We start from the raw sequence: 230207 nt of genomic DNA, 5'->3' as shown, positions 1-230207 counted from the left end.
CGCGCCTTCGTCGGGCTGTCGGTGGCGTTCGGCATCGCCGCGGTGCTGATCGTCTCGGTGATCCAGCGTTCCAAGGACATCGGCATTTTGCGCGCGATGGGCACCAAGCGCGAGCAGATCCTGCGCGTGTTCCTGATCCAGGGCGGCATTCTCGGCTTCCTCGGCGCGCTGATCGGCTCCGCACTCGGCGCCTTCGCGCTGATCGTCTGGCACCGCTACGCCCGCCAGGTCGACGGCAGCGAATTGTTTCCGCTGATTCTGGAAACCCAGCTGTTCGTGATGTCGTCGGCGCTGGCGACCGCAACCGGGGTGGTGGCGGCGATCGCGCCGGCGCTGCGGGCGGCCAACCTCGATCCGGTGGTGGCAATCCGTGGCTGAAGTCCTCAGGCTGGAGCAGATCAAGAAGTCCTACAATGTCGGCACCGCGGTCGAGACCGAGGTGCTGCACGGCATCGACCTGTTGATGCAGTCCGGCGATTTCCTGGCGTTGATGGGGCCGTCCGGCTCCGGCAAGAGCACGCTGTTGAATATCATCGGGCTGTTGGACCGGCCGACTTCGGGACTGCTGGCGATCGACGGCGTCGACACCGCCACGCTCGGCGACGCGGCACTGACCCAGCTGCGCGGCCAGACCATCGGCTTCATCTTCCAGTATCACTATCTGATCTCGGCATTCACCGCCTGCGAGAACGTGATGATGCCGATGCTGGTCGACCGAGGCCATCCCGACGCCGAGATGCGGGCGCGCGCCGAGCAATTGCTGGATCGGGTGGGCTTGAGCCGCTGGCGCGACAACAACGCCGCCAACATGTCCGGCGGCCAGCAGCAGCGCGTCGCGATTGCGCGGGCGCTGGCGATGGACCCCGACCTGGTGCTGGCCGACGAGCCGACCGGCAATCTGGATTCGAAGTCCGCCGACGCGGTGTTCGAACTGATGCGGCAGATCAACCGCGAGCGCGGCACCACGTTTCTGATCGTCACCCACAACGACGAACTCGCCAAGCGCTGCGACCGCATCGTGACGGTGGTCGACGGCAGGGTGGCGTGAGGTTCTTGAAGTACACGCTTCGTCAAGCGTGCCCCGGACGCGGCGCAGCGCGCCGTCCTTGCGGCGTGGTGCGCCGCAGAGCCGGGGCCGTTACGGAACGCGGCATTCGTAATGGTCCCGGCTCGCGGGGCGGCGCTGGCGCGCCACCCCGCGTCCGGGACACGGTACTTCACAGGTTAATAGTATCCTGCTCGAACTCGCCGATCACACGATCTGCGGGCTGACCCGGTCGGTGACCTTGAGATATTTGCGGGCGAAGGCGACCACCTGGCCGTCGCTGGGGTGATCGACGGTTTCGATGCCGGCGATGACGCCCTTCAGCTTCGGATGGTGCTGCTCGATGTACTTGACGAAATCGGTCTTGGTGTGTGCCGGGCCGACCACCAGCACCGCGCCGGCGTCGGCGATCGCTTCCGCCGCGGCGTGGAAATAGTTCTGCTGATCTTTGCTCGACTGCTGGTGCACGTGCTTGGTCGGGTGGTCCGGATGGATCACCAGCTTCTCGACGTCGGTCGGGTTGAAGTGGAAGACGCGGGCTTCGCGGTGATCGATCCAGATCACGGCATGGAAATGGTGGGCGGTCATGGATTGTCCTTTCTGACGCAGCCAAGAGGAGGCCGAGCACGGAGGCGTATGAGGCTGCGGAGCAGAGCGGCCCATCAAGGCGCTCGCGCCGATTGATTGTTCGAGACATGAAGAGGCCCCGGAAACCAAGCCGATTTCCGGGGCCAGACCCTTAGCCAATCAACTGTCGATTGTCACGCGCGCCGCTGCACGGCGAGGTGGTTAAATACTACCAGTTGTGCGGGCGCGTCGGCCTTCGATCGGGTAGGCCGGATCGTTGTAGCCCGGCGTCGAAGGATGGCCGCTGACCACCAGGCTGTCGATCAGGGCTTCGTCCTCGGCGGTGAAGCGATAGTCCAACGCCTTGAGGTAATCGTCCCATTGCGGCTCGGTCCGGGGTCCTGCGATCACCGAACTGACGAAGCCGCTGTTCAGCACCCAGGCCACCGCGAACTGGCCGGCGGTGGTGCCGCGGGCTTCGGCGTGGCGGCGGATTGTCTGCGCCAGTTCGAGGGATTCCCGGCGCCATTCGGTCTGCATCATGCGGATGTCGTTGCGGCCGGCGCGGCTGTCCTTGTCCGGCGTGGCATCGGGCAGATACTTGCCGGTGAGCACGCCGCGGGCCAGCGGGCTGTAGGGCACCACACCGAGACCGTAGAAGTCGCAGGCCGGCATCTGCTCGACCTCGGGCATCCGGTTCATCGCGTTGTAATAGGGCTGGCTGACCACCGGGCGGTCGATGCCGAGCCGGTCGCAGATGTTGCAGATTTCCGCGATCCGCCAGGCGCGATAATTCGATACGCCGAAGTAACGGATCTTGCCGTCGCGGATCAGATCGCCGATCGCCCGCACCGTCTCGTGCAGCGGCGTGGCGTGATCTTCCTTGTGCAGGTAGTAGATGTCGAGATGGTCGGTGCCGAGCCGCTTCAGGCTGTCTTCGGCGGCCTGCATCACCCAGCGGCGCGACAGCCCGGCGCGGTTGGGGCCTTCGCCCATCGGGTTGGCGAGTTTGGACGCCAGCACCCAATGCTGCCGATGCTTGGCGATAGCGCGGCCGACGATGGCCTCCGCGGCGCCGCTGGAATAGGCGTCGGCGGTGTCGATGAAATTGATACCGGCGCCGCGCGCCTTGTCGATGATCCGCACCGCGGTCGCCTCGTCGGTGGCGCCACCGAACATCATGGTGCCGAGACACAACGGGGAAATTTTTAGGCCGCTCCGGCCGAGTTGGCGATAGTCCATGTGTATGTTCCGATCACAGGCAAGGCGATGCCTCCCGAATAGCGCTTGCTACGCAGGCCGTCAAAGCAATGCGCCAATGCGCAACGCTCAGGGCTGCAGCCGATCCCAAGAAGCTGGTCGGGTGGTTATCCGGCGTTGGCTTTCAGGTCGGCGGCTTCGATGCCGGCGATCGCGCAGGCTTCGTCATTGTCGGACGTATCGCCGCTGATTCCGACCGCACCGAGCAACGCGCCGTTTTCGTCCTGGATCAGTACGCCGCCTGGTACCGGTACCAGCGCGCCGCGCGCCAGCGTGTTCACCGCGTCGATGAAATAGGCCTGCTCCTGGGCGCGCTGGAAGATCGCTCGCGAGCCCATGCCGAGCGACAGCGCGCCATAGGCCTTGCCGTGCGCGACTTCGCCGCGCAGCAGGCTGGTGCCGTCCTGCGCGGCCGAGGCTTTGATGCAGCCGCGCGGATCGAGCACGAACACCGCGAGCGGCTTCAATTTCTTCTCCGCCGCCTTGGCGAGTGCCGCGTCGAGGATGGTGCGCGCGATGTCCAGCGTGAGCTCGGTCATGGGGGTGTTTCCTTTGCGGAGGGGGCGGGTTTTGTAGCGGACTGCGGTTCAAACTCGTGGGCCGTCGCTGTGTTGCATCCGGGTTTCGGCTTTGCAAGACGTCGGATCAGCTGCAGCGGCCGCGCCCGCGCGGCAAGCCGGATCGGCCGCCTTCGCGCCGGTTGAAATGGCCGGAGCCAATGCGACCGGGTTATGCGGTCTTGCGCAGCGGCGGCATTCCGTCGAACGCTGCGTTCACCGGATGGTCGACCGTGGGATCATAGACCGCGTGGCGATTCTTGCCGCCGTGCTTGGCGGCGTAAAGCGCATGGTCGGCGGCCGCGATCAGCCGTTCGGCGTCGGCACCGACCAGCTTGGTCCACTGCGCGACGCCGATCGACACCGACAGCGTGATCGCGGTGCCCTGGCCGGTTCCCCGGCAGGCTTCCAGGATCCGGCGGGCGATCATCGCGCCCTCGCGCAGCGTGGTCGCCGGCAGCAGCACCGAAAACTCGTCGCCACCGAGCCGCGCCAACAGATCCCCGGGGCGAAGGCAACTCTGCGCGGTGCGGGTGAAGTCGCGCAGGCAGGCGTCGCCGGTGCCGTGGCCGTAGCCGTCATTGATCGCCTTGAAGCCGTCGAGGTCGATCGCCAGCAGCGCGAATGGCCCGCCGGTGCGCCGCGACAGCGCGCATTCCTCTTCCAGGCGCTGCAGCAATTGGCGGCGGTTGGCGGCGCCGGTCAGGTCGTCCAGCATCGCGAGCTTCGCCACCTCGGCGCGCAACCGATCGATCGTCATCAGCAGGAAGCCGAAGCACCACATCATCGACAAGAACACCAGCAGCAGCACCATGACGGCCTGGAAGGCATTGAAGTGCAGGACCGTGAGTTCGCCGCCGATGCCGGTCAGCGCCGCGATCGAGCGCACGATCAACACCACGATCATCGCGCCGGCAATCGCGGCGGTCATGCGGGAACCGGGGTAGCATTGCTTGTCCTGCCGCCACATCACGTGGCGCAGCGACAGCGCCAGCGGCACCGACTCGCCGATCGAATACACCACCATGCGCATCGGCATGCTGACATGGATGAAGCTGAAATAGCTGAACGCGGCGACGCTCAGTCCGACGATGCTCCAGGTGATCCGCCATCGTGCCGGATGGTCGAAGAAGCGGTCCATGCCCATGCTGCCGAGGCAGCAGGCCATGATCATCATGGTGCTGCCGAACACCTGCGGCAGCGCCGAATCGAACACGCCGCGCAACAGCGCGACGGCCGCGGCCGATGCGGCGACGAACGCCGCCGCGGTCCAGTACGGCGCCGCGATGAAGTTCGGATAGTTGCGCGTCACATAGGTCCAGACCAGACCCAGCGCCAGAAAGTTGACGACGACAACCACCCACAGGGTCGGGACGCTCAGCATCGTCGGGCTCCGGCCAGCGCCACGAACGGATCGGCTCTGTTGCTGTGTATTCTCATTCTCACCCCCGGAACTCGCGGCAAGGTGCAGGTCAAGGCTTTAAGGGACTCTCACCAAGCCCGGTACAATTACCGGGGTGGTTTTGAAAACATGAATCCGGCGAGTTGGAATCGCTGCGCAACTCGAAGTCGTGGTCGCGGGCGTTAAGGCTTTGTTGACCACGCTGGCGCGCAGTGGCCGCGCCGGCGTAAAGGCGGCCCCCGAAGCCAGCGGCCGCCGGCCTGCGCCCGGCCGGTCGGGCGCCCTTGCCGGACCGGTTCGGGTCGGCGGCCGCGCGCAGCAGGCGGTGTCGGTCTGCTCGGAGCGGGCTTCAAATGCGCCGCGCACTCCGATAGGGTCCGCGCCGCAACGCCGCCCGGTGTCCGCGGCGGCCAAGATCCCGGAATTCGATGAAGATCACCCAAGCCTTCAGTTTTGAAGCTGCCCACCGTTTGCCCCACGTGCCGGCGCAGCACCGCTGCCACCGCATGCACGGCCATTCCTATCGGGTCGAGCTGCAATTGCGCGGACCGGTCGATCCAACCAGCGGCTTCGTGGTGGATTTCTTCGAGATCGAGGCAGCGTTCGGCCCGGTGCTGGCCAGCCTCGATCATTATTGCCTGAACGAAGTCGACGGCCTGGAGAATCCGACCGCGGAAAACATCGCGCTGTGGATCTGGCAACGGGTCAAGCCGGCGCTGCCGCAGCTGTCGCAGGTCAAGGTGTTCGAAACCGCCGATTGCTGGGCGGAGTATGATGGCGACGCGGCGACGGCCTGATCGCGCCGCATACGAAAACGGGCAACGCGTCGCTTGTGGGCGTCATGGCCGCGACCAGCCCGGCCATGACGGGTCAAGCTTATCTGCCCGATAAGCTCCGCTGCTTTGCGGACAGGATCAGTTGATGTCAGCCCTGCGCCGGGCTCATCTTCAGCCGCTGTTCCTCGGTTTCTTTCTCCCAGCGCAGAATGGTGCTGTGAAGGTTTTGGAACCTGGCTTCGACGGCGCCGTCGAACATCGGGTCTTTGCGGTCGTCGACGCGGGCGTCGATCTTCGCCCAATCCGCCGCGGTCAGCGTCTCCAGCGCAGCCGGAAACAGCAGATGCTCTTCCTTGGCCATGTGGCGGCGCTGATGATCGATGAAATCCTCCGCGGCGATGTGGACGGTCTGCCGCGGAATCTCCTGGTCGGCGAGAATATCGTCGATCATCTGCGAAAACCGGCGCAGCCGCTCGGCCTCGAGCCGGTGCTCGGATTGAACGTCGCCCACCGCCGCGGCCACCGCCGGATTGCGCTGCTTCAGAATATCGAACACCACATCCTCTTTGGGATGGTGGCAGCGGTCAGGGAACTCCTGGAAATACTGAATGATCGCCTGAAAGATCTCGTAATCCGGCCGCTCGCGGCGATCGAACACCTTCAGTTCCTGCTCCAGCACATTGAGCAGCCTGGTGATGTTGCGATGCTCTTCCTGCAGAATTTCGATCATTTTGGACATCGACCGACCTCGACTCGCAGCTGTCTGATGAAAGAGAATGCGATAATGGCAGATTTAACCGGACCATGCACATCATTGGCCGGGTTGCATGCAAGATAGTGCCAAACCGGTCTTGATCCTTGCGTTAAATCAAAACGGATTTGCAGTGCAGCAGAGCGCTCAGCAGGACGCTACTTACAGCCGCGTGGCGCGCAGCCGCAATGCATTTCCGATCACGCTGACCGACGACAGCGACATCGCCGCGGCGGCGATGATCGGCGACAGCAACAGTCCGAATGTCGGATAGAGAATCCCCGCCGCGATCGGAATCCCGGCGCCATTGTAAACGAAGGCAAAGAACAAGTTCTGTCTGATATTGCGCATCGTCGCCTGCGACAGCTTGCGCGCGCGCACGATGCCGCCAAGATCGCCCTTGACCAAGGTGATGCCGGCGCTCTCCATCGCCACGTCGGTGCCGGTGCCCATCGCGATGCCGACGTCGGCCGCGGCGAGGGCAGGGGCGTCGTTGACGCCATCGCCGGCCATCGCGACGATTCGACCGGCACGGCGCAGCTTCTCCACCACCGCGCTCTTCTGCGCCGGCAGCACTTCGGCTTCGACCTCGGCGATTCCCAGCCTGCGCGCCACGGCCTCAGCGGTGGTGCGGTTGTCGCCGGTCAGCATGATCACCTTGATGCCTTCCGCGGCCATCGCCTTCAACGCGTCCGGCGTCGAGGCCTTGACCGGATCGGCGATCGCGAACAGCCCGGCGAGTCGGCCGTCGATCGCGATGTTGATCACGGTCGCGCCGTCGCCGCGCAATTGCTCGGCGCGGTCGTCCAGCGCGCGGCTGTCGACGCCGGCAGAACTCAGCAGCACGGCGTTCCCCAGCAGCACGGTCTTGCCGTCGACCTTGCCGGTGGCACCCTTGCCGCTCGGCGCATCGAACTCCTCGACCTTGGAGAGTTCGATTTGCCGCTCCTTGGCGGCGCGCAAAACGGCGTCGGCCAAGGGGTGCTCGCTGGCGCGCTCGACGCTGGCGGCGAGCCGCAGGATCGTGGTCTCGTCGAAGCCGTCGGCGGCGACGATCGCCACCACGCTCGGCTTGCCTTCGGTGAGGGTGCCGGTCTTGTCGACCACCAGAGTGTCGACCTTTTCCATCCGCTCCAACGCTTCGGCGTTGCGGATCAGCACGCCGGCTTGGGCGCCGCGGCCGACGCCGACCATGATCGACATCGGCGTGGCGAGGCCGAGCGCGCAGGGGCAGGCGATGATCAGCACGCTGACGGCGGCAACCAACGCGTAGGTCAGCCGCGGTTCGGGGCCGAACGCCGACCAGGCGAAGAACGCGGTGATCGCCACCGCGATCACGGCGGGCACGAACCAGCCGGCGACCTGATCGGCGACGCGTTGGATCGGTGCGCGCGAGCGCTGCGCCTGCGCCACCATCTGCACGATCCGCGACAGCACGGTGTCGCGGCCGACCTGTTCGGCGCGCATCACGAAACCGCCGGACTGGCTGAGCGTGCCGGCGATCACCTGGTCGCCGATCTCGCGCGTCGCCGGCAGCGATTCGCCGGTGACCAGCGATTCGTCGAGCGTGGCGCGGCCTTCCAAAATCACGCCGTCGACCGGGACCTTTTCGCCGGGCCGCACCCGGACCTTGTCGCCGACGACGAGGGCGTCGATCTCGACCTCGTGGTCGGCTCCCGCATCATCGATCCGCCGCGCGGTGCGCGGCGCGAGGCCGAGCAGCGCCCTGATGGCGCCGGAGGTGGCGTCGCGGGCGCGCAGCTCCAGCACCTGACCGAGCAGCACCAGCACGGTGATCACCGCGGCGGCTTCGAAATAAACCGGCACTGCGCCGCCATGGCTGCGAAACGCGGAGGGAAACGCCTGCGGCAGAAGCGTGCCGACGAGGCTGTAGAGATAGGCTACGCCGGTGCCCATCGCGACCAGCGTGAACATGTTGAGGTTGCGGGTGATCAAGGATTGCACGCCGCGCACGAAGAACGGCCAGCCGGCCCACAGCACCACCGGGCTCGCCAGCGCGAATTGAATCCAGTTCGACAGCGTCGGATCGACCCAATTGTGTTCGCCGGCGAGATGGCCGCCCATTTCCAGCACCACCACCGGCAGCGAAAGCAGGAGGCCAATCCAGAACCGCCGCGTCATGTCGATCAGTTCTGCGTTCGGCGCGGCGTCCAGCGTCACCAGTTCGGGTTCCAGCGCCATGCCGCAGATCGGGCAGCTGCCGGGGCCGACCTGGCGGATCTGCGGGTCCATCGGGCAGGTGTAGATGGTGCCTTCGGGCGCCGCGGGCTGCGGCTTGGCTTTGCTCTTGTCGAGATAGCTCTCCGGATCGGCGGCGAACTTGCTGCGACAGCCGTTGCAGCAGAAGTGATAGGTGGTGCCGTGATAGTCGAATTGCGGCTTGCCGGCACTGGTGTCGACGTTCATGCCGCACACCGGATCGATCGCCAGCGCCGCGGCCGGCGCATGCTGCGCGTGATCGTGATGCGCGTGGCCGTGGCCGACATGGTCGTCCGTGCCGCCGCAACAGGACGACATCGCGGCGGTTTTGGCGTCGCGTTGCTTGGCGAGATAGCTCTCGGGATCGGTGGCGAATTTGCTGCGGCAGCCTTTGCAGCAGAAGTGATAGGTCGTTCCTTGATAGTCGAATTGCGGCTTGCCGGCGCTGGTGTCGACGCTCATGCCGCACACCGGATCGATCGCTTTGGCCGCGGTGGCGCGGGGGTGTTGGGTCAAGTCGGTGAGTTGAACCAAGTCCGGTCGCGACGCCGCGTTGGGCCGATCTGCTTTGGCCATGCCGCCGCAACAGCTGCGGGTCTGCTCATTCGCCCCGTCGTTGGTCTTGGTCATCGCCGTCTCGTCCTTGCCACAGATACCCTAAGGGGGTATATAGACGGGATGCGCAAAGACATCAAGGCATCATGCCAGAAACGCCTCAGCCGGATCGAGGGTCAGGTCCGCGGGCTGGCGAAGATGGTCGACGACGATCGCTATTGCATTGACATCGTCACCCAGATCTCGGCGGTGCGCGCGGCGCTACGCCGGCTCGAGGAAGAGATTTTGAAGGACCACGTTTCGCATTGCGTCGAACATGCCATCGCCAGCGGCGATAAAGCGGATCAGCGGCAGAAGATCCTTGAACTGATGGCGGTGATCGGCCGCGCCGACCGTTGATCGTTTAGCCGCGCTTGGTCTTCTTCGGCGGTGGGCCGAACAGCGTCTTCTTGATGCTGGAGACCCCGGCGGCCAAGTGCGACCAGCCGCAGGATAGCGCGTCCTCGCGGCAGACGCTCGCCACGGCGCGGGGCGGCCGCGCGGCTCTGGGCGGCCGCGTCGCGGCAGGGCGCGCCGCGTCAGACGACGCTCGGGCGGAGGCCGGCGCGGGCGGCGCTACCGGGCCGGCTTGCGCTCTGGTGGGGTGGGGCTGCGGCGATGGCGGCGGCGCGCTGACCGGCTTGTCCTCGTTCAATTCGCGCTGCTTCTGTGCGAACGCGGCGGCGATGATGCTGCGCCGTTGTTCGTCGAGAAAGGCGGTGTAGTGCTGGTCGAATTCGCGCTGCTCTTCGGCCGTCGGGTTGGGACCGGCGATGTCGAAATGCTTGTTTTGCATGAAGTCGTAATAGGTGTAGCCGCCGCCGGGCTTGCGGCGCCCGGCGAATTTCGCTTCGCATTGCATGACAAGGTCGGCGCGCGCTTGTTTGCTGGACGCGGTTTTTTCGGCGTGCTCGGCGCAGTCCTCGAAATCAGCCGGCGTGCGCGACCACCATTGCGCAGGCGCAGGTGCGGGCAGCGCGACGGCGCCAAGCCCGACGGCGAGCAGCAGAACGAATGTGTTGGTCTCGGTCACCGGCGCACTCCGAACGATGTCGGGAGTCTGCCCGATATTGGCCGATTGTCACCCCGGATTGCCGGATTCCCCGGATTTTGCTGTCGGCTCAGCGCGGCGACTCAGGCCGCGGGCTGCACCCGCACTTCGTCGGCGTGATCCAGCGTGGAGAGCTTGGCGGTCGACTTGCCGCGGCAAGACCATGAAATCAGCGCTTCATCGTCGACGATCGACAAGATGATTCCGGTGACGCTGCCATGAACGCAGGTGACCTGATCGCCGACCGAGAAGGTGTCCTGCGACAGCGCGGCTTCCAATGCGGCGCGGATGCAGACGTCGTCGGTGCCGCCGCTGGCGCGATACGCTGCCATCGCCTTGGCAAGCATTTGATCCGTGACTTTGATCTTGGTCGTCATGTTCAACCTCGATGGTCTGGCCACGTCGACAAGCCGTCACCGAAAATACCCCGGCTGGCTTAACGACCCCCTGATGCAAAAAGCGGCTGCGCGATCCAGAGGCAATTCGACTTTCGGCGGCTGAATGTTACCGCCAACAACATATCGCGCCGAAAGTCGCGAGGCGGCTTGAGGTGAATCAAAAAAGCCGCCGAAATTCGGCGGCTTCTTCGATATTCCGGCGTTGCCCTGGTAGTTGTCCGAGGGCCGCGTAGTGGTGGTCGAGTTCAGACCGCGATCGAATGGCGGACGGAGGAGTTGCGCAAATAAGTGTCAAACACCGCGGCGACGACGCGGGCGAGCGGCTCGCCGGCGGGAGTGAGCGTCAGCGTGCCATTGGCGCAGGTCAACACACCGTCCTTCTGTAGCTCTGCGATTGCCTCGCGTTCGCCGTCGTACCAGTCCTCGGCGGCGCCGAAGATCCGCCCCACAGCGTTGAGGTCGACCTTGCCGTCGCACATGATGCGCTCGATGACGTGGGCGCGCAGGTCGTCTTGGCCCTTGAAGGCGTGGCCGCGGGCGATCGGCAACTTGCCGGCTTCGACCGCGCGCATATAGGCGCCGGTCTCGCTGATGTTCTGCACATAGCCCGACGGCGTGCGGCCGATCGAGGTGGCGCCGATGCCGATCAGGGTGGGCGAGGCGTCGGGGGTGTAGCCCTGGAAGTTGCGGTGCAGCTCGCCGGTCGCTGCGGCCACCGCCAGCGTATCGCCGGGCAGCGCGAAATGGTCGATGCCGATCCGCACGTAACCGCCCTTGACCAAGGCGTCGGCGGCGGCGCGGGCCTGCTCGGCGCGCTGCGCCGGTTCCGGCAGCGATTCGTCCGGAATCATCCGTTGGTTCTTGGCGACCCACGGCACATGGGCGTAGCCGAACAGCGCGACGCGGTCCGGCCGCATCTCGACGCATTGTTCGACGGTGCGGCGCAGATCCTCCGCAGTCTGATAGGGTAGCCCGTAGATCAGGTCGAAATTGAGTTTTTTGACGCCGACCGCACGGAAACGGTCCATCGCGTGCTTGACCATCTCGGGCGGCTGGATCCGGTTGATCGCGGCCTGCACCTTGGGGTCGAACTCCTGCACGCCGAAGCTCGCGCGGGTGAAGCCGATCGCGCCGATCTTGTCGACCATGTCGTCGGTCAAGGTGCGCGGATCGCTTTCGATTGCGATCTCAGCGCCCTCGATCAGGCGGAAGCGATCGGCGATCAGCGCCATCACCGCGCCGAGATCGTCCGGCTCGAGCACCGTCGGGGTGCCGCCGCCAAAATGCACGTGACCGACCGGCATCCGGCCCGGCATGGCGTTGGCCAGAAGGTCGATCTCGTCGAGCAGGTGCTGCAGATAGGTGGCAACCGGCTCATAGCGCGAGGCGAGCTTCATGTTGCAGCCGCAGTACCAGCACATCTGCTTGCAGAACGGCACGTGCAGATACAGCGAAATCGGCTCGTCGAGGTCGAGCTGCGCCAGCCAGCCGCGATAGATCGATTCGGGAAACTCCGCGGCAAAATGCGGTGCGGTGGGATAGCTGGTGTAGCGCGGCACCGAACTCTTGGCGTATTTTTCCAAAGCAGATGTCATCTGGTGTGTCTTTCAAATCGCCCGCGGTCAGCGAGCTTTCGACGAAATGACATGTCCGGCGCTGGGGCCGCTGTCGGGCGAAACAGAGTCGGCGGAGTCGGCGCAACAGCCGCAGCAAGTCGACGTGGCCGCATCGGTCGCGGCGGCCTTCGCGCAAGATCGCTCCGGGACGGCCTTCCAGTCGACCACGAAGCGGCAACAGGCGTCGCCATGGGCCCCGCACGCGGTCTCGACGGCGCGTGACCTGGGCGACACCAGAACCTGAAACAGCCGCTGAAACACCGCCGCGTGCCAGACGCAGACCAGGGTCTCGGCGTGTTCGCCGGCACAGATCGGGTTGCCGACGATTTCGAATACCACATTGCGGCCGACCTGGCCGGAAAACCGTCCGGAGCCCGCGAAGGTCCAGGAATGCGCCGTGATCGCCTTCACCAGCATCCGGGCCGCGAGCGGCGCCGGCAGCAGCTTCAGGATCGTTTGCGCGAACTTCGGGATCCGGTTGGCGAGGATATAGTCGCCGGTCCGCCGTCCCGCATCCGTCAAAACCGCAACCGCCTGGTCGGGCGGCAGCAGCCGGCGCACCGCCTGATGGATCGCCGCCACCGGACGTTCGTCGATCATTTCGCCGGGCGGTCGCGCCAGCCAATCGCCAACGCCCGCCGCGGCGAAGATCTGCTTCGCGGCGTCGTCGAGTCCAGCCGCGGTCAGCGCCTGGATCAGTTGGATCACCGCGTTCGGACCGATCTTCGCCGCATGGTCCCCATGCGGCGAAGCCGGCACGACGGCGGGCTTAATGGCGGCTGACTGCGCCGGCGCCATCGGCTTTGTCCAATACCTTGGCCTGCAGGGCCGCGCATTCGGCGTCTTCCGCCATCTGCTCGGTGCCGCCGCCGCAGGCGGAGACGATGGTGGGCGTGGTCGCCTTGCGCGAACGGTCGGCGTTGGCTTCCCAATCCGCGGTCTGCCCGAACGCCTTGGAGCGCGTGTTGTCGAAGTGGAAGTCCACCTTCTTCTTCGACTGCGGGCCCCAATAGCCGACCCGGCCGAGATCGTAGAACTTGCGTTCGAAGCCGGCCTTCAGGAATGCCTTCAGGCAGCCCAGCAGATAGCGGCGACGCCGCCCGGTGCCCGACCACGGATAGGAGAAGAACGCCTTGTACATGTAGAACCGGCGATAGTTGTTCATCACCCGGTCGAGCAATTCGCCGCGCTCCATCGCCGCCGGCTTCAGGATCGGGGTGACGAAGTTGTACTTGTCGAAGTCGAACACCTCGACCTTGTCGCTGAGTTCCTTGAACAGCGGCGTGAACGGCCACGGCGTGTACATCGACCAGTTGGCGAGGTCGGGCTTCCAGTCCATCGCCATGCGGTAGGTTTCTTCCAGCGTCTCCGGGGTCTCGCTATCGAGGCCGACGATGAACTGGGCTTCGCAGACGATGCCGGCTTCGCGCAGCAGACGGATCGCCTTCTTGTTGTCGGAGATCTTGGTCTCTTTGTTGAACAGGTCGAGCTTGAGCTGCGCCGCGGCCTCGGTGCCGAGCGAGACGTGCATCAAGCCCGCCTCGTTGTAGAACTTCAGCAGCTTCTCGTCGCGCAGAATGTCGGTGACGCGGGTGTTGATGCCCCACTGCACCTTCTTGTTCAGGCCGCGGGCGATCAGCTCTTCGCAGAACTGGATGAACTTCTTGCGGTTGATGGTGGGCTCTTCGTCGGCGAGGATGAAGAAACCGACTTGGTACTTGTTGACCAACTCCTCGATTTCGTCGACCACCTTCTTCGGGTCGCGGACCCGATAGTCGCGCCAGAACTTCCACTGCGAACAGAACGAACAGGTGAACGGGCAACCGCGCGCCATGTTCGGGATCGCGACCCGGGTGTTCATCGGGATGTATTTGTACATGTCCCACTTCAGGATGCCCCAGTCCGGGCTGATGCCGTCGAGGTCCTTGATGGTGGGCGCGGCCGCGGTGGCGACCACCTGGGTGCCGTCGGCGGCCTGATCGGGGAAGGCGATGCCCTTGATGTCGTTGCGGTTGGCCGGCCATTGGCCGCTCTCGATCGCGCGCGCCAGCTCGACGAGGATTTCTTCGCCTTCGCCGCGCACCACCACGTCGATCCAGGGCGCTTCGCCCAGCACCTGCTGGAACATGAAGGTGGCGTGCACGCCGCCCAACACGGTGACGCAATCCGGATGCACCTGTTTGGCGATCTGCAGCGTACGCTCGGCCTTGTAGATCGATGGCGTGATCGAGGTGCAGCCGATCATGTCCGGCTTCTCCTCGGCGAGAATCGCCGCGAGGTCTTCGTCGGAGATGTTCTCGGTCATCGCATCGATGAAGCGAAGGTCGGTGAAGCCATTCGACTTCAGTGCGCCGGCGAGATAGGCCGCCCATGCCGGCGGCCAGTTTCCTGCGATCTCGGCGCCGCCAGAATGGTAATTCGGATGAATGAGAATAATGCGCACTGACTCTCTCCCGTCATTGTCAAGAAAGCATGACATATTGGCTGTCAGTTAAGTTTGACTCAGATCAAACGACTGGTGCACGAGTATTCAATTTGCCCTGCGCGATCGATGCTTTGCGATGGTCACGGCGTCGCCCGCTTGCACGGCAGCGTCGCTGCACCTCATCACCGATGATGACAATTCGCCATTGGTCGCGATCCGATCCGCGAGCGGCGGCGGATCAGGATTCGGAGTGGAATTTGTCGTTGTGTCGAAGCGCATCGAGCGCTTGAACGTTCAGGCAATAGCGCTGATAGGCCGGCACCAGCGTGCCGGCGGCGATGTCCTGGTCGCATTCGCGCTTGTGGTCACAATGCGCGCAGGCGCGGCGCAGGTCGTTCAAAAGCATCGGTTCTTTTTCGGCCAGCGCGCGAATGCTGATCCGCAGCGCTTCGAGCAGGCAAGGCAATTCCTTGGCGTTGCTGCCCTTGGTCGCCAGCGCGCGAAGCTCATGGGGGGACAGGCCGAGATCCTTAACCATATTGGCCATGGCGCGGCCGAATGCTTCCAGCTCTTTCGGACTCGCGGCGATCTCTTCCCACTCGCGGACTACGTCGGCAACGTCGCTGGGAACGGGGGTTGCCCTCGGTCGCTTGTTGCTTGACGAAGTCATGGACGCCTCCAGCCTCAACTTTTCTTGATGCTGTCATATCTCTAACCTTTGCCGCTTGCGCCAGATCAAGAATTCTATTGCGTTGCACTGCTGACGCCGGCCGATCGACGCGCGCGGACGTTTCGGACGTCGACGTCGTCGACCCGCGGGTCGCGTCATGGCGAGCGGCCGGGGGCATGCCGCCGGTTGCGATCCGGTCGCCGCGAATTGCAAAACTTAGCCCGGCGTGCGGGCGCCATGGTAAGGAGCCGGATCGGTCGGTCGCGGGCGAATGGCGAGGGCGGGATCGAGGCGTGCTGATCGTCGGTGTCGGCGATTGGCCGCCTTGCGCTTTGACAAGAATCAACGCCAGCTTTCAGCGGCCCATCACTCTGTTCCCCGGGGGAGGACGCACTGTGCTGATCGCGCTGTTCGCTGACATTCACGCCAATCGGCAGGCCTTCGAGGTCTGCCTTGCCAAAGCGCGCGAGGCCGGCGCCGAGCAGGTCGCGCTGCTGGGCGATTTTGTCGGCTATGGCGCCGACCCCGACTGGGTGGTCAGCACCGCGATCGATCTGGTCGGCGAGGGCGCCGTGGCGGTGATGGGCAATCACGATTGCGCGGTTGGTAGTCCGAAGGTGCAGCTCAACGCCCACGCCCAGGCGGCGATGGAATGGACCCGCGGCGAACTCGGGTTGCCGCAGCGGCAGTTTCTCGCCGCATTGCCGATGAAGCAGGAGCAGCACAGCCGGCTTTACGTGCATTCCGACGCCAGCCGGCCAGAAAATTGGATCTACGTCACCGATTCCAGCGGCGCCTCGCGCAGCATGCAATCGACCTTCGCCCACGTCACCTTCTGCGGCCACGTGCACAAGCCGGCGCTGTATTCGTTGTCGGTGACCGGCAAGATGACCTCGTTCGTGCCGACCAGCGGCGCGCCGATCCAGCTGTTACCCGGCCGGCAATGGCTGGTGGTGCTGGGCTCGGTCGGGCAGCCGCGCGACGGCAACCCGGCCGCCGCCTACGCGCTGTTCGACACCGAGAGCCGCGAGATCACCTATTGCCGCGCGCCCTATGACGTCGAGCAGGCCGCGGCCCGGATCCGCAACAACGGGCTGCCGACCTGGCTCGCCGAACGGCTGTTGGTGGGGAAATAGCCATGAGCAGCGTCTCGCTCGAGCCGGGCTCCTCGATCGACGGATTTCTGATCGAGGAGCGCATCCATCAAGGCGGCATGGCGACGTTGCTCAACGTCAGCCGCCCCGGTTCCACCATGCCGATGGTGATGAAGCTGCCGAAGATCGGCGAGGGCGAGGACCCCGCGGCGATCGTCAGCTTCGAGATGGAGCAGATGATCATGCCGCGGCTGTCCGGGGTTCACGTCCCGGCCTTCGTCGCCGCCGGCGACTTCTCGGTTCAGCCCTATATCGTGATGGAGCGGATCGCCGGCCGGGCGCTGATCTCGCGGCTGCCCGAGTTGCCGCTGCCCTATGCCGACGCCGTAGCGATCGCCGCGCGGATCGCCACCGCGCTTGCCGATCTGCATCGCCAGCACGTCATCCATCACGACATCAAGCCGAGCAACATCATGTTCCGCCCCTCCGGCGAGGCGGTCGTGCTGGACTACGGCCTGGCCTGCAGCGATCTGTTGCCCGACCTGATGCAGGAGGAGTTCCGGTTGCCGTTCGGCACCGCGCCCTACATGGCGCCAGAACGGCTGCTCGGGGTGCGCGACGATCCCCGCAGCGACCTGTTTGCGCTCGGCGTGCTGCTGTATTTCTTCACCACCGGGGTGCGGCCGTTCGGCGAGACCGAGACCATGTACGGCATGCGCCGGCGGCTCTGGCGCGACCCGGCGCCGCCGCGCAAGCTGAAGCCGGACTATCCGTTGTGGCTGCAGGAGATCGTGTTGCGCTGCCTCGAAATCGAGCCGGCGTGGCGGCACCCGACCGCGGCGCAGCTGGTGTTCGATCTCACCCATCCGGCCGAGGTCAAGCTCACCACGCGCTCCGAGAAGCTGAAACGCGATCCCTGGAGCACGGCGCTGCGCCGCCGCTTCAATCCCGACCTCAAACAGCCGCGGCCCAAAGCGTCGCTGGCCGACGAATTGGCTGCTGCGCCGATCATCGCCGTGGCGATCGATCTTGCCGAAGGCTCCACCGCGCTGAACGACGAACTGCGTAGCACCGCCGAACGCATCTTGGCGACCTTGCCGTCGGCGCGACTGGCGTGCCTCAACGTGCTGAAGCTCGGCCGCATCACCATCGACAAGACGCTCGATGAGCACGGTCACAACAAGCACGTCGATCGCCTGGTGGCGTTGCGGAATTGGGCGGAACCGCTGAAGCTCGCCGACAACCGCTTGACCGCGCACGTGCTCGAAGCCATCGATCCGGCCGCCGCGATCCTCGACTTCGTGCAGGCCAGCCACGTCAACCATATTCTGATCGGCGCCCGGCGCAATTCGGCGCTGCGCAAGCTGCTCGGCAGCGTCTCCGCCAAGGTCGCGGCGGAAGCGCCCTGTACGGTTACCGTAGTGCGAACGTTCGGCGAGAAGACGCCGCGCGTTGCCGTGGAAAACGAGGAGGTGTCGTGAGGTTTGAGCTCGGCAGGCTTTGAGCTCGGCGAGGGGCGCGGCGAGCAGCGCGCGTCAGCAAATCATCAAACGGTCATCGACCGATGCTACTCCCGGTGTCGACCACGCGGCATTCTGCACGGCACGACGCTCGTCCCAGGTGTCGACGCTGCCTTCCAACACCACCGTGTTGCCGTCCTGCACGGTCACCCGAATGGCCTTCGCCCCGATCTCCGCATGACGCTTCAGCGCCGATTCGATCTTGTCCCTGATGCTCGAAGTATCGACATTCGGATTGTTGATCGCGATCAGATTGGTGACACCCTGCACGCCGGCCAATTTGCGCACGTCATCTTCGGCCGCGGTGCGCTCGTAATGCCAGTCGACGTTGCCGGTGAGCGTAATCCATCCATCCTTGACCGAAACCTCGATGGCATTGGCCGGAACCAGAACGTCCCAATCGAGAATGTCGGAGGCGCGTTGCGCAATCTGGTCGTCTGCGGTGCGATCGAACGGATAGCGAACTTCGATGGTCTCGGACAGCGAGCGCACACCTTTGACGCGGCGCGTGGCCGCGATCGCCGCGAGTTTTTCCGCATAGCTGTTGACGTGGCCGTTGAGGGTGACCACGTTGTTCGCGACAACAATTCCAATATGTCCGCTGTTGAAGCTGGGGTCGAAATCAAACTCGTCAAGAATATTCTGACGCAGCTCGGAATCGGTCATGATTGGCCTCTGGAGTGGGCAGGTCTCAACCGGTGTCATCTTCTGCGCTCGCCGAACAAACACATTGATCCGAATCAAGAAGGCCTGAAGTCGAGAGTTGATCCAGATCAACGGTCGCCCCCACTTGTACAACGGCAGAATAGTTAAAAGATGCGCCGTGAGATCGCATTTGTTCTGTTGTGACGGATCATCCTGAGAAGATCAGCCATCTTAAGAATACTCGTTGCACGTTGGCTCAGCATGGTTAGGCTCGCCGAGGTCGTCCTCGGTCCCCCATCGCCCACCGCATGGCTCGACGCCGCGAGCTAGACATCAACCTACCGGAATGCCGCAAGATTGACCACCGCCCACCATCGGCCCCATTGCCGGCTCTTTGCAGACCTCTGTTGCACGTTTCGCGCAACATCGCCGCGCCGGCTCCCCGGAACCGTATGCCGAAGCTGTCAGCACAGTTGGAGTCCAAAATGCCTGACCCGTTAACGTCGGATCTCCTGGAAAAGATGCACGCCTACTGGCGCGCCGCGAACTACCTGTCGGTTGGCCAGATCTATCTTCAGGACAATCCGTTGCTGGAGGTGCCGCTGAGGCTCGACCACATCAAGCCACGGCTGCTCGGCCATTGGGGCACCACGCCGGGACTGAACCTGCTCTATGTCCACCTCAACCGGCTGATCAAGCAGCACGATCTCAACATGATATACATCATCGGTCCCGGGCACGGCGGCCCCGGTCTGGTGGCGCAGAGCTATCTGGAGGGCTCTTATACCGAACGCTATCCGGCGATCGAGCGTAGCCGCAACGGTATGCAGCGGCTGTTCCGGCAATTCTCCTGGCCGCACGGCATTCCCAGCCACGTCTCGCCGGAAACCCCCGGTTCGATCCACGAAGGCGGCGAACTCGGCTATTCGCTGGCGCATGCCTATGGCGCGGCGTTCGACAATCCCGACCTGATCGTCGCCTGCATCGTCGGCGACGGCGAGGCGGAAACCGGCGCGCTCGCCAGCAGCTGGCATTCCAACAAATTCCTCAACCCGGCGCGCGACGGCGCGGTGCTGCCGATCCTGCATCTCAACGGCTTCAAGATCGCCAATCCGACCGTGCTGGCGCGCATCGGCCGGGTGGAACTCACCGAGCTGCTGCGCGGCTACGGCTACGAGCCGGATTTCGTCGAGGGCGACGATCCCGCCATCGTGCACCAGCTGTTGGCCGGCACGCTGGACCGCATCCTGGCGCAGATCCGCCACATCCAGGATGAGGCCCGCAATCACGGCGTCACCGCGAGGCCGCGCTGGCCGATGATCGTGCTGCGCACCCCGAAGGGCTGGACCGGGCCGAAATTCGTCGACAACCTGCCGGTCGAGGGCACCTGGCGCGCGCACCAGGTGCCGATCGCGGATTTCAAGGCGCCCGAGCATCTCAAGCTGCTCGAGGACTGGATGCGCAGCTACCGGCCGCAGGACTTGTTCGATGACAATGGCAAGCTGCGCGACGAGCTGGTCGCGCTGGCGCCGACCGGCCACCGCCGGATGAGCGCCAATCCGCACGCCAACGGCGGCGAGTTGCTGCAGCCGCTGTCGCTGCCGGATTTCCACGATTACGCCGTGACGCTGCCGGCGCCCGGCGCGGTGCGGGCGGAATCCACAAGGGTGCTCGGCAAGTATCTGCGCGACGTGATGAAGGCCAATCTGGAGTCGCAGAATTTCCGGCTGTTCGGCCCCGACGAGACCGCGTCGAACCGGCTCGAGGCGGTGTTCGAAGTGTCCGGCAAAGAATGGATGGCCGAGGTCGAGCACGTCGACATCAACCTCAGCGTCGACGGCCGGGTGATGGAAGTGTTGAGCGAGCATCTGTGCCAGGGCTGGCTCGAGGGTTACCTGCTGACGGGCCGCCACGGCCTGTTCTCCTGCTACGAAGCCTTCATCCACATCATCGATTCGATGTTCAATCAGCACGCCAAATGGCTGAAGGTGTGCGCCACGATCCCGTGGCGCAAGCCGATCGGCTCGCTGAACTACCTTTTGACGTCCCATGTCTGGCGCCAGGACCATAACGGCTTCTCGCATCAGGATCCCGGCTTCATCGACCACGTCGCCAACAAGAAGGCCGACATCGCCCGGATCTATCTGCCGCCGGATGCCAACTGCCTGTTGTCGGTGACCGACCATTGCCTGCGCAGCCGCAACTACGTCAACGTCATCGTCGCCGGCAAGCAGCCGGAATGGCAGTGGTTGGACATCGACGCCGCGGTGCGCCACTGCACCGCCGGCGCCGGGATCTGGCGTTTCGCCAGCAACGACGCCGGCGATCCCGACGTGGTGATGGCCTGCGCCGGCGACGTGCCGACCGTCGAGGCGTTGGCGGCGGTGAAACTGCTGCGGGAGTACGTGCCGGACATTCGCGTCCGCGTGGTCAATGTGGTCGACCTGATGGTGTTGCAGCCGCGCAGCGAGCATCCGCACGGCCTCGACGACCGCGGCTTCGACGAATTGTTCACCACCGACAAGCCGGTGATCTTCGCGTTCCACGGCTATCCGTCGATGATCCACAAATTGACCTACCGGCGGCACAACCACCACAACATCCACGTCCGCGGCTACAAGGAGGAGGGCACCACCACCACGCCGTTCGACATGGTGGTGCTGAACGACCTCGACCGCTATCGGCTGACGTTGGACGCGATCCTGCGGATCCCGCGGTTGAGCGGCCAGCGCGAGGCGGCGACCGCGCGCTACTGGGACAGCATCCAGCGCCACAAGCTGTATATCGGCGAGCATGGCGACGATCTGCCGGAGATCGTCGATTGGCGTTGGACGGCGTAAGCCGATGCGCAGCGGGAGCGTGACGCGATGACCGACGCCATCCTGGTGGTCAATGCCGGCTCGTCGAGCCTGAAATTCTCGCTGTATCCGAGCGGCAAGCGGCCGACCAAGCAGGATCTGCTATGCAACGGCGAGGTTGCGAACATCGGCGACGGGGCGAGGTTGCGCGGCACCGCCGCCGACGGCGCGGCATTGACCGATCACACGGTCGACGCCGTCAGCCATCAGGATGCGCTGACCCATATCCTGAGCTGGCTGGATCGTCACTTCACCGATCTCGCGGTGGCCGCGGTCGGGCATCGCATCGTGCACGGCGGCGCTCACTATGCGGCGCCGGTGCTGATCGACGACGCGGTGATCGCGACGATGCGATCGCTGGTGCCGTTGGCGCCGCTGCACGAGCCGAACCACATCGCCGCGATCGAAGCGTTGGCCAAATTGCATCCGACGCTGCCGCAGGTGGCCTGTTTCGACACCGCCTTCCACCACGCCCAGCCGTCGGTGGCGACCGCCTTGGCGGTGCCGCGCGCGCTCGCCGAGGAAGGCGTGCGTCGCTACGGCTTTCACGGCCTCTCCTACGAATACATCGCCAGCACCTTGCCGGAGGTGCTGGGCGAGGCCGCCGACGGCCGGGTGGTGGTCGCCCATCTCGGCGCCGGCGTCAGCATGTGCGGATTGCATCGTCGCCGCAGCGTCGCGACCACGATGGGTTTCACCCCGCTGGACGGGTTGCCGATGGCGACGCGTTGCGGCAACCTCGATCCCGCCGTGGTGCTGTATCTGCAGGAAGTAAAGGGCATGACGCCGGCGGCGGTGCGCGACCTGCTGTATCGGCACTGTGGGCTGCTCGGCGTGTCGGGCATCAGCGGCGACATGCGCACCCTTTTGGCGAGCGACGATCCCCATGCCGCGGCCGCCGTCGATCTGTTCGTCTATCGGATCGGCCGCGAGCTGGGGTCGCTGGCGGCGGCGCTCGGCGGGCTCGATGCCATCGTGTTCACCGCGGGGATCGGCGAGCACTCGCCGGAGATCCGGCGCCGGGTGCTGCAACAAGCGGCCTGGCTCGGCGTCGAAATCGACGAGGCGGCGCCGTTCGGCCCGCGGCTCACCACGCCCGCAAGTCGGGTGTCGGCCTGGATCATCCCGACCGACGAGGATCTGATGGTGGCGCGGCACAGCTATGCGCTGATCGCCGGGGCGGCGGAGATGTGAGCGGCCGGTCCGTTGCGAATGCGACAATTGTCGGGCGAGGCGTAAGCAGCCGTAAACCAGTCGCGCAGTGCCGCCGTCGCGCGGTATGCAAACGGGCCCGGATTAACCAGCGATTTTGCCGCGCCCGATAAGCTCATCGTTACGATTGAAGATCACCGAGAGGAGTGTGCCATGAGCACACGGCGACGCGTCGTGACCGCGGACGATTCAGCACCGGCGGACACCATTCTTGGCTTGCTCAGCCTTCTCGTGGTCGATGACGACCGTGCGCAGCGCATGCTGATCGCCGCGGCGGCCGAAAAGGCCGGCTATGAAGTGACCCAGGCGGACAGTTGTGCCGAAGGCATCGAACTGCTGCGCAGCCGCCGCTACGCCTGCGTGACGCTCGACCTGATGCTCGATGACGGCGATGGGAATGAGGTGCTGCAAGCGATGGCGGACGTCGATTACCATGGCCCCGTGATCGTGATCAGCGGCATGAACGCCGAGCGGCGGAGCGCTTCGCGACTGTTCGCGCGCTCGCTCGGAATGGAATTGCTGCACAGTTTCCCGAAGCCGATCGATCTGGCGGCGCTGCGCATCTCACTGGCCAATCTGCGGAGTACCCTGGCCGGGCTGCCGATCGTGCATTCCTGGGGCGAAGTGCGCGGGCCTCGTTTCGAGCGCGACGCCTGACTTGGATGTGTCGCAAGGCGATCGCGTCGGCGGCGACAGACCTGGTAGCGCTACGAAGGCTACGAACGCTAATGGTTCCCAGTGCCGGTTTCGCATGACGAAACGTTAATCGAATCGATGCAACGATCGGTTGTCGCTCGGTGCATTGCGCTGACCCAGGACGTTCGCCCGCTGTCAGTCGGTCCTCGGATGACGTCATGCGCGTCCGCATCGTTGGCTCTTAACGTTTCCCTCTCCTCAGAGTAGCTAGCTTACGGAAGAAATCGGCATGTTCAGCTTGCGCCTTACTTACAAGATCAACGCGATCGCCGCGCTCGGCATCGCCGGGCTGTTGCTGTTGGGGGCCCTTTACCTTTTCGGTGACGCCAAGCAGGACGTGTTTCGTAAGGCGGACGACAGCGCCAGGTCGCTGGACGTGCTGCAGAACAAGGTGCTGGTCACGATTCTGCGGATGCGGCGCGCCGAAAAGGATTTCCTGCTTCGTAAGGACGAAAAATACCTGCAGGAACACCTGCAAATGAGCAAAGAGGTGTCCGTCGATCTGGATGACATGCGGCGGCAGGCGACCGCGCTCGGCCGGAGCGATCTGGTGCAGAAGCTCGATACGATTCAGACCGGGACCACGGACTACAGCGCACACTTCGCGGCGCTGACGGTCGCGCGCATCAAGCTCGGCCTCAAGGAGGACAAGGGTCTCGAAGGCAGCCTGCGGGGGTCGGTGCACGCCATTGAAACCGCGCTCAAGGCTTTCGATAAGCCGGCGCTGGCGGTGACCATGCTGATGATGCGCAGACATGAAAAGGATTTCATGCTGCGCGGCGAAGCGAAATCCGGCGACGACATGAAGAAGCGCGCGGCGGAGTTCTCCGCCCAGCTGGCTCAATCCGACATTCCGGCCGACGCCCAGGCCGACCTGACCCGCAAACTCGAAGCCTATCAGCGCGATTTCTTCGCCTGGATCGAGGCGGCTCAACTCGTCGCCAAAGAGCAGAGTGCGATTTCCGCCCGCTTCGCTGCCATCGAGCCGGTGATTTTGGCGGTCGAACAATCCGTCAAGCAGAGCAGCGAAAGCGCGCAGGCTGCCGAATTGAAAGCCCGCGACGAGACCAAGGGGCTGATGCAGGCCGGCATCGCCGCAATCGTCGTGGCGGTCGGCCTGATGGGCTTCTTGATCGGCCGCTCGGTGTCGCGGCCGTTGTCGGCGATGACGCGGGCGATGCTCGAATTGGCCAACGGCAATTTCGCGATCGTGCTCCCCGGGCTCGGCCGCAAGGACGAGATCGGCGAGATCGCCCAGGCGGTCGAGACCTTCAAGGTCAAAGCCGAGCAGAAGGCCCGCGACGAGGCCGAGGCCAAGGCCCGGCAGGACCGTTTGGTGGCCGAGTTGCGCAAGAAAGACATGTACAAGCTCGCCGACGACTTCGAAGCCGCGGTCGGCGAAATCGTCCACACCGTGTCCTCGGCCTCGACCGAACTCGAGGCTTCGGCGACCACGTTGACGGCGACGGCGGTGCGCTCCCGAGAGCTGGCGACGCTGGTCGCCGCGGCCTCGGAAGAAGCCTCGACCAATGTTCAATCCGTGGCCTCGGCCACCGAGGAGATGTCGTCCTCGGTCAACGAGATCAGCCGCCAGGTGCAGAATTCGTCGCGGATCGCATCCGAGGCGGTGGATCAGGCCCGCAGCACCAACGACCGGGTCGGCGAACTATCCCAGGCCGCGGCGCGGATCGGCGACGTCGTCGAACTGATCAACACCATCGCCGGACAGACCAACCTGTTGGCGCTGAATGCCACCATCGAGGCCGCCCGTGCGGGGGACGCCGGCCGCGGTTTCGCCGTGGTGGCGTCCGAGGTGAAGGCGTTGGCCGAGCAGACCGCCAAAGCCACCGGCGAGATCAGCCAGCAGATCAACGGAATTCAGAATGCGACCCACGGTTCGGTCGCGGCGATCCGGGAGATCGGCGTCACCATCGGGCAGATGTCGGAAATATCCGCGACCATCGCTTCGGCGGTGGAAGAACAGGGCGCGGCGACGCAAGAAATTTCCCGCAACGTGCAGCAAGCCGCGGAGGGGACGATGCAGGTGTCGTCCAACATCAGCGACGTGCAACGTGGCGCCAGCGAGACCGGCGCGGCTTCGGCTCAGGTGCTGTCGGCGGCGCAATCGTTGTCGCGCGACAGCAGCCGGCTCAAGGACGAGGTCAGCAAATTCCTCAACACGGTGCGGGCCGCTTGATCGGGACGTCTGCGTTCGACGGTTGCGCATCGACCTGACGTGCAGGCCTCGACGTTCGCGGTGTTGCGTCCGCCGGACGCGCAGTTGCGCTCGGATGCGAATGCGCGCATTGCGTGTCGCAGAAGCAGAGCCGCCGCCGATCGCGGGTCATCGTCGAAAACTCTCGTATTTGTACCAACGGTTAAATTAACGGCCGAGTAGACTCGTCAAAGGTACTGCTGATGGGACGCTGCGCGAGTACACGAAATGTAAGGTTTGATCGGTAAAGATGACGCCCGGTGGATGAAGCAGGCCAGCGATCGGCTTCGCAGGCACGCTCATCGGGACGGCCAAGGACGAACAAGCGTCAAGGGTTCGCGCGACGACAAGGCAGCAGGGCGCAGTCGGCGATCTGCCTCAGCAAGGCGCGGCTCGTAGGGCATTGAAAGGCGTATCGTGATGGACGACTTGTTGCGCGAGTTTTTGACGGAGACGAATGAGAGCCTGGACACGGTTGACAACCAACTGGTCAGGTTCGAGCAGGACCCCAACAACGCCAAGATTTTGGACAACATTTTCCGGCTGGTCCACACCATCAAGGGGACCTGCGGGTTTTTGGGTCTGCCGCGGTTGGAAGCTTTGGCGCACGCCGCCGAGACCCTGATGGGCAAATTCCGCGACGGCATGCCGGTGACCGGCGAGGCGGTGACGCTGATCCTTCTGACCATCGACCGGATTAAAGAGATTCTAGGCGGGCTGGAGGCCACCGAGGCCGAGCCCGAGGGCGTCGACCAGGATTTGATCGGCGAGTTGGAAGTGTTGTCGCAAGCGCCGATGGCGCCGACGCTCGCGGCGGTGCCCGAGATGGCGGCGCCGGAGGTGGTGCCTGAGGTCGTCGCCGCCCCCGAAGCGGCGGTCGCCGAGGGCACGCTGGTGCCGCAGATTCTGGAGCGCGCGCTACGCCCCGGCGAAGTCTCGCTCGACGAATTGGAGCGGGCGTTTCGCGAGACCGAAGTCGCGGTGGAAATTGCGCAGCCGGTCGAAGCCAAAGCTGCCGAAGCCGACCATGCCGAGCATAAGCCCGCCGACGCCGCGCCGGTGGCCGCCGAGGCCAAATCCGACGCCAAATCCGACGCCAAGTCGGACGCCAAGCCAGGCAAGCCTGTGACCAAGAAGAAGACCGCCGTGGAATTGGATATGCCGCTGCACGATTCCGACAAGATCGCCAACCAGTCGATCCGGGTCAATGTCGACACCCTCGAGCACCTGATGACCATGGTGTCCGAGCTGGTCTTGACCCGCAATCAGCTCCTGGAGATCAGCCGCCGCCACGAGGACACCGAGTTCAAGGTGCCGTTGCAGCGGCTCTCCACCGTCACCGCCGAACTGCAGGACGGCGTGATGAAGACAAGGATGCAGCCGATCGGCAACGCCTGGCAGAAGCTGCCGCGCATCGTGCGTGATCTGGCCTCCGAACTCGGCAAGCAGATCGAACTGGAGATGCACGGCGCCGACACCGAGCTCGACCGCCAGGTGCTCGACCTGATCAAGGATCCGTTGACGCATATGGTGCGCAACTCCGCCGATCACGGCCTCGAGACCCCGGCCGATCGCGCCGCCGCCGGCAAGCCCGAGCAGGGCACGATTCGCTTGTCCGCCTATCACGAGGGCGGCCACATCGTGCTGTCGATCGCCGACAATGGTCGCGGCCTCGACACCGCGCGGATCAAGGCCAAGGTGATCGCCAACGGGCTGGCCTCCGAAGCCGACGTCGAGAAGATGTCGGAGAGCCAGATCCACAAATACATCTTCGCGCCGGGGTTCTCCACCGCGGCTGCGGTCACCAGCGTGTCCGGCCGCGGCGTCGGCATGGACGTGGTGCGCACCAATATCGATCAGATCGGCGGCACCATCGACATCAAGTCGGTGGCCGGCGAAGGCTCCAGCGTCACTATCAAGATCCCGCTGACCTTGGCGATCGTCTCGGCGCTGATTGTTGAGTCCGCCGGCAACCGCTTCGCCATCCCGCAATTGGCGGTGGTCGAGCTGGTGCGGGCGCACGCCAATTCCGAGCACAAGATCGAGCGCATCAAGGACACGCCCGTCCTGCGCTTGCGCAACAAGCTGCTGCCGTTGATGCATCTGCGCCACCTGTTGCGGATCGACGACGGCAAGGTCACCGAGCCGGAGAACGGCTTCATCGTGGTGACCCAGGTCGGCAACCAGACCTTCGGCATCGTCGTCGACGGCGTGTTCCACACCGAAGAAATCGTCGTCAAGCCGATGTCGACCAAGCTGCGGCACATCGGCATGTTCTCCGGCAACACCATCCTGGGCGACGGCGCGGTGATCATGATCGTCGATCCCAACGGCATCGCGCAGGCGCTCGGCACCTCGGTCGCAGCCCAGCACGACATCGCCGAAGACAACGCCGCGATCCGCGCCTCCTCGGCCGATCAGTTGACCTCGCTGCTGGTGTTCCGCGCCGGTTCGGCGCAGCCCAAGGCGGTGCCGCTGTCGCTGGTGACGCGGCTCGAAGAAATCGCCGCCGACAAGATCGAGTTCTCCAACGGCCGCCACATGGTGCAGTACCGCGATCAGCTGATGCCGCTGGTGACGATGGACGGCGTCAGCGTCAAGACCTCCGGGGCGCAGCCGATCCTGGTGTTCGCCGACGAGGACCGCGCGATGGGCCTCGTGGTCGACGAGATCGTCGACATCGTCGAAGAGCATCTGCAGATCGAAGTCGGCTCCAGCCACGAGGGCATTCTCGGCTCCGCGGTGATCAAGGGCGCCGCCACCGAAGTGATCGACGTCGGCCACTTCCTGCCGATGGCGTTCGCCGACTGGTTCAAGCGCAAGGAAATGCGGCCCTCCACCACCGCGCAGTCGATCCTGCTGGTCGATGACTCGGCGTTCTTCCGCAACATGCTGGGCCCGGTGCTGAAGGCCGCGGGCTACAAGGTGCGGCTCGCCACCAACGCCCAGGAAGGCTTGGGCGTGCTGCGCTCCGGCCGGGAGTTCGACGCCATCCTCACCGACATCGAGATGCCGGACATGAACGGCTTCGAATTCGCCGAGACCATCCGCGCCGACGCCAAATTGGCGCAGACCCCGATCATCGCGCTGAGCTCAATGATCTCGCCGGCGGCGATCGAGCGTGGCCGCCAGGCCGGCTTCCACGACTACGTCGCCAAGTTCGACCGGCCGGGCCTGATCGCCGCGCTGAAGGAACAGACCACCAACATGAACCAGGCGGCGTGAGGACCACGATGACCACCAACATCTCCAGCGTCGAAACCTTAAAGCCGGTCGCCTCCGACGGCGCCATCACCGAATACGTCACCGCGATGATCGGCGGGCAATTGTTCGGCCTGCCGATCAGCCGGGTGCAGGACGTGTTCATGCCGGAACGGCTGACCAAGGTGCCGCTCGCCCCCGACGATGTCGCCGGGGTGCTGAACCTGCGCGGCCGCATCGTCACCGCGATCGACATGCGCGCGAGGCTCGGGCTGCCCCGGATCGACGACGGCAAGCCGCCGATGGCGATGGGCGTCGACCTGCGCGGCGAATCCTACGGCCTTCTGATCGATAGCATCGGCGAAGTCTTGAAGCTCGCCGACGACAGCCGCGAGGTCAACCCCGTCAACCTCGATCCCCGCATGGCCAAAATGGCCTGCGGCGTCCACCGCCTCAACGGCCAACTCATGGTCGTCCTCGACGTCGACCGCGTCCTCGAAATCGGCAGTTCCGCGCAGGCCGCTTAGTAAAGTCAATCAGTGAACGTTTCGATGTTATCAGCAGCCAGGATAATTTGCGATCTAATGAATTTCCGCAATCACGTCTCATCGCGTCGGTGACGGTCGGGATGTTCCCTCAGGAAAGAGATCATGACACCACTCGACTATGAGTATCTCCAGAAGCTCCTGAAGGAACGCTCCGGCTTGATGTTGTCGGCGGACAAGCGCTACCTGCTTGAGAGCCGGTTGCTGCCGCTGGCGCGAAAGATCGGCGTCGCCGGCATCAGCGAACTTGTGCAGAAGATGAAGAGCGGTCCGGATTCGCTGATCCATGACGTGGTCGAGGCGATGACCACCAACGAAACCTTCTTCTTCCGCGACAAGACGCCGTTCGATCACTTCAAGGACAGCGTGATCCCGGATCTGATCAAGGCCCGCGCCGGTCGCAAGAGCCTGCGGATCTGGTGCGCGGCCGCCTCGACCGGCCAGGAGCCTTACTCGCTGGCGATGATCCTCAAGGACATGTCGGCGGAACTCGCCGGCTGGCGGATCGAAATCATCGCCACCGACCTGTCGCCGGAGGTGCTGGAGAAGTCGCGTTCGGGGCTCTACACCCAGTTCGAGGTGCAGCGCGGCCTGCCGATCCAAATGCTCGTCAAGCACTTCAAGCAGGTCGGCGCGATGTGGCAGCTCAACGCGGATACCCGCGCGATGGTGCAATATCGGCAGTTCAACCTGCTGCAGGATTTTGCCGGGCTCGGAAAATTCGACGTGATCTTTTGCCGCAACGTGCTGATCTATTTCGACCAACCGACCAAGTCCGATATCTTCAACCGGCTGATGAAGGCCAACGAGCCCGACGGATATCTCTTCCTCGGCGCGGCGGAGACCGTCGTCGGCCTTACCGACAGCTACCGGGTCTGCCCGAAACGGCGTGGCGTGTATCTGCCTAATCCGCCCGCGGCACGGTCGCCGTCGGCTACGCTGGGACAGTTCGCGGGCGGACTGAAGACCGGCACTGCGACGAGCCGCTAGGAGACCGCGATGGCGATCGAGAACATTGGGCCGGAGCGGGTGACCTTCGGGCGCGGCTACAGCGTCTGGATCATGGGGATCGATGGGACCTGGCGACGCAACTGCGTGCTGAAGGCGGTGTCGGCGAACGACGCCGAACTGACGCTGGACGGTTCGATCGAGGGATTGAACCTCAAGGAGTTCTTCCTGCTGCTGTCGTCGACCGGTCTGGCCTATCGGCGGTGCGAACTGATCCGCGTCAACGGCTCGGAAATCGACGTCCGCTTCCTGAAGGCCAAGAGCAAGAACGGCAAACCCAAGCGGGACGAGCAAGCCGCAGTCTGAGCGGACGGTCCGATGAGGCCATCCGTGCAGTCGGCAGGTCGTGTGGAATCCGAAGAGTCGAGCTAAGCCTTCTTTCATATCGGGCGGCCGACAATGGCTGCCGCCAATGAGGGCAAGCGCCGGCAGCGAACGATGCTGCCGGGCAACGGACCGATACGATGACCGCCGCAGAAATCGAGAGTGTCACGCCCCTGGTCCTGATCGTCGACGACGATCGCATGCAGGGTCGGCTGATCGGCGAGGTCTGTTCTCGGATCGGCTATCGTTCGATGTTTGCCGCGTCGTACGAGACCGCGGCCGAGCTGATTGCGACGACCTCGTTCAGCTACGTCACCATCGATCTCGCGCTCGGTGAACGCGACGGCATCGAGTTGCTGCGATTGATCGCGCAGTTGCAGGTGAGGCCGTTCGTCATCGTGATCAGCGGCTGCGAGCAACGCATTCTCAACGCCGCGGTGCGACTGGCGCATTCGAGCGGCGTCTGCGATGCGGTGGCGTTGCCGAAGCCGATCGAACTGGCCGCGTTGCGCAAGGTGCTGCTCACGGCCAGGTGCGATTGCGGCGCGCAGCAGCGTCCGGTGCGCGATCAGGCCGTGGTCACGGCCGCCGATCTGGACGCTGCCGTCGGCAATGGCGAGATCTACGCGGCATTTCAGCCCAAGCTCGAGCTTTCGACCGGCAAGGTCGTGGGTTGCGAGGCGCTTGCGCGCTGGGACAGCCCGACGCTCGGTCCGATCGGTCCCGACCTGTTCATCCCGTTGGCCGAAGGTAGCGGCGCGATCAAAGCCGTCACGCTGCAGATCCTGCGCAGCGCGCTGCAATTGGCCCGGGAAATCGGTCGCGACGACGCCGAATTCGTCGTCGCGGTGAACCTGTCGGCGACGCTGTTGTCCGACCCGGCGATCACCGAAGACATCGGCGGGCTGCTGCAACAGCTGGACGTCCCGGCGCGGTCGCTGATGATCGAGATCACCGAGACCACCGCAATGGGAGATGTCTCGCTGGCGATGGATACGCTGCTGCGGCTGCGGATCAAGGGAATCGGGATTTCAATGGACGATTTCGGCACCGGCTACTCGTCGATGTCGGTGCTGGCGCAGATGCCGTTCTGCGAACTGAAGATCGATCGCTCCTTTGTCGGAGGGTGCCTGACCGATCCCGACCTTTGGAAGGTGGTGGCCTCGTCGGTCACGATCGCGCGATCCTACAACATGAAGACCGTCGCCGAGGGCATCGAAGACGTCGCTACCTGGCAGGCGCTGGCGGGGCTCGGCTGCGACGCCGGGCAGGGCTTTGTGTTTTCTCGCGCTCTGCCTCACGATGCGTTTCTGGCCTGGTGCGACGATTGGCATCGCCGGCTGCGAAGCGACGGATTGGCGCCATGGATGACGCGCCGGCAGGCGTGAGCGCGGCGGCTCGGAGCGCCCACCGTTCAGATCGAGACCGTCACACAGCCGTCGTCCGGGCGCTGCGCCGCGCGTGCCGCGCCGAAGGCGGTTTCGAGGCGACCGATCATCGCGATGTAATCGGCCTCGGTGATCACGGGCGCGGTCTTTTCCAACTCCCGGGCCAGCCCGGCGAGGTCATGCAGTCCGAACGTGGCAGCAGCACTCTTCAGCGAATGCGCCTCGCGTTCGATCTCGCGGCGATGCGACGCGACCGACAGCTGCCGCAACAACGCCAGCCGTTCGTCGGTATCCTTGACGAAGACGGCGATGATCTCCAGCGTCGCCTCGCAGCCGATTTCCTCGACCATGGTCTCATAGGTGTCGCGGGCCACATGCAGCGTCGTGGCGGCCGGTACGCCTGGCTTTGGCTGTCGCGAGGGCGCAAGGTCGATGCCGTCGGTTGCGGCGGCGATGGCGCGTTCGCCGGCCGTATCGGGCCGTGGCAGCACCCGCAGGATCGCTTCGATCAGCGCCTTCTTGCGCACCGGCTTGGAAACGAAGTCGTTCATGCCGGCTTCGCGACAGGCGATCGCGTCTTCCGCGAAGGCGTTGGCGGTGAACGCGATGATCGGAGCGCCTTGCATTGAGCCATCGCAAGCCCGGATCGCCCGGGTGGCCTCGAGTCCGTCCATCTCCGGCATCCGGACGTCCATCAGGATCACGTCGTAGCTGAAGCGGGTGGCGGCGGTCACCGCTTCGTTGCCGTCGGAGGCGGTGTTGGTCTGGGTCGGGAAGTCCTGCAGCATCTTCGCCGCGACCAGTCGGTTGGTCGGGTTGTCGTCGACGATCAGAATCCGCAGCGGCCGGCCGAGCGCGGCGATCCGCTGGCGGAAATCGCTGTAGACCACCGGGTCGTCGGTGTCGGGCACCGGCAACTGACTGGCGAGCGGAAGCGTGAGGCTGAACCTGAAGGTGGTGCCTTTGCCGTAGGCCGAACTCACCTGGATCTCGCCGCCCATCTGCTCGACCAGGCGCTTGCAGATCGCCAGCCCAAGACCCGAGCCGCCGAACCGCCGGCTGATCGAGCTGTCGGCCTGGGCAAAATCGGTGAACAGCGAGCCGATGTCTTGTTCGGCGATGCCGATCCCGGTGTCGGCGATGATCCACTCCAGCGCGGCGAAGCTCTCGTCCGCCCAACGGCACTTCGTCGTCACCACGACCTCGCCGGACGGCGTGAATTTCACCGCGTTCGACATCAGGTTCAGCAGCACCTGGCGAATCCGGCCGGCATCGCCTTGCAGCGCGATCGGAAGCGACGGATCGATCTGGTTTCGGACCCGCAGCCCGCGCGCGGTGGCGCGGGGCAGCACGATGCTGAGCGCGCTTTCAACGAGCGCCTCGGGCGAAAAAGCGATGGATTCCAGCGACAGCCGTCCGGCCTCCAGCTTGGAAAAATCCAGAATATCGTTGAGAATGTCGAGCAGTGCGTCGCCGGCGTCGTGGATGCCGACCACCGAGCGGCGCTGCTCGGCGTCGAGCCGGCTGTCGAGCAGGTTGGTGGCGAGCCCGAGCACCGCATTCATCGGCGTGCGAATTTCGTGACTCATCATCGCCACAAAGGTGGACTTCGCGGCGTTCGCCGACTGGGCGTCGCTGATCAATTGGTCCTGTCTGATCCACCAGCGGGCGATCACCACGGTGACGATCAAGAGCACGATGGCGGTGAGCGACGACATCGCCACGATCAAGGCCGCGATACTGCGCCAGCTCTGCAGGGCGCTGACTTCGGTTTGGCTCACCGCGATCAGCACCGGATAGTTCGGCAGCATGCGCGCCGCGTGCAGCCGCATCTGCTGATCCGTGTCGCCGGCTTCGCGCAGGCTGCCGCCGGCCGCCAACGCCCGCTGCCCGGCGCCTGAGGAAATCTTGCCGATCCGATCGGATGCCGGATAGCGCGCCAGCAATAGGCCGTCGTCGCGCACCAGCGACACCGCGGTGCCGACACCGGGCGATGTGGCTCCGAAGAAATTCTCGAAATACTGCAGCGACATCGCGCCGAGCAGCAACCCCATGAAGGCGCCGTTGGGGTCGTTCAGCCGGCGCGCAATGTAGATGTTCCAGGTGCCGGTGCCGCGGTTTTGGACCGGCGCGCTGATGAAGGTTTCCAGATTGGCGTCGGCCTGCAGCGCGCGGAAATAATCGCGATCGGAGATATCGACGTCGGGAATCGGCCAGTAGCGCGAGAAATTGATCAGCTTGCCGCGTTCATTGATCATGGTCACGGCGTCCACCTGCGGCAGCCCGGTGATCTTTTCCCGCAGCATCAGGTGGGTTTCCTGATCGGACATCGTTTGCTGATAGGAGGCGCTGTCGGTCACGCCGCGACGACCGAGATAGTCGCCGACGCTCGACAGCACCAGATCCAGCGATTTGAACGAGCGGTCCGCCTCTTCCGCGAGCGTGAGACTGTAGCGGGCGAGGTTGATTTCCGCGGTGCGCAGCGTGCTTTCCCGCAGATTATTCATCACGAACAGGTTGGTGCCGACGATGGCGGCGATCAAGCTGAAGCTGGTCAGGAACAGCACGCCGAGCAATCGTTTGGAACTCGGCTTCATGGCCGGGTCAACGCGGTGGCACATTGGCGGATTTGAGCGGCATCCATCGGTCGATCTCGCTCCTCACCAGCGCCGCCAAAGCCTGCGGTGAGCGCCCGTCGTTGTCGGGGATGTCGCCGCCAAGATCGAGCAGTTGTTTGCGGATCGCCGGATTGTCGAGCGCCTTGCCGAGTGCGGCGTTCAACCGGGCGACGATCTGTGGCGACGTCGCTTTCGGCGCGAACAGCGCGTTCCAAGCCGACACCTGGAACTGCGGCAACCCGGCTTCCGCCGCGGTGGGAACGTCGGGCAGGATCGGGCTGCGGTGCTCGCCGCCTATCGCATAGGCGGTGACGATGCCGGCCTGAAGCCGCGGCACCGCGCTGACGATCTGGTCGCACATATAGTCGACGCGGCCGGCGACCAGCGCGTTCATCGCCGGACCGGTCCCCTGGAACGGCGTCAGCAATGGATGGATGTCGGTGACCGCATTGAACAGCAGGCAGCTCGCAAATGACACCGATCCGAGCCCGGCATGCGCCATGTTGAGCGGCGCCGCGCCGCTGCGGGCTCCGGCGATGAATTCGGCGAGGCTGGCGGCCGGCAGATCCTTGCGGGCCAGGATCAGGACGGCCATGCCCGCAGCCATGCCGATCGGCTCGAAGTCGCTGATCGGGTTGTAGGCGAGGTTGGGATAAAGCGCGACCGCCGCGCCGTGGGTTCCCATATGACCGATGATGATGGTGTAGCCGTCGGGTAGCGCCCGCGTCGCCCGGAGCGCGGCGGTGGTGCCGCCAGAACCGACCACATTCTCGATGATGATCTGCTGCCCGAGGGTGCTCGACATATGCGTCGTGACGATCCGCGCCACCGTATCGGTGGGACCTCCGGCAGCGAACGGAACGATGGCCGTGATGCTGCGCGCCGGATAGTCGGATTGGGCGACTGCCGCCGTCGAGAATGCGATCAGGCCCATCGCCCCCCTTGTGCATAAGGCAATAAAGCGACGGCGAGACGTTGTACCCTGGGGGGAATTAGCTAATCTCATGCCGGTTCGCTAACTCTTAGATGCCGGCGCCGCGTCGTGGCCGGCCTGCAGGCTGCAGTCTTCAAGGACCGCCGACAACACGCCTGCAGTGATCCTTATGCACGAAATCTGGCAGACGGAGCCCGGCGATCGTGATGCTCTGCGCAAGAGCTTTAGGCGGTTGCCTGCTATTTTTGAGTTAATAGTACGCCTGGTACAGCTACGAGGGTTGATTGGAATTAAGACTCGGCTAAAGGTGAATGTGGAGTAATATTATGACCAACACATCTGGACGTGAGATATTTGTCGTCGACGACGATCCTGCCGTGCGAGAGACGTTGTCAATTGTGTTGTCGGCAGCGGGTTACCAATCGATCTGTTTTGCGGATGGCGAGGCGTTGCTAGCGGTTGCGCGCTCGCGTTGCCCGGCCTGTATTCTGCTCGACGTTCACATCCCCGGGCGCTCCGGCCTCGATATTCTGGAAGAGCTGCACGCCGAGGACTACCCGGCGCCGATCTTCATGATTTCAGGCAAGGGCGATATCGCGATGGCGGTGAACGCCATCAAGAACGGCGCGCTGGATTTCATCGAGAAGCCGTTTCGCGGCCCGGAAATCGTCACCCGGGTCGAGGAGGCGATCGAAGCCTTCACCCGCCGCCGCGCCGCGGGTCTGGTGCCGAAGGTGCCGTCGCTGAATTTCCCCGGACGCGAGCCGCTGACGATGCGCGAGCGCGAGGTGCTGGAGCTGTTCTCCTCGGGCAACACCAACAAGGAGGCCGGGCGCCAGCTTGGCATCAGCCCGCGTACCATCGAGTATCACCGCGCCAATATCATGAAGAAGCTCGGCGCCAAGAACGCTACCGATCTGGTGCGGATCGTGATGGCCGCGGTGCCCAGAGCATAGCGAGATCAACGATCCGTAGATCGTTGATCAAATCAAGCGGCCGCGCGGTGACCGCGGCCTTTGATGGTGGCCGCGGGTCGCGACGCCGAGAGTCCCTCGATCAGAACGTTCCGGGAAACGCGCCGCCGTCGAGCAGGATGTTCTGCCCGGTGATGAAACCGGCTTTCGAACCGCACAAAAACGCGCAGGCGAGCCCGAACTCTTCCGGATCGCCAAACCGCCCGGCCGGGTTCTCGCTCATCCGCTTGCTCATGATCTCCTCGACCGGAATGCCGCTGGCCTTGGACTGACCGGCCGAGACCGTGCGCAGCCGGTCGGTGTCGAACGGCCCCGGCAACAGCGCGTTGATGGTGACGTTATGGCGCACGGTTTTGCGCGACAGCCCGGCGACGAAGCCGGTGAGGCCGCTTCGTGCGCCGTTGGACAGTCCGAGCACGTCGATCGGCGCCTTCACGGCGGCCGAGGTGATGTTGACGATGCGGCCGTACTTGCGTTCGATCATGCCGTCCACCGTGGCCTTGATCAGTTCGATCGGGGTCAGCATGTTGGCGTCGAGCGCCTTGATCCAATCGTCGCGGGTCCAGGTGCGGAAATCGCCGGGCGGCGGGCCGCCGGCATTGTTGACCAGGATGTCGGGCGAGGGGCAGGCCTTCAGCGCGGCAGCGCGGCCTTCCGGCGTGGTGATGTCGCCGACGACTTCGGTGATCTCGACCCCGGGATAGGCCTGGCGCAACGCCGCGGCGGCCTGCGCCAGCGCTTCGGCACCGCGTGCCGTCATGGTGACGTGCACGCCTTCCGCGGCCAACGCGGTGGCGCAGGCGCGCCCCAATCCCTTGCTGGATGCGCACACCAGCGCACGGCGGCCTTTGATTCCAAGATCCACGTTGAATTGCTCCCGATTGATGTCGCCGATGGCGAATGCCGCGCAGACTAGCGGCCCGTCCTTGGCCTGCCTAGATGGGAGCGCCGCAAGGCTGTTGCCCGCTCGCTAAAGCCGATGGCTCTGCTTCAATTGCGCGATATAGGCGGCGACGTCCGGCGGCAGCGATTTGAAGCCCTGCTGCCCCGCCGCCGACAACAGCGGCCGCAACTGCGAGCCGGCCAGGAAGGTCGGTTGCGCGTTGGCCGGGATCAACTCGTCGAAGATCAGCACCATGGTGATCGCGATGAGGCCGACCCGCGCCGCACCGAGGGCCGCGCCGCCGAGGCGGTCGGTCAGCCCGATATGCGCGCCGGCCATTTCGTCGATGGCGGTCCGCAGCAGCGCGCCGAGCCCGATGCCGCTGACGAGGAAGGCTGCGACGAACGCCATCGACGTCTGCGCGGTGGGAAGATCGGATGCGCCGCCGAGCCGCGGCGCGATCAGCGCGGTGATCCACAGCGCGATCGGCATCGCCACAACATAACCGAGGATGGTGACGGCGCTGCGCAACAACCCGGCGCGGAAGCCGAACGTCATCGCGATCACCAGGCCGAAACACACGACGACGTCGAAGCTGTTCATGGCGGCTCCGGGCAGCGGGCTGCGGGCCGCGCCTGCGGTACGGACTATTTTCGTCAAATTGTCTGCGGTTTGCTCCGGCTGCGCGCCGCGCTATCAGGGACGCAAGCAACAACCGAGGAAACCGCATGTCCGTCCTATTCGACGTCAGTAAAGAAACCATCCTCATCACCGGCGCCTCGCAGGGGCTCGGCCGGCAATTCGCCCGGGTGCTCGCGGCGCGCGGCGCCGCCGTGGTGCTGGCGGCGCGGCAGCTCGACAAGCTGCACAGCCTGCAGGCCGAAATCCTCGCCGCCGGCGGCCGCGCCGCTGCGGTGAAGCTGGACGTCACCGACACCGGCGCGATCGGCGGCGCGATCGACGCGGCGGAAGCGCAGCTCGGTCCGCTCAGCGTGCTGATCAACAATGCCGGCATCGCGGTGGAGAAGCCGGCGCTCGAACAGAGCGAGGCGGATTGGGACGCTGTGATCAACGCCAATCTCAAGGGCGCGTACTTCACCGCCACCGAAGTGGCGCGGCGGATGACGGCGCGCGGGCAGGGCGGCAATATCGTCAACGTCGCCTCGGTGCTCGGCTTGGGGGTGATGAAGTATCTGGCGCCTTACACCATCTCCAAGGCCGGTCTGGTGCAGGCCACCAAGGCGCTGGCGCTGGAATGGGCCGGCAGCGGCATCCGCGTCAACGCGCTGGCGCCGGGCTACATCGACACCGATATCAACCATGACTTCTGGGCCACGCCGGGCGGCGAGAAGCTGGCGAAGCGCATCCCGCAGCGCCGCGTCGGCCACGAATCCGACCTCGACGGCGCGCTGCTGTTGTTGGCGTCGGGCGCCTCGCGCTACATGACGGGGAGCGTCATCACCGTTGATGGCGGGTTTTTGCTGACGTAGGCCGCGCAATGCCGCGCAACTGCGTATTGATTCCTGTAGCCAAGGGCCTTTGATTGCAGGCGTTCAATTCAAACGAGGCCGTCATTCCGGGGCGTGAGGCCGCAGGCCGAACGAACCCGGAATCCAGTATTCCAGGGCGGTGCGTACTGGATTCCGGGTTCACTCGCGGCTCACGCCGCTCGTGCCCCGGAATGACGGGTTATATTGTGTTGTTGCGCGCGGCACTTCGGCGCGCAGCTGTTCAAGCAGACTAACTCCGGCCGCTTAGTTCACCCGCAACTCCCCGCGGATCATGTCCGCCGCCTTTTCGCCGATCATGATGGTCGGGGCGTTGGTATTGCCGCCGATCAGCGTCGGCATCACCGAGGCGTCGACGACGCGCAGCCCCTGCAGGCCGTGGACCTTGAGTTGCGGATCGACCACCGCCATCGCGTCGTCGACCCCCATCTTGCAGGTGCCGACCGGGTGGTACACGGTATCGACGCGCGCGCGCAGAATGTTGCGAATGTCGTCGTCGCTGCGCACCTGCGCGGTGAACATGTCCCTCTGCTGCAGCGCCTTCAGCGCCGGCGTCTCCATCAGCCGGCGGGTGGTCTTGTAGCCCGCCACCATGGCGTCGAGGTCGCTATCCTCGCCGAGAAAGTTCGGATCGATCGAGGGCGGCGCCAGCGGATCGGCGCTGTTTAGGCCGACGCTGCCGCGGCTGTCCGGCCGCAGCAGGCAGACGTGGCAGGAAAAGCCGGTGCCCCAGCGCCGCTTGCGGCCGTGGTCGTCGACGATCGCCATGCCGAAATGCAGTTGGATATCTGGCGCGTCGAGCTCGGGGCGGGTCTTCAGGAAGCCGCCGCATTCGGCGAAATTGGTGGTCATCGCGCCGCGGCCTTCGCGTCGATACTTGCCGATCGAGGCCAGTTGCCGCGCGATGCCGCGGAACGAGGTGCCGGTGAAATACGGACTGTCCGACATGTAGGCGAAGATGAAGTCCGGATGGTCCTGCAAATTCCGGCCGACGCCGGGCAAATGATGCACCGACGCAATGCCGTGCTGCGCCAGCGCCTCCGCGTCGCCGACACCGGACAGCATCAACAAATGTGGCGTCTGGAACGCGCCCGACGACAGGATCACCTCGCGCCGCGCGCGCAGCTGCAGCGTTTGGTTGCCCTGGCGATATTCGACGCCGACCGCGCGGGTGCCGTCGAACAGGATGCGGCTGGCATGGGCCTGCGTCTCCACCCGCAGATTGGCGCGCTGGCCGATATGCGGCTGCAGATAGGCGCGCGCCGCACTCCAGCGTTCGCCATTGTGCTGGGTCAGCTGATAGAGGCCGAGGCCTTCCTGCTCCTCGGCGTTGAAGTCGTCGCGGATCCGGAACTGGGCCTCGCGCGCCGCTTGCAGATAGATCTCGTGGACCGGATTGTCGGTGCGCAGCTTGTTGACATGCAGCGGACCGCTTTGGCCGTGATACGCGCCATTGAAATCGGAGTTGTTTTCCGAGCGCTTGAAATACGGCAGCACGTCGTCATAGGACCAGCCGGCGTTGCCGAGCGCGGCCCAATGGTCGTAGTCCGATTTGTGGCCGCGGATATAGACCATAGCGTTGATCGCCGAGGAGCCGCCGAGCCCCTTGCCGCGCGGCTGATAGCCGATCCGGCCGCCCAGGCCGCGCTGCGGCACGGTGTGGAAATGCCAGTTGTTGAGCTTGCTCGGCACCATGAAGGCTAGCGTGTAGGGCGTCTTCACCACCCAATTGTCGCAGGCGCCGCCGGCCTCGAGCAGCGCCACCGAAGTGGCAGGATCTTCCGACAGCCGGCCGGCCACCGCGCAGCCGCCGGAGCCGCCGCCGACCACGATGAAATCATAGCTCTCGCTCATGTTTCCTCCCCTGAGTGTTTTGTTATTTGTTCGCCGATCGGCACGTTGGCCGCCGTCGTCGTCGTGATGGTCAGCAGCGCTAGGACAGCCAGCGCAGCAGTTTGGCGAGCCGCGCGACCGTGCCGCCATAGGGCGGATAGAGATCGGCGAAGCGGTTGTAGGGCGAGCGATAGAACACCGGCTTCAGCTTGCTGAAGGTGTTGAAGCCCCATTCGCCGTGATAGGCGCCGCTTCCCGAGGCGCCGACGCCGCCCATCGGCTGGTTGACTTGCGCGAAATGCACCAGGCAGTCGTTGACGGTGACGCCGCCGGAGACGGTGCGCGCCAAAACCTCGTCGCGCGCGGCGTCGTCGGTGCCGAACCAGTACAGCGCCAGCGGCCGGTCGCGGGCGTTGATGAAAGCGATCGGCTCGCTGGCGTCGTCGTAGCCGAGGATCGGCAGCAGCGGCCCGAAGATCTCCTCCTGCATGATCTTCATCTCGGAGCTGACGCCGGTCAGCACCGTCGGCGGGAATTTGCGCAGCGCTTTCCACGCGGCGTCGTCGGGCGAGGCGCTCTGCACGACGCTGGCGCCGAGCGCCCGCGCATCGGCGAGCAGGCCCTCGAGCCGGGCATAATGCCGCTCGGCGATGATCGAACTGTAGTCCTGGTTGCCGGGGTCGGCGCCGAACATGCGGCGCATCGCGTCGCGCAGCTTGTCGGCGAAGGCCTGCAGCGAGACGTTCGGCACCAGCACGTAATCCGGTGCGATGCAGGTCTGGCCGGCGTTGAGCAATTTGGCATAGGCGATCCGCGCCGCCGCCTGGTCGAGGTCGGCGGAGGCGTCGATGATCACCGGCGACTTGCCGCCGAGCTCCAGCGTCACCGGGGTGAGATTGCGGCCGGCGGCGGCGGCGACGATGCGGCCGACCCTGGTCGAGCCGGTGAACATCAGATGGTCGAACGGCAGCGCGGCGAAGGCTTCGGCGATGTCGTCCTCGATGCCGGTCACCACCATCTCGTCGGGCGCGAACTTGGCCGCCACGGTTTCCTGCAGCAGGGCGGCAAACCGCGGCGTCAATTCGCTGGGTTTGATCATCGCCGCATTGCCGGCGGCCAGCGCCGCCACCGCGGGGGCCAAGGTCAGCTGCAACGGGTAATTCCACGGCGCGATGATGCCGACCACCCCGAGCGGCTGCGGGATCAGCCGGTTGCGGCCGGGTAGGAACTGCAACTGGGTGGCGATGCGCCGCGGCGCCATCCAGGCTTTCAGATGCCTCGCGGTGTGCTTGATCTCGCCCAGCACCGACAACGTCTCGGCGATCTGGGTTTCCACCGGGCAGCGATGGCCGAAATCCGCTGAGATCGCCGCGCTGAACCCCGCCTCATGGTCGCGAATCAGCGCCCGCAGGCGCGCCAGCCGGTCGAGGCGGGTCTCCAGAGGCGGCGGCGGGGTTTGCCGCGCCGTCGCCCACATCCGATGAAAGTCGTCGTCGAGCGCTCTGCGCCCGGCACTGTGCAGCGCCTGATCCATGATGTGTCCTCGCCTGCGGGCCCCGTTCGGTCGAATTGCCGGGGCTTTTGCGGCATTTTGCGCAGAGATTGCCCGGCCCGCAATGGCTCGGCCGGTAGGTGGTTCCCGGCCGTCATAATATCTTGAAAATATTGCAGACGGGCCTTCCCAAACCCGGCGAGCATTGGTACACACCCCTCGCACCACGGGCTTCGCCCTGGTTGCCCTCTCAGGAAGCTTCCGGATTGGATCGATCGACGCCTTCGGGCGTTGCGCGGTGTCGTTTGGAGACAATTGTCAGGGCGTGCAAAGGTTTATCGCGGGGTGGAGCAGCCCGGTAGCTCGTCAGGCTCATAACCTGAAGGTCATAGGTTCAAATCCTATCCCCGCAACCAAGTTTGTTAAAAGTCACACGCCGTCCCGGTCTCACCGCCGGGGCGGCGTTGTGTTTTCTGAGCCGCCCGATCGAGCGGCCGCAAAGGCGACGCCGTCAGCCGCCTCGTTGGCACTGGTCACGCGCGATTCGGTGCGCGCTTTTGAGTTCTTGGTTCCTGGGGATTCCTGAGGAATGCCTGCGCGGCTTTTCAGTTGCCCAACACCGACGCCCTACAGACATGGCAAATGTCCTTTCGGCCGACCGCGAAACGCCTTCACCTTTGGCGTCGATCTCCGTCGCGGCCGCTTGGAGACGCCGCTCATGGCCGTCGCCTTGACCGGATCGTCCGCTGAGCGGTCGACCTAGACCAGCGCGCAAGCCGAGGCGTAAGGGCATGACCCTATCGACGGCCGTGTCCTGGCGGCGGCTGTCGCCGAGACCGCGCCGATCCTGCGCGAATTCGGCGCGCGCTGCAGGTCTTGCAGGAAAGCGACTGCGTCTGTCGAACCGATCAAAGATCTGCGGCGTCGAGCCAGCCCATGCTCAGCGCGAAGCGTATCAGTTCGACGCGGCTGGAGAATCCAAGTTTTTCCATTGCTCGGGCCTTGTAGGTCTCGACGCTCTTGGGGCCGACCTGAAGCCGTATTGCAATCACCTTGTTGCTATGACCCACTGATGCCAGTCGCAGCACCTCGAGTTCGCGCGTGCTGAGCTCCGAAATCGCGCTGGTCTCGTTGCCCGCAGGCGCCATCGGTGCGGGGCGCCCGAGCGCCTGGCCGGCAATCGCAGGGTCGAGATAGATGCCGCCATTGGCCACCGCATGGATGCCGCGGATCAGTTCGTCCGACGCCGAACGCTTCAGGATGTAACCGGCGACGCCGAGTTTAAGCAGTCGCCGCAGATAGACGCCATCCTCGTGCACCGACAGAACTAACACCCGCGCATCCGGCCGCGCCGCGAGAAATTTCTGCGCCACATCGATGCCGTTCATGCCGGGCATCGACAGGTCGAAAACCGCAACGTCCGGCTTCAACTCGAGCGCCGAGCGCAAAGCCTCCGGACCATCGGTGGCTTCGCCGACCATTTCCAGACCATCGTCCGCCGCGATGAGGGTCTTCATGCCGCTCAGGACGACGGGGTGATCGTCGGCAAGAAAGATCCGGAGGCGCGAGGGACTAGCTTTCTGATCCATGTTTCACACCGAAGTTCAACTGTGCGCCTGTCACATCATCGCGAGCTGAAGCGAACCGCGAGGACGACACGCTCCGTGATCCCGAGCCGACGTTCGTTCCTGACGAACCCTATGCTGATGCACCTGGAGAAACTGCGATTTAGATCAATTCTCCCTGTCAGGAATTCCTGACTTCCGAGCCGCTTGATCCAGAATGACACGGACGGATTGAAGTGTCATGTTAAATTGACAAGAGAGCGTGTCAGTTTAGTTTGACACTCACTCAAGAGGGACGCGTGCTGACAAGCATCACGCCCGAAACGAGTGAAGAGAGCTTCGCACAAGTAAGCATCCCGCCGACGGCGGAGCGTGTTCTTCGAGCGAGGCGATCTGACCTGAAAATGCTGCGGTCGAACGCGTGCGCGTTTGACTAACAGCGCAATACCTACGTGCGGGTTCAGCACGGAGTCGTAAGTCTCTTAGGAGGTTATGTTATGGTTGACGATCCGAACAAGGTCTGGCCGACAGGTCTGACGATCGCGGAATCGGAAGAACTCCACAAGCATGTGATCGACGGCACGCGCATCTTCGGCGCCGTGGCGATCATCGCGCATTTCCTGGCGTATGTTTATTCGCCGTGGCTGAAGTAAGGGGTACGGACAATGAATCAAGGTAAGATTTGGACTGTCGTCAAGCCGTCGGTTGGCCTCCCGCTGCTGCTCGGTAGCGTCGCCACCATCGTGATCCTCGTTCACTTCGCGATCCTGACCCACACCACCTGGTTCCCGAAGTTCATGAACGGCAAGACCGCCGCCATCGAGAGCCCGGTCAACGTCGGTTAATACGGCTCTTTGAGCTGTGTGGCTGGACCGGGATCCAAGGGTCCCGGTCCGCTCGCTTTGTAGCGGACCCACTGGCGGGCAATCGCAGGCGCGACCGCCGGCCGATGGTTCGGCTGCAAGGGGTCGATTCCACGCTTCAATCGGAGGCCGGTGCTCGATCTCACGGCCTCTCATCGGTTGGATTGCTCGACGATGAACTCTGTCAGCCAACGAGTCATGAAGGTTTGGGCGACGCTTGGTCCGCGCTTCCTGCCATTTGCCGATGCGGCGACGCCGGATCTGCCGCTGTCCCGGCTGTTGCGGCTTTCGCTGTTTCAAGTCTCGGTCGGAATGTCCCTGGTGCTGCTGGTCGGCACGTTGAACCGGGTGATGATCGTCGAGCTCCACGTTCCGGCATCGATCGTCGGCGTGATGATTTCCTTGCCGCTGATCTTCGCGCCGTTTCGGGCGTTGATCGGCTTTCGTTCCGACATCCACAGCTCCGTGCTCGGTTGGAAACGGGTGCCCTTTCTCTATAAAGGCACCATGGTTCAGTTCGGTGGACTGGCCATTCTGCCGTTTGCATTGTTAGTGCTGTCCGGTGGCGAAGAGGCCCGCAACGCCCCGGCCTGGATCGGCCAAGCCGGCTCGGCGCTGGCCTTTCTGTTGATCGGCGCCGGTTTGCACACCACGCAGACCGTCGGCTTGGCGCTGGCGACCGATCTCGCCAGTCCGGAATCGCGGCCCAAGGTCGTCGGGCTGATGTATGTCATGCTGTTGTTCGGCATGATCGCCAGCGCGCTGATCTTCGGCGCGCTGTTGGCGGATTTCAGCACCGGGCGCCTCATTCAGGTGATCCAGGGCGCGGCGGTGGTCACCATCGTGCTCAACGCCGTCGCGGTGTGGAAGCAGGAGGCGCGTAGCCGCCCCGGCGGCAAACCGGCCGCCGCGGCGCAGCGTCAGCCGTCGTTCCGCGAAACCTGGCAGGTGTTCATCCAGGGCGACAACGCCATTCGACGGCTGATCGCGGTCGGCCTCGGCACCATGGCGTTCAGCATGGAAGACGTCCTGCTCGAGCCGTATGGCGGCCAGATCCTGCATCTCAGCGTCGGCGACACCACCAAGCTGACCGCGGCGCTGGCGATCGGCGGCTTGTTCGGGTTTGGGCTCGCCTCACGGATTCTCAGCCGCGGCGCCGATCCGTTCCGGATGGCCGGCTTCGGCGCGCTGATCGGCATCCCGGCCTTCGCCGCGGTGATCGCCGCCGATCCCCTGGACTCGGCTTTGCTGTTCGGGCTCGGCACCGCGTTGATCGGATTCGGCGCCGGGCTGTTCGGTCACGGCACCCTGACCGCGACGATGAATTGCGCGCCGAAGCATCAGGCCGGCCTGGCGCTCGGCGCCTGGGGCGCGGTGCAGGCGTCGGCTGCGGGCGTCGCCATTGCCCTCGGCGGCATTCTGCGCGACTTGGTCGCCGCGATCGCGCCGAACCACGTTCTCGGGGCGGCCTCGGGGTACGACTTCGTCTATGGCCTCGAGATCGTCCTGTTGTTCGCAACCCTCGTGACGATGGTGCCGCTCATTCGTCGTGTCGGAGTCCAAGCTGGAGCGGAGCAGAGTCCCGACCTAAGGCCGTTCAGCCGCCTGGAGACCAAAACGGAGTAGCCATGACCCAGAATATCACTCGCACCTATGAGACGGTCCGGCAGATTGCTGGCCTGGAGGCCGAACTGAAGGCGGCCAACTTCACCAGCGTCAAGCTGTTTCCGAGTGCCACGGTGCAGAACCGCGGCAGCAATGACGATCTCATCAACGCCATCGCCAACACCGGAATCGTGAAGTATCAGGCCGCGACATTCGCTGACGTCGTCAAACGTGGCGGCGCCGTGGTGGTGGTCGAAGCCCATTTCGGCACCGGCGCTAGGGCCTCGGACATTCTCGGCAAGTACAACCCGATCAAGTCCAGCACGACGCCGAGCTCGGACCCTTTGATCTGGGACGACGCCGCGCCGTTCTCCTCGTTGCTGCACATTCCCGTGCTGCTGGATTCCTCCGGACCCTATCAGCCGTATTCGGGGACGCCGTTGTTGGTCGAGCAGAAGGACGGATACAAGTCGATGTCGGGCACGCCGCTGCTGGTCGAACAGAAGGGCGAATACAGGTCGATGTCCGGAACGCCTCTGCTGCTCAAGAGTGCTGGTCCCTACACCTCGTTCTCCGGCACGCCATTGCTGCTCGAGCAGAAGGGCGAATACAAGTCGATGTCCGGGACGCCGCTGCTGCTGAACAACCCGACGCCGCTGTCGTCTTGGCTTGGCATCCCAACCTTATCAAAATAACCAAGGGTAAATCTGATGTCGAACTATCGATCCTTCTCGGGAATGCCGCTGCTGATCAACACCGCCGGACCCTACAGGTCATTTTCCGGGACCCCGCTGTTGACCAAGCCGACAGCGGAATACAGCTCCTATTCCGGGTCGCTGATCCTGCTGCCGACCCGCGGGCCGCATTACTCGTTCTCCGGCACGCCGCTTCTGATCAACACCAAGGGCCCGTACCGGTCGTTGTCGGGAACGCCGCTGCTGCTCGAACAGAAGGGGGCGTATCAGTCGTTCTCCGGCACGCCGCTGTTGATCAACACCAAGGGTCCGTACAAGTCGATGTCGGGAACGCCGCTTCTGCTGCAGGAGAAGAACGGCTACCGCTCGTTCTCCGGCGTGCCGCTGCTGATCAAGAATCCGACGACGCTGTCGTCCTTGCTCGGAATTCCGACGCTGCTGAACTGACGCCCCACCAGGACCACGAAAGACCAAAGCCACCAAGCCACGCTCTCGACCTCCCAGACGGTTACACGCCGCAGTTAGTCGCCGAATTCCGGCGCTGGCTGCGGCGTTTCTGGTTGTGGGGTGCGCCTTGGCCGGCGAGAAGCTGCGCGATGGCGACGCCTCCGAGTGAGGTGGGGGCCATCGCAAATTCAACAGCGGAAAAATAAAACCACCGAAAACCCCCAACCCAGGGGATTTTCGATGGTCTTGAGCAGTTTGGCTTTACGGCCTGTTACTTCTTCGCCGGAGCGACCACCGGCGCGGTCGCGGGAGCGGAGACCGCGACCTTGCCGCTGAAGAATGCCGGGTACCAAGTGGTGTTGGAAAGCACGGCGCTGTGGACCAGCAGAACGGTCACGGCGACGCTGCCCAGCAGCAGCGGCAGGCCGACGCTCGGATTCACAACGGTCCAGATACGACCTTGATTCATGTTACGTCCCCCTTACTTCAGCCACGGCGAATAGGTATACGCCAGGAAATGCGCAACGATCGCGATCGCGCCGAACACGCGCGTACCATCGATCACGTGCTTGTGGAGTTCTTCGGATTCGGCGATCGTCAGACCTGTCGGCCAGACCTTATTGGGATCGTCAACCATCAGATAACCTCTTGAGAGTGGTGCAACTCCGTGCTGAACCCGCACGTAGGTATTATGCTGTCACGGTGAACTCGTTCACCTCGTCGCAACTGTCGTGTCTGCTGCGAGACCGCGACCGGTCCTGCCATGAAGCGCAGGGATCGTTAGTTGTGAGAGAATACCGTTCCAGTTCTCCGGTCTGATTCAGAGATCGCCTGTGCGGCAACTTACAATCAGAAAGCAATGGGAGACTAATCCGACGTAGTTCGGCGTCAACTTCATTTGACACTTGGGTAAGCCCGTCTCATTCCGGACGTCGGCAAGCTTCGTCAGGATTTCCCGAATCTTGACGGCGGAACGGTTACCAGTGCCGCTGATCGGATCGCCAAAGGCAATTAATTGCGCAGCCGATGGCCTCGCGGGCGTCAGGGGCGTCGACATTGCGAGCGGTTCTCGCCCTGCGGTACCGTTGCGAGGTCATAACGTCACGCGCGCGAACAGCGTGGTGCCTTTGCCCGGACTCGATTCGAAATCCAGCGTGCCATTGACCAAGGCCAGTCGCTCTCTCATGCCGATCAGTCCGAGCCCCGAGAACGCGGTATCCGACGTCGGTCCCGCCGGACGATCGGCGATGCCGCCGCCGTCATCTTCGATGATGCAACTGACGACATTGTCCCAGGCCTTCAGGATGATGCCGACCCTGCTGGCATGGGCGTGGCGGACCACATTGTTGATTCCCTCCTGCACCACACGATACAGCGCGCTCTCCACATTGTGCGGCAAGCGGCGGTCGCCCAGCGACAGGAACAGGTCGAAGCTGAGGTCGCAATGTTGCGACCATTCGACGGTGAGTTGCCGAATCGCGGTCTCAAGTCCGAGATCGTCGAGCATCGCCGGCCGGATCTCCCAGGCGAGGCGGTGCAGATCCATGCTCATGCGCCGCGCGATGTCTTTCAATCCGTCGACCTTCTCGGCGGCCTCGCAGCCCGGGACCGTGCAGCGCGCCAGCGATCCCAATCCGAGCAGCAACAGCGTCACCGACTGGCCGATATTGTCGTGCAGCTCTCGGGTGATGCGTCGCCGTTCGGCTTCTTGCTCGGCCACCGTCCGACGCAGTACATTCGAGACTTCGGCCTCGGCGACCATGCGGCGCTCGGTCTCGGACTTCAACTCGCGAATCACCGCGCCGGTCTCGGCGAGGCTGCGGTTGAGGTCGACCAGGTTCTGCGCGTTGCGGGTCGAATAGCGGATCGCGCGGTCGAGCAGCACGGCGTCGTATTCGCCCTTCACCAGATAGTCGTTCGCGCCGATCTTGGTGGCGGCGGCATCGATGATGGCATCGCCGTAGGCGGTGAGCATGATGATCGGTTTCATCACGCCGAATTCGCGCGCGCGGCGGATCAGATCGAGACCGCTCTCGGGACCGAGCCGGAAGTCCACCAAAAAGACGTCGTGTTCGTCGCGTCGGAAGGCGGCGAGTCCCTCGTCGAAGCTGGCGGCCCAATCCAGCCGATAACGCCGGGTGGAGATCTTCTGCAGCATGCGGTCGAGCGACCGGTATTCAATCTCGGCATCGTCGACCAGCAGCGCCCTGATCGTATCGCTGCTCATGAGGGTGAGGTCTCCACCACCGGCAGCGAAGCCGCCACCATCCAGAATTGCCACAGCGAATTGATCTTGGTGACGTAGTCGGGAATGTTGGCGGGCTTGACCAGGTAGGCGTTGATGCCGATCGAATAGGCCTCGGTGATGTGCTTGATGCTCTCGGAGGTGGACAGCGCGATCACCGGCAGGTGCCGGATGGTGTCGTCCTCGCGCAGCATGCGGATCACCTTGCGGCCGTCCAGCCGCGGCATGTTGAGATCGAGCAGAATCAGCGCGGGGGTGGGGGCGGACAACGCCTCGGCGAACCGCCCGCGGCGGTGCAGATAATCGAGCATCTGCTCGCCGTCGTTGACGAAGCGCAGGTCGGCGCGGATCCCGGCGCGCGAGAACACCTCTTTCAGAATCATCTGGTCGTAGTTGTGATCTTCCGCGACCAGTACGGTCGGCACTGCATTGTCGCGTGTCATTGCTACTGTTCCAACTCGTCGAGGTTGCGCAGCGGCAGCGTGAAGGTGAAGGTGGAGCCGACGCCGGGCTCGCTGCGGGCGGTGATCTTTCCGCCATGGCGTTGCGCGAGCTTGCGACAGATCGCCAGGCCGATGCCGGTGCCTTCATATTCGTCGGCGCCGTGCAGGCGCTGGAACGGCTCGAAGATCTGCTCGGCATATTTAGGATCGAAGCCGATGCCGTTGTCGCCGACCGCGATCGCGACGTGGCGTTGGCGTTCGCCGCCGGCCGAGCCGAAGCCGCTGGCCGGGCCGGGCTGTTCGGTGGCGCGCAGGGTGATCCGCGGCGGGCGGGACGCGTCGCTGTATTTCAGCGCATTGGAGATCAGGTTCTGCAGCAATTGTCTGATCTGGCTGCGGTCGCACATCACCACCGGTAGCGAGTCGGAGGACAAGATGGCGCCGCTGTCATGCAACACCGGCTTGAGGTCAGCCAGCACTTCGGCGAGCACGTCGTCCAACGCCACCGGAACGAGCGGGCGCGCGTCGCGGCCGACGCGGGAATATTCCGCGAGGTCGTTGATCAACGCCCGCAGCCGCCGCGACGAGGCCTCGATGCCGTCGACCATGGTGCTCAACCGCGCCTTGGCGTCGACCGAAAGCGCGTCCTTGAGCAGGCCGGCGAAGGCCTCGATATGGCGCAACGGCTCCTTGAGATCGTGCGCCGCGACGTAAGCGAACGACTCCAACTCGTCGTTGCTGCGCGACAGCTCGCGGTTGGCGTGTTCGAGCGCGTCGGCCCGGCCGAGGATGACGTCGACCACGAGATCGCGGATTTCGACCGCGGCGGCGATTTCGTAGGTCTGCCAGGGCTTGGAGCGCCCGCGTACCTCTTCGCGCCAGGCATCGAACGAAGCCCGGGTCTGCAGCCGGCCGCCATGCGGGCCGATCCGCACCGGCTTGTGAGGATCTCCGCCCCAGGTCACGGTCTGCGCCTGCTCCGGCCGGAACCAGAGCATCAAAGTCGAGGACACCCGTCCGAGCGGCACGGCGAGAACGCCGCTGGCGAGGTGCGGATAGTGCGTGGCGTTGGGGTTTTTGGCGGAGAGATGCTCGGTCTCATAGACGTCGCGCGATTCGCGGCGCGCCAGCCAGGCCGCAAGCTCAAGGACCTGGTCGTTCGACGGCGACGATCCGAATGTGGTGATGCCGTCGAACCCGCACAGCGCGAAGCCGGAGGCGCGCATCAGGTCGAGCATGTCCTGTCCGCTGCGGATCAGCCATTTCTTGAGGTCCTGTTCGTCGCCGAGTTCGTGCAGCATTCGGTTCTGCATGGCGCGCACCCGGACGCTGTGGCCAACGACCTCGGCCTCTTCGGACACGCTGATCTGCCAGGTCAGCACCTGGGCGATCAGTTCGCAGGCTTGGCGGACTTCGTAGGACACGAAGCGCGGCAGCGTGTTGTGGCAGGAGATCATCCCCCACAACCGGCCGTCGCGCACGATCGACACCGACATCGCGCCGTAGACCGCCATGTTGACCATGTATTCGACGTGGATCGGCGATACGCTGCGCAGCACGGCGAAGCTGAGGTCGATCGGCCCGCCGGTGACCGGATTGAAATCCGGGATCAGCGGTGCCGGGCGGTAACCGATATCCGGGATGATGCGGATCAGATTGCTGGTGTAGAGCGCGCGCGACTGCGCGGGGATGTCGGACGCCGGAAAGTGGAAGTCGAGAAACGACGGAATGCTGTCGGAGCGATCCTCGGCAACGACCTGGCCGTTCCAGTCCTTGTCGAAACGGTAGATCTTGACGCGGTCGAAGCCGGTCAGGCGACGCACCTCGCGGGCCGCGATATTGCACACCGTCAGCAGATCGCTGGCGGTTTGCAGGCGGCGGATCGCGGCGCGAACGCTGCGGAAGAATTCCGCAGGCGGCTCGGCGCCGGCGGGCCGTGGCTCCAGTTCCAGAATCGTCAAGCCGTCGTGACGGTGCATGATGCCGTTGCAGACCCGCACCCCCTTGCTGGTCAGCAGTTCGATCCGGATCGGATTGAAGGCGGCGAGGTCCGGGCTGGCGAGAACCGCGGTCAAACGTTCGAAACTCGGCGCGGTCATCAACGCCGCGATCGATTGCGACAGCACCGCCTCGGGGGATTGGCCGGTGAAAGCCTCGACGTTGACGCTGACCGAGACCGGGCGCAGCTCGGGCTCGACGAACGCCAACAGCATGCCGTGCGGTTGAATCTTGCCGGGAATGTGGATCGGTTCGCGGTCGCATTCGGTCAGCTCGAGGGCCGAGCGATCGCCATAGGCATCGAGCAGATTGTCGGGCGTCGGCGGGTCGTGCGGAGCGCTCATGAGGTGGCCTGAACGGGAGAGGGAGCGTCGGACTGCGGCGGCGTTTCCAGCGTAAACCAGAACGTCGATCCGACATTGGGAATGGTGTCGACGCCGACCTGGCCGCCGTGCCGCTGCACGATCTTGCGGCAGATCGCCAGACCGATTCCGCTGCCTTCGTACTCGTCGGGACCGTGCAGGCGCTGGAACGGTTCGAAGATCTGGTCGGCGTATTTGGGATCGAAGCCGATGCCGTTGTCGCTGACGCAAATCCGCGCCACTGCCGCCTTGCTGCCGTCGCCGCGATAGCTTTCCTCGAGCCGGTCCTCGGCGAAGATGTGGATCCGACACGGCCGCCTGGGGTGCCGGTACTTGATCGCGTTGGACACCAGGTTCTGCAGCACCTGGCGCAACTGGTTGCGGTCGCAGTTCACTTGGGGCAGCGGCGCGACGTCGACGATCGCCGCGGCCTCGCTGATCCGCTGATGCAGATCGGCGATGACCTCCAGCGCGATATCCTGCAGCGAGGCCGGCGCCAGAGGCTTGGCGCGCTGGCCGAGCTGGGAGAATTCGGCGAGGTCGTTGATGAGATTGCGCAGCCGTCGCGACGAGCTCTCGATTCCGTTGACCAGGACGCCGAGCCGTTCGTCGCCGCTGGGGCGGATCGACTCGCCGAGCATGCCGGCGAAGGCTTCGATATGCCGCAGCGGCTCCTTGATGTCGTGAGACGCGACGTGCGCGAAGGATTCCAATTCTTCGTTGCTGCGCGCGAGCTGCGAGTTGACCCGCTCGAGCTTTTCGGTGTTGCGCAGGATCACGTCGATGACGAGGTCGCGGATTTCCACCGCCGCGGCGATTTCGTGCGGCTGCCAGGGGATCGCGCGGCCGCGGGTCTCTTCGGTCCAGGCGGCGAAGGATTTTCGCGGGCTGAGCCGCAGTTCGCCCGACTCGGTGCTGACCGGCTTGTCGGGATTGCCCGCCCAATACACCGTCTGCGCCACTTCGGGACGAAACCACAGCATCACCCGCCGCGGCGGCGTGCGCGACAGCGGCACGGCGAGCACCCCGCTGGCGACGTCGGCGTAGGCCGCAGCCTCCGGCAGGATGGTCGACAGCCGATCGGTCTGAAACAAGCCGCCGTCGTCGCTCCAGCGCACCAGATTGACCAGGCTCTCGATCGCCGGTTCGGGCGGGGTCGCCCCCAAGGTGGTGATGCCTTCGCGGGTGTGCAGGCAAAGTCCCGAGGCGCCCAACAATTCGAGCAGCGCTTCGCTGTTGCGCACCAGCCCGGCGCGATGATCGTGCAATTGTTCGATGTCGCTGATCAGACTGCGCTGGATCGCCTTGCCCTTCAGGGTTTGCCGGGTGACGGTTTCCTCCTCCATCACGCCGATCTGCCAGGCTAGCACCTGGGCGACCATTTCGCAGGCCTACCGCGCGTCGTAGCTGGCGTAGCGCGGCGTGCGATTGTGACAGGCGATCAGGCCCCACAGCCGGTCGCCGCGCATGATCGAGATCGACATGGTGCCGCGCATCCCGATATTGCGCATGTATTCCAGGTGAATCGGCGACACGCTGCGCAACACCGCAAAGCTCAGGTCGATCGGCTTGCCGGTGCGCGGATTGAGGTCGGGAAGCAGCGGGATCGGGCGATAGTCGACGTCCGGGATCATGCGCAGCGGATTGAGCGTGTAGAGCTTGCGCGCCTGAACCGGAATATCCGAAGGCGGAAAGTGCAGCCCGAGAAACGACTCGGTGCCCTCGGCGCGATCCTCGGCGATCACCTGTCCGCTGTAATCCGCGGCGAAACGGTAGATCTTGACGCGGTCGAAGCCGGTGATTTGCCGCACTTCGCGCGCCGCGGCGACGCAGGCGCTCTCCAAGCTGTGCGCCGCCTGCAATCGCTTGATCGCGCCGCTGGTCCGCCCAAAGAAGGCGTGGGAATCGATGACGTCGCGCTCCGGAGTCTCGAGCTCGAGGAATACCAGGTCGTCGTGACGATGGACCGAACCATTTAACTCGGCCCGAGTCCCCTCGGCAAAACGCAGCGCGACCGGCGATCCGGCGATCATTCCCGGCTCAGACAGCACATTCCGCAGACGCACCAGATGTTCGGCGTCGAACATCTCGGTCAACGCGCCGCCGAGGAGGGCGTCTGGTTGCAACGGCGCGAAATTGGGAAGATTGGCGCTGATACTGACCGTGCGCAGATCGTCTTCCGTAAAAGCGATCAGCAGGCCGTGCGGCTGGATGGCGCCGGGAATATGGATCGGCTCACGGTCGCAATTCGTAAGGTCGACCGTATTCTCGGTCGGCGCGTGATTCATCGCAATCTCACGGTTGAAGGGAGCCGGCTCGTTTGATCGCGAACCAGTCGATCGAAGCCGATTTGAAATCGCTCAGACGTTCTCATGACGCAGCGCGGATGGCAACAGCTCTGCAACACGAGAGCGGCGCGAGTCGGGCGAGGATGCTTGCCAAAGGCTGCCATCCAACCTGGCGCCTAGCAGCAAGAAACGCTGCCCCCGGACTGGCCGGCCCAGCTGACGTCGAGAGCGCTCAAGAAGTCGATCCCCCGAGCGCGCGTGACGAACGGCCCGGGGGATCAGGGGTCACCGTTCCCTGGCGGAGGTGTTCACGGTGATGGTAATGACAAGATGGCCGCGGGTCAGTTACCAGACGTTGCAGCAGCGCCAGCAACACACGGCGCTGGCCCTCGTCCGTGGTTTGGTCCAAAGCCCGTCGATAGAGCTTAAGGTTTTCATTACGGATGAAATCTTGCACTTGACAGCTCCATCCTGAAACGAAACTGCGCAGGATTCTCGGAATTGTCCGGCGGCGAACGACCGCCGTCTGATCATGATAGACCAGTTGTGAACGATTGCAGCTCCGGAACGTCCCTGTCCGACGCCCGGTGAAATACTAATTTTGTCAGTGTAAGCCTTACAGATTTCCAAGGGATCGGCCGCACAGTCGACCGCCGCAACGGTCGCCTTTGCACCTTTCGGCTCAAGCGGGGAGCGGCGGTTCTCAACAGACGCCACCACGACGAAGCCGCGGCCGGCCTCGCCGGCCCGCGCCGCCTTGAGGTGGCGTTCAGCGCGGCCCCTGGCGAGACGGTGATCGATCGGTCGATGCGCACGCCGCTTCGTCGCGAGGAACGCGCGGCGTTGCTGTTTGTTCACCTGTCATCATCATCAGCTTCTCGGGTTCTTCATGGTGGCTCGGCGACGTCACGTCAGCAGGTTCGGTGAGCCGATCGATGGCGCCGGGCTGTGCGGTGTCGGGCCGCGGAACCGGCCGGCCTGGGCGGTGGCGCGGGATCGTCGTGTGTCGCCGCAGCGGACCATCGATGATCACGCGAAACAAACCAGGAGCGGCCAGTGAATTCACACCAGATCAGGCGGCTCGCAGCGGACTACGGCATCGCCGCCGAGTTCGTCGATGCGCGCGGCAACACAGTGATCGTCGACGACGACGTGCTGCGCAAATTGCTGGCCAGCATGGGCGTGCTGCGTCCCGATCGCGGGCGGGGCGTGGTCACGCCGCGTTCCGCGATGTTTCCGCCCGCGATCGTGGTCCGCGCCGAGAAGGGCCGAATCGCCATCGATCTCGGCGACCAGGTTCCGCAAGGCCCGGTCGCCTGGCAAGTGACGTTCGAGAGCGGCAAGCGCCGTCGCGGCGAGACCGAACCGACCCGTGCGCTCGACGTTTCCGCGCGCCAGCTGATCCTGTCCGACATCCCCTACGGCTATCACGAGTTGCTGCTGCAAGCGCACAACGCGCGGACCACGCTGATCGTGACGCCGGGGCGCTGCTGGTTGCCTGAGAACGTCGCGCGCGGCGGTCGCTCGTTCGGCATTTCGCTGCAACTCTATCTGCTGCGCTCGGCGCGCAATTGGGGGATCGGCGACTTCGGCGACTTGGCGCAATTTGCCAAGCTGTCGGCGAAGCACGGCTGCGACGTGCTCGGCCTCAATCCGCTGCATCAGATGTTTCCGGACAAGCCGGAGCACGCCAGTCCCTATTCACCGGCGAGCCGCCATTTTCTCAACGTATTGTACATCGACGTGGTCGCGATCCCGGAATTCCGGCATTCGGAACGGGCCCGCCAATTGCTGGAGCAGCCGGCGTTCAGCGACCGCCTCACGCGCTGCCGCGCCACCTCGCAAATCGACTACAGCCTGGCCAACGCGCTCAAGCTGCAAGCGTTGTGGCTGGCCTATGAGGATTTCCGCTCCGCGGCCAGTCAGGCGCGGAACAGCGCGTTCCAAAGCTTCGTCGAACAGGCCGGCGAAGCCCTGCGCAACAGCTCGTTGTTTCAGGCGCTGCGCGATCATTTCACCTCGACGATCTGCTCGACGAGCACGATCCGGTGAACGTGCCGGCGACATCCACCGAGCACCCGAACTGGCGTCGGCGCTACGCGCAATCGCTCGAGAGCCTCACGGACGATCATCCGGCGTGGCGGCTGCTCGAGATTTTGGCGGCCGAACGGCGGGGCAACGAAACCAAAAGCGGAAAACGAGCCTCGTGACCGCTCCGACCGGCCCAGCGGCGGGCCGATCGACAAATCCCGCCGATGCGGCGAAGATATTTTTCCGGCGTGCGCTGTCGACAAGCGGGCCAGATGCGGCGACGATGGCGGCGCATTCAGGTTGCCAGAGGGTATTCCATGACGATTCATCAACGCAGCATCTCGCCCCCGATCGATCCGGTGAAACTCGACCGATTGGCCGAGCTCGCCATCAAGGTCGGGCTGCGGCTGCAGGCCGGGCAGGACCTGCTGGTGACGGCCCCGACCGCGGCGCTGCCGTTGGTGCGGTTGGTCGCCGATCACGCCTATCGGGCGGGGGCGGGCTTGGTGATCCCGATGCTGTCGGACGAGGCCATCACGCTGTCGCGGTATCGGTTCGCGCCGGATGCGAGCTTCGACCGCGCGGCCGGCTGGCTCTATGAGGGAATGGCGAAAGCCTTCGGCGCCAACACCGCGCGGCTCGCCATCGTCGGCGAGGATCCGATGCTGCTGTCGGAGCAGGATCCGGCGCGGGTGTCGCGGGCCAGCAAAGCCAATTCGATCGCCTACAAGCCGGCGCTGGAGAAAATCGTCGGCTTCGACGTCAACTGGAATATCCTGGCCTATCCGAGCGCGGCCTGGGCCAAGCTGGTGTTTGCCGAGGACGCCGAGGACGTCGCCATCGGCAAGCTCGCCGCGGCGATCTTCGCGGCCTCCCGCGTCGACAATGACGACCCGGTCGCGGCGTGGACCGCGCACAATGCCGAATTGCGGGCGCGCACCGCCTGGCTCAACGGCCAGCGCTTTGCCGGCTTGCACTATTTGGGGCCGGGCACCGACCTGACGATCGGCCTCGCCGACGGCCACGAATGGCAAGGCGGCGAATCCACCGCGAAGAACGGCGTCACCTGCAATGCCAACATCCCGACCGAAGAAGTCTTCACCACGCCGCATGCGCACCGGGTGGAGGGGCGGGTCGTCAGTTCCAAGCCGCTGTCCTATCAGGGCTCGCTGATCGAAGACATCGCCGTTGAATTCAAGGACGGCCGGATCGTCGCGGCCAAGGCCAGCCGCGGCGAGGAGGTGCTCAACAAGGTGCTCGACACCGACGGGGGCGCAAGGCGGCTCGGCGAAGTGGCCTTGGTGCCGCACTCCTCGCCGATCTCGCACAGCGGCTTGTTGTTCTTCAACACGCTGTTCGACGAGAATGCCGCCAGCCACATCGCGCTCGGCCAATGCTATTCGAAGTGCTTTCTGCAGGGCGACCGTCTGACCCCGGAGCAGATCGCGCAGCAGGGCGGCAACACCAGCCTGATCCATATCGACTGGATGATCGGGTCCGCCCACACCGACGTCGACGGCATTCGCAGCGATGGCAGCCGCGTTGCGGTGTTTCGCCAGGGCGAGTGGGCCTGACGTCCTTTACCGGCGCGCCGCCGCGGCGCCCCGTGACCGGCTCGCATCTGCTCCAGAGCGAGACGACGTTTGCGCTGTGGCCAGCGGACGCCAAACGCGGCCGCTCTGGGGCACCGGTTCTGAGTTCGAACGTCGCGCTTGTGTGGTTTTCGGCAAATTCTGCAACTACAGATAGAATTGAATGGTGGATACAAGGCTGGCGCGGGGCGCCGCTCCTCCTCAGGTACGCCTCTACTGCTAAAGAGTGCTGGCACCTGCACCCCGTTCTCTGGCACGCCATTGCTGCTCGAACAGAAGGGCGCGTCCAAGCCGCCGTCGGCGACGCCGCTGCTCCTGAACGACTCGACGCCACTGTCGTCTCGGCTTGGCATCCCAACTTATCGAAATAACCGGGGTAAATCTGATGTCGAACTATCGATCCTTTTCGGGAATGCCGTTGCTGATCAACACCACCGGCCCCTACAAGTCCTTTTCCGGGACCCCGCTGTTGACCAAGCCGACAGCGGAATACAACTCCTATTCCGGGTCGCTGATCCTGCTGCCGACCCGCGGGCCGCATTACTCGTTCTCCGGCACGCCGCTTCTGATCAACACCAAGGGCCCGTACCGGTCGTTGTCGGGAACGCCGCTGCTGCTGCAGCAGAAGGGCGCCTATCAGTCGTTCTCCGGAATGCCGCTGTTGATCAACACCAAGGGCCCGTACAAGTCGATGTCGGGCGCGCCGCTGTTGCTGCAGGAGAAGAAGGGCTACCGCTCGTTCTCCGGCGTGCCGCTGCTGATCAAGAATCCGCGGACGTTGTCGTCCCTGCTGGGAATTCCGACGCTGCTGAACTGACGCCCCCAGAATCAAAGAGGCCGGCAAAGCCGGTAAGCCGCTTTCTCGACCTTCCAAGACCATCACACGCCGCAGGCGGTCACCGAATCTCGGTGCCGGCTGCGGCGTTTCGGTTTTCGGTGAGCTTTGGCTAGAGCATTTTCGGTTAGGATTGATGCGGTTCAAGAGTCCCGGGCCGTCATTCCGGGGCACGAGCAGCGTCAGCTGCCCCAGCGCGGCGTTTTCCCGAGTGGCGCGGTCGCAAAAAATCGGCGACAAATGCCGCCGAGGGACGGCGGCAGGGCCTTGCCGCCAAGATCCGCCAAGATCCGCCAAGATCCGGCAAGCGACCGGCCAAGGAGCGCGATGGGACCGATCAACCTCTTATGGCTGCAGGCCGCCGGCTGCGGCGGCTGCACCATGGCGATCCTCGAGCAGGGCCGCGCCGGCTGGTTCGCCGAGCTCGCCTCGTTCGACATCAACCTGCTGTGGCATCCGTCGGTCAGCGAGGCCACTGCCGACGACGTGATCGATCTGCTCGCCGCCGTGTCGGCCGCGCGCACGCCGTTGTCGGTGCTGGTGGTCGAGGGCGCGGTGCTGCGCGGACCGAACGGCAGCGGCCGCTTCAACATGCTGGGCGGCACCGGCCGCTCGATGGCGTCCTGGATTTCCGAATTGGCGCCGCGCGCCGACTACGTGGTCGCAGTGGGAAGCTGTTCGGCCTACGGCGGCGTGCCGGCGGCCGGGCACAATCCGACCGATGCCTCCGGCTTGCAGTTTCTCGGCACCGAACCGGGCGGCGTGCTCGGCGCGGCGTTCCGTTCCAAGGCGGGCCTGCCGGTGATCAACATCGCCGGCTGCGCGCCGCATCCCGGCTGGATCGCCGAGACGCTGGCCGCGCTGGCTTTGGGCGAATTCTCCGCCGCGGCGCTGGATAGTTTCGCACGGCCAAAATTCTTCGCCGAGCATCTGGCGCATCACGGCTGCGCCCGCAACGAGTTCTACGAATTCAAGGCCAGCGCCGAGGCGATGTCGCAGCGCGGCTGTCTGATGGAGCATCTCGGCTGCAAGGCGACGCAGGCGGTCGGCGATTGCAACCAGCGCTCCTGGAACGGCGGCGGCTCCTGCACCCAGGCCGGCTATCCCTGCATCGCCTGCACCTCGCCGGGCTTCGAAGCCGCGCACAACTACATGACCACCGCGAAGGTCGCGGGCATTCCCGTCGGCTTGCCGCTCGATATGCCAAAAGCCTGGTTCGTGGCGCTGGCGGCACTGTCGAAATCGGCGACGCCGAAGCGGGTGCGCGCCAACGCCACCGCCGATCACGTCGTGGTGCCGCCGACGCCGTCCGGACATCGGCGCAAGTGATGCGGCGGATCACGGTCGGCCCGTTCAACCGCGTCGAGGGCGATCTCGAAGTGCGGCTCGATATCGACGACGGCGTGGTGGTGTCGGCCGAAGTCACCGCGCCGCTCTATCGCGGCTTCGAGCAGATTCTCGAAGGCCGGCCTTCGCTCGATGCGTTGACGCTGGCGCCGCGGATCTGCGGCATCTGCTCGGTGTCGCAGTCGATGGCGGCGGTGGCGGCGCTGCGTGCGGTTGACGGCTTGCACCCGGCGCCGAACGGCCTACACGCCGCCAATATCGCCCACGCCGCGGAGAACGCCGCCGATCACCTGACGCATTTCTACGTGTTCTTCATGCCGGATTTTGCCCGCGACAGCTACGCGGCGTGGCCCTGGCACCCCGCGGTCGCCGAACGCTTCACCGCCACGCGAGGCACCGCCGCGCGAGAGGTGCTGCCGGCGCGGGCGAGGCTGTTGGAGATCATGGGACTGATCGCCGGCAAATGGCCGCACAGTCTGGCGTTTCAACCCGGCGGCACGACCCGCGCGATCGGGCTCGGAGAACGGGTGCGGCTGTTGTCGATCATCGCCGACTTCCGCGGCTTTCTGGAATCCATCGTGTTCGGCGACGATCTCGAGGCGGTGCTGGCGCTGCGCAGCGCCGCGGCGCTGGAGAGTTGGCGCGATGGCCGCATTGGTGACTTCGCAAGATTTCTCGCCATCGCCGACGACCTCGCACTCGACAAGCTCGGCCGTGGCGCGACGTCGTTGATGAGCTTCGGCGCCTATCAAGGCCTGGAGGCGCCGTTGTTCGCCGCTGGCCTCTATGATCCCGCGACGTCGACGCCGCGCGTGCTCGACATCGACGCCATCACCGAGGATGTCTCGCACGCCTGGATGCGCGACACCGCGGCCGAGCCGGCTCTGGCGCAGACGCTGCCCGACGCCGATCGCCCGGGCGGCTATAGCTGGTGCAAGGCGCCTAGGCTCGACAGCCGGCCGATCGAGGTCGGCGCGCTGGCGCGGCAGGCGGTCGACGGCGATGCCCTGATCCGCGATCTGGTGCGGCGCCATGGCCCTAACGTGAGAACCCGCGTCATCGCCCGGCTGCTGGAAACCGCGCGGTTGGCGTTGGCGATGGATCGCTGGGCGCGGCAGATCGCGCTCGACGCGCCGTTTCTCGATGCCGCCGCGCGGGTGGGCGAGGGCGCCGGCATTGGTCTTGTGGAGGCCGCACGAGGCAGCCTCGGCCATTGGATCGAACTCTCGGGCGACCGCATCCGCCGCTATCAGATCATCGCGCCGACCACCTGGAATTTTTCGCCGCGCGATGCCGACGGCGTCGCCGGGCCGCTGGAGCAGGCGCTGGTCGGCACCCCGGTCGGCGCCGAGGGCGCGGCCTCGGTCGCGGTGCAGCACGTGGTGCGGTCGTTCGATCCCTGCATGGTGTGCACCGCACATTAGGATGCGGACCCATTGGCGCGTGAGCCAGCTTCTTCAACCGTTCTTTTACATGGGCGGTTCACAATATTGGGCATTTGCGGGGCGATGAGGCCCGGCGAGCAATATGGGGCGCGGGTCGTGAAACGCTTATTGGCCTGGGTGATCGTGCTCGCCGGCGGGTATCTGATTTTCTTCAGCGGATCGGCGACAAAGAAAATCGGCAGCAAGAAAGTCACGATCGAAATAGCAACTCCGCAGGGCACGGTACGTGGTTCATCCGTCTTTGAGCTGACCCACTCCAACGCACCCTGGTGGTATCCGTCCGCCGTCAGAGGTGCCTTTGGAATAAAGGGCGAGGCTCCTTATGCGGACCTCGGGGATGGACGTTATGTCTTCATGCTTCTGCATGACCAATTTTGGCAGAAACGCATGGTGGCTTATCTGATCTCAGAGCGAGATCGGGACGCTTCGTCTTACGACAACACACCAATATTCGTCACCTTCGACAACATCGAGGATGTGAATTCCATTCGGGCCGTGGATCGAAACGCCCTGCATCTCGCCTTCGGCGCGGGCTATCGTCTGGCTGGCTTGACGGTGACGGAGACCAAGGAGCCCGCGACCCAGGGAACGCTCGCCAAGAAATTTCCTGCGCTCCATATGGCCATGATGCCGTCGCCCGCAGATCAAACGCCGCCGCCGTCCAAGCAGAAGCTGCCGTTCAAAGGAACAAGCGAGGAATGGTACGCCAGCCTGTCGCCCGAGGAAAAACGCCTGGCGCGATGGCACCCTTCGGCGAGCACCGCGGAAAAAAAGTCCGCCGGGCTGGAGCCGTTTCGGAAGGACCTGCGACGGATCGACTGGGGCGCCTTCGATGCCATTCCGAGGCGATAGCACCGCCGGAATCGACGCCTTGACGCCACGTCGGCCGAGAGCGCCATCATGCTGCAACGCGCAATGCGATCCGCCAGCGAGGCGGGGCCAATCTGGAAGCTCTCCCTGGTGAGGATCAATGGCTGGGTCAAGCCATTGTCGGGATGCGGTCACGCGGTTATCAGCAGCGTAACGCACTTGTCACCACCGTGACATCGGGCCGTCGTCGGCCGATTTAGGATGTTTCTAAAAACCTTCACCGTTTTCAACGACTTGCGCGCGCGTGCGGCATCCCGACGCGGTTGGCCTGGATCTTGCCATTCTAGCGGCAAACGCGCTGCGCACGGACGTATCGCGGATCAAGGAACGCCGAGGAGTCGCCATGGGCGCAGGGACAGAAACATTCTATGAGGTGATCCGCCGCCAAGGCATCACCCGGCGCAGCTTCGTCAAATTCTGCAGCCTGACCGCGACCAGCCTCGGGCTCGGCCCGATCGGCGCCACCGAGATCGCGCAGGCGCTGGAGACCAAGCCGCGGGTGCCGGTGATCTGGATGCACGGGCTGGAATGCACCTGCTGCTCGGAAAGCTTCATCCGCTCGGCGCATCCTTTGGTCAAAGACGCCGTGCTGTCGATGATCTCGCTGGATTACGACGACACCATCATGGCGGCGGCCGGCCATCAGGCCGAAGCGATCCTGCAGGAGACCCGCGAGAAATACAAAGGCCAGTACATCCTCGCGGTGGAAGGCAATCCGCCGCTCAACGAAGACGGCATGTTCTGCATCGACGGCGGCCGCCCGTTCGTCGAGAAGCTGAAGGAGATGGCCGAAGATTCCATGGCGGTGATCGCCTGGGGCGCCTGCGCCTCCTGGGGCTGCGTGCAGGCGGCGAAGCCCAATCCGACCCAGGCCACCCCGATCGACAAGGTGATCCGCAACAAGCCGATCATCAAGGTGCCGGGCTGTCCGCCGATCGCCGAGGTGATGACCGGCGTCGTCACCTACATCACCACTTTCGGCCGGCTGCCCGAGCTCGACCGCCAGGGCCGGCCGAAAATGTTCTACTCGCAGCGCATCCACGACAAATGCTATCGCCGGCCGCATTTCGACGCCGGCCAGTTCGTCGAAGAGTGGGACGACGACGCCGCGCGAAAAGGCTACTGCCTGTACAAGATGGGCTGCAAGGGCCCGACCACCTACAGCGCCTGTTCGACGGTGCGCTGGAACGGCGGCGTCTCGTTCCCGATCCAATCCGGCCACGGCTGCATCGGCTGCACCGAAGATAATTTCTGGGACAACGGCTCGTTCTACGACCGGCTGACCACCATCAAGCAGTTCGGCGTCGAGGCCAACGCCGACAAGATCGGCGCCACCGTAGCCGGCGTGGTCGGCACCGCGATCGCCGCGCACGCCGCGGTCACCACGGTGCGCAGCATGGCGAAACGTCGCAAGGAGAACGGCGGCAACGGCAACGGCAATAAACCCAACGACACATCGGCCGGCTGAGCGGGGAAGCGCAGAACATGACCAACATCACCACGCCGAATGGCTTCAAACTCGACAATGCCGGCCGCCGCGTCGTCGTCGATCCGGTGACCCGGATCGAGGGACATTTGCGCGTCGAGGTCAATGTCGACGCCAACAACGTGATCCGCAACGCGGTGTCGACCGGCACGATGTGGCGCGGCATCGAAGTGATTTTGCGCGGCCGCGATCCGCGCGACGCCTGGGCCTTCACCGAACGGATCTGCGGCGTCTGCACCGGCACCCACGCCTTGACCTCGGTGCGCGCGGTGGAAAACGCGCTCGACATCAAGATCCCGGAAAACGCCAACACCATCCGCAACATCATGCAGCTGACGCTGCAGGTGCACGACCACATCGTGCATTTCTATCATCTGCACGCGCTGGACTGGGTCGACATCGTCTCGGCACTGTCCGCCGATCCGAAGGCGACCTCGACGCTGGCGCAGAGCATTTCGAACTGGCCGCTGTCGAGTCCGGGCTACTTCAAGGATCTGCAGACCCGGCTGAAGAAGTTCGTCGAGTCGGGGCAGCTCGGGCCGTTCAAGAACGGCTATTGGGGCCATCCGGCCTACAAGTTGCCGCCGGAAGCCAATCTGATGGCGGTGGCGCATTATCTGGAGGCGCTCGACTTCCAGAAGGACATGGTGAAGATCCACACCGTCTATGGCGGCAAGAACCCGCATCCGAACTGGCTGGTCGGCGGCGTGCCCTGCGCGATCAATGTCGACGGCGTGGGCGCGGTCGGTGCCGTCAACATGGAGCGGCTCAACCTGGTGTCGTCGATCATCGACCAGATGGTGACCTTCACCGAGCAGGTCTATCTGCCGGACTTGCAGGCGATCGCCTCGTTCTACAAGGATTGGACCTTCGGCGGCGGGCTGTCGTCGACATCGGTGATGAGCTACGGCGACATTCCGGAATACGCCAACGACTATTCGGCGGCGTCGCTGAAAATGCCGCGCGGCGTGATCCTCAACGGCAATCTCAACGAGGTGCTACCGGTCGATCTCGCCGACCCCTCGCAGGTGCAGGAGTTCGTCACCCACTCTTGGTACAAATATCCCGACGAGACCAAGGGCCTGCATCCGTGGGACGGTGTCACCGTTCCGCATTATGAGCTGGGGCCGAAGTCGAAGGGCACCAAGACCCGGATCGAGGCGGTCGACGAGGAGGCGAAGTATTCCTGGATCAAGTCGCCGCGCTGGAAAGGCAACGCGGTCGAGGTCGGGCCGTTGGCGCGCTACATCGTCGGCTACGCGCAGAACAAGCCGGAGTTCAAGGAGCCGACCGAAAAGCTCCTCAAGGACCTCGGCCTGCCGGTGACCGCGCTGTTCTCCACGCTCGGCCGCACCGCGGCGCGCGCGCTGGAGGCGCAATGGGCGGCGCATCAGCTGCGCTACTTCCAGAACAAGCTGATGGCGTCGCTGAAGGCCGGCGACAGCGCCACCGCCAATGTCGAGAAGTGGAGCCCGGAGACCTGGCCGAAGGAGGTCAAGGGCGTCGGCTTCACCGAGGCGCCGCGCGGCGCGCTCGGCCACTGGATCAAGATCAAGGATGGCAAGATCGACAACTACCAGGCGGTGGTGCCGACCACCTGGAACGGCAGTCCGCGCGATCCCAAGGGCGGCATCGGCGCCTTCGAGGCGAGCTTGCTCGAAACCCCGATGGCCGATCCGAACCAGCCTTTGGAGATCCTGCGCACGCTGCATTCGTTCGACCCGTGTCTGGCCTGCTCAACTCATGTCTTGAGCGAGGACGGCCAGGAAATGAGCCGGGTGACGGTGCGCTGATCGCGCATGGGAGGAATCGATGCGGCAAGTTGCACCTGAGTGCTCGTCACGAGCACGGCCTTCACCTCTCCCCGCCTGCGGGGAGAGGGAAGTTCGCCGCTCCACTTCGATCAACATCGACACCACGCAGCAGCAGACGTTTCATCGAGCCGCTAAGCCCAAGGCTGACGCGGCGGCTTCAAGGAGATAACGATGACGCAGATCGAGCGGGTTCATGGCGCCCTCGACGCCCGCGGCGAACGCGCCAAGTCGTTGCAGACCGTCTATGTCTACGAAGCGCCGGTCCGGCTCTGGCACTGGGTCAACGCGCTGTTGATCGTGACCTTGTGCATCACCGGCTATCTGATCGGCTCGCCGCTGCCGTCGGTGTCCGGCGAGGCCTCGGCGAGCTTCCAGATGGGCTATATCCGCTTCGTGCATTTCGCCGCCGGGCAGTCGCTGATCGTGTTCTTCCTGCTGCGGCTATATTGGGCATTCGTCGGCAACCGCAATTCGCGGCAGATCTTCTATCTGCCGCTGCACAACCGCACCTGGTGGTGGGGCATCTTCTATGAGTTGAAATGGTACTTCTTCATGGTCAAGGACCCGAAGAAGTATATCGGCCACAACCCCTTGGCGCATGTGGCGATGTTCTCCTTCATGGTGTTCCTGCTGTTCATGATGGCGAGCGGCATGGCGCTGTATTCCGAAGGCCAGGGCATCGACAGCTGGCAATACAAGCTGTTCGGCTTCATGTTCGCGATCTTCCCGAACAGCCAGGATCTGCACACCTGGCATCACCTCGGGATGTGGGCGATCGTGGTGTTCGTCGTCGTGCATATCTACGCCGCGGTGCGCGAGGATATCCTCAGCCGCCAGAGCATGATCTCGTCGATGATCTCCGGCGAGCGGCTGTTCCGCGACGACATCGACGACTTTCCGCGATGAGTGCGATGATCAGCAACGATAGCAACGGGACGCGACCGCTCCGCGCGCTGGTGCTCGGCATCGGCAACATCCTGTGGGCCGACGAGGGGTTTGGCGTGCGCGCGGTGGAGGAATTCCACCAGCGCCACGTCTGCCCCGAGAGCGTCACGGTGATGGACGGTGGCACCCAAGGGCTCTACCTCGTGCAATACGTCAACGAGGCCGACCGGCTGATCGTGTTCGACGCGGTCGATTACGGAATGGAGCCCGGTACGTTGAAACTGGTGCGCGACGACGAGGTGCCGAAATTCACCGGCATCAAGAAGATGAGCCTGCACCAGACCGGCTTTCAGGAGGTGCTGAGCGCCGCCGATCTGCTCGGCCATGTGCCGGCCGAGATGCTCTTGATCGGCTGCCAGCCGCAGGATCTGGAGAATTGGGGCGGCCCCTTGACCGCGCCGGTGCGCGGCCAGATCGATGCTGCGGTCGACGCCGCGGTGGCGGCGCTGGCCGACTGGGGCGTTCACGTATCGCCGCGCCAAACGCCGCTCGCGCCCGGCGACCGGTTGCTCGAGGGCGCGATCGATTTCGAAAATTACGAGCGCTGCCCGACCGCGCGGGCGCTGCTCGCCGCGCGTGACGCGTGATTGAGCCCGGGAGCTAAGCCAGATGTGCGTAGGCGTGCCGATGACGGTGGTGACCAGCGACAACGGCACCGCGCTGTGCGAGCGGCGCGGCGAGCAGCGCCGGGTCTCGACGCTGCTGATCGGCGAGGTCGCGGTAGGCGACCGGGTGCTGGTGTTCATCGACAACGCCATGCGACTGCTCGAGCCCGACGAGGCCCGGCTGATCGACGACGCGTTGGACGGCCTCGCCGCGGCGATGCAGGGCCGCGATTTCGAGCATCTGTTCGCCGACCTGATCGACCGCGAACCGCAATTGCCCGCGTTCCTGCGCAACGACGTCGTCCCGCCGCACGGTTGAAGCCGCCACAGCGGCCCATGCGACTTTTGTCGTGGCGCGAGCCCTGCAATTTAACTATCCAGTGCCGCAAAATCATGTTTCCATTCACGGCGCGGGTCTGGCGCGGAATGGTCAGAACGTGTCCGATATCGGCCACGTTCCTTCCATCGGCGGATGCCGAGCGGTTGGCACGTAGCTTGCTGAACCGATCAAGCTTGTCCGACGAATGGCGAGCTACGAACACAACAGGGTGGGGGGGGGGAGATGAGCACATCGCTCGCTGCAGAAGACGTGCGCCTGGACGGCGTGCCGACGGTCGACGCCGCGACGCTCGACGATCTGTTCGCCTCCGCTCCCGATGCAATCTTGTTGCTGTTCTTTCGCGGCGATCCTTCGCGTCCTGAAGTCAGCGACATCGCGGTGGTGCTGCCGCAACTGAGCAAAGCTTTTGCCGGCCGGCTGACGCCCGCGGTGGTCGCGGCATCCGCCGAGGCGGCGCTGATGCAGCGCTTCGGCGTTCGCGCGGCGCCGAGCCTGGCGCTGCTGCGTGCCGAGCGCACGCTCGGCGTGATCGCCAAGATCCAGGACTGGTTGGTCTATATCGCGCGCATCGAAGCCATGCTCAAGGCCGACGGTCATTCCGCGCAGCAGGGAGCGACGTCATGAGGGTGGGATATTGCAGCGCGGATGACAGCGACGACGTCGCGATGACGCTCGTGCCGGTCGGCCACGACGAAGGCGGCAGCGCCCGGCGCGGCTTGACCCGCGCCGGCGCGGTGGCGGCGCTGTCGACCCAAAGCGGCGCCGAATTGACGCGACAATGTCCGCTTCTGTTGGCGCTATTGCCGCGGCTCGCCGCGGCTTTGGCCGCGCAACGCGCCGAGGCACCGACGCAGATCTTTGCGCTCGATGAGTTGTCGGAGGCCGAGCGCGACCTGTTGGTCGACGTACTCGGCGAGGGCGAGGTCGGCGGAATCGTCGCGCTGCCGGATCGCCGCATCGCCCAGATCCAGGAATCCGTGCTCGCCGGGCTGTGGCTGATCCGCATCGAGGGCGACGCCGCGCAGCCGCGCGTCGAATATGTCGAGGTCGGCGCGATCCCCGAATTGGTGCGCCGCGCCGCGCAGGACTTCACTTTGAGCGACGTCGTGCTCGGCGCAGCGCCCGCCGACGCGATGAACGTGATGCCGGTATTGGCCGAGATCCGCGAGCGCAAGGCCGCGCATCGCGCAGGGATGCCCTCGCACGTCATCAACTTCACGCTCTTGCCGATGAACGCCGTCGACATGGCGCATCTGCAGGCGACGCTCGGCAACGGCCCGATCCAGCTGCATTCGCGCGGCTACGGCTCGTGCCGGGTGCTGGCCACCGCCACCCGCGACGTCTGGTCGGTGCAGTTCCTCAACGCCATGGACACCATGATCCTCGACACGTTGGAGATCGGCGACGTGCCGGCAGCGGCCTGCGCCGCCGACGAGGATTTTTCCGACTCTGCCGAACGGCTCGGCGAGATCATCGAGGCGTATTTCGAATGAGCGGCTTCGAGAATTTCGGCAAACGCGAGACCGACGCGGCGACGCGGATGGAATGCGGCATCTGCTGGACGGTGTACGACCCTGCGGAAGGCGATCCGCATCGCGGTGCCGAGCCGGGCACGCCGTTCTCTCAGCTGCCGGAGGATTGGAGCTGTCCGAATTGCGACGCCCCGGCCGGCAAATTCATGAGGCTCGACGATGCCGACTGACGTCGATCGCGAGCAGGCTGAGGCTGCGAAGGCTGCGGCGATCGGCGCGGCGCTGGCGGCGTTGTATCGCGCCGCCGATCGCGGTATGCGCGAGCTGCCGATCCACAACGCCAAGCTCGACGTCGCCGCGGTCGGCTTCCGCGCCCACGAGGGCCGCGCGCTCGGCGTGGTGTTGACGCCGTGGTTCATGAATCTGGTGCTGGCGCCGCTCGACGCGACGGCGCCCAGCGATGCCCCGCCCGGCGCGACGCTGTCGCGCAGCCTGCCGGCGGGGACGTTCGATTTCACCGTCGGCGCGTTGGATGGTTTTGGCATCATCGAGAGTTGCTCGCTGTTCTCGCCGATGTTCGAGTTCGCCGATCAGGACAGCGCGCTGGCCGCGGCCGAGGCGGCGCTCAAAGCGGTGCTCGATCCGGAGTTCGACGTCGCGCCCGCCGCGACCGAAGCTGCGCCGCCGCCACCGCCCCCTGCCGCGATCGACCGCCGCAATTTTTTGCGCGGCGCGTTGTCCAGCGGGGCGCGGCCATGACCGGCGCGGCGGCAGCGGACGGCATCGAAGTGACGCTGCAGCTCGCCGCCGGCCGTGTCGCCGAGGTTGCGATCACCACGCGGCCGCCATCCGGCATCGACCGCTACGCCAAGGGCCGGCCCGCCGACGAGGTCGCCAAGGCGCTGCCGCGGATATTTGGGCTCTGCGCCATGGCGCAGGGCGCCGCAGTGATTGCTGCGACCGCCGCCGCGCGCGGCACCGCACTTGCTCCCGATCAGTTGGCAGCGTGCGCGAGTGCGGTCGCCGCCGAACGCGTGCTGGAATTGCTGCGCGGCACGGTGACGATGCTGGCAGGACCCGATCTCGGCGGCACCGCACCGGCGTTGCGCGCGCTCGGTGCTGCCGCACACAGCTTCGACGCCGCGGCGCTGCCCGATCGCGCGGCGAGTGACGCCGCGATCGACGCGATCGAGCAGAACCTCGTGGCGCTCGGCCTTTCCGCGCATTGCTTCGATGGCGCCGACAAATGTCAACGCTGGGCTGCATCCGATGCGCCGCTGCCGCGGCTATTGCAGCCGTTGCTCGCCGGCGATGCCAGTTCCGGCGCCCTCGTGCTCGATGCACTGAGCGCCGCCGACGATGCGGTGATCGCAGACAGACTGGGGCAGGGCGGCGCCGCGTTTGCCGCCCGTCCGCATCTCGACGGCCGGGTGCCGGAGACCGGCGCGTTGGCGCGGACCCGCTCGCATCCGCTATTGTCCTGCCGCGACGCCACGCTTGCCGCGCGCCTGTTGGCGCGGTTGATCGAAGCGCGGCAGACCCCCGCATTGCTCCGCGGCCTCGCCGCCGGCGTCGCCGATCCCGCCGAACTGATCGCCGCCATGCCGCTGGCGCCCGGCATCGGCTTTGCCGCGGTGGAATGCGCCCGCGGCCGGTTGCATCATTGGATCGCGCTTAGCGCCGATGGCCGCATCGCCAGGCTGGAAATTCTGGCGCCGACCGAATGGAATTTTCATCCCCAAGGGCCGCTCGCCCGTGCGCTGCACGGCGCTGCGGCCCGCACCGACGCCGAACGCCGCAGCATCGAACAATTGATAGCGGCGTTCGATCCCTGCGTTGGCCTGGCGGTGCATTATGCGGAGTTGACCGATGCATGAGATGGCGCTGTGCGAGGGTATGCTCGACATCATCCAGCGCGAGGCCGAACGCCAGCAATTCAGCCGGGTGCGCACGGTGTGGGTGGAGATCGGCGCGCTCAGCCATGTCGAGCCCGAAGCGATGCGGTTCTGCTTCTCGGCGGTGACCCACGGCAGCATCGCCGCCGACGCCCGCTTTGAGGTCGTGGAAGTGCCCGGCGAAGCCTGGTGCATGAATTGCGAAAAGACCGTGCCGGTGAAGCGGCGCTACGATCCATGTCCGCATTGCGGCGGGCATCAATTGCAGGTCACCGCGGGCGACGACCTGCGCGTCAAGGAATTGGAGGTCGATTGATGTGTACGGTGTGCGGATGCGACGGCAAGTCCGATCACGATCATGCTCATGACGGCCACGATCATGAGCACGTCCACGGCGACGCTCATCATCATCACCATCATCATCACCACGAGGGCGATGACCATGATCACGTCCACGCGCATGATCACAGCCATGATCACGACCACGCGCCGGCCGCGGCACCGGCCACGCTGGATTTCGGCGGCGGCATCGCCGGCGTGCATGTCGCCGGGCTGTCGCAGTCGCGCATCGTGCAGATCGAGCGCGACATCCTCGGCAAGAACAACGCTCATGCCGCCGACAATCGCGCGCGCTTCGCCGCCGCCGGCACGCTGGCTTTGAATTTCGTGTCCAGTCCGGGCTCCGGCAAGACTTCGCTGCTGGTCCGCGCCATCACCGATCTCAAGGACAAATTCCCGATGGCGGTGATCGAGGGCGATCAGCAGACCGCCAACGACGCCGAGCGTATTCGCGCCACAGGCGTCCCGGCGATCCAGATCAACACCGGCAAGGGCTGCCACCTCGACGCCCATATGGTCGGCCACGCGCTCGGGCAATTGCCGCCGTTGTCGCAGGGCGTATTGTTCATCGAGAATGTCGGAAATCTGGTCTGCCCGGCGGCGTTCGATCTCGGCGAAGCCCACAAGGTGGTGGTGCTGTCGGTCACCGAGGGCGAAGACAAGCCGCTGAAGTATCCCGACATGTTCGCGGCTAGCGACCTGATGCTGATCAACAAGGTCGATCTGTTGCCGCATCTCGATTTCGATCTGGCGAGCTGCATCGAATACGCCCGCAGGATCAATCCGAAGATCGCGGTGCTGACGCTCTCGGCGCGCTCCGGCGAAGGATTTTCGGCGTTCTACGCCTGGATCGAAAAGCGGCTGGCCGAAGCGCGTAGCGCCGCCAAGGCCGCGGAGTAGTTGGAGGACGAGCCGATGTGTCTGGCGATCCCGGCCGAAGTCACCGAACTGTTGCCCGAGCAGATGGCGCGGGTCAGCGTCGACGGCGTCGGCAAGCTGGTTTCGGTGGCGCTGCTCGACGATCTTTCGGTCGGCGACTACGTCGTGCTGCATGTCGGCTTCGCGCTGACCCGGATCGATCCCGACGAAGCCCGCCGCACGCTGGCGCTGCTCGGCCAACTCGGCGCGGAGGTTGTGGCATGAAATATGTCGACGAGTATCGCGACGGCCAACTCGCCCGAGGCCTCGCCGCCACCATCGCCCGCGACAGCGATCCCGCGCGCAACTACGCGCTGATGGAATTCTGCGGCGGCCACACCCACGCGATCTCGCGCTACGGCCTCGAGGATCTGTTGCCGGGCAACGTTCGCATGGTGCACGGTCCCGGCTGCCCGGTCTGCGTGCTGCCGATCGGCCGCATCGACATGGCGCTGCAGCTCGCGACCCGGCCGAACGTGACGCTGTGTTGTTACGGCGACCTGATGCGGGTGCCGGGCTCGCGTGGCAACTCGCTGCTGCGCGCCAAGGCGGCGGGCGCCGACATCCGCATGGTGTATTCGACGCTCGATGCGCTCGCGCTCGCCGAGGCCGAGCCGTCGCGCGACGTGGTGTTCTTCGCCATCGGTTTCGAGACCACCACGCCGCCGACCGCGCTGGCGGTCCGGCTGGCGCAGAAGCGGGGCCTCACCAATTTCAGCGTGTTCTGCAACCACGTGCTGACGCCGTCGGCGATCCAGCGGATTCTCGCTTGCGACAGCGACGGTGTGCACATCGATGGCCTGGTCGGTCCGGCGCATGTCTCCACCGTGATCGGCACCGCGCCGTTCTCACGCTTCGCAACCGAGTTCGCCAAGCCGGTGGTGGTGGCGGGCTTCGAGCCGCTCGACGTGATGCAGGCGATATTGATGCTGATCCGCCAGGTCAATGACGGCCGCGCCGAGGTGGAAAACCAGTACATCCGCGCGGTGACGCCCGACGGCAACCGGATCGCGCAGGGCGAAGTCGCGGATATCTTCGAATTGCGTGAGAGTTTCGAGTGGCGCGGGCTCGGCCAGATCCCCGCCAGCGCGCTGCGCTTGAAACCAGCCTATGCCGGCTTCGACGCCGAGCGGCGCTTTGCGCTCGACGATATGTCCGCCAGTGACAACCCGGCCTGCGAATGCGGCGCCATCCTGCGCGGCGTCAAGCGCCCCGCCGAATGCCGATTGTTCGGCAAAGCATGCACGCCGGAGAGTCCAATGGGCTCCTGCATGGTGTCGTCGGAAGGCGCCTGCGCGGCGCATTGGAGCTATGGCCGGTTTCGCGACCACGCCCGGAGGAAAACCGCATGAGCGCGCGCCAGCGTCACCGCAAGCTCGATCTCGTGGCCGGCCGGGTCGAGCTGTCGCACGGCGCCGGCGGTCGCGCCATGGCGCAGCTGATCGCGGAGGTGTTTCACGCAGCCCTCGACAACGACTGGCTGCGCCGCGGCAACGATCAGTCGGCGTTCGACGTCGAGGCCGGCCGCATGGTGATGACCACCGACGGCTATGTGATCTCGCCGTTGTTTTTTCCCGGCGGCGACATCGGCTCGCTTTCGGTGCACGGCACCATCAACGACGTGGCGATGGCCGGGGCAAAGCCGCTGTATCTGTCGGCGAGTTTTATTATCGAAGAGGGGTTTCCGCTCGCGGACTTGAATCGCATCGCCGACAGCATGGGGCAAGCGTCGCGCGAGGCTGGTGTGCCGGTGATCACCGGCGACACCAAGGTGGTGGAGCGCGGCAAGGCCGACGGCGTGTTTATCTCCACCGCCGGCGTCGGCGTGCTGCCGCACGGCCTCGAGCTCTCCGCCGACAAAGCGCGGCCCGGCGACAAGCTGCTGCTGTCCGGCTCGCTCGGCGATCACGGCGTCGCGGTGATGTCGCGGCGGCAGAATCTGGCCTTCGACACCAACATCGTGTCGGACTCCGCGGCGCTGCACGGTCTCGTCGCCGACATGGTCGCGGTGGCTGGGGCTAGCCTGCGGGTGATGCGCGATCCGACCCGCGGCGGGCTCGCCGCGACGCTGAATGAACTGGCGCAGCAATCCCGCGTCGGCTTCCGCATCGACGAGGACAATCTCCCGATCAAGCCGCAGGTCGCCGCCGCCTGCGAATTGCTGGGCCTCGATCCGCTCTACGTCGCCAACGAGGGCAAGCTGGTTGCGATCGTCGCACCCGACGCCGCCGAGGCGGCGCTCTCGGCGATGCGCCGGCATCCGTTGGGGCGCGAGGCTACTATCATTGGCGAGGCGGTTGAGGACGAGCATCGCTTCGTGCAGATGACCACCGCGTTCGGCGGCGGCCGCATCGTCGATTGGCTGGCGGGCGATCAATTGCCACGGATCTGTTGAGGGCGTGATGGATGCTTTTGCGAGCGAAGGCCGGGTGGCGGAGCGCAACCGCGGGCGATCGATGACCGCTACCGTGCTGGTGGTCGACGACGAGGTGCGGTCGCTGGAATCGCTGCGCCGGGTGCTCAGCGACGAGTTCGAGGTGATCTGCGCCAAGGACGCCGCCGAGGCGCGGCGCTGCCTGGAAAGCGAGATCGTCCACGCCATCCTGTGCGACCAGCGTATGCAGGACGAGACCGGCGTCGAATTCCTCAAGCACGTCCGCTCGACCTGGCCGGATCCGGTACGGATGATCATCTCCGGCTATTCGGAGTCCGAGGACATCATCGCCGGCATCAACGAGGCCGGGATCTATCAATACGTCGCCAAGCCCTGGCATCCCGACCGGCTGCTCGACACCGTGCGCGGCGCGGTCGAATTGTTTCGGCTGCAGCAGGAAACCGAGACCGCCGCGGTCGACATGAAGCTGGCGCCGGAGCGGGTCACCCGCGTGGTCACCGAGAAGCGCGGCGCGGCGCGGCAGCTCTATGACTTCGATCGCATCGTGCACGCCCCGGACAGTCCGTTGCGCGGCGTCATCGATCTTGGCCGTCGCGCCGCCGAGTACGACATCTCGGTGCTGATCACCGGCGAATCCGGCACCGGCAAGGAACTTTTGGCCCGCGCGATTCACTACGGCTCCGGCCGCGCCGGCAAGGCCTTCGTGGTGGAGAATTGCGGCGCGCTGCCGGATCAGTTGTTGGAAAGCGAATTGTTCGGCTGCAAGAAGGGCGCCTTCACCGGCGCCTATCAGGATCGCATCGGGCTGTTCGAGGTCGCCGACGGCGGCACCATCTTCCTCGACGAGATCGGCGAGACCTCGCCGGCGTTCCAGGTCAAGCTGTTGCGGGTGCTGCAGGAAAGCGAGATCCGCCCGCTCGGCGCGCAGCGCGTGCGCAAGGTCGACGTCCGCGTCGTCGCCGCCACCAACCGCGATCTCGAAGCCGAGGTGCGCGCCGGCCGCTTCCGCCGCGATCTGTATTATCGGCTGGCGGCGTTTCCGCTGCACATGCCGGCGCTGCGCGAACGGCCGATGGATATTCCGTTGATCGCCGCAAAAGTGCTGGCCGACGTCAACAAGTCCTATGGCCGGCAGGTCGCCGGCATCGCCCGCGATACGCTGACGGCGATGCAGCGGCATGATTGGCCGGGCAACGTCCGCGAGTTGCAGAACGAGATCCAGCGCATGGTGGTGCTGGCCAATGACGGCCGGCTGCAGAGCAAGGATCTGTCGAACCGGGTGCGCAATGCCGGCGCGCCCGCCGAGCCCTCGCGCGCGGCCGACGGCGAAGCCGCGACGCTGAAACACCGCGTCGAGGCGCTCGAGCGCGCCATGATCGCCGACGCGCTGCAGCGCCACGGCGGCAACATCAGCCGGGTCGCCGCCGAACTCGGACTGTCGCGGGTCGGCTTGCGCAACAAGCTCGGGCGCTACGACATCCGCAAGGGCGTGGTCGATGCCGATTGATCGCGTCGCTGTCGGCCCGGAGGACTTGATCGCCAAGGTCGGCGACCGCGCGCCGCATGGGCTCGACGGCGAGCGCGAGGCGGTGTGGATCGAAGTGATCCGCAAGATGGACGAGGTCTACGCCGACCTGTTGCGCTACGAGACCGATCTCGAACAGAAGAACGCCGCGCTGGAAGAGGCGCAGGCCTTCATCTCCAGCGTCATCGAGTCGGTGTCCGACATCTTGATCGCCTGCGGCCGCGACGGCAGCATCCTGCAGGTCAATCCGGCGGCGGTGCATCTGTTGGGACGTCCCGCCGAGGCGCTGACCAGGCGGCCCTTGGTCGAACTGATCGACGCCCCCGATCGGCTGCGCGTCGACGCGTTGCTCAAGGCCGGGCTGTCGTCCGACGTCATGACCTTCGAGATCCGCTTCGTCACCGCCGCCGGCATCTCGGATCTCTACGCCGTGAACGGCGCCACGCGTTACGATCCCTCCGGCGCCCGGGTCGGCACGGTGCTGACCGGGCGGCCGATCGGCGAACTCCGCCGCGCCTATGAGGCGCTGCACGCCGCGCACAGCGAATTGCAGCGCGCGCAGCGGCAATTGGTCGAGCAAGAGAAGATGGCGAGCCTCGGCCGCTTGGTCGCCGGCGTCGCGCACGAGCTGAACAATCCGATCAGCTTCGTCTACGGCAACATCCACACCCTGGAGCGTTATCGCCAGCGGCTGGGCCGCTATCTCGGCGCGATCCATGGCGGCGCCGATGCCGCCGAGATCGACAGGTTGCGCCACGAGTTGCGGATCGACGCGCTGCTCGACGACAGCGGCTCCTTGATTGAGGGCACGCTGGAAGGCGCGATGCGGGTCTCCGACATCGTGAAAAATCTGCGCCGGCTGTCGTTCCTCAAGGCCGGCGAGGCGCAGCCGGTCGACATCGAGCGGGTGATCCGCACCGCGGCGCGCTGGGCCTCGCGCGCCAAGGCCGGCCGCGCCGAGATCTTCTTCGACATCGAGAAAGACCTGTCGATCGTCGGCAACGAAGGCCAGTTTCACCAGATCATCGTCAATTTGGTCGACAACGCGCTCGATGCCGTTCGCGGCGAGCCCGAGCCGCTGATCGAGATTTCCGCGCGGCGGCGTGGCCCCGAGGCGGTGATCGCGATCGCCGACAACGGCCCGGGCCTTGCGGAAGGGTTGATCGACAAGATCTTCGAGCCGTTCTTCACCACCAAGCCGGTCGGCGAGGGCACCGGGCTCGGGCTGTGGATCAGCTACGGCATCGCCCGCGAATATGGCGGCGCGCTGGCCGCCGCCAACCGCTGCGGCGGCGGCGCGGTGTTCACGCTGACGCTGCCGGCGGGGTGAGGCGAGGCCGGCGGCTGGCCAGCAGCTGCCGCGGCCCGTCGTCATGCATGACCGCGATGCGGCTGCCGCGCAGATCGAGATCTTGACGGAGCTGCTGGCTCCGGCTTGGTAGCGCAGGCGCCGCTGACCGCGGATCGGGCGCGGCCCCCATGAGCGAGGATCACCACACGATGCATCGGGTGTTTGCCTACGGCACGTTGAAGCGCGGATTGAAGAACCATCATCTGATGGCGCGCGCGCGGTTTCTCGGGTTGGCCGCCAGCGTGCCGCACTACCGCATGATCGCCGGCGACTATCCGGTGCTGTTCGAACAGGGCGCCGGGCTGTTGCCGGTCAGCGGCGAATTGTTCGAGGTCGACGACGCCACGCTGGTCGAACTGGACAAGCTGGAATCGGTCGGCACATTGTACGACCGCAAGACCGTCGCCATCGCGCTCGGCGACGCTGGTGTCACCGACGCCTTCATCTATATCGGCCGCCCGGCGGCGTGGGCGAGCCGCGGCTGGCTGCCGTTCACCGCGCGCGACGCCGATGGCCGGCTGCACTGGCCGGCGCCGGCGGGGTGATATTCGCCGCGTCAATCAAACACGAGCCGTCATCCCGGATTGCGAGTTCGAAGAACGAGCAAGTCCGGGATCCATATCCCCTGCAGGGGTTATGGATCCCGGGTTCACTCGCGGCTTTCGCCGCTCATGCCCCGGGATGACGGCCTGACGCGTGACGATGGCCAACTACTTGTTCAACGCGCCTCGCCACCAGCGGTCATTCCGGGGCGCGGGCCGCGGCAGCGGCGCGCGAACCCGGAATCTCGCCGCGGCGAAAGCGCCCGAGCCCGTTGCGGGATTCCGGGCTCGCTCGAGCTTGCGCTCTCGCGCCCCGGAATGACGCTGCTATTTGTGATGCGCCTCAACACGGCTGCGGCGGCCTGCGCGGGCCGCACGCGCCGCCGCCATCAAAACCGAAACGCCAGCGCCTCCGGCGGCAGTTTGACGTCGGGCAGGTTGCGCGGGTCGGCGACCGGATCGAGCACCTGCTGGCGCACCGGGATCACCCCCGCCCACACCTGGAAGCCGTAGTCCTCGGCCTCGTCTTCGGGGTGGCCGGTGCGGATCTTGGCGGAGGCCTCGTCGAACCGCATCGACAGGATCGTGGTGGCCTTCAATTCCTTCGGCAGCATCGGCCGCAGCCGCTCCCATTGCCCGGCAATCAGCCGGTTCACGAAGGTGCGCAGATGGGCTTCCTTCTCCGCGGGATCGGTGACCTTCTCCGGCCGGCCGAACACCATCACCGAGCGATGGTTGATGTTGTAATTGAACGCCGAGCGCGCCATCACCAGCCCGTCGACGATGCTGGCGGTGAGGCAGACCTCGGCGCCCTCGATCGCATTGATCATCCGGCTGGCCGCCGAGCCATGCCAATACACCCGATCGCCCTCCCGCCAATGCATGGTCGGGGTGACGAACGGCTTGCCGTCGACCACGTAGCCGATGCTGCAATGAGGAACAGCGTCGAGGATCGCCGCGATGGTGTCGTGGTCGTAATTGGCCAGCCAATGGTAGCGCTTGACCCGGGTGCGGTCACTGGGCGGGGTGGACATCGTCGCATTCCTATCGTTGTCAGGCATCGTCGCGTCATATCCACTGATATACAACGCGTCGCGTGAGTCGATAGGCCATTGGGCGATGCGCCGCGTTGCGCCCGGGGCCAAGCGCCGCGCTACAGCATCCCGGGGCGGAACAGCTTGCGCCGGCTGATGATCTTGCCGGACACCATGAACACGCCGTCGCCTTGGTAATGCAGCGTTTGCGGCTGCTTCGGCGAGGCTGCGACATGCGCCTGCACCACTTCGAAGATGAAGAAATTGTATTTGTCGACCAGGGCGTCGTCGGCGAGCTTGCACTCGAAATTGGCGTGGCACTCGGCGATCAGCGGCGCCTTGACCCGCGTAGCCGGCTGCGCGGTCAGGCCGAAATGTTCGAATTTGTCGATTTCCGCCCCGCTGCAATTGCCGATCCCGACCACCTGATCGGTCAAAGCGGTGGTCGGCAGGTTGATCACGCATTCGCCGCTGTCGCGGATCAGCCCGAACGAATGATTGCCGCCGGCGATCACGCAGCCGAGCAGCGACGGGGTGAATTCCATCACCGTATGCCAGCCCATGGTCATGATGTTGCGCTCGGCGCCGCGCGCCGACGACACCAGCACGATCGGGCCGGGCTCGAGATAGCGGCGCACCTGCGACACCGGAAAATCGAGTTTGGCCGGGTGCTTGCTCATGCTGCGTCCACCATACCGAAGATTGCCTTTAGTCGCAGGCCCGCGCGGCGAATTGCCCGGTGATGTCGACATGCATGACCGCCACATAGTTGTTGAGCAGTCCCTGCAGGCGCAGCACGTTGATTCGAAACCAACGCTGCTCGGTCGGCGAGTGACAGGGATAGTCGAGCTTGAACTGCTCGACATTGTCGTTCAGCACCGAGCGGATCCCGTCGGCGACGGCGCGGCCGTCCTGCACGCCGCTGCGAAAAGCCTGTTCGCAGATCTCCAAGTAATTCCGGCCGACGCAATAGGCGTGGTCGTTCAGCGTGTTTTCGCGCGCGAATCGACGCCAGCCTGAATTGGTCACGACGATGTCGCCGGCTTCATCCAGCAGCACGACATGGGCCGGCAGCGGATCCAGCATGGCGGCCAATTCTCTCGTGGTCGCGGGCATCGGGTGGCGGTCCTTCGCAGCGTTTCTTGATACGATTGCGCCTCTGACAGTCGCGATCCGTCACGCGGCGGAGTTGTTGCGCGGCCGTCGAAGTCGGCACATTAGCAAAATCTTCAGCGGCGGTGTGGTTTCGCTTGCGCGTTCTGCCGAAAGATCCGCAGCGGCGCTCAACCGCTGTCGGCGCGGCCGGGCTTGCCTCCGCGCTAGGCGAATCCAACGCAAGCTGATGCCGCCGCCGCGAAGCGCAACGCGGCTTGCCGCTGCGGCCCAGCCCCGCGCGGGTCGTTCGCGGCCTCGGCGGTTGCTGCGAAAGCCGCGGAGAACCCTATGAAAACCCCTGCAAACGGTCGCTTCGCGCGGCTTTTCGCAATATTGTTGCCGCACCGAATCAGCCAGCAAGGAGACAAAATGGCGACGCAGATGACGAAATCGCAGCTTATCGAGAAGATCGCCACCCAGAGCGAACTGGCCAAAAAGGACGTCAAGGGCGTGCTCGAGGCGATGACCGAAATCGGCTACAAGGAGCTGAAGAAGAACGGCGTATTTCTCGTTCCGGGCTTCGCCAAATTCGTTGTCATCAAGAAGCCCGCCACCAAGGCGCGCAAGGGCACCAATCCGTTCAATGGTGAGCCGATGGTGTTCAAGGCCAAGCCGGCCCGCAAGATCGTCCGCGCGCGTCCTGTCAAAGCGGCGAAGGACTCGGTGTAATTCGGGACGCTCTCAACCGCCCATCCGGTCTTCGGCCGGGTGGGATCGCGGTTGGCGCTCGCTGCGGGATCTCGCGCTCAGCGCGAGGTGACGAGCCGACCGGCCTGGGTGCGATCCTGCCAGCCGTAGCGCACCAGTTCGGGAACGTCGTGTTCTTCGACCGGCCAGCCGACGCACAGATAGGCGATCAGCTTCCAGCGCTCCGGCACCTGGAGGTCGGCCTTGGCTTGCTCGGGATCGAGGATCGAGACCCAGCCGACGCCGAGGCCTTCGGCGCGGGCCGCAAGCCAGAACGTCTCGATCATCACCACCACTGAATAGTCCAGCGTCTCCGGCATGGTCTGACAGCCGACGCCGGCGCCCTGCGCGGTGCCGCGATCGCAGAACACCGCGAATTGCCGGGGCGCGACGTCGATGCCTTCGAGCTTCAGCCGGGCGTACAGATCGGCGCGCTCACCCTGAAAGCCCGACGCCGCCTTGGCGTTACAGGCGACGAAATTCTGGTGAATCTTTTCCCGGGTGTCCGGGCTGTCGACGCTGACCCAGCGCCATGGCTGGCTGTTGCCCACCGAAGGCGCGAGCTGTGCCAGATCCAGCAGCCGCTCGATCAAATCCGGTTCGACGGCGTCGCGGCGGAAACGCCGGACGTCGCGCCGCCACGCGATCAATTGCGCGAGCTTCGCCACAAACTCCGGGTCGAAATCCGGCGGCGTCAGAGCGAGTTCGGACTCTGACAGCGGGCCGGCGTCGAAATTCGTCACCTTGCGTCTCCTCAGCACAGTCAGCGCGTCGGCAGGTCGCTCGAAGCCGAGCACCATCTGATGTCCCGAAGCCCAAGTCCACCGCGCTAACCGGCGCGCAGTCTCGTGGAATTGGGATTCGGAAGTAGCAAATCGATGATCAACTTGGGGGTTTGGTTCAAAGTTCGCCGAAATGACGCGCGGGAAAGGGACAAGAGAACTTTGGACCGGCCCACTGGCACGACCTTGTTAGTCACGCGGGAACCGCGCTGTCAACGCCGTCAAACTCGCTTGCCGGCGGTCGAGCGAATTGCCTGCGAGAACGCCACGATGAGTCATCGCTCCGGTACTATGTTGCTGCAGGTTCCGCGTGGCGGATGGCCGACTGCACATTTGGAACGCAGCCGGCCCGATAACCGATCAGGACCGGGACGGCTGAGCGTCGTCACGTCATCCGATCATCCTCAGCTTCTATGACATCGTGGCAACGATTCGCTGGTGCGAAGCTTGCGGCGCCGCGCGGCGGCGTCCGCCCGGCGCATTACAGTTTGCCGTCCATCACGTCGCTGAGGCTGGCGACGTCGGTCAGCAGCCGCGCCGCGGCGCGCAGCAACGGCACCGCGAGAATGGCGCCGGTGCCTTCGCCGAGCCGCAGCCCGAGATCGAGCAGCGGCTTGGCCTGCATCGCTTCGAGCGCCAGGTCGTGGCCACGCTCGGCGGAGCGATGCGCGAACACGCAATAGCCGAGCGAAGCCGGCGCCAGCCGGACTGCCAGCAACGCCGCCGCGGTCGAGATGAAGCCGTCCACGATCACCGGGCGGCGCTGCGAGGCGGCGCCGAGAATGGCGCCGGTCATCATGGCGATTTCCAGCCCGCCGAATTCGGCGAGCACGTCGAGCGGCGCGGTGGCGGCGCTGCGCGCCGCGGCTTTTTCAATCGCCGCGCGCTTCTTCGCCATGCCGGCATCGTTCTGCCCGGCGCCGACCCCGATGCACTCTTCGAGCGGCGCCGGCGCCAACCGATGCAGCAGCAGCGAGGAGGAGGCGGTGTTGCCGATGCCCATTTCGCCGAGCGCGATGATGTCAGCGCCGTTGCGGATTTCCTCGATCGTCAATTGACAGCCGCGGTCGAGCGCGTCGATCGCCTGCTGCCTTGTCATCGCCGGCTCGCGCGCGGCGTTGCCGGTGCCCATCCGGATTTTGGCGTCGATCAGTCCGGGATGTTTCGGCAGTTCGGCGGCGACGCCTGCGTCGACCACGCGAATTTCTACATTGGTCGCCGCGGCGAAGGCGTTGGCGCAGGCGCGGCCGGCCAGATAGGTCATCACCATCCCCACCGTCACCGCGGCGGGAAATTGCGAGACGCCTTCTTCGGTGAGCCCATGATCGCCGGCGAACACCAGCAGCACCGCGTTGTCGCCGCGCGGCTCGCCGGGATGCCGGATCTGGCCGAGCTGCACCGCGAGGTCCTCGATCTGCCCGAGTGAGCCGAGCGGCTTGGCCTTGCCGTCGATCCGCGCGCGGATCGCGCTTTCGGCATTCGAATCGAGCGGCGCGATGCCGGGCGGCTGCCAGGCGGTTTCGGGAGCGGTGAGCATGATCTGTCCTTGTTGCAAGGCGGCGTAACTGACGCAACGCGCCGCGGCGGTCAACACCACCTAAGCGTGGTTGACCGCGCCAGCCGCGGCGCGCTAGCGTTGCGAACGATGGTCCTTCCACGTGGAAGGTGAAAAGGGAAGCCGGTGCGAGCGATTTCAAACCCGGCGCTGCCCCCGCAACTGTGAGCGACGAGCCCGCGCCGAGGCCACTGGGATGTTCCTGGGAAGGCGGCGAGGGGCTTTGACCCGCGAGCCAGGAGACCTGCCATCGTGAAGAGTGCTTTGAAGGCGTCGTCGGGGCGGGGTGCACCGGGCGGGAGCGAGCGCGATGGCGTCGAGCCATCGCACGCGACCCAACAAAGCTCGCGGCCGCAAGGCCCTGCTGTGAGCTGCCGATGGATCGCCACGCCCGTGAAGACCGTTCCCTGGACGCCCGTTCCCCGGCCGCGTTGCGCCCGACGCTGGTGCTGGGCGGCGCGCGCTCCGGAAAATCGTTGTACGCCGAGCAACTGATCGTCGACAGCGGGCTAGAGCGGATCTATCTCGCCACCGGCAGCGCCAGCGACGACGAGATGGCGGCGCGGATCGCGCATCACCGCACCCAGCGTGGCGACGGCTGGACCACCGTCGAAGAGCCGCAGGCCGTGGTCGAGACGCTGGCGCGCGAAGCAGGCTGCGGCCGCGCCGTGCTGGTCGATTGCCTGACGCTATGGCTGGCAAATCTGATGTATGCCGGGCGCGACGTCGCCGTCGCCTCGCGCGCGCTCGCCGATCATCTGCGCGATGCGCGAGAGGCGATCGTGCTGGTGTCGAACGAGGTCGGGCTTGGCCTGGTGCCCGATACGCCGCTCGGCCGCGACTTCCGCGACGCCCAGGGCCGGCTCAACCAGATCGTCGCCGCCGCCGTTCCCAATGTGGTTTTCATCGCCGCCGGCTTGCCGCTGTGGCTGAAACGCACAACCGCAGGAGAGCCCTTCGCATGACCGCGCCGCCCAGCGACGACGAAGACAATCTGCGCCACGCCGAGAAGGCCAAGAAGCACAAGGCGGTGCGCGACAAGATGATGGCCGGCAAGATCGGCGAAAAGGGTTTGCTGATCGTTCACACCGGCACCGGCAAGGGCAAGACCTCGGCGGCGCTCGGCATGGTGTTCCGCCACATCGGCCACGGCATGCCGGTCGGCGTGGTGCATTTCACCAAGTCGCAGAAATGGGACACCGGCGAAGCCAAGCTGCTGTCGAAATTTCCCGAGCTGGTGACGCTGCACATCATGGGCGAGGGCTTCACCTGGGAGACCCAGGATCGCGCTCGCGACATCGCCGCCGCCCGCGCCGGCTGGGAGCGCGCCAAGGAGCTGATCCGCGACCACCGCCACCGCATGGTGCTGCTCGACGAGCTCAACATCGTGCTGCGCTACGACTACCTGCCGCTCGACGAGGTGCTGACGTTTCTGCGCGACGAGAAGCCGGCCGACAAGCACGTCGTCATCACCGGCCGCAACGCCAAACCGGAACTGATCGAGCTCGCCGATCTGGTGACCGAGATGACGCTGGTCAAACATCCGTTCCGCGCCGGCGTCAAAGCCCAGAAGGGCGTGGAGTTTTAGCGCGATGATTTTTGTCGGGAATTTTGATTGCGTCATTCCGGGGCGCGAGCAGCGACAGCTGCGAGCGAGCCCGGAATCCATAACCCCTGCAGGGGATATGGATTCCGGGCCTGCGCCCCGATCGGCTGGCGCCGATCAGGTCGCATCCCGGAATCACAACTCATATGCCTCGCGGTTCGCGGCGTCATGACCACCCCCGCGCTGATGATCCAGGCCACCGGCTCCAACGCCGGCAAGTCGACGCTGGTTGCGGGATTGGCGCGCGCGTTGGTCCGCCGCGGCCTGAAGGTGGCGCCGTTCAAATCGCAGAACATGTCGAACAACGCCGCGGTGGCGGTCGATGGCGGCGAGATCGGCCGCGCCCAAGCGGTGCAGGCCCGCGCCGCGCGATTACAGCCCAGCGTGCACATGAACCCGGTGCTGCTGAAGCCGCAGACCGACACCGGCGCGCAGATCGTCGTGCAGGGCCAGCGCTGGGGCGTGCTCGGCGCGAAAAACTATCTCGACAAGAAGGCGGCGCTGCTGCCGTATGTGCTGGATAGTTTCGCGAAGCTTGCCCGCGACGCCGACATCGTCTTGGTCGAAGGCGCCGGCAGTCCGGCCGAGATCAATCTGCGGCAAGGCGACATCGCCAATATGGGCTTTGCCGAAGCCGCCAACGTGCCGGTGCTGCTCGCCGGCGACATCGACCGCGGCGGTGTGATCGCCAGCCTCGCCGGCACCCATCTGGTGCTGCAGCCCGACGAGCGCGCCCGCATCCAGGGATTCATCATCAACAAATTCCGCGGCGACCCGCGATTGTTCGACCAGGGCCTCACCGCGATCACGCGGCTCACCGGCTGGCCGTCGCTCGGCGTGGTGCCGTGGCTGCCGCAGGCGGCATTGCTACCCGCCGAGGACGCCGTCGATTTGAATCGCACTCATGAATCGACCGCGACGCGCATCATCGCGGTGCCGGTGCTGGCGCGGATCGCCAATTTCGACGACCTCGATCCGCTCGGCCAGGAGCCCGGCGTGAAACTGATCTTCGTGCCGCCCGGCCAGCCGATCCCCGGCAACGCCGACGTGGTGATTTTGCCTGGCAGCAAATCCACCCTCGGCGATCTGGCGTTCCTGCGCGCGCAGGGCTGGGACATCGACATCGCAGCACATCTGCGCCGCGGCGGTCACGTGCTGGGACTATGCGGCGGCTATCAGATGTTGGGCCAGACGATCGCCGATCCGGACGGGGTCGACGGCCCGGCCGGTACAGTGCCGGGGCTTGGCCTCCTCGATATCAGCACGCTGATGCGAGGCGACAAATCCACCACGCTGGTGTCAGGCGTGCATTGCGACAGCGGGGCTGCGATCCAAGGCTACGAGATTCACCTCGGCCGCAGCGACGGCGCCGATTGCGCAAGGCCGTTCCTCACCATCGACGGCCGGCCCGATGGGGCTGCGTCGCGCGACGGTCGCGTGCAAGGCACTTACGTGCACGGGCTGTTCAGCGGCGACGCGTTCCGCAAGGCCTGGCTGGCGCGGCTCGGCATCGCCTCGACGCTGGCTTACGAATCACAGATCGAAACCGCGCTCGACGCGCTGGCCGATCATCTCGAAACGCATCTCGATATCGATTCCATTCTTTCGATCGCGCGCAGCCGTCACAGCAGCAATGCCAGTGCGGCGTAAAGCACAGCCTCGAAGCCGCAGGCCGCCGCCATCAGCCGCAGCGCGCGGCCGATATCATGGGGCGTAGCATGATCGGGCGCTTCCGCATTGAGAAACGGATCTTCGACCAGGCCTTCGGCGTAGCGCCGCGGTCCGGCCAGCGCGATGCCGAGCGCGCCCGCCATCGCCGCCTCCGGCCAGCCGGCATTCGGCGAGCGGTGTTTTGGCGCATCGCGCAGCATCACCTTGAATGCGGTGCCGACCGATCCGTTGGCGAGCGGAGCGGCCAGCGCGATCAGCACGCCCGAAAGCCGCGCCGGCGCGAGATTGACCAGATCGTCGAGCCGCGCCGCCGCCCAGCCGAACGCGTAGTAGCGCGCGCTGCGATGGCCGATCATCGAATCCGCGGTGTTGATCGCCTTGTAGGCGAACAGTCCCGGCAATCCGAGCAGCGCCAGCCAGAACAGTGGCGCCACCACGCCGTCGGAAAAATTCTCCGCGCAGGATTCGATCGCCGCGCGCGACACCCCGGCTTCATCCAGCTGCTCGGGATCGCGGCCGACGATCATCGCCACCGCGCGGCGCGCCGCGACCAGCCCGCCGCTTGCGAACCCGGCGCGGACTTTGGCGACATGCTGATACAGACTGCGCTGCGCGATCAGGGTGGAGGCGAGCAATCCGAGCACAAAAACGCTGCCTTCGGTTTGCCACAACAATTTTTGCAGCAAAAACCCGGTCCCCGCCGCGACCGCCACCAGCACGATCACGGCGAAAATTCCGGCGAGCTTGCGCCAAGCCGGCGACCAATGCTCGCGATTGAGCGAACCATCGAGCCAGCCGATCAGCGCGCCGATCCAAACCACCGGATGCGCAACGCGGCGCCACAGCCAGTCGGGATCGCCGATCAGCGCATCGAAGATCAGCGCTGCGATCACCATCAGCAACGTATCATCCCAGATCAGCATCGCGCGAGTCCTCGTCGATTGGCCTCGGATGATGGCAGGAAGCAGCAATGAAACACGGCGGCGATTTGACGGACGCGATGGCGCGGCACGGCGGCGCGCCGCAAGCCTGGATCGATCTGTCCACCGGCATCAATCCGTGGCCGTGGCCGATTCCCGCGATCGCAGACGAGGCCTGGCAGCGGCTGCCGTCGCGTGGCGATGAAGTCGCACTGATCGACGCCGCGCGCGCGGCCTATCGCGTGCCCGCGGAGATAGCGATCGTCGCAGCCTCCGGCACCCAGGCGCTGATCCAGTGGCTGCCGCATCTTGCTGCGCCCGGCGCGGTCGCGATTGTTGGCCCGACCTACAGCGAGCACGCGAGCGCGTGGCGCAACGCCGGCCGCGAGGTGATCGCCATTGATGATGCTTGCGCATTGCCGAGCAGCGCGCGCCATGCGGTGATCGTCAACCCGAACAATCCCGACGGCCGCGTCGTCGATCGCGCGCAGCTCGCGGATGTCGCCGCCGTGCTGCAGGCCCGCGGCGGCTGGCTGGTGATCGACGAAGCCTTTGCCGACGTGACACCTGACATCAGCGCGACGGCGCTGTGCGCGGCGTTGCCGATCGTGATCCTGCGCTCGTTCGGCAAGTTCTATGGCCTCGCCGGATTGCGGCTCGGCTTCGCGCTGGCCGCACCATCGATCGCCGATCGCATCGAAGCTGCGATCGGGCCGTGGTGCTGCTCCGGACCGGCGCTGCGGATCGGCGCTGCCGCGCTGCGCGACCGGGCCTGGGCAGACGCGACGCGCACCGCCTTGACGCAACAAGCCATACGTCTCGATGCGGTGCTGAACAAAGCCGGGCTTAACGTCGTCGGCGGCACCGCGCTGTATCGATTGACCCGGCATCGCGAGGCGTTGCGGATCCACGATGGCTTGGCGCGACAACAGATCTGGTGCCGCCGCTTCGATTGGGCCGACGATCTGCTGCGGTTCGGCCTGCCTCCGGACGAGGCCGCACTGGATCGGCTGGCGGCTGCGCTGGGATAGCAAGGCGCCTGCGAACGCTGCCGGGGCAGACCCTGCAGTAACCGGGCGCAACACCGTCGCACGCGCGGTCTGCGGCCCCCTGTCGACCCGGCTGAATCTATGCTTTGACATGGTTCGTCATACGCCCAGGGCCCGGCGGTGATAGGCGAAAGATCGCTTGCCGCGCCATTTCGATTCGCGCTCAGCCGAATTCTGATGGCCGTCCGGCGGGCGATTGCGCATAAAGCACGACGTCGCGGTGCGACCAACCACAATATTGGGGGATATTTGCGTTTCGAATTGCCGGTGCAGCGGCTGACGCAGCCGCAGAGCGAGGATCGGGGCGCCGTGCGGCGCGCGGTTTTGATCGTCCTGGTCCTGGTCGGGCTGCGTCTGGTCGTGGCCGCGATCACGCCGTTGACCTTCGACGAAGCCTATTACTGGACCTGGTCGAAGAACCTGGCCGGCGGCTATTACGATCATCCGCCGATGGTCGCGCTGATGATCCGGCTCAGCACGCTGATCGCCGGCGACAGTGAATTCGGCGTCCGCTGGCTCTCGGTGCTGCTGGCATTGCCGATGAGCTGGGCGGTGTATCGCAGCGGCGCCATCCTGTTCGGCTCGGCGCGCGTCGGCGCCACCGCGGCGATCCTGTTCAACACCACGATGATGGCCTGGCTCGGCACCATCATGGCGACGCCGGACGTGCCCTTGATGCTGGCGTCGAGCCTGCTGCTGTGGTCGCTCGCCAAACTGCTGCAGAGCGGGCGCGGCGTATGGTGGCTCGCGGCAGGTGCCGCGGTTGGCGCGGCGCTGCTGTCGAAATACAACGCGTTGTTCTTCGGTCCCACGCTGCTGATCTGGCTGATCGTGGTTGCGGATCTGCGGCGCTGGTTGCGCTCGCCGTGGCCTTATCTGGGCGGGCTGGTGGCGCTGGCACTGTTCTCTCCGACGCTATTGTGGAACGCACAGCACGAATGGGCGTCGTTCCTCAAGCAGTTCGGCCGCGTCGGCGCCGCTGATTTTCGCCCCGGCTTCCTGCTCGGCATGCTGGGCGGCCAGTTCCTGGTGATGACGCCGGCGGTGGCGATCCTTGGCTGCAGCGGGCTGGTTGCGATGGCGCGCGGCGCCACCGGACTACGCGGCGCCGCCGCGCTGCTGCACATCACGATCTGGGTGGTGGTGGCCTATTTCCTGGTGCACGCGTTGCACGAGGAGGTGCATCCCGACTGGCTGTGTCAGATCTATCCGGCGATGGCGATTGCCGGGGCGGTCGCGCTGGAGCGGATGACGTGGCGGTCGCGCTGGCAACGCGTTGTGAATTTCCTCGGCCGCTGGGCGGTGCCGGGCAGCGCGGCGATGGTGGCGCTGATCGTGCTGCAGCTGCACACCGGCGTGCTCAGCGGCTATCGCAACGAAGAGGGCGTGCGGCTGGTCGGCGTCGGTTTTCGCGTTGCGGCGCACCAGATCGAGGCGATCCGCGTTCGGCTCGGCGCCAGTTGCATCCTGGCGGCAGACTACGGCACTACGAGTTGGCTGATGTTCTATCTGCCGCCCGGCAGCTGCGTGGCGCAGCATTTCGAGCGGATCCGCTGGGCCAATGCCAAGGAGCCCGATGCCGCGCTGCTGAACGGCAAGTTGCTGTTCGTCGGGCGCTCTTCCTATCAGCATTGGCTTCACCCATGGCTGCAGGAAGCATTCGCGAGCGTTGACAGCGTGGCGGAGGTCTCGCGCATGCGCGGCGCGACGGTGATTGAAACCTACCGCATCGACCTGCTGGAAGGCGCCAAAGGCGATATACTCCTCCGGTGGCCGCCGCCGGAGTTGATCCGACGGCGCGGTCTCTGATCTAATGGGACGCTGTCGATCCGCTAGAGCAGGATGACGTTTCTCGGAAATCCTAATCCTGCTCTAGCTTTTTGATTTCAGCATGATCTTATCCGAAAACCGGGAGCCAGTTTTCGGGATCATGCTCTAGGAAGGACAAGCCGTTGAAGTCGCTCGGTGCGATGTTGCTGCTGGCGCTCGCCGTATTCGCCTATGGCCTGTATGCCGATATCACCATGACGCGCTGCGTCCGCGGCAGTTTGACGGCGGCGTTTGGGCTGTGCGCCAAAGGCTGAGCGCGCGACGCCGTCGCGCTGGGGCGTCGGTTATTTGCCGGCGCGGGTCCAGGCCTCGCCGCCGCACAGCGCGCCGACGCAGCCTTCGACCTTGAGCGTGCCGGCGTCGATCGCCGAGATGCTGCTCTCATAGGTCTTGCCGTCGTCGGCATTGTAGATGTGGCCCGACCATTTGCCCGGCGCCACCGGCCGCATGTCGCCGAAGATCTGCAGCCCGATCACCGGGCGGGTGGCGCGCGCCGGATCCGGATTCTTGTCGTCGATCGCGGGCTTGCCGGTGGCCCGATCGACCGGCTCCTTGAGCCAAACCACGGTGCCGCACAACGCCGCGCCGCATTTGGCAACCTTCACCTTGGCGTCGCCGGCCTGGGTCAGCCAAACCCCAATGGCCGCGGCGGGAGTCTGGGCGTGGGCGTTCGGTGCGGCGGCCAGCGCGCTCAACAAAACCGCGACGAAACCAAATCGACCCATCATGAATACCTCCAAAGCAATGTTCGGCTAGCCCGCGCTGGCCATAAAAAGGATGCGCGACCATCGCGCCACGGCCCCCTGTTCGCAGCCGCGAAGGGGAGGGCGTGTGGGATATCAAAAAACCGGAGTCGCGCAAATGGCGATGATTGGGTCTTCGATCAACTTACGCTGACGGCCTGCGGCGCGTGCAATCCCGCGACGTTGTTCGGCGGTTTTGCAACCGGCTCAATGGCCCAGCGGGTGAATCGCACCGCGGCGGCGGCTCCACTCAAAGACTGCGGCAGGCGGCCTCAATAAAATGACAGATGACATATCATGGGGCCTGGTCGATATTGCCGGCACGCCGCGCCGACCATGCGCCGGGCGCATCCACCCAATCCCGCGCGGTGGATGGTCAATCCTGCAAACCGATGTCAAAGTAGGAAAAATATCTAGTCAGAGGAAATGACATGAGGGCAGCCCAACTCGGCGCATGGCAGCGCTGGTCGATCCTGGCGGGCGCCGCGATCCTGCTGAGCCTGGCGATGGGGATGCGGCAAAGCTTCGGGCTGTTTCAACCCTCGGTCATTCGCGACATCGGCATCACCTCGGCGGATTTCTCGCTCGCCACCGCGCTGCAGAACGTGGTCTGGGGCGTCACCCAACCCTTCGTCGGCATGTTCGCCGATCGCTACGGCACCCGCTATGTGATGCTCGGCGGCGTGCTGATCTATGCCGCGGGTCTGGTGTTGATGATGGTCGCGACCTCGGCGTTGGTGTTCACGCTGGGCGCCGGGTTCTGCGTCGGGCTGGCGCTGTCCTGCACCGCGTCGAGCCTGACCATGACGGTGACCTCGCGCACGGTGTCGGCGGCCAAGCGCAGCGTCGCGATGGGCGCGGTGTCGGCGGTCGGATCGCTCGGGCTGGTGATCGCCTCGCCATTGGCGCAGACGCTGATCTCGACCTCGGGCTGGAAGATGGCGCTGATCGGCTTTCTCGGTCTCGCCGCGGTGATGCTGCCATCGGCATTGTTCGCCGGACGCTCCGACAAAATCGAGATCGACAAGGCCGACGACAGCGAGCAATCGCTCGGCTCCGTGATGCAATCCGCGCTCGGGCATTCCGGTTTCGTGGTGATGTCGCTGGCGTTCTTCGTCTGCGGGTTGCAATTGGTGTTCATTACCACGCATCTGCCGAACTATCTGGATATTTGCGGGCTCGATCCGTCGCTCGGCGCCACTGCGCTCGCCATCATCGGGCTGTTCAACGTGATCGGCTCCTATGCCTGCGGCTGGCTCGGCGGCCGCTATCCGAAACAGCTGCTGCTCGGCGCGATCTACATCATCCGCTCGGTGGCGCTCGCCGCCTATTTCTATTTTCCGGCGTCGGCCGCCTCCACCATGGTGTTCGCCGCGGTGATGGGATCGCTGTGGCTCGGCGTGGTGCCGCTGGTCAACGGGTTGGTGGCGCAACTGTTCGGGCTGCGCTTCATGGCGACGCTGGCCGGCATCGCCTTCCTCAGCCATCAGGCCGGCTCGTTCCTCGGCGCCTGGGGCGGCGGGATGATCTACGACCGGCTCGGCAGCTATGACGCTGCCTGGCAAGCCGCGGTGCTGATCGGATTGATCGCCGGCGCTTTTCAGATGTTGATGAACGTACGTCCACCGCAGCGTCGCGATGCGCTGGGCGGTGCGGTGGCCAATGCGGCGTGAGCGATGGTTGGCGTATGTTGATGGTATCGTGGTGGAGGCGCAGACAAATTCTCGGCAGTTTTGAATCTCCGCATACAAATGCATATGATTTGCAGCGGAACCTTTTATAATGGTTCCAGTTAAGCCGTCGACTCCCATCACTGTGGAATGGACCCATGACCTTCACGCTGCCCGACCTGCCTTACGCCTATGACGCGCTCGCGCCGTATATGTCGAAAGAAACCCTTGAGTACCACCACGACAAGCATCACCAAGCCTATGTCACCAATGGAAATAACCTGCTGAAGGGCACCGAATTCGAAGGCAAATCGCTCGAGGAAGTCGTCAAAGGCTCGTTCGGGAAGAATGCGCCGCTGTTCAACAACGCCGCCCAGCACTACAACCACATCGAATTCTGGAAGTGGATGAAGCCGAACGGCGGCGGCGACAAATTGCCCGGCCGGTTGGAGAAGAAGATCACCGAGGATCTCGGCGGCTTGGAAAAATTCAAGACCGATTTCGCCGCCGCCGGCGTCGGTCAGTTCGGCTCCGGTTGGGCCTGGCTGTCGGTCAGCAAGGACGGCAAGCTGGAAATCACCAAGACCCCGAACGGCGAGAATCCGCTGGTGCACGGCGCCACGCCGCTGCTCGGCGTCGACGTCTGGGAGCATTCCTACTACATCGACTACCGCAACAAGCGCCCGGATTATCTCAAGGCCTTCGTCGATCACCTGATCAACTGGGACTATGTCGACGAGCTGTTCTCCAAGGTTTGATCCGACACTATCAGCGAAGCAAGGCGGCAGCACGCGCTGCCGCCGTTGCTATGGGTCGCGCCGGCTCACCGGATCGCCATCCGCCTTGGATGTCGGCGGCTGGCTCGGGATCGAAGCCAACAGCCATTGCCGAAACGCCGACAGTTTCGGCGTCTCGGCGCGCGCCTCCGGCGACACCAGATAGAATCCCCATTCGTCCGGCAGCTTGATCTGAAACGGCACCACCAGGCGCCCCTTGGCAATGTCGGCCTCGACATACGAGGTGCGGCCGATCGCGACGCCGAGTCCGTCGATCGCGGCCTGCACGGTCATGAAGATCAGATCGAACGACAGTCCGGGCTGTTTCGAGATGTCGGCCGGCAGCCCCGCCGCGGTCAGCCACAGCCGCCAGTCGTCGTCATAGCCGCCGCTGGAATAAAGCAAGCTGTGTTCGGCGAGGTCCTGCGGCGACCGCAGCGGCTTCTTGCCTTGCAGCAGCGCCGGGCTGCACACCGGGAATAATTGATCCGCCATCAACCAGTCGGCGCGCAGGCCGGGCCATTGGCCGCGGCCGTAGCGGATCGCGGCATCGACATCGCCCTTCCGGAAGTCGACCAGCGCGGTCGAGGTGGTGATGCGGACGTCGATGGCCGGATGCGCCTCCTGAAACGCCGACAGCCGCGGCAGCAGCCATTTCGCCGCCAGCGACGCCAGCGTGCTGATGGTGAGCACGCAGGCGGCGTCCTTGCGGAGCAGGCGGTCGGTGGCGAGCCGCAGATCGTTGAACGCGGCGCGCACCCCGGGCAGATAGTCGCGCGCCTGCGGCGTCAGCGCCAGCGTGCGGTTCTGCCGGACGAACAGCTGGATTCCGAGTTCCTCCTCCAGCCGCCGGATCTGGTGACTGATCGCGGTCTGCGTGACGTTCAACTCCGCCGCGGCGCTGGTGAAACTGAGATGCCGCGCCGCCGCCTCGAAGGCGCGTAAGCCGTTCAGCGAGGGCAGGCGAGCGGTCATCGCGGGGCTGGCGCTTTCATGAGGTTATCTCATGTCAAAAGGGACAAAGTGTCGTTTGTCGGAATCCTGCTGCGGCTCGATATTGGCTTCGAAGCTAATTTCAGGAGGCGGCAATGTCCATATGCCCCGATCGGTCGATGACAAATCATCATGAGACCAGCGTCTTCGCACAGCTCGGCGCGGTGCTGCTCACCTGGCACGCGCGGCAGCGGCAGCGCCGCGAATTGGCGCGCTTGACCGAACGCGAGTTGCACGATGTCGGGCTGTCGTGGAGTGAGGCGTCCTACGAAATCGGAAAGCCGTTCTGGCGGCCGTGAGCGTGGCGCCGCGCAGGGAGAGCCCGATCAGTGCGTTTGGCCGTGATCACCTCGATGGCGATCGCCACGCGTTGCATCTGCCGGGCCGGTGTTCGCTGACGCTGCGGTTTGCGATCCCCAGCGACGCCGACGCGCTGCAAGCCTAATTTCGCAGCCTATCGCCGCGCTCGCGCAACAATCGCCTGATCGGCGCGGCGCTCGAATTGCCGCACCGATCGAGCGCCCAGCCTAGCTCGCCCGCGCGGCCTTGTCGCGATAGCGCAGATGGAAGGCGCAGCCGCAGCCCAAAGGATGCGAGGCCACGTCGGCGACGTCGGTTGCAACCTCGGGCGCCTGGCTCGGCGCCAGCGGCGGCGTCGCGGCGCGCTCCGGGATGTAGTTCAAGACCGGAGCCAGCCAGCGCTCGGCCTCGGCCACGCTCCAGCCTTTTCGCACCGCGTAGTCCTGCACCTGGTCGCGCTCGATCTTGCCGACGCCGAAGTAGAAGCTTTCCGGATGGCCGAAATACAACCCGGAGACCGAAGATCCCGGCCACATCGCGAAGCTCTCGGTCAGCGTCACCCCGGCATTGACCTCGGCGTCGAGCAGCGCAAATAGGGTGGCCTTCTCGGTGTGATCGGGCTGCGCCGGATAGCCCGGCGCCGGGCGGATTCCGCGATATTTTTCCGCGATCAGGTCATTTGGCGTCAACGCTTCGTCGGGCGAGGTGCCCCACAATTCGGCGCGCACCCGCTGATGCATCCGCTCGGCGAAGGCTTCGGCGAGCCGATCCGCCAGCGCCTTGCAAAGGATCGAGGAGTAGTCGTCGTTGGCGGTCTTGAACTTGTCGGCGATGACGTCCTCGCCGATCCCGGCGGTGACCACGAAGGCGCCGATGTAGTCGGCGACGCCCGAGGCGGTCGGCGCGACGAAGTCCGCAAGTGCTGCGTTGAAGCGGCCTTCGCGCTTCTCCAACTGTTGGCGCAGTGTGTGCAGCGTGGTGATCGAACTCTGTCTCGTGTCGTCGGCGTAGACGATGATGTCGTCGCCGACCGCATTGGCCGGCCAGAACCCGATCGCGGCCTTGGCGGTGAACCAGTTCTCGGCGACGATCCGCTGCAGCATCGCTCTCGCATCGGCGTAAAGCGCGCGCGCGGCGTCGCCGACCACGGCGTCGTCGAGAATCGCGGGGTAACGTCCGGCCAATTCCCAGGCCTGGAAGAACGGCGTCCAATCGATGTAGTCGACCAGTTCGGCGAGCGGGTAGTTGCTGAAGCTTTTCACCCCGAGGAAGCTCGGCTTCGCAGGCTTGGCCTTCGTCCAGTCGAGCTTGACGGCGTTGCCGCGCGCATCGCTGAGCTTCAGCCGCTTCTTGTCGGCCTGGGCGCGGGCGTGCGCTGCGGAAATCTTCTGATATTCGGCACGGATCTCGGCGGCATAGGCGTCGCGGCGATCCGGCGCCAGCAGCGAGGAGGCGACGCCGACCGCGCGGCTGGCGTCGTGGACGTGCACCACCGCGCCATCGGGATAGTTGGCGTCGATCTTCACCGCGGTGTGCACCCGGCTGGTGGTGGCGCCGCCGATCAGCAGCGGAATGGTCAGGCCGTTGCGCTGCATTTCGGAAGCAAGGAAGCTCATCTCGTCGAGCGACGGCGTGATCAGCCCGGAGAGCCCGATGATGTCGGCGCCCTCGCGCTTGGCGGCCTCGATGATCTTCGCCGCCGGCACCATGACGCCGAGATCGATCACCTCGAAATTGTTACACTGCAGCACGATCGCGACGATGTTCTTGCCGATGTCGTGGACGTCGCCCTTTACCGTGGCGATGACGATCTTGCCGGCGTTCTTGCGGCCGTCGCCGGCGATGCCGGCGGCCAGATTGTCGGCCTTTTCCTTCTCCATGAACGGCATCAGATAGGCCACCGCCTGCTTCATGACGCGGGCGGATTTCACCACCTGCGGCAGAAACATCTTGCCGTCGCCGAACAGATCGCCGACCACGTTCATGCCGGCCATCAGCGGGCCTTCGATGACGTGCAGCGGTCGCGCCACGGTGAGCCGCGCGGCCTCGGTGTCGGCCTCGATATATTCGGTGATGCCGTGCACCAGCGCGTGGCTGAGCCGCTTCTCCACCGGCCAGTCGCGCCAGGCGAGATCCTGCTCCTTGGTCTGCTTTTCCTTGCCGCGATATTTTTCGGCGAGCTGCAACAGCCGCTCCGAGGCGCCGGGATCGCGGTTGAGGATGACGTCCTCGCAGACTTGGCGCAGTTCGGGATCGATGTCGTCATAGACGATCATCTGTCCGGCGTTGACGATGCCCATGTCCATGCCGGCCTTGATGGCGTGATACAGGAACACCGAGTGCATCGCCTCGCGCACCGGCTCGTTGCCGCGGAACGAAAACGACAGATTAGAGACGCCGCCGGAAATATGCGCGTGCGGCAGGTTTTGGCGGATCCAGCGGGTCGCTTCGATGAAATCGACGCCGTAATTGTTGTGCTCTTCGAGCCCGGTGGCGATCGCGAATACGTTGGGATCGAAGATGATATCTTCCGGCGGGAAATTCAGCTGCCCGACCAGGATGTCGTAGGCGCGCTTGCAGATCGCGGTCTTGCGCGCATAGGTGTCAGCCTGGCCCTGTTCGTCGAACGCCATCACCACCACCGCGGCGCCGTGCCGCCGCGCGATCTGCGCCTCGTGGATGAATTTGGCTTCGCCTTCCTTCATCGAGATCGAATTCACCACCGGCTTGCCCTGCAGGCATTTCAACCCGGCTTCGATCACCGCGAACTTTGACGAGTCGACCATCACCGGGACGCGGGCGATGTCGGGTTCGGCGGCGACCAGATTGAGGAAGGTCACCATCGCGGCTTCGGAGTCGAGCAGGCCTTCGTCCATATTGACGTCGATGATCTGCGCGCCGTTCTCGACCTGGTCGCGGGCCACCTGCAATGCTGCGTCGTAATCGCCGGCGGTGATCAGCTTGCGGAATTTCGCCGAGCCGGTGACGTTGGTGCGTTCGCCAACATTGACGAAGGGAATGTCGGCGGTGAGTTCGAACGGCTCGAGGCCGCTCAATCGCAGCCGCGGCTCGATCGTTGGCACGATGCGCGGCTTGTAGGGGGCGACCGCCTGCGCGATCGCCGCGATATGGTCCGGCGTGGTGCCGCAGCAGCCGCCGACGATGTTGACCAAGCCGTCGCGGGCGAATTCGCCGACCAGCCGCGCCATGTATTCCGGGGTCTCGTCGTACTGGCCGAATTCGTTGGGCAGGCCGGCGTTCGGATAGGCGCAGATCAGCGTGTCGGCGACCCTGCCGATGTCGGCGATGTGGCCGCGCATGTCCTCGGCGCCGAGCGCGCAGTTGAAGCCGATGGTGATCGGCCCCGCATGGCGCACCGAATTCCAGAACGCTTCCGGCATTTGCCCCGACAGCAGTCGGCCGGATTTGTCGGTGATGGTGCCGGAGATCATCACCGGCACGTCGATGCCGCGCGCCTCGGCGATTTCGGCGATGGCGTAGAGCGCCGCCTTGGCGTTCAGCGTATCGAAGATGGTCTCGACCAGCAAAAGATCGGCGCCGCCGTCCAACAGCCCGTTGATCTGCTCGGCATAGGCCAGCCGCAGATCGTCGAAGGTGACGGCGCGGTAGCCGGGATTGCCGACGTCCGGCGAGATCGAGGCGGTGCGGTTGGTCGGGCCGATCGAGCCCGCGACGAAGCGCGGCTTGCCGTCCTCGGCCTCGACCAGCGTCGCGGCGTTGCGCGCCAGCCGCGCGCCTTCGCGGCTCATCTCATAGGCGATGTCGGAAAGATCGTAATCGGCCTGCGCGATCGAGGTCGACGAAAACGTGTTGGTGGCGACGATGTCAGCGCCGGCGCGCAGATATTGCGCGTGGATGTTTTCGATCGCCTGCGGCTGGGTCAGGATCAACAAATCGTTGTTGCCGCGCAGGTCGCGGTGGAAGTTATGATAGCGCGCGCCGCGGAACGCCGCCTCGTCGAATTGCAGCTGCTGGATCATCGTGCCCATGGCGCCGTCGAGCACCAGGATGCGCTCGCGGGCGAGCGCGAGCAGGGCGGTGCGCTTGGCTGAGATCGGAGTGGTCATCGGTCAGGCTGCTTTCCGTGCGCCGTTCGGCCGAAAGCCGAGCAGGTGGCTGATCGCGAACACCAGGTCCGCGCGGTTCATGGTGTAGAAATGGAAGCTGTCGACGCCGTGCTTGGCGAGCCTTTGCACTTGGCCGGCGGCGACCATCGCCGCCACCAATTTCCGGGTGTCCGGATCGTCGTCGAGGCCTTCGAACTTTTCTGCGAACCACGGCGGGATGCTGGTGCCGGTCCGCGCGGCGAAATTGGCGGCCTGCTTGAAACTCTGCACCGGCAGAATGCCGGGCACGATCGGGATGGTTATGCCCCGCGCCCGCACCCGATCGAGATAGCGAAGATACAGAGCGTTGTCGAAGAAGCATTGGGTGATGGCGCGGGTGGCGCCGGCGTCAATCTTGGCCTGCAGCATGTCGAGATCGGCGTCGAAGCCGGGGCTTTCCGGGTGCTTCTCCGGATAGGCCGAGACCGTCACTTCGATGTCGGCGTAGCGGCGCTTGATCGCGGCAACGAGGTCGTAGGAGTGCTGATAGCCCTGCGGGTGCGGCGCATAGCTGCCGCCGTGCCCGCTCGAGGGATCGCCGCGCAGCGCCACGATGTGACGGACGCCGACCTCGTGATAGCGCGCCACCACCTCGTCGACGTCGGCCTTCGGCGCGTCGACGCAGGTGAGGTGCGCCGCCGGGGTGAGGCTGGTTTCGGCGAGCAGACGGGCGATGGTGGCGTGGGTACGTTCCCGGGTCGAGCCGCCGGCGCCATAGGTCACCGAGACGAAATCGGGGGCGAGCGGCGCCAGCCGGCTGATCGCCTGCCACAGCGTGCGCTCCATCTCCTCGGTCTTCGGCGGAAAGAACTCGAACGAAATCGCCGGGCGGGTCGGCATCGCGGGCATCACCTCGGTCATGTCGTCTGGCTCCATCGTGCCGCGCCGGGCGGCGGTGCTCACCTTGAGCGTCCGCAAACCACCGATATCGCGTAATCTCCTCAATTTAGGACGAAGCGTCGCCGCGAACCAGCCCACGACGGGCGGTGCACTAATGGGAAATTGCCCAACAGGCGACTAAATGATCCGCTATAATGCCGTCGTTTTGCAAAAGTGGGCCAATAGTTCATGCAGTTTTTGGCCACTCATGACGCATAAATGTCGGTTTTTCCATAAGATGGCGTGCAAGGGGGCGTGCCTGACTCCGTGGGCAATCTGGTCAAGCGACGAATTGTGTTCGTTTGGCCCACAAAAGCTGCCGGTCGGTGATCGATCGACTTGTCGGCGCTGCGGGGCTGATTTGCAGCGCTGGCCTGTTGCCGGCAGCACAGCGCGCACTACTTTGGCATCATGACACCTCTCTCCATTCTCGATCTGTCGGTGGTGACCACCGGCACCAAACCCGCCGCGGCGTTGCGCAACAGCATCGATCTGGCCAAGCACGCCGACAAGCTCGGTTACGCGCGCTATTGGCTGGCCGAGCATCACAGCCTGTCGTCGGTGGCGAGCCCGGCGCCCGACATTATGATCGGCCAGATCGCCGCGGTGACCAGCCAGATCCGGGTCGGTTCCGGCGGCGTGATGCTGCCGAACCATGCGCCGCTGGTGATCGCCGAACGCTTCAAGATGCTGGAGGCGCTGTTTCCCGGCCGCATCGATCTCGGCCTCGGCCGCGCGCCCGGCACCGACCAGGCCACCGCGCACGCGCTGCGGCGCCGGCTCGACGTCCGCGAGGGCGACGATTTCCTTGAGCGGCTGCAGGAATTGACGCTGTGGGAGACCCGCGAGTTTCCGCCCGGCCACCCTTACAACAACGTCGTCGCGATGCCCGATGATGCGCCGCTGCCGCCGATCTTTTTGCTCGGCTCCAGCGACTACAGTTCGGAGCTGGCGGCGCAGGTCGGCATGGGATTCGCTTTCGCGCATCACTTCGCCTCCTATGACGCGATCGCGGCGCTGACCGGCTATCGCCGCGCGTTCCAGCCGTCGCGCTGGCGCCGCGCGCCGCACGCCATTCTCGCCGTCGCCGCGGTGGTCGCCGAGACCGACGCCGAGGCCGAGCGGCAGGCCTCGTCGATGGATCTCAACCGGCTGCTGCGCAGTCGCGGTCAGTATCTGCCGCTGCCGAGCATCGAGGAGGCGCTGGCCTATCCTTACAGCGAGCGCGACCGGGCGCTGATCGCGCGCGACCGCGAGAAGCTGTTCGTCGGCAGTGCGGCGACGGTGATGGCCGCGTTGCAGCCGATGATCGAGGCCAGCCACGCCGACGAAGTCATGGTGATCACCGCGACCTTCGACCACGAGGCGCGCAAGCGCTCGTACAGTCTGCTGGCGGAAGCATTCGGGCTCGGCAACCGCGCGGCGGCATAGGACCGGCCTCTCACGACCTGCGACGTCATCCTGAGGTGCACGCTGGCGGCGCTCTCGCGCCGGCGGCGTGCCTCGAAGGATGGGCCGCAAGCAAATTGTCCGTCATTCCTTCGGGGCTTGCCGCACGGCGGCTTCGCACCTCAGGATGACGGCGCTCGGCTTGCGTCACGCGCTTCAGGCGACGCGTCTGGCGCCTCGCCATCCATCGCCATGCAAATTGTCAAACAGCCACGTCCGATAACTCTCAGCCCACGCGCCGTCGCTCTCGCGCAAGACATTGCGCGAGGGGAGCTGTTAGTTTCCCCCTCGCCAGGTGAGGGGGACGGAGCGCCGCAAGGCGCAACCGTGATTGAGTGGCGCTGCCCGGCGCTGCTCGCAAGCAGCGCAAGGCCGCGCACGCCTTGCGGCGCTCCATCGCGGGATTTGTCGACCCCAGGACCGTGCTTCCGGGGACAGGCGCGATGCACTCCGCACCGCCGATCCGGCGGGCTTTCCCCCGCCTTCACCTGTCCCGCGTCCAGCCAACCAGCAAGTGGCAGAGCCCCGTAGTAGGCCCGGACGGCGACCCGGGGCGTCCCGGGCTTGCGGGTGCGAACCGCGCGCGCAGGACACCGCATCCTTGCTCCGCCTCATGAGCGCCCTCGAGAAGCGCCCCTCGTGAGCGAGGACGAGGTGATACTAAGCGACGGCGCAAAAGCGGGGATTGCTATCCGCGGATTTTTTTTGCGAGCGGCTGACCTCGCCGGCATCGGAACAGAGCTGCTACACACACCTCGTCATCCTGAGCAGCCCGGCGAAGCGCAGCGAAGCCGGGCGTCTCGAAGGATGCGGCTCCGAGGCGGTGGGTCTGCAACGTGCCTGCGGCCATCCTTCGAGGCACGCCGTCGGCGCAAGAGCGCCGCCGACGTGCGCCTCAGGATGACGCGGTCTGTGTGGGGAGGCTAACGACGTCGCGGTGTCGAAGCTGCGGTTCGCTTCAGCTCTGCGTCTCGCTGAAGGTCGCGCGGAACGGGTGCGCCGGATAGACCCCGACGATGCGGAATTCGCGCGAGAAGAACTTCAACTCGTCGAGCGCGAAGGCGAGGTTGCGGTCCTCGGGGTGGCCGTCGACGTCGGCGTAGAACTGCGTGGCGAAGAAATTGCCGTCGACCATGTAGCTCTCGAGCTTGGTCATGTTGACGCCGTTGGTGGCGAAGCCGCCCATCGCCTTGTACAGCGCCGCGGGCAGGTTGCGCACCCGAAAGACAAAAGTGGTGACCAGGGGCGCGGAGCCAGGCTGGGCCCAGCGCGGTTCGCGCGCCAGCATCACGAAGCGGGTGGTGTTGTGGGTTTCGTCCTCGACGTTTTCGGCCAGAACATCCAGCCCATAGATCTGCGCCGCCAGCGGCGAGGCGATCGCCGCACAGCTCAAGTCGCCGCGCTCGGCGACGATCCGCGCCGAGCCCGCGGTGTCGCCGGCGACGATCGGCTTGAAGCCGAATTTGCGGATGATGCGGCGGCATTGGCCGAGCGCGTGGACGTGGCTTTCCACGCTCTTGATGCCGGCGAGGGTGGCGCCGCGCGGCGCCATCAGCTGATGATGGATCGGCAGAAACCATTCGCCGACGATGAACAGGTTTGATCGCGGCAGCAGGTAGTGAATGTCGGCGACGCGGCCGGCGACCGAGTTCTCGATCGGGATCATGCCGAGATCGGCTTCGCCGGAACTGATCGCCGACAGCGCGTCCTCGAAGGTGGCGCAGGGCAGCGGCTCGGCGGTCGGATAGGCTTCGACGATCGCAAGATGCGAGTTCGCGCCGGGTTCGCCCTGGAAGGCAATCTTCATGGTCTTTGTCATTGCGCCTTGTACCAATCGTTCAGAGCTTTGCCAGTGGGCGACACTTCGTTCAGTGCGCCAGCACGCGCCGCGCGGTCTCGAGATCCGCCGCGGTATCGACGCCGCGCGGCACAGCGTCGACGATGCCGACGTCGATCCGCATCCCGGCCTCCAGTGCGCGCAACTGTTCGAGTTTTTCGCGCCGCTCCAGCGGCGAGGGCGGCAGGCTGACGAAACGCTGCAGCGCCGCGCGGCGATAGGCATAGAGCCCGATGTGGTGATAGCGCGGGCCGTCGCCCCATGGTGCCGTGGCGCGGGTGAAATACAGCGCCCGCAACCGGCGGTCGCCGAGCGGCGAGCCGATCACCTTGACCACGTTGGGGTTGAGGCTCTCTTCCTCGGTGTGGATCTGCGCCGCCAGCGTCGCGATGTCGACGGCGGGATCGGCCAGCGGCTCCAGCACCGCGCGAATATTGTCCGGCTGGATGGTCGGAAAATCGCCCTGCAGATTGACCACGGTCTCGACGGCGCCGTCGGGGTCGAGCTTGCTCAACGCCTCGAAGATGCGGTCCGACCCGGACGGATGGTCGGCCCTGGTCATCACCACCCGACCGCCATGCGCGGTCACCACGTCGGCGATCTCGGCGGTGTCGGTGGCCACCGCGACCGGGCCGATCGCCGCGGCTTCGGCGCGGCGCAGCACATGCACGATCATCGGCAGCCCGGCGATGTCCATCAACGGCTTGCCCGGCAGCCGCGTCGCGGCCATGCGGGCGGGAATCAGCACCAGCGTTTTGGTCTCAGTCATGGGATGGGATCTGGACCGTGCCGCAGGTGAACCTGAAGCCGCCGAACGCGTTGAAAACGGTCAGGATTCGGCAGCCGAAGCGTGAACTGGCGCGGTTATACGGGTTGCCAGGGCGCGGGCAAACCGTTATCTGATCGCCTTACAACTTTAGTTGCGAATGCCTATTATCAGCGAGACCCTCGCCGGTCCCGTTGTCGAGAAATGAAACAGGAAACGCACGGAGCCTCGCTGACATGGACTCCTTTGAATTGAATAAAGTGCTGGGTGCGGTTCTTGCGACCTGCCTCATGCTGCTGGTTTCCAATCTCGCCGCCCAGGCGATCTTCGCACCGATCAAGCCGGATAAGCCCGGGTATAGTATTGCCGTCAAGGAAGAGGCTCCCCCCGCCGCCAAGGATGCGGCGCCCGCCGCGCCGTCGGAGCCGATCGAAAAGCTGCTGCAGACCGCGTCAGTCGAAAAGGGCATGGCCGCGGCTAAGAAATGCGCGGCCTGCCACACCTTCGAAAAGGGCGGACCGAACCGAACCGGGCCGAATTTGTTCGGCGTGGTCGGCGACCATATCGGCGAAGGCCGCAACGGCTTCAATTTCTCGGCGGCGATGAAGGCCAAGGGCGGCAGCTGGACCTTCGACGCATTGAACCAGTTCCTCGCCAGCCCGAAGGGCTATATTCCGGGGACCGCGATGGGCTTCGCCGGCATTCCAAAGGACAGCGAACGCGCCGACGTGATCAGCTATCTGCGCAGCTTGGCCGACACGCCGGTTCCGATCCCGACCGCGGCGAAGTAGGCGAGCTGCGGCAGCTCGAAGCATCGACGGCGAATCAGCGGCCAGGTTTGCCGGCGGTTTTTCGTCACCGCAGGGTCGGGGCGTTTCGCCGCAACGGCGGTCACAGAGGCGGTGTTATGCTTGAGCCACGCGAGCCGCTAAACCCTGCCTTATTGTTGCGTCCTTGCTCGCGCTCCATGGCCGGCGGCCGACCATGCGGGTCGGAATTTGCCCTGAGCCATTGCCCCGACTAGATTTCAGGCGTTGGCTGCTCCGGCGGTGCTGGTCACCGCGGCGTCATCAGAGGAACCTGATTTGCCCATCACCCGACGACATCTTCTGCAAAGCGGCGCTTTGGCCGCCGCGGCACCGGCTCTGGGTCTTGGCGGTACTTTGTCCGCGATCGGCGTTACGTCGACGCAGGCGGCGCCGGCCGAACCGGTCTGGCGTCACGGCCTGTCGCTGTTCGGCGACGTCAAATATCCCGCCGACTTCAAGCGATTCGACTACGTCGATGCCAACGCCCCGAAAGGCGGCGCGGCGCGGCAGATTTCGATCGGCACCTTCGATAATTTCAATCTGGCGGTGGCCGGCGTGAAGGGCTCGATCGCGCCCGCGGTCGGGCTGATCTACGAAACCCTGATGACGCAATCGCAGGACGAGGTCGGCGCCGAATACGGGCTGCTCGCGGAAGCGGCGGCGCATCCCGACGATCACTCCTCGGTGACCTATCGGCTGCGCGCCAATGCGCGCTGGCACGACGGCAAACCGGTGACCCCGGAGGATGTGATCTTCTCGCTGGAGGCGCTGAAGAAATACAGCCCGCGTTATGCCTCGTATTATCGCCACGTCGTGAAGGCCGAGAAGACCGGCGACCGCGAGATCAAATTCAGCTTCGACATGCCGGGCAACCGCGAATTGCCGACCATCGTCGGCGAACTCGTCGTGTTGCCGAAGCATTGGTGGGAGGGCAGCGACGAGCAGGGCCGGCCGCGCGACATTTCCGCGACCACGCTGGAAAAGCCGCTCGGGTCGGGTCCGTATCGCATCAAGGATTTCGTCGCCGGCCGTTCGGTGACGCTGGAACGGGTCAAGGACTATTGGGGCGCCGCGGTGCCGGCGCGGGTCGGCCAGAACAATCTCGACGAACTGCGCTACGAATTCTTCCGCGACAATCTGGTGGCGCTGGAAGCCTTCAAGGCCGACCAGGCCGACTGGATCTTCGAGAATTCCGCCAAGCAATGGGCCACCGCCTATGACTTCCCGGCGGTGACCGAGAAGCGCGTCGTCAAGGAAGAATTCCCGATCAACGATTCCGGGCGGATGCAGGCCTTCATCTTCAATCTGCGCCGCGAGATGTTCCAGGATGCGAGGCTGCGCCGCGCCTTCAACTACGCGTTCGATTTCGAGGAGATGAACAAGCAACTGTTCTACGGACAATACAACCGGATCAACAGCTACTTCGAAGGTACCGAACTGGCCTCCAGCGGGCTGCCGCAGGGTGCCGAACTGGCGCTGCTGGAGCCGTTGCGCGACAAGTTGCCCGCCGAGCTGTTCACCACGCCCTACGCCAACCCGGTCGGCGGCAATTCGGACGCGGTGCGCGGCAATCTGCGCGAGGCGATGCGGCTGTTGAAGGAGGCGGGATTCGAAGTGCGCGACCGCCGGCTGGTCGATGCCGCCGGCAAGCCGGTGCTGGTGGAGATCCTGGTGCGGGATCCCTCCTCGGAGCGGATCGCGCTGTTCTACAAGCCGTCGCTGGAACGGATCGGCGTCACGGTGTCGATCCGCACCGTCGACGACGCGCAGTACGAGAACCGGGTTCGCGCGTACGATTTCGACATGATCACCGATCTGTGGGGCCAGTCGCTGTCGCCCGGCAACGAGCAGCGCGACTATTGGGGCTCGCAGGCCGCCGATCAGCCGGGCTCGCGCAACACCATCGGCATCAAGAATCCCGCGGTCGATGCGCTGATCGAGAAAGTGATCTTCGCCAAGGACCGCGCCTCGCTGGTCGCCGCCACCCGCGCGCTCGATCGCGTGTTGCTATGGAATTTCTATCTGGTGCCGCAGTTCACCTACGGCTATGCGCGCTACGCGCGCTGGGATCGCTTCAGCCACGCCGAGCTGCCGAAATACGCCCGCGCCGGGTTGCCGTCGCTGTGGTGGTACGACGCCGACAAGGCCGCCCGGATCGGCAAACGCTCTTGAGAGAGGCGCGCATGGCTGAGCTCAATCGCCGGCATCTGCTCGGTCTCGGTGTCGGTGCGGTGGCCGCCGCCTCGTTGCGGCCGGCGCTTGCGGCCGAGGGCGGCGAGATCGAGGCGCACGGCATTTCGGCGTTCGGCGATCTGAAATATCCGGCGGATTTCCATCATTTCGACTACGTCAATGTCGACGCGCCGAAGGGCGGGGTGTTTTCGACCAATCCGTCCTACCGGTCCTTCAACCAGTCGTTCCTGACCTTCAACTCGCTCAACGCCTTCATCTTCAAGGGCGACGGCGCGCAAGGCATGGGCCTGACTTTTGCGCCGCTGATGGCGCGCGCCGGCGACGAGCCCGACGCGATGTACGGCCTGGTTGCCAAATCGGTGAAGATCTCCGCCGATGGGCTCGGCTATCGCTTCACGCTGCGGCCGGAGGCGCGGTTTCATGATGGCTCGAAGCTCACCGCCCACGACGCGGCGTTTTCGCTGACCGTGCTGAAGACCAAGGGGCATCCCTTGATCACCCAGCAGATGCGCGACGTGGTCTCGGCGGAAGCGCTCGACGACTTAACGCTGCTGGTGAGGTTTTCGGCCAAGCGCGGCCGCGACGTGCCGCTGTTCGTGGCGGGGCTGCCGATCTTTTCGCAGGCCTATTACGCCAAACATCCGTTCGATGAGTCGACGCTGGAGGCGCCGCTCGGCTCTGGCCCCTACAAGGTCGGCAAGTTCGAAGTCGGCCGCTACATCGAATTCGAGCGGCTGCAGGACTGGTGGGGCGCCGAGCTGCCGGTCAATCGCGGAGCCAACAATTTCGACGTGGTGCGTTACGACTTCTATCGCGACCGCGACGTCGCCTTCGAGGGCTTCACCGGCCGCAGCTATCTGTATCGCGAGGAGTTCACCTCGCGGGTCTGGAACACGCGCTATGATTTTCCGGCGATCCTCGACGGCCGGGTGAAGCGCGAAACCCTGCCGGATGAAACGCCCTCCGGGGCGCAGGGCTGGTTTCCCAACACCCGCCGCGACAAGTTCAAGGACCCGCGGGTGCGCGAGGCGCTGGGCTGCGCGTTCGATTTCGAATGGACCAACAAGACCCTGATGTACGGCGCCTATCTCCGCACGGTATCGCCGTTCCAGAACTCCGACCTGATGGCCAACGGTCCGCCGTCGCCGGAAGAAGTGGCATTGCTAGAGCGCTTCCGCGGCCAGGTGCCGGAGGAGGTGTTCGGCGCGCCCTATGTGCCGCCGGTGTCCGATGGCTCCGGGCAGGACCGCGCGCTGTTGAAGAAGGCGGTGCAACTGCTGCAGGACGCCGGCTGCGTGATCAAGAACGGCAAGCGGATGACGCCGCAGGGCGAACCGTTCACGATCGAGTTTCTGCTCGACGAGCCGACCTTTCAGCCGCACCACATGCCGTTCATCAAGAATCTCGCCACGCTCGGCATCGAGGCGTCGCTGCGCATGGTCGATGCCGTGCAGCATCGCGCCCGGCGCGACGATTTCGATTTCGACCTCATCATCGAGCGCTTCGGCTTCTCGACGGTGCCGGGCGACTCGCTGCGGCCGTTCTTCTCGTCGCGCGCGGCGGCCACCAAGGGCTCGAGCAATCTCGCCGGGATCGCCGATCCGGTGGTCGATGCGCTGGTCGAAGACGTCATCGCCGCCGACACCAGGGTCAAGCTGGTGGTCGCCGCGCGCGCGCTCGACCGCGTGGTCCGCGCCGGCCGCTATTGGGTGCCGCAATGGTATTCGGGCTCGCATCGGGTGGCCTATTGGGACGTGTTCGGCCATCCGGCGAAACTGCCGAAATATCTCGGCGTCGCAGCACCCGATCTGTGGTGGTCGACCGTGAAGTCCGCAGCGACCGAACAGGCGAAATAGCATGGCCGCTTATATCGCCCGCCGCATCCTGCTGATGTTTCCCACCCTGCTCGGAATCCTGTTCGTGTCGTTCGTGGTGGTGCAGTTCGCCCCTGGCGGGCCGGTCGAGCGGGTGATCGCGCAGCTCAGCGGCGCCGACACCGGCGCGGCTTCTCGCGTTTCCGGCTCCTCCGGCGGCGATTTCGGCGCGCGCAGCCAGGCTGGCGCCTCGGGCGACGCGGTGAATTCGAAATATCGCGGCGCCCAGGGGCTGGACCCGGATTTCGTCAAGAGCCTGGAGAAACAGTTCGGCTTCGACAAGCCGGCGCCCGAGCGCTTCGCGATCATGCTGTGGAATTTCGCAAGGTTCGATTTCGGCAAGAGTTACTTCCGCGACGTCAGCGTGCTGCAGCTGATCAAGGAAAAGCTGCCGGTGTCGATGTCGCTCGGGATCTGGATGACGCTTTTGACCTATCTGATCTCGATCCCGCTCGGCATCCGCAAGGCGGTGAAGGACGGCTCGCAATTCGACACCTGGACCTCGGCGGTGATCATCATAGGCTTTGCGATTCCCGGATTCCTGTTCGCCATCCTCTTGATCATCCTGTTCGCCGGCGGCTCGTTCTGGAGCATCTTCCCGCTGCGCGGACTGACCTCGGACGGCTGGAGCGATTTTCCCTGGTACTGGCAGATCCTCGACTATTTCTGGCACATCACGCTGCCGCTGATCTCGATGGTGCTCGGCGCCTTCGCCACCATGACGCTGTTGACCAAGAACTCGTTCCTGGATGAGATCCGCAAACAATATGTGATGACCGCGCGCGCCAAGGGCTGCAGCGAAACCCAGGTGCTGTACAACCACATTTTCCGCAACGCCATGCTGATCGTGATCGCCGGCTTTCCCGGCGCTTTCATCCACGCCTTCTTCTCCGGCTCGCTGTTGATCGAGACCATCTTCTCGCTCGACGGGCTGGGATTGCTCGGCTTCGAGAGCGTGCTGAACCGCGACTATCCGGTGGTGTTCGGCACGCTGTTCATCTTTTCGCTGGTTGGTCTCGTGGTGAACCTGTTGTCCGATCTGGCCTATATGTGGATCGATCCGCGGATCGATTTCGAAGCGCGCGAGGTCTGATGACGCTCATCGCGCGCCAGCCGATCGAATCGACCACCACCGCGCCGCTCGGCGAGGCGGTGCCGCCGGCGCGCCGGCTGTTGGCGCCGTCGCCGCTCAACCGCCGGCGTTGGCAGAACTTCAAATCCAACCGCCGCGGCTATTGGTCGTTCTGGATCTTTCTGTTGTTGTTCTTCGTTTCGCTGTTCGCCGAACTGATCGCCAACGATCGGCCGTTCCTGATCAAGTTCGACGGCAAATTGTATTTCCCGGCCTTTGTCAGCTATTCGGAGACGACGTTCGGCGGCGATTTCGAGACCGCGGCGGATTATCGCGACCCGTTCCTGCAGAAGCTGATCGCGGAGAAAGGCGGCACCACGATCTGGCCGCTGATTCGCTATTCCTACGACACCCACAATCTCGACCTGCCGACGCCGGCGCCGTCGAAGCCGACCTGGATGCTGACCGAGGCCGAATGCAAACCGGTGGTGCAGAAGAAAGGCCTCAATAGCTGCCGCGACCTCGAATACAACTGGCTCGGCACCGACGACCAGGGCCGCGACGTGGTGGCGCGGCTGATCTACGGCTTCCGCATCTCGGTGCTGTTCGGCCTCAGCCTGACCATCATCTCCTCGGTGATCGGCGTCGCCGCCGGCGGCATCCAGGGCTATTTCGGCGGCTGGGTCGATCTCGGTTTCCAGCGTTTCATCGAGGTGTGGAGCGCTATTCCGTCGCTATATCTGTTGCTGATCCTGTCCTCGGTGCTGGTGCCGGGCTTCTTCGTGCTGCTCGGCATTCTCTTGTTGTTCTCCTGGGTGTCGCTGGTCGGCCTGGTGCGCGCCGAGTTTCTGCGCGGGCGCAATTTCGAATACATCATGGCGGCGCGCGCGCTCGGCGTCTCCAACGCCAAGATCATGATCCGGCATCTTTTGCCGAACGCCATGGTCGCCACCATGACGTTCCTGCCGTTCATCGTGTCGTCCTCGGTGATGACGCTGACCGCGCTGGATTTCCTCGGCTTCGGACTGCCGCCGGGATCGCCCTCGCTCGGCGAGTTGCTGTCGCAAGGCAAGGCCAACGCCCAGGCGCCGTGGCTCGGCTTCACCGGCTTCTTCGCGGTGGCGATCATGCTGTCGCTACTGATCTTCATCGGCGAGGGCGTCCGCGACGCCTTCGACCCGCGCAAGACGTTCAGGTGAGGCTGTGATAGGCTGCCGGGAGAAGGGGAGGAGTGATGAACAAGATCGTACCAGACTATCCGGTCGATAAGCTGCCCGCAGATTTACGCGAGGGGCTGCCAAAGCATGGTTCGGTCGAAATCGAGTTCAGGCTCAAGCAGCGGATGCAACCGCGCGTGCTGTTGGCGCCGCTGGCCGGGTCCGTCCCGAACATCCATGGTCGCGACGAGGAAGTGGTTCAGTATATCCGCGAGCTCCGTGAAGACAGCTGATGTGGGAGCGTTACCGAGATCGGCCGATCTATCTCGATTCCAACATTATCATCTACGCGATCGAGCAAGGCAGCCGATGGACCCAAACGATGGCAACGATATTGAGCGCGATCGACGCCGATGCGCTGCTGGTCGTGACCTCAGAGTTGACGATTGCGGAAGTCATGCCGAAGCCGATATCGCTCAACGACCCTGACCATCTTGCCAAGTATGAGCTGTTCTTTTCGCCGTCCAGTCCGATTCTCACCTTGCCGGTCAGCCGCGAAATTCTTCTGGCTTCCTGTCACGTTCAAGCCGATCTAGGGATCAAGCCTATGGATGCGATCCATGTTGCGACCGCGATGGCGTCGGGGTGTCACTACTTCCTAACCGAAGATCATCGCCTCGGGCGCTCGATCGCCGGCGATCTGAAATGGCTCCAACTCTCCGAGCTCTCCTGATGGACGTCCTCAACCAGCCGCTGCTCGACGTCCGCGACCTCTCGGTGGCGTTTCACCAGCCGAGCGGGCAATCGATCGCGGTCGATCATATTTCCTTCGAGATCAAGCGCGGCGAATGCGTGGCGCTGGTCGGCGAATCCGGCTCCGGCAAATCGGTCAGCGCGCTGTCGATCCTGCGGCTGTTGCCGTATCCGACCGCGTCGCATCCCTCGGGCAGCATCCGTTTCAAGGGCCGCGAACTGCTCAACCTGTCGGAGCACGACATTCGCTCGGTGCGCGGCAACGACATTTCGATCATCTTCCAGGAGCCGATGACCTCGCTCAATCCGCTGCATACCATCGAGTCGCAGATCGGCGAGATCTTGCAGCTGCATGGCGGCGTGCGCGGCGACAAGGCGCGGGCCCGGATCCTGCAACTGCTGACCCAGGTCGGCATTCCGGAGCCGGAGACCCGGCTCGGCAGCTATCCGCATCAATTGTCCGGCGGCCAGCGCCAGCGGGTGATGATCGCGATGGCGCTCGCCAACGAGCCGGACCTGTTGATCGCCGACGAGCCGACCACCGCGCTCGACGTCACCGTGCAGGCGCAGATCCTGGCGCTCCTGGCGGAGATCCGCGCAAGGCTCGGCATGAGTCTGTTGTTCATCACCCACGACCTCGGCATCGTGCGCCGCATCGCTGACGTGGTCTGCGTGATGCATAACGGCAAGATCGTCGAGCAGGGGCCGGTCGAGCAGGTGTTCACCGCGCCGCAGCATCCCTACACGCGCGCGCTGCTCGCCGCCGAGCCGAAGCCCGATCCGGCGCCGCCGCGGCCCGACGCGCCGGTGGTGATGTCGACCGACGACCTGAAAGTCTGGTTTCCGATCAAGCGCGGGTTGATGCGCAAGACGGTAGGCCACATCAAGGCGGTCGACGGCGTCAGCCTCAGCGTCCGCAAGGGCGAGACGCTCGGCGTGGTCGGCGAGTCCGGCTCCGGCAAGACCACGCTGGGCCTGGCCTTGTTGCGGCTGATTTCCTCGGACGGTCCGATCGTCTTCCTCAGCAACAATATCCAGGGCCTGAAATTCAAGGCGATGCGGCCGTTCCGCCGCGACATGCAGATCGTGTTTCAGGATCCATTCGGCGCGCTCAGCCCCAGGATGTCGGTCGGCGATATCGTCGCCGAAGGCCTCAGCGTGCATCAGCCGTCGTTGTCGCAGGTCGAGCGCGACACTCGCGTGGTCAAGGCGCTGCAGGATGTCGGGCTCGATCCGGCGACGCGATTTCGCTATCCGCACGAGTTCTCCGGTGGCCAGCGCCAGCGCATCTCGATCGCCCGCGCGGCGGTGCTGGAACCGAGCTTCGTGGTGCTGGACGAGCCGACCAGCGCGCTCGACATGCTGTTCCAGGCGCAGATGGTCGATCTGTTGCGCGACCTGCAGCGCAAGCGCGACCTGACCTACATGTTCATCTCGCACGATCTGCGGGTGGTCGCCTCGCTGGCCAGCCATCTGATCGTGATGCGCCAGGGCAAGGTGGTCGAGGAGGGGCCGGCATCGGAGCTGTTCGCGCAGCCGAAGACCGACTATACCCGCGCGTTGTTCGCCGCCGCGTTCCGCATCGAGACCGCGGCGGGCGGCCCTGCGACGCCATGAGTTCTGGAAATGAATGATCAGCAAACGACCGCGGCCATCATCGCCGATCAAGCCGCCGAAGTGACGATCTCCGAACCGTCCTTGATCGGCCGCGGCTTCATGGCCTATCAGCGCTTCGACATTTCGTTGCACCGCGATGGCGAGCCGCCGCTGCAGCAGCGTCGCGACCTGTTGCGCGCCAATAAGGTTGCTGCGGTTTTGCCGGTGGATCTGGCGCGCGGCGAGGTGGTGCTGATCCGCCAGTTCCGGCTGACGGCGCATTTGGTCAGCGGTCGCGGCGAGATGGTGGAGATCGTCGCCGGCAGAGTCGATCCGGGTGAAACGCCGGCTGAGGCCGCGGCGCGCGAATGCGTCGAGGAAATCGGCGCGGCGCCGAGCCGTCTGGTCGAATTGTTCAGCGTGCTGCCGACGCCGGGCATCACCGACGAATCCGTGACGTTCTTTCTCGGGTTGATCGATGCGTCAAATCTGCCGGAGCGCTGCGGGCTTGCCGAAGAGACCGAGGAGATTCGCCCGTTCGCCGTGCCGATCGACGCGGCCATCGCCGCGCTCGATAGCGGCCTCGTTGCCAACGCGCTGCTGGTCAGCGCGCTGCAATGGCTGGCGCTGCACCGCGATCGCTTACAGGACTATGCAAAACATCCAGCCGCCTGATCGCGGCGAGGTCGCAGCCCGCGGCGCCGATCCGGGCGATCGCGTCGCCGAGGCCTTCGATCGCGGTGGCCATGGCGTGCGCATTGGCGTGCACGATGCTCTCGGCGTCGCGCACGATCGCGACGTGACCGCACCAAAACATCAGGTCGCCGCGTTGCGGGCTCCGCATTTCCGAATCCGATAGCGCGCGGCCGAGTTGGGCCTGCTGCATGTCGCTGTCGCGCGGGGAGGCGAGGCCGCAGGCGTTCAGCGCCACCTGCACCAGGCCGGAGCAATCGATGCCGAGGCTGGTCTTGCCGCCCCACAGATAGGGCGTGCCGAGAAAGCGCTCCGCCACCGCGACGTAGTCGCTCTCGAAGCCGTCGATCGCGCCGACATGCTGCGCCGGCACGTATTGGCCGTCGTGGGTGATGGCAAAGCCGCCGTCGTGTCGTGCCACTGCGAGCCGCGCGCCGAGCGGCAGCGTATCCACCGGCGGCAGTTTGATCGAGGGGCCGGGGAAGGCGAAGGTTCGTAGCGCGGTCACCTTGTGGGTCGCGGGTGGTCCCGGCGGATACAGTGCCAAATCCGGCAGCCAGCCGACATAGCCGTCGCTGTGCAGCTGGCCCCAGTCCCAGCCCTCCGCGCTGCGCTCATAGATCGTCACCCGCTCGCCCTTCAGCGCCTGGGTGTCGAGCATCGCGCCGGAAAACGGCTCGCGGCGCAGCGGCGCGATGCCGTCGAACACTTCGAACTCTTCGCCGGCAACGAACCGCAAGGCCTCGACCTTGCCTTCGAGATGTTTGGCGGCAAGGTCGGGTCGCGCCGGCGTCAGCCGCGGATCGCGGGTCAGATCAGCCATAACGCTGGCTCAGCAGTTTGTAGATCGCGCGCGCGGCCTGGCATTCGCCGCCTTCCGGGCGGCCGGGTTTCGCGGTCGGCGTCCAGCCGTAGATGTCGACATGCAGCCAGCTGGTCGCGGCTTCGACGAAGCGTTGCAGGAACAGCGCGCAGGTGATCGAGCCGGCGAAGCCGCCGGACGGCGCGTTGTTGAGCGTGGCGACCTTGGAGTCGAGCCAGGAATCATACGGCGGCCACAGCGGCAGTCGCCACAACGGGTCGTTCTCGGCCTTGGCGCAGCGCGCGACATCGAGCGCCAGGGTCTCGTCGTCGGTGTAGAACGGCGGCAGATCGGGGCCGAGCGCGACCCGCGCGGCGCCGGTCAGCGTGCCGAGATCGATCAGCAGCTCCGGCGCCTCTTCGTCGGCCAAGGCCAGCGCGTCGGCCAGCACCAGCCGGCCCTCGGCGTCGGTGTTGCCGATTTCCACCGTCGGGCCCTTGCGCGAGGGATAGATGTCGAGCGGCCGCATCGCGTTGCCGGCCACCGCGTTCTCCACCGCCGGGATCAGCACGCGCAACCGCACTTTGAGTTTGGCATCCATGATCAGCAGCGCCAGCGCCAGCACATTGGCGGCGCCGCCCATGTCCTTCTTCATGATCAGCATGCCGCTCGACGGCTTCAGGTCGAGACCGCCGCTGTCGAAACACACGCCCTTGCCGACCAGCGTGACTTTCGGGTGCGCAGCATCGCCCCACGAAAAATCGATCAGCCGCGGCGCGCGGTCCGAGGCCTTGCCGACCGCGTGGATCAAGGGAAAATTCTGCGCCAGCAAATCGTCGCCGACGGTGCAGCTGAAGCTGGCGCCGAACCGCTCTGCGAGTTCGCGCGCCGCGGCGGCGAGCTGCTCCGGCCCCATGTCGTTGGCGGGGGTGTTGATCAGATCACGCGCCAGCGTCACCGCCTCGATCACCCGGGAGACGTCATCGAGATCGATCCCCTCCGGGGGCAGCAGCCGCACCAGCGGCGCCTCGGCCTTGCGATAGCGGTCGAATTTGTAGCTGCCGAGCGCGAACGCCAAGGTCGCCAGACGCAAATCGTGCGGCGCGTTGGCGAAGCGATAGGCGCCCGGCGGCAACAGTTTGGGCAACTGGCCGACACGAAACGGATCGCGCGATTTTCCGCCCAGGTCGTCCAGCGCGAAAATCACCTGTTCGATGCCGCCCGTGGGCGAGGGCAGCGCGAGATAGTCGCCGGGTTTGGCCGCATAGCCGTTGGCCTTGGCAAACTGCCGGGCGTGGTCCGGCAATGCCGCGCACGCGGTTTCCCAATTGGCCTTGCTGACGAAGCTGATCGGGGTGACCGACAGCGAGGCGGCGGTTTCAAACACGGGATGCATCGGGGCCTCACTTGCTGAGTGGACGAGCGCGCCGCGAAGGCCGGCCGTCGCCGATTAACCCGTCGTTAGGGTTAACGGACTATTGCTCGGGTGATCAGCCCTGATCCCCGTCCGCGGTCATCGTGAGTTAAGCTGTCATGCGTCAGCAGTCCAGTCTCGCCCGCTATCTTGCATCCGCAGCTGTGGCGGCGATGCTGGCGGTGCCGCTTGGTGGCTGCCAGACCACGGGGTCGGACATCACCGGCTCGATCGGCGGCAATAAATCGGATGCCCTGGCCGCCGACCCGAAGGCGGCGGTCGAGGTCTATGGCGAGCGCTACCGCGCCAATCCGAAGAACGCCGAGGCGGCGTTGCGTTACGGTCAGGCGTTGCGTGCCGCGGGGATGCGCTCGCAGGCGGTCGCGGTGTTCGAACAGGCGACCATTGCCAACCCGGGAAACAAGACCTTGCTGGCCGGCTACGGCCGGGCGTTGGCCGATGCCGGAAGCTTCCAGCGCGCCTTCGAGGTGCTCGGCAGCGCGCACACCCCGGAAAATCCCGATTGGCGGATCCTGTCGGTCCAGGGCACCACGCTCGATCAAATGGGGCGGCACGACGACGCCCGCGGCTATTACGCCAGTGCGCTAAAGATCAAGCCGGAAGACCCCACGGTGCTGTCCAATCTGGGGCTGTCTTACGTGCTCTCCAAAGAATTGCCCAAGGCCGAGGAGACGCTGCGCCGCGCCTATGGCGCCGGTGCCAGCACCGATCCGCGGGTGCGGCAGAACTTGGCCCTGGTGGTCGGCCTGCAGGGCCGCTTCGCCGAGGCCGAGAGCATCGTGCGGGCCGATCTGCCCGCCGAAGAGGCCGCCGCCAACGCCGCCTATCTGCGGCAGATGCTCAGCCGCAAGGACGGCCCGCGGCTCGGCGCGCAAGACGCCGACGCGCCCGGACGCTCCTGATCTCTCAGCTCATCATCCCGTCTCGTTGACGGCAAGCGCCGCGATGGATTTCGCCATTGCGCGCCGAGCGAGCACGGCGTCGCCGGGCGCGCAGCCAAGCCGCCCGGGCATCACGCCGAGGGCCGGCTTGCGTCGTCGCAACAGATCGCCGCAACGACGAATTCAGAACGTTTGATTGGTATCGTCCGGTCCGCCCGCGCTATTGCATCGTCGCAACTTTGATCCCGGTCGGCCCCAGAATCACGACGAACAGCACCGGCAGGAAGAACAGGATCATCGGCACCGTCAATTTCGGCGGCAGCGCCGCGGCCTTCTTCTCCGCCTCGTTCATCCGCATGTCGCGGTTTTCCTGCGCCATCACCCGCAAGCTCTGTCCGAGCGGGGTGCCGTAACGTTCCGACTGTTGCAGGGCGAGGCAGACCGATTTGACGCCTTCGAGCCCGGTGCGCTTGGCCAGGTTCTCGTAAGCCACCTTGCGATCCTGCAGATAGGACAATTCCGCGGTGGTGAGCGTGAACTCTTCGGCCAGCGGGATCGATTGCGAGCCGATCTCGATCGCGACCTTGCGGAACGCGGTTTCGATCGACATGCCGGATTCGACGCAGATCAGCAGCAGATCCAGCGCGTCCGGAAATGCCCGCTTGATCGACAGCTGGCGCTTTGAAATCGCGTTGGTCAGAAACAGCATCGGCGCCTGCATGCCGAGGAAGCACGCGGCGATGCAGATCGCGATCTTGATCCCGAGCGGCTGCTGCATGTGGGAAATCACGAAGATGTACAGCGCGGTGGCCAGCATGAAGGCGATCGGCATCACCATGCGGAAAAACAGGAAGGTGACGTAGGGCGCGTGTCCGCGATAGCCGGCCATCACCAGCTTGTCGCGCGCGGCTTCCTGCGCCACCCATTTGCCGAGGTTGAAGTCTTCCACCACCTTGGAGACGAACTGCTTCGGCGCCTGGCGCAGCGACACCCGTTCGGTCTTCGACAGCCGGTCGCGCTCGCGCTGCCGGATCCGCTCGCGTTCGCTGGCGACGGCTTTCATACGCTTCGACAGGCTTTCGCCGGCGAACAGCGGCGTGATCAGCGTGTAGGCGGTGGCGCTGGCGGCGATCGCGGCCAGCAGCATGGTCATGAACCGCACATCGTGGAATTTCGCGATGATGAATTCAAACATGCTGCACCGTCAAAAGTCGAAGTTGATCATTTGCTTCATCACGAAGATGCCGATCGCCATCCACAACACGCAGCCGGCCAGCATCAGCTGGCCGGTCGGATGGGTCCACAACAGCGAGATGTAGTCCGGTGTCGACAGGTAGACCAACAACATCACGATCGGCGGCAATGAGCCGATGATGCCGGCGGAGGCCTTGGCTTCCATCGACATCGCCTGAATCTTTTCCGCCATTCGCTTGCGGTCGCGCAGCACCTTGGACAGGTTGCCCAGCGCTTCCGACAGATTGCCGCCGGACTTCTGCTGGATCGCGATCACGATGCCGAAGAAGTTGGCTTCCGGCAGCGGCATTCGCTCGTACAGCCGCGCGCAGGCTTCGCCGAGCGGCATGCCGATCGCCTGGGTCTCCAGGATCGCCAGGAATTCGCTCTTCAGCGGCTCCGGGGCGTCGGCGGCGACCACCTTTAGCGAGTCGAACAGCGGCAGCCCGGCCTTGATGCCGCGCACGATGACGTCGACGGCATCGGGCAGCGCCTTGAGGAAGTTCTTTTCGCGGCGCTTCTTCAGGAAATTCAACGCCCAGCGCGGCAGCCCGAAGCCGGCCGCAAAGCCAAGAGCGAGCGCGGCGAGCAGGCCGCCGCCCAGCAGGGAGGTGATCGCAAACATCGTCACGCCGAGCACGGCGGAGCCGATCAGAAATCCCTTCGGCGTCCATTTCACCCCGGCCTGGGTCAGCCGCGTGGTCAGCGCGACCTTCTTTTCTTTCCGGTGCCGGGCTTCGACTTCCTTCAGCGATCCTTCGACCTGCTCACGGCGCGATCGCTGCGTTCTGTCGATCTGCCGCACCACCGGTTCCGGACGGGCCAGCGACGCGCGGCGCTGTTCGGCGGTTTTTTGTCCCGACAGCGACGGGTAGATGAAGACCCATGCCAGGCCACCCACCGCCATGGCGGAGAGGAAAGCGATGGCGAGCGTTTGTATCAGCATCGATCCTCTCCCTGTTAGATTTCGACGGCGACTTCGGCGGCGTCGAGCGCCGCAGCGAGCCGTTTCTCCTCGCCGTAATAGCGCGCGCGCTCCCAGAAACGCGGCCGGCCGATCCCGGTGGAGCGATGCCGCCCGACGATGTGGCCGTTGGCGTCCTCGCCGATCATGTCGTAGATGAACAGATCCTGGGTGATGATGGTGTCGCCTTCCATGCCCATCACCTCGGTGATGTGGGTGATGCGGCGCGAGCCGTCGCGCAACCGCGCGGCCTGGATCACCACGTCGATCGAGGCGCAGATCATCTCGCGAATGGTGCGCGACGGCAGCGAGAAGCCGCCCATCGTGATCATCGATTCGCAGCGCGACAGCGCCTCGCGCGGGTTGTTGGCGTGCAGCGTGCCCATAGAGCCGTCATGGCCGGTGTTCATCGCCTGCAGCAGGTCGAACGCTTCCGGTCCGCGGACTTCGCCGACGATGATCCGCTCGGGGCGCATACGCAGGCAGTTGCGCACCAGTTCGCGCATCGTTACTTGGCCTTCGCCCTCGATATTCGGCGGCCGGGTTTCCAGGCGGACCACGTGCGGCTGCTGCAGCTGCAGTTCGGCGGCGTCTTCGCAGGTGATGATGCGCTCGTCGTCGTCGATGTAATTGGTCAGGCAGTTCAAAAGCGTGGTCTTGCCGGAGCCGGTGCCGCCGGAGATCAGCACGTTGGCGCGGCAACGGCCGATGATCTGCAGGATGGTGGCGCCCTCGGGCGTGATCGCGCCGAATTTGACCAACTGATCCAGCGTCAGCTTGTCCTTCTTGAATTTGCGGATGGTGAGCGCCGGGCCGTCGATCGCCAACGGCGGCACGATGGCGTTGACGCGGCTGCCGTCGGCGAGCCGGGCGTCGCAGATCGGCGAGGATTCGTCGACGCGGCGGCCGACCTGGCTGACGATGCGCTGGCAGATGTTCAGTAGCTGCTGGTTGTCGCGAAACCGGATGCCGGTGCGCTGGATGCGGCCGGCGACTTCGATGAACACCGTGCCGGCGCCGTTGACCATGATGTCGGAAATGTCGTCGCGCGACAGCAGCGGCTCCAACGGGCCGTAGCCGAGCACGTCGTTGCAGATGTCGTCGAGCAGTTCCTCCTGCTCGGCGATCGACATCACGATGTTCTTGATCGCGATGATCTCGTTGACGATGTCGCGGATTTCCTCGCGCGCGGATTCGGCATCGAGCTTGGCGAGTTGCGCCAGATCGATGGCCTCGATCAGCGCCCCGAAGATCGTCGCCTTGACCTGATAATAGGTGTCCGAGCGCCGGGTTTCGATCGCGATGGCGGCCGGCGTCGGCCGGGCAGGGGCCAGCGGCGGCGAGGCAACGGCCGCAGCCGGCGCCTCGAGCGGCGCGCGCAACGACACGCCGATCGTCGGCTCCGGCGCCGCGCTGGCGGGCTTCGGCAGGCGGCCGTCGTTATCTGCTCCGCTACGCTTCCCAAACACGACGATGCTCCACCACGGGACTTATTTCGCCCGCAACTTCTCGAGGAACGGCGCGATGAACGAGCCGCGCGGCTTCTTGGTTTCGCCGCGGCCGGTCATGCGCTGGGCGATCTGCAAGAACATCTCGGCGGCACGATGGTTGGCGGAAATCTCGGCGATCATCTGGCCGTTGTTGGCGGCCGCGCCGAAGATCTGCGGGTCGAACGGAATGCTGACCACCGGCGGACTTTCGATCGCCTTGGCGAACTCGTTGGCGTTGATCTCCGGGCGTTTCGGCACGCCGACCTGGTTCAGGCAGTAGTGCGGCGGGCGGTCGTTCGGCCGCGCCGCCTTCAACAGATCGTACATGTTCTTGGCGTTGCGCAGATTGGCGAGATCCGGCGCCGCGACGATCAGAATATCGTCGGCGCTGACCAGGGCGCGTTTGGTCCAGCCGGACCATTGATGCGGCACGTCCAGCACGATGCAGGGCATCGTGGTGCGCAAGGTGTCGAAGATCGAGTCGAAGGCTTCGGTGCCGAAATCGTAGACCCGCTCCAGCGTCGCCGGCGCCGCCAGCAGGCTGAGGTGATCGGTGCATTTCGACAGCAGCCGGTCGATGAACGCGGTGTCGACGCGGTCGGGCGAGAACACCGCGTCGGCGATGCCCTGCGGCGGATCCTGATTGTAGTCGAGCCCTGCGGTGCCGAAGGCGAGGTCGAGGTCCGCGACCACCGAATCCAGCGCCAGGTCGCGGGCGATCGCCCAGGCGACATTGTGGGCGATGGTGGAGGCGCCGACGCCGCCCTTGGCGCCGACCACCGCGATGATGCGGCCGACCGCGCGGGCTTCGGGCGCCGAGAATAGCCCGCAGATCGAGCCGACGATCTTGATCGGCACCACCGGCGCGATGACGTAGTCGCTGACGCCGCGACGAACCAGTTCGCGGTACAGCGTGACGTCGTTGACCCGACCGATGACGATCACCCGGGTGCCGGCGTCGCAAACCGTGGCAAGCTGGTCGAGCCCGGCCAGGATGTCGCTGCGAGGATCGGTTTCCAGGATGATGACATTCGGCGTCGGGGCCGAGCGATAGGCCTCGATGGCGGCCGCCATGCCGCCCATCTGGATCTTGAGGTGCGCCTTGTCGAGCCGGCGATCTTCGCCGGCGGCCTGCACCGCCGCGGCGGTCTCGACGGTTTCGCAGAACGCCTGCACCGACACCCGCGGCGCCGGCGCAATATGCTCTTCCGGCGTCGGCTGCGCCGCTGCGGTCTGCTCGTCTTCGGAGGTCTGGCGTGCGTAACTGATCATTTGCCGGTGTCGCTGAGTTTGGCCTTGTCGGCCTCGGGATAGGTCGTCGTGGTGCTGGTGCCCTTGCGGTACTTCTCGAACGAGTTGGTGCGCCGGGCGGTATAGGCCGGGGTTTCGCCACGCGGCTGGACCAGGTCAGCGGGATTGTCGACCATCGCGGCGAGATTGCGCTGGCTGGCGCATCCCAGATTCCAATACGGTTTGTTCTCGAAATAGTCGTGGTTCTTGCTCGATGAGCCGAGATCGTCCGGCCACAGCCCGCAGGGCCCGGCGGTTGCGGTCAGCCGTGGGTAGTTGACGCGAATGGCGGCAAACTGCCGGGTGTCGCGCGGCTGATAGTCGCGCACCGTCACGGCGTTCGGCGGCAGGCCTTGAGCGGCGAGCAGCGCGCGGATTTCACGGAGCGAATCCGCCGCAGCGCGCGCGTTCGGGGTGTGGGTCGGCAGGTCGATGACGATCGGCCCGGTGCCTTCGCGGAGCCAGGTTTGCGCCAGCGAGGCGACGTCGGCGCGCTGCGCGCCGGTCAGTCCGCCGCGCCCGGTGCCGGCGAAGATGATCAGGGTCTGGTCGGCTTCCTGAATCGCGATCGGATGCCGCTGCCGATAATCGTCCGGCACGATGCTTCCGGTGACCTCGTCGCTGGTATGGTTGCAACCGCCAAGGACCAGACAGACGGCCACCAGCGCGCCGCCCAAACGCAGGCGGCGGAGGTGATCGGCGGGATATTCGCTCGTCATCGTGTGTGGTCCTTGTCCCGCCTCAATCGGTGATGAAGCCATAGGTGCCGCGATAATTCTTGGCGGGTTCGGTGCGCCCGCGCACGCCGTAGATCCGGTTGATGTTGCCGATCAGATCCGCCTGCGGGTCCGAGGCCGCGGCAAATCCGTCGTCCGGCCGCGACAGATCCTTCTGCGCCACCGCGCGCACGACGTACGGCGTCACCAGCACCAACAGCTCGGTGTTGCGATTGACGTAGTCGCGGCTGCGGAACAGGGCGCCGAGAACCGGCAGCTGCGCCAGACCCGGCAATCCATTCATCGCCTGTTTGGTCTGTTCCTGGATCAGACCGGCCATCGCCATCGAGCCGCCCGAGGGAATTTCCAGCGTGGTTTCCGCCCGGCGGGTCTTGATCGACGGCACGGTGATGGAATTGGTGGTGGTGGTGCTCACCGCCTGCGACAGGGTGATCGAATTGTCGGTGGAGATTTCCGAGACCTCGGTCATCACCCGCAGGCTGATCCGCCCCTCGCTCATCACCACCGGGGTGAAGTTCAGCGAAATGCCGAATTTCTTGAAGCTGATCTGGGTGGTGCAGACATGCGTGACCGGGTCGCAGGAATAGCCGGCGGGCACCGGAAACTCGCCGCCCGCCACGAAGGTCGCGGATTCGCCGGAAATCGCCGTCAGGTTCGGTTCGGCCAGGGTGCGGACCACGCCGGCGCTTTCCATCGCCCGCAGCGTCGCCGTGACCGAGGGCGTGGTGCCGCCGCCGAACGAGGCGGTGGTGGCGTTGCCGGACACCAGGTTGCTGCCATAGGCGGTGAACGGGTTGCTGTTGTTGAAATTCACCACCGCGGTGCCGTAGTTCATGCGCGCGGTGAGGTCGACGCCGAGTTGCTTGACGATATCGCGTTGCACTTCGGCGACGGTCACCTTCAGCATCACCTGGTCGCGACCGCGCACCGCGATGCTGTTGACGACGTTGTCCGGGCCATCGACCAGCCGTGCCGCAAGGTCGCCGGCCTGCTGGGCTTCGATCGGGCTCGACACCGATCCGGTCAGCATCACGCTCTTGACGCCGACGCCCTCGACCCGGATATCGGCGCCCGGCAGGGTTTGCTTCATGGCGGCGCGGATGCCGTTGAGGTCGCGCGTCACCGCGATGTCGTAGGCGGCGATCTGCAGCCCGGCGGCGTCGAAGAACACGATATTGGTCTGGCCGATCGCAGCCCCGATGATGTAGGCGCGCTGCGCCGAACGCACCACGGCGTTGGCGATCTTGGGATCGGCGACCAGCACATCCTTGATGTCGCGCGGCAGGTCGATCACCACCGACTTGCTGACGCCGAGCGCCAGAAAACGGGCGTTCAGCTGGCCATCGGCGGCGGCGGCCATCGGGCGATAGTCGGCGGCCAGCGCCGGGGCGAGCGCCGGATTGATGGTCAGCGCGGCGGCCGCGGAAAACCACAGGGCGCGTGCCAGCGGACTGCGCATCGGCCGGTGGTCTTTGCTGGTCATATCCGGTCCTCTGGTCACTTCTGGGTCGTGGTCGGGGTCGAAACACCGAATCGCACCACATTGATGCTGTCGCGCTTGGCGCTGCGATCGTCGGGAGTATCGGCGACCGCCGAATTGGCGTCGGCCAGGCTGCGCAGCGCCAGCGACAGCGTGCCGCTCTGGCGGGCGCGGGCCAGCCCCTCGGATTGCTCGGGCTTCAGTTCGAGCGTCGCGGTCTTGCCGACCACGACCTTCTGCCCGTTCTTCTCCTCGATGGTCTGGTCGATCGCCAGCACCCGGATGTTGCTGAGGATGATCTCGGAATTGACGCCGTCGCCGGAGGCGCGCGCGTCGGGATTCTTCTCGCGCTTGGACAGAATGACGTCGACCCGGTCGTTCGGCAGGATGAAGCCGCCGGCGCCGGTTTCCGGTGAGATTTCGGTCGAGACCGCGCGCATCCCGGACGGCAGAATCGCCGCCATGAAGCCGGAGCCGTTGGCCTTGACCAGTTTCAGATCCCGGATCGGCTCGCCGGCGATGAAGGCCGAGCGCGCGATCGATCCGACGATCTGGGTGGTGGCGTCCGGGCGCACATTGCGACGGATGAACATTTCGCTGGCGGTGGCCGCCGGCCAGACCTGCCACTGCACGTCGCCCGGGGTGAGCGCCTGTCCCAGCGGGATGTCCGATTTCGCGACCAGCACGTCCACCGTCGGCAGCTGGGCCACCGGCGCTGCCGGCGGCGGCTGCTGGTCGGCGCCGCTGGCGAGATAGGCGGCAACGCCGCCGGCACCGACAGCGATGGTCAGGACGACAATGCGTGCGGTATTCATACGCTTCACTTTCCACATTACGCGGCGACGCTGGGCGTCGCTGTAATCCGGAGTTGACCAGCTATTCGTCAAAGCATGGTTAATGAGGCGTATCTAAATCGCGTCGATCGGGAACGGGGTGTTTCAGTAGATGGCGAAGTGCGCGAGGTCGACGGCGCGGATCCATTCGGTTTCCGGGTAGATCATCAGCGCGCCGGTGGCCAGCGCGATGCCGTAAGGAATGCCGGTCTCCTTGGCATGCAGCCGCAGCAGCCAGGGTTGACCGCACAGCGCGTAGGGCAACGGCCATTGCCGGAACTGCAGCAGCAGCAGGGTCAGCGCGCCGCCGAACAGCGAGGCGTAGACCAGATATTCGAGCAGGTGGTCGAAGCCGAACCACAATGCTGCGGCCGAGGCCACTTTGGCGTCGCCGCCGCCCACCCAGCCGAACGCGAAGCAGGCAAAGGCGATTGCCAGAACGCTGCCGCCGGCGGCGATATGCGAGAGAATTTCCTGCAAGCCCATGCCGCCGAGGCCGGCCAATGCCAGGAACCCGACGATCAGCAGCAGCGAGACGCGGTTGGAAATCGTCATGGTGAACAGGTCGCTGGCCGCCGCGAAGGCCATCAGCGCCGGGAACAGCAGAACCCGCAGCAGATCGAGCATCATTGAGTTCACCACGCCCTCAGCGGTCCAAAGATCGGCTGGCCGCCCGCGAGCCTAGCCGGAACAAATGAACAATCGGGAAATGATCGTCCGGTCACCAGGTGAGGGCGATCCGGATCGCCAGGGCAAGAAGCGCCAGCGTCAAGGCCCCACAGACCAGGGCGGTGACTTCGTCGATCCGGGGGCCGGCCGCGATCCGCGCGGTCGTCGCCTCGGTACGCCCTGTCGCAAGCTTGCTCATGATCACGCCGCTACCAACACACCGGTCCGTTCAAACAACGAAGGCCTCGGAGGGTCCGAGGCCTTCGATGACCTACACCCGCCGATTATTAAAGCTTCGAGCCGATCGACGTGAACTTGGCGGACAGGTTGCTGCCGACGGTGTTCACCGCGGTGATGATCGCCAGCGCAATGCCGGCTGCGATCAAGCCGTATTCGATCGCGGTGGCGCCCGACTCGTCCTTCAGGAAACGCGCAACGATGTTCTTCATCAGACTACTCCATGTATCAACGTGGCTGTGAACTTCTCTGGTCTTGCCGGCGTTCTCAGCACCGTGACCATGGCCGCGAACCTAGGATCCGGAAATTGCAGCGCAGTTAATTCGACCGCAGAAACACCGCTGCAATTCGCTCTTCTTTGACACAGTAAATTTCGGATTAAAGGTACGACAACTTGTATGTTTCCGTAGTTTGCTGATTTTGCAGCCTTTCTCGGCGCGGGGGATGCGCTGCGGCGGCTGATTGTTGCGGCTGATTTCGGGCGGCGAGCGGCGCAGCGTTGGCCGCGGTCCGACGTTTGCAGTTCATTCACTAATTAACGTCACCTTTGCCATGACGGGCGCCGGCACCGCTGCGTATCGCTTCGCCGGCCTGTAGACGTCCCGGGGTAGAGTATGAATAAGAGTGTGAAGCGTGCCGATCTGCGCGCGGTGTTGCTGTCGGGAACGATCGGCATCGGGTTGTTGTGCGCGTTGCCCGCAATGGCCGAAACCGCAAACGGCATCATCGCCGTCAACGTCGATCAGGCGAAACTCGTCAGATTTCCGGCGCGCATTGCCACCATCGTGGTCGGCAACCCCTTGATCGCCGACGTGACGTTGCAACCCGGCGGCATCATCGTGGTGACCGGCAAGGGTTACGGCGCGACCAACGTGATCGCGATGGACCGCGCCGGCGAAGTGCTGCTCGACCGCGTGATCCAGGTCGAGGGCCCGACCGATCAGGTGGTGACCATCTATCGCGGCGTCGATCGGGAATCCTACAGCTGCACGCCGCTGTGCCAGCGCAGGGTCACGCTCGGCGACGGCGAGGGCTACTTCAAATCGGCGATGGACCAGGCCGGCAGCCTGAATACCCAGGCGACCGGCGCGAGCGGCGCCAGGACGAACTGATCAGCGTCCCGTCGGGCGGCCGTTCATGGTCGAGCTTTGCGATTGTCCCGCGGATCCGCCCGGCGATCGCAGCCGGTCCGCGCAGGCCCCATGGTTGACGCGTGGTTAACGGTTGCCGGCATTCTGTTTCGAACCGCCGCAACACTTCAACAATCAGTTCTCGTTAAATTGCAATGACCGCCTAAGTCAGTGCGAGGGTGTCTTGATGCCAAGCTGCAGGTTCTTGCCGATCGCCCTGCGGGCCCTGCGCGGCTTCCGTCGTCATCGACGTGGCTCGGCCGCGGTCGAATTCGCCCTGGTGGCGCCGATCTTCATCGCGCTGTTATTCGCGATCATCGAAGTCGCGTTGGTATTCTTTGCCGGCCAATTGCTGGAGACCGGAACGCAGGACGCCGCGCGGGTGTTTCTGACCCAAACCAATCCGGCGCTCGCCGAGGATTTCAAAAAGCTGGTCTGCAATCGGGTCGATATGTTGCTCAGCTGCGCCACCCTGCGGGTCGATGTGCAGTCGTTTGCGCCGGGCGCCGCGATCGACATCAAGAATCCGATCGTCAACGGCAGCCTCGTCGATAGTTTCGTCTACCAACTGCCGCCGCACCTCAACAGCAACTACACGGTCGTGGTGCGGACCTTCTATCAATGGCCGCTGTTCGTGACGAAGCTTGGCTTCAATCTCTCGAACGTCGGCGAGGGCACGCGGCTGCTGGCCGCGACGGCGGCGCTGCGTCCGCAATGATGGTCAATCCGATGAAGACGCTGGCATTGTCAGAATTGTTTTATGGGTTTGAGCGACAGCTCGGAAGACTGCGCCGCGACACCTCCGGTCTGGCGGCGGTCGAGTTCGTCATGATCGTGCCGCTGATGCTGGTGATGTTCTTCGGCACCATCGAGCTTTCGTCGGGGTTCGCGGCCCATCGCAAGGTTTCGATCGTCGCGCAAACCATCTCCGATCTGACCTCGCGCGGCAAGTCGGCGGCCGCGACCGACGTGAGTAACTTCTTGAGCATCGCCGATGCGATCATGACGCCGTATCCCGCGGTGCATTCCGCCGATCAATTCCAGACCACGATTACCGAGGTCTATATCGATCCGGCGACCGGCATCGGCCACGCGCAATGGAGCCGGGGAGACGCGGTCCGGAATGCCGGAAGCGTCGTCGCCGTGCCGGCCGATCTGGTTGCCAAGGACTCGTCGAACAACGTGATCGCCGGTCAGTACCTGATCTTTAGCGAGGTCAAGTATCTGTATAAGCCGATCGTGGGTTACCTGCTGGCCAAGGCGGGCATCTGGCTGACGGACCAGACCTTCACACGGCCGCGGCAATCGAGCTGCGTGTTGTGGACGGGCGAAACGCTGTGCCCGACCCGGGTGTCCTGACGCCGTTGCTCCGCGGGCTGCTCGCGATACCGCCAACCTCAAACGAAAAAGGCCGCGCTAGCAGCGCGGCCTTTCGACTTGTTAGCTCATTCCGCAGCGCAGCTGACGGAATCCGGATTAGCCGGCGGCGCGCAGGTTGTCGGCCGAAGACTTGCCAGAGCGACGATCGGCAACGATTTCGTAGCTGATCTTCTGGCCTTCACGCAGGGTGCCAAGGCCGGCCCGCTCAACCGCGCTGATGTGCACGAACACGTCGTTGCCACCATCGTCCGGCTGAATGAATCCAAAGCCCTTGGTCGCGTTAAACCACTTCACGGTTCCCATGCTCACGGGGGTAGTCCCTTCTCAATATAGATATAGTAGAAACCCACTTTTGATGGGCTGGTGAGATCGAATTTTGGAAGGGTCGTCAGCGTAAACCGGCTGTACCGGTGGATAGCTAATGTCGTCCGGCCGAAAATCGATTAGTCGATGTTATGCGAAAGCGGGCCCCAAAACAATCCTGACGTGCACGATTTTTTAATCGAGGGGTCAGTTGTGTCCGGAGTGCCAAGCACGTTTGACGTCATGGCTCGGCGGCGTGTGAGCGTCGCCGGGCCGTCCTTTACCTGCGGCGAAACTGACCGCGCGGCGGGGCTCCCCGCGGCGGGCCGCCGCCGGGACGTTCGTCCTTGTGGCGGAAGATCAGCCGGCCCTTCTCCAGGTCGTAGGGGGACATCTCGATGGTAACGCGGTCGCCGGCCAGCGTCTTGATGCGGTTCTTCTTCATCTTGCCGGCGGTGTAGGCGACAATTTCGTGTCCGGCGTCGAGTTGCACGCGATAGCGCGCGTCGGGAAGGATTTCGGTCACCAGTCCTTCGAACTGGATCAGCTCTTCTTTAGCCATGGTCGTCTCCAGATCGGTCGTTGATCAGCGCTGCGGTCTTTGTTTGCGGTTGGGTTGGGTTCCGGGGCGGCTTTCGCGATGCAGGAAAGCCACGCCCTGGATGCCTTCCTTGGCAGCCGCCTGCGGCTGCGGGCGGGCGGTGGGTTCGTGCCGGCTCGGTTCATGCCGGGCGACTGGGGCGGCGATAGTACCACCGGTCGGCCGACGCCGGCGACGCGGGCCGTTCGACGATGGCGCGACCTCATTGCTGCGCGGCGAATGCACGTGCGGCGCGGCATGGGCGCCGCGATGCTGCGATACCTTCGCCACGGTATCGCGATGCCCGGGGGTGCGGCGATCTTCGCGCGGCAGGGTGATGCGGATCAGCTTCTCGATGTCGCGCAGGAACGCCATCTCTTCGCCGGCGACCAGCGAGATCGCGATGCCCTCGGCGCCGGCGCGCGCGGTGCGGCCGATGCGATGGACGTAGGTCTCCGGAATGTTCGGCAGATCGAAATTCACCACATGGGTGATGCCGTCGACGTCGATGCCGCGGGCGGCGATGTCGGTAGCAACCAGAGTGCGGATTTCACCGGCGCGGAACGCCGCCAGCACGCGCTCGCGGTGGTTCTGCGACTTGTTGCCGTGGATCGCGTCGGCGGTGATGCCGGCGCGCGCCAGGCCCTTCACGACCTTGTCCGCGCCATGCTTGGTGCGGGTGAAGATCAGCGCCCGGTTGACGTTCTCTTGCTTGAGGATCTGCGCCAGCAGGGTCGGCTTGGCGGAATGGTCGACCTGGATGATGCGCTGGGTGATGCGTTCCACGGTGGAGGCCACCGGGGTCACGGCGACCCGCGCCGGATCGCGCAGCATCTGGTCGGCGAGGTCGGCGATGTCCTTCGGCATGGTGGCCGAGAAGAACAGCGTCTGCCGCTTGATCGGCAGCTTGGCGACGATTTTGCGGATGTCGTTGATGAAGCCCATGTCGAGCATGCGGTCGGCTTCGTCGAGCACCAGAAACTCGACCTGATTGAGCTTCAGCGCATTGGTCTGCACGAGGTCGAGCAGTCGGCCCGGCGTCGCCACCAGCACGTCGAGGCCCGGCATGATCGAGCGGACCTGGCGGCCCATCGGCACGCCGCCGATCGCTAGCGCCGAGGTCAAGCGGACGTGACGGCCATAGGCGTTGAAGCTCTCCAGGATCTGACCGGAGAGTTCGCGGGTCGGGCTCAGCACCAGCACGCGGCAGGTCTTCGGCTGCGGCTTGATGCGGTTTTCCAACAGGCGGTGGATGATCGGGAGCGCGAAGGAGGCGGTCTTGCCGGTGCCGGTCTGGGCGATGCCGACGACGTCGCGGCCAGCCATAGCAAGGGGAATGGTTTGAGCCTGAATCGGCGTCGGGGTCAGGTAATTTTCTTCTTTAAGCGCACGCGTAATAGCTTCGGCCAGGCCGAAATCCTGAAAGGAGGTCAAAAGGTTGGTTCTTTCCATTACAAAGGCAGGCGCCCGGCAAGCTGAACCAGGAGCGCACGAGGGGGTGTCTGAGACACCCGCGTGTTTGGGGCGTCGGCTTTGTTAGCTGAAGGGGCAAGCCAGAAACCGTTTAGACGGGCTCAGAACACGCGGCTCGCATTGACCCGATGATTCTCAAGGTCGTTCTTTCATATGGAACAGCTACGCGGCAGATTCAAGGTGTATTCGTCGGCTGGTTGAGTTTCTTGGTTTTGCCGACCAAAAATTAGCCTGCGCGACATTTTCGCTTACGTCCTGTGCGGGTTGCTTATTTTCGTGGCAGATTCGATGCGCGCTCGAACGTCGGAGCGCGCAGCATAAGACCTGCGATGGCGAAATCCCCCGCATCTCCATTCCCTTATCGTCTTACCCACCCATGGCATGGATCTTGCGATTCCGTTAACGCAGACGGCCGTGGGGCCGCGCATCACTGTATCTGCGTTATGGAGACGATAACCTCATGCTTACTGAACCGAAGCAATCGAAGGCTGTGCCGATCAGTCGGCGGCGCTGGCTGGCAGCGAGCGCCGGGCTGATGCTTGGCTTGGCCACGTTCAGCTCCGCGAAAGCCGAGGACACCATCAAGGTCGGTGTCCTGCACTCGCTGTCGGGGACGATGGCGATCAGTGAAACCACGTTGAAAGACACCATTCTCTTCCTGATCGACGAGCAGAACAAGAAGGGCGGCGTGCTCGGCAAGAAGCTCGAGGCCGTGGTGGTCGATCCGGCGTCGAACTGGCCGCTGTTCGCCGAGAAGGCTCGCGAGCTGATCACCAAGGACAAGGTGTCCGTGGTGTTCGGCTGCTGGACCTCTGTGTCGCGCAAGTCGGTGCTGCCGGTGTTCAAGGAATTGAACTCGATCCTGTTCTACCCGGTGCAGTATGAAGGCGAGGAATCCGAGCGCAACGTGTTCTACACCGGCGCCGCCCCGAACCAGCAGGCGATCCCGGCGGTCGACTATCTGATGAAAGACGAGAAGGTGAAGCGCTGGGTGCTGGCCGGCACCGACTACGTCTATCCGCGCACCACCAACAAGATTCTCGAAGCCTACTTGAAGTCGAAGGGCGTCAAGTCCGAAGACATCATGATCAACTACACGCCGTTCGGTCATAGTGATTGGCAGACCATCGTCGCCGACATCAAGAAGTTCGGCTCCGCCGGCAAGAAGACCGCGGTGGTTTCCACCATCAACGGCGACGCCAACGTGCCGTTCTACAAGGAGCTCGGCAACCAGGGCATCAAGGCCACCGACATTCCGGTGGTGGCGTTCTCGGTCGGCGAAGAAGAACTCGCCGGCATCGACACCAAGCCCTTGGTCGGCCATCTCGCCGCCTGGAACTACTTCCAGTCGATCAAGACCCCGGAGAACGAGAAGTTCATCAAGGCCTGGCAGGCCTATACCAAGAACCCGAAGCGCGTGACCAACGACCCGATGGAAGCCCACGTCATCGGCTTCGACATGTGGGTCAAGGCGGTCGAGAAGGCCAAGTCGGTCGACGCCGACAAGGTGATCGACGCGCTGCCCGGCACCGAGGCCAAGAACCTCACCGGCGGCACCTCGAAGATGCTGCCGAACCATCACATCACCAAGCCGGTGTTCATCGGCGAGATCAAGGCCGACGGCCAGTTCGACGTGGTGTGGAAGACCCCCGGCCTGGTGGCCGGCGACGCCTGGTCGAAGGAGCTCGAAGGCTCCAAGGATCTGATCGGCGATTGGGTCGGCAAGAAGTGCGGCAACTACAACACCAAGACCAACAAGTGCGGCGGGCAGGGCTCCTGAATTCGCTCTGAACCACTTGAAATCGGAGAAGGCGGCGCTGTCGCCGCCTTCTCTTCCTTCCGCCCGGGGTCCGCCAGTGCTCAGCTATTTCTTTGATCGTGTTCGCGCGTTTGCCTTTGCCGCCGTAGTGATTGCCGCGTCCGCCATCCCGGCTTTGGCCGGTCCGTTCGAAGACGCCGTGGCGCAATTCGCCAATGATTCATTTTCCGATACCGAGGAGGCGATCGGCGTGATCGCCACCGGCGGTCATCCGCAGGCCTACGCCATCATCGGCGCGCTGCAGGCCGGCCGGCTGATGGCCGATCCCGAGTCGAAGCGCGTTTTCGTCACCCAGCCCGACGGCGCCTTCATCGACGCCGCGACCGGCGAGGCGGTGCAAAACCTTCCAGACGGCGCCGCCGCGGTGCGGCTCAACAACCGGCTGCGCCGTACCGTGGAGGCGGCCCTCGGCGGCTTGACGCTGCAGTCGCCGGATCTTGCCAAGCGGATCCAGGCCGCGCAATCGGTGTTCAAGACCCACGACGAGGCGATGCTGCCGATGGTCGACGGCGCGCTCGCCAAGGAGACCAACCCGGCCGCCAAATTGGCGTTCGGCGAGGCGCGCGCGGCGATTCTGCTGTTCAAGGCCGACGCCACCGATCCGGAAAAGCTTGAAGCCATCGCCGCCATCAAAGCGCGTGGCGATCAGGAGGCGCTGGCGCTGCTCACCGGCCTGAGTGGCGAGCAATCGGTGGCGGTGACCCGCGCCGCCGCTGCCGCCACCAACGCGATCCAAAGCCGGCTTGCGCTGTGGTCGATGGTGCAGAACGCCTGGTACGGGCTGTCGCTCGGCTCGGTGCTGCTGCTGGCGGCGATCGGGCTCGCCATCACTTTTGGCGTGATGGGCGTCATCAACATGGCGCATGGCGAGATGGTGATGATCGGCGCCTACGTCACCTTCGTGGTGCAGGAGACCATCCGCACCAGCTATCCCGCGCTGTTCGACTATTCGCTGCTGATCGCGGTGCCGCTGGCGTTCCTGGTCGCGGGGCTGATCGGCGTCATCATCGAGCGCAGCATCATCCGCTTCCTCTACGGCCGGCCGCTGGAAACCCTGCTGGCGACTTGGGGGCTGTCGCTGGTGCTGCAGCAGGCGGTGCGCACGCTGTTCGGCCCGACCAACCGCGAGGTCGGCAATCCGTCCTGGATGTCGGGCGCGTTCGAGCTCGGCCAGATCGTCATCACCTATAACCGGCTGTGGATCCTGTGCTTTACCCTCGCGGTGTTCGCGATCCTGTTGGCGATGCTGCGCTACACGTCGCTGGGCCTGGAGATGCGCGCGGTGACGCAGAACAGGCGGATGGCGGCGTCGATGGGCATCGCCACCTCGCGGGTCGATGCTTTGACGTTTGGCCTCGGCTCCGGCATCGCCGGGATCGCCGGCGTGGCGCTGTCGCAGATCGACAATGTCAGCCCCAATCTCGGCCAGAGCTACATCATCGATTCCTTCATGGTGGTGGTGTTCGGTGGCGTCGGCAACCTGTGGGGCACGCTGGTCGGCGCCTTCACGCTCGGCATCGCCAACAAGTTTCTGGAGCCGATGGCCGGCGCGGTGCTTGGCAAGATCGCGATCCTGGTGCTGATCATCCTGTTCATCCAGAAACGCCCGCGCGGCCTGTTCGCGCTGAAGGGCCGGGCGATCGAAGCATGATGAATGTGATGCTACAACATAACTTTGCACCGCAGCCCCTCTCTGTGCCGAAGTCTCGCTCCGCGTCGCAGCCCAACTCCCTCCCCCCTTGCGGGGGAGGGTCGGGGAGGGGGGTAACCACGCGCTCTGTGCTCGCGGACCCCCACCCCCGACCCCTCCCCGCAAGGGGGAGGGGAGCGCGCCGCGTCGCGCGGCAAAGGGGAGCGCGCTCTGTTGCGCGCAGAAGGGATGCGCGCCGTGCCGCGCGGGGGAGCCGCCGATGACCCCGCATATCCTCACCCGCACCCTCGACCGCAGCGCCACCATCTTCCTCGTCATCGTCGCCGCGGTGGGCATCTTGCTGCCGCTGGCGAATCTGCTGTTTCCGGAAGGTTCGGCGTTGCACGTGCCGACTTATCTGATGGCGCTGTTCGGCAAATACGTCTGCTACGCGCTCTTGGCGCTGTCGATCGATCTGATCTGGGGCTATTGCGGCATTCTCTCGCTCGGCCACGGCGCATTCTTCGCGCTCGGCGGCTACGCCATGGGGATGTATCTGATGCGCCAGATCGGCTCCCGCGGCGTCTACGGCAATCCCGTGTTGCCCGATTTCATGGTGTTCCTGAATTACAACGAACTGCCATGGTACTGGTACGGCTTCGACATGTTCTGGTTCGCCGCCCTGATGGTGCTGGTGGTGCCGGGCCTGCTCGCCTTCGGCTTCGGCTGGCTGGCGTTCCGCTCCCGCGTCACCGGCGTCTATCTCTCGATCATCACCCAGGCGATGACCTACGCGCTGCTGCTGGCGTTCTTCCGCAACGATTTCGGCTTCGGCGGCAATAACGGCCTGACCGATTTCAAGGACATTCTGGGCTTCAACGTGCAGGCCGACGGCACCCGCGCCGCCTTGTTCGCGCTGAGTTGTCTGGCGCTGGCGCTGGGCTTTCTGATCTGCCGCGCGGTGGTGACCTCGAAGCTCGGCAAGGTGCTGATCGCGATCCGCGACGCCGAGTCGCGCACGCGCTTCCTCGGCTATCGCGTGGAATCCTACAAGTTGTTCGTGTTCACGCTGTCGGCCTGCATGGCCGGCGTCGCCGGCGCGCTCTACGTGCCGCAGGTCGGCATCATCAATCCCGGCGAATTCGCGCCGGGCAATTCGATCGAGGCGGTGATCTGGGTCGCGGTCGGCGGCCGCGGCACGCTGATCGGCGCGGCGCTCGGCGCCGTGGTGGTCAACTACGCGAAAACCGTGTTCACCTCGGGGCCGCTCGCGCCATACTGGCTGTTCATGCTGGGCGCGCTGTTCATCCTGGTGACGCTGCTGCTGCCGAAGGGCATCATCGGCACCTTCAACGCCTGGTGGGAGCCGTGGAAGGCCAAGCGCGACAACGCTAATGCGGAGAGTGCCGCGCGCGAAGACGGCGTGATCGAACCGAAGCTGGCGGAGTGAGCCGATGAGCATGTTGGAAACCCGCTCGACGCCGTCGATGCTCTATCTCGACGGTGTCCACGTCTCGTTCGACGGCTTTCACGCCATCAACAACCTGTCGCTGACGCTTGCTACCGGCGAGATGCGCGCCATCATCGGCCCGAACGGCGCCGGCAAGACCACCATGATGGACATCATCACCGGCAAGACCAAGCCGGATCAGGGCGAGGTGCTGTTCGACGGCAGCGTCGATCTCACCAAGCTCGACGAAACCCAGATCGCCGAACTCGGCATCGGCCGCAAATTCCAGAAGCCGACGGTGTTCGAGAGCCAGACCATCGAGGACAATCTGTTGCTGGCGCTGAACGTCGATCACCGGGTGCGCGGCACGTTGTTCTGGCGCCAGAGCAAGGCCGAGGCCGCGACCATCGAACGCGTGCTGGAGACCATCCGCTTGACCGACGCGCGCGATCGGTTGGCGGGGTCGCTGTCGCACGGGCAAAAACAGTGGCTGGAGATCGGCATGCTGCTGGCGCAGGATCCGAAACTGTTGCTGGTCGACGAGCCGGTCGCCGGCATGACCGACGTCGAAACCCACCAGACGGCGGAGCTGTTGAAAGAAATAAACCGCGACCACAAGACCGTGGTGGTGGTCGAGCACGACATGACCTTCGTGCGCGAACTCGGCGTCAAAGTGACCTGTCTGCACGAAGGCAGCGTGCTGGCCGAGGGCACCATCGATCAGGTCTCGGCCAACGACCGCGTGGTCGAAGTGTATTTGGGGAGATAACAGGGCGAATAGGGAGTAGCGAATAGCGAATAGAAAGTTGTTGCCAATTCGGGAATCATCCCTCCTTTCTATTCGCTATTCGCTATTCGCTATTCGCTATTCGCTATTCGCTATTCGCTCGCCGCGTTGAGGACCACCGATGCTGACCGTCGACAACATCAGCCTGTATTACGGCGCGGCCCAAGCGCTGCGCGGCGTCTCGATTTCGGCGCAGCCCGGCAAGGTCACCTGCGTGCTCGGGCGCAACGGCGTCGGCAAGACCAGCCTGCTGCGCGCGCTGGTCGGCCAGCAGGCGATTTCAAGTGGCTCGATCAGCTTCGACGGCCACGACATTTCCAAGCTGAAGCCCTATGAGCGGGCGCGCCGCGGCATCTCTTTCGTGCCGCAGGGCCGCGAGATTTTCCCATTGCTCACCGTCGAGGAGAATCTGAAGACCGGCTACGCGCCGCTGAAGCGCGCCGACAAGACCATTCCGGACGACGTGTTCGCGCTGTTTCCGGTGTTGAACTCGATGCTCGGGCGGCGCGGCGGCGATCTAAGCGGCGGCCAGCAGCAGCAATTGGCGATCGGCCGCGCGCTGGTGATGCGGCCGAAGCTGCTGCTGCTCGACGAGCCGACCGAAGGCATCCAGCCCTCGATCATCAAGGACATCGGCCGCGCGATCTCTTATCTGCGCGGGCTTGGCAACATCGCCATCGTGCTGGTCGAGCAATATCTCGACTTCGCCTGCGAACTCGGCGACAACTTCGCCGTGATGGACCGCGGCGCGGTGAAGTTTTCCTGCGATCGCGCCAGCCTCGATCCCAGCGAGATCAGCCGCCAGATGGCGCTGTAAGAATTCATGATCGCGGAATGGCGAGACACGGGTTCGGCCTCAGCTCTCCCCGCAAGCGGGGAGAGGGTGCGCGCTGCCGTTGCCGCGATGCTGCGGAAGTCATCCAGGCCGTGACGCCCCTCGACACCAGCGCCGCCGCGATTTTCGCCGCCAATCGCGCGCAGGGCGCGGTCAAGTTCGACGTCCGCCTGCAGGACGGCATGACGCGCCGCGGCCGGGTGCAGGAATCCGGCTCGCTGCGGGTGCGGTTTCCCTCGCCCGAGGCCGAAGGCTTGTCGGCGGTGTTCATCAACACCGCGGGCGGCATCGCCGGCGGCGATCGTTTCGATACCGACATTGCGGCCGGCGAGGGCACCAGGCTGACGCTGACCACCGCGGCGGCCGAGAAGCTCTACCGCGCGGCCGGCGCGCCGGCGCAGATCCGCATCGCGCTCGCGGCGGCAGCGAATGCGCATCTCGCCTGGCTGCCGCAGGAGACCATCTTGTTCGATCAGGCGCGCGTCGCGCGCAGCATCGACATCGATCTGGCAGAGACCGCCTCGCTGCTGCTGTGCGAGATCGTGGTGTTCGGCCGCGCCGCGATGGGCGAACGGATGCTGTCCGGCGAGTTCGTCGACCGCTGGCGGCTGCGGCGCGGCGGCCGGCTGGTGTTCGCCGAAACCGTGCGGCTCGACGGCGACATCGGCGCGACGTTGGCGCATCGCGCGGTGGCCAACGGCGCTGCCGCGATCGGCACCGCGCTGATCGTGCCGGGCGACGAAGCGCTGGTGCAACGAATTCGCGACAGCGCGCCGAGCTTTAGCGGCGAGGTCGGGATTTCCGCCTGGAATGGATTTGCAATGGCGCGGTTCTGTGCCCAAGATGCGGCGCGGCTGCGCACCGATATGATGGCGGTGCTCGGCTGCGCCAGCGGCACCGCGTTGCCGCGGCTGTGGCTTAGTTAGGTTAGTGATCGATCGAGTGTTCGCATGAATCTCTCTCCCCGTGAAAAAGACAAGTTGTTGATCTCCTTGGCCGCGATGGTGGCGCGGCTGCGCCTGGCGCGCGGCGTCAAGCTCAACCATCCGGAAGCCGTCGCGATCATTTCGGATTTCATCGTCGAAGGCGCGCGCGACGGCCGCAGCGTCGCCGAACTGATGCAGGCCGGCGCCGAGGTGATCACCCGCGCGCAGTGCATGGATGGCATTCCCGAAATGATCCACGACATCCAGGTCGAGGCCACGTTCCCCGACGGCACCAAGCTCGTCACCGTGCACGAGCCGATCCGATGAGGCATCCATGATCCCCGGCGAACTGTTCATCCAGGACGGCGAGATCGAGCTCAACGCGGAGCGCGAAACGGCGACGCTGAGCGTCGCCAATGCCGGCGACCGGCCGATCCAGGTCGGCTCGCACTATCATTTCTTCGAGACCAATCCGGCGCTGCAATTCGACCGCGCCAAAGCCCGCGGCATGCGGCTCGACATCGCCGCCGGCACCGCGGTGCGGTTCGAGCCGGGGCAGAGCCGCGAGGTGCAGCTGGTGGCATTGGCCGGCAAGCGCGAGGTCTACGGCTTCCGCGGCGAGGTGATGGGGAAGCTGGACAAGGCTTGATGAGCCGAAGTGTAAGGACTACCTTGGATGTAAGGAGTTCGAGCCATGTCTTACAAAGCCTCTGCAACCGTCACGTCGAAAGGACAGATCACCTTACCGGCCTCGATCCGTGAGCGCTTGGGGGTGACGGCGGGCGATCGGCTCGACTTCGATCTGTCCGCGTCCGGCAGGCTGACGGTCACGGCCGTCAAGCGGCGCAGCATTTTCGAGAATTTCGACGAGCTGCAACTGCCGTCACGCGGACGCCCGAGCACGAGGAAAGATATCGATGACGCGATCACCGCGACAATCGTCGAGAAATTCCCGCGCCCGGGCAGGCGGCGGGGATGATCGCGATCGATACCAATGTCTTGCTACGTTTCTTCGAGGCGGATGACAACGCCGCTCAGACCACTGCGGCGCGGGACATGGTTCGATCGCAAGGCAGCGTCTTTATCAATCCGGTGGTGCTGGTGGAATTCGTCTGGGCGTTGCGCGCGTCGTTCGGGCTCGATCGAAAAGCGATCCATGCGCGATTGCAGCGCATTGTTGCGGCTCCGGAGTTCGTCCTGCCGTTTGCCCCGTCGATCGAGCGCGCGGTGGAGCAATACGGCAAAGGGCTTGCCGACTTTGCCGACTGTATGATCGGTGAACTCAACCTCGCCTTCGGATGCGATGCGACCATGACATTCGACAAGAAGGCCGCCAAAACCCTGCCATTCCGGTCGCTGAAAACCTAGTAAGGACCATGCCATGTCCGTGAAAATTCCGCGCTCCGTCTATGCCGACATGTTCGGCCCCACCACCGGCGATCGGGTGCGGCTCGCCGACACCGATCTGATCATCGAGGTGGAGAAGGACTTCACGATCTACGGCGAGGAGGTGAAGTTCGGCGGCGGCAAGGTGATCCGCGACGGCATGGGGCAGAGCCAGGTGACCAACGCGCAAGGCGCCGCCGACACCGTGATCACCAACGCGCTGATCGTCGATCATTGGGGCATCGTCAAAGCCGACGTCGCCTTGAAGGACGGATACATCGCCGCCATCGGCAAGGCCGGCAATCCGGACATCCAGCCCGGCGTCACCATCATCATCGGTCCCGGCACCGACATCATCGCCGGCGAGGGCAAGATCCTCACCGCCGGCGGCTTCGACAGCCACATCCATTTCATCTGCCCGCAGCAGATCGAGCACGCGCTGATGAGCGGCGTCACCTCGATGCTCGGCGGCGGCACCGGCCCGTCGCACGGCACCTTCGCCACCACCTGCACGCCGGGGCCGTGGCACCTCGGCCGGATGATCCAGTCGTTCGACGCCTTTCCGGTCAATCTCGGGCTGGCCGGCAAGGGCAACGCCTCGCAGCCCGCGGCGCTGAAGGAGATGATCGAGGCCGGCGCCTGCGCGCTGAAACTGCACGAGGACTGGGGCACCACGCCGGCGGCGATCGACAATTGCCTCACCGTCGCCGACGACTACGACGTCCAGGTGATGATCCATTCCGATACGCTGAACGAGTCCGGCTTCGTCGAGGACACCATCAAGGCATTCAAGGGCCGCACCATCCACGCCTTCCACACCGAGGGCGCCGGCGGCGGCCATGCGCCGGATATCATCAAGGTGGCGGGGCTGCCCAACGTGTTGCCGTCGTCGACCAACCCGACCCGGCCGTTCACCAAGAACACCATCGACGAGCATCTCGACATGCTGATGGTGTGTCACCATCTCGATCCGTCGATCGCCGAGGATCTGGCGTTCGCCGAAAGCCGGATCCGCAAGGAGACCATCGCGGCGGAGGACATTCTCCACGACCTCGGCGCGCTGTCGATGATGTCGTCGGATAGTCAAGCCATGGGCCGGCTCGGCGAGGTGATCATCCGCACCTGGCAGACCGCCGACAAGATGAAGAAGCAGCGCGGATCATTGCCGCAGGACTCGGCGCGCAACGACAATTTCCGGGTCAAGCGCTACATCGCCAAATACACTATCAATCCGGCGATCGCGCACGGCGTGGCGCGGCTGATCGGCTCGATCGAGCAGGGCAAGCTCGCCGATCTGGTGCTGTGGTCGCCGGCGTTCTTCGGCGTCAAGCCGGACCTGATCATCAAGGGTGGCTCGATCGTGGCGGCGCCGATGGGCGATCCGAATGCGTCGATCCCCACCCCGCAGCCGGTGCATTATCAGCCGATGTTCGCCGCCTACGGCCGCTCGCTGTTCGCCTCCTCGGTGGTGTTCACCTCGCAGGCCGCGGTGGCGGAAGGGTTGGCGAAGAAGCTCGGCATTCAGAAATCGCTCTACGGGGTGGAGAACACCCGCTCCGGCATCTCCAAGAAGAGCATGATCCACAACGACGCCACGCCGAATATCGAGGTCGATCCGGAGACCTACGAGGTCCGCGCCGATGGCGAATTGTTGACCTGCGCACCGGCCGAGGTGCTGCCGATGGCGCAACGCTATTTCATGTATTGAAGCTTGTATTGAGGCTTGCGTGCCCCGGACGCAGTGCAGCGCGCCGCGAAGCGGCGTGGTGCGCTGCAGAGCCGGGGCCGTTACGCAACGCGGCGCTTGCAACGGTCCCGGCTCACGGCGCAGCGCCAAGGCGCTGCACCGCGTCCGGGACACAGCGGGCGCGGCCGCCGCAAACAATCGCTTCTATCTCGCCCGCCCAGCCCGTATTGTCCGGCCGCAAGCGACAGGCGAAGCGGAGCTACCGCGATGATCCAGCCGTCGCATGCGACGATCAGGTCGAGAACTGTGAGAACAACATGATCCGCGCAACCAGCGTCAAAGGCCAGCATCGTTGGAGCGAGGCCGCCGCCGACACCGTGGTGCTGGATTTCGACGACCGCCATCGCCGGCGCACCGCGATGGTCGGCACCCGTGGATTGCAGTTCTTGCTCGACCTCGAACACGCGGTGGCGCTGCGCGGCGGCGACGCGTTGGTGCTGGAAGACGGCCGGCTGGTCGAGGTGGTGGCCGCCGCCGAACCGTTGATCGAAATCCGCGGCAGCGATCCGAAAGAATTGGTGCGCATCGCCTGGCATCTCGGCAACCGCCATCTGCCGACGCAGATCATGGCCAAGGGGCTGCGGATCCGCCGCGATCACGTCATCGAGGAGATGGTGCAAGGGCTCGGCGCGAAAACCGTCGAGATCGAGGCGCCGTTCGATCCGGAAGGCGGCGCCTACGCGCCGCCGGCGGAGCCCAGCCACGATCACGCCGGGCATGATCACGCGCATGATAGTCACGCCCACCACGATCATGATCACGGCAAGCATGCGCAGCACGACCACGGCAAGCACGATCACGCGCATCACGACCATGCCGCGCACGATGATCACCACGTCCACGACGAGCATTGCGGCCACGATCACCACGGCCATGGCCACGAGCACAAATAGCCAGGACGACGCGGCGCTGTCCGCCGCGCAGGCTGCGGCGCTGTACCGATTGATGACCTGGTTGTCGCCGGCGTTTCCGGTCGGCGCGTTTTCCTATTCCAGCGGCATCGAATGGGCGGTGGAGGCCGGCGACGTCGTCGACGCGCCGACGCTGCAGGCGTGGTTGGCAGCGATGCTGAGCCACGGCACCGGCTTCTGCGACGCGGTGCTGCTGGCACACGCGCATCGCGCCGTGATCAGCAACGACGATGATGCGTTGCGGTCCTTGGCCGAACTGGCTTGCGCTTACGTATCGTCGCGCGAGCGCCATCTGGAGACCACGGCGCAGGGCCGCGCCTTTGTCGAGATCGCCCGCGCCGCCTGGGCCAACGGCCGCCTGGAGCGCGCCGTGGCGGATTGCGCCGGCCTGACGGCGTACCCGGTCGCGGTCGGTATCGTCAGCGCCGCGCATGGCGTGCCGCTCGCCGCGACGCTGCACGGCTTCTTGCACGCCGTGGTGTCGAACTGGATTTCCGCCGGCGCGCGGCTCATTCCGCTCGGCCAGACCGACAGCCAGCGCCTGATCGCGGCGCTGGAGCCCGCGGTGATCGCGACCGGCGCCCGGGCTTTGATAGCAAGCCTCGACGATCTCGGCGGCGCCACGTTCCGTGCCGATCTCGCCAGTCTGCAGCACGAAGCGCAATACACCCGGCTGTTTCGCTCGTGACCGGGATGAGTTCAGATCCGGCCGTTCTCGTTCGGCGGCGGGTTTCGGCGGTCGGCCTTGTTGGCGTCGGGTTCCGCCGCCGCAGTGACTGCTCCGCGATCAATCGCGATCGAGCGCAGCGAGGATTTCGGCTTCGGCGAGGTCGTCGCCGGTGTTGGCATTGAAGAATGCATCGAACGGTTGCGTCGGCCAGTCCACGGTGGCGACCTGATAGCGCGCGAGAAATTCGCCGACCTTGCGAACGCCTTCGACAGCCAGCGCGTGGCGCAGCCGCTCGCGCTCACCGACGTCCCACAGCCCCACCACCGGGTGCGAGCGGCCGCCGGAGGCCGCCACCGCGAGTTGCGCGTGTTGTTCGCCTAGCGCGTGCTGGAGCTGCGCCACCAGATCGCGCGGCAGAAATGGACAATCCGCCGGCGCGCTCAGCAGCCACCGAATCTCCGGGCGGTTGGCCGCGACCCAGTCCAGCCCGGCCAGCACCCCCGCCAGCGGACCGGCGAAACCAGCTACGCTGTCGGCCACCACCGGGAGGCCGAAGCCGGCGAATCGCGCCGGATCGCCATTGGCATTGAGCACGAGGCCATCGCATTGCGGCGCCAGCCTGGCAATCACCCGGTGCAGCAGGCTGCGCCCGCCGATGCTGCGCAGCGGTTTGTCGCCGCCGCCGAGCCGCCGTGCCAATCCGCCGGCGAGAATTACCGCGGGAGGCGTCGAGATGTCGAAGGCTGACTGTGTCATTGCGGTACCGGTGATAGCATTACGTTGGATGAACGGCCAAGGCGATTGACGCGGCCGCGGCTCTTCGCCATCGTCTTTTCATGACAACAACCATGCTCGATCTGACAGGGCTGAAATGCCCGCTTCCCGCCTTGCGGACCCGTAAGGCGCTGAAGTCATTGCGCGCCGGCGACCTCCTGGAGGTCTGCTGCACCGATCCATTGTCGGTCATCGACATTCCTAATCTGGTGATCGAAACCGGTGATCGGGTCGAAATCCGTGAACGCCGCGACCAGCACATCGTGTTCGTGATCGAGAAGGTCGAATCGACCGTGACGACCTGAGCTTCGTTGCGCACGGAACCATCAGTTGCGATGGAAATTATTCCGGACAACTCAGGAGCGCATGATGGCCCGGAAGTACTCCAAAAAGGCGGCAGCGAAAGTCGAGCGCGCGGTTAAGAAGACCAAGGCCGGGACTTTGAAGAGCGGCCGATCCGGCAAGACGGTGAAGAGCCGCAAGCAGGCGATCGCGATCGGCCTGTCGGAGGCGCGCGCTGCCGGCGCCAAGGTGCCGTCGAAGAAGACGGCGAAAAAGGCTTCGAAGAAGTCCGGCGCCAAGACGTCCAAGAGCAAGACGTCCAAAGCCAAGAAGTCCAAAGCCAAGAAGTCCAAAGCCAAGACATCCAAAGCTAAGACATCCAAAGCCAAGACATCCAAAGCCAAGAAGTCGAAGGCTAGGGCCTCGAAATAGCAGACCTCGGCAAAGTCTTTCGCCGAGCGTGCGCCACAGCCGCGCCAACGCTTCGAAACATGCCGCCGTCAGTCCGGGGCACGAGCAGCGTCAGCTGCGAGCGAACCCGGAATCCAGTATCCCAGGGCGGTGAGTACCAGAGACTTTCCGGGGATTGAATCATCCAACCAAAATGTCGTCGTCATTCCGGATTGCGAGTTCGAAGAACGAGCAAGTCCGGAATCCATACTCCCTGCGGTGGTTATGGATTCCGGGCTCACTCGCAGCGAAGCTGCTCGTGCCCCGGAATGACGGCCCGGGGCCCCTTGAACCGCATCGATCCCAACCAAAATGATCTAGAGTCTGGATTCGTTCGGGCTGCGCCCTCGCACGCCAATCAGCTCGCCTTGCGGCGTCGGGCCGTCGCGCGCGGCGCCTTCGCCGCCCGTCCACGCCGCGCCGGCTGGGCGCGACGGGGTGCGGTGTCAGCCTTGCCGCCTTTCAAACTCTGCTTCAACGCGTCCATCAGGCTGATGACGTTGTCGGACTTTTCTTCGCGCTCGGCGACCTTCAACGGCTTGCCGGACGCCTTGCGCTTCACCAGCGCCTTCAACGCGGTCTCGTAGTCGTCCTTGAATTTCGACGGATCGAAATGCGCCGCCTTGCTGTCCAGGATGTGCGAGGCGAGTTCGATCATGTCCTTGGTGATCTTCGGGCTCTTGATGCCGTCGAAGTAGTCGTCGGCGTCGCGGAGTTCGTAGGGGTAGCGCAGCGTGGTGCCGAGCAGGCCCTTGCCGAACGGCTCGATGGCGATGACGTGCTCGCGGTTGGTCAGCACGATGCGCGCCAGCGCCACGCGATCCTTGTCCTTCATGGCGTCGCGGATCACCGCGAAGGCATCGACCCCGGCCTTGCCGTCAGGCACGATGTAGTAGGGGTGATTGAGATAGCGTTTCTCGATTTCGGCGGCGGGAACGAAGCTGTCGATCTCGATGGTGTGGGTGCTGTCGATCTGCACCGCGTCGAGTTCGTCCTTCTCGATCTCGACGAACTTGCCTTTGCTGATCTCGTAGCCGCGCGCCTTCTGGTCTTTCTTCACCACGTCGCCGGTTTCCTCGTCGACCATCTGCTGCTTCAGCCGGTTGCCGGTCTCGGCGTTGATCATGTGGAAGCGGGTCTTCTCGACGCTGGTCGAGGCCGGATACAGCGCCACCGGGCATGACACCAGCGACAGCTTCAGCGTACCCTTCCAGTAGGCGCGGGGGGTGGCCATGAGCTCTCCAACATGGGGTTATCTCGACGCGGGCGCGTCGCTGCAAAGCCGGAACTTCAACCGCAATTGCGGGTTTTGGTTCCGAGTTGTTGAATGGCTCGCTCGCACAGAGGATTTCCCGTGACGCTCGACAACCTCAAGCTCTATCGCAAGAAGCGCGACTTCGAGAAGACCGCGGAGCCGAGCGGCGAAGCGAAAGTTGCGCCGTCGCAGCGTCGCCGCTTCGTGATCCAGAAACACGATGCCACAAGGCTGCACTACGATCTGCGGCTGGAATTCGACGGCGTGTTCAAGTCGTGGGCGGTGACGCGCGGGCCGTCGCTCGATCCGCACGACAAGCGGCTCGCGGTCGAGGTCGAGGACCATCCGCTCGACTACGGCGATTTCGAAGGCACCATTCCGGAGGGCCAGTATGGCGGCGGTACGGTGCAATTGTGGGATCGCGGTTACTGGGAGGCCGACGATCCAGAGCGCGGCTTCAAGACCGGCGACCTCAAATTCACGCTGCACGGCGAGAAGCTGCACGGCTCCTGGGTCTTGGTGCGGATGCGCAACGATCGCAGCGGCGGCAAGCGTACCAACTGGCTGCTGATCAAGCACCGCGACGACGACGCCCGCGAAGGCGACGCCAACGACATCCTCGCACAGGAAGCCTCGGTGGCGTCGGGCCGCGCGATGGAGGAGATCGCTGCCGGCAAGGGCCGCGCGCCGAAGCCGTTCATGGTGAAAGCCGCGCGGGCCAAGGCCGACGCGGTGTGGGATTCCAATCGCGGGCTTGCGGCCGAGGCACGCGGCGAGCGTGAAGCGCCAGCCAAGCGCCGCGCGGCGTCAAGACCGGCGAAACAGGCCAAGGCGAAACAGGCCAAGGCAAAACCCGCCAAGCGCGCCAAGGCAAAGGCCGTCGCCGCGATGCCGGACTTCATCGCGCCGCAGCTCTGCAGCTCGGTGGAGCGACCGCCCGGCGGCGCGGGCTGGGGCCACGAGATCAAGTTCGACGGCTACCGCGTGCAATTGCGCGTCGAAGGCGGCCAGGCCACGCTGAAGACCCGCAAGGGGCTGGACTGGACGCGGAAATTCCGGGCCATCGCCGACCAGGCCGCGGCGCTGCCGGATGCCATCATCGACACCGAGATCGTCGCGCTCGACGCCGCCGGCGCGCCGGATTTCGCCGCCTTGCAGGCCGCATTGTCGGACGAGAACACCGACAATCTGATCTGCTTTGCGTTCGATCTGTTGTTCGCCGAGGGCGAGGATCTGCGCGCCTTGCCGCTCAGCGAGCGCAAGCAGCGGCTTCAGGAGATGCTCGAGCAGGCGCGCGGCCGCCGTAAGCAGAGCGTGATCCGCTATGTCGAGCACTTCGAAAGCGGCGGCGACGCGATCCTGCAATCGGCCTGCAAGATGTCGCTGGAAGGCATCGTCTCCAAGAAGCTCGACGCGCCGTATCGCTCCGGCCGCAGCGAGAGCTGGACCAAGGCGAAGTGCCGCGCCGGCCACGAGGTGGTGATCGGCGGCTGGAAGAGCAACGCCGGCAAATTCCGCTCGCTCATGGTCGGTGTCCATCGCGACGATCATCTGGCCTATGTCGGCATCGTCGGCACCGGCTTTGGTCAGGTCATGGTGAAGCGCATCATGCCGGCGCTGAAGGCGAACGCCTCGAACGAGAATCCGTTCGGCGGCAAGACCGCGCCGAAGAAGACCGCAGAGGTGCATTGGCTGAAGCCGGAGCTGGTGGCGGAGATCGAATTCGCCGGCTTCACCGGCGCCGGCATGGTGCGCCAGGCGGCGTTCAAGGGCCTGCGCCAGGACAAGCCGGCCGAGGAGGTCGAGGCGGAAACGCCGAAGAAAACCGCGGTGGCCGAACCGGGCCGCGGCAAGCGCGGCGGCAAAGCCAAGGCGGGCGCGGCAAAGCCAGCCGCGTCGAAGCCCGCCGCGGCGAAGCCCGGCCATCCCGCGCAGGTGATGGGCGTGCTGATCTCCAAGCCCGACAAGCAATTGTGGCCCGACGCCAGCGATGGTGAGCCGGTGACCAAGCTCGATCTGGCGCGCTACTTCGAGGCGGTCGGCGATTGGATGCTGCCGCACATCAAGGGCCGGCCGTGCTCGATCGTGCGGGCGCCGGACGGCATCAAAGGCGAACAGTTCTTCCAGCGCCACGCCATGCCCGGCACCTCGAACCTGCTGGAGCTGGTCTCGGTCTCGGGCGACCGCAAGCCGTATCTGCAGGTCGACCGCGTCGAGGGCCTCGCCGCGGTGGCGCAGATCGGCGGGCTGGAGCTACACGCCTGGAATTGCGCGCCGGATGCCCCCGACGTCCCCGGCCGTTTCGTGTTCGACCTCGATCCGGCGCCTGACGTGGCGTTTTCCGACGTGGTGGCCGCGGCGCGCGAGATGCGCGAACGCTTGACCGCGTTGGGCCTGGAGAGTTTCTGCAAGACCACCGGCGGCAAGGGGCTGCATGTGGTGACGCCGCTCTCAAAGTCGAAAGACAATGTCGACTGGAAACAGGCCAAGGCGTTCGCCCAGGCGGTGTGCCGGCAGATGGCCGAGGATAGCCCCGAGCGCTATTTGCTCAACATGTCGAAGAAGCTGCGCGAGGGAAAGATCTTCCTGGACTATCTGCGCAACGACCGCATGGCGACCGCGGTGGCGGTGTTGTCGCCGCGGGCGCGCGACGGCGCCACGGTGTCGATGCCGTTGACTTGGCCGCAGGTGAAGGGCGATCTCGATCCGAAGCGATTCACGTTGCGCACGGTGCCCGGGTTGTTGGCGAAATCCAAAGCCTGGGCGGGTTACGACGAAGCGGCCACCCCGCTGAAGGCTGCCATCAAGCGGCTGGCCTCCAGCGGAACGACGTAGCGCTGAGCGCTGGGCGCTTAGAGTTTGCCGAGCAGCAACAGGATCAGCAGAATCACGATGATCAGGCCGAGACCGCCGCCGCCGTAATAGCCGGTGCCGTAGAACGGACCGCCGCCGACGCCGCTGAAGCCGCCGAGCAGCGCGATCACCAGGATGATCAGGATGATTGTTCCGATGGACATGATATTCTCCTCAACCCGACGGTCCGCACCAATGCCCCGCCGCTACCAGTCGGAAACGTCCGTCTGCATCGAAGGTTCCGCGGATTGAACCGTAAGCTCCACCTCCCTTTACCGCGCGCCTCTGTTTTTTCCGGGCCGGCGGCCTACATGAGTAGTCATCGCCGGAGGAGATAACCGCCCATGTCAGCACCGCTCGTCGTTTCGATCCCGCATCAGCTCGGCCGCGAGGAAGCGCGGCGCCGGCTGCAGAGCGGCCTGACCCGCGCTGCTACCAACGTTCCGGTGCTCAAGGTCGACGAAGAGCGTTGGGAGGGCGACCGCATGATCTTCCGGGTCCGCGCGCTGGGGCAAGCCGCGGCCGGCCACGTCGACATCGCCGACGATCACGTCCGGCTCGAGGTGGTGCTGCCGTGGCTGCTGCAGAAATTCGCCGAAGTGGCGCAGGCCGCGATCAAGCAGCGCGGTCATTTGCTGCTGGAGAAGAAGCGCTGAACAAACACCGCTTTGGGTCGCCGGCGCTTCACACTTTCGCGTCGTCATTCCGGGGCACGAGCAGCTTCAGCTGCGAGTGAGCCCGGAATCCATAACCACCGCAGGGGTTATGGATTCCGGACTTGCTCGTTCTGACGAACTCGCAATCCGGAATGACGACGGAAAATTAGTTGGATCCGCACCCGCCCAATTGAGAATTCTCTGAGACAAGTAATCGTCCCAAGTAATCGTCCGAACCCGCGAAGCGGCGAAAATTAGGCTTTCGTTAAGCCGAATTCGCCAGCCTAAGGCGGCGGAGCAGGGAACCGAACTGCGCGTTCGGCACGAACTCCGCCAGGCCGCCCGGCCTCGATCCCGGGCGGCCTTTGGCGTTTGCGCCGAGCGGCGGCGATGTCAGCCTTTGCGCGTGGCGCGCAGCCGGGTGGCGCTCAACGTGCCTTTGAAGCGCGCGGGACGCACCGCCACCGGCATCTGCGCGAACAGTTCGGCGAGCTGCAGCGGGGCGCCATCGACCTCGTAATGTTCGGCCACCACCGTTCCTTCGAAGGCATCGGGCGCCGGCCAGCGGCGGCCGTCCTTCGTCGCCGCGGCCATCGCTTTTGCCACCACGACGATCACCGCGTCGCGTTCATGGCGCCGGGCGAAGGCGATCACCCGGTCGGCGTGCGGCCCGGTGACCGGCAACGGCTCGTAGCTGCCGTTGAGAAACAGTTCGGGCTTTTCGGCGCGCAGCTTCAACAGCTGCCGTGTCCAGGCCAGCTTGATGCGGCCGTCCTGCCAGTTCGCGGCGAGGTCGGTCCAATCCGGCTGCTCGAGGCCGTGCAGCGCCGTGCTGCGCGCGGCAAAGTCCACCGCTCGCCGGTTGTCCGGATCGACCAGCGATGTATCCCACATCTCGGTGCCCTGATAGAAATCCGGCACGCCCGGCAGCATCGCCTTCAGCGTCACCTGGCTCAGCGAGTTCAGCGCGCCGAGCAACGCCACGCGTTGCACCAGCGTCTGCATCTGGGCGATGAAGTCGCCGGCGACGGCGGGATCGAGGATCCGCGCCAGGAATCCGTTGACGCCTTCCTCGTAATCCAGGTTGGGATTGAGCCAGCTGGTTTCCTGCTTGCCCTCGCGCGCCGCCTTCAGCGCATAGGCCTGCATGCGGTCGAGAAAGGCCGGATCGCCGTCGAGCGGCCAGGCGCCGACCAGCGCCTGATACAGCATGTATTCGAACGGCGCCGACGGGGTTCGGGCGTCGCCCTTGATGACGAGATGCGGCGCGTTCAGCATCTTCCATTTCGCCACCAAGGCCGACCATTCGCCGGGGATTTCCGCCAGCGCCAACAGCCGCGCGCGGGCGTCCTCGCCGCGTTTGGTGTCGTGGGTGGCGGTCGCCGTCATGCCGTGCGGCCAGTCGATCGCGCGCTTGCGCATGGTTTCGTGGAAGCTGTCGATCGACATCGCGTCAGCGGACGGATCGCCGCCGACCTCGTTCAGCGCCAGCAGCCGGTGATAGCGATAGAACGCGGTATCCTCCAGCGACTTCGCCATGGTCGGGCCGGTGAATTGCTGCAGCTTCAGCGCGAAGCGGCGCACCCGCGGCTTGGAATGCGCGGCGCGGCCGGGCTTGATCAGATCCAGCGTCAGCACGTCGCGCAGAAAATCGAAAATCCCCTCGTCGGCGTTGAACCATTCGGCGCGGGCCTTTTCGATGGTCTGCGCGATCAGTTCGCGGTCGAGCGCGGTCGGCCCCGCGGCGGTCAGATAAGTGCGATAGACCGGGAAGTGCAGCACATAGAGTTCCAGGATCTGCCGCAGATTGTCGGCGGAAAAATCCCGCGTCGAGTAATGCCCGGCGGCGATCCGCGCCAACAACCGCGACAACACGGTGAATTCGCTGAGCAGCAGGGTTTCCAGCACCCGCCGCTTGGCCTCTTTCAACACCGGGGCGAATTTCGGCGGCGTGTTGCTGACCTGGCGCCACACCTCGTCCAATGCGGCAAGCCCGGCGCCGTCGACCAGCACCTGCGTGATCACGTTCATCCACTCGTAGCCGGTGGTGCCGTGCACCCCGGTGAAGCGGCGCAGGCTCTCGTCCTCGCCGAGGATCTTTTCGATCAGCATGTAGAACGGCTGTGCGGTGTCACCCCGCGCCTCGCGCAGCAGCCGGCGCAGCCGCTGGAAATATTGCGCGGGGTCGCGCAGCCCGTCGATATGGTCGAGCCGCAGGCCCTGCAGCTTGTCTTCGGCGATCAGCCGCCGCACTAGCTGGTGGATCGCCTCGAAGGTGCCGGCGTCCTCGACCCGCAGCCCGGCCAGGCTGTTGACGTCGAAGAACCGCCGGTAGTTGATTTCGCTGGACGCCAGTCGCCAATGCCCGAGCTTGTAGTGCTGGCGTTCCAGCAACAGGTGCAGCATCTGGGTCTGCGCCGGGCGATCCTGGCCAGCGCGATAGGCCTCTAAGCCGCGCGCGATGATCGCGGCGCTGCCGGGAATGCGTTTCAACGCGTCCTTGAACGCCGGCGCCGCGGCGCGGTCCGGCTGGCGCGGCACCGGGGAGCGTTGCACGAGTTCGAGGATGGCGCGGCCGCCCGGTTGCTGCTCGGCCTCGGCCGCCTTCACCACGTTGCGCAGCACTTCGCCATAGCGCTGCGGTGCGATCGGCAGCCGATGCTCGAAGTACCAGGCCGACAGACTGCCGCTCTCGGCGTCGTAGCGCAGCTCGATCTCGCCGCGCTCCAGCGCCTCGCCGTAGGACGAGCCGATGATCGGCAACAGCACGCCGCCGCGCGGCCGATGCGGCAGGATATCCCAATCGATGTCGAACGAAGCGGCGTGCGGCGACGCCGGTCCCCATTCCAACACGTCGAGCCACCACGGGTTGTCGGCGAAATGCACCCCGACATGGTTGGGCACGAAGTCCAGGATCAGGCCGAGATCATGTTGTTTCAGCGTTGCGGACAGCCGCTCGAAGCCGTCCTCGCCGCCGAGTTCAGGATTGATCTTGGTGTGGTCGACGATGTCGTAGCCGTGGCTAGAGCCCTTGCGGGCTTTCAGGAACGGCGACGCATACAGGTGGGTGATGCCCAGCGACTTCAGATAGGGGACGATGGCGGCGGCATCGTCGAAGCCGAAATCGGCGGTCAATTGCACGCGATAGGTCGCGGTCGGAATGGCAGGCGGCATGAGGTCTCTTCGCAGCGGCAGGTTACCGCCGACGGCGGATCATCCAAGCAAATCGCAGCGCGGGAGTTTGGTTCCGCCGCGTTTCACAGAGCGGGGTCGCAATGCGGCGGACAGGTGTGGCACTCAGGTACAACACGTCATGGCCGGGCTTGTCCCGGCCATCCACGCCCACAAGCGAGGCCATTGATGTTTCCGTGGATGGCCGGGACAAGCCCGGCCATGACGCGGAGAGGGCGACTCATTTCTGAGACACCACTGGCGTAGAAAGGCCAAGTGGATTCAATCAGCCGCTCAAGCCGATGCGCCGGCGAAGGCCAGCACCGAGCGGGGCGGGGCGATCGTCTCGCCGCCGGCCGGCCACGGATCGATCACCGCGCGCTCGTCGGTGGTGTTGAGCACCTGCCGCCAGACCTTCCATTCCGGGGTCTTGGGGAATTTGAAGGTGATCGCCGCGGGCGCCGAATTCAGCACGATGAACAACGGCGCGTAGCCCGGTTCGGCGGGGCTGAGCACGTAAGCCAGAAACCGGCCGTCCGGAAACGCCCAGTCCTGCTGGGTCATTTCGTCGGCCCCGGGGGTCAGCCACAACACGCCGTAAGAGCCGTCGGCGCGGCGGCCGTCCAGCCACTGATTGGAGCGGATCTGCGGGAAGTTCTTGCGCAGCGTGGTGAGTTGGCCGACGAAGTCGGTGAGGTCGTCGCTCGTCTGGCCGAGCCCTTCCCAGCCGACCCAGCCGATTTCATTGTCCTGGCAATAGGCGTTGTTGTTGCCGTGCTGGGTGTTGCCGACCTCGTCGCCGGCGAGCAGCAACGGCACGCCCTGCGCTAGCATCAGGCAGGCCAGTTGGTTTTTGCGCAACTGCAGCCGCAGCGCCCGGATCGCCGGATCCGGGCTCGGGCCTTCGTGGCCGCAATTGTTGCTGAGGTTGTCGTTGGAGCCGTCGCGATTGTCCTCGCCGTTGGCCTTGTTGTGCTTGACGTTGTAGCTGTAGAGGTCGGCGAGGGTGAAGCCGTCGTGCACCGTGACGTGGTTGATGCTGGCGCGGGGCCGGCGGCCGTCATGGTTGAACACGTCGGAGGAGCCGGTCATGCGCCGCGATACTTCGCCGGTCAGGCTGCCTTCGCCGCCCCAATAGCGTCGCATCGCGCTGCGGTAGCGGTCGTTCCATTCCGACCATTGCGAGGGAAACGCGCCAACCTGATAGCCGCCCATGCCGAGGTCCCACGGCTCGGCGATCATCTTCACCGAAGCCAGCACCGGGTCCTGGCGGATCGCGGTGAAGAATCCGGCGTTGCGATCGTAGCCGCGCGGCCCGCGCGCCAGCGTGGTCGCCAGATCGAAGCGGAAGCCGTCGACGTGGCAGGTCTCGACCCAGTAGCGCAGGCTATCCATCACCATCTGCAACACCCGCGGATGGGTCAGATTGACCGAACTGCCGCAGCCGGTGAAGTCGTCGTAGAACCGCGGATTCTCCGGCTTCAGCCAGTAGTACGAGGCGTTGTCGATGCCGCGGAACGACAGCGTGGGACCGAGGTGATTGCCCTCGGCGGTGTGGTTGTAAACCACGTCGAGAATGACCTCGATGCCGGCGTCGTGCAGTCGCGCCACCGTGGTGCGGAACGCGTCGAGCGGGTGGTCCTGGGTGTAGCGCTGTTCGGCGGCAAAGAACGACAGCGTGTTGTAGCCCCAGTAGTTCGTCAGCTTCTTCTCGATCAGCGTGCGGTCGTCGACCAGGCCGTGGATCGGCAGCAACTCGATGGTGGTGACGCCGAGCCGCTTGAAATGGTCGATCATCGGCTGCGACGACAGCGCACTGTAGCTGCCGCGCAGATGCGGCGGCACGTCGGGATGGGTCTGCGTCAGGCCTTTGACATGGGCCTCGTAGATGATGGTGTCTTCCCAACGGATCAGCGGCCGGGTGTCGTGGCGGCCCAAGTGGAAAGTTTCGTCGATCACGACCGCCTTCGGCACGCCGCGCGCGTTGTCGCGGCGGTCGAACGACAGATCCTCGCGCGGACTGCCCGGGCGGTAGGCGAAATGCGCGTCGCTCCAGACCAGGCGTCCGAACAGCCGTTTGGCGTAGGGGTCGAGCAGCAATTTGTGGGCGTTGAAGCGGTGGCCGCGCTCCGGCTCATAGGGGCCGGTCACGCGATAGCCGTACAACTGACCCGGAGAGACGTCGTTCAGATAGCCGTGCCAGACGTCTTCGGTCTTTTCAGGCAGCGTGATCCGTTCGATCTCGCGCCGGCCCTGAGTGTCGAACAGACACAGCTCGACCTTCTCTGCGTTCGCGGAGAACAATGCGAAGTTGGTGCCTCGGCCATCCCAGCTTGCGCCGAGACGGGAGGACGTGCCGGCCGATAACCGCACGGTCAATCTTCCGGTGTGAGAAAGATGACGCCGAGCGGCGGAAGCGAGAGGCTGAGCTCGGGGACCAATTGATCCAGCGTCTGCACCTCGCCGATGTTGCCGACATTGCTGCCGCCGTAATGCGCGGAGTCTGAATTCAGCACCTCGCGCCATTTGCCCGGGAACGGCACCCGGACGCGATAGTCGTGGTACACGCTCGGCGAGAAATTCGCCACCACCAGGCAGCGCGCCCGGGCGTCGTTACCCTTGCGGATCCAGGCGAACACGTTGCGGTCGGCGTCGTCGGTGACGATCCACTCGAAACCGTAGCCGTCGCAATCCAGCTGATGCAGCGCCGGCAGCCGGCGGTACAGCCCGTTGAGGTCGCGGATCAGCGCCTGGATGCCCTGATGCTCAGGCTGTTCGAGCAGATGCCAGTCCAGCGAACGGTCGTGATTCCACTCCCGCTCCTGGGCGAATTCGCAGCCCATGAACATCAGCTTCTTGCCCGGATGCGCGAACATGAAGGAATAATAGGCGCGCAAATTGGCGAACCGCTGCCAGGCATCGCCGGGCATCCGCCCGATCAGCGAGCGTTTGCCGTGCACCACTTCGTCGTGCGACAGCGGCAGGATGAAGTTTTCCGAGAAGGCGTATTGCAGGCCGAACAGGATCTCGCCGTGGTGATGCTTGCGGTAGATCGGATCTTTGCTGATGTAGTCCAGCGTGTCGTGCATCCAGCCCATGTTCCACTTGTAGCCGAAGCCCAGGCCGCCATATTCGACCGGCCGCGACACCTGCGGCCAGGCGGTGGATTCTTCCGCCGCGGTGGTGGCGTGGGGGAATTTCGCATAGACCTCGGTGTTGAAGCGGCGCAGAAAATCGATCGCCTCGAGATTTTCGCGGCCGCCGAATTTGTTCGGGATCCAGCCGCCGGCCGGCCGGCTGTAGTCGAGATACAGCATCGAGGCCACCGCATCGACGCGCAGCCCGTCGACGGCGTAGCGCTCCAGCCAGAACAGCGCATTGGAGACCAGGAAGTTCACCACTTCGGTGCGGCCGTAATTATAGATCAGCGTGCCCCAATCCATGTGCCGGCCCTGCAACGGGTTGGCGTGTTCATAGAGTGCGGTGCCGTCGAAATTCGCCAGGCCGTGCGGATCGTCGGGGAAATGTCCCGGCACCCAATCCAGCAGCACGCCGATGTTCTCGCGATGGCAGGCGTCGATCAGCGCGATGAAATCCTCCGGCGTGCCGAACCGGCTGGTGGGCGCGAACAGCCCGGTCGGCTGGTAGCCCCAGGAGCCGTCGAACGGATGTTCGTTGACCGGCAGGAATTCGACGTGGGTGAAGCCGAGATCGCGAACATAGGCCGGCAGCACCTCGGCGAGCTCGCGATAGCTCAGCCACTGATTGTCGTCCTTGCGCCGCCAGGAGCCCAGATGCACCTCGTAGATCGACATCGGCGAGGTCAGCGCGTTGATCGCCGGCGGCGCCGGGCGCGGATGTGACAGCCGCGCCGGATCGACCACGACCGAGGCGGTATCGGGGCGCATCTCGGCGGCGAACGCCAGCGGGTCCGACTTCAACGGCAGCTGCTGGCCGTGCGGGCCGATGATGTCGAATTTGTAATGGTCGCCGGCCAGCGCGCGCGGCACGAACAGCTCCCAATAACCGCTGCCGCGCACCCGCATCGGATGCCGCCGCGGATTCCAGAAATTGAAATCGCCGACCACGCTGACGCGCTGCGCGTTCGGCGCCAGCACCACGAAGGCGATGCCGTCGACGCCGTCGAGCGTCAGCGGATGGGCGCCGAGCTTGTCATAAAGCCGCTGGTGGGTGCCTTCGCCGAGCAGATAGAGGTCGAAGTCGGTCAGGATCGGCGGAAACCGGTAGGGATCGTCGAGATCGACCGTGGTCTCGCCGAACCGGGCGCGCAATTGGTAGCGACCCGAACCGTTCGGCAATAGACCGACGAACAGGCCCGCGTCGTGGACGCGCTCCAACGTTGCGGTACCGCCATGCTCGTCGACGGCGTCGACCATCGAAGCCTCCGGCAGGAACGCCCGCACCACGGTGCGGTCATTCTCCTGATGCGGGCCGAGATAGCGGAACGGGTCGGCGTGGCGGCCTTCCACAATCGCGTATGCCTCCTCGGGCAGATTCGCAATCATGTGACCTCCTGGGAACGCTGGGACAAAATTCGAATGACGCCGGCAAGCGGGACGCGGAGCCAATCGGGGCGGTGGGCGAGTTCGTATTCGATTTCGTAGAAGGCTTTTTCTAGCAGGAAGAAATCGAGAATCCCACCGGCTGCATCAGGATGACCAGGCCATAACCGGGTATCGGTCATGGACTCGCGGTAGGCCGTGAGAAACGCGGCGGTCGACCGGTTACGCCACGCTTCGAGCGCGGAGGCAAGCTTGCCCTGCTCGTCCGGGGCGGCTTTCAGCGCGCGATCCAACGCCGCGGTGGCCGAATAGTCAATCGAACGGATCAATCCGGCGACGTCGCGCGCCGCCGGCGCCTTGCGGCGTCGTTCGGCCTGGCTGCGCCGCGGCTCGCCTTCGAAGTCGATGATCGAGATGTCGTCCTTGACGATCAGCATCTGGCCGAGATGAAAATCGCCGTGGTGGCGGATGTTGAGGCCGCCGCCGTCTTCGTGCAGCAGGCTGCGCAGCCGTTCGCGGATCGATTCGCGCAGCGCCGCCAATTGGTCGACCAGCCGGCGATCGCCCTCCTTGAGCTGATCGCGCCGCCGCTTCAAGTCGTCGATCACCCGTTCGGCGTAGCCGGTGACGCTGTCGACCCAGCCCTGCACTTGCTCGGCGGTGATCGGTTCGGGAGCGAACTCCGGCTCTTCCGGATGCGCGGCCAGCGCGACATGCATCTCTGCGACGCGTTTACCGGTTTGCGACATGTAGCGCAGATATGGCACCTGTTCGTCGCTCTCGCCGGGCTGCTCGGCGGTCGTCAGCAGCCGCTGCTCGTCGACGAAGCGGTCGAGATAGGCCTGGGTCACGGTCCAGCCGTCGCCCTGGTTGCCGACGAAGGCGTGCACCACCGCCACCGCGCTGGTGGCGTCGCCCTCGATCAGTTCGACGCTGCCCATCAGCGCCGGGGTGTTGGCGAAGCCGGCGACGTCGGTCAGGAAGCGGCCCATCTCGATCTCGGGATTGATCCCGGTCTCCAGCCGGCGATAGAGTTTCACCACATAATCGCCATCGACCAGCGTGGTGCTGTTGGACTGCTCGGTTTCGACGGCGCGAATGTTCTGCAACGGCTTGTCCGGCTTCTCGGCGAACCGCGCGGTCGGCCGGAACACCAGCCGCACGCCTTGCTCTTCGACGGTCAGCGACGCCCGCAGATTCTGCAACAGCAGCGTCACGAAGTCGGGATCGGAGGCGACGTCGAGCAGGGTGCCTTCGCGGGCGCCCTGGCGCACCGCGGCGAAGGCGCGCGGATTGAAGCGTTCGCGATCGAACCGCACCCAGGCGATCTGCATCGGCAGCACGTAACGCGAGGTCACCCCGCGCTGGGTGGCTTCGAAGAACGCCAGCCAGGGCCGGTTGTCGCCCTCGATGCAGAACGGGATCGCCGAGGTCAGCCGCGGATGGATCGCCCGCGCCGAGCGTTCGGGATACCACCGGGTGCGCGCCAGATGCGCCGGCAGCACGTCGCGCTCGAACACGCCGCGGGTGCGGCCGAGCGTCATCCAGGTGGCGCCGAGCGGCACCACCAGGGTCTCGAATTCCGGCACCACGGAGGGCGCCGGATGCTGCGAGGCGTCGCGCTCGCACAGCCGGAACCAATAGAACCCGTAGGGCGCCAGCGTGATCATGTAGGGCAGTTCGCCGATCGCCGGAAACCGGGTTCGTCCCAGCATTTCCTGCGGGATCCGGTCTTTCCAGGCCGACAGATCGAGTTCGGTGGCCTGCGCGGAGCGTGACAGATTGGCGACGCAGAGAATCACTTCGTCCTCGTATTGCCGGACATAGGCCAACACCGCGCGGTTCGACGGCCGGATGAAACTCATGGTGCCGCGGCCGAACGCCGGCGTCGACTTGCGCACCGAGATCAGCCGCTTGGTGGCGCTGAGCAGCGACGACAGGCTGCGCGACTGCGCTTCGACGTTGACCGCCTCGTAGCCGTACACCGGGTCCATGATGGTCGGCGCATAGAGCCGTGCGGGATCGGCGCGGGAGAAGCCGCCGTTGCGGTCGGGCGTCCACTGCATCGGGGTGCGCACGCCGTTGCGGTCGCCGAGATAGATGTTGTCGCCCATCCCGATTTCGTCGCCGTAATAGATGATCGGCGTGCCGGGAAACGACAGCAGCAGCGAATTCATCAGTTCGATCTTGCGGCGGTCGTTGTCCATCAATGGCGCAAGGCGCCTGCGGATGCCGACATTGATCCGCGCCCGCGGGTCGTTGGCATAGGTCGACCACAGATAATCGCGCTCGACATCGGTGACCATTTCCAGCGTCAGTTCGTCATGGTTGCGCAGGAACATCGCCCATTGGCAATTCGCCGGGATGTCCGGGGTCTGCCGCAGGATGTCGGTGATCGGAAAGCGGTCTTCCTGCGCCAGCGCCATGTAGATTCGGGGCATCAGCGGGAAATGATAGGCCATGTGGCATTCGTCGCCCTGGCCGAAATATTGCTGGACGTCCTCCGGCCACTGGTTGGCCTCGGCGAGCAGCACCTTGCCCTTGGCATAGGCGTCGAGTTCGGCGCGCAACGTCTTGATGACCGCGTGGGTCTCCGGGAGGTTCTCGTTGTTGGTGCCGTCGCGCTCGCACAGATAGGGGATGGCGTCGAGCCGGAAGCCGTCGACCCCGGTGTCGAGCCAGCGCTTCATCACCTGGATCACCGCGGACACCACCCGCGGGTTGTCGAAGTTCAGATCCGGCTGGTGCGAGAAGAAGCGGTGCCAATAATACGCCTTGGCCTCGGGGTCCCACGACCAGTTCGACTTCTCGGTGTCGGTGAAGATGATGCGGGTGCCGGCATATTTCTGGTCGGTGTCGCTCCAGACGTACCAGTCCCGCGCGCTCGAGTCCTTCGGGCTGCGGCGGGCGCGTTTGAACCAGTCGTGCTGATCCGAGGTGTGGTTGATGACCAATTCGGTGATGACGCGCAGCCCGCGCTTCTTCGCCTCGACGATGAAGCGGCGGAAATCCTTCATGGTGCCGTAGTCGGGGCTGACCGCGCCGTAATCGGCGATGTCGTAGCCGTCGTCGCGGCCGGGCGACGGATAGAACGGCATCAGCCACAGCGCGGTGACGCCGAGCTCCTGCAGATAGTCCAGCTTTTCGGTCAGGCCGGCGAAATCGCCGATGCCGTCATTGTTGCTGTCGGCAAACGCCTTGACGTGCAGCTGATAGATGATGGCGTCTTTGTACCACAATTCGTCGGTCTCGACGCTGGACTGCGAGCCGTTGGGCTCGATCGAGGGCATGATATTCATGGACAAGCCCTTCAGGCTAGGCAGCGAAACAGCAAGGCGGGGTCGCGGTTGGGGTCGATCCGCAGCCGGACGCCGCCCCATTCCAACGGCACGCGCTCGCCGGTGATCAGGTTTTCCAGCGCCGCGACCGGGCTCAGACCGTGCCCGGTCTGGATCTGCACGTCATTCAACGGAAACCAGACTTCGTGATAATCGCGCGACAGCGCGATCGCCACCGCCACGGTATTCGAGCCGTCGACCGATTGTTTGACGAAGCCGATCACATTGGCGTCTTCGATGAACACGAAACGCAGGTTGCCGGTCTGCAGCAGCGCGGCATTGGCGCGACGCGCGCGGTTGATGTCGCGGATATAAGGCTTGATGTTGCCGGGCTGGTCCCAATCGCGCACTTTGATTTCGTATTTCTCGGAGTTGAGATATTCCTCCTTGCCGGGGATCGGCTCGTGCTCGACCAATTCGAAGCCGTTGTAGATGCCGTAGCTGCCGGACAGCGTCGCCGCCAGCGCCAGCCGCGATTTGAACATCCAGGGTTCGCCGCTCTGCAGGTGATAGGGCAGGATGTCCGGGGTGTTGACGAAGAAGTTCGGCCGATAATAGTCGTGCACCGGATACGAGGTCAGTTCGGTGAGATACTGCTCGATCTCCCACTTCTGGGTGCGCCAGGTGAAATAGGTGTAGGACTGGGTGAAGCCGAGCTTGGCGAGGCCGTGCATCACCTTCGGCCGGGTGAACGCTTCGGCCAGGAAGATCACCTCGGGATCGATGAGCTGCACCTCGTGGATCAGCCATTCCCAGAACGGAAACGGCTTGGTGTGCGGATTGTCGACGCGGAAGATCTTGACGCCCTGTTCGACCCAGAACAGCACGACGTCGCGCAGCGCGTTCCACAGCGAGCCGGCGTCCTCGCAGGAGAAATCCGGATTGACGATGTCTTCGTATTTCTTCGGCGGGTTCTCCGCATAGCGCATGCTGCCGTCGGGACGGCGCCTGAACCAGTCCGGATGCTGCGCCAGCCAGGGGTGGTCCGGCGAGCACTGCACGGCGACGTCGAGTGCCACCTCGATGCCGACCAGCTTGCCGGCGGCGAGCAAGGCGCGGAAATCCGCCAGCGTGCCGAGGTCCGGATGGATCGCGTCGTGGCCGCCTTCCGCGGCGCCGATCGCATAGGGGCTGCCGGGATCGCCGGGCTGCGCGGTCAGCGCATTGTTGCGGCCCTTGCGGTTGGTGGTGCCGATCGGGTGGATCGGCGTGAAATACAGCACGTCGAACCCCATCGCGGCGATGTCCGGAAGCCGGGTGATGCAGTCGCGGAAGGTGCCGTGCTGGCCGGGCGTGCTGCCCTGGCTGCGCGGCACCATCTCGTACCACGCGCCGGAGCGCGCCCGCGGCCGGTCGATCATCAACGGCAGCAGCAACGACCGGGTCAGGTCCGGCCGCGCCTGACTGTCGGCCATCGCCTCGCGCAGGTCCGGCGCCAGCAGCGGCTCGGGCTCGCCGGTTTCCAGAAACGCCTGGCAATAGCGCTGGATGGTGGCGGCATGCGGCCCGCTGGCGCGGGCCTTGGTCAGCATCGCGGCGCCTTCCAGCGCGTCCAGCGTGACGTCTTGCCCTGCCGCCAGCTTCAATTCGAAGCCGTGGCGCCAGGTGGCGAATTCGTCGGTCCAGGCTTCGATCGCATAGACGTAGCGTCCCGGCCGATCCGGCACGAACGCGCCGCCCCAGCGGTCATTGACGTCGTGGCGCAGCGGCGCACGTTGCCAGTCCTGATCCTGCTCGCGCCGCCACACCACGGCGGCGGCGATCACCTCGTGGCCGTCGCGAAACACGTCGGCCCAGATCGCAATCGGCTCGCCGACGATGCGCTTGACCGCGTAGCGGCCGCCGTCGACGATCGGAAAAATCTCTTCGATATGAAAAGCCCCGCCGACTGCGGCGCTTTGGACGGTTTGAGCTGTTTTGTTCACGGTGATGCCAATATCTAGGATAACCATCCCAATGAGGAATAGGAGCACGGACGGTCAGGTTCTATACAAAGTCCCTATGACGGGCATGGTTCCCGGAACTCACTCTACGCATCGGCGTTGGGGACGACTATCCTGTTCTTGAATTTGACGGATTCGCGACGCTCCCCGCGACGCGTGCAAACAGCGTGCCTAATGGATCTTTTCACTCAAGCGACCGCGCTCGGCATTCAGACCGAATTCTACGACGGCCAGGGACACCGACGCGTGACCGATGCGGCGGCGCTGCAGGTCATTCTCGATGCCATGCCGGTGCAACTTCGTCGGCGCTGGCTGCAAGGGCCGGTGGTGATCCGCAACGGCGAAGAGGCGCGCACCGAACTGCCGGACGGCGCGGCGCTGCCGCTGCGTTGGGCGATCAGCAACGCCGACGACGTCATCGCCCAGGGCGAGACCGCCGAACGCACGCTGCACTGGCCGGCCGATCTGCCGATCGGCAGCTACCGCCTGCAGCTCACCGATGCGACGCAGAGCCAGGACGAGGCGCCGCTGATCGTGGCGCCTCCCACCGCTTACGCGGGCAGCTTCGAGCGGTGCTGGATCCTGGCGGTGCAGCTCTACGGCGTGCGATCGGCCCGCAATTGGGGCATGGGCGATTTCACCGATCTCGAGCGGCTGATCGATCTGGCAGCCTCGCTCGGCGCCGGCGGCGTCGGGCTCAATCCGCTGCACGCGCTGTTCGACGATCGGCCGTCGGATTGCAGCCCGTATTCGCCGAACAGCCGGCAGTTTCTCAACGCGCTGTACATCGACGTCGAGCAATTGCCGGAATTTTCGCGGGCGGATCTGCCCGACGTCTTGCAGGATTCAATCGCGCGGTTGATTGCCCAACTGGTGCAGGGCGAAACCATCGACTACGTCGCGGTCGCCCGCTTGAAATGGCGCGCGCTGCGGCTGGCCTTCAGGCGGTTTTGCGCAAAACCGGTCGGCGCCCGTGCCGCCGCCTTCGCCGCCTTCCGCGAGGAGCGCGGCGCGTTGCTGTTGCGGTTCGCCTGTTTCGAGGTGTTGCGTCACAAATTTAAAACGCCGTGGTGGGAGTGGCCGGCGGAGTGGCGGCAGCCTGACGACGAGCGATGCGAAAGTTTGCGCGCCGGCGAGGACGACCGCGAGATCGAATTTATCGAATTCGTGCAGTGGTGCGCCGACGAGCAGTTGCGCGGCTGTCGCGACAGCGCCAAACGGCTCGGCATGAGCATCGGGCTGTATCTCGACGTCGCGGTGGGCGTGCAGAGCGACGGCTTCGACGCCTGGAACGAGCAGGTGGCGATATCGCGGCAGCTCGGCGTCGGCGCGCCGCCGGACCCGCTGAACACCGCCGGGCAGGATTGGGGCCTCGCCGGCTTCAACGCCGCCGGGCTCGAAGCGCGCTGCTTTGAGCCGTATCGCGCCATGCTGCGGGCATCGATGCGCTACGCCGGCGCCATTCGTCTGGATCACGTGCTCGGGCTAAAGCGACTCTATCTGGTGCCGCACGGCTTCCGCGCCGACAACGGCGCCTATGTGCAGATGCCGTTCGAGGCGCTGCTCGCGGTCACCGCGCTGGAGAGTTGCGCCAACCGCTGCGTGGTGATCGGCGAGGACCTCGGCACCGTGCCGGACGGCTTCCGCGACCGCCTGGCGTCGTGGGGCATCTGGTCGTATCGGGTGATGATCTTCGAGCGCGAGGGCAACGGCGCGTTCCGCGGCCCCGACGCTTACCCGGCCAACGCGCTGGTGACCTTCAACACTCATGATCTCGCGACCTTCGCCGGCTGGCGTGCCTTCGCCGATCTGCAGTTCAAACGCTCGATCGGCATCGACCCCGGCGAGTCCGACGATGCGCGCTGGCACGCCTTGGGCATGCTCGGCGACATGCTGCGGCATCAGGCGATCGAGCGCGACGATTTCTACGCCGTCACCAAATTTCTGACCCGGACCAATTCGCGGCTGCTGGCGATTTCGCTGGAGGACCTGTTGAAGGTCACCGATCAGCCTAATATTCCCGGTACCGTCGACCAGCATCCGAATTGGCGCCGCCGCCTGCCGGTGGCGCTGGAAGAGATCGTGGCGGCGATCGATCAGCCGGCGTTACAGGATGCCACATCCGGGCGCGGCCAACAGCGGTGACAGCCTTTTGCCTGCACGAATCGAAGATTATGCACTGATCGGCGATTGCGAAACCGCAGCCTTGGTCGGCCGCGATGGCTCGATCGACTGGCTGTGCTGGCCGTCGTTCGATTCGGAGGCCTGCTTTGCCGCGTTGCTCGGCAGCAATCAGCACGGCCGCTGGCAGATCGCACCGGCCGACGCGATCACCGCCAGCTCGCGGCGCTACCGTGGCGACACGCTGATCCTGGAAACCCGGCTGCAGACCGCGACCGGCGTTGTCACCCTGATCGACTTCATGCCGCCGCGCGGCAGCGCGTCCGACGTCGTGCGCTTGGTACGCGGCGAGCAGGGCCGCGTGAAGCTGCGCATGGAGCTGGTGATCCGCTTCGGCTTCGGCGTCAACATTCCATGGGTGAAACGCACCGACGGCGGCGCGCTGCTGGCGATCTGCGGTCCCGACATGGCGGTGCTGCGCAGCTCGGTCGAGACCCACGGCGAGGCCATGACCACGGTGTCGGAGTTCGAGGTCGCGGCCGGCGAGACCGCATCGTTCGTGCTGGCCTATGCGGCGTCGCATTTGGCGGTGCCGGAACCGATCGACGCCGAGCAGGCGCTCGCCGACACCGAACAATTCTGGGCGGAGTGGTCGGGCCGCTGCACCTATCACGGCGGCGACCGCGACCTGGTGATGCGCTCCTTGATCACGCTGAAGGCGCTGACCTTCGCGCCGAGCGGCGGCATCGTCGCGGCCCCCACCACTTCGCTGCCGGAGAAACTCGGCGGCGCCCGCAATTGGGACTATCGCTATTGCTGGCTGCGCGACGCCACCTTCACGCTGCTGGCGCTGATCAATTCCGGCTACACCGAGGAGGCCTCGGCCTGGCACAATTGGCTGTTGCGCGCGGTGGCCGGCGCGCCGGCCGACATGCAGATCATGTACGGCATCATGGGGCAGCGCCGGCTGCTGGAATGGCAGGCCGACTGGCTGCCGGGCTATGAGGGCGCTGCGCCGGTGCGGATCGGCAACGCCGCGCACGCGCAATTGCAGCTCGACGTCTATGGCGAGCTGATCGACGCGTTCCATCAGTGGCGGGTGGCGGACATCATGCTCGATGGCGAGTCGTGGTCGCTGGAATGCGCTGTGCTGGAGCATCTTGCGAAGATCTGGAACGAGCCCGATAGCGGCATCTGGGAGCTCCGCGGCCCCGGCCGGCACTACGTCTCCTCAAAGGTGATGACCTGGGTGGCGTTCGACCGCGGCATCAAGAGCGCGGAAATGTTCGGCCTCGACGGACCGCTCGCGCAATGGCGGGCGCTACGCGACGAGATCCATCGCGACATCTGCGCCAACGGCTTCGACAAAGAGCAGAACTGCTTCGTGGTGTCCTACGGCGCCAAGATGCTGGACGCGTCGATCCTGCTGTTGCCCTCGGTCGGTTTCCTGCCGGCGTCGGATCCGCGGGTGCAGGGCACGCTCAAAGCGATCGAGCGGCATCTGATGCGCGACGGCTTCGTGCTGCGCCACGATCCGCGCGAGGTGACGGATGAAAAGCAGCCGATCGAGGGTGCGTTCCTGGCCTGCAGCCTGTGGCTGGCCGACGCCTATCTGCTGGCCGGCGAAATCGGCAAGGCGAAGGCGCTGTTCGACCGCGTCGCCGCGGTGGCCAACGATGTCGGCTTGCTCGCCGAAGAATATGATTCCGAAGCCAAGCGGCAGACCGGCAATTTCCCGCAGGCGCTGACCCACATCGCGCTGATCAACACCGCGCAGAATCTGTCGGCCGTGCAGCAGCCCGCCGACAAGCCGGTGACGCAGCGCGCGAAGTAACGCGCGCCGCGTTAACGCGGACTAAGCGTTGGCGATGTTTGTGCTGAGCCAAACCCGTCATGGCCGGGCTTGTCCCGGCCATCCACGGAAACCGTCAGGGCTTTGCTTGTGGGCGTGGATGGCCGCGACGAGCGCGGCCATGACGCGGAGAGGGAGACGCTGAACGAGACGGAGCTGGCGTGGAAGACGAGCCGTTCGTCCCGATTCCGCCTTCTCAGCTCGCGGCCTGCTGCTTCAGGATGAACTCGACCGCCGCGGCAAAACCGTCGTCCTCGTTCGAGGCGGTGACGTGGCGGGCCTGGCGTTGCACGTCAGGGGTGGCGTTGCCCATCGCGATCGGCAGCCCGCTGGTCTTGAACATCGCCAGATCGTTCTGCATGTCGCCGATGGTGGCGATGGCATCGGTGGTGATGCCGAGCCGCCGCGCCATCGCGCGGACGAAGCTGCCCTTGTCCTGGCCGGGCGGGGTGATGTCGAGATAGTAGCTCTGCGAGCGCACCGCCAAGGCTTGCGTGCCGAGCGCCTGTTGCATCGCCTGCTCGCAACGCGCCAGCAAGGCTGCGTCGGTGGTGGAGCCGACGATCTTGCAGGCCTGGTCGAGATACGGCGAAAAATCGTCGACCGCGGTCGGATCGGCCTGGATGGTGCCTTGCTCATGCGCGACGTAGTCGCCGTCCAGCCGATCGACGAACCAGTGATCGGTGGTGAACAGCCAGGCGTCGATCGCGAACTCGGCGAGCACCTTGAGGCTGATCGCGGCCGCCGTCGCCGGAATCCGATGCTGCTCCAGCACGGCGAATTGCGGATCGACGATCGAGGAGCCGTTGAACGGCCCCATCGGCAGGTCGAGGCCGAGCGGGTCGACCAACATCCGCATCCCGACCGGCGGCCGGCTGCTGGTCACGGTGAAGCCGATGCCGGCGCCGCGCAGTCGCGCGACCGCTTTCTGCGCGGCCTCGGTCAGCCGCTTGTCCTTGGTCACCAAGGTGCCGTCGACGTCGGAGATGACGAGAGCGATGCGGCTCATTCAACACAATTCCTTTTCTCTGCCGGCAGGCGTGCCAGGATGTCGGCGACGATCGCCTCGACCGGACGGTCGATCGCCACCACGATTGGCTGCTCGTCGGCATGCGGCACTTCCAGCGTGCCGAACTGGCTGTCCAACAATCCCGGCGGCATGAAGTGATGCTGCCGCGCCGCCATGCGCGCGGCGATCAACGCGCGGTCGCCGTCAAGATAGACCAGCCGCACGTCGCCGCGGCCATGGACCAAAACCTCCCGATAGGCGCGTTTCAGCGCCGAGCAGGCGATCACCGCATGATCGCCGGCGGCGGCGACGCGATCGATCTCGTCGGCAATGGCTTGCAGCCACGGCCAGCGGTCGTCATCGGTCAACGGATGGCCGGCGCTCATTTTCGCGACGTTGGCGGCGGGGTGAAAGCCATCGGCGTCGGCGAAGCGCCAGCCCAGCCGCCGCGCCAGCGCTTCGGCAATCGTGCTTTTGCCGGCGCCGGAGACGCCCATCACGATCAGCACGCGCGGCATCGCGTGCGCCTCATCAAGCATCGAACTCCTCCGGCCGCGCCGCGCGATCGATCAGCCAGACCGTTTCGCTCAGGGAATGCGCCCGCGTCGCCGGCAGGTCCTCGCCGGCCAGCACGCGCGACAGCACGGCGCGCTTTTCGGCGCCGCCGACCAGAAACAGCATCTCGCGACACGACGCAAGCGTCGGCAGCGTCAGCGTGACCCGCGGCACGAAGGGGCTGACATGCGCGGTCTCGACGCCGACCACCCAGCGCTGCTGTTCGGCCGACGCCGGCGAGTCGGGAAACAGCGAGGCGGTGTGGCCGTCGGGGCCGAGGCCCATCAGCACCAGGTCGAACAACGGCCGGGCCGGGTCGAGCTGATCGGCGCCGTAGAACGCCTGCAGGGTGCGCTGATAGGTGAGCGCGGCGTCGTCGAGCGTCGCGAGCTCGGTCGGAATGCCGTGGATATTTTCCGCCGGCGCGCGGCCGTCGAGCAGCATCCGCCGCGCCGTGCCCATGTTGCTCAACTCATCGTCCAGCGGCACGAAGCGCTCGTCGCCGATGAACCAATGCACCCGCGACCAGGGAATCCGCGTCGCGAATTCACCGGCCAGCAGTTCGAACAGCCGCTTCGGGCCGGAGCCGCCGGTCAGGCAGACCGCGATGCGCTCACGCTGTGCGTCGATTCGTGCCAATAGCCGCTGCGCCGCGGTTTTGGCGAGCTCCTCGGGATCGGCGACGACGTCGCGGCGAACAGCCATGCTCAACCCGGCTCGCGCCAATTGCGGCCGTCCCGGGTCAGCAGCGTCTCGGCGCGGTCGGGGCCGGCGCTGCCGGCGCGATAGACCTGCAGTCCCTTGCCGCCGGCCTTGGCCCAGGCGTCGAGGAACGGCTGCACCACCGCCCAGCCGGCTTCGATGGCGTCGGCGCGTTGGAACAGGATGTTGTCGCCGATCATGCAGTCATGGATCAGCGTCTCGTAGCCGGTCGACGGTGCGACTTTGAAATAATCCTTGTATTCGAAGGTCATCTGCACGCCGTCGATGGCGATGGTCGGGCCGGGGATCTTGGAGTTGAACTGCAGCGAGATGCCCTCGACCGGCTCGATGCCGATCACCAGATAGTTCTGCGACAATTCCTGCACCGGGGTGCAGCGGAACATGGCGAACGGCGCCTGCTTGAACTTGATCGCCACCTCGGTGCGCTTGGCGCCGAGCGCCTTGCCGGTGCGCAGATAGAACGGCACGCCGGCCCAGCGCCAATTGTCGATGGTCAGCTTCAGCGCGGCGTAGGTTTCCGTGGTGCTGTCGGGGTCGACGTCTTTGACGCTGCGATAGTCGATCACTTCGGTGTCGCCGACGCGGCCGGAGACGTATTGCCCGCGCACCGAATTCTTCAACGCCTCGTCTTCGCTCTGGATCTGGATCGCCGCCAGCACGTCGGCCTTGGCCGAGCGCACCGCGTGGGCGTTGAAATGCGCCGGCGGCTCCATCGCCACCAGCGACAACAGCTGGAACAGATGGTTCGGCACCATGTCGCGCAGCGCGCCGGTGGCGTCGTAGAAGCTGCCGCGATGCGCGACGCCGAGCTTTTCCTCGACGGTGATCTGCACGTGCTCGATATGGTCCCGGTTCCAGATCGGCTCGAACATGCCGTTGGCAAAGCGCAGCACCAGAATGTTCTGCACGGTCTCCTTGCCGAGATAATGATCGATCCGATAAAGCTCGTGCTCCGGCACGATCTTCAACAGTTCGGCATTCAGCGCCTTGGCGCTCGCCAGATCAGTGCCGAACGGCTTCTCGACCACCAGGCGCCGCCAGGCGCCGCCGGGATCTTCATGCAAAAGGCCGGTGCGGCCGAGTTCGCGGCTGATCGGCGCGAACGCGTCGGGCGGCGTCGCCAGATAGAACAGCCGGTTGCCGCCGGTGTTGCGGTCGGCTTCGAGTTTTTCCAGACGCTCGCGCAGTTTGTCGAACGATCCCGGGTCCTCGGGATCGGCGCTGACCGCGGTGACGCAATATAACAACCGCTCGGCGACCGCCTGGTCGACCTGCCGCGTCGCGAAGTCGTGCAAACCCTTCATCAGGCTGGCGCGCAGATCGTCGCTCGACATTTCCTTGCGGGTGATGCCGACGACGCAGAATTTTTCCGGCAACAGGTTGGCTTCGGCGAGATTGTACAGCGCCGGGATCACCAGCCGATGGGTGAGGTCGCCGGTGACGCCGAAGATCACGAAGGCGCAGCCTTCGGGCAATGTGGGATCGGTTTGTGTGGTCACGAGCGCTCCGCCTCCGGTTTCAGGATCTTGGGGCCCGACTGCCGCACCGGGTCGGGGTGCTGCTGCGGCTCCTTATGACCACCGAAGCCGGCGCGCATTGCGGAGAGAATCTTCTCGGAGAAAGTGTGTTGCTGGCGCGAACGGAAACGCGCGAACAAGGCCGCGGTCAGTACCTCGGCGGGCACCGCTTCGTCGATCGCCGCATTGATGGTCCAGCGGCCTTCGCCGGAATCTTCGACGAAGCCGGAGTAGTTATCCAGCGTATGATTGTCGGCGAGTGCCGAGGCGGTGAGGTCGAGCAGCCAGGACGGGATCACGCTGCCGCGCCGCCAGACTTCGGCGATGTCGGCGATGTCGAGATCGAAGCGATGTTCGCTCGGCAGCGCGGCGCCATTGGCGTTTTTCAGAATGTCGAAGCCCTCGGCATAGGCCTGCATCAGTCCGTATTCGATGCCGTTGTGGATCATCTTGACGAAATGCCCGGCGCCCACGGGACCAGTATGCATGTAGCCCTGCTCGACGCGGGCGTCGCGGCCGTCGCGCCCCGGCGTGCGCGGGATGTCGCCGATGCCCGGCGCCAGCGTCGCGAAGATCGGATCGAGCCGATCGACGACCTTCTTGTCGCCGCCGATCATCATGCAGTAGCCGCGGTCGATGCCCCAGACGCCGCCGCTGGTGCCGACGTCGACATAATGGATCTGGCGTTCGCGCAGCGCCTTGGCGCGGCGGATGTCGTCCTGCCAAAAGGTGTTGCCGCCGTCGATCACCACGTCGTCGGGATCGAGCAACTTGTGCAGCGTCTCGATGGTGGTTTCGGTGATCGGGCCGGCCGGCAGCATCACCCAGACGGCGCGCGGCTTCTGCAGTTTGGCGACCAGTTCTTGCAGCGAGGCCGCGCCGATGGCGCCTTCGCCGACCAGCGCCGCGACGGCGCTGGGGTCCTTGTCGTACACCACGGCATGATGCCCGTTGTTCATGAGGCGGCGGACGATATTTCCGCCCATCCGCCCCAGGCCGATCATGCCAAGCTGCATAGAGTCCTCGTTGGTTGGTTGATATTTTCTAGTTGATCGCTTTGCTAATCGCGTCGTCGAGCATCTTCAGACCGGAGGCGAGATCGCCCTTCAGATGCACGCGCAAGGCGCGCCGCCGGCGTTCGGTCAGCACGTTGAAGTCGCCCCGCGCCTGCGCCGCCTTGATCACGCCGAAGCTGGCCTTTTGACCCGGCACCGCGAGGTCGTGCGCATCGTCGGCGGTGATCTGCAGGAACACGCCGCTATCCGGCCCGCCCTTGTAGGCTTGGCCGGTGGAGTGCAGGAAGCGCGGGCCGAATTCGGCGCAGGTCGCGACGTGGCGGCGATCGCGCACCGCGAGCCGGATGTGCTGCAGCGTGTCGATATGATCGGGATTGCGGGCGATATAGGCCAGCAGCGCCACGTAGTCGCCGGCGCCGGCGCGGGCGAAATGCGCCTTCAGCCAGGATGCCAGATCGCCGTCGGCGCCCGCCTTGCGCAGCGTCGCCTCGTTCTTGTCGTCGGTGTAGAGGTCGGCCTCCGCGGTGGAGATCGCCGGCTTTTCCGCCGGCAGCGAACCGGCCTTCTCGAAGGCTTCGATCAATTCGCGGGTCTTGATCTTGGCGGCCTCGACGTCGGGCTGGTTGAACGGATTGATGCCGAGCACCGCACCCGCCACCGCGGTGGCGATTTCGAAGCGGAAGAATTCCTGGGCGATCTGATCGGCGGAGGTCAGCACGATGCGCGCCACCGGATGGCCGGCCTGTTCGAGCGCTTGGAGCTTGGCGTCATGCGCGGCGTCGGTTTCGGCCTCGGTGCGCAGATCGATGAAGAAGCGATCATTGCCGTAGGCGGAGACATCGCCCAGCGTTTCGCCGTCGATCGGGATCAGGCCCTTGCCGTCCTTGCCGGTGGATTCGGCGATCAGTTGCTCGGCCCAGGCGCCGAAATCGGCGACTGCTTTCGACGACAGAATAGTGACCTTGTCGCGGCCGGCTTGCCCGGCCAGGCCGAGCGCGAGGCCGAGTTGCACGCCGGGATTCTGCTGCGGCGGCACGTCGGCGCCGCAGGAGCGCACCATCGCCAACGCGGAGTCGAGAAACTTCGCCACATCGATGCCGGCGGCAGCAGCCGGCACCAGGCCGAACGGCGACAGCACCGAATAGCGCCCGCCGATCGTTGGATCGCCGTGGAAGATCCGGGCGAAGCCCTGCTCTTTGGCGAGCTTTTCCAGCGACGAGCCGGGATCGGTGACGGCGACGAAGTGCGCGGCCGCCTTGTCGGCGCCGAGCATCGCGCTGACCTGCGCGAAGAAGTACGCCTTCATCACGTTGGGTTCGGTGGTGCCGCCGGATTTGCTGGAGACGATGAACAGCGTGGAGGTCAGGTTCACCGCGTCGCGGGTGGCGCGGACCTGCGCGGGGTCGGTGGAATCCAGCACGTGCAGTTTCGGAAAGCCTGGCGTCTGACCGAAGGTTTCCGCCAGCACTTCGGGGCCGAGGCTGGAGCCGCCCATGCCGAGCACCACCGCGTCGGTGAAGCCCTCGCGCTTCACCCAAGCGGCGAAGTCCTGATAGTCGGCGAGCTTGGTTTTTTCCGCCGCGGCGCTATGGAGCCAGCCGAGCCATTTGGCTTCGTCGGTGTTGCTCCACACCGAAGCGTCGCCCTCCCACAGCCTGCGGATCTTGCCGGCGGCGCGCCATTCTTCGCTGCTGTCGGCGACCGACTTGGCGAGCGTGGTGCCGAGCGCCAGCGTCTGCTGATCGATGCGCTGCGCCAGCACGGTCTCGCGCTTATGCGCAACCGCGCCGAGCAGTTTGTCGGCGGCATCGGCGAACAGCTGCACGCCCTCCTTGACCAATTGCTTGGCGATGTCGTCCAGCGAGATGCCGGCGGCGTCCAGATCGGCGAGCACCTGCTTGGCGTCGTCGATGTTCTCCTCCAGGCTGTCGCGCGGCACGCCGTGATCGCGGAACGCATCCAGCGTCGCCGGCGGCACGGTGTTGACGGTGTTCGGCCCGATCAGTTCTTCGACGTAAACCACGTCGCGATAGGCCTTGTTCTTGGTGCCGGTGGAGGCCCACAGCAGCCGCTGCGGCTTGGCGCCGGCTGCCTTCAGTTTGCCCCAACGTTCGCCGGCGAACAGCCGCTTGTAATGCTGGTAGGCGAGCTTGGCGTTGGCGATCGCGACCTTGCCCTGCAAGGCGGCGAGCCGCGCCTTCTCGGTCGGGTCGTTGGCCTTGGCGATCTTGTCGTCGAGCTGCTTGTCGACCGCGCTGTCGATCCGGCTGACGAAGAAGCTGGCGACGCTGCCGATATGCGACGGGTCGCCGCCGCCGGCGACATAGGCTTCGAGGCCTTCGAGATAGGCTTCGGCGACGTCGATATACACCTGCTGCGCGAACAATAGCGTGACGTTGATGCTGATGCCCTTGGAGATCAAATGCTTGATCGCCGGTATTCCTTCCGGCGTGGCCGGCACCTTGACCATCAGATTGCTGCGGCCGACCTGCTTCCACAGCCGTTCGGCCTCGGCGATGGTGGCCTTGGTGTCGAGCGCGAGATAGGGCGAGACTTCGAGGCTGACATAGCCGTCATTGCCGTCGTACTTGTCATACACCGGACGCAGCACATCGGCGGCGTGCTGGATGTCTTCGACCGCGAGCGCTTCGTAAAGGTCGATCACCGGGCGGTCGCCGCCGTTCAGGGCGCTGCCGATCGCGCCGTCATATTCGTCCGAACTGCCGATCGCCTTTTCGAAAATCGACGGATTCGAGGTGACGCCTTTCACCCCGTCGACGTCGATCAGCTTCTTGAGGTCGCCTTTGGCGATAAAGCCGCGGGCGAGGAAATCCAGCCAGACAGCTTGGCCGTGTTGTTCGAGCGCTTTGACGGGGTTCATGATGCCTTGATTCTGTTGGTTTTTTGCGGGGGGCCGCTTCGGGTTCCTTTTCTGGCGCGATACCGAGCTTTGTCAATCGAACGTTCGGCAGCCAACCGTAATGCCGCCCCCACTTTACGTCCAAAGCGGCCATCGGTTCCAGCGGGGCAGCTATCCGTATCGCGTGATCTTGATCACTTGAATGACACCGCCGACTAACCGGCCGCTGCCAGATCGTCTTTGGTCAGGTCCCACAACAGGCGATAGATCCCGCTCGCGATCAGTTCGCACGAGGTCGATCGAACGGCATCATCGAACCGGCCGTTGATCGCGGCCTCGACGGCCTGCACCGTGCTGCCGTCGACCAGCACGAACCAGTCCGCGGCGCCGCTCGCAGACGAATCGGTGGTGAGCGGCTTCGACAGCGCTGGATCGTTCTCGATCAGGTGCATCGACAGAATGCCGTCCTGCTGCTCGGGCACGAACCGCGCGACAACGGCGTCGCGCAGCGCGGTCTCCGCACCGGCCTTGGGACGAATCCGGAGCAGCCCGAGCACCGCGCCGCGGCCCTGGCCGCGGCTCGCGGTGATGCGTGCCACGCCGCGGATCATGTTGCGAAACCGCGCGATGTTCTGCCGCGACCACGCGGTCTGGTTGGCCAACGCGTGCCGGTAGGCCGCGCTGCTCAGCACCTCGAAGCTGCGGGTCGAATACAGCGAAAGATACTTTGGGCTCGCGGCGTGCGCGACATAGCGCCGGGCTTCGAGGAAGCCTTCGATCGCCACCCGCTCGATCAGATGTTCGCGGTCATACCAGGTGTTGAAATCGGCCTCGTCGGAGGAATCGACGTCCATCGAGGTGAGCAGCATGCCTTGGCCGGCGAGGGGCATTCAACTTTCCGATTTGCTGGTTCTAATTTGAAGGTCGGCGATCGCCTGGCTCACCGCGTCGCGAACGCCCGGATCGTACAGCGAGTGGCCGGCGCCTTCGACGACACGGACTTCGGCCTCGGGCCAGCGGGCCGCCAGCGCGTCGGACGACGATGGCGGGCACAACAGGTCGTAGCGGCCCTGCACGATGATGCCGGGGATGCCGGCCAGCCGCGCGGCACCGTCGAGCAACTGGTTCGGCCGCAGGAAACAGTCGTTGCTGAAATAATGCGCTTCCATGAACGGCGTGCTCGGCAGCGGTCGCGCGCCGCTCAGCGACCCCAGATCGAGCCGGCTGCGGCCCGGCACGTGCTCGGACAGGATCCGTTCGGTGTCGTGCCAGGCGCGGGCGGCCGGCCCATGAATTGCCGGATCGGGATCGAGGATGCGGCGCCAATAGGCGGCAAGCGGCAGCTTTCGTTCCTCCGTGCTCAGCAGGCTGAGGAAGTCCTCGTTGAGGCCGGGATAGAACCGCGGCAACGCGCCGAGGAACGCCGCGTCGAGTTCGTCGCGGCTGCCGAGGAAGGTGGCGCGCAGCACCAATCCGTTGACCCGCTGCGGATAGGCCTGCGCATAGGCCAGCGCCAGCGTGGCGCCCCACGAACCGCCGACCACCATCCAACGTTCGAAGCCGAACCGCTCGCGGATCAGCTCGATGTCGGCGATCAAAAGGGCGAGGGTGTTGGCATCGCGGCTGGCCTTCGGCCGGCTGCGGCCGGCGCCGCGCTGATCGAACAGCACCGCGTGAAACCGCTCGGCAGAGAACAGCCGGCGGTGATCCGGCTGGCAGCCGCCGCCGGGACCACCATGCAGATAGACCGCGGGGGTGCCGTCGGCGCGGCCGACGGATTCGACGTAGATCTCGTGACCTTGGCCCGCGGGCCACCATTGCGCCGACAGCGGCGCGGGGCGTTCGGTGGCTTTGCCGGGTTGAGCCGCAGCTTCCGCTTCCATCCGGCTTGGTTACCGCGAAAGCAGCAACTTTGCGAGCCGCGTTTCCATGGGGGGCGATTGAGCCTGCGGAGGGTTGCGGAACGCGTGCGGACTTCTCACCTTGGAAGACAGCCCAACTGGAACCCGCTCATGCCACGCTATTATTTCAACACCCGCATCGGAAACGAGTTGATCCTCGACCCGGAAGGCGAAACGCTGCGCAACCCGGACCAAGCCTGGGAAGTCGCGCGCACCACGATCCGCCAGATCCTCAAAGCCGAAGGCAGTCAGCCCAGCCTGTTGCAGGCGAGCCTTGAAGTGACCGACGAGGACGGCGAGATCGTGCTGGAGTTTCCGTTCAGCGAGGCAATTCTCGATATCCATCAGGCGTCCCCGACAACCCATTGACACCATGCGATATTCGCTGGCCGACGACGGGGCCGGCAAAATCCGGTTGGGCAATGGCTAAGCGGCTGCCATAGTTGCGGACACCAGCGGAGAGCGTTGATGCAGGCTATCTGGCGACTGTCGGCGGCCGATCTCGCCGGGCTGATCCGCGAGCGCAAGATTTCGGCGAAGCAGGCCGCTGAGGCCGCGCTTTCGCGGCTCGAGGCGGTCAACCCGGCGCTCAACGCCGTGGTCGATCACCGCCCCGACGAGGTGTTGGCAGAGGCTTCGGCGATCGACGCCGCCTTGGCCCGCGGCGATGATCCCGGGCCGCTCGCCGGCGTGCCAGTCACCGTCAAGGTCAACGTCGACCAGCAAGGCTTCGCCACCACCAACGGGGTGACCTTGCAGCGCGAGTTGATCGCCAAAGTCGACAGTCCGGTGGTGGCCAATCTGCGCAAGGCGGGCGCGGTGATTCTCGGCCGCACCAATACGCCGGCGTTTTCCTATCGCTGGTTCACCAGCAATCTCATCCACGGCGCCACCAAGAACCCGCGCGATCCGGGGCTGACGCCGGGCGGCTCGTCGGGCGGCGCGGCCGCCGCGGTCGCCGCCGGCATCGGCCACATCGCCCACGGCACCGACATCGCCGGCTCGATCCGCTATCCGGCCTATGCCTGCGGCGTGCACGGTTTGCGCCCGACCCTCGGCCGGATACCGGCCTGGAACGCGTCCTCGCCGGAGCGCTCGATCGGGCCGCAGATCACCGCGGTGTCCGGGCCGTTGGCGCGCAGCATCGGCGATATTCGGATCGCGTTCGCCGCGATGACGCAGCCCGATCCGCGCGATCCGTGGCATGTGCCGGCGCCGCTCGAGGGGCCCGCGGTGGCAAAGCGCGTTCTGCTCTGCCTGCGCCCCGATGGGCTCAAGATCGCGCCCGAAATCGAGGCCGCGTTGCGCGATGCCGGCGAGCGGCTGCAGCGCGCCGGCTGGCAGGTCGAAGAGCGCGACGCCATTCCGCCGCTGCGTGAGGCCGCCGAATTGCAGACCCGGCTGTGGCTCGCCGACGGCTATGAGGCGATGCTGGCTTTGGCGGAGCGCGAGGGCGACCCCGGCGCCTTGGCCTGCCTGCGCGGCAATCGCGAGCAAGCCCAGGGCATCGACCTTGCCGCGTTCTCCGGTCTGCTGACCCGGCGCGCCACGCTGACCCGGCAATGGCAGATGTTTTTCGCCGACTGGGCCGTGGTGCTGATGCCGGTGTCCGGCGAATTGCCGTTTGCCGACCAGCTCGACCTGCGCGACGACGCCTCGTTCAAGCGGGTGTGGCGGGCGCAGATGCCGCAGATTGCGATCCCCTTCGTCGGCCTGCCGGCGCTGACGGTGTCGACCGGGCTGGTCGGCCGCATCCCGGTCGGCGTGCAATTGGTCGCCGGGCGCTACCGCGAGGATCTCTGCCTTGCCGCCGGCGAGGCGATCGAGGCCGGCGGGGTGCCGGCGTCGCCGATCGATCCTGTTGCCTGAATCATCACGAAGCCGGATAAGCTCGCCATGACCTCCGTCTATGATTTTTCCGCCAAGACGCTCGCCGGACAACAGCTGCCGCTGCAGCAGTTCGAGGGCAAGGTGCTGTTGATCGTCAACACCGCCAGCGCCTGCGGATTCACCCCGCAATACAAGGGGCTGGAGGAACTGCAGCAAGCCTATGGCGGGCGCGGCTTTGCCGTGCTGGGGTTTCCGTGTAATCAGTTCGGCCATCAGGAGCCCGGCGACGCGGCTGCGATCGGGCAATTCTGCCAGAAGAATTACGGCGTCAGCTTTCCGATGTTCGACAAGGTCGAGGTCAATGGCAGCGACGCCCATCCGTTGTTTCGGTATCTGAAAGCCGAAAAATCCGGCCTGCTGGGTGCGGCGATCAAATGGAATTTCACCAAATTCCTGGTCGACCGCACCGGCCGCGTGGTGGCGCGGCACGCGCCCACCACGACGCCGCAATCGCTCACCAAGGAAATCGAGGCGCTGCTGTGACCAAAGACCCGACGACGACCGAACTGCCCGACCGGCTCTCCAACGATCCGAAGAGCCCGTTCTATAACGAAGAGATTCTCGCGCTCGATGTCGGCATCCGGTTCAAGGGCGCCGAGAAGACCAACGTCGCGGAGTATTGCGTCAGCGAGGGCTGGATCCGGGTCACCGCCGGCACCGCCAAGGACCGCTTCGGCAATCCGTTGACCATCAAGGTCAGCGGTCCGGTCGAGCCGTATCTGCGCAGCAAGGGCGAGTAGGCGACGCTTGACTTAACAATCGCTCGCCCTCTCGGCTCGTCTAGCAATCCAGGGCCGCACGCGCAGCCCCGGGATTGCTTCGCTGTGCCGCCGGCGCTGCGCGCCGTCCTCGGCTCGAAATGGCGAATTAACCTTTGCTGACCGCGGACGCGGAACGTCCCGGCGTCGAGCGCGCTGCGAAGCCCGCATCTTGTGGCGAGCAGCCGCAGGCATTGCGCGATCTAGCGGTGAACGCAAAGAACATCGCGGTTCGACTGATTCGGGCGCGTTTCGTTCCGCGGCCGTTCCAAAGCTTAATGCGGCCAGCCGCCGGCGTCGCATTCCGGGACAGCGCGATGAGGCCGTTCTGCCCCGATCAATCGCCGACTGACGTCCGAGACGATCGTGCTCACAGGCGAGCGCTGCGGCGCGTTAACCCGCGATTAGTTGTTGCGCCGCGCGCCGTGGCGCTCGCCCGATCCGCCGTTCTAGATGTTGTGCCACGCCGCGGCGGATCTTTGGCGATCTAGCCGTGAACGCAAAGAACAATGCAATCCGGCTGATTCGGCCGCGTTTCGTTCCGCGGCCGTTCCAAAGCTTAACGATCCGCGTGAGCGCGTCGCATTCCGGGACGTCGCAGCACCTGGGCGTCGTCAGCGGCGCGGCAGCCGCCAACCGACCACGGTGGCTTCGACCACGCTGTCGGATTGCGCGTTGCGCCATTCGCCATCGATCATCCGGCAGGCAAACGGCAGCTGATAGGTGCCGCTGTGGTCTTCGCACAGCACCTCGACCAGTTGCTCGGGCCCGGGATCGCCATCGCCGTTGAACTCGCCCAGCCGTCTCTCGCGCGTTGCCATGTTGGCTATTCCTTGCGAACGATCGTTGCCGACGTGCTTGCATCCCCGCCGCAGCGGCTATCAGACAGAGGTTAGTTCAGCGCCGGAATGAGGTTTTTGAATGTTGCCGGCAGCCGCCTGCGCCAGCCGCTTGCGGAAGCCGCGGTCGCGTTTCAGATGCCACTCGCGGCTCATCGCCTCGCTGCGCGAAGCGTAGCGCTCGGCATGCAGCAGAACCCAGCTGCGGCCGCGGGTCGACCGCGCGCCGCTGCCGGCATTGTGTTGGGCGAGGCGGCGGTCGAGATCGAGCGTCCATCCGACATAGGTCAGGTAACGGTCGCCGCAGGCGCAGCCGAGCACATAGACGAAGCAGTCTTCCATCCGCACGAGTCTTTCACGGAATGGCGGGGGCGGCAATCGGCGGCGGCGATTGACGTTGACAGCGGCGGGCGGGGCCGCTTGGTTAAAGGGCAACAGCGCGCGCGAGGCTTTCGATGATCGGTCGGATCTGGGTGATGACGGGACTGCTGGGGCTGACACTCGGCGCCGATCTCGCGCGCGCGCAGGACGTGCCGGGCATCGAGATCTGCACGGTTGAAAAAACCATGGAGCGGCGCACCAGCTGCCTGCAAAGCAATGTCGATTTCCTGATCAAGACGATCAGCAAGCTCGGCCGCGATCAGCAGCAGAAACTGGATGCCGCGAACCGGCAGATCGAGGCGTTGAAGGCCAGCCTCGTCGGCCTGCAGAGCACGGTCGACGAATTGAAGGCGGCGCAGAAGAAGACCGACTCCGCGCCCACTCCGGCGCCGGCGAAGGACCAGCCGAGCAAGACGCCCGCCAACGCGGAGCCAACCAAGGACGGCGCCAAATAGCGCCGCCGCCTCGCGTCGCAACGAGCCGCAGCGGCGGAGTGCCGCCGCGGAGGCCGATCGATCAGGCCGAGGCGACCCGGCGCGGCGCGTAGCGCGGCGCTTGATCGGATCCGACCGCGCGCAACGGCGCGGTCGCCGTCGCTACGTCGGCGGGCTCGATGAAAAGGCAATAGTCCGGCAGTTCGACCACGGCGCTGCATGCCATCGCCATTTGGACGGTGTGGTCACAGCTGGAACAGCTCCAGGAGTACAGCTCGTAGACGCCGTCAATGTGCTCGACGTCCATCGTTGTGGTGGCGTGGCCGCATCGGGTGCAATTTGCCATCGTGCTCGTCCTTTTTGGTCGTGGAACCGTCCGACTGAGAACGATTGCCTCAAAACGAGCCCTCTTGGAGTTGGTTTGGCTCCCTGGATTTCTATGACACTCGTTGGACAGCAGATAGGTGCGCTGCACCATTTCGCAATGCGCTAGATCAATCTCGGAGCCAGTTATAGGTAATATTGGGTGGAGAAGGTCGTGATCGCCGACGAGCGGACAAGCTCGGCTTTGCCGGTGGGATGGACGCCAAGGCTCACCCATCGCCGCCCGGAGCAGTCCAACTTACTGATAATCAACAAAAATATGTCCAGTCCGGCGTATCGGGTTCGTCAACGCCGCGGCATCAGCCAGCAAGGCCGCCCGGCAATTGCGCGGTGAAGACCGACGAGTTCATGCGAACCTGCAGTGCAGCAATGCTGCGGTGCGGACGGGGCGAATCAGGGTGTGCGGGAAGCGGCGGGGCTGGCTGGGGAACTAGGACCCTAAGAGAATCGCATTTTTTGCGCTGGATATACTGTAAAATAAGGCATATGTCTTCCCTGCGTTGGGGGCAAACCGTTGGGGGCGGCGTTGGGGGCAAGCATCTTGAAATCTGCGCAAAGGTCGGAAAGAGGTGGTGGAGACCGCCGTTACCTGACCCAGCCCAGGGGGGGCGGAACGACGTGGTACGTCGTTGCTGAGGTTCCAAGGACACTCCAGGGCGTTCTGGGCAAAAAGCGGCTCCTGAAGTCGCTCGAAACGGACGACCTACGGGTGGCCCGCGTGGCCCGTTGGAACGCCTTGGCCACTCTGAAGACCCAGATCGCCGAATGCCGAGCCTCTACCTCGAAGGACGGCGACCCGCTGCTTCTTGAAGCGATGGCCTTCAGGGAGGAATTTGTGCGGGCCGATGCCGCCCGTCGAAACGAACTAAAGCACGAAATCGCGGACCGCGCCGAGGAGATAGACCTTGCCGCCGGGGCGCCCCGCGAGGACTACGACCCTTTCGATGAAGGAACCCCCGCTTCCCGGCAGGCGACTGACTTTGCGCGGCTGGCCACCGGCAAGGCAACTCCGGCCGATATTTATGTTGATCGTTGGCTATCGTCATCGACGTATGGCGAGCGTACTAAAGCAGATGCTCGCATGGCCATCGGGCAGTTCAGGTCTTGGTGCGAGAAGTCAGATCAGGGCTTCTTCATTGAGAGCATAACCGACCGCGTCGCATCAAACTTCCGAGACGATTTCTTCGTCAAGGCCGGGGCGCATCCCAAGACCGCAAACAAAAAGCTATCTGCGCTCCGGCAATACTGGGAATGGCTAGATCGAAGCTTCGGCGTGCAGCCGAATCCATGGATGCGAAAGTCTCTGCCCAAGACAAGAGCGCATAGGGTCGCGCCAGACGGCCCCCTCGGCCCCGAAAGGCCCTTCACTGACGATGAAATCCGCAAGCTTCTCGTCGGGCCTGCCGACAAGGACCTGTCGAACGTAATGCTGATCGGGGCACTGTCTGGAATGCGTCTGGAGGAGATCGGACAGCTTCGCGTTGGTGACTGTAAAGATGGCCTATTCTCGATCACACGCAGTAAGACCGCTGCCGGTGTTCGCACTATTCCCATTCATTCAGCGCTGGACCCTTTAGTAGAGCAGCTTACAGGAACGCGCGACGTAAAGTCCTACTTATTCCCCGATTTTCCCAACACCGGTTGGGATGACAATCGCACGATGGCGATCTCAAAGCGGTTCGCCTACTACCGTAAGAAGGTGGGCGTTGACGACAAGAGACCGGGAGCACGTCGGTCAAAAGTAAACTTTCACAGTTTCCGGCGCTGGTTTGCCACCAAGGCTGAGGAGGCTGGCCACAGGGAAAACATTGTGGCCGACATCATGGGCCATGAAGGCAACGTTGGAATTACATTTGGTCTCTATTCAAACGCTCAACTCAAGCAGCTGAAAAAGGACTGCGTCGAGTCTGTTGAATTGCCAAAATGAAGTTTCGAGGTGCGTATCGGGTGAAGCAGCTATCGCAACCGACCCACCGTGTCTCTTCATTTAACACAGGATCGAGCTACGATTCCAATCTTTCGGCGGTCGCCCTTAATGGGAAACGACATCCAGAACGCCATATTGCCCTCGTGCTTAGAGAGGTTGCTGTTGATGGAGACGCGATCAGCAGCTTGAAAGTCTGCCATCGTCGCTCCTACGACCAAGGTAGAGGCTTGGACCGTTGGTTGCTCCCCTTTTGTAACAACTACGCCAAACAGTTTGGAGGGAAAGAACTGTGCGCCTTTGCTGGTGCCAAGTTCAATCGATGAGCTTGATAGAACTCCTTCAAACATACTCTTCACATAATCAGCGTTGCCACCTTTTGCGTCGAAACTGAAGGCGAGATAAACGCTGTCTGGTCGATCCTTGCAGTAAATACGGTGGTGGAAGCTATAGTAGATTGATCTGCTCCTGGTTTCCGCAAATGAACCTTGCGTCCCGAAAGGTTCGACAGAAAGGGGCGTGTATGATACTTCCGAATTGTCGATCTTCAACTCGGTAAGTTCTTGGTCCGTAAGCCATTTCATTTCGCCCCACGGAGGGACTGAACTCGCTATTGCGATAAGCTTTGGATCAATTCCCATCCTGATTACATATTCGAGGAGGAGGCCAGCCAACAGCTGATCTGCGGATCGATCAATGGAGCTCGCTGTCTTTGCGAGAGGGTCGCTAGCCGATTTGCCATCATAGAACTGGTGAACTCCTATCTTTGCCTTAGTGGCAAACCGCGTCTCACCGCCTACAAATGCATATACGCACGCAGAGGCACAAATGGGCTCTCTCTTCGCGCTTTCGGGAGCTACTTCGCCTTCATCTTTTATGGCTTCTCGATCGAAGGACGCCCGCTCACCTACGGTCTTTCCGACCAACGTGATGAGCCCGGCAGACCGGATCAGTTCGCCAAGCTTAATCCCCGCTATCAGATTCCCGCCAGGAGAATTCAATTGAATGGATGCACCGCGATTTGGCTTCTTCTTTTCTAGGTAGGCTTTAAACAGCGCGGGTGTTTCCGAAGTAATCGTTCCTTCGGCAATAATCCATTCGCAACCATTGCAATTGCCGCCGTTGTAACCAGCAAGAAATACCATCGGCGATTTGATGTCGTAATCGAACTTCTCCGCGCCGTACGTGGGGGTCGCAATTGTGAGCAAGACACAACACAACGAAAATCGGTCTATCAGTAGCCTTGGCAACACATTCAATCCAAATCTTTGGTGTGACCCCATTGAGGCGCGACATACGCACGTTATGCGCATTTACCAATAGCCGAAAACTGTTGCGTGTCAAAATGTTGGTTGAAGCAATTAGGCATTTCGCAGCATTCGTCACCATCTCTCTGAGTTCGGCTTCCAAGGTTTGGGGCCATCGCCTCGTCTCCGGACGAAGTTGCGAAGGGGTGCTCACGAGAGTGGTGACCTCGACGTGCGGCGGCTGAGATTTCCCCCCTTACCCCTCCCGTTCTTCGGCACTCATCAGAGCTATCTGTGCTGGGACAGCAAGCCGATCTCGTCTGTGACGATCGAATCGTTCTAATCAGGGAGCCCAATGGATTCGCTTTGCAAGCGTTTCACGTCGCAGTTCGCCGCTTCCCCGGATTGAATGGCGCCGGCTCCAGACAGCTGAGTCGTTTTGACTCATTGCGCGTCGGTCTATTCTCATGACATCTCAGTCATCGGTCGTTGATTGGGATGTAACAGTGATGGTCAACAAGTTTAAGTTCGTCGCCTACTATCGAGTGTCAACCCGAAAGCAGGGTGTTTCCGGACTTGGTATCGAGGCGCAGCGGGCAGCTGTTGTGGGATACCTGAAGGACAGCACCGCCAATGTCGTTGCTGAATTCATCGAGATTGAGAGTGGGCGGAGGCATGACAGGCCGGCGCTTGAGCAGGCATTGGCAACAGCCCGTATTCATCGTGCGGCGCTTGTTGTGGCAAAGGTAGATCGGCTTACTCGCTCCGTCGGCTTTCTATCGAAGCTCCTTGAAGCGGGCGTTGATGTCAGGTTCGCCGACCTGCCAGCCATCGAGGGCCCCACCGGCCGGTTTATGCTTCAGCAGATGGCGGCGGTGGCCGAACTGGAGGCCGGTCTTATTTCGTCACGCACGAGGGCTGCGCTTTCGGCCGCAAAGGCACGCGGACAGAAGCTTGGCGGCAACCGGGGCGTCATCATGTCACAGCATGCACAAGCAGAGGGCCGAATGATGCAGGCGAACCGCGCCAAGGAGCGTGCTGCCGACCTTGCCCCACTTCTTGATGAGCTTCGTAGGGCTGGCTTAACTTCGGCGACCGGCCTTGCCAAAGAACTCACGAACCGCTGCATCCCCACCGCTCGTGGCGGCAAGGGGTGGTCCGCTTTGCAGGTGATCCGCGTAATAGCCAAGATGCGGTCTGGTCACCTGCCACAGTTCCATCTACTGCAAGAAGGACTTGTTCGTAACCTCGAATAGCAATGGTGCAGCAGAGCATGCCTACACATTTAGAATCAATCCAAGCCTTTGCGTGTATCGAGGCGTGGGCGAATGAAGCAAGAAAACTAGTTCAGGCCGACCCCGGGCAATATTCGATGCCCCCTTTAGCTGACTTCATAGGAAGTCTTACCGGAGGAGTTTTCTTAGAGGCAAAGCTGGGGGAGAAGGACGAGAACCACCGCGCTCTTGTTAGCTTACTGGTCAATGGGCCCAAGAAGGCGGACAAACCGGTAACTCGCTTCATGCTGCCGGTCCACGCAGCCCTGACGCGTGTTCTAGAGATCGCTGGTGCGAAAATTAAGCTAATCCGGGGAAGCGGCGGCAACATTGAAAAATATTACTTCGACATGAAGGTTGATAAGCTTCGCACAAATCTTCATCGTCCCCTGTTTGGAATGCTTTCCAATGGGCGGCTTTGGGAGCGAAATCCACCGCACGGATACCGATACGTTGTTCCTTCCACCTATGGGGCCGGTGAAGGTCTATCGCGACGCGGCCTGCTCGCGGCAATCGACACCAAACTGGCGAAGCGATCCAAGAAGCTAGTCGTCGCTGAGCCGTCAACCGTTATCTCCGTGTTGACTACCCTGTTCGCCGTTGCGGATCATTGGCACTGGGATGAGCTGGTAGGTCGTCCGACTAGCAGCGACGGAGAGCGATTTGCCCTTTGATCGGTTTCAATGATGAAATCGCCAAGAAGAATTAAACATCGGCTCGACCAAGGCATCGCTTCTTCGACTGGCTGCGTAATTCCTTCCTGCGGTAGGCCAACAATGGCGGCAGCCGGGAAAGGTCTTGCTGCCTTTCATTGTCGCAAGCATGTCGAGCATAAAGCTCGGCACGGAAGTCACTGGCATGGAACTTACAGCGCGGCAGAATTGAAGCCCTACCTTGCTGCGGCGACCTCCTATCTCCGGCCACGGATCAACGCGGACAAGTTCATTTCGGCCGCCTTGGCCTCCATTGAGGGGACCTTAGAGGCAGCGGGTCCCACCGAAATCGCCACGCGACTCAAGGGCATGCCCGCATCCAAACGGGCTAAGATCGCATTGGCGCGGCTTCGCGTCGGAGGCATCAAGCCAGAGCGGTTTGTCGCCATCGTGCTAGCCGTCACGGCATTGATCGAAGAGGACCCCGGCTCTCACCGGACGAAGGAGTTTCGCAGGGTTCAGATCGCGAAGGCGCTGCATCGCCTTGCAAGCGGCTACCATCGCGTTTGGGAGCTTCCCGACGACAGGGGCCGCCTCAGAAAAGTATCTGAGCTCCACGCCTTTCCTCGCTCTTCTGGGCCGGTCCTGAGATTGATCGGAAAGGCCGTCGAGCAACCTTGCGAATGGGTCGTGGACAAACACCTCGCCTCAGTCCTCAACCTGAAGGTCAAACGATACGGCCGTCACCCCGCGTTGCCACCGAAGGCATGACATCCCGGACGACAATTCTCGGCATCACGTTCTGTCGTGAGATCAGGTGGCGCGGTGACGGTACGCACATGTTAGGCATTTAAGCCGGTTACTTTGAGCACCGATAGCAAGCAGAGAATCCGTGTCTCCATGGACGATCAAATTGAGCTGATGTGGTTCGATCCACAATTCCGGTCAAGAACCGCCGAATTGAGCGCCGCAATTGAGAGGATCGGCGACCAACTAATTGAGCACGAACTTGCAAACGGAATCAGGCAACGGGCACGACAGCCGGCCGATAAGAAGAAGTTCTATCTCGCCGTCGGAGCCTTGGCTTGCAACTTGTTGCTTCTAAAGGCCGCCGAGGGCGATGCGAAGCTAGCCATTCCTCGGGCGCACGGCTTCCTTTGGCCGAAGGGCGGCAACGCAAACCCCGTCTTCGGTCAGCATTTCTTGACCGCGATTGATTTGTTAGCAGCACTCAAACTGATCCACGAAGACTGCAAGGGGTTCAGGATATCCGAAAGACTCAAGCAGGCGTCGCTCATCTCACCGACCGAACATCTCGCAAGCTGTCTCCCTCTCAATCCTCCCGATTGGCGCAGCATTTACCGATTGGACGACCCGGCTCTCATCATCCTAAAGGAGGGAAAGGATGAAGACGGGCGGGCGCAGGCCGTGAGCTTCAAACCAACGGCCAGAACCAAACAGTGGGCCGGGCAAATCCGGCGCATGAATCGTCACTTGCGGGATGCGCAAATCGAAATCGCCGGAGCTTCCGACAAATTGGCCATCGGGAAGGACGGGCAGATTATTGCACCTTACCGCCGATCATTGCGACGCATCTTCAACAACGGCAAGTGGGGACATGGCGGTCGCCTTGCGGGCGGCTTCTGGATGTCGATGGAGAGGAGTGAGCGCAAGCGCATTCGCATTGATGGTGAGCCAATTGCAGATGTCGATTATCAGCAGCTGTTTCCTCGGCTCGCCTACGTGCGGGCGCGGGCGGAGCAGCCGGACGGCGACATATACGATGTTCAAGGCGATCAGACCGGCCGGGATGGGTGGAAGAGGCTGATGAATGCGCTGCTCTTCGCAAACGGCCCCCTGAAGAATTGGCCAGAGGAAACGCTTCAGCATTTCCCGGCTGGCACAAAACTTCGAGATGCCATCAAAATGCTCTGCCAGAAACACGGCCCCATAGCGCCCCTGTTCGGCACCGGCTTGGGTTTCGAATTGATGCGGGCTGAGAGTGACATCATCATCGAAGTGACCACGCAGCTTTTTAGGCAAGGGATCACCGCTTTGCCGCTCCACGACGCCGTGCTGGTGGCGGAATCTCGTGCTGTCGCGGCTCAAAAGGAGATGCAGGATGAATTTGAGCGCCAGACAGGTTGCGGCTGCGCGATATTAAAAATCAAAGTTATGTCCGAATAGCAGCCACTTCGCGTCTTACGCCTCCGCTAATGGAGGGGGAAACCTAGAGGGGGGGAAGGAGCCTTCTGTGGGGCTCTAGGCTCAGCGCCCAATGCCGAGGGGAGCCCTTTCAGGGGGGTGAGACTGGTGATCGTCCCACCTCCAAGAAGGACCTCATAAAGCACCAGCCTGAGGCAAGGCACAGAGCTCTCGCTCTATTGAGAGGATGGCAGCGCCCATCCACCACTCCGGCTCCCCCACGGAGCAGGGCTTAACGTGCCTAGGGGGGCAGCGTGCAGGAATTTGAGGTGCCCATAAGGCGGGCTCTATGGTGGGAGGCGTCGCCATCCCCCGCTCAATGTCTACCTGAGCAAGATCGCCCAAGGCCGCACATCAAGCAGCACCATGCGGCCCACGCAAGGCGGGCTTCAGGCAATTCCATGCAGAGAGACCCGAACGCCACGCTTTAAGCCGGCCTCAATGCCTTCAGCGGCCCCACAACGCGTCCGTTCGGTACCGATGGGGATTATGCATTGTATCTTCACCGGACTCAGCGGGCTCCTAGCTCCGTCCTCACGGTGCCGGCGGCGATGGGCTTGAAGTCTGGCGTTTAAAGTGACCGGGCAGATACCGGACCCGATCCGGGCGGCAAGCTTCCAGCTTTGCGCGGGGCGATCAAAAGCTTGTCCGGGGTCGTCTTCAAGGCACCAGCAATGCGAGCCAACACGATCACCGTCAGGTTTCGCTTTCCCCGTTCGACTTGGCTGATGTAGGTGCGATCAAGCCCTGCCTCAGGGCGACGAGAATGATGTTACCTCGCATCTCTTCCGCCTTGGGGTCCACCTGCACGCGTGGCAACAGGGCGTCACGAAGTGGCCCGCGCAGAACGTCGCCGGGTGTGCCCAGCACTGCCCGCGCGTTTGGCCTTGATGCGCTCTAAGAGGATGCTCGCCGGTTCGTCGTTCGGGTCCTGCGGTACCAACTCGCCCCGGAATGCCTTGGCGAGGATGGCTTGGTCGAGGCGGTCGATCAGCTTGCGTGCGCTGGTGGTTTCGATGGTGAGACGGTCGATCCAGGCAAAGGCCTTTTGCACTCGACGTACTACTTCCATCTGTTCATCACGAGAGGGCAACGGTATGCGCCACGCATTGACAATTCCGAGATTGAGATTGGGTTGAACCCCACCTGCCGCCCTTTCACGAAGTTCGAGGTATCCGCTGCGTAAGTGCCAAACGACGAAGTCTCGAACTGCGGGACTGTCGGCCCTGACCTGAATAGCAGCTACGGCCTGATTTGTTGCTGCGTTGATACCAAGCACCGTTACACGGCCTCGCGTTTTGCCTTCTCCGTACATTGCCATCAAGATCGTTCCTGCCGGAAATACCTTGCAGTTTGTCTCGCGTACTGCGGCCTCCGTGATGTATTCATCAGCGGCCTGCACCACCGCGTGTTTTACGGCGCCGCTGGTTATCCACGGAATGTTCCCGTTGCTGTAATAGCGTTGCTCGCCGCGCTTAGGGGTCGCTCCCGTCCCGATGTTTGCTATATCCGACAGTGAGCATTCCGGCCACGGCCACTTTTGGTCGAGGTTATTGACACGCCACTCGTGCGTCAGCTCGCCACGAAACGCCGCCGCCAAGATCGCCTGCTTGTACTTCTCGACCAACTGGGGGATGTGGTCGAGGTGATCGCGGGAGCGTTTGGACTTTGCGGACAGGTTGTCGATCTTAGCGACGATGCGCCCTTGCTCAGTCGCTGGAGGAACAGGTACTACAGTCGTTCGAAAATCAGATAGGTTAATGCGCACACGTCCAAGTCCGTGAGCTGCGCTTGAAAAAGCTTCGCGTGCGCACTCCGAGTTCAACCAAAGCATTATGAATGGCGCTGAAAGGTGAGGCGAACAACGAAGACGAAAGCAATCTGCCTTCACCAACGCCGGCGAAATATCAGACGGGGCAATGCAAGAACGACCTACCGGGTCACCCAACGCGGCAATCAACACGTCTCCGGCCCTGACGTGATGCTTTACCAGGGCCTTGAAGTGATCCTCAGAAATGTATACCGCATCAGCACTCAAGAATCTGCGAAAACCGATATTGCCTAGACGGACCACACGAGCGCCGCTCGATCGGTAATGGCTCGTCTTGAGACTGCTGCCATAGGGACCATCAGTGATAGCATTGGGCTCAAGCGCACGAAGGTCGTCAATTGGTGCGGCGACCCATCCGCTTGGAAGATCACCGGTCACTCTGCGGCCTCCGGCATAGCTGCGTCTTTGTTGCTGGGGCTTTCAAGTTCTTCGGAGAGCGTCTCGATTTCTTCCAAGGCTGCCTTGAGGTGCCCAATGATGGCCGCCGCGATGTCTTCCGGCTCCGTCAGCTGCTCTTCGGCTTCGACCTCCGTGTCACGCAGCCATGAGATGTCAAGATTGTCATTCCGGGCCTTGATCTGATCTCGCGTGAAGCCCCGCCACCTGCCTTCCTCGCCTTGATCCTTCCGCTTGGCGCTGCCGGCGGGATTGCTGCCATACGCTTTTTCGAACTCCGCAAAGTCTGCCGCCGTCAGCGGTCTGGTTTTGCCGAAGGCCGGCATGTTGGCTCGCAGGTCGTAAACCCAAACCGTCTTGGTGTTGGCCTTGTCGGTCTTGCCGCGTTGGAAAAATAGCACGTTTGTCTTGACGCCCTGCGCATAAAAGATGCCGGTCGGCAGCCGAAGTATGGTGTGCAGGCTACACAGGTCCATCAGCCAGGTGCGCAGATCGCGGCCCGTATTGTCCTCGAAGAGCACGTTGTCGGGGACCACCACTGCCGCCCGCCCGCCCGCCTTCAAGGCCCGGACGACGTGTTCGACGAAGGCAAGCTGCTTGTTCGACGTGTCGGCCGTAATGGAAAAGTCGGAGCGCGTTGGCCTGCCGCCACCTTTCTTGGTGCCAAAGGGAGGGTTGGTGAGGATGAGATCGGCCTTCGACAGGCGCTCGCCATCGGGCGACAACGTGTCCGCAAGCTCTACGCCGCCCTCGATGCCGTGCAGCAATAGGTTCATCATGCACAGGCGATGCGTATCCGGCACCAACTCCGCGCCGTTGAAGGCGTGATGCCGTTGAAAGAAGACCTGCTGTTCGGGCAGCTTGTAAAGGTCGTCAGTGCGATCCTTGATGTAGCGGTCGGCGGCGACGATGAAGCCGGCAGTTCCGGCGGCAGGGTCCTGTACGGTCTCACCGACATGCGGCTTCATCAGTCGGACGATGCAGTCGATCAGCGGACGCGGCGTGAAGTATTGCCCAGCGCCGGACTTTTTGTCGGATGCGTTCTTCTCCAGCAGCCCTTCGTACAGGGTGCCCAAACCTTCCTCGCGGGCGGAGAACCAATCGAGTTGGTCGATGCTTGAGGTGAGCGCCTTCAGATTAGTCGGCTTACGCAGCCGTGTCTGTGCGTCAGTGAAGATGGCGCGAACCAGACCATCCTTCACTTCCGGCTTACCGAGGTCGAGAAGCAGCCGCTTGTAGTAGTCGAGTTGGTCCAGCCCCTCACGTTTGGCCAGTGCTGCCCAGCGGTAGCCTTTCGGAAGACGGCTTTCTTTTCCGGTCTCCTCCAGCATCTTGAGGAATAGCAGGAAAGTCAGCTCCGTGACATACTCGTTATAGGTCACGCCGTCGTCGCGCAGGACATGGCACAGCGACCAGAGCTTCGCGACAATATCGGTGGTGGTGGTCATCAGCCCGTTTTCTTCCACATTTCTTCGTTTATCCCGGCAAGCACCGCTTCAAGCTCGCCGCCAAATACCTTGTTGAGGCGCGTGAAGCCACCATCCGCGATGAATGGCTCTCGGTCGATCGTGCTGCGGTCTACCACGATTTCCTTGGTGATCTGCTCGCCGATCCTCGTCAGCCATCGTTTTTGCGGTTCCGTCCACGCGCGGCTGGCCATGACTTTCTGCATCGCAACTCTGACTCGATCCCCGTAGGGCGTCAGCGGATCGCCCAAGGCGGCCTGCCGCACGAAACCGATGATGGACGCAGCGATGTCCTGATTCTTGGCGTCGGCCCAAGCCCGGCGGAGATTGGCCTCCGAGAATCCTTTTAGGTCGAGCGCCCTGCGCAGGTCTTGCAGGCCGGCTCGGGTCAGGTCGCGGGGGCGTTGCACCACCAGCTTGAGGGCCGCGATGGTATTGACGTTGTCGCGGACGAAGGCGGAGAAGCCGTCAAGGAAGTCTTCGGGCTTGCTCGCTTCGCCATAGCCGCGCGTCACCGCCACGACTTGATCGGGATGGTGCGAGATCGGCATGAAGCGGGGAGTGTCGCCGTCACTCTGCCAGTCGAGAATGGGACCGATGGCGGAGTGGCTGGAGAGCCATTTGGCGAACTCCGTCGGGCCGTTCTCAAGCAGCCGCTTCAGTGTTTGCTCCGGCGTCTCGCCGGCAGCGGCCTCAAAGCGCGCCCGCGCCTCCTCAGGCAGCTTCTTGAGCCGGCGGCGCAGCTTCACGGCGAACTGGTCGCGGATGCTCTCGCGGTGGGCGTGCTGCTCCGCTTCCACCAACTCCTTCACCAGTTGCTCGAAGCTGATCGACGGGTTGACCACCACCGGCTTCATGTCGGTGAGGTTCTGCAAGTGCGGATAGAGATCGACGGCATCGAAGATGCGGAACACCTCTTTGCCAATGTCGGGACATTGCCGCGTGGCCCGCCCGATCATCTGTTCATAGAGGATGCGGCTATTCACCCGCCGCAGGAACACCAGGTTGGTGATCGACGGCACATCGATGCCGGTGGTGAGAAGATCGACTGTCACCACGATCTTCGGATTGGCTTCATTGCGGAACGACCGGATGAGTTTCTGTACGCGGTCCACGCTGCCGGTGATCTTCTTGACTGCCGCGTCGTCAATCTCGCCATAGGCTGCCGCGAAGGCGTCCTTGATCTTAGCAACGACGATGTCGGCATGCGCGTCCGTGGCCGCGAAGATCAGCGTCTTGCCTGGAAGGGCGGGGTCGATGTGCTTGGCCAACTCTTCGGCAACCGCCCGGTTGAAGTCCGGCGTCACCACCTGCTTGTTGAACTGCTCGACCTCGAAGCGGATTTCATCCGGCGCATGGGCAAGATCGACTTCGCCCGTCCGAGTGTTAAGAAGTTCGAGCTGTTCATCCTTCTCAAAGACGATGCCGGCGCGTGCCAACGCGGTCTCGATGCGCACCGGGGGTTCATGGTCGATCAGATGCCCCTCGATCACAGCATCCCGGTAGGAATACTTGAAGATCGGCTCCCCGAAGATCTCCGTGGTGTGCAGGGCAGGGGTCGCCGTAAGGCCGATCTTTACGGCGTCGAAGTATTCCAGCACGCGACGATATTTCGAAATGTAGTCGTCCTGCCCCCGGAAACTTAGCTCGGCATCCGACATTTCGCGGTCCAACAGGTAGCCGCGATGACACTCGTCGATCACAATGAGGTCGTACTGATCGACCGGAGGTGCTTCCGAAGTGTCAGCAGCATAAAGGACGCGCTTTACTAGGCCTTGGATCGTGCAGATGTGGACCTTGGTTTCGGTCTCTGGCGTAACATCCTCCAGCTTCTTGAGGCCGAAGATATCCGCGAAGGCTTTGCCGGAGACGATTTTGGTGGTGGTGAACTCGCCCGCCGCCTGAATTCCGAGGGCCGAACGATCGACCACAAAGCAGACGCGGCGAAACCGCTTGGTTGTTAGCAGACGATAGAGCATTGCGATGGCGAGCTTGGTCTTGCCCGTGCCCGTTGCCATCGCCAGCAACATGGAGCGCCGCTCAGCTTCAAGGCCTTTCTCAATTGCCGTGATGGCGGCCTGCTGGTAGTCGCGCAGCGGAAAGCCGAAGTCGAAAGGCAGCGTCTTGAGCGCGTCGGTGGCGGCATCCTGATCCACCTCCAAAAGGCCTGAAAGCCCTGAGGGTGTTAGCCAGCTCACCAAAGCACGACGGTGGTTGGCTGCACGGCGCGTGTCGCGAAACCAGATGCCGCTTTCGGTCTCAAGCTGCTTCAAATAGGAGCGACCATTGGCAGCAAATACGAAGGGGACTTTGTGATCCGTCCAAGGGCCGCCCGCGAACGTAAAGTCTGCTCGTGCTGCCAGTCCGACCGAGTACCGCTCCGCCTGATCGATTGCTGCGGAGACGTTCTTACGTTTGCGCTTGGCTTCGACGACGCCGACCAGCGTTAAGCCGATGAACAGCGCGTAGTCAGCCGGACCGCTCGATGTCGGCCATTCGGCAATCGCCAGATTGCGCCCCTTGGATGGCCTCACGCCCTCGCTGTACCGCAGGGCCTTCGTGTCAGCGTCCCATCCGGCGTCACGAAGCTGCTGATCGATCAGGGCGCGCGTCGTTGCTTCATCAAGATCGATCTTGCTAGAGGCGACCTCGGCTCGCTGAACGAGCTGGAGGATGTCGGCCGCTGGCGTATGTTCGGCAACCGCTTGGAGCGCCGCCAATCGGGCCGCAATCTCGGCCTTCTCGTTTTCGATGTCCTGCGCGAGCTTTTCCCAGATCGCCCTCTCTTCGGCTTCCCGAGCCAACCGCTGCTCAAGGGTTTCTCGTGCGCGAGCATGCTCCTCGGCTTCGCGTTGGGCTCCGGCGGCGGCGTCTTCGCTTTCCGTAAGCCGGCGACCCAAGGCCGCAATCTCTTCTCTGAGCGCCACCGTGGCATCGATCGGCTCCGGGGGCGGGACGAACGCACCAAACGCAATGTCGGGCTGCTTGCCGTAGGTCCGGTGAAACCAGATTCCGAGTTGGCGGGCGAGCTTGAGTGCCGTCAGGGCATCGGATTGGGTTCCGGCAATGTCGTGGGCCGCCCGGTTTCCGCTTTTTCGCAAGGCGTGGAATACGTCGGCCGCCTCTTTGGGGATGATCCGTTCGAAAGACAGGCGACGGAGCGTCTCCTCGAAACTCTCACGCTCATCACGATAGGCCGCATGACGGGCCGCGATGAGCTTGGACATCAGCTCCGCGAATTGCCGGAGCTTGAAGATCGACGTGGTGGGATCATCACGGAAATAGCTCTCGGCTAGCGCCCCAAGCTGCGCCAGCCTGACATCATGATCGCCCAAAAAGCCGAAGTTCGCCGACGACCGCATTCCACCCCGTCCCCACGGAAGCCACGTTCGCACAACCCAAGGCACTTGCGAAGCTTGCTGTACACCTTTGCGGCAACAGTTGGGGGCAAGCGTTAGGGGCGGCGTTGGGGTACATCGGGCACCCCGCCACAAACTATCTAATGATTTCAACTATTTAGTGCGGCGCCGGAAGAATGGCTGGGGAACTAGGATTCGAACCTAGACAAACAGAGTCAGAGTCTGTTGTGCTACCGTTACACCATTCCCCAATGGTTTCCATAGCTTAGGTGTTTTCCCGAAACGGCGAGGAGAAACCCGAAGCGCAAGGTGCGTCCTTCTACCCGCTCGCTCCCGGGCTTGGCAAGCGCAGAACCGGCTGATCGCCCAGCGATTTGCATGGCCCGGCAAGATGGCCGTTGCCGGGCGGGCGGGGCGGTCCGGCCGCGGCTGCGCGGCGGCTCAATAGGTGGCGCGCCCCCCTGAGATGTCGAACACCGCGCCGGTGGAAAACGCGCAGTCCTCGGAGGCCAGCCAGGCCACCATCGCCGCCAGTTCTTCCACCAGCACGAAGCGCCCCTTCGGGATCTTCGACAGCATGAAGTCGATGTGCTGTTGCGTCATCTGTTCGAAGATCGCGGTCTTCGCCGCCGCCGGCGTCACCGCGTTGACGGCGATGTCGTAGGCCGCCAATTCCTTGCCGAGCGATTTGGTCAGCGCGATCAGACCGGCTTTCGACGCGGAGTAATGCGCGGCGTTGGGGTTGCCCTCCTTGCCGGCGATCGAGGCGATGTTGATGATGCGGCCGTATTTGTGCCCGATCATCAATGGCACGATCGCCTTGCAGCAGATGAACGGGCCGTCGAGATTGATCCGCAGCACCTTGCGCCATTCGGAAAGATCGGTGTCCCACACCGGCTTGTTGACGCCGGCGATGCCGGCATTGTTGACCAGGATGTCGATCTTGCCGAAGCTTTGCAGCGTGGCATCACGCGCGGCTTCGACCGCGGCGAGATCGGAGACGTCCACCTCGATCGCGGACACCGCGTCGCCGATCTCCTTGGCGGTGCGCTGCGCATAGGCGATGTCGTGATCCCAGATCGCGACCCTCGCGCCGGAGCCGACGAAGCGTTCGGTGATGGCGCGGCCAAAGCCCTGCGCGCCGCCGGTGACCACGGCGCAACGGCCGTTGAGATCGATGCTGTTCATGTCCGACTCTCTCTTTGCTTTCGGTTTCGTGTCCCAGGCGCGATGCGGCATTCTTCATGCCGCTTCGCAGAACCGGGACCGTGACGGATGCTGACGTTGTGACGGCCCCGGCTCTGCGAAGCGATACTGCGTATCGCATCGCGTCCGGGGCACGGTGCGGAGAGGTGCGGGCAAATTCACAGCGTCCAGCCGCCGTCGATGATATGGGCGACGCCGGTGGTGAAGCTGCTTTCGTCGCTGGCGAGATAGACCGCGAGTGCTGCGATTTCCTCAGCCGTGCCGAGCCGGCCCATCGGCTGCCGCGACACGAACAGCTCGCGGCCTTGCGGTCCGGCGGCGGCGGCGCGCTGCAGCATCGACGGCGTCTCGATGGTGCCGGGGCAGATCGCGTTGCAGCGGATGCCCTTGGTGACGAAATCCACCGCCACCGCGCGGGTCAGTGCCGCCACCGCGGCTTTGGTCGCGCCATAGACGTAGCGGTTCGGCGCCGCCTTGAACACGCCGGCGGCCGACGCGATGTTGACGATGCTGCCGCGGCCGGCATCGAGCATGCCGGGCAGAAACGCCCGGATGGTGCGGTGCATCGACTTGACGTTGATATCGAAGGAAAACTCCCAGTCGTCGTCGGAGCAATCCAGCACGCTGCCGTGATGCACGAAGCCCGCGGCATTGAGCAGGATGTCGACGCGGCCTGCGCGCGCCGCCAAGGCCGCGACCGCGGCGCTGTCGCGCACGTCCAGCCGATGCACCTCGCTGACGCCTTCGGCGGCGAGCGAGGCCAGCGCCGCCTCGTCGATGTCGGTGGCGATCACCGTGGCGCCGTCGCGCGCAAACGCGACCGCGCAGGCGCGGCCGATGCCGGCCGCGGCGGCGGTCACCAGCGCGCGTTTGCCCTGCAGGCGGTCGGACATGGCGGTCTCCCCGTTTGTTATGCTGTGCCGGCGGCACAGATTTTATGTTGGTCATTCCGGGGCGCGAGCAGCCTCAGCTGCGAGTGAACCCGGAATCTTGCACCGTTCGATGTCGCTAGATTCCGGGTTCGCTCGAGCTACGCTCTCGCGCCCCGGAATGACGGCTGTCGTCGTCGAAGAGCCGCGCCCGACTTCCAACGCCTAATGATTATGTCTCGCGACGCCGACTTTGCCTGCGATGTCGTGATAGCGCGTCGCAAGCTCAAGGCAGGCGCCGGTGGCCTGTTGGCCGACCGTTGCGCGATACAATTCCTGCCACGGCGTCTGGTGCGCCGGATATTTGAATCCGCCATGGGCTTTCAGCTCGGCGCGGCGTTGCGCCAGCTCCTCATCCGAGATCAGGATATTGGCGCTGCCGAGGTTGAGGTCGATGCGCACCTTGTCGCCGGTGCGCAGGATGGCGAGGCCGCCATCGGCGGCGGCTTCCGGCGTAGCGTTGAGGATCGACGGCGAGCCGGACGTGCCGGATTGCCGTCCGTCGCCGATGCAGGGCAGCGAGTGGATGCCGCGTTTGATCAAGGCCGCCGGCGGCTGCATGTTGACCACCTCGGCGCCGCCCGGATAGCCGATCGGCCCGGTGCCGCGTACGAACAGGATGCAGTGCTCGTCGACCTCGAGCGCTTCGTCGTCGATCCGGGCATGATAGTCCTCCGGGCCTTCGAACACGATGGCGCGGCCCTCGAAGGCGTTGAGATCGCCCGGCGTCGCCAGATAGCGCTCGCGGAATTCCAGCGAGATCACGCTGGTCTTCATGATCGCCGAATCGAACAGGTTGCCGCGCAACACCAGGAAGCCGGCGTCCTGCACCAGCGGGCCGTCGTAAGTCTTGATCACCTCGCCGTCGGGCAACGGCGCATTGGCGCAGTTCACGCCGATGCCGCGGCCATTCACCGTCAGCGCGTCCTTGTGGATCTTGCCGTGCTTCATGAGTTCGCGCACCACGGCCGGCACGCCGCCGGCGCGATGGAATTCCTCGCCGAGATAGAAGCCCGCCGGCTGCATGTTGACCAGCAGCGGGATCTTGTGGCCGACGCTCTGCCAGTCGTCGATCGAGAGCTCCACGCCGATATGGCGGGCCAGCGCGTTGAGATGGATCGGCGCGTTGGTGGAGCCGCCAATCGCTGAGTTCACCACGATGGCATTCTCGAAGGCTTGCCTGGTGAGAATGTCGGAGGGCTTGAGATCTTCCCAGACCATTTGCACCGCGCGCAAACCGGTCTGATAAGCGATCTGGCCGCGTTCGCGATAGGGCGCCGGGATCGCGGCACAGCCGGGCAGCGACATCCCCAGCGCTTCCGCCAGCGCATTCATCGTCGACGCCGTGCCCATGGTGTTGCAATGGCCGACCGAGGGCGCCGAGGAGGCGACGATGTCCATGAATTCCTCGTAGTCGATCTCGCCCGCGGCCATCCGCTCGCGGGATTTCCAGATCACCGTGCCGGAGCCGGTGCGCTCGCCCTCGTGCCAGCCGTTCAGCATCGGCCCGCCGGACAGTACGATCGCCGGCAGGTTGACGGTCGCCGCCGCCATCAGGCAGGCCGGGGTGGTCTTGTCGCAGCCGGTGGTCAGCACCACGCCGTCGAGCGGGTAGCTGAACAGGATTTCGACCAGCCCGAGATAGGCCAGGTTGCGGTCGAGCGCCGCGGTCGGCCGCTTGCCGGTTTCCTGGATCGGGTGCATCGGGAATTCCATCGCGATGCCGCCGGCCTCGCGGATGCCCTCGCGCACCCGCTGCGCCAGTTCCAGGTGATGCCTGTTGCACGGCGACAAATCGTTGCCGGTCTGCGCGATGCCGATGATCGGCTTGCCGGCCTGCAGCTCTTTGCGTGTCAGTCCGTAGTTCAGATAGCGCTCCAGATAGAGCGCGGTCATCGCCGGATTGTGAGGGTCATTGAACCATTCGCTGGAGCGCAGCTTGCGCCCGGTCACCGGCTTGTCCATCGTTTCTCCCGCAGCGCACACATTGAATTTTTGGCGCGCATTTGTTGTTGCCGGCTAATGTTGGCATGGCAATCTGGACGGCGCAACGTCGGCCGCGCGATGTTCGTCACGTTTTCATGCGGCGACACCGCCGAAATTTTCTGCTAAGACCTCGCTCAACACAACGCGGCAGCGGCAACGACCGCAATACAAGCCGACGGTGTCTGGGAGGAATTGATGGCGTCGGTGCAGATCCACGACGTGCGGAAATCTTTCGGCGGCTTCGAAGTGTTGCACGGCGTCAGCGTCCCGATCGAGGACGGCGCCTTTGTGGTGCTGGTCGGCCCCTCCGGCTGCGGCAAGTCCACCTTACTACGGATGCTGGCGGGCCTGGAAAAGATCACCTCCGGCACCATCTCGATCGGCGACCGCGTGGTCAACGACGTGCAACCGAAAGAGCGCGACATCGCCATGGTGTTCCAGAACTACGCGCTGTATCCGCATATGACGGTGGCGCAGAACATGGGGTTTTCGCTGAAGCTGCGCGGCACCGAGCAGGCGGTGATCGACGAGAAGGTCAACCGCGCCGCCGACATTCTCGATCTGCGCAAGCTGCTCGACCGCTATCCGCGGCAACTCTCCGGCGGCCAGCGCCAGCGCGTCGCAATGGGCCGCGCCATCGTCCGCGATCCGCAGGTGTTTCTGTTCGACGAGCCGTTGTCGAACCTCGATGCCAAGCTGCGGGTGGCGATGCGTACCGAAATCAAGGAACTGCACCAGCGGCTGAAGACCACCACGGTCTACGTCACCCACGACCAGATCGAGGCGATGACCATGGCCGACAAGATCGTGGTGATGCAGGACGGCATCGTCGAGCAGATGGGCTCGCCGCTCGACCTCTACGACCGCCCCGACAACAAATTCGTCGCCGGCTTCATCGGCTCGCCGGCGATGAATTTCCTCGCCGGCGAACTCAAGGTCAATGGCGGCCAGCCCTGGGTGGAGACCGCGAGCGGCGCCAGGCTGCCGATCGAAGCGGCGCCGGCCTCGGCCAACGGCAAGGCGGTGACCTATGGTATCAGGCCCGAGCATCTGGAATTTTCCGACGACGGCATCGAGGCCGAAGTGGTGGTGGTGGAGCCGACCGGATCGGAAACCCAGATCGTGGCGCGGGTCGGCGCCCAGGAGCTGATCGCCATTTTCCGCGACCGCCGCAACGTGCAGCCCGGCGACCGGATTTATCTGAAGCCGCGCGCTAGCGCCGCCCATCTGTTCGACGACGCCACCGGCAAGCGACTGTCCTGACCGCGACGAACTACCAAGTCTAACAGAGTAATTGGTCGATCAACGAACCAATACCACAGGGAGACGACGCAAGATGACTGGATTTACCCCGGATCGCCGAACCTTGCTGAAGGGCAGCGCGCTGACGCTGGCCGCCGCGGCGACGATGTCGGCCGAGCAATTGCTGGGCTATGCCAAGGCCTGGGCGCAGTCCGCGCCGTGGAAGCCGGAAGCCGGCGCCAAGATCAACCTGCTGCGCTGGAAGCGCTTCGTCGAAGCCGAGGACGTCGCCTTCATGAAGATCGTCGAGGCGTTCCAAAAGGCCACCGGCTGCGCCGTCAGCGTCTCCAACGAATCCTATGACGACATTCAGCCCAAGGCCTCGGTGGCGGCGAACACCGGGCAGGGACTCGACATGGTGTGGGGGTTGTATTCGCTGCCGCATTTGTTGGGTAACAAGGTCACCGACGTCGCCGACGTCGCGAATTATCTCGGTGGCAAATACGGCGGCTGGACCAAGTCGGCCGAGGATTACTGCAAAGTCGGCAACAAATGGGTCGGCGTGCCGATCGCCACCACCGGCGCGCTGATCAACTACCGCATCGCCGCCTGCGAAAAGGCCGGCTTCAAGGAATTTCCGAAGGACACCGCGGGCTTCTTGGAATTGTGCAAGGGGCTGCAGAAGAACGGCACCCCGGCCGGCATGGCGCTCGGCCACGCCTCGGGCGACGCCAACACCTGGCTGTATTGGGCGCTGTGGACGTTCGGCGGCAATCTGGTCGACGCCAACAACAAGGTGGTGATCAACTCGCCGGAAACCGCGGCCTCGCTGGAATATATCAAGCAGCTCTACGGCACGTTCATCCCCGGCACGGTGTCGTGGAACGATTCCTCCAACAACAAGGCGTTCCTCGGCGGGCAGTTGCACCTCACCGTGAACGGCATTTCGATCTACGTCACCGCGAAACGCGAGGCGCCGGCGATCGCCGAGGACATGAACCACGCCTATATGCCGATCGGCCCCTACGGCAAGCCGAGCGAAATGCATCTGGCGTTCCCGATGCTGATCTTCAATTTCACCAAGTATCCGCAGGCCTGCAAGGCGTTCACCGCCTTCATGCTGGAAGCGCCGCAGTTCAATCCGTGGATCGAGGCGGCGCAGGGCTATCTGTCGCACTTCCTCAACGCCTACGACGCCAACCCGATCTGGACCGCCGACCCCAAGACCACACCGTATCGCGACGTCGCCAAGCGCGCCCGCACGCCCGCCGGGCTCGGCACGCTCGGCGAGAACGCGGCGTCGGCGATCGCCGACTTCATCCTGGTCGACATGTTTGCGAACTATTGCACCGGCCGCGAAGACGTGAAGGGCTCGATCGCCTCGGCGGAACGGCAATTGAAGCGGATCTATCGGGCGTGAGGCACAGTTGCCCTCCCGCAGGCGGCGAGGGGAGGCCGACATTGCGAAGCTCGGCTCCGATGGTCTCGTTGCTTCGAGGGTTGCGTACCAAGGCTGGCACTGAACCCGCCACGTCATGCCCGGGCTTGTCCCGGGCATCCACGCTAACAGGCTCAGTGTTCGCTTTTCGTGGATGGCCGGGACAAGCCCGGCCATGACGCGGAGAGGCAATCGGCTTCTCGATGGATTCGGCGAGTTAAGAGTCTTGGAGCGGCTGTTGGAGCGGTCAGGGCAGTAACGGAGCGATCAGACGATGAGCACGATGCAATCTTCGCTGCCCGGGCGCCGACCGATGCCGGCGGCGTCGGCCTGGGAACGGCTCCGCACCAACCGCGGCTGGCTGGCGCTGTGGTTCATGCTGCCGGCGGCGGCGTTCCTGATCCTGTTTCTCGCGTATCCGTTGTTTCTCGGCGTCTGGATGAGCTTCACCGACGCCCGCATCGGCCGCGACGGGGTGTTCATCGGGCTGGAGAACTATCAGTGGCTGTGGGACGACTCGGTGTTCTGGCTGAGTGTGTTCAACACGCTGCTCTACACGATCGTGGCCTCGGCCATTAAATTCGCCGTCGGTCTCTATCTCGCGCTGCTACTCAACCGCCACATGCCGTTCAAGGCGATGATCCGCGCCGCGGTGCTGATCCCGTTCATCGTGCCGACGGTGCTGTCGGCGATCGCGTTCTGGTGGATCTACGATTCGCAGTTCTCGATCATCTCCTGGTCGCTGACCAAGATGGGGCTGATCCACGAGAACATCAATTTCCTCGGCGATTCCAACTGGGCGCGCGCCAGCGTGATCTTCGCCAATATCTGGCGCGGCGTGCCGTTCGTGGCGATCACGCTGCTCGCCGGGCTGCAGACGGTGTCGCCGTCGCTGTATGAAGCGGCGACCTTGGACGGCGCCACCTCCTGGCAGCGCTTCCGCTACATCACCTATCCGTTGCTGACCCCGATCATCGCCGTGGTGATGACGTTTTCGGTGCTGTTCACCTTCACCGATTTTCAACTGATCTGGGCGCTCACCCGCGGCGGCCCGGTCAACGCCACGCATCTGATGGCGACGTTGAGCTATCAGCGCGGGATTCTCTCCGGCCGGCTCGGCGAGGGCGCGGCGATCGCCACCGCGATGATCCCGTTCCTGATGGCGGCGATCGCGATTTCCTGGTTCGGCATGCAGCGCCGCAAGTGGCAGCAAGGCACAGACAATGACTGAAACCACCGCCAACGACCGGCGCCTCGCCAGCGCCGCCAGCGCGGCCAAGGACGACGACAGCGACGGCATGAGCTACCTGGAGTCGCTGCCGCGGCGCCTGGTCACGCTGTATCTGCCGCTATTCGTCATCCTCGTGGTGCTGTTGTTTCCGTTCTATTGGATGGCGCTGACCTCGATCAAGCCGGACGAGCAGCTGATCGACATGGAGACCTACAACCCGTTCTGGGTGGTCAAGCCGACGCTGAAGCACATCTCGAAGCTGTTGTTCGAGACGCAATATCCGCGCTGGCTGTGGAACACGATGTATGTCGCCGCCGCCGCGACCACGCTGTCGATCATCGCGTCGGTGCTCGCGGCTTACGCCATCGTGCGCTTGCGGTTTCGCGGTGCGCAGACCGTCGGCGCCGCGATCTTCATGGCCTATCTGGTGCCGCCCTCGGTGCTGTTCATTCCGCTGGCCTCGGTGATCCAGGCCTACGGGCTGTTCGACTCGCCGCTGTCGCTAATCCTGGTCTATCCGACGCTGCTGATCCCGTTCTCGACCTGGCTGCTGATGGGCTACTTCAAGACCATCCCGTTCGAGCTCGAGGAATGCGCGCTGATCGACGGCGCCTCGCGCTGGCAGATCCTGACCCGCATCGTGGTGCCGTTGGCGGTGCCGGGGCTGATCTCGGCGTTCATCTTCTCGTTCACGCTGTGCTGGAACGAGTTCATCTACGCGCTGACCTTCCTGCAATCCACCCAGAACAAGACCGTGCCGGTGGCGATCGTCAACGAATTCGTCGACGGCGACATCTACAAATGGGGCTCGCTGATGGCCGGCGCGCTGGTCGGCTCGTTGCCGCTGGTGATCCTTTACGCGTTCTTCGTCGAGCACTACGTTTCGGCGATGACCGGCGCGGTGAAGGAGTAGCTCGCTGCAGCCTTCGTTCGGTGCAATGCGGTCCAACATCGCCACCTGTCGTTCCGGGGCGCGAGCAGCGATAGCTGCGAGCGAGCCCGGAATCTATAATCACCACAGGGAGTATGGATTCCGGGCCTGCACTCCAGCCGGCTGTCGCCGGCTAAAGTGCATCCCGGAATGACAAACTCAGAGTTTGAGGCAAAAGAAACGAAGATCACGACAGGAGCGACTTCTTGCACATCCTCATTCTCGGCGCCGCCGGCATGGTCGGGCGCAAACTGACCGAGCGGCTATTGCGCGACGGTCATCTCGGCGACCGCGCCATCACCAGGTTGACGCTGCAGGACGTGGTGGCGGCGCCGAAGCCGCTCGATGCGACGATTCCGGTCACCATCGTCACCTCGGATTTCGCCGATCCGCTGGGGGCCGCGCCGCTGGTAGCGTGCTGTCCGGAGGTGATCTTCCATCTCGCGGCGATCGTGTCCGGCGAGGCCGAGGTCGAATTCGACAAGGGCTACCGCATCAATCTCGACGGCACCCGCTATCTGCTTGAGGCAATCCGGGCGATCGGCGACGGCTACCGGCCGCGGCTGGTGTTCACCTCGTCGATCGCGGTGTTCGGCGCGCCGTTCCTCGACAAGATCGGCGACGAGTTCTTTCACACCCCGCTGACCAGCTACGGCACCCAGAAATCGATCTGCGAATTGCTGCTGGCGGATTACAGCCGCAAGGGCTTTGTCGACGGCATCGGCATCCGGCTGCCGACGATCTGCGTCCGCCCGGGCAAGCCGAACAAGGCGGCGTCGGGTTTCTTCTCCAATATCATCCGCGAGCCGCTGGCGGGCCACGAGGCGGTGCTGCCGGTGTCGGATGACGTGCGGCACTGGCACGCCTCGCCGCGCTCCGCGGTGGGCTTCCTGCTGCACGCCGCGACCATGGATCTGAAGGCGATGGGGCCGCGGCGCAATCTGTCGATGCCCGGGCTTTCGGTGACGGTCGGGGAACAGATTGCAGCCCTCGCGCGGGTGGCGGGGCAGGGCGTCGTCGCGCGGATCAGGCGCGAGCCGGATCCGGCGATCATCGGCATCGTCGCCGGCTGGCCGCGCGACTTTTCCACCGACCGCGCGCAAAGCCTCGGCTTCAGCACCGCGGAAAACACCTTCGACGACATCATCCGGATTCACATCGAGGATGAACTCGAAGGCGAGTTCGTGCGGTAGAGATTTTTGAGTTGGATTGATGCGCTTCAAGATTCCCAGGCCGTCATTCCGGGGCGCGAGCCGCGTGAGCGGCGAGCGAGCCCGGAATCCATAACCCCTGCAGGGAGTATGATGGTGTGGACGGCCCCCTACGGCATCGCTTTGTGCCAGAATGAGGTTGTCGCAAACTCAAACATGGGAGCCGTCCATGGAGCAGATTATCCGCATTGGGATGGATACGTCGAAGCATTTTTTCCAGCTGCACGGGGTCGATGCCGCCGAGAAGCCGGTGCTGCGCAAGAAGCTGCGGCGCAAGGAGATGCTGGCGTTCTTCGCCAAGCTGCCGCCGACGCCGATCGGGATCGAGGCCTGCGGTGCGGCGCACTACCTGGCGCGGGAGCTGGGCAAACTCGGCCACGTGGTGAAGCTGTTGGCGCCGCAGCACGTCAAGCCTTACGTCAAGCGCAACAAGAACGACGGGCGCGACGCCGAGGCGTTGTGCGAGGCGATGAGCCGGCCGACGATGGAGTTCGTGCCGGTGAAGACCGCGGAGCAGCAGGCGGCGCTGATGCTGATGGGACTGCGGCAGCAGCTGATCGCAAGGCGTACCCAGCTGAGCAATGCGATTCGCGGTTATGCCGCGGAATTCGGCCTGATCTCGCCGAGAGGTCTCGACAAGATCGAGCCGCTGCTGTTGCGGATCGCGCAGGACGACACCGTGCCGACGCTGGCGCGCGAGCTGTTCGCGCTGCAGGGCCAGGACTACGCGCGACTGCAGAATGAGCTGAAGGTGATCGACGCCAAGCTGTTGGCCTGGCATCGCGCCGACGCCTGCAGCCGGCGGCTGGCGCAGATTCCCGGAGTAGGACCGATCGGCGCCAGTGCGCTGGTGATGAAAACGCCGGTGCCGCAGACCTTCGCCTCGGCCAGGGCCTTTGCGGCCTGGCTCGGCTTGACGCCGAAGGATCATTCCACCGCCGGCAAGCTTCGGCTCGGCACCATCACCCGCGCCGGCGATGAACTGCTACGCAGCCTGTTGGTGGCGGGAGCGACCGCGGTGATCCAGCAGGTGCGCCGTGGCCGCGGCCGGGCGTCGCCGTGGTTGCTGGCGCTGCTGGCGCGCAAGCCGCCCAAGCTCGCGGCGGTAGCGCTCGCCAACAAGATCGCCCGGATCGCCTGGAAGCTGATGCTGACCGGAGAAAATTACGACGGCGCGCGGATGCTGAACGCATCGCCGCACGCCGCCTGAGAGATCGGCCGGCAGGCATTCGCCCGCCGGCCGGGCCGGAGCTGCAAGAGGAGACAGATGGCGCGATCGATCGATCCGAGAGGCGAGACAGTCCGTGGAATCCATTGGCACGTAAAGGTCGTGACTATGTGTGGAGCTCGCGTCGCGGAAACCATCTTGGCCAGCGGTCCAAAGCGACCGCATCAACAGGCCGGACATATGGATGCAAGCGATCCGATCCGACATCAAAAACTCTTGTGGCTCGGGGGCCGTCCACATATGGATTCCGGACTTGCTCGTTCTAACGAACTCGCAATCCGGAATGACGGGCGGAGGAGACGGCTGAACGCTAGCCCTTCATCAGCCCGAGCCGGCTCGCGCCGATATAGAGCGCCAATGCTGCGGCGTTGGAGACGTTGAGGCTCTTGATCTCGCCCGGCATGTCGAGCCGCGCCAGCGCGCTACAGGTCTGCCGCGTCAGTTGCCGCAGCCCCTTGCCCTCGGCGCCGAGCACCAGCGCCAGCGGCGCGGAGAGCGGAATCGTCGCGAGGTCGTCGCCACCTTCGCTGTCGAGCCCGACGGTCTGGAAACCGCGGTCGTTCAAGTCGGTCAGCGCGCGGGCGAGGTTCTGCACCGTGACCATCGGCACCAGTTCGAGCGCGCCGGAAGCGGATTTCGCCAGCACGCCGGTGGCTTCCGGGCTGTGCCGGGCGGTGGTGACGATCGCCTTGACGGCGAAGGCGGCGGCCGAGCGCAGAATCGCCCCGACATTGTGCGGATCGGTGATCTGGTCGAGCACCAGCACGATGCCCTGTTGCGGCAGGGTGTCGAGTTCCGGCGGCTCCAGCGGGTCGGCTTCGGCGAGCAGGCCCTGATGCACCGCGTCGGGGCCGAGCCGCTGGTCGATCAGGCTCGGCCGGACGATTTCCGGCGGCACCCGGGTGTCGATGTTTTCATCCGCCAGCCTTCGCGCGGCGTTCTCGCTGAGCAGAAGCTTGCGAATCGTGCGCTGCGGATTGCCGAGCGCCGCCACCACGGTATGCCAGCCATACAGGATGGCCGGTCCGTCGGGACGGGATTCGCGGTCGCGCCAGGGCTGCCGGCCGGCCTCCTTGGGATTGCGGCTGGATTTGTCGGGCTTGCGCCCGAAACGCGGCTTTCGCTCGAAATCGGTCATCCCGGCTTGTCTCACGGGTTCCTCGGCTTGGCAATTCGACCGACGAGCGTCGCAGCACACCAAATTCGCCGTCGCATCGGTTGACTTTGGGGGCGGGGTTCGCCCATAACCGCGCCCAGATTGGATGCCCGCTAGCGGGCTTCGCTTTCGTCGCCGATCCGGACATCTCAGGATAGCCGGCCCGGCACGTCAAGGCGGGGGAGTGTCCCGAGTGGCAAAGGGAGCTGACTGTAAATCAGCCGTCTTATGACTTCGAAGGTTCGAGTCCTTCTTCCCCCACCAATCTCCCCGGTCACTTTCCGGCTTCCACAGATCCTCGATTGATCGCCGATCCGCCGCGTCGACGGCGGTGCGCGGCGCGGCGCTTGGTTGCGGCGTGAGTCGCGCGATCGATGGCTGCGTTGCGGCAGCGATGAAGTGTGTCGTCGCACGGCATTGCCGTGGAAGGATGTTGCTGCGCGCGCGATCGCCGCGATGGCTTCCTTCCAAATTGCAAAACGCGGTTTGTTAGCCATGTTCCGCCGCGGGTTCCCTGTGATATCAAATCGATCGACGGCGAGCCTATGCGCTCGTCCAACTTGTTAGTTGTCGGCGCGCGGTCGATCGCACACCAGCCGCCCGCCTTGCAAGACGGAGAGTATGGAAGATGTCACGCTGGTTCGAAGATAACGCGCAGTCGATCGGCCACACCCCGCTGATCCGTCTCAACCGCATCACCGACGGTGCGCCGGCCACCGTGCTGGCCAAGATCGAAGGCCGCAACCCGGCCTATTCGGTGAAATGCCGGATCGGCGCGGCGATGATCGAGGACGCCGAGAAGCGTGGCCTGCTCGGCCCCGGCAAGGAGATCGTCGAGCCGACCTCCGGCAACACCGGCATCGCGCTGGCCTTCGTCGCCGCCGCCAAGGGCATTCCGTTGACCCTGACCATGCCGGCGACGATGAGTCTGGAGCGGCGCAAGCTGTTGATCGCGTTCGGCGCCAAGCTGGTGCTGACCGAAGGCCCGAAGGGCATGGCCGGCGCGGTCGCCAAGGCGGAAGAAATCGTCGCCTCCGATCCGAACCGCTACGTGCTGCTGCAGCAGTTCAAGAACCCGGCCAATCCGGCGATCCACGAAAAGACCACCGGCCCGGAAATTTGGAACGATACCGACGGTGCGGTCGATATCTTCGTCGCCGGCGTCGGCACCGGCGGCACCATCACCGGGGTGTCGCGCTACATCAAGACCACCAAGGGCAAGCCGATCCTGTCGGTCGCGGTGGAGCCCTCGGCCAGCCCGATCCTCAGCCAGAAGGTCGCCGGCGAGGCGCTGAAGCCCGGCCCGCACAAGATCCAGGGCATCGGTGCCGGCTTCGTGCCGGACGTGCTCGATCTGTCGTTGATCGATGCCATCGAGCAGGTCGCGAACGACGAAGCCGTGGAGTATGCCCGCCGGCTGGCCAGCGAGGAGGGCATCCTGTCCGGGATCTCCAGCGGGGCTGCAGTGGCGGCCGCGGTGCGGCTCGCCAAGAAACCGGAAAACGCCGGCAAGACCATCGTGGTGATCCTGCCCGACTCCGGCGAGCGCTATCTGTCGTCGGTGCTGTTCGAGGGCCTGTTCGACGCCCAGGTGCTGGCTGCATGAACGCGCGGCCCGAACCGCGGATCGTCGCGGACAAAACCTGGGATCTCGACGGCATCGTCGCCGAGCTCGCGGGCCTTCGGGCGATTTCCCAAAAGCGGCGCTACCGGGGCCGCTCGCTCCCGGAATTGCCGTCGCGCGAGGCCATCGTCACCATTGTCGATGGCCTCGTCGCGGCGCTGTATCCGCGGCATTTCGGCCCGGCGGGGTTGTCGCCGGACGGCATCGACTGGTTCGTCGCCGATACGCTCGACCAGGCGCTACGCACGCTGCGCCAGCAGGTGCGGCGCGAGCTGCAACTCGCCGACGACGACCGCGCGCTCGGCCGCAGCGAGGTGGAATGCCGGGCGCTCGAGATCGTCGCCGACTTCGCCCACGACCTGCCGCGAATCCGCGCGCTGCTCGACAGCGACATCCGCGCCGCGTTCGACGGCGATCCGGCGGCGAAAAGTCTCGACGAGGTGGTGTTCTGCTATCCCGGCATCGCCGCGATCATCCGCCATCGCATCGCGCATCGGCTGTATCTGTTGGGCGTGCCGATGCTGGCGCGGATCATCGGCGAACTGGCGCATGCGCAGACCGGCGTCGATATCCATCCCGGCGCCGAGATCGGCGAAAGCTTCTTCATCGATCACGGCACCGGCGTGGTGATCGGCGAGACCGCCAAGATCGGTCGCAGGGTGCGGCTGTATCAGGCGGTGACGCTGGGCGCCAAGCGCTTCGAGGTCGACGACAACGGCGCCATCGTCAAGGGCGGCGACCGCCACCCGATCGTCGAAGACGACGTGGTGATCTATGCCGGCGCCACCGTGCTCGGCCGCATCACCATCGGTCACGGCTCCTCGATCGGCGGCAGCGTCTGGCTGACCAAGAGCCTGCCGCCCGGCAGCGTCGTCACCCAGGCCAAGGCGCGCAGCGAGAGTTTTGACGACGGCGCCGGGATTTGAGGCGGGCGCGCAATGACTAACGCTGTCATTCCGGGGCACGAGCCGCGCAAGCGGCGAGTGAACCCGGAATCCAGTATCCCAGGGCGGTGAGTACTGGATTCCGGGTTCGCTCGGGCCTTCGCCCTCGCGCCCCGGAATGACAGCCTCGTTTTTTTGAACCGCTACTACACCACCCGCCCGCGCGGGGCGCCGCTCTGCAGCCGCTGCAACGCCGCCACCAACGCGTCGACGTCCTCGCAGGTGTTGTAGAACGCCAGCGACGGTCGCACCGTGGCTTCCAGCCCGAACCGCCGCAGGATCGGCTGCGCGCAGTGATGACCGGCGCGCACCGCGATGCCGTCCTGGTCGAGCGCCTTGCCGACGTCGACCGGGTTGTGGCCGTCGAGCACGAACGACAGCACGCTGGCCTTGTCCTTGGCGGTGCCGATCATCTTCAGCCCGGGGACGCCCTGCATCCGTTCGGTGGCGTAGCCGTGCAACTCGTGCTCGTAGCGTTCGATCGCCGCCATGCCGATCGCCTCGACGTAGTCGATCGCGGCGCCGAGGCCGACCGCGTCGGCGATGTTGCCGGTGCCGGCCTCGAAGCGGTCGGGCGGTCCCTGATAGATGGTCTTCTCGAAGCTGACGTCGGCGATCATGTTGCCGCCGCCCTGCCACGGCGGCATGTGGGCGAGCACGGAATCCTTGCCATAGACCGCGCCGATCCCGGTCGGCCCGAACACCTTGTGGCCGGAGAATATGAAGAAGTCGCAGCCGATCGCCTGCACGTCGACTGGCATGTGCGACACCGATTGCGCGCCGTCGATCAGCACGCAAGCGCCGTGGCGATGCGCGATCGCGGTGATCTCGGTGACCGGGACGACGGTGCCGAGCGCGTTGGAGACCTGGGTGATCGACACCAGCTTGGTGTTCGGCCCGAGCAGCTTCTCATACTCTTCAAGGATGATCTGGCCGTGGTCGTCGACCGGCGCGACGCGCAGCCGCGCGCCTTTCTCGGCGCAGAGCTGCTGCCAGGGCACGATGTTGGCGTGGTGCTCGAGCCACGACACCACGATCTCGTCGCCTTCGCCGATGTTGCGGCGGCCCCAGGCCTGCGCCACCAGGTTGATGCCCTCGGTAGCGCCGCGCACGAAGATGATGTCGCGCGGCGAGGGCGCGCCGAGAAAGCGGCGGACTTTTTCGCGCGCCGCCTCATAGGCGTCGGTGGAGCGCGCCGCGAGCTCGTGCGCGGCGCGGTGGATGTTGGAATTCTCGTGGCTGTAGAAGTGCGCCAGGCGGTCGATCACCGCCTGCGGCTTCTGCGTGGTGGCGGCGTTGTCGAGCCAGACCAGCCGCTTGCCATGCACCCGCGTTTGCAGGATCGGGAAGTCGCGTTTGATGGCGTGCGGATCGAACGGATGCGCGCCGCCGCCGAATGCCGGCGTCAACACTGCGCGCAGATTCGGCGTCATCACCGCGAAGTCCGAACTTGGCTTGCCGAGATCGGCGCGCGGCGGCTGCGACGCCGCGTCGGCGCTGAGGTAGCTCTGCGTCGGCACCGCGTCGAGATGAGTCGGATCGCCGCTGCCGGTCGGAGCGATGCCGGGCGGCGTGGTCGATTGCGAGGCAGACGGCTGCGGCGCGTGATGCGAGGCGAACGGCGCTTCCGACAGGAAATACGCGGCGGGCTCGGCACCGGCCGCGGCGCCGCCGCTCGGCGCGTCGGCGGCGACGCGACGGTCGGGCGGGGCGAAGTACACCGCATCGCCGAGGTTGAATGGCGCGGCGCCCTGCAGATCGACGGCTTGCAGATCGATCGGCTGCGGCCCGATCGCGCCCGGCGACGCGCCGGGCTGCGGCACCTCAAGGCCCGGCGGCAGCGAGGACTGCGACGGCGGCTGCGGCGCGGTGACGCTCGGCGTCGGCACCACCGAGGGGATCGTGGTCGGCGGCAGGTCGGGCGGACCCGCCGAGGGATTGCCCGGCACCCATGGCGCGGCGCTCGTGGTCACCGTTGGCGCCGGCGTGGTGATCGGGGTCTGCGGCGCCAGCGGAATGCTCTGCGCGCCGAGCGGCGCGCCCGTCGAACTCGGCGGCGCCTGGTTCGGCGGCGCCTGGAACAGCGCATTGGCGAGCCGCGCGATCACCGTGGGATCGGGCCAGGCGGTGCCGGCGGGGTCTGGCGGCAACGCGGCGCCGCTGGCCGCGTGAGGCTCAGACATAGGTGAACGGATATTGGTGATACTTGCCGACCTCGACGTCGTCGAGCACGGCGAGCGCGTCGTGTGTCAGGATCGCGGTCGAGCAATACAGCGAGATCAGATAGGAGGCGACCGCCTTGCGGTTGATGCCCATGAAGCGCACCGACAGGCTCGGCGCCACCTCGCCGGGAATCCCCGGCTGGAATAGCCCGACCACGCCCTGGCGCTTCTCGCCGGTGCGTAGCAGGAGAATCGACGAGCGTCCGTTCTCGTCGATCGGCAGCTTGTCGGAGGGCACCAGCGGCAGTCCGCGCCAGGTCAGGAACGGCGAGCCGAACAGCGTCGCGGTCGGCGGCGGCACGCCGCGCCGGGTGCATTCACGGCCGAACGCCGCGATCGCGCGCGGATGGGCGAGAAAGAACGCCGGCTCTTTCCACACCTTGGTGATCAGTTCGTCGAGATCGTCCGGCGTCGGCGCGCCGCCCCGGGTCGAGATCCGCTGCGTCGGTGCGGCATTGGAGATCAGGCCGTAGTCGCGGTTGTTGATGATTTCGCTTTCCTGCCGCTCCTTGACCTTCTCGATCAGCAGCCGGAGTTGTTCTTGAATCTGGTCGTAAGGATGGCTGTAGAGATCGGAGACGCGGGTCTGCACTTCCAGCACCGTGGTCACCGCGTTGAGCGAGTACTCCCGCGGCGCGACTTCGTAGTCGACGAAAGTCTCCGGTAGGTCGGCGTCGCGGTCGCGTAGCGGGCTGCATTGCACGTCGGCGTCGGACAGCGCGATCGCTTCCTTGACCCGATTGAGTCGGTAAATGCCGGCTTCCACCGGCGTCCAGGGCAGAAACGACACCAGCCAGCGCGGTGAAATGCCCGACCATTGCGCCCGGGTCTTGGTCGCGTTGGCGAGTTGACGCGCCGCGGATTCGCTCAGCGTGCGTCGGACATCGGTATCTTCGGCCATGCCTATCTCCTGCGCGGCCGCGATCACGCGGCCGGACTTGTGTTGGCGTATGCGTTGTGTGGTATTGGTGGTTGAGACGTCGAACAATGATCGCTTGCTGATTGCGTCGTATCGCCCGGAGTTCCATTGTTCAAGGCGAGAGTGCAGAACGTGCGTTTCGAAATATTCGCCGATTTGGAATGTCGTACTAAGCACGAGGTGATTGTGCGAAAATCCGGGGCTGGACGATAAAAATCATCTACGGACGCAAAGCTGCACGCTGCGGCGATGCGCGGAGCCGCGCTTTTCGGGGCGTCGAGGCGGGTTGTCGCCGCCGCGCGGCGCTGGCCGGGCGGAGTTCGCCCGCGCTAATCGATCAGTTGTCTTCGGCGCGCAGGCTCGCGGTCAGCGCCGTATTGAATTTGGCGAGCAATGTTGCGAACGCGTCGCGTTCGGCGTCGCTCCACCCCTTGAACAGCTTCTGCATCCGCTGCAGCCGCATCTGCCGCATCTTGGCGGCGTCGCGCGCGCCCAGAGCGGTTTCGCGGATCAGCACGCTGCGGCCGTCGGCCGGATTGGCGTGGCGCTCGATCAGCCCGCGCTCCTCCATCACCGCGATCTGCCGGGTCACGGTGGAGCCGTCGAGCAGCAGCCGGTCGGCCAATTCCATCACCGTCTGCGGGCCGTGGGCCTGCACGATCAGCAGCAGCAGATATTGCGCGCGGTCGAGCGGGTAGGCGCGGCGGCGCTGCGCCGCTTCCAGCCCGCGCGCCAGCCACGACATCTCCGCCTCGATCGCCGCGACGACGTCGGCGCTTGCGGCGGTGGTGGATTTTGCGGGCGTGGAGCTCATGGCGATGGTCTCAGCGCGGGGAGGAGGGCGACCCGGTTATAGGCCTGCACGGCAGCGCGGGTCACGGTTGCAGTTTTAGATGTATCATACATCTTGTTTCCCGGTGCTCGGTCATTTAGCTGTATGACACATCTAATTACCCGTGAGCGTGCCATGTCCAATGCCCCCGCCGGCGACGTCGGTTCGAGTTTCTTTCGCCAGCCCCGCGCGGTCTGGGCCACCGCCTTCGCCGCGGTGGTCGGCTTCATGGGGATCGGCCTGGTCGATCCGATCCTGACCTCGATCGCCGAGGGGCTGCAGGCCACGCCGAGCCAAGTGTCGCTGCTGTTCACCAGCTATTTCGCGGTGACCTCGGTGATGATGCTGGCGACTGGCTTCGTCTCCAGCCGGATCGGCGGGCGGCGGACGCTGCTGCTCGGCGCGGCGCTGATCGCCTGCTTCGCTGCACTCGCCGGCACGTCGCATTCGGTCACCGAACTGGTGCTGTATCGGGCCGGCTGGGGGCTCGGCAACGCGTTCTTCGTCGCCACCGCGCTGTCGGTGATCGTGGCGGCGGCGAGCGGCGGCACCGCCACCGCGATTCTGTTGTATGAGGCGGCGCTCGGGCTCGGCATTTCGGTCGGCCCGCTGCTCGGCGCAGCCCTTGGTAACCTGTCGTGGCGCTATCCGTTTTTCGGCACCGCGGCGCTGATGACCATCGGCTTCGTAGCGATTGCGTTGTTTCTCGAGGTGCAGCCCAAGGCGGCGCGGAAAACCAGTCTGGTCGATCCGATCCGCGCGCTCGGCCATCGCGGGCTGTTGTCGGTGGCGGGCAGCGCGTTCTTCTACAATTACGCGTTCTTCACCGTGCTGGCGTTCGTGCCCTTCGTGCTGCAGGCCTCGGCGCACACCGTCGGGCTGATCTTCTTCGGCTGGGGACTGGCGCTGGCGGTGTTCTCGGTGCTGGTGGCGCCGCGGCTGCAGATCCTGTTCAGCGCGCTGACGCTCGGCGTCGGCAATCTGCTGGCGCTGGCGGTGCTGCTCCTCGGCATGGCCTTCGGCTCGGTGCCGATCATCGTCGCCGCGGTGGTGCTGTCCGGCGCGGTGATGGGCATCAACAACACCGTGTTCACCGAAATGGCGCTGGAGATTTCGCCGTTTCCGCGCCCGGTGGCCTCGGCGGCCTATAATTTCGTGCGCTGGTTCGCCGGCGTGATCGCGCCCTTTGCGGCGCCGAAGATCGCCGAGCATTTCGGCGCCTCGGCGTCGTTCGTGGTCGCGGCGGTGTCGGCGCTGGCCGCCGCAGGCGTGCTGCTGGCGATGCGCGGCAATCTCGGTCGGTTCGCCTCAAAGCATCCCGCCGCGGCGCCCGCGGAAGCGCCCTCGGCGGCAACCGGGCCGATCCTGGTCGCGGTCGACGGCACCGCCAACGACCGGGCGATCCTTGCCCGTGCGGCCAAGGTAGCGCTGGCGCTGGGCGCGCCGATCGAGGTGCTGCATGTCCGCCCGCTGGAACTGGTCGAGGGTGAAGCCGCCGAGGCGGAAAGTTCCACCGGCTCCGCCGCCATTCTCGACCTCGCCTTGGCGCAACTGCGCGACGCCGGCCTGCAGGCCGCCGGTGCGGTGCGGGAAGAGGTTGCCGCAAGAACGCCACAAGCGATTCTCGACCATGCCGCGGATCTCGACGCCCGGCTGATTGTGCTCGGCGCCCGTCACCACGACGACCCGACCGACATCATTCATGGCAGCGTCGCCGATATCATCGGCCGCAGGGCCACTCGCCCAGTGATGTTGGTGCCGGAGCCGGGCGCGAATGAGCGGCGATGCGAGTCCGCGTCGCCCGCCGCAGATCGCTCGAAAATCGGTATCTGAACGCCGTTTTCTGCACTTTGGAGCGCTTCTAAGCTATTGATATATAGATTGATTGACGCGAACGGTTCCCATTGGCAGGGTCAGATCGATCAGACGCGCCTGGGGCGCGATATCAGGGGACAAAAGAATGCGTCGTTTCGTTGTGACTGCTGCGTTGGGAGCCACCATGGCTCTCGTGGGTTCGGCCGCGATGGCCAAGGAATATCCGATCGGGAAGCCGCAAAACGTGGCTGATGCCGGCCTCGAGGTCGCTGCGGTCTATCTGCAGCCGATCGATATGGAGCCGCCCGGCATGATGCGCGAGGCCAAGGAATCCGACATCCACATCGAAGCCGACATCAAGGCGCTGAAGGGCAACAAGAACGGCTACGCCCAGGGCGACTGGGTCGGTTACCTGAAGATCACCTACGAGTTGATCAAAGCGGGCGAAAAAGAGGGCATCAAGGGCGATGCGATGCCGATGGTGGCCAGCGACGGTCCGCACTACGGCGATAACGTCAAGCTGCAGGGTCCGGGCAAATATACCCTGAAATTCAACATCGCGCCGCCCGGCAGCGATGCGCATGGCAGCCATTTCGGCCGTCACGTTGACAAGGAAACCGGCGTAGCACCCTGGTTCAAGCCGTTCACCGTGGAATACGAATTTACCTACGCGGGCACCGGCAAGAAGGGTGCCTACTGACGCAGATCAATGCGCTGCGTCGCAAAATCGCCGAGGCAGTTGCGACGCATTCGCTTTCTTAGGCGAATCCAGGTTGGTTAGGTTCTGAATAGATGAATCTTTTCTGCATCATCAGCCGGACGGCGCGCGCGACGCGCCGTCCGGTATTTTTGCTGGCGGCGGCCATGCTGCTGCCGCTGATCGGCGCGTCGGGCGCGCGGGCCGACGACGAACCGTCGTTCCGCATCGAGTTTCGTGACGGCAAGGTGACGCCGTCCCGGATCGAAGTGCCGGCCAACACCCGGTTCAAGCTGGAACTGCACAATCTCGGCCAGGAGCCGGCCGAGTTCGAGAGCAAGGAGCTGCGCAAGGAGAAGGTGTTGGCGCCGGGCGCCAGTTCGACGCTGGTGATCCGCACGCTGGATCCCGGCGAGTATGATTTTTTCGACGACTTCCATCTGGATGCGCCACCGGCCGTCCTGGTCGCTAAATAAGGACGGAGCGGGCTTTTGGGCGGACAACTCGGCAACGTGGCCTTCGTGATCTGGCGGGAGAGCGTCGAGGCTCTGCTGGTGATCGGGATTCTCAATGCCTGGCTGACCCGGCAGCAGGTCGATGCCGCGCGCGGCAAGATTTATCTGTGGAGCGGCGTCGCCGCCGGGTTGTTGCTGTCGGTGGTGTTCGGCGTGGTGCTGGTGCTGTTCGGCGAGACGCTCCCCGACGAAGCGCAGCGCGCCTATCAGACCGGCGCCGTGCTGATCGCCGCCGCCTTGATCGTGCAGATGGTGTTCTGGATGCGCCGCCATGGCCGCACCCTGAAGCGCGACATCGAAACCTCGCTGCAAAGCGCCGCCGATCGCTCCAACTGGTGGGGCGTGTTCGTGCTGGCGCTGATCGCGGTCGCCCGCGAGGGCAGCGAAACCGTGGTGTTTCTTTATGGGACGCTGGCCGCGGCGCGGACCGGCGAGTTCGCGGCGCCGTTGCTGGTCGCGATCATTGGCTTCGTTCTTGCAATAGCGACGTATTATCTGCTGCAGGTCGGAAGCCGGATCATGTCATGGAGAACGTTCTTCGGCATCACCGAGATCCTGCTGCTGTTCCTGGCGGCGTCGCTGCTGGTGACCGGGGTGGACAATCTGATCGATCTCGGCTTTCTGCCGACGCTGTCGCGCCGGCTGTGGGACTCTTCGGCGATCCTGCCGGATTCCGGCCCGATCGGCGGGCTGATCGGCGCTTTGACCGGCTACCGGGCACGCCCCGACCTGATGCAGGTGCTGGTTTATGCGGTGTATTGGGGATTGATCTATTGGGCGTTGTTCTGGCCCCGACCGCAGGCGAAAACCGCATGAGGGAACCCGGCGACACATTGGCCCTGAGCCGCTCCGAAGGTCGCATCGATGCGGCGCTTCACGAGATCGGCGACTGGCTGATGCGTAACCAGCGCGGCATCCGTGCCACGCAATGGGGCGTCGTGGTCGTCTATCTGGGGTTGCTGATCATTCCGACGCTGCTGCCGTTGCCCGGCGGCGCGGCGCATATCTGGACCAATGTGACGCTGTTCGCGCAGTTCGTGTTCTGGGGGCTGTGGTGGCCGTTCGTGCTCTTGAGCACGGTGCTGGTCGGCCGGATGTGGTGCGGCGTGCTGTGTCCGGAAGGCTCGATGACCGAGACGATGAGCCGGCATAGTCGGGGTCTGGCGATCCCGCGCTGGGTGCGCTGGAAAGGCTGGCCGTTCGTCGCCTTCGCCGCCACCACGATCTACGGCCAGATGGTCAGCGTCTATCAATATCCCAAGCCGGCGCTAGTGATTCTCGGCTTCTCGACGGTGGCGGCGATCGCCACCGCGGCGCTATGGGGACGCAACAAGCGGGTGTGGTGCCGCTTCCTGTGTCCGGTGAGCGGGGTGTTCAAGGTGCTGTCGAAGCTCGCCCCGGTGCATTTCCGGGTCGATACCCGCGCCTGGGACAATTGGAAAAAGCCGCATGCGCGCAGCGCCCCGCAAGTGGTCAATTGCGCGCCGCTGGTGCCGATCCGCACCATGAAGGGCGGCAGCTCGTGCCATATGTGCGGCCGCTGCAGCGGCTATCGCGGCGCGGTGACCCTGGCACGACGCTCGCCGAATCACGAGATCGTCCACGTCGCCGGCGCCGATCCGCGCCCGGTTGAAACCATGCTGATTCTGTTCGGGCTGCTCGGCGTCGCCGCCGCGGCATTCCATTGGACCAGCAGCGCCTATTTCATCGCCATCAAGCAGACCATCGCTGAATTTCTGGTCGAATACGGCGTGATGTGGCCGCTGGAATGGACCGCGCCGTGGTGGATCCTGACCGATTATCCGGATCTCAACGATTCGATGTCGCTGCTCGATGGCGCGGTGCTGGTCGGCTACTTGGTGGGGATGGCGGTGTGCGTCGGCGGCCTGGTGGCGGCCTGCGCGGCGCTGGCGACCCGTCTGCTCGGCCGCTGGTCGGCCGCGCGCTTCCACCACCTGGTGCAGAGCTTCATTCCGCTGGCCGCCTGCGGGGTGTTTCTCGGGCTGTCGATGACCACGGTATCGTTGCTGCGCAACGACGGCATCGTATTCGGCTTCGTCGAGCCGCTACGCGCGGCACTGCTGATCGGTGCGGCGTCGTGGTCGATCTGGCTAGGTTGGCAGATCTCGGCGCTCTACAGTGGCGTGATGATTCGCCGCGTCGCGGCGATGCTGCCGCTTGGTGTGGCCGTCGCCGTCAGCGGCGCGGTCTGGGCCACCTTGTTTTGGCGTTTCTGAGTTTTTCGCATATCGAATGAGTTGAGTAGCTACGCTGATGCTTCTGAAAGCAGCAACGGTGCGCCGTTCGTCGTGCGACCATGGTCGTATCGCGGTGCGAAATTACCACCTAGAAGTACTCTAAAGGCTTGTATAATCAGTAGGTTAGGCTTTGACGCTGCGGGGCCCGTCTGGTACGCGTCGATCATCGATTGGGGGACAGAATGAGCTACACGCGACATAGAAATTTCACCACGCCGCGCGCTTGTGCCACGGCATTGTTGGCGACCGGTTTGCTGGCCGGCGGCCTGGTCACCGCCAGCGCGCAAGAGAAGAGCCTGGAAGAGCGCGACAAGCTCACCGGCACCTGGGGCGGCGCCCGCACCGCGCTGGAAGACAAGGGCATCGAGATCGGCGTTGTCTATATCGGCGAAGTGCTCGGCATCTCGGGCGGCGCCAAGCCCGCCGGCGGCACCCATGCCACCTATGAGGGCCGTCTCGACGTCACCATCAACACCGACCTGGAGAAGCTGGTCGGCTGGGCCGGCGCCAAGACCCATGTCCGCGCCTTCCAGATCCACAGCGCGCAGGGCCAGAACGCCGCCAACTATGTCGGCTCGATCGCCGATCCCAGCAACATCGATGCCTACGGCACCACCCGGCTGTTCACCGCCTGGTTCCAGCAGGAGTTCGGTACTTGGGGCTCGATCCGCCTCGGCCAACTCGCCGGCGACGACGAATTTCTGGTCAGCACCACCGCGGGCGGCCTGATCAACGGCACCTTCGGCTGGGCCGCGATCATGGCGGCGAACCTTCCGAGCGGTGGCCCGGCGTATCCGTTGGCCACGCCTGGCGTGCGGCTGCAGGTCAATCCGACCGAGAACATCTCGCTGCTCGGCGCGGTGTTCGCCGGCGATCCGGCGGGCAAGAATTGCACCAGCGGCAACCAGCAGCGCGATTGCAACCGTTTCGGCACCACTTTCAGTCTCGACGGCGGCGCGTTCTGGCTCGGCGAGGCGCAGTACAATTTCAACCAGGACAAGGATGCCACCGGGTTGGCCGGCTCCTATAAAGTCGGTGCCTGGTATCACACCGGCGATCGCTTCCTTGATCAATACTATCAGAGCAATCGCAGCACCGACTGGGGCATGTACGGCGTGGTCGACCAGATGCTGTGGCGCGGCAAGGACGCCAGCACCAGCATCTTTGTCCGCGGCGGCTGGACGCCGTCCGATCGCAATGTGGTTTCTTGGTACATCGACGGCGGCGTCGGCTTCAAAGGCTTCGTCCCGGGGCGCGAGGCCGACACTCTGACCATCGGTGTGGCGCATTCCAAAATCAGCAGGGAGGCGGCTGCTTACAGCTTCGACAACTCCGCTTTGCGGCGTACCGGCGAAACCGTGCTCGAGGTCAGCTACATCGCCCAGGTCAATCCGTGGTGGACCGTGCAGCCGGACTTCCAATACATCGCCAAGCCGGCGGGCGGCGCACTCCGCGACGACGGCTCGGTGGTCGACGACGCCTATGTGTTCGGCGTCCGGACCACGATCACGTTCTGATCCATCATTCAGACGGCAAGATGCAACGGCGGGGGGCAACCTCCGCCGTTTTGCTTTCGGGAGCGCTGCCGAAGCCACGAGGACGGCCCGGAACGATCATTGCGACCGGCGATTATGCCTGTCGGAGGTGATCATGGGAAAAGCCTATTACGATATCGTCGGCCAGGAGAAGCACTGGGCGGTGTTGCACGACGGCGAGCCGGAAGGCGACTACGTCAGCAAGGAGGCGGCTTTTGAGGCCGCCTGCGCCGCGGCCTCGAATGCCATCAAGTTCGGTCATGAGGTGCGGGTCACCGTACCGGGCCGCGACGAGGCCGGGGGCTCGGCGCTCGGCGTGGCGAGCAATTAGTTCTTCTAGGCCAATCAGCAGTGAGCTGTCATCCCGGGGCGCGAGCAGCGAAGCTGCGAGTGAGCCCGGGATCCATAGCCCCTGCAGGGGTTATGGATCCCGGACTTGCTCGTTCTGGCGAACTCGCAATCCGGGATGACGGCTTGTTTCGGTTGAATGCGTCGACATGATCGAACTTCGTGGTGGCAGGAAATTCGACCACATCATCGAAGGCCAGAAAAGGGCGAGCCGTGGGCCTCGCCCTTTACGTTTGCAATTGTCGCTCGCGTCACGCCACGCGGGACAATTGCTGGTCCTGCTTCACCTCATGGGTGATCACTTCGAACCTCACCAGCTGCGCGAAGCCGAAGCTGGTGGAGATCGCCACGTCGGCGGCATCGCGGCCGCGCGCGATCACGATTCGTCCGATCCGCGGATGGTTGTGGCGGGCGTCGAAGGTGTACCACTGGCCGTCCAGATAGACCTCGAACCAGGCGCTGAAATCCATCGGCGCAGGGTCCGCCGGCACGCCGATGTCGCCGAGATAACCGGTGCAATAGCGCGTCGGGATGTTCATGCAACGGCACAGCGTCACCGCCAGATGCGCGAAGTCGCGGCACACGCCGACGCGCTCGGCGTGGCCTTCCGAAGCGGTGCGATCGGAGCGGGCGTGGTGATAGCCGAACGAGATCCGATTGTGCACGTAGTCGACGATCGCCTGCACGCGCTCCCAACCCGAGGTGATGCCGCCGAACAGCGACCAAGCGAGGTTGGACATTCTGTCGGTGTCGCAATAGCGGCTGCCGAGCAGGTAGATCAACGCATCGTCCGGCAGTTCGGCGACGGGAAGCTGCCGTGCACCGGCGGCCACCGGGTCCGGCAGGCCGGAATCCTCGATCAGGAAATCGTTGCTGATCTCGATCTTGCCGGGAGGCGCCACGACGCGGGTGCAGACATTGCCGAACATGTCGATCGTGTCGCGGCTGTCCAGCTGCGGCGAGAAGCGGATGCGATGCTCGCCGACGATGTGCTGCATCCGCGACGGATGCACGCTGAGCATCAGGTTCATCGGCGTGTCGTGGAAGCAATGGAACGCGATGTTGTAGCCTGCCCGAATCTGCACTGGAATCTCCGCTCTTGCCACGGCAAATGTTGCCGCGACAAGCCCGAAGGGCTGTGGTTGGTTCCTGCTTTGGCGTTGATAAGGCTGCCGAAATTTGCGGCAACCCGGCCCCTCACATGCCGAGCGTGAACAGCAGCAGCGAACGCCCGGTGACCTGATACATCGCCCCGCACGGAAATTCCGCGCCCGGCGCGCCGTCGGGAATGTTGCTGTCGATCAGCAGCGCCCATTTGCTGCCATGCGGCGTCTCCGGCAGGATGAAGTCTACCACGCCGTCGAACGAATTCATCACCAACAGCACGGTCTCGTCCTCGCCGTGCTTGCGGATGCCGGTCTTTTGCGCGCGGCCGTCGAGCAGCATTCCGAAGCTCTTCATCGTGGTGTCTTGCCACTGCTCGTCCTGCATCGGCGCACCATTGGCGTTGATCCAGATCACGTCGCAGACGTCGAGTTGCGGATCGTGCTGGCCGGTCAGGAACCGGCTGCGGCGCAGCGTCGGATAGGCCTTGCGCAGCTCGATCAACCGCTTGGTGAAGCTCAACAGATCCTTGGCGTCGTCGCCCAAGTTCCAATCGATCCATGAGATCTCGCTGTCCTGGCAATAGGCATTGTTGTTGCCGTGTTGGGTGCGGGCGAATTCGTCGCCCGCCAGCAACATCGGCGTGCCCTGCGACAGCAGCAGCGTGCCGAGCATGTTGCGCTTCTGGCGTTCGCGTAGCGCCAGGATGTCCTTGTCCTCGGTCGGGCCTTCGACGCCGCAGTTCCAGGAGCGGTTCGACGACGAGCCGTCGCGATTCTCCTCGCCATTGGCCTCGTTGTGCTTGTCGTTGTAGCTCGCCCAATCGTTCAGCGTGAAGCCGTCGTGCGCGGTGACGAAGTTGATGCTGGCCCAGGCGCGACGGCCCTGATGGTTGAACAGATCGCCCGAGCCCGACAGCCGCGGCACCAGCGTCGCGACGTCGGCTTCGCCGCGCCAGAAATCGCGCGCGGTGTCGCGGAATTTGTCGTTCCATTCCGCCCAGCCCGGCGGGAAGCCGCCGACCTGGTAGCCGCCGGGGCCGATGTCCCAGGGTTCGGCGATCAGCTTGACCGAGGTCAGCACCGGATCCTGATCGACTGCCTTGAGAAATCCGCTCTGCTCGTCGAAGCCGTAGACCTCGCGGGCCAGAATGGTGCCGAGGTCGAAGCGGAAGCCGTCGATGTGCATCTCGTTCGACCAGTAGCGCAACGAGTCGGCGACCATCTGGATTACCCGCGGATTCGACAGGTTGACGGTGTTGCCGGTGCCGGTGTCGTTGATGTAGTAGCGCTTCTTGTCCGGCAGAAGCCGATAGTAGCTGGCGTTGTCGATGCCCTTGAACGACAGCGTCGGGCCAAGCTCGCTGCCCTCGGCGGTGTGGTTATAGACCACGTCGAGGATCACCTCGAGGCCGCCGCTATGCAGCCGCGCCACCATCTCCTTGAATTCGCGCAGGCTGTTGGGCACGTCGGAGGCGTAGCGCGGGTCGGGGGCGAAGAAGCCGATGGTGTTGTAGCCCCAATAATTGGTCAGCCCCTTGTCGAGCAGATTATCGTCGTTGATGAAGGTGTGGATCGGCAACAGCTCGACCGCGCTGACGCCCAACGAAGCGATGTGATCGATGATCGGCTGGCTGCCGAAGCCCGCATAGGTGCCGCGCAGATGCTCGGGGACGTCGGGATGCAGCTTCGTGAAGCCCTTGACGTGGGCCTCGTAGATCACGGTCTGATCCCACGGCGTATTGCGTCGGCCGGGCTCACCCTTCCAGTCGTAATTCGGATCGACCACCACGCATTTCGGCACGAACGGCGCGCTGTCGCGGGTGTCGAAGGTGCGGTCGTCGCCGCTTTCCATCGTGTAGCCGAACACCGCCGGATCCCATTTCATCTCGCCGGCATGGGCGCGGGCGTAAGGGTCGAGCAACAGCTTGTTTGGGTTGAAGCGGTGGCCGTTTTCCGGCTCGTAAGGGCCGTAGACCCGGTAGCCATAGAAGCAACCGGGGCCGACGTCGGGCAGATAGCCGTGGAAGATCTCGTCGGTATATTCCGGCAGTTCGTAGCGGCGTTCCTGATCGCCGTCGAATAGGCAGATCTCCACCTTGGTGGCATGCGCCGAGAACAGCGCGAAATTCGTTCCCTTGCCGTCCCAACTGGCACCCAGCGGGAAGGGAAGGCCTTCGCCGACAGTTTGTTTGCTCACGTCGTCCTCGATTCGTCGATGTCATACGTCGTCGATGCTGCACCGGCGTCGTGACGCTGCCAAGTCATTGCAGATAAGTCTGGAGAATGGTGCTCGAAAAACCGCCGGCAAGCTGTGTAGCGTGCCGGCGGACAATCATCCTAATCGCGCGCGATCAGTTCATCTTGACGCTCGGTTCGCGGGCCCAGATCCGCAGTTGCCCGAGTTCGCCGACGAAGCTGGTGGCATCCTTGGCGCTGGCGAGCTTGACGCAGCCCTCGTCGAGACTGTCGAGCACCGCGGCCTTGGCGAGCAGCGGCTCGGCGGCGGCGACGTAGCCGATGAACTTGCAATGCGCGAACGCATCGGCGACGAAGTCGCGCGCGGTCGCTTCCGACAGCAGCGCATCGATTTCTGCCTCCGACGGCAGAAGCGCCACTGCGTCATACAGCACCGAGGGCCCGCCGTCGATCATCTGGTCGGCGGCGATGAAGCTGCCGTCGCTCAAGGTGACGCCGCCGACCTTCGGCGCGATCAGTTCGACCACTGCGCTGGCCTTGGTGATCGCGGTTTGTAGCGCCTTCAGCACCGCGGCGTCGGTGCCGTCGGTGATCAGGATGCCGAGCTTGCGGCCTTCGAAGCGCTTCGGCCCGCGTTCGACGATCGACAGCGACGGCGACGGCGGCAGATCCTGCCGCGTCGGCACCGCGGCGTCGGCTGGCTTCGGCATGGTCTTGATGCCGAGCGCCGCGGCCACCTTGTTGGCCAGGCCTTCCTCGATGTTCAAAAGATGCGACACCACGCGTTCGCGGATCACCGGCAGCTTGCATTTGCTGAGCTCGAAGGTGATGGCGGCGGCGATGTGATGCTGTTCGCCGCGGGTCTGGCTGATGTAGAACTGCCGCGCCTGGCTGTAGTGATCGGCGAAGCTCTCGGCGCGGAGGTGGGCCTTGGCGCCTTCCTCGGCCTCGGCGAACGGCACGAAGCCGCGGGTTGGGGATTCCCGCGGGCCTTCGCCGAACGAGTTCGGCTGGTAGTTGATGCGACCGACCGGGTTGCGCATCGCCATGTGGCCGTCCTGCTGGAAATGCGCGAACGGGCACTTCGGCGCATTGATCGGCAGATGGGTGAAGTTCGGGCTACCGAGCCGCTTCAGCTGGGTGTCGAGATAGGAGAAGTTACGGCCCTGCAGCAACGGATCGTTGGAGAAGTCGATGCCGGGCGGCACGTTTTGCGTCATGAACGCGACCTGCTCGGTCTCGGCGAAGAAATTATCCGGCATGCGGTCGAGCACCAGGCGGCCGACCGCGATCGGCGGCAAGATCTCTTCCGGGATGATCTTGGTGGGATCGAGAATGTCGAAATCGAAGCTGTCGGCAAACGCCTGGTCGAACAATTGCACCTGCAGCTCCCATTCCGGGAAGTTGCCTGACTGGATCGCGGTCCACAGATCGCGGCGATGGAAATCCGGATCGGCGCCGTTGATCTTCACCGCTTCGTTCCACAGCACCGACTGCAGGCCAAGCTTCGGCTTCCAGTGGAATTTCACGAAGGTGGATTCGTTCTTGGCGTTGACCAGCCGGAAGGTGTGGACGCCGAACCCTTCCATGAAGCGGAACGAGCGCGGGATCGCCCGGTCCGACATCACCCACATGATCATATGCATGCTTTCCGGGGTCAGGCTGATGAAATCCCAGAACGTATCGTGCGCCGATTGCGCCTGCGGGATGGCGCTGTCCGGATCCTCCTTGACGGCGTGGATCACGTCGGGAAATTTGATGGCGTCTTGGATGAAGAACACCGGGATGTTGTTGCCGACCAGGTCCCAATTGCCTTCCTGGGTGTAGAGCTTGACCGCGAAGCCGCGGACGTCGCGTGCGAGGTCGAACGATCCCTTGCTGCCGGCAACGGTGGAGAACCGCACGAAGGCCGGGGTGCGTTCGCCTTCACGCTGGAACAGGTCGGCGCGGGTGTATTTCGCCAGCGACTTGGTGGTCTCGAAGAAGCCGTGCGCGCCGTAGCCGCGGGCGTGCACCACGCGCTCCGGAATCCGCTCGTGGTCGAAGTGGAAGATCTTTTCGCGGAAATGGAAGTCCTCGATCAGCGTCGGGCCGCGCGGGCCGATCTTCAGCGAGTTTTGATCGTCCGAGACCGGGCCGCCTTGCGCGGTGGTCAGCACGTCGAGGCCGAGATCCTCGGCGGTCTGATGCAGCTCGCCGCCTTCGCCGCGTGAGAGCTTCTGGTCGTGCACCGTGGAGGAACGTTCAGCCGAGCGCTTCGAGGTCTTGGCCATCAGGCGGAGGTCCTGTTCAGAAAAACCGGGCGAGGGATCCCGGCGGCGGGCGCCGCCGGGCAGCGTAACGAAACGGCTCGGCGATGCACGCCGAGCCGGGAGTGATTACTTCTTGCCGACGGTAGTGCCGGAGCGGGAATCGTCGAGCTTTTGCGCCATCTCCAAATGATGCTGCAGGGTGGGCAGGGTCTTGCCGGCCCAATTCTTCAACTCGGCGTTGTCGCCGCCCTTCGAATAACGCTCGAACAGATTCACCGCGTCCTTATGAGCGTCGACCTGCTGGGAGGCATACAGCGTGGAAAATTCCTCGCCGCGGGCCTGATTCAGCTTGTCGAGCTTGCTCTGATGCGCGCTGTCGAGTTGGCTCGGCAGCTCCGCCTTGAGCGTTCCGGTGGCGAGCCGCTTCAGCTCGGCCGAAGTCTTGGAGTGATCTTCGATCATCTGATTGGCGAACTTCTTCACCGCGTCGTTGCCGTTGGCCAGCGCCAATTTGGCGGAGCCGGTCTCGAACAGATCGCTGATCGCCGCCTGGGTAACGAAGTCCTGGGTGGCGGGCGCGATGCCGAGCGTGGAGTTCACGCCGGTCTTCTCGCCGACCGACTGCGCCAGCGCCGGGGTGGCGAACAGCAGGCAGGTGGCCAGAACGGTCAAATGCTTCTTCATCGGAGTTGATCCTTTCAGCTTGCAGCTTTGCGATTGACGCCCTTGCGGAGCGCCACGGTGTTGAGCTTGGTATTGGCGGCCTTTTCCTCGTTCAGATTGGTGGTGAGGAATCGGACGATGTCGTCGTGGCCGAGCTCTTCGGCCCACGCGATCAGGGTGCCGTAGCGGGCGATTTCGTAGTGTTCGACGGCCTGCGCGTTGGCGATGATCGCGGCGTCGAGCACCGATTTGTCGGCGATCTCGCCCGCGGTTTCGTTGGACTCCTTGATCAGTCCGTCGATTGCCGGGCAGTCGGTGCCCGAAGGGGTCTGGCCGAGCTTCTTGAACACCTGGTCGAGCCGCTCGATCTGCTTGTTGGTTTCCTCGAGATGACTTTTCAGCCCTTGCGCGAGGTCGCGATTGGTCGCCTGTTCGATCATCGTCGGCAGCGCCTTGGTGATCTGCTGCTCGGCGTAATAGATGTCCTGCAATCCGTGCAGCAGGAGGTCGTCCATCGATTGAATGTCTTTGCTGAAGAAGCCCATCATCGTCTCCGGGGTGCAGCCACGTCCGCGATGCATCCCAACTACGTGAAGTCGGTTAGGTTCCCGGGCCGGCGGCCTTGCCTGGCGGCAAAAAGGTCGCGCGTTTTGCAGCCCAGCACGCTGGACGACAGCGCGCCGCCGACCCCGTTGGCGACGACGATCACGTAGTCGGATTTCAGTAGACCGTAGACCGTCCACAGCGCGAGACCGGCGGTCAGCACGATCAGCATGCGCAGCGATAGGTCGGTGGTCGACCCGCGCGGCCAGGCCTTGCGGACCTGAGGCAGATAGGAGAGGGAGGTCAGTGCGGCTGCGGCGATCCCGATCCACGACAAATGGTCGTTCATCGCCGACGATCACCTGCGGCACGGACGCGTCGATCCGCGGCAGTCGCGAGCGCCGATCTTAGGCGCGAGCGGGCGTGCATCTCTGAGGTCTCCGGTTCGGCCGGACCAATCGCAAGCGCCGACAAATGTTCCTAACGGATCGGGTCGTTCGCGAGAGCGGTGCTGGCCGCGGCGCCGGCGCGGACGTTCACCGGCCGGCCGCGGCGCGGGCGAGTTTCCGGCGGCGGGGCGGGAGGGGCGATTTTCCGGCGACGGCGCGGCGCGGGGTGTTGAGCCGGCCCGGATGCCGTGTTAGGTCAACGCCCGACGCGGGTGTAGCTCAATGGTAGAGCAGCAGCCTTCCAAGCTGAATACGAGGGTTCGATTCCCTTCACCCGCTCCAATGATTTCAATGGGTTAGCTTGTTTCTTCTGCTTCATTCTGACAAGACAGGCCTTGTCATTCTGACAAATGTTCACTTTTCGACCAGTTTTGCCTGTCTGGCGCGCCGCCTAATTCTCTTCATTTGGGCGTCCTGCTTGGCCTCGTCATCGTCATGGAGATAATGAGCCATAGCGGTCGTCGAGGACCACTGTCCTTTCTGCATCAACTGTGTCTCGGTCAATCCGGACGTGCTTGCTTCAGTGGTGCCTCCGTGCCGTCCGAACGATGTGAATGTAAGTTCGCTGCGCAGGCTAGCCGCTAGGATAATTTTCTTCGAGACGCGCTCAACCTGCGTCAGCATCTCGCCTTTGCCGCCCCAGGGCAGGCCGTTGACATCGCGACGCAGCATCAGACCACCCGTTGGGCGCTTGGCCTTGATTGCGTCGAGCTCGGTCATCAGTAAAGGATAGAGCGGCTTTCCTTTGGCGTTCAACAATGGCTCCCACGAGCCAGTGCTGGTCTTGTAGTTGATCACATAGACATGGTTCGGCCGGTTTGGCGGTCGGTAGTGATCAGTCACAAAACGAATGAAGATATGGGCTTTGCGTTGAAGCAATTCCCAACCAATTAAGACGCCTGTCGCGAGCGAGGGATAACCCATTTCAATCGCTTTGGCACGGAACAACGCCAGTTCTTCAAAGGTGGCATGCGGCGTTTCGCGGGAGGTCGATTGCAGGCCCATCTTTTCGAAAGGATTCTTCGGCGGAAATAGCCCGGGATTTGCCCGAGATACTGTATTCCAAGCGCTGCGCGCGGTCTTCATGGCGTGGTTGACCGTGGTACGGCGTTCGATCTTCTCGCCATTTACATTCTTATAGAGCAGCTTTTCAAATAGATCGTCGGTGAACGCCGTGTCGATGCTCGATAGCCGGCGAGTGCCGAGACGTCTGCCGTCCTGCAAGACGTACTCACAGATCATCTTTATACCGGTTTCGTGCACGCGGCACTGTCCAGGGCTTAGAGCCTGCAGTCGCTT

Annotated in this window: 207 protein-coding genes, 4 tRNA genes, 1 pseudogene and 1 riboswitch (1 of these 213 running past the window's edge); of the genes and pseudogenes, 118 read left to right on the top strand and 94 right to left on the bottom strand. The window is 64.5% G+C overall.

Going from position 1 to position 230207, the window contains the following annotated elements:
- Positions 1–378: the 3' end of an ABC transporter permease gene (locus tag RPC_RS19170; protein WP_011474243.1), read on the top strand. It extends 849 nt beyond the left edge of the window; 378 of the gene's 1227 nt are visible here — the last part of the coding sequence; its start codon lies beyond the left edge, outside the window; the stop codon is at positions 376–378.
- Positions 371–1048, top strand: coding sequence for an ABC transporter ATP-binding protein (locus RPC_RS19165; RefSeq protein ID WP_011474242.1), 678 nt, complete (start codon positions 371–373; stop codon positions 1046–1048). Before RPC_RS19170 ends, RPC_RS19165 begins: the two co-directional genes overlap by 8 nt.
- Positions 1049–1252: 204 nt before the next feature.
- Here the strand turns inward: RPC_RS19165 and RPC_RS19160 are convergent, their stop codons facing one another.
- The 4 genes from RPC_RS19160 to RPC_RS19145 form a co-directional block, all read right to left on the bottom strand.
- A complete protein-coding gene (locus RPC_RS19160; RefSeq protein WP_011474241.1) occupies positions 1253–1633 on the bottom strand; it encodes a hypothetical protein in 381 nt (126 codons plus the stop codon).
- Positions 1634–1834: 201 nt separating this feature from the next.
- Positions 1835–2854, bottom strand: a complete 1020-nt coding sequence (locus RPC_RS19155; protein WP_011474240.1) for an aldo/keto reductase — start codon at positions 2852–2854, stop codon at positions 1835–1837.
- A 125-nt stretch (positions 2855–2979) separates the two neighbouring features.
- A complete protein-coding gene (locus RPC_RS19150) occupies positions 2980–3411 on the bottom strand; it encodes a GlcG/HbpS family heme-binding protein (protein ID WP_011474239.1) in 432 nt (143 codons plus the stop codon).
- A gap of 190 nt (positions 3412–3601) precedes the next feature.
- Positions 3602–4813: a GGDEF domain-containing protein gene (locus RPC_RS19145; RefSeq protein ID WP_011474238.1), complete on the bottom strand. Its 1212-nt coding sequence runs from the start codon at positions 4811–4813 to the stop codon at positions 3602–3604.
- A gap of 446 nt (positions 4814–5259) precedes the next feature.
- Between RPC_RS19145 and queD the strand changes: the two genes are divergently transcribed.
- The gene (gene queD, locus RPC_RS19140; protein ID WP_011474236.1) at positions 5260–5628 is read left to right on the top strand and encodes a 6-carboxytetrahydropterin synthase QueD; all 369 of its coding nucleotides are present in this window, start codon (positions 5260–5262) and stop codon (positions 5626–5628) included.
- A 127-nt stretch (positions 5629–5755) separates the two neighbouring features.
- Here the strand turns inward: queD and RPC_RS19135 are convergent, their stop codons facing one another.
- Entirely contained in the window at positions 5756–6346 is a 591-nt protein-coding gene (locus RPC_RS19135) for a hemerythrin domain-containing protein (RefSeq protein ID WP_011474235.1), read from the bottom strand.
- A gap of 174 nt (positions 6347–6520) precedes the next feature.
- Entirely contained in the window at positions 6521–9040 is a 2520-nt protein-coding gene (locus RPC_RS19130; protein ID WP_041803085.1) for a heavy metal translocating P-type ATPase, read from the bottom strand.
- Between the two features lie 216 nt (positions 9041–9256).
- On the opposite strand from RPC_RS19130, the gene RPC_RS19125 reads away from it, so the two are divergent.
- A complete protein-coding gene (locus RPC_RS19125; RefSeq protein WP_011474233.1) occupies positions 9257–9532 on the top strand; it encodes a metal-sensitive transcriptional regulator in 276 nt (91 codons plus the stop codon).
- Positions 9533–9536: 4 nt separating this feature from the next.
- Here the strand turns inward: RPC_RS19125 and RPC_RS19120 are convergent, their stop codons facing one another.
- From RPC_RS19120 to RPC_RS19095, 6 genes are all read right to left on the bottom strand, one after another.
- Complete coding sequence (locus RPC_RS19120; protein WP_011474232.1) at positions 9537–10205, bottom strand: hypothetical protein; 669 nt, start codon at positions 10203–10205, stop codon at positions 9537–9539.
- Positions 10206–10306: 101 nt separating this feature from the next.
- Positions 10307–10600: a hypothetical protein gene (locus tag RPC_RS19115; RefSeq protein WP_011474231.1), complete on the bottom strand. Its 294-nt coding sequence runs from the start codon at positions 10598–10600 to the stop codon at positions 10307–10309.
- A gap of 266 nt (positions 10601–10866) precedes the next feature.
- Complete coding sequence (gene hemN, locus RPC_RS19110) at positions 10867–12216, bottom strand: oxygen-independent coproporphyrinogen III oxidase (protein WP_011474230.1); 1350 nt, start codon at positions 12214–12216, stop codon at positions 10867–10869.
- A gap of 27 nt (positions 12217–12243) precedes the next feature.
- A complete protein-coding gene (gene bchJ / locus RPC_RS19105) occupies positions 12244–13035 on the bottom strand; it encodes a bacteriochlorophyll 4-vinyl reductase (RefSeq protein WP_011474229.1) in 792 nt (263 codons plus the stop codon).
- Positions 13007–14680, bottom strand: coding sequence for a magnesium-protoporphyrin IX monomethyl ester anaerobic oxidative cyclase (gene bchE / locus RPC_RS19100; RefSeq protein WP_041802074.1), 1674 nt, complete (start codon positions 14678–14680; stop codon positions 13007–13009). The genes bchJ and bchE overlap by 29 nt, the downstream gene beginning before the upstream one ends.
- A 220-nt stretch (positions 14681–14900) precedes the next feature.
- Positions 14901–15332, bottom strand: coding sequence for a hypothetical protein (locus tag RPC_RS19095; RefSeq protein WP_011474227.1), 432 nt, complete (start codon positions 15330–15332; stop codon positions 14901–14903).
- A 395-nt stretch (positions 15333–15727) separates the two neighbouring features.
- Here RPC_RS19095 and RPC_RS19090 point away from each other — a divergent pair, with 395 nt between their 5' ends.
- Entirely contained in the window at positions 15728–16468 is a 741-nt protein-coding gene (locus RPC_RS19090) for a metallophosphoesterase family protein (RefSeq protein WP_011474226.1), read from the top strand.
- 2 nt (positions 16469–16470) lie between these two features.
- Entirely contained in the window at positions 16471–17907 is a 1437-nt protein-coding gene (locus RPC_RS19085; RefSeq protein ID WP_011474225.1) for a protein kinase domain-containing protein, read from the top strand.
- Positions 17908–17961: 54 nt separating this feature from the next.
- Here the strand turns inward: RPC_RS19085 and RPC_RS19080 are convergent, their stop codons facing one another.
- The gene (locus RPC_RS19080; protein WP_011474224.1) at positions 17962–18612 is read right to left on the bottom strand and encodes a BON domain-containing protein; all 651 of its coding nucleotides are present in this window, start codon (positions 18610–18612) and stop codon (positions 17962–17964) included.
- Positions 18613–19076: 464 nt separating this feature from the next.
- On the opposite strand from RPC_RS19080, the gene RPC_RS19075 reads away from it, so the two are divergent.
- From RPC_RS19075 to RPC_RS19035, 9 genes are all read left to right on the top strand, one after another.
- A complete protein-coding gene (locus RPC_RS19075) occupies positions 19077–21431 on the top strand; it encodes a phosphoketolase family protein (protein WP_011474223.1) in 2355 nt (784 codons plus the stop codon).
- A 27-nt stretch (positions 21432–21458) separates the two neighbouring features.
- Positions 21459–22643: an acetate/propionate family kinase gene (locus RPC_RS19070; RefSeq protein WP_011474222.1), complete on the top strand. Its 1185-nt coding sequence runs from the start codon at positions 21459–21461 to the stop codon at positions 22641–22643.
- Between the two features lie 171 nt (positions 22644–22814).
- On the top strand, positions 22815–23318 hold the full coding sequence (locus RPC_RS19065) for a response regulator (RefSeq protein ID WP_011474221.1): 504 nt from the start codon (positions 22815–22817) through the stop codon (positions 23316–23318).
- 268 nt (positions 23319–23586) lie between these two features.
- Positions 23587–25554: a methyl-accepting chemotaxis protein gene (locus tag RPC_RS19060; protein ID WP_011474220.1), complete on the top strand. Its 1968-nt coding sequence runs from the start codon at positions 23587–23589 to the stop codon at positions 25552–25554.
- 438 nt (positions 25555–25992) lie between these two features.
- A complete protein-coding gene (locus tag RPC_RS19055) occupies positions 25993–28797 on the top strand; it encodes a hybrid sensor histidine kinase/response regulator (protein ID WP_011474219.1) in 2805 nt (934 codons plus the stop codon).
- Positions 28798–28805: 8 nt separating this feature from the next.
- Positions 28806–29300, top strand: coding sequence for a chemotaxis protein CheW (locus RPC_RS19050; RefSeq protein WP_011474218.1), 495 nt, complete (start codon positions 28806–28808; stop codon positions 29298–29300).
- Between the two features lie 123 nt (positions 29301–29423).
- Positions 29424–30308, top strand: coding sequence for a CheR family methyltransferase (locus RPC_RS19045; RefSeq protein ID WP_011474217.1), 885 nt, complete (start codon positions 29424–29426; stop codon positions 30306–30308).
- 9 nt (positions 30309–30317) lie between these two features.
- Positions 30318–30632 carry a hypothetical protein gene (locus RPC_RS19040; protein ID WP_011474216.1) on the top strand — a complete coding sequence of 105 codons (315 nt, stop codon included), beginning with the start codon at positions 30318–30320 and terminating at the stop codon, positions 30630–30632.
- Positions 30633–30790: 158 nt separating this feature from the next.
- The gene (locus RPC_RS19035; RefSeq protein WP_011474215.1) at positions 30791–32038 is read left to right on the top strand and encodes an EAL domain-containing response regulator; all 1248 of its coding nucleotides are present in this window, start codon (positions 30791–30793) and stop codon (positions 32036–32038) included.
- A gap of 26 nt (positions 32039–32064) precedes the next feature.
- Here RPC_RS19035 and RPC_RS19030 read toward each other — a convergent pair whose 3' ends face one another.
- Positions 32065–34635 (bottom strand): hybrid sensor histidine kinase/response regulator, encoded by a 2571-nt coding sequence (locus RPC_RS19030; RefSeq protein ID WP_041802070.1) that lies wholly within the window; start codon positions 34633–34635, stop codon positions 32065–32067.
- Between the two features lie 7 nt (positions 34636–34642).
- A complete protein-coding gene (locus RPC_RS19025) occupies positions 34643–35590 on the bottom strand; it encodes a tripartite tricarboxylate transporter substrate-binding protein (RefSeq protein ID WP_011474213.1) in 948 nt (315 codons plus the stop codon).
- 326 nt (positions 35591–35916) lie between these two features.
- Here RPC_RS19025 and RPC_RS19020 point away from each other — a divergent pair, with 326 nt between their 5' ends.
- On the top strand, positions 35917–36546 hold the full coding sequence (locus RPC_RS19020) for a response regulator transcription factor (RefSeq protein WP_011474212.1): 630 nt from the start codon (positions 35917–35919) through the stop codon (positions 36544–36546).
- A 100-nt stretch (positions 36547–36646) separates the two neighbouring features.
- On the opposite strand, the gene RPC_RS19015 is transcribed toward RPC_RS19020, so the two are convergent.
- Both RPC_RS19015 and RPC_RS19010 read right to left on the bottom strand, forming a co-directional pair.
- Entirely contained in the window at positions 36647–37429 is a 783-nt protein-coding gene (locus RPC_RS19015; protein ID WP_011474211.1) for an SDR family oxidoreductase, read from the bottom strand.
- Positions 37430–37534: 105 nt separating this feature from the next.
- Positions 37535–38050, bottom strand: a complete 516-nt coding sequence (locus RPC_RS19010; RefSeq protein WP_011474210.1) for a CvpA family protein — start codon at positions 38048–38050, stop codon at positions 37535–37537.
- Positions 38051–38175: 125 nt separating this feature from the next.
- Between RPC_RS19010 and RPC_RS19005 the strand changes: the two genes are divergently transcribed.
- Positions 38176–38937 (top strand): SDR family oxidoreductase, encoded by a 762-nt coding sequence (locus RPC_RS19005; RefSeq protein ID WP_011474209.1) that lies wholly within the window; start codon positions 38176–38178, stop codon positions 38935–38937.
- A 264-nt stretch (positions 38938–39201) separates the two neighbouring features.
- Here the strand turns inward: RPC_RS19005 and RPC_RS19000 are convergent, their stop codons facing one another.
- Complete coding sequence (locus RPC_RS19000) at positions 39202–40809, bottom strand: GMC family oxidoreductase (protein WP_011474208.1); 1608 nt, start codon at positions 40807–40809, stop codon at positions 39202–39204.
- A 79-nt stretch (positions 40810–40888) separates the two neighbouring features.
- Entirely contained in the window at positions 40889–42322 is a 1434-nt protein-coding gene (locus RPC_RS18995; RefSeq protein WP_011474207.1) for an aldehyde dehydrogenase family protein, read from the bottom strand.
- 297 nt (positions 42323–42619) lie between these two features.
- On the opposite strand from RPC_RS18995, the gene RPC_RS18990 reads away from it, so the two are divergent.
- Positions 42620–42696: transfer RNA gene (locus RPC_RS18990), tRNA-Met, on the top strand.
- Positions 42697–43188: 492 nt separating this feature from the next.
- Here the strand turns inward: RPC_RS18990 and RPC_RS18985 are convergent.
- Entirely contained in the window at positions 43189–43869 is a 681-nt protein-coding gene (locus RPC_RS18985; protein ID WP_011474206.1) for a response regulator transcription factor, read from the bottom strand.
- A gap of 473 nt (positions 43870–44342) precedes the next feature.
- Here RPC_RS18985 and pufB (RPC_RS18980) point away from each other — a divergent pair, with 473 nt between their 5' ends.
- The 5 genes from pufB (RPC_RS18980) (at position 44343) to RPC_RS18960 (ending at position 47455) form a co-directional block, all read left to right on the top strand.
- Positions 44343–44498 carry a light-harvesting antenna LH1, beta subunit gene (gene pufB / locus RPC_RS18980; RefSeq protein WP_011474205.1) on the top strand — a complete coding sequence of 52 codons (156 nt, stop codon included), beginning with the start codon at positions 44343–44345 and terminating at the stop codon, positions 44496–44498.
- A 12-nt stretch (positions 44499–44510) separates the two neighbouring features.
- Positions 44511–44690, top strand: a complete 180-nt coding sequence (locus RPC_RS18975; protein ID WP_011474204.1) for a light-harvesting protein — start codon at positions 44511–44513, stop codon at positions 44688–44690.
- Between the two features lie 192 nt (positions 44691–44882).
- On the top strand, positions 44883–46334 hold the full coding sequence (locus RPC_RS18970) for a PucC family protein (protein WP_011474203.1): 1452 nt from the start codon (positions 44883–44885) through the stop codon (positions 46332–46334).
- 2 nt (positions 46335–46336) lie between these two features.
- Positions 46337–47008, top strand: coding sequence for a hypothetical protein (locus tag RPC_RS18965; RefSeq protein WP_011474202.1), 672 nt, complete (start codon positions 46337–46339; stop codon positions 47006–47008).
- Between the two features lie 15 nt (positions 47009–47023).
- Positions 47024–47455 carry a hypothetical protein gene (locus RPC_RS18960; RefSeq protein ID WP_011474201.1) on the top strand — a complete coding sequence of 144 codons (432 nt, stop codon included), beginning with the start codon at positions 47024–47026 and terminating at the stop codon, positions 47453–47455.
- A 271-nt stretch (positions 47456–47726) separates the two neighbouring features.
- On the opposite strand, the gene RPC_RS18955 is transcribed toward RPC_RS18960, so the two are convergent.
- The 8 genes from RPC_RS18955 to RPC_RS26335 form a co-directional block, all read right to left on the bottom strand.
- Positions 47727–47924 carry a light-harvesting protein gene (locus RPC_RS18955; protein ID WP_011474200.1) on the bottom strand — a complete coding sequence of 66 codons (198 nt, stop codon included), beginning with the start codon at positions 47922–47924 and terminating at the stop codon, positions 47727–47729.
- Between the two features lie 12 nt (positions 47925–47936).
- On the bottom strand, positions 47937–48092 hold the full coding sequence (gene pufB, locus RPC_RS18950) for a light-harvesting antenna LH1, beta subunit (RefSeq protein WP_011474199.1): 156 nt from the start codon (positions 48090–48092) through the stop codon (positions 47937–47939).
- A gap of 456 nt (positions 48093–48548) precedes the next feature.
- Positions 48549–49682, bottom strand: a complete 1134-nt coding sequence (locus RPC_RS18945; protein ID WP_011474198.1) for a hybrid sensor histidine kinase/response regulator — start codon at positions 49680–49682, stop codon at positions 48549–48551.
- Positions 49679–50143 carry a response regulator gene (locus RPC_RS18940; protein WP_011474197.1) on the bottom strand — a complete coding sequence of 155 codons (465 nt, stop codon included), beginning with the start codon at positions 50141–50143 and terminating at the stop codon, positions 49679–49681. The genes RPC_RS18945 and RPC_RS18940 overlap by 4 nt, the downstream gene beginning before the upstream one ends.
- 2 nt (positions 50144–50145) lie before the next feature.
- On the bottom strand, positions 50146–52485 hold the full coding sequence (locus tag RPC_RS18935) for an ATP-binding protein (RefSeq protein WP_011474196.1): 2340 nt from the start codon (positions 52483–52485) through the stop codon (positions 50146–50148).
- Positions 52482–53885 carry a sensor histidine kinase gene (locus RPC_RS26905; protein ID WP_415914746.1) on the bottom strand — a complete coding sequence of 468 codons (1404 nt, stop codon included), beginning with the start codon at positions 53883–53885 and terminating at the stop codon, positions 52482–52484. Before RPC_RS26905 ends, RPC_RS18935 begins: the two co-directional genes overlap by 4 nt.
- A 9-nt stretch (positions 53886–53894) precedes the next feature.
- On the bottom strand, positions 53895–54791 hold the full coding sequence (locus RPC_RS26900) for a GAF domain-containing protein (protein ID WP_415914745.1): 897 nt from the start codon (positions 54789–54791) through the stop codon (positions 53895–53897).
- Positions 54792–55560: 769 nt separating this feature from the next.
- Positions 55561–55857, bottom strand: a complete 297-nt coding sequence (locus RPC_RS26335; protein WP_157043255.1) for a hypothetical protein — start codon at positions 55855–55857, stop codon at positions 55561–55563.
- Between RPC_RS26335 and RPC_RS18925 the strand changes: the two genes are divergently transcribed.
- From RPC_RS18925 to RPC_RS25165, 25 genes are all read left to right on the top strand, one after another.
- Positions 55848–56843 (top strand): 4-alpha-glucanotransferase, encoded by a 996-nt coding sequence (locus RPC_RS18925; protein WP_011474195.1) that lies wholly within the window; start codon positions 55848–55850, stop codon positions 56841–56843. The genes RPC_RS26335 and RPC_RS18925 overlap by 10 nt on opposite strands.
- Entirely contained in the window at positions 56840–57001 is a 162-nt protein-coding gene (locus RPC_RS26330) for a hypothetical protein (protein ID WP_157043254.1), read from the top strand. Before RPC_RS18925 ends, RPC_RS26330 begins: the two co-directional genes overlap by 4 nt.
- Positions 57002–57139: 138 nt before the next feature.
- Positions 57140–58396 (top strand): aminopeptidase, encoded by a 1257-nt coding sequence (locus RPC_RS18920; RefSeq protein WP_011474194.1) that lies wholly within the window; start codon positions 57140–57142, stop codon positions 58394–58396.
- Between the two features lie 430 nt (positions 58397–58826).
- Positions 58827–59231 (top strand): hypothetical protein, encoded by a 405-nt coding sequence (locus tag RPC_RS18915; protein ID WP_415914744.1) that lies wholly within the window; start codon positions 58827–58829, stop codon positions 59229–59231.
- 345 nt (positions 59232–59576) lie between these two features.
- Entirely contained in the window at positions 59577–60578 is a 1002-nt protein-coding gene (locus tag RPC_RS18910) for an NADH ubiquinone dehydrogenase (RefSeq protein WP_011474192.1), read from the top strand.
- Positions 60578–62020 carry a nickel-dependent hydrogenase large subunit gene (locus tag RPC_RS18905; RefSeq protein ID WP_011474191.1) on the top strand — a complete coding sequence of 481 codons (1443 nt, stop codon included), beginning with the start codon at positions 60578–60580 and terminating at the stop codon, positions 62018–62020. The genes RPC_RS18910 and RPC_RS18905 overlap by 1 nt, the downstream gene beginning before the upstream one ends.
- 117 nt (positions 62021–62137) lie before the next feature.
- Positions 62138–62893: a hypothetical protein gene (locus RPC_RS18900; RefSeq protein ID WP_157043253.1), complete on the top strand. Its 756-nt coding sequence runs from the start codon at positions 62138–62140 to the stop codon at positions 62891–62893.
- A 361-nt stretch (positions 62894–63254) separates the two neighbouring features.
- On the top strand, positions 63255–64379 hold the full coding sequence (locus tag RPC_RS18895) for a hydrogenase small subunit (RefSeq protein ID WP_011474189.1): 1125 nt from the start codon (positions 63255–63257) through the stop codon (positions 64377–64379).
- A gap of 17 nt (positions 64380–64396) precedes the next feature.
- Positions 64397–66190, top strand: a complete 1794-nt coding sequence (locus RPC_RS18890; RefSeq protein WP_011474188.1) for a nickel-dependent hydrogenase large subunit — start codon at positions 64397–64399, stop codon at positions 66188–66190.
- Positions 66191–66382: 192 nt separating this feature from the next.
- Entirely contained in the window at positions 66383–67117 is a 735-nt protein-coding gene (gene cybH / locus RPC_RS18885; RefSeq protein ID WP_011474187.1) for a Ni/Fe-hydrogenase, b-type cytochrome subunit, read from the top strand.
- Entirely contained in the window at positions 67114–67743 is a 630-nt protein-coding gene (locus RPC_RS18880; protein ID WP_011474186.1) for a HyaD/HybD family hydrogenase maturation endopeptidase, read from the top strand. The genes cybH and RPC_RS18880 overlap by 4 nt, the downstream gene beginning before the upstream one ends.
- A 22-nt stretch (positions 67744–67765) precedes the next feature.
- The gene (locus RPC_RS18875; protein WP_011474185.1) at positions 67766–68080 is read left to right on the top strand and encodes a HypC/HybG/HupF family hydrogenase formation chaperone; all 315 of its coding nucleotides are present in this window, start codon (positions 67766–67768) and stop codon (positions 68078–68080) included.
- A 243-nt stretch (positions 68081–68323) separates the two neighbouring features.
- Positions 68324–68725, top strand: coding sequence for a hydrogenase accessory protein (locus RPC_RS18870; protein ID WP_011474184.1), 402 nt, complete (start codon positions 68324–68326; stop codon positions 68723–68725).
- Entirely contained in the window at positions 68722–69594 is an 873-nt protein-coding gene (locus RPC_RS18865; RefSeq protein WP_011474183.1) for a hydrogenase expression/formation protein, read from the top strand. Before RPC_RS18870 ends, RPC_RS18865 begins: the two co-directional genes overlap by 4 nt.
- On the top strand, positions 69591–69803 hold the full coding sequence (locus RPC_RS18860; RefSeq protein ID WP_011474182.1) for a rubredoxin: 213 nt from the start codon (positions 69591–69593) through the stop codon (positions 69801–69803). The genes RPC_RS18865 and RPC_RS18860 overlap by 4 nt, the downstream gene beginning before the upstream one ends.
- Entirely contained in the window at positions 69793–70332 is a 540-nt protein-coding gene (gene hybE / locus RPC_RS18855; protein ID WP_011474181.1) for a [NiFe]-hydrogenase assembly chaperone HybE, read from the top strand. The genes RPC_RS18860 and hybE overlap by 11 nt, the downstream gene beginning before the upstream one ends.
- Positions 70329–71450 carry a nickel-dependent hydrogenase large subunit gene (locus RPC_RS18850; protein ID WP_011474180.1) on the top strand — a complete coding sequence of 374 codons (1122 nt, stop codon included), beginning with the start codon at positions 70329–70331 and terminating at the stop codon, positions 71448–71450. Before hybE ends, RPC_RS18850 begins: the two co-directional genes overlap by 4 nt.
- The gene (hypA, locus tag RPC_RS18845) at positions 71443–71784 is read left to right on the top strand and encodes a hydrogenase maturation nickel metallochaperone HypA (RefSeq protein WP_011474179.1); all 342 of its coding nucleotides are present in this window, start codon (positions 71443–71445) and stop codon (positions 71782–71784) included. The genes RPC_RS18850 and hypA overlap by 8 nt, the downstream gene beginning before the upstream one ends.
- Positions 71784–72707: a hydrogenase nickel incorporation protein HypB gene (gene hypB, locus RPC_RS18840; protein ID WP_011474178.1), complete on the top strand. Its 924-nt coding sequence runs from the start codon at positions 71784–71786 to the stop codon at positions 72705–72707. Before hypA ends, hypB begins: the two co-directional genes overlap by 1 nt.
- A gap of 15 nt (positions 72708–72722) precedes the next feature.
- On the top strand, positions 72723–72950 hold the full coding sequence (locus RPC_RS18835; protein ID WP_011474177.1) for a HypC/HybG/HupF family hydrogenase formation chaperone: 228 nt from the start codon (positions 72723–72725) through the stop codon (positions 72948–72950).
- Positions 72947–74077 carry a hydrogenase formation protein HypD gene (hypD, locus tag RPC_RS18830; RefSeq protein WP_011474176.1) on the top strand — a complete coding sequence of 377 codons (1131 nt, stop codon included), beginning with the start codon at positions 72947–72949 and terminating at the stop codon, positions 74075–74077. Before RPC_RS18835 ends, hypD begins: the two co-directional genes overlap by 4 nt.
- Positions 74074–75120 carry a hydrogenase expression/formation protein HypE gene (gene hypE / locus RPC_RS18825; protein WP_011474175.1) on the top strand — a complete coding sequence of 349 codons (1047 nt, stop codon included), beginning with the start codon at positions 74074–74076 and terminating at the stop codon, positions 75118–75120. Before hypD ends, hypE begins: the two co-directional genes overlap by 4 nt.
- A 61-nt stretch (positions 75121–75181) precedes the next feature.
- Positions 75182–76627 (top strand): sigma-54-dependent transcriptional regulator, encoded by a 1446-nt coding sequence (locus RPC_RS18820; protein WP_041803072.1) that lies wholly within the window; start codon positions 75182–75184, stop codon positions 76625–76627.
- A complete protein-coding gene (locus tag RPC_RS18815) occupies positions 76617–77975 on the top strand; it encodes a sensor histidine kinase (RefSeq protein ID WP_011474173.1) in 1359 nt (452 codons plus the stop codon). Before RPC_RS18820 ends, RPC_RS18815 begins: the two co-directional genes overlap by 11 nt.
- A 149-nt stretch (positions 77976–78124) precedes the next feature.
- On the top strand, positions 78125–78541 hold the full coding sequence (locus RPC_RS25165) for a gamma-glutamylcyclotransferase family protein (protein ID WP_049766132.1): 417 nt from the start codon (positions 78125–78127) through the stop codon (positions 78539–78541).
- Between the two features lie 386 nt (positions 78542–78927).
- Here RPC_RS25165 and RPC_RS18805 read toward each other — a convergent pair whose 3' ends face one another.
- The 3 genes from RPC_RS18805 to RPC_RS18795 form a co-directional block, all read right to left on the bottom strand.
- A complete protein-coding gene (locus RPC_RS18805) occupies positions 78928–79572 on the bottom strand; it encodes a pyridoxamine 5'-phosphate oxidase family protein (protein ID WP_011474171.1) in 645 nt (214 codons plus the stop codon).
- Between the two features lie 119 nt (positions 79573–79691).
- The gene (locus tag RPC_RS18800) at positions 79692–80252 is read right to left on the bottom strand and encodes a flavin reductase family protein (protein WP_011474170.1); all 561 of its coding nucleotides are present in this window, start codon (positions 80250–80252) and stop codon (positions 79692–79694) included.
- Between the two features lie 28 nt (positions 80253–80280).
- Positions 80281–80688, bottom strand: a complete 408-nt coding sequence (locus RPC_RS18795; protein WP_011474169.1) for a hypothetical protein — start codon at positions 80686–80688, stop codon at positions 80281–80283.
- 408 nt (positions 80689–81096) lie between these two features.
- Between RPC_RS18795 and RPC_RS18790 the strand changes: the two genes are divergently transcribed.
- Positions 81097–81396 carry an HU family DNA-binding protein gene (locus tag RPC_RS18790; protein WP_011474167.1) on the top strand — a complete coding sequence of 100 codons (300 nt, stop codon included), beginning with the start codon at positions 81097–81099 and terminating at the stop codon, positions 81394–81396.
- Positions 81397–81473: 77 nt separating this feature from the next.
- Here the strand turns inward: RPC_RS18790 and bluB are convergent, their stop codons facing one another.
- Positions 81474–82214 carry a 5,6-dimethylbenzimidazole synthase gene (bluB, locus tag RPC_RS18785; RefSeq protein WP_011474166.1) on the bottom strand — a complete coding sequence of 247 codons (741 nt, stop codon included), beginning with the start codon at positions 82212–82214 and terminating at the stop codon, positions 81474–81476.
- A gap of 463 nt (positions 82215–82677) precedes the next feature.
- Positions 82678–83733: a nicotinate-nucleotide--dimethylbenzimidazole phosphoribosyltransferase gene (cobT, locus tag RPC_RS18780; RefSeq protein ID WP_011474165.1), complete on the bottom strand. Its 1056-nt coding sequence runs from the start codon at positions 83731–83733 to the stop codon at positions 82678–82680.
- 92 nt (positions 83734–83825) lie between these two features.
- Positions 83826–84018, top strand: a riboswitch (cobalamin riboswitch).
- A gap of 110 nt (positions 84019–84128) precedes the next feature.
- Between cobT and cobU the strand changes: the two genes are divergently transcribed.
- The 3 genes from cobU to RPC_RS18765 all read left to right on the top strand — a co-directional run bounded on the left by cobU (position 84129) and on the right by RPC_RS18765 (position 87007).
- Positions 84129–84716, top strand: a complete 588-nt coding sequence (gene cobU, locus RPC_RS18775) for a bifunctional adenosylcobinamide kinase/adenosylcobinamide-phosphate guanylyltransferase (RefSeq protein ID WP_011474164.1) — start codon at positions 84129–84131, stop codon at positions 84714–84716.
- Entirely contained in the window at positions 84713–85339 is a 627-nt protein-coding gene (gene cobO / locus RPC_RS18770; protein WP_011474163.1) for a cob(I)yrinic acid a,c-diamide adenosyltransferase, read from the top strand. Before cobU ends, cobO begins: the two co-directional genes overlap by 4 nt.
- A gap of 186 nt (positions 85340–85525) precedes the next feature.
- Positions 85526–87007 (top strand): cobyric acid synthase, encoded by a 1482-nt coding sequence (locus RPC_RS18765; protein WP_011474162.1) that lies wholly within the window; start codon positions 85526–85528, stop codon positions 87005–87007.
- On the opposite strand, the gene cbiB is transcribed toward RPC_RS18765, so the two are convergent.
- Complete coding sequence (gene cbiB, locus RPC_RS18760; RefSeq protein WP_011474161.1) at positions 86980–87951, bottom strand: adenosylcobinamide-phosphate synthase CbiB; 972 nt, start codon at positions 87949–87951, stop codon at positions 86980–86982. The genes RPC_RS18765 and cbiB overlap by 28 nt on opposite strands.
- Before the next feature lie 47 nt (positions 87952–87998).
- Here cbiB and cobD point away from each other — a divergent pair, with 47 nt between their 5' ends.
- The 3 genes from cobD (at position 87999) to RPC_RS26895 (ending at position 91081) form a co-directional block, all read left to right on the top strand.
- Positions 87999–88979: a threonine-phosphate decarboxylase CobD gene (gene cobD / locus RPC_RS18755; RefSeq protein ID WP_011474160.1), complete on the top strand. Its 981-nt coding sequence runs from the start codon at positions 87999–88001 to the stop codon at positions 88977–88979.
- 267 nt (positions 88980–89246) lie between these two features.
- Positions 89247–90806, top strand: coding sequence for a glycosyltransferase family 39 protein (locus RPC_RS18750; protein WP_415914743.1), 1560 nt, complete (start codon positions 89247–89249; stop codon positions 90804–90806).
- A gap of 143 nt (positions 90807–90949) precedes the next feature.
- Positions 90950–91081 carry a hypothetical protein gene (locus RPC_RS26895; protein ID WP_011474158.1) on the top strand — a complete coding sequence of 44 codons (132 nt, stop codon included), beginning with the start codon at positions 90950–90952 and terminating at the stop codon, positions 91079–91081.
- A gap of 30 nt (positions 91082–91111) precedes the next feature.
- Here RPC_RS26895 and RPC_RS18745 read toward each other — a convergent pair whose 3' ends face one another.
- The gene (locus RPC_RS18745) at positions 91112–91555 is read right to left on the bottom strand and encodes a DUF2147 domain-containing protein (protein WP_011474157.1); all 444 of its coding nucleotides are present in this window, start codon (positions 91553–91555) and stop codon (positions 91112–91114) included.
- A gap of 446 nt (positions 91556–92001) precedes the next feature.
- Here RPC_RS18745 and RPC_RS18740 point away from each other — a divergent pair, with 446 nt between their 5' ends.
- Both RPC_RS18740 and RPC_RS18735 read left to right on the top strand, forming a co-directional pair.
- A complete protein-coding gene (locus RPC_RS18740; protein ID WP_011474156.1) occupies positions 92002–93243 on the top strand; it encodes an MFS transporter in 1242 nt (413 codons plus the stop codon).
- Between the two features lie 155 nt (positions 93244–93398).
- A complete protein-coding gene (locus tag RPC_RS18735) occupies positions 93399–93998 on the top strand; it encodes a superoxide dismutase (RefSeq protein ID WP_011474155.1) in 600 nt (199 codons plus the stop codon).
- 48 nt (positions 93999–94046) lie between these two features.
- On the opposite strand, the gene RPC_RS18730 is transcribed toward RPC_RS18735, so the two are convergent.
- Complete coding sequence (locus RPC_RS18730; RefSeq protein ID WP_011474154.1) at positions 94047–94991, bottom strand: transcriptional regulator GcvA; 945 nt, start codon at positions 94989–94991, stop codon at positions 94047–94049.
- A gap of 137 nt (positions 94992–95128) precedes the next feature.
- Between RPC_RS18730 and RPC_RS18725 the strand changes: the two genes are divergently transcribed.
- Positions 95129–95308 (top strand): DUF1127 domain-containing protein, encoded by a 180-nt coding sequence (locus RPC_RS18725; protein WP_415914742.1) that lies wholly within the window; start codon positions 95129–95131, stop codon positions 95306–95308.
- Between the two features lie 228 nt (positions 95309–95536).
- Here the strand turns inward: RPC_RS18725 and metH are convergent, their stop codons facing one another.
- Complete coding sequence (gene metH, locus RPC_RS18720) at positions 95537–99397, bottom strand: methionine synthase (RefSeq protein WP_011474152.1); 3861 nt, start codon at positions 99395–99397, stop codon at positions 95537–95539.
- 3 nt (positions 99398–99400) lie between these two features.
- Positions 99401–100297 (bottom strand): methylenetetrahydrofolate reductase [NAD(P)H], encoded by an 897-nt coding sequence (metF, locus tag RPC_RS18715; RefSeq protein WP_011474151.1) that lies wholly within the window; start codon positions 100295–100297, stop codon positions 99401–99403.
- A 429-nt stretch (positions 100298–100726) separates the two neighbouring features.
- On the opposite strand from metF, the gene RPC_RS18710 reads away from it, so the two are divergent.
- Positions 100727–101746 carry an LLM class flavin-dependent oxidoreductase gene (locus RPC_RS18710; RefSeq protein WP_011474150.1) on the top strand — a complete coding sequence of 340 codons (1020 nt, stop codon included), beginning with the start codon at positions 100727–100729 and terminating at the stop codon, positions 101744–101746.
- Positions 101747–102722: 976 nt separating this feature from the next.
- Here the strand turns inward: RPC_RS18710 and RPC_RS18705 are convergent.
- Positions 102723–103583, bottom strand: a complete 861-nt coding sequence (locus tag RPC_RS18705) for a prephenate dehydratase (RefSeq protein WP_011474149.1) — start codon at positions 103581–103583, stop codon at positions 102723–102725.
- A 49-nt stretch (positions 103584–103632) separates the two neighbouring features.
- Positions 103633–104370 (bottom strand): 3-deoxy-manno-octulosonate cytidylyltransferase, encoded by a 738-nt coding sequence (locus RPC_RS18700; RefSeq protein ID WP_011474148.1) that lies wholly within the window; start codon positions 104368–104370, stop codon positions 103633–103635.
- 233 nt (positions 104371–104603) lie between these two features.
- On the opposite strand from RPC_RS18700, the gene RPC_RS18695 reads away from it, so the two are divergent.
- The 9 genes from RPC_RS18695 to RPC_RS18655 all read left to right on the top strand — a co-directional run bounded on the left by RPC_RS18695 (position 104604) and on the right by RPC_RS18655 (position 114496).
- Positions 104604–105158 (top strand): c-type cytochrome, encoded by a 555-nt coding sequence (locus RPC_RS18695; RefSeq protein WP_011474147.1) that lies wholly within the window; start codon positions 104604–104606, stop codon positions 105156–105158.
- A 294-nt stretch (positions 105159–105452) separates the two neighbouring features.
- Positions 105453–107348: an extracellular solute-binding protein gene (locus tag RPC_RS18690; RefSeq protein WP_041803060.1), complete on the top strand. Its 1896-nt coding sequence runs from the start codon at positions 105453–105455 to the stop codon at positions 107346–107348.
- Positions 107349–107359: 11 nt separating this feature from the next.
- Complete coding sequence (locus tag RPC_RS18685) at positions 107360–109225, top strand: ABC transporter substrate-binding protein (RefSeq protein ID WP_011474145.1); 1866 nt, start codon at positions 107360–107362, stop codon at positions 109223–109225.
- A gap of 1 nt (position 109226) precedes the next feature.
- Positions 109227–110336: a microcin C ABC transporter permease YejB gene (locus RPC_RS18680; RefSeq protein WP_011474144.1), complete on the top strand. Its 1110-nt coding sequence runs from the start codon at positions 109227–109229 to the stop codon at positions 110334–110336.
- Positions 110336–111514, top strand: a complete 1179-nt coding sequence (locus RPC_RS18675; protein WP_011474143.1) for an ABC transporter permease — start codon at positions 110336–110338, stop codon at positions 111512–111514. Before RPC_RS18680 ends, RPC_RS18675 begins: the two co-directional genes overlap by 1 nt.
- A 35-nt stretch (positions 111515–111549) precedes the next feature.
- Positions 111550–111765: a hypothetical protein gene (locus tag RPC_RS18670; protein ID WP_011474142.1), complete on the top strand. Its 216-nt coding sequence runs from the start codon at positions 111550–111552 to the stop codon at positions 111763–111765.
- Positions 111765–112205, top strand: a complete 441-nt coding sequence (locus RPC_RS18665) for a type II toxin-antitoxin system VapC family toxin (protein WP_011474141.1) — start codon at positions 111765–111767, stop codon at positions 112203–112205. Before RPC_RS18670 ends, RPC_RS18665 begins: the two co-directional genes overlap by 1 nt.
- Entirely contained in the window at positions 112205–113842 is a 1638-nt protein-coding gene (locus RPC_RS18660; RefSeq protein ID WP_011474140.1) for an ABC transporter ATP-binding protein, read from the top strand. The genes RPC_RS18665 and RPC_RS18660 overlap by 1 nt, the downstream gene beginning before the upstream one ends.
- Positions 113843–113851: 9 nt before the next feature.
- Positions 113852–114496: an NUDIX domain-containing protein gene (locus RPC_RS18655; RefSeq protein WP_011474139.1), complete on the top strand. Its 645-nt coding sequence runs from the start codon at positions 113852–113854 to the stop codon at positions 114494–114496.
- Here RPC_RS18655 and RPC_RS18650 read toward each other — a convergent pair.
- Both RPC_RS18650 and RPC_RS18645 read right to left on the bottom strand, forming a co-directional pair.
- Positions 114426–115337 carry an NlpC/P60 family protein gene (locus tag RPC_RS18650; protein ID WP_011474138.1) on the bottom strand — a complete coding sequence of 304 codons (912 nt, stop codon included), beginning with the start codon at positions 115335–115337 and terminating at the stop codon, positions 114426–114428. The two genes, RPC_RS18655 and RPC_RS18650, sit on opposite strands and share 71 nt — an antisense overlap.
- Positions 115330–116712: a leucyl aminopeptidase family protein gene (locus RPC_RS18645; RefSeq protein WP_011474137.1), complete on the bottom strand. Its 1383-nt coding sequence runs from the start codon at positions 116710–116712 to the stop codon at positions 115330–115332. The genes RPC_RS18650 and RPC_RS18645 overlap by 8 nt, the downstream gene beginning before the upstream one ends.
- A 137-nt stretch (positions 116713–116849) precedes the next feature.
- Here RPC_RS18645 and RPC_RS18640 point away from each other — a divergent pair, with 137 nt between their 5' ends.
- Positions 116850–117653 carry a tetratricopeptide repeat protein gene (locus tag RPC_RS18640; RefSeq protein ID WP_011474136.1) on the top strand — a complete coding sequence of 268 codons (804 nt, stop codon included), beginning with the start codon at positions 116850–116852 and terminating at the stop codon, positions 117651–117653.
- 199 nt (positions 117654–117852) lie between these two features.
- Here RPC_RS18640 and RPC_RS18635 read toward each other — a convergent pair whose 3' ends face one another.
- The 10 genes from RPC_RS18635 to RPC_RS18595 form a co-directional block, all read right to left on the bottom strand.
- Entirely contained in the window at positions 117853–118827 is a 975-nt protein-coding gene (locus tag RPC_RS18635) for a type II secretion system F family protein (protein ID WP_011474135.1), read from the bottom strand.
- Between the two features lie 9 nt (positions 118828–118836).
- The gene (locus RPC_RS18630; RefSeq protein WP_011474134.1) at positions 118837–119811 is read right to left on the bottom strand and encodes a type II secretion system F family protein; all 975 of its coding nucleotides are present in this window, start codon (positions 119809–119811) and stop codon (positions 118837–118839) included.
- A 14-nt stretch (positions 119812–119825) separates the two neighbouring features.
- On the bottom strand, positions 119826–121298 hold the full coding sequence (locus RPC_RS18625; protein ID WP_011474133.1) for a CpaF family protein: 1473 nt from the start codon (positions 121296–121298) through the stop codon (positions 119826–119828).
- Between the two features lie 21 nt (positions 121299–121319).
- A complete protein-coding gene (locus RPC_RS18620) occupies positions 121320–122591 on the bottom strand; it encodes an AAA family ATPase (protein WP_011474132.1) in 1272 nt (423 codons plus the stop codon).
- Positions 122588–123328 carry a CpaD family pilus assembly protein gene (locus RPC_RS18615; RefSeq protein ID WP_011474131.1) on the bottom strand — a complete coding sequence of 247 codons (741 nt, stop codon included), beginning with the start codon at positions 123326–123328 and terminating at the stop codon, positions 122588–122590. Before RPC_RS18615 ends, RPC_RS18620 begins: the two co-directional genes overlap by 4 nt.
- A 22-nt stretch (positions 123329–123350) precedes the next feature.
- On the bottom strand, positions 123351–124829 hold the full coding sequence (locus RPC_RS18610) for a type II and III secretion system protein family protein (RefSeq protein ID WP_011474130.1): 1479 nt from the start codon (positions 124827–124829) through the stop codon (positions 123351–123353).
- A gap of 14 nt (positions 124830–124843) precedes the next feature.
- Positions 124844–125641: a Flp pilus assembly protein CpaB gene (gene cpaB, locus RPC_RS18605; protein ID WP_011474129.1), complete on the bottom strand. Its 798-nt coding sequence runs from the start codon at positions 125639–125641 to the stop codon at positions 124844–124846.
- Between the two features lie 123 nt (positions 125642–125764).
- Complete coding sequence (locus RPC_RS18600; protein ID WP_011474128.1) at positions 125765–126289, bottom strand: A24 family peptidase; 525 nt, start codon at positions 126287–126289, stop codon at positions 125765–125767.
- A 91-nt stretch (positions 126290–126380) separates the two neighbouring features.
- Positions 126381–126527, bottom strand: a complete 147-nt coding sequence (locus tag RPC_RS26325) for a hypothetical protein (RefSeq protein ID WP_157043252.1) — start codon at positions 126525–126527, stop codon at positions 126381–126383.
- An 88-nt stretch (positions 126528–126615) separates the two neighbouring features.
- Positions 126616–126777, bottom strand: a complete 162-nt coding sequence (locus RPC_RS18595; protein ID WP_011474126.1) for a Flp family type IVb pilin — start codon at positions 126775–126777, stop codon at positions 126616–126618.
- A 402-nt stretch (positions 126778–127179) separates the two neighbouring features.
- Here RPC_RS18595 and RPC_RS18590 point away from each other — a divergent pair, with 402 nt between their 5' ends.
- From RPC_RS18590 to RPC_RS18580, 3 genes are all read left to right on the top strand, one after another.
- Positions 127180–127677, top strand: coding sequence for a pilus assembly protein N-terminal domain-containing protein (locus RPC_RS18590; RefSeq protein WP_011474125.1), 498 nt, complete (start codon positions 127180–127182; stop codon positions 127675–127677).
- A gap of 205 nt (positions 127678–127882) precedes the next feature.
- Entirely contained in the window at positions 127883–128413 is a 531-nt protein-coding gene (locus RPC_RS18585) for a TadE/TadG family type IV pilus assembly protein (protein WP_011474124.1), read from the top strand.
- Positions 128317–129054 (top strand): TadE/TadG family type IV pilus assembly protein, encoded by a 738-nt coding sequence (locus tag RPC_RS18580; protein ID WP_415914741.1) that lies wholly within the window; start codon positions 128317–128319, stop codon positions 129052–129054. Before RPC_RS18585 ends, RPC_RS18580 begins: the two co-directional genes overlap by 97 nt.
- 117 nt (positions 129055–129171) lie before the next feature.
- Here the strand turns inward: RPC_RS18580 and RPC_RS18575 are convergent, their stop codons facing one another.
- From RPC_RS18575 to RPC_RS18565, 3 genes are all read right to left on the bottom strand, one after another.
- Entirely contained in the window at positions 129172–129384 is a 213-nt protein-coding gene (locus RPC_RS18575; protein ID WP_011474122.1) for a cold-shock protein, read from the bottom strand.
- 274 nt (positions 129385–129658) lie between these two features.
- On the bottom strand, positions 129659–129940 hold the full coding sequence (gene infA / locus RPC_RS18570; RefSeq protein WP_011474121.1) for a translation initiation factor IF-1: 282 nt from the start codon (positions 129938–129940) through the stop codon (positions 129659–129661).
- 24 nt (positions 129941–129964) lie between these two features.
- On the bottom strand, positions 129965–131410 hold the full coding sequence (locus tag RPC_RS18565; RefSeq protein ID WP_011474120.1) for a DEAD/DEAH box helicase: 1446 nt from the start codon (positions 131408–131410) through the stop codon (positions 129965–129967).
- 481 nt (positions 131411–131891) lie between these two features.
- Here RPC_RS18565 and urtA point away from each other — a divergent pair, with 481 nt between their 5' ends.
- The 13 genes from urtA to RPC_RS18500 all read left to right on the top strand — a co-directional run bounded on the left by urtA (position 131892) and on the right by RPC_RS18500 (position 143610).
- On the top strand, positions 131892–133211 hold the full coding sequence (urtA, locus tag RPC_RS18560) for an urea ABC transporter substrate-binding protein (protein ID WP_011474119.1): 1320 nt from the start codon (positions 131892–131894) through the stop codon (positions 133209–133211).
- A gap of 76 nt (positions 133212–133287) precedes the next feature.
- Entirely contained in the window at positions 133288–134901 is a 1614-nt protein-coding gene (gene urtB, locus RPC_RS18555; RefSeq protein ID WP_011474118.1) for an urea ABC transporter permease subunit UrtB, read from the top strand.
- A 259-nt stretch (positions 134902–135160) separates the two neighbouring features.
- Positions 135161–136330, top strand: coding sequence for an urea ABC transporter permease subunit UrtC (gene urtC / locus RPC_RS18550; protein ID WP_011474117.1), 1170 nt, complete (start codon positions 135161–135163; stop codon positions 136328–136330).
- A gap of 4 nt (positions 136331–136334) precedes the next feature.
- Positions 136335–137099: an urea ABC transporter ATP-binding protein UrtD gene (gene urtD / locus RPC_RS18545; RefSeq protein ID WP_041802061.1), complete on the top strand. Its 765-nt coding sequence runs from the start codon at positions 136335–136337 to the stop codon at positions 137097–137099.
- Between the two features lie 139 nt (positions 137100–137238).
- Positions 137239–137934, top strand: a complete 696-nt coding sequence (gene urtE / locus RPC_RS18540; protein ID WP_011474115.1) for an urea ABC transporter ATP-binding subunit UrtE — start codon at positions 137239–137241, stop codon at positions 137932–137934.
- A 110-nt stretch (positions 137935–138044) separates the two neighbouring features.
- Entirely contained in the window at positions 138045–138878 is an 834-nt protein-coding gene (locus tag RPC_RS18535; protein ID WP_011474114.1) for an urease accessory protein UreD, read from the top strand.
- A gap of 24 nt (positions 138879–138902) precedes the next feature.
- Positions 138903–139205 carry an urease subunit gamma gene (locus RPC_RS18530; RefSeq protein WP_011474113.1) on the top strand — a complete coding sequence of 101 codons (303 nt, stop codon included), beginning with the start codon at positions 138903–138905 and terminating at the stop codon, positions 139203–139205.
- A gap of 7 nt (positions 139206–139212) precedes the next feature.
- Entirely contained in the window at positions 139213–139527 is a 315-nt protein-coding gene (locus RPC_RS18525; RefSeq protein WP_011474112.1) for an urease subunit beta, read from the top strand.
- Positions 139528–139572: 45 nt separating this feature from the next.
- The gene (locus RPC_RS18520) at positions 139573–139857 is read left to right on the top strand and encodes an AbrB/MazE/SpoVT family DNA-binding domain-containing protein (protein WP_011474111.1); all 285 of its coding nucleotides are present in this window, start codon (positions 139573–139575) and stop codon (positions 139855–139857) included.
- On the top strand, positions 139854–140246 hold the full coding sequence (locus tag RPC_RS18515; RefSeq protein WP_011474110.1) for a PIN domain-containing protein: 393 nt from the start codon (positions 139854–139856) through the stop codon (positions 140244–140246). The genes RPC_RS18520 and RPC_RS18515 overlap by 4 nt, the downstream gene beginning before the upstream one ends.
- Positions 140247–140259: 13 nt before the next feature.
- Positions 140260–141972 carry an urease subunit alpha gene (ureC, locus tag RPC_RS18510; protein WP_011474109.1) on the top strand — a complete coding sequence of 571 codons (1713 nt, stop codon included), beginning with the start codon at positions 140260–140262 and terminating at the stop codon, positions 141970–141972.
- Positions 141973–142268: 296 nt separating this feature from the next.
- The gene (locus tag RPC_RS18505; protein WP_011474108.1) at positions 142269–142904 is read left to right on the top strand and encodes an urease accessory protein UreE; all 636 of its coding nucleotides are present in this window, start codon (positions 142269–142271) and stop codon (positions 142902–142904) included.
- Complete coding sequence (locus RPC_RS18500; protein ID WP_011474107.1) at positions 142885–143610, top strand: urease accessory protein UreF; 726 nt, start codon at positions 142885–142887, stop codon at positions 143608–143610. Before RPC_RS18505 ends, RPC_RS18500 begins: the two co-directional genes overlap by 20 nt.
- A 99-nt stretch (positions 143611–143709) precedes the next feature.
- Here RPC_RS18500 and mobA read toward each other — a convergent pair whose 3' ends face one another.
- Positions 143710–144348 carry a molybdenum cofactor guanylyltransferase MobA gene (mobA, locus tag RPC_RS18495; RefSeq protein ID WP_011474106.1) on the bottom strand — a complete coding sequence of 213 codons (639 nt, stop codon included), beginning with the start codon at positions 144346–144348 and terminating at the stop codon, positions 143710–143712.
- 80 nt (positions 144349–144428) lie between these two features.
- Here mobA and RPC_RS18490 point away from each other — a divergent pair, with 80 nt between their 5' ends.
- Positions 144429–144671, top strand: coding sequence for a sulfurtransferase TusA family protein (locus RPC_RS18490; protein ID WP_011474105.1), 243 nt, complete (start codon positions 144429–144431; stop codon positions 144669–144671).
- A gap of 64 nt (positions 144672–144735) precedes the next feature.
- On the top strand, positions 144736–145080 hold the full coding sequence (locus tag RPC_RS18485) for a DUF6496 domain-containing protein (RefSeq protein WP_011474104.1): 345 nt from the start codon (positions 144736–144738) through the stop codon (positions 145078–145080).
- 376 nt (positions 145081–145456) lie between these two features.
- On the opposite strand, the gene RPC_RS18480 is transcribed toward RPC_RS18485, so the two are convergent.
- Positions 145457–146332 carry a Ku protein gene (locus RPC_RS18480; RefSeq protein ID WP_011474103.1) on the bottom strand — a complete coding sequence of 292 codons (876 nt, stop codon included), beginning with the start codon at positions 146330–146332 and terminating at the stop codon, positions 145457–145459.
- Positions 146333–146425: 93 nt separating this feature from the next.
- Here RPC_RS18480 and ligD point away from each other — a divergent pair, with 93 nt between their 5' ends.
- Complete coding sequence (gene ligD, locus RPC_RS18475; protein WP_049766131.1) at positions 146426–149188, top strand: DNA ligase D; 2763 nt, start codon at positions 146426–146428, stop codon at positions 149186–149188.
- 17 nt (positions 149189–149205) lie between these two features.
- On the opposite strand, the gene RPC_RS25635 is transcribed toward ligD, so the two are convergent.
- On the bottom strand, positions 149206–149370 hold the full coding sequence (locus RPC_RS25635; protein ID WP_011474101.1) for a DUF3309 family protein: 165 nt from the start codon (positions 149368–149370) through the stop codon (positions 149206–149208).
- A 180-nt stretch (positions 149371–149550) separates the two neighbouring features.
- Here RPC_RS25635 and RPC_RS18470 point away from each other — a divergent pair, with 180 nt between their 5' ends.
- Positions 149551–149862, top strand: a complete 312-nt coding sequence (locus RPC_RS18470) for a polyhydroxyalkanoic acid system family protein (protein ID WP_011474100.1) — start codon at positions 149551–149553, stop codon at positions 149860–149862.
- A 393-nt stretch (positions 149863–150255) separates the two neighbouring features.
- On the opposite strand, the gene treY is transcribed toward RPC_RS18470, so the two are convergent.
- From treY to RPC_RS18445, 5 genes are all read right to left on the bottom strand, one after another.
- Complete coding sequence (treY, locus tag RPC_RS18465) at positions 150256–153036, bottom strand: malto-oligosyltrehalose synthase (RefSeq protein ID WP_011474099.1); 2781 nt, start codon at positions 153034–153036, stop codon at positions 150256–150258.
- 291 nt (positions 153037–153327) lie between these two features.
- Complete coding sequence (gene glgX, locus RPC_RS18460) at positions 153328–155406, bottom strand: glycogen debranching protein GlgX (protein ID WP_011474098.1); 2079 nt, start codon at positions 155404–155406, stop codon at positions 153328–153330.
- 2 nt (positions 155407–155408) lie between these two features.
- Positions 155409–157559: a 1,4-alpha-glucan branching protein GlgB gene (gene glgB / locus RPC_RS18455; RefSeq protein ID WP_011474097.1), complete on the bottom strand. Its 2151-nt coding sequence runs from the start codon at positions 157557–157559 to the stop codon at positions 155409–155411.
- Complete coding sequence (gene treS / locus RPC_RS18450) at positions 157556–160855, bottom strand: maltose alpha-D-glucosyltransferase (RefSeq protein WP_011474096.1); 3300 nt, start codon at positions 160853–160855, stop codon at positions 157556–157558. Before treS ends, glgB begins: the two co-directional genes overlap by 4 nt.
- An 11-nt stretch (positions 160856–160866) precedes the next feature.
- Positions 160867–162846, bottom strand: coding sequence for an alpha-1,4-glucan--maltose-1-phosphate maltosyltransferase (locus RPC_RS18445; RefSeq protein WP_011474095.1), 1980 nt, complete (start codon positions 162844–162846; stop codon positions 160867–160869).
- Between the two features lie 165 nt (positions 162847–163011).
- Between RPC_RS18445 and malQ the strand changes: the two genes are divergently transcribed.
- Complete coding sequence (gene malQ, locus RPC_RS18440) at positions 163012–164982, top strand: 4-alpha-glucanotransferase (protein WP_011474094.1); 1971 nt, start codon at positions 163012–163014, stop codon at positions 164980–164982.
- Between the two features lie 7 nt (positions 164983–164989).
- Positions 164990–166792, top strand: coding sequence for a glycoside hydrolase family 15 protein (locus RPC_RS18435; RefSeq protein WP_011474093.1), 1803 nt, complete (start codon positions 164990–164992; stop codon positions 166790–166792).
- Between the two features lie 214 nt (positions 166793–167006).
- On the opposite strand, the gene RPC_RS18430 is transcribed toward RPC_RS18435, so the two are convergent.
- The 8 genes from RPC_RS18430 to pip all read right to left on the bottom strand — a co-directional run bounded on the left by RPC_RS18430 (position 167007) and on the right by pip (position 176373).
- Positions 167007–167819, bottom strand: coding sequence for a Cof-type HAD-IIB family hydrolase (locus tag RPC_RS18430; protein WP_011474092.1), 813 nt, complete (start codon positions 167817–167819; stop codon positions 167007–167009).
- Entirely contained in the window at positions 167816–168358 is a 543-nt protein-coding gene (locus tag RPC_RS18425; protein WP_011474091.1) for a gluconokinase, read from the bottom strand. The genes RPC_RS18430 and RPC_RS18425 overlap by 4 nt, the downstream gene beginning before the upstream one ends.
- The gene (pgl, locus tag RPC_RS18420) at positions 168351–169079 is read right to left on the bottom strand and encodes a 6-phosphogluconolactonase (protein ID WP_011474090.1); all 729 of its coding nucleotides are present in this window, start codon (positions 169077–169079) and stop codon (positions 168351–168353) included. Before pgl ends, RPC_RS18425 begins: the two co-directional genes overlap by 8 nt.
- 2 nt (positions 169080–169081) lie before the next feature.
- Complete coding sequence (gene zwf, locus RPC_RS18415) at positions 169082–170596, bottom strand: glucose-6-phosphate dehydrogenase (RefSeq protein ID WP_011474089.1); 1515 nt, start codon at positions 170594–170596, stop codon at positions 169082–169084.
- The gene (gene gnd / locus RPC_RS18410) at positions 170593–171630 is read right to left on the bottom strand and encodes a phosphogluconate dehydrogenase (NAD(+)-dependent, decarboxylating) (RefSeq protein ID WP_011474088.1); all 1038 of its coding nucleotides are present in this window, start codon (positions 171628–171630) and stop codon (positions 170593–170595) included. Before gnd ends, zwf begins: the two co-directional genes overlap by 4 nt.
- A 28-nt stretch (positions 171631–171658) precedes the next feature.
- Positions 171659–174511 (bottom strand): bifunctional transaldolase/phosoglucose isomerase, encoded by a 2853-nt coding sequence (locus RPC_RS18405; RefSeq protein ID WP_011474087.1) that lies wholly within the window; start codon positions 174509–174511, stop codon positions 171659–171661.
- A gap of 194 nt (positions 174512–174705) precedes the next feature.
- Positions 174706–175380 carry a DUF4286 family protein gene (locus RPC_RS18400; RefSeq protein WP_011474086.1) on the bottom strand — a complete coding sequence of 225 codons (675 nt, stop codon included), beginning with the start codon at positions 175378–175380 and terminating at the stop codon, positions 174706–174708.
- Positions 175381–176373 carry a prolyl aminopeptidase gene (pip, locus tag RPC_RS18395; protein ID WP_011474085.1) on the bottom strand — a complete coding sequence of 331 codons (993 nt, stop codon included), beginning with the start codon at positions 176371–176373 and terminating at the stop codon, positions 175381–175383.
- 129 nt (positions 176374–176502) lie between these two features.
- On the opposite strand from pip, the gene RPC_RS18390 reads away from it, so the two are divergent.
- From RPC_RS18390 to RPC_RS18375, 4 genes are all read left to right on the top strand, one after another.
- Positions 176503–176760, top strand: a complete 258-nt coding sequence (locus RPC_RS18390; RefSeq protein ID WP_011474084.1) for a DUF6894 family protein — start codon at positions 176503–176505, stop codon at positions 176758–176760.
- Positions 176761–176859: 99 nt separating this feature from the next.
- The gene (locus RPC_RS18385) at positions 176860–178260 is read left to right on the top strand and encodes an amidase family protein (RefSeq protein ID WP_011474083.1); all 1401 of its coding nucleotides are present in this window, start codon (positions 176860–176862) and stop codon (positions 178258–178260) included.
- A gap of 27 nt (positions 178261–178287) precedes the next feature.
- Entirely contained in the window at positions 178288–178764 is a 477-nt protein-coding gene (locus RPC_RS18380; protein WP_011474082.1) for a glutathione peroxidase, read from the top strand.
- A complete protein-coding gene (locus tag RPC_RS18375; protein WP_011474081.1) occupies positions 178761–179021 on the top strand; it encodes a DUF3297 family protein in 261 nt (86 codons plus the stop codon). Before RPC_RS18380 ends, RPC_RS18375 begins: the two co-directional genes overlap by 4 nt.
- Before the next feature lie 632 nt (positions 179022–179653).
- Here RPC_RS18375 and RPC_RS18370 read toward each other — a convergent pair.
- Together RPC_RS18370 and RPC_RS18365 are read right to left on the bottom strand one after the other, a co-directional pair.
- A complete protein-coding gene (locus RPC_RS18370; RefSeq protein WP_011474079.1) occupies positions 179654–179860 on the bottom strand; it encodes a hypothetical protein in 207 nt (68 codons plus the stop codon).
- 60 nt (positions 179861–179920) lie between these two features.
- On the bottom strand, positions 179921–180220 hold the full coding sequence (locus tag RPC_RS18365) for a GIY-YIG nuclease family protein (protein WP_041802058.1): 300 nt from the start codon (positions 180218–180220) through the stop codon (positions 179921–179923).
- A 113-nt stretch (positions 180221–180333) separates the two neighbouring features.
- On the opposite strand from RPC_RS18365, the gene RPC_RS18360 reads away from it, so the two are divergent.
- Positions 180334–180714, top strand: coding sequence for a hypothetical protein (locus RPC_RS18360; RefSeq protein WP_011474077.1), 381 nt, complete (start codon positions 180334–180336; stop codon positions 180712–180714).
- A gap of 61 nt (positions 180715–180775) precedes the next feature.
- Here the strand turns inward: RPC_RS18360 and RPC_RS25160 are convergent, their stop codons facing one another.
- Positions 180776–181039, bottom strand: a complete 264-nt coding sequence (locus RPC_RS25160; protein WP_011474076.1) for a hypothetical protein — start codon at positions 181037–181039, stop codon at positions 180776–180778.
- Between the two features lie 552 nt (positions 181040–181591).
- Between RPC_RS25160 and RPC_RS18350 the strand changes: the two genes are divergently transcribed.
- Positions 181592–183004, top strand: coding sequence for a tyrosine-type recombinase/integrase (locus RPC_RS18350; protein ID WP_011474075.1), 1413 nt, complete (start codon positions 181592–181594; stop codon positions 183002–183004).
- Between the two features lie 56 nt (positions 183005–183060).
- On the opposite strand, the gene RPC_RS18345 is transcribed toward RPC_RS18350, so the two are convergent.
- On the bottom strand, positions 183061–184209 hold the full coding sequence (locus RPC_RS18345; RefSeq protein ID WP_157043250.1) for a hypothetical protein: 1149 nt from the start codon (positions 184207–184209) through the stop codon (positions 183061–183063).
- 548 nt (positions 184210–184757) lie between these two features.
- Between RPC_RS18345 and RPC_RS18340 the strand changes: the two genes are divergently transcribed.
- The 4 genes from RPC_RS18340 to RPC_RS18325 all read left to right on the top strand — a co-directional run bounded on the left by RPC_RS18340 (position 184758) and on the right by RPC_RS18325 (position 188362).
- Complete coding sequence (locus RPC_RS18340; protein ID WP_011474073.1) at positions 184758–185504, top strand: recombinase family protein; 747 nt, start codon at positions 184758–184760, stop codon at positions 185502–185504.
- A 2-nt stretch (positions 185505–185506) separates the two neighbouring features.
- Positions 185507–186196 (top strand): hypothetical protein, encoded by a 690-nt coding sequence (locus tag RPC_RS18335; protein WP_011474072.1) that lies wholly within the window; start codon positions 185507–185509, stop codon positions 186194–186196.
- 9 nt (positions 186197–186205) lie between these two features.
- Entirely contained in the window at positions 186206–186946 is a 741-nt protein-coding gene (locus RPC_RS18330) for a hypothetical protein (protein ID WP_041802056.1), read from the top strand.
- Between the two features lie 129 nt (positions 186947–187075).
- Positions 187076–188362, top strand: a complete 1287-nt coding sequence (locus RPC_RS18325) for a hypothetical protein (RefSeq protein ID WP_041802054.1) — start codon at positions 187076–187078, stop codon at positions 188360–188362.
- Positions 188363–188951: 589 nt separating this feature from the next.
- On the opposite strand, the pseudogene RPC_RS25630 reads toward RPC_RS18325, so the two are convergent.
- From RPC_RS25630 to RPC_RS18290, 8 genes and pseudogenes are all read right to left on the bottom strand, one after another.
- Positions 188952–189119, bottom strand: a pseudogene (locus tag RPC_RS25630) (helix-turn-helix domain-containing protein); the annotation flags it as partial.
- 87 nt (positions 189120–189206) lie between these two features.
- Positions 189207–190589 (bottom strand): restriction endonuclease subunit S, encoded by a 1383-nt coding sequence (locus RPC_RS25155; RefSeq protein WP_011474070.1) that lies wholly within the window; start codon positions 190587–190589, stop codon positions 189207–189209.
- Positions 190586–192055 carry an N-6 DNA methylase gene (locus tag RPC_RS18315; RefSeq protein WP_011474069.1) on the bottom strand — a complete coding sequence of 490 codons (1470 nt, stop codon included), beginning with the start codon at positions 192053–192055 and terminating at the stop codon, positions 190586–190588. Before RPC_RS18315 ends, RPC_RS25155 begins: the two co-directional genes overlap by 4 nt.
- Complete coding sequence (gene hsdR / locus RPC_RS18310) at positions 192055–195435, bottom strand: type I restriction-modification system endonuclease (protein WP_011474068.1); 3381 nt, start codon at positions 195433–195435, stop codon at positions 192055–192057. The genes RPC_RS18315 and hsdR overlap by 1 nt, the downstream gene beginning before the upstream one ends.
- Before the next feature lie 174 nt (positions 195436–195609).
- Positions 195610–195683 (bottom strand) — tRNA-Gln (locus RPC_RS18305).
- A gap of 190 nt (positions 195684–195873) precedes the next feature.
- Complete coding sequence (locus tag RPC_RS18300) at positions 195874–196620, bottom strand: SDR family NAD(P)-dependent oxidoreductase (protein ID WP_041802052.1); 747 nt, start codon at positions 196618–196620, stop codon at positions 195874–195876.
- 176 nt (positions 196621–196796) lie between these two features.
- A complete protein-coding gene (locus tag RPC_RS18295; RefSeq protein WP_011474066.1) occupies positions 196797–197531 on the bottom strand; it encodes an SDR family oxidoreductase in 735 nt (244 codons plus the stop codon).
- Between the two features lie 201 nt (positions 197532–197732).
- Complete coding sequence (locus RPC_RS18290; RefSeq protein WP_011474065.1) at positions 197733–199532, bottom strand: IlvD/Edd family dehydratase; 1800 nt, start codon at positions 199530–199532, stop codon at positions 197733–197735.
- Positions 199533–199748: 216 nt separating this feature from the next.
- Between RPC_RS18290 and RPC_RS18285 the strand changes: the two genes are divergently transcribed.
- The 6 genes from RPC_RS18285 (at position 199749) to RPC_RS18260 (ending at position 206816) form a co-directional block, all read left to right on the top strand.
- A complete protein-coding gene (locus RPC_RS18285; RefSeq protein ID WP_011474064.1) occupies positions 199749–200816 on the top strand; it encodes an ABC transporter ATP-binding protein in 1068 nt (355 codons plus the stop codon).
- Positions 200817–200889: 73 nt separating this feature from the next.
- A complete protein-coding gene (locus tag RPC_RS18280) occupies positions 200890–202215 on the top strand; it encodes an ABC transporter substrate-binding protein (protein WP_011474063.1) in 1326 nt (441 codons plus the stop codon).
- Positions 202216–202507: 292 nt separating this feature from the next.
- Positions 202508–203464, top strand: a complete 957-nt coding sequence (locus RPC_RS18275; RefSeq protein WP_011474062.1) for a carbohydrate ABC transporter permease — start codon at positions 202508–202510, stop codon at positions 203462–203464.
- Positions 203457–204377, top strand: coding sequence for a carbohydrate ABC transporter permease (locus tag RPC_RS18270; protein ID WP_011474061.1), 921 nt, complete (start codon positions 203457–203459; stop codon positions 204375–204377). The genes RPC_RS18275 and RPC_RS18270 overlap by 8 nt, the downstream gene beginning before the upstream one ends.
- Before the next feature lie 224 nt (positions 204378–204601).
- Complete coding sequence (gene denD, locus RPC_RS18265) at positions 204602–205588, top strand: D-erythronate dehydrogenase (RefSeq protein ID WP_011474060.1); 987 nt, start codon at positions 204602–204604, stop codon at positions 205586–205588.
- A 187-nt stretch (positions 205589–205775) separates the two neighbouring features.
- Entirely contained in the window at positions 205776–206816 is a 1041-nt protein-coding gene (locus tag RPC_RS18260; RefSeq protein ID WP_011471442.1) for an IS110 family transposase, read from the top strand.
- Between the two features lie 328 nt (positions 206817–207144).
- Here the strand turns inward: RPC_RS18260 and rlmB are convergent, their stop codons facing one another.
- Positions 207145–207972 carry a 23S rRNA (guanosine(2251)-2'-O)-methyltransferase RlmB gene (gene rlmB, locus RPC_RS18255; RefSeq protein ID WP_011474059.1) on the bottom strand — a complete coding sequence of 276 codons (828 nt, stop codon included), beginning with the start codon at positions 207970–207972 and terminating at the stop codon, positions 207145–207147.
- Positions 207973–208168: 196 nt separating this feature from the next.
- Between rlmB and RPC_RS18250 the strand changes: the two genes are divergently transcribed.
- From RPC_RS18250 to epsC, 3 genes are all read left to right on the top strand, one after another.
- Positions 208169–208254 (top strand) — tRNA-Tyr (locus RPC_RS18250).
- Between the two features lie 364 nt (positions 208255–208618).
- Positions 208619–209596 carry a cysteine synthase A gene (gene cysK / locus RPC_RS18245; RefSeq protein ID WP_011474057.1) on the top strand — a complete coding sequence of 326 codons (978 nt, stop codon included), beginning with the start codon at positions 208619–208621 and terminating at the stop codon, positions 209594–209596.
- Positions 209593–210540 (top strand): serine O-acetyltransferase EpsC, encoded by a 948-nt coding sequence (epsC, locus tag RPC_RS18240; RefSeq protein WP_011474056.1) that lies wholly within the window; start codon positions 209593–209595, stop codon positions 210538–210540. The genes cysK and epsC overlap by 4 nt, the downstream gene beginning before the upstream one ends.
- 164 nt (positions 210541–210704) lie before the next feature.
- On the opposite strand, the gene RPC_RS18235 is transcribed toward epsC, so the two are convergent.
- From RPC_RS18235 to RPC_RS18225, 3 genes are all read right to left on the bottom strand, one after another.
- On the bottom strand, positions 210705–212741 hold the full coding sequence (locus RPC_RS18235) for a family 2A encapsulin nanocompartment cargo protein cysteine desulfurase (protein WP_011474055.1): 2037 nt from the start codon (positions 212739–212741) through the stop codon (positions 210705–210707).
- The gene (locus tag RPC_RS18230; RefSeq protein ID WP_011474054.1) at positions 212734–213681 is read right to left on the bottom strand and encodes a family 2A encapsulin nanocompartment shell protein; all 948 of its coding nucleotides are present in this window, start codon (positions 213679–213681) and stop codon (positions 212734–212736) included. Before RPC_RS18230 ends, RPC_RS18235 begins: the two co-directional genes overlap by 8 nt.
- Before the next feature lie 355 nt (positions 213682–214036).
- On the bottom strand, positions 214037–214513 hold the full coding sequence (locus tag RPC_RS18225; RefSeq protein ID WP_011474053.1) for a MarR family winged helix-turn-helix transcriptional regulator: 477 nt from the start codon (positions 214511–214513) through the stop codon (positions 214037–214039).
- Between the two features lie 153 nt (positions 214514–214666).
- On the opposite strand from RPC_RS18225, the gene RPC_RS18220 reads away from it, so the two are divergent.
- The 7 genes from RPC_RS18220 (at position 214667) to RPC_RS18190 (ending at position 221682) form a co-directional block, all read left to right on the top strand.
- Positions 214667–216364 carry an MFS transporter gene (locus RPC_RS18220; protein WP_011474052.1) on the top strand — a complete coding sequence of 566 codons (1698 nt, stop codon included), beginning with the start codon at positions 214667–214669 and terminating at the stop codon, positions 216362–216364.
- 127 nt (positions 216365–216491) lie between these two features.
- Positions 216492–217046, top strand: coding sequence for an iron transporter (locus RPC_RS18215; protein WP_041802050.1), 555 nt, complete (start codon positions 216492–216494; stop codon positions 217044–217046).
- A gap of 164 nt (positions 217047–217210) precedes the next feature.
- On the top strand, positions 217211–217519 hold the full coding sequence (locus tag RPC_RS18210) for a cupredoxin domain-containing protein (protein ID WP_415914848.1): 309 nt from the start codon (positions 217211–217213) through the stop codon (positions 217517–217519).
- A 15-nt stretch (positions 217520–217534) separates the two neighbouring features.
- Positions 217535–218374: an FTR1 family iron permease gene (locus tag RPC_RS18205; RefSeq protein WP_011474049.1), complete on the top strand. Its 840-nt coding sequence runs from the start codon at positions 217535–217537 to the stop codon at positions 218372–218374.
- A complete protein-coding gene (locus RPC_RS18200; protein WP_011474048.1) occupies positions 218371–219795 on the top strand; it encodes a 4Fe-4S binding protein in 1425 nt (474 codons plus the stop codon). The genes RPC_RS18205 and RPC_RS18200 overlap by 4 nt, the downstream gene beginning before the upstream one ends.
- Before the next feature lie 203 nt (positions 219796–219998).
- On the top strand, positions 219999–221333 hold the full coding sequence (locus tag RPC_RS18195) for a carbohydrate porin (protein WP_011474047.1): 1335 nt from the start codon (positions 219999–220001) through the stop codon (positions 221331–221333).
- A gap of 133 nt (positions 221334–221466) precedes the next feature.
- A complete protein-coding gene (locus tag RPC_RS18190) occupies positions 221467–221682 on the top strand; it encodes a hypothetical protein (RefSeq protein ID WP_011474046.1) in 216 nt (71 codons plus the stop codon).
- A gap of 268 nt (positions 221683–221950) precedes the next feature.
- Here the strand turns inward: RPC_RS18190 and RPC_RS18185 are convergent, their stop codons facing one another.
- The 6 genes from RPC_RS18185 to RPC_RS18160 all read right to left on the bottom strand — a co-directional run bounded on the left by RPC_RS18185 (position 221951) and on the right by RPC_RS18160 (position 228808).
- Positions 221951–222784, bottom strand: a complete 834-nt coding sequence (locus RPC_RS18185; protein ID WP_011474045.1) for a transglutaminase-like domain-containing protein — start codon at positions 222782–222784, stop codon at positions 221951–221953.
- A 112-nt stretch (positions 222785–222896) separates the two neighbouring features.
- The gene (glgX, locus tag RPC_RS18180; RefSeq protein WP_011474044.1) at positions 222897–225002 is read right to left on the bottom strand and encodes a glycogen debranching protein GlgX; all 2106 of its coding nucleotides are present in this window, start codon (positions 225000–225002) and stop codon (positions 222897–222899) included.
- Positions 225003–225156: 154 nt separating this feature from the next.
- The gene (locus RPC_RS18175; protein ID WP_011474043.1) at positions 225157–227274 is read right to left on the bottom strand and encodes a catalase; all 2118 of its coding nucleotides are present in this window, start codon (positions 227272–227274) and stop codon (positions 225157–225159) included.
- A gap of 105 nt (positions 227275–227379) precedes the next feature.
- The gene (locus tag RPC_RS18170; RefSeq protein ID WP_011474042.1) at positions 227380–227937 is read right to left on the bottom strand and encodes a DUF4142 domain-containing protein; all 558 of its coding nucleotides are present in this window, start codon (positions 227935–227937) and stop codon (positions 227380–227382) included.
- Between the two features lie 14 nt (positions 227938–227951).
- Complete coding sequence (locus RPC_RS18165; protein WP_011474041.1) at positions 227952–228461, bottom strand: ferritin-like domain-containing protein; 510 nt, start codon at positions 228459–228461, stop codon at positions 227952–227954.
- 41 nt (positions 228462–228502) lie between these two features.
- Positions 228503–228808 carry a SemiSWEET family sugar transporter gene (locus tag RPC_RS18160; RefSeq protein ID WP_011474040.1) on the bottom strand — a complete coding sequence of 102 codons (306 nt, stop codon included), beginning with the start codon at positions 228806–228808 and terminating at the stop codon, positions 228503–228505.
- Positions 228809–229116: 308 nt separating this feature from the next.
- On the opposite strand from RPC_RS18160, the gene RPC_RS18155 reads away from it, so the two are divergent.
- Positions 229117–229190: transfer RNA gene (locus tag RPC_RS18155), tRNA-Gly, on the top strand.
- A gap of 72 nt (positions 229191–229262) precedes the next feature.
- Here the strand turns inward: RPC_RS18155 and RPC_RS18150 are convergent.
- Positions 229263–230171, bottom strand: coding sequence for a hypothetical protein (locus RPC_RS18150; protein WP_415914740.1), 909 nt, complete (start codon positions 230169–230171; stop codon positions 229263–229265).
- Between the last annotated feature and the right edge of the window lie 36 nt (positions 230172–230207).

The organism is Rhodopseudomonas palustris BisB18, from assembly GCF_000013745.1.
GTDB classification, from domain to species: domain Bacteria; phylum Pseudomonadota; class Alphaproteobacteria; order Rhizobiales; family Xanthobacteraceae; genus Rhodopseudomonas_A; species Rhodopseudomonas_A palustris_F.
Note: the sequence above shows the minus strand (reverse complement) of the source record. Positions and strands in the feature narration are given on the sequence as shown.

Bases quoted from the DNA above. Each gene is read 5' to 3' on its own strand.
- RPC_RS19160 (WP_011474241.1), bottom strand. From the start codon at position 1,633: ATGACCGCCCACCATTTCCATGCCGTGATCTGGATCGATCACCGCGAA.
- RPC_RS19155 (WP_011474240.1), bottom strand. From the start codon at position 2,854: ATGGACTATCGCCAACTCGGCCGGAGCGGCCTAAAAATTTCCCCGTTG.
- RPC_RS19150 (WP_011474239.1), bottom strand. From the start codon at position 3,411: ATGACCGAGCTCACGCTGGACATCGCGCGCACCATCCTCGACGCGGCA.
- RPC_RS19145 (WP_011474238.1), bottom strand. From the start codon at position 4,813: ATGCTGAGCGTCCCGACCCTGTGGGTGGTTGTCGTCGTCAACTTTCTG.
- queD (WP_011474236.1), top strand. From the start codon at position 5,260: ATGAAGATCACCCAAGCCTTCAGTTTTGAAGCTGCCCACCGTTTGCCC.
- RPC_RS19135 (WP_011474235.1), bottom strand. From the start codon at position 6,346: ATGTCCAAAATGATCGAAATTCTGCAGGAAGAGCATCGCAACATCACC.
- RPC_RS19130 (WP_041803085.1), bottom strand. From the start codon at position 9,040: ATGAGCGTCGACACCAGCGCCGGCAAGCCGCAATTCGACTATCAAGGA.
- RPC_RS19125 (WP_011474233.1), top strand. From the start codon at position 9,257: ATGCGCAAAGACATCAAGGCATCATGCCAGAAACGCCTCAGCCGGATC.
- RPC_RS19115 (WP_011474231.1), bottom strand. From the start codon at position 10,600: ATGACGACCAAGATCAAAGTCACGGATCAAATGCTTGCCAAGGCGATG.
- hemN (WP_011474230.1), bottom strand. From the start codon at position 12,216: ATGACATCTGCTTTGGAAAAATACGCCAAGAGTTCGGTGCCGCGCTAC.
- bchJ (WP_011474229.1), bottom strand. From the start codon at position 13,035: ATGGCGCCGGCGCAGTCAGCCGCCATTAAGCCCGCCGTCGTGCCGGCT.
- RPC_RS19095 (WP_011474227.1), bottom strand. From the start codon at position 15,332: ATGACTTCGTCAAGCAACAAGCGACCGAGGGCAACCCCCGTTCCCAGC.
- RPC_RS19085 (WP_011474225.1), top strand. From the start codon at position 16,471: ATGAGCAGCGTCTCGCTCGAGCCGGGCTCCTCGATCGACGGATTTCTG.
- RPC_RS19080 (WP_011474224.1), bottom strand. From the start codon at position 18,612: ATGACCGATTCCGAGCTGCGTCAGAATATTCTTGACGAGTTTGATTTC.
- RPC_RS19075 (WP_011474223.1), top strand. From the start codon at position 19,077: ATGCCTGACCCGTTAACGTCGGATCTCCTGGAAAAGATGCACGCCTAC.
- RPC_RS19070 (WP_011474222.1), top strand. From the start codon at position 21,459: ATGACCGACGCCATCCTGGTGGTCAATGCCGGCTCGTCGAGCCTGAAA.
- RPC_RS19065 (WP_011474221.1), top strand. From the start codon at position 22,815: ATGAGCACACGGCGACGCGTCGTGACCGCGGACGATTCAGCACCGGCG.
- RPC_RS19060 (WP_011474220.1), top strand. From the start codon at position 23,587: ATGTTCAGCTTGCGCCTTACTTACAAGATCAACGCGATCGCCGCGCTC.
- RPC_RS19055 (WP_011474219.1), top strand. From the start codon at position 25,993: ATGGACGACTTGTTGCGCGAGTTTTTGACGGAGACGAATGAGAGCCTG.
- RPC_RS19050 (WP_011474218.1), top strand. From the start codon at position 28,806: ATGACCACCAACATCTCCAGCGTCGAAACCTTAAAGCCGGTCGCCTCC.
- RPC_RS19045 (WP_011474217.1), top strand. From the start codon at position 29,424: ATGACACCACTCGACTATGAGTATCTCCAGAAGCTCCTGAAGGAACGC.
- RPC_RS19040 (WP_011474216.1), top strand. From the start codon at position 30,318: ATGGCGATCGAGAACATTGGGCCGGAGCGGGTGACCTTCGGGCGCGGC.
- RPC_RS19035 (WP_011474215.1), top strand. From the start codon at position 30,791: ATGACCGCCGCAGAAATCGAGAGTGTCACGCCCCTGGTCCTGATCGTC.
- RPC_RS19030 (WP_041802070.1), bottom strand. From the start codon at position 34,635: ATGAAGCCGAGTTCCAAACGATTGCTCGGCGTGCTGTTCCTGACCAGC.
- RPC_RS19025 (WP_011474213.1), bottom strand. From the start codon at position 35,590: ATGGGCCTGATCGCATTCTCGACGGCGGCAGTCGCCCAATCCGACTAT.
- RPC_RS19020 (WP_011474212.1), top strand. From the start codon at position 35,917: ATGACCAACACATCTGGACGTGAGATATTTGTCGTCGACGACGATCCT.
- RPC_RS19010 (WP_011474210.1), bottom strand. From the start codon at position 38,050: ATGAACAGCTTCGACGTCGTCGTGTGTTTCGGCCTGGTGATCGCGATG.
- RPC_RS19005 (WP_011474209.1), top strand. From the start codon at position 38,176: ATGTCCGTCCTATTCGACGTCAGTAAAGAAACCATCCTCATCACCGGC.
- RPC_RS19000 (WP_011474208.1), bottom strand. From the start codon at position 40,809: ATGAGCGAGAGCTATGATTTCATCGTGGTCGGCGGCGGCTCCGGCGGC.
- RPC_RS18995 (WP_011474207.1), bottom strand. From the start codon at position 42,322: ATGGATCAGGCGCTGCACAGTGCCGGGCGCAGAGCGCTCGACGACGAC.
- RPC_RS18985 (WP_011474206.1), bottom strand. From the start codon at position 43,869: ATGGATCAGAAAGCTAGTCCCTCGCGCCTCCGGATCTTTCTTGCCGAC.
- pufB (WP_011474205.1), top strand. From the start codon at position 44,343: ATGGTTGACGATCCGAACAAGGTCTGGCCGACAGGTCTGACGATCGCG.
- RPC_RS18975 (WP_011474204.1), top strand. From the start codon at position 44,511: ATGAATCAAGGTAAGATTTGGACTGTCGTCAAGCCGTCGGTTGGCCTC.
- RPC_RS18970 (WP_011474203.1), top strand. From the start codon at position 44,883: ATGAACTCTGTCAGCCAACGAGTCATGAAGGTTTGGGCGACGCTTGGT.
- RPC_RS18965 (WP_011474202.1), top strand. From the start codon at position 46,337: ATGACCCAGAATATCACTCGCACCTATGAGACGGTCCGGCAGATTGCT.
- RPC_RS18960 (WP_011474201.1), top strand. From the start codon at position 47,024: ATGTCGAACTATCGATCCTTCTCGGGAATGCCGCTGCTGATCAACACC.
- RPC_RS18955 (WP_011474200.1), bottom strand. From the start codon at position 47,924: ATGAATCAAGGTCGTATCTGGACCGTTGTGAATCCGAGCGTCGGCCTG.
- pufB (WP_011474199.1), bottom strand. From the start codon at position 48,092: ATGGTTGACGATCCCAATAAGGTCTGGCCGACAGGTCTGACGATCGCC.
- RPC_RS18945 (WP_011474198.1), bottom strand. From the start codon at position 49,682: ATGAGCAGCGATACGATCAGGGCGCTGCTGGTCGACGATGCCGAGATT.
- RPC_RS18940 (WP_011474197.1), bottom strand. From the start codon at position 50,143: ATGACACGCGACAATGCAGTGCCGACCGTACTGGTCGCGGAAGATCAC.
- RPC_RS18935 (WP_011474196.1), bottom strand. From the start codon at position 52,485: ATGAGCGCTCCGCACGACCCGCCGACGCCCGACAATCTGCTCGATGCC.
- RPC_RS26905 (WP_415914746.1), bottom strand. From the start codon at position 53,885: ATGGTCGCCCAGGTGCTAGCCTGGCAGATCGGCGTGATGGAGGAGGAA.
- RPC_RS26900 (WP_415914745.1), bottom strand. From the start codon at position 54,791: ATGAATCACGCGCCGACCGAGAATACGGTCGACCTTACGAATTGCGAC.
- RPC_RS18920 (WP_011474194.1), top strand. From the start codon at position 57,140: ATGACGATTCATCAACGCAGCATCTCGCCCCCGATCGATCCGGTGAAA.
- RPC_RS18915 (WP_415914744.1), top strand. From the start codon at position 58,827: ATGCCGTTGCTGATCAACACCACCGGCCCCTACAAGTCCTTTTCCGGG.
- RPC_RS18910 (WP_011474192.1), top strand. From the start codon at position 59,577: ATGGGACCGATCAACCTCTTATGGCTGCAGGCCGCCGGCTGCGGCGGC.
- RPC_RS18905 (WP_011474191.1), top strand. From the start codon at position 60,578: ATGCGGCGGATCACGGTCGGCCCGTTCAACCGCGTCGAGGGCGATCTC.
- RPC_RS18895 (WP_011474189.1), top strand. From the start codon at position 63,255: ATGGGCGCAGGGACAGAAACATTCTATGAGGTGATCCGCCGCCAAGGC.
- RPC_RS18890 (WP_011474188.1), top strand. From the start codon at position 64,397: ATGACCAACATCACCACGCCGAATGGCTTCAAACTCGACAATGCCGGC.
- cybH (WP_011474187.1), top strand. From the start codon at position 66,383: ATGACGCAGATCGAGCGGGTTCATGGCGCCCTCGACGCCCGCGGCGAA.
- RPC_RS18880 (WP_011474186.1), top strand. From the start codon at position 67,114: ATGAGTGCGATGATCAGCAACGATAGCAACGGGACGCGACCGCTCCGC.
- RPC_RS18875 (WP_011474185.1), top strand. From the start codon at position 67,766: ATGTGCGTAGGCGTGCCGATGACGGTGGTGACCAGCGACAACGGCACC.
- RPC_RS18870 (WP_011474184.1), top strand. From the start codon at position 68,324: ATGAGCACATCGCTCGCTGCAGAAGACGTGCGCCTGGACGGCGTGCCG.
- RPC_RS18865 (WP_011474183.1), top strand. From the start codon at position 68,722: ATGAGGGTGGGATATTGCAGCGCGGATGACAGCGACGACGTCGCGATG.
- RPC_RS18860 (WP_011474182.1), top strand. From the start codon at position 69,591: ATGAGCGGCTTCGAGAATTTCGGCAAACGCGAGACCGACGCGGCGACG.
- hybE (WP_011474181.1), top strand. From the start codon at position 69,793: ATGCCGACTGACGTCGATCGCGAGCAGGCTGAGGCTGCGAAGGCTGCG.
- RPC_RS18850 (WP_011474180.1), top strand. From the start codon at position 70,329: ATGACCGGCGCGGCGGCAGCGGACGGCATCGAAGTGACGCTGCAGCTC.
- hypA (WP_011474179.1), top strand. From the start codon at position 71,443: ATGCATGAGATGGCGCTGTGCGAGGGTATGCTCGACATCATCCAGCGC.
- hypB (WP_011474178.1), top strand. From the start codon at position 71,784: ATGTGTACGGTGTGCGGATGCGACGGCAAGTCCGATCACGATCATGCT.
- RPC_RS18835 (WP_011474177.1), top strand. From the start codon at position 72,723: ATGTGTCTGGCGATCCCGGCCGAAGTCACCGAACTGTTGCCCGAGCAG.
- hypD (WP_011474176.1), top strand. From the start codon at position 72,947: ATGAAATATGTCGACGAGTATCGCGACGGCCAACTCGCCCGAGGCCTC.
- hypE (WP_011474175.1), top strand. From the start codon at position 74,074: ATGAGCGCGCGCCAGCGTCACCGCAAGCTCGATCTCGTGGCCGGCCGG.
- RPC_RS18820 (WP_041803072.1), top strand. From the start codon at position 75,182: ATGACCGCTACCGTGCTGGTGGTCGACGACGAGGTGCGGTCGCTGGAA.
- RPC_RS18815 (WP_011474173.1), top strand. From the start codon at position 76,617: ATGCCGATTGATCGCGTCGCTGTCGGCCCGGAGGACTTGATCGCCAAG.
- RPC_RS25165 (WP_049766132.1), top strand. From the start codon at position 78,125: ATGAGCGAGGATCACCACACGATGCATCGGGTGTTTGCCTACGGCACG.
- RPC_RS18805 (WP_011474171.1), bottom strand. From the start codon at position 79,572: ATGTCCACCCCGCCCAGTGACCGCACCCGGGTCAAGCGCTACCATTGG.
- RPC_RS18800 (WP_011474170.1), bottom strand. From the start codon at position 80,252: ATGAGCAAGCACCCGGCCAAACTCGATTTTCCGGTGTCGCAGGTGCGC.
- RPC_RS18795 (WP_011474169.1), bottom strand. From the start codon at position 80,688: ATGCCCGCGACCACGAGAGAATTGGCCGCCATGCTGGATCCGCTGCCG.
- RPC_RS18790 (WP_011474167.1), top strand. From the start codon at position 81,097: ATGGCGACGCAGATGACGAAATCGCAGCTTATCGAGAAGATCGCCACC.
- bluB (WP_011474166.1), bottom strand. From the start codon at position 82,214: ATGGTGCTCGGCTTCGAGCGACCTGCCGACGCGCTGACTGTGCTGAGG.
- cobT (WP_011474165.1), bottom strand. From the start codon at position 83,733: ATGCTCACCGCTCCCGAAACCGCCTGGCAGCCGCCCGGCATCGCGCCG.
- cobU (WP_011474164.1), top strand. From the start codon at position 84,129: ATGGATCGCCACGCCCGTGAAGACCGTTCCCTGGACGCCCGTTCCCCG.
- cobO (WP_011474163.1), top strand. From the start codon at position 84,713: ATGACCGCGCCGCCCAGCGACGACGAAGACAATCTGCGCCACGCCGAG.
- RPC_RS18765 (WP_011474162.1), top strand. From the start codon at position 85,526: ATGACCACCCCCGCGCTGATGATCCAGGCCACCGGCTCCAACGCCGGC.
- cbiB (WP_011474161.1), bottom strand. From the start codon at position 87,951: ATGCTGATCTGGGATGATACGTTGCTGATGGTGATCGCAGCGCTGATC.
- cobD (WP_011474160.1), top strand. From the start codon at position 87,999: ATGAAACACGGCGGCGATTTGACGGACGCGATGGCGCGGCACGGCGGC.
- RPC_RS18745 (WP_011474157.1), bottom strand. From the start codon at position 91,555: ATGATGGGTCGATTTGGTTTCGTCGCGGTTTTGTTGAGCGCGCTGGCC.
- RPC_RS18740 (WP_011474156.1), top strand. From the start codon at position 92,002: ATGAGGGCAGCCCAACTCGGCGCATGGCAGCGCTGGTCGATCCTGGCG.
- RPC_RS18735 (WP_011474155.1), top strand. From the start codon at position 93,399: ATGACCTTCACGCTGCCCGACCTGCCTTACGCCTATGACGCGCTCGCG.
- RPC_RS18730 (WP_011474154.1), bottom strand. From the start codon at position 94,991: ATGACCGCTCGCCTGCCCTCGCTGAACGGCTTACGCGCCTTCGAGGCG.
- RPC_RS18725 (WP_415914742.1), top strand. From the start codon at position 95,129: ATGACAAATCATCATGAGACCAGCGTCTTCGCACAGCTCGGCGCGGTG.
- metH (WP_011474152.1), bottom strand. From the start codon at position 99,397: ATGACCACTCCGATCTCAGCCAAGCGCACCGCCCTGCTCGCGCTCGCC.
- metF (WP_011474151.1), bottom strand. From the start codon at position 100,297: ATGACCGAGGTGATGCCCGCGATGCCGACCCGCCCGGCGATTTCGTTC.
- RPC_RS18710 (WP_011474150.1), top strand. From the start codon at position 100,727: ATGACACCTCTCTCCATTCTCGATCTGTCGGTGGTGACCACCGGCACC.
- RPC_RS18705 (WP_011474149.1), bottom strand. From the start codon at position 103,583: ATGACAAAGACCATGAAGATTGCCTTCCAGGGCGAACCCGGCGCGAAC.
- RPC_RS18700 (WP_011474148.1), bottom strand. From the start codon at position 104,370: ATGACTGAGACCAAAACGCTGGTGCTGATTCCCGCCCGCATGGCCGCG.
- RPC_RS18695 (WP_011474147.1), top strand. From the start codon at position 104,604: ATGGACTCCTTTGAATTGAATAAAGTGCTGGGTGCGGTTCTTGCGACC.
- RPC_RS18685 (WP_011474145.1), top strand. From the start codon at position 107,360: ATGGCTGAGCTCAATCGCCGGCATCTGCTCGGTCTCGGTGTCGGTGCG.
- RPC_RS18680 (WP_011474144.1), top strand. From the start codon at position 109,227: ATGGCCGCTTATATCGCCCGCCGCATCCTGCTGATGTTTCCCACCCTG.
- RPC_RS18675 (WP_011474143.1), top strand. From the start codon at position 110,336: ATGACGCTCATCGCGCGCCAGCCGATCGAATCGACCACCACCGCGCCG.
- RPC_RS18670 (WP_011474142.1), top strand. From the start codon at position 111,550: ATGAACAAGATCGTACCAGACTATCCGGTCGATAAGCTGCCCGCAGAT.
- RPC_RS18665 (WP_011474141.1), top strand. From the start codon at position 111,765: ATGTGGGAGCGTTACCGAGATCGGCCGATCTATCTCGATTCCAACATT.
- RPC_RS18660 (WP_011474140.1), top strand. From the start codon at position 112,205: ATGGACGTCCTCAACCAGCCGCTGCTCGACGTCCGCGACCTCTCGGTG.
- RPC_RS18655 (WP_011474139.1), top strand. From the start codon at position 113,852: ATGAATGATCAGCAAACGACCGCGGCCATCATCGCCGATCAAGCCGCC.
- RPC_RS18650 (WP_011474138.1), bottom strand. From the start codon at position 115,337: ATGGCTGATCTGACCCGCGATCCGCGGCTGACGCCGGCGCGACCCGAC.
- RPC_RS18645 (WP_011474137.1), bottom strand. From the start codon at position 116,712: ATGCATCCCGTGTTTGAAACCGCCGCCTCGCTGTCGGTCACCCCGATC.
- RPC_RS18640 (WP_011474136.1), top strand. From the start codon at position 116,850: ATGCGTCAGCAGTCCAGTCTCGCCCGCTATCTTGCATCCGCAGCTGTG.
- RPC_RS18635 (WP_011474135.1), bottom strand. From the start codon at position 118,827: ATGTTTGAATTCATCATCGCGAAATTCCACGATGTGCGGTTCATGACC.
- RPC_RS18630 (WP_011474134.1), bottom strand. From the start codon at position 119,811: ATGCTGATACAAACGCTCGCCATCGCTTTCCTCTCCGCCATGGCGGTG.
- RPC_RS18620 (WP_011474132.1), bottom strand. From the start codon at position 122,591: ATGATCAGTTACGCACGCCAGACCTCCGAAGACGAGCAGACCGCAGCG.
- RPC_RS18615 (WP_011474131.1), bottom strand. From the start codon at position 123,328: ATGACGAGCGAATATCCCGCCGATCACCTCCGCCGCCTGCGTTTGGGC.
- RPC_RS18610 (WP_011474130.1), bottom strand. From the start codon at position 124,829: ATGACCAGCAAAGACCACCGGCCGATGCGCAGTCCGCTGGCACGCGCC.
- cpaB (WP_011474129.1), bottom strand. From the start codon at position 125,641: ATGAATACCGCACGCATTGTCGTCCTGACCATCGCTGTCGGTGCCGGC.
- RPC_RS18600 (WP_011474128.1), bottom strand. From the start codon at position 126,289: ATGATGCTCGATCTGCTGCGGGTTCTGCTGTTCCCGGCGCTGATGGCC.
- RPC_RS26325 (WP_157043252.1), bottom strand. From the start codon at position 126,527: ATGAGCAAGCTTGCGACAGGGCGTACCGAGGCGACGACCGCGCGGATC.
- RPC_RS18595 (WP_011474126.1), bottom strand. From the start codon at position 126,777: ATGAAGAACATCGTTGCGCGTTTCCTGAAGGACGAGTCGGGCGCCACC.
- RPC_RS18590 (WP_011474125.1), top strand. From the start codon at position 127,180: ATGAATAAGAGTGTGAAGCGTGCCGATCTGCGCGCGGTGTTGCTGTCG.
- RPC_RS18585 (WP_011474124.1), top strand. From the start codon at position 127,883: ATGCCAAGCTGCAGGTTCTTGCCGATCGCCCTGCGGGCCCTGCGCGGC.
- RPC_RS18580 (WP_415914741.1), top strand. From the start codon at position 128,317: ATGGCCGCTGTTCGTGACGAAGCTTGGCTTCAATCTCTCGAACGTCGG.
- infA (WP_011474121.1), bottom strand. From the start codon at position 129,940: ATGGCTAAAGAAGAGCTGATCCAGTTCGAAGGACTGGTGACCGAAATC.
- RPC_RS18565 (WP_011474120.1), bottom strand. From the start codon at position 131,410: ATGGAAAGAACCAACCTTTTGACCTCCTTTCAGGATTTCGGCCTGGCC.
- urtA (WP_011474119.1), top strand. From the start codon at position 131,892: ATGCTTACTGAACCGAAGCAATCGAAGGCTGTGCCGATCAGTCGGCGG.
- urtC (WP_011474117.1), top strand. From the start codon at position 135,161: ATGACCCCGCATATCCTCACCCGCACCCTCGACCGCAGCGCCACCATC.
- urtD (WP_041802061.1), top strand. From the start codon at position 136,335: ATGAGCATGTTGGAAACCCGCTCGACGCCGTCGATGCTCTATCTCGAC.
- urtE (WP_011474115.1), top strand. From the start codon at position 137,239: ATGCTGACCGTCGACAACATCAGCCTGTATTACGGCGCGGCCCAAGCG.
- RPC_RS18530 (WP_011474113.1), top strand. From the start codon at position 138,903: ATGAATCTCTCTCCCCGTGAAAAAGACAAGTTGTTGATCTCCTTGGCC.
- RPC_RS18525 (WP_011474112.1), top strand. From the start codon at position 139,213: ATGATCCCCGGCGAACTGTTCATCCAGGACGGCGAGATCGAGCTCAAC.
- RPC_RS18520 (WP_011474111.1), top strand. From the start codon at position 139,573: ATGTCTTACAAAGCCTCTGCAACCGTCACGTCGAAAGGACAGATCACC.
- RPC_RS18515 (WP_011474110.1), top strand. From the start codon at position 139,854: ATGATCGCGATCGATACCAATGTCTTGCTACGTTTCTTCGAGGCGGAT.
- ureC (WP_011474109.1), top strand. From the start codon at position 140,260: ATGTCCGTGAAAATTCCGCGCTCCGTCTATGCCGACATGTTCGGCCCC.
- RPC_RS18505 (WP_011474108.1), top strand. From the start codon at position 142,269: ATGATCCGCGCAACCAGCGTCAAAGGCCAGCATCGTTGGAGCGAGGCC.
- RPC_RS18500 (WP_011474107.1), top strand. From the start codon at position 142,885: ATGGCCACGAGCACAAATAGCCAGGACGACGCGGCGCTGTCCGCCGCG.
- mobA (WP_011474106.1), bottom strand. From the start codon at position 144,348: ATGACACAGTCAGCCTTCGACATCTCGACGCCTCCCGCGGTAATTCTC.
- RPC_RS18490 (WP_011474105.1), top strand. From the start codon at position 144,429: ATGACAACAACCATGCTCGATCTGACAGGGCTGAAATGCCCGCTTCCC.
- RPC_RS18485 (WP_011474104.1), top strand. From the start codon at position 144,736: ATGGCCCGGAAGTACTCCAAAAAGGCGGCAGCGAAAGTCGAGCGCGCG.
- RPC_RS18480 (WP_011474103.1), bottom strand. From the start codon at position 146,332: ATGGCCACCCCCCGCGCCTACTGGAAGGGTACGCTGAAGCTGTCGCTG.
- ligD (WP_049766131.1), top strand. From the start codon at position 146,426: ATGGCTCGCTCGCACAGAGGATTTCCCGTGACGCTCGACAACCTCAAG.
- RPC_RS25635 (WP_011474101.1), bottom strand. From the start codon at position 149,370: ATGTCCATCGGAACAATCATCCTGATCATCCTGGTGATCGCGCTGCTC.
- RPC_RS18470 (WP_011474100.1), top strand. From the start codon at position 149,551: ATGTCAGCACCGCTCGTCGTTTCGATCCCGCATCAGCTCGGCCGCGAG.
- treY (WP_011474099.1), bottom strand. From the start codon at position 153,036: ATGCCGCCTGCCATTCCGACCGCGACCTATCGCGTGCAATTGACCGCC.
- glgB (WP_011474097.1), bottom strand. From the start codon at position 157,559: ATGATTGCGAATCTGCCCGAGGAGGCATACGCGATTGTGGAAGGCCGC.
- treS (WP_011474096.1), bottom strand. From the start codon at position 160,855: ATGAATATCATGCCCTCGATCGAGCCCAACGGCTCGCAGTCCAGCGTC.
- RPC_RS18445 (WP_011474095.1), bottom strand. From the start codon at position 162,846: ATGGTTATCCTAGATATTGGCATCACCGTGAACAAAACAGCTCAAACC.
- malQ (WP_011474094.1), top strand. From the start codon at position 163,012: ATGGATCTTTTCACTCAAGCGACCGCGCTCGGCATTCAGACCGAATTC.
- RPC_RS18430 (WP_011474092.1), bottom strand. From the start codon at position 167,819: ATGAGCCGCATCGCTCTCGTCATCTCCGACGTCGACGGCACCTTGGTG.
- RPC_RS18425 (WP_011474091.1), bottom strand. From the start codon at position 168,358: ATGCTTGATGAGGCGCACGCGATGCCGCGCGTGCTGATCGTGATGGGC.
- pgl (WP_011474090.1), bottom strand. From the start codon at position 169,079: ATGGCTGTTCGCCGCGACGTCGTCGCCGATCCCGAGGAGCTCGCCAAA.
- gnd (WP_011474088.1), bottom strand. From the start codon at position 171,630: ATGCAGCTTGGCATGATCGGCCTGGGGCGGATGGGCGGAAATATCGTC.
- RPC_RS18405 (WP_011474087.1), bottom strand. From the start codon at position 174,511: ATGAACCCCGTCAAAGCGCTCGAACAACACGGCCAAGCTGTCTGGCTG.
- RPC_RS18400 (WP_011474086.1), bottom strand. From the start codon at position 175,380: ATGCCCCTCGCCGGCCAAGGCATGCTGCTCACCTCGATGGACGTCGAT.
- pip (WP_011474085.1), bottom strand. From the start codon at position 176,373: ATGGAAGCGGAAGCTGCGGCTCAACCCGGCAAAGCCACCGAACGCCCC.
- RPC_RS18390 (WP_011474084.1), top strand. From the start codon at position 176,503: ATGCCACGCTATTATTTCAACACCCGCATCGGAAACGAGTTGATCCTC.
- RPC_RS18385 (WP_011474083.1), top strand. From the start codon at position 176,860: ATGCAGGCTATCTGGCGACTGTCGGCGGCCGATCTCGCCGGGCTGATC.
- RPC_RS18380 (WP_011474082.1), top strand. From the start codon at position 178,288: ATGACCTCCGTCTATGATTTTTCCGCCAAGACGCTCGCCGGACAACAG.
- RPC_RS18370 (WP_011474079.1), bottom strand. From the start codon at position 179,860: ATGGCAACGCGCGAGAGACGGCTGGGCGAGTTCAACGGCGATGGCGAT.
- RPC_RS18365 (WP_041802058.1), bottom strand. From the start codon at position 180,220: ATGGAAGACTGCTTCGTCTATGTGCTCGGCTGCGCCTGCGGCGACCGT.
- RPC_RS18360 (WP_011474077.1), top strand. From the start codon at position 180,334: ATGATCGGTCGGATCTGGGTGATGACGGGACTGCTGGGGCTGACACTC.
- RPC_RS25160 (WP_011474076.1), bottom strand. From the start codon at position 181,039: ATGGCAAATTGCACCCGATGCGGCCACGCCACCACAACGATGGACGTC.
- RPC_RS18340 (WP_011474073.1), top strand. From the start codon at position 184,758: ATGGTCAACAAGTTTAAGTTCGTCGCCTACTATCGAGTGTCAACCCGA.
- RPC_RS18335 (WP_011474072.1), top strand. From the start codon at position 185,507: ATGGTGCAGCAGAGCATGCCTACACATTTAGAATCAATCCAAGCCTTT.
- RPC_RS18330 (WP_041802056.1), top strand. From the start codon at position 186,206: ATGATGAAATCGCCAAGAAGAATTAAACATCGGCTCGACCAAGGCATC.
- RPC_RS18325 (WP_041802054.1), top strand. From the start codon at position 187,076: ATGGACGATCAAATTGAGCTGATGTGGTTCGATCCACAATTCCGGTCA.
- RPC_RS18315 (WP_011474069.1), bottom strand. From the start codon at position 192,055: ATGACCACCACCACCGATATTGTCGCGAAGCTCTGGTCGCTGTGCCAT.
- hsdR (WP_011474068.1), bottom strand. From the start codon at position 195,435: ATGCGGTCGTCGGCGAACTTCGGCTTTTTGGGCGATCATGATGTCAGG.
- RPC_RS18300 (WP_041802052.1), bottom strand. From the start codon at position 196,620: ATGAACAGCATCGATCTCAACGGCCGTTGCGCCGTGGTCACCGGCGGC.
- RPC_RS18295 (WP_011474066.1), bottom strand. From the start codon at position 197,531: ATGTCCGACCGCCTGCAGGGCAAACGCGCGCTGGTGACCGCCGCCGCG.
- RPC_RS18290 (WP_011474065.1), bottom strand. From the start codon at position 199,532: ATGGACAAGCCGGTGACCGGGCGCAAGCTGCGCTCCAGCGAATGGTTC.
- RPC_RS18285 (WP_011474064.1), top strand. From the start codon at position 199,749: ATGGCGTCGGTGCAGATCCACGACGTGCGGAAATCTTTCGGCGGCTTC.
- RPC_RS18280 (WP_011474063.1), top strand. From the start codon at position 200,890: ATGACTGGATTTACCCCGGATCGCCGAACCTTGCTGAAGGGCAGCGCG.
- RPC_RS18275 (WP_011474062.1), top strand. From the start codon at position 202,508: ATGAGCACGATGCAATCTTCGCTGCCCGGGCGCCGACCGATGCCGGCG.
- RPC_RS18270 (WP_011474061.1), top strand. From the start codon at position 203,457: ATGACTGAAACCACCGCCAACGACCGGCGCCTCGCCAGCGCCGCCAGC.
- RPC_RS18260 (WP_011471442.1), top strand. From the start codon at position 205,776: ATGGAGCAGATTATCCGCATTGGGATGGATACGTCGAAGCATTTTTTC.
- rlmB (WP_011474059.1), bottom strand. From the start codon at position 207,972: ATGACCGATTTCGAGCGAAAGCCGCGTTTCGGGCGCAAGCCCGACAAA.
- cysK (WP_011474057.1), top strand. From the start codon at position 208,619: ATGTCACGCTGGTTCGAAGATAACGCGCAGTCGATCGGCCACACCCCG.
- epsC (WP_011474056.1), top strand. From the start codon at position 209,593: ATGAACGCGCGGCCCGAACCGCGGATCGTCGCGGACAAAACCTGGGAT.
- RPC_RS18235 (WP_011474055.1), bottom strand. From the start codon at position 212,741: ATGTCTGAGCCTCACGCGGCCAGCGGCGCCGCGTTGCCGCCAGACCCC.
- RPC_RS18230 (WP_011474054.1), bottom strand. From the start codon at position 213,681: ATGGCCGAAGATACCGATGTCCGACGCACGCTGAGCGAATCCGCGGCG.
- RPC_RS18225 (WP_011474053.1), bottom strand. From the start codon at position 214,513: ATGAGCTCCACGCCCGCAAAATCCACCACCGCCGCAAGCGCCGACGTC.
- RPC_RS18220 (WP_011474052.1), top strand. From the start codon at position 214,667: ATGTCCAATGCCCCCGCCGGCGACGTCGGTTCGAGTTTCTTTCGCCAG.
- RPC_RS18215 (WP_041802050.1), top strand. From the start codon at position 216,492: ATGCGTCGTTTCGTTGTGACTGCTGCGTTGGGAGCCACCATGGCTCTC.
- RPC_RS18210 (WP_415914848.1), top strand. From the start codon at position 217,211: ATGCTGCTGCCGCTGATCGGCGCGTCGGGCGCGCGGGCCGACGACGAA.
- RPC_RS18200 (WP_011474048.1), top strand. From the start codon at position 218,371: ATGAGGGAACCCGGCGACACATTGGCCCTGAGCCGCTCCGAAGGTCGC.
- RPC_RS18195 (WP_011474047.1), top strand. From the start codon at position 219,999: ATGAGCTACACGCGACATAGAAATTTCACCACGCCGCGCGCTTGTGCC.
- RPC_RS18190 (WP_011474046.1), top strand. From the start codon at position 221,467: ATGGGAAAAGCCTATTACGATATCGTCGGCCAGGAGAAGCACTGGGCG.
- RPC_RS18175 (WP_011474043.1), bottom strand. From the start codon at position 227,274: ATGGCCAAGACCTCGAAGCGCTCGGCTGAACGTTCCTCCACGGTGCAC.
- RPC_RS18170 (WP_011474042.1), bottom strand. From the start codon at position 227,937: ATGAAGAAGCATTTGACCGTTCTGGCCACCTGCCTGCTGTTCGCCACC.
- RPC_RS18165 (WP_011474041.1), bottom strand. From the start codon at position 228,461: ATGGGCTTCTTCAGCAAAGACATTCAATCGATGGACGACCTCCTGCTG.
- RPC_RS18160 (WP_011474040.1), bottom strand. From the start codon at position 228,808: ATGAACGACCATTTGTCGTGGATCGGGATCGCCGCAGCCGCACTGACC.